Annotated in this window: 216 protein-coding genes, 2 tRNA genes and 6 pseudogenes (1 of these 224 cut by a window edge); 128 read left to right on the top strand and 96 right to left on the bottom strand. The window is 62.7% G+C overall.

The features are described 5' to 3' along the window. The 5 genes from cysK to hrcA all read right to left on the bottom strand — a co-directional run. Nucleotides 1–786, bottom strand: the 5' portion of a protein-coding gene (gene cysK / locus NKJ73_RS16285) for a cysteine synthase A (protein ID WP_023678986.1). 195 nt of this gene lie to the left of the window's left edge; the window shows 786 of its 981 coding nt (coding positions 1–786); it begins with the start codon at nt 784–786; the stop codon falls past the left edge of the window. A 166-nt stretch (nt 787–952) separates the two neighbouring features. Beyond that, a complete protein-coding gene (locus NKJ73_RS16280; protein WP_352570203.1) occupies nt 953–1570 on the bottom strand; it encodes a LysE family translocator in 618 nt (205 codons plus the stop codon). A gap of 87 nt (nt 1571–1657) precedes the next feature. Beyond that, entirely contained in the window at nt 1658–3013 is a 1356-nt protein-coding gene (locus tag NKJ73_RS16275; RefSeq protein WP_023678984.1) for a PQQ-dependent sugar dehydrogenase, read from the bottom strand. Nucleotides 3014–3112: 99 nt separating this feature from the next. Next, complete coding sequence (locus tag NKJ73_RS16270) at nt 3113–3310, bottom strand: hypothetical protein (protein WP_023678983.1); 198 nt, start codon at nt 3308–3310, stop codon at nt 3113–3115. Between the two features lie 36 nt (nt 3311–3346). Further along, nucleotides 3347–4459 (bottom strand): heat-inducible transcriptional repressor HrcA, encoded by a 1113-nt coding sequence (hrcA, locus tag NKJ73_RS16265; RefSeq protein ID WP_036239090.1) that lies wholly within the window; start codon nt 4457–4459, stop codon nt 3347–3349. 146 nt (nt 4460–4605) lie between these two features. Here hrcA and rph point away from each other — a divergent pair, with 146 nt between their 5' ends. The 5 genes from rph to NKJ73_RS16240 are packed head-to-tail and all read left to right on the top strand — an operon-like array spanning nt 4606 to nt 7915. Next, nucleotides 4606–5322: a ribonuclease PH gene (rph, locus tag NKJ73_RS16260; RefSeq protein WP_023678981.1), complete on the top strand. Its 717-nt coding sequence runs from the start codon at nt 4606–4608 to the stop codon at nt 5320–5322. A 32-nt stretch (nt 5323–5354) separates the two neighbouring features. Next, a complete protein-coding gene (locus tag NKJ73_RS16255) occupies nt 5355–5765 on the top strand; it encodes a VOC family protein (protein WP_352570201.1) in 411 nt (136 codons plus the stop codon). Continuing rightward, nucleotides 5765–6427 (top strand): RdgB/HAM1 family non-canonical purine NTP pyrophosphatase, encoded by a 663-nt coding sequence (gene rdgB / locus NKJ73_RS16250; RefSeq protein ID WP_352570199.1) that lies wholly within the window; start codon nt 5765–5767, stop codon nt 6425–6427. The genes NKJ73_RS16255 and rdgB overlap by 1 nt, the downstream gene beginning before the upstream one ends. Beyond that, nucleotides 6424–7587 carry a radical SAM family heme chaperone HemW gene (hemW, locus tag NKJ73_RS16245; RefSeq protein ID WP_352570197.1) on the top strand — a complete coding sequence of 388 codons (1164 nt, stop codon included), beginning with the start codon at nt 6424–6426 and terminating at the stop codon, nt 7585–7587. Before rdgB ends, hemW begins: the two co-directional genes overlap by 4 nt. A 4-nt stretch (nt 7588–7591) precedes the next feature. Continuing rightward, the gene (locus NKJ73_RS16240; protein WP_352570195.1) at nt 7592–7915 is read left to right on the top strand and encodes a low molecular weight protein tyrosine phosphatase family protein; all 324 of its coding nucleotides are present in this window, start codon (nt 7592–7594) and stop codon (nt 7913–7915) included. Nucleotides 7916–8178: 263 nt separating this feature from the next. On the opposite strand, the gene NKJ73_RS16235 is transcribed toward NKJ73_RS16240, so the two are convergent. After that, the gene (locus NKJ73_RS16235) at nt 8179–8364 is read right to left on the bottom strand and encodes a hypothetical protein (RefSeq protein ID WP_023678975.1); all 186 of its coding nucleotides are present in this window, start codon (nt 8362–8364) and stop codon (nt 8179–8181) included. 176 nt (nt 8365–8540) lie between these two features. Here NKJ73_RS16235 and rsmI point away from each other — a divergent pair, with 176 nt between their 5' ends. The 5 genes and pseudogenes from rsmI to NKJ73_RS34255 all read left to right on the top strand — a co-directional run. Beyond that, nucleotides 8541–9452 (top strand): 16S rRNA (cytidine(1402)-2'-O)-methyltransferase, encoded by a 912-nt coding sequence (rsmI, locus tag NKJ73_RS16230; protein ID WP_352570193.1) that lies wholly within the window; start codon nt 8541–8543, stop codon nt 9450–9452. Then, complete coding sequence (locus NKJ73_RS16225) at nt 9445–9822, top strand: YraN family protein (protein ID WP_352570191.1); 378 nt, start codon at nt 9445–9447, stop codon at nt 9820–9822. The genes rsmI and NKJ73_RS16225 overlap by 8 nt, the downstream gene beginning before the upstream one ends. Before the next feature lie 204 nt (nt 9823–10026). Then, a complete protein-coding gene (locus NKJ73_RS16220; RefSeq protein WP_352570189.1) occupies nt 10027–10983 on the top strand; it encodes a complex I NDUFA9 subunit family protein in 957 nt (318 codons plus the stop codon). An 83-nt stretch (nt 10984–11066) separates the two neighbouring features. Continuing rightward, nucleotides 11067–11303: a metallothionein gene (locus NKJ73_RS16215; protein WP_254817997.1), complete on the top strand. Its 237-nt coding sequence runs from the start codon at nt 11067–11069 to the stop codon at nt 11301–11303. A 101-nt stretch (nt 11304–11404) separates the two neighbouring features. Further along, nucleotides 11405–11532, top strand: a pseudogene (locus tag NKJ73_RS34255) (YraN family protein); the annotation flags it as partial. Between the two features lie 80 nt (nt 11533–11612). On the opposite strand, the gene NKJ73_RS16210 reads toward NKJ73_RS34255, so the two are convergent. Next, nucleotides 11613–12863 (bottom strand): flavin-containing monooxygenase, encoded by a 1251-nt coding sequence (locus tag NKJ73_RS16210; RefSeq protein ID WP_352570187.1) that lies wholly within the window; start codon nt 12861–12863, stop codon nt 11613–11615. 94 nt (nt 12864–12957) lie between these two features. Next, entirely contained in the window at nt 12958–13764 is an 807-nt protein-coding gene (locus NKJ73_RS16205) for an undecaprenyl-diphosphate phosphatase (protein WP_023678969.1), read from the bottom strand. Nucleotides 13765–13926: 162 nt separating this feature from the next. Between NKJ73_RS16205 and NKJ73_RS16200 the strand changes: the two genes are divergently transcribed. The 9 genes from NKJ73_RS16200 (at nt 13927) to NKJ73_RS16160 (ending at nt 22589) form a co-directional block, all read left to right on the top strand. Further along, nucleotides 13927–14619: a glutathione S-transferase family protein gene (locus NKJ73_RS16200; protein ID WP_023678968.1), complete on the top strand. Its 693-nt coding sequence runs from the start codon at nt 13927–13929 to the stop codon at nt 14617–14619. Further along, nucleotides 14600–15760 carry a tRNA epoxyqueuosine(34) reductase QueG gene (gene queG / locus NKJ73_RS16195; RefSeq protein WP_023678967.1) on the top strand — a complete coding sequence of 387 codons (1161 nt, stop codon included), beginning with the start codon at nt 14600–14602 and terminating at the stop codon, nt 15758–15760. Before NKJ73_RS16200 ends, queG begins: the two co-directional genes overlap by 20 nt. Next, entirely contained in the window at nt 15757–16665 is a 909-nt protein-coding gene (locus NKJ73_RS16190; RefSeq protein ID WP_352570185.1) for an SDR family oxidoreductase, read from the top strand. The genes queG and NKJ73_RS16190 overlap by 4 nt, the downstream gene beginning before the upstream one ends. 56 nt (nt 16666–16721) lie before the next feature. Further along, nucleotides 16722–17813, top strand: coding sequence for a penicillin-insensitive murein endopeptidase (gene mepA, locus NKJ73_RS16185; RefSeq protein ID WP_502905379.1), 1092 nt, complete (start codon nt 16722–16724; stop codon nt 17811–17813). A 121-nt stretch (nt 17814–17934) separates the two neighbouring features. After that, nucleotides 17935–18960: a glucokinase gene (locus tag NKJ73_RS16180; protein ID WP_352570181.1), complete on the top strand. Its 1026-nt coding sequence runs from the start codon at nt 17935–17937 to the stop codon at nt 18958–18960. 119 nt (nt 18961–19079) lie between these two features. After that, entirely contained in the window at nt 19080–20939 is a 1860-nt protein-coding gene (locus NKJ73_RS16175) for an ABC transporter ATP-binding protein (RefSeq protein WP_352570179.1), read from the top strand. Next, complete coding sequence (gene dapB / locus NKJ73_RS16170) at nt 20936–21769, top strand: 4-hydroxy-tetrahydrodipicolinate reductase (protein WP_352570177.1); 834 nt, start codon at nt 20936–20938, stop codon at nt 21767–21769. The genes NKJ73_RS16175 and dapB overlap by 4 nt, the downstream gene beginning before the upstream one ends. A gap of 41 nt (nt 21770–21810) precedes the next feature. After that, a complete protein-coding gene (locus NKJ73_RS16165; protein WP_352570175.1) occupies nt 21811–22431 on the top strand; it encodes a 2,3-bisphosphoglycerate-dependent phosphoglycerate mutase in 621 nt (206 codons plus the stop codon). 73 nt (nt 22432–22504) lie between these two features. Next, nucleotides 22505–22589, top strand: a tRNA-Leu gene (locus NKJ73_RS16160). 130 nt (nt 22590–22719) lie between these two features. Here NKJ73_RS16160 and NKJ73_RS16155 read toward each other — a convergent pair. The 8 genes from NKJ73_RS16155 to NKJ73_RS16120 form a co-directional block, all read right to left on the bottom strand. After that, nucleotides 22720–23091, bottom strand: coding sequence for a DUF4087 domain-containing protein (locus NKJ73_RS16155; protein ID WP_352570173.1), 372 nt, complete (start codon nt 23089–23091; stop codon nt 22720–22722). A gap of 88 nt (nt 23092–23179) precedes the next feature. Beyond that, a complete protein-coding gene (locus NKJ73_RS16150; protein WP_352570171.1) occupies nt 23180–23680 on the bottom strand; it encodes a hypothetical protein in 501 nt (166 codons plus the stop codon). Between the two features lie 117 nt (nt 23681–23797). After that, entirely contained in the window at nt 23798–24205 is a 408-nt protein-coding gene (locus NKJ73_RS16145; RefSeq protein ID WP_352570169.1) for a lysozyme inhibitor LprI family protein, read from the bottom strand. Nucleotides 24206–24310: 105 nt separating this feature from the next. Beyond that, nucleotides 24311–26623, bottom strand: a complete 2313-nt coding sequence (locus tag NKJ73_RS16140; protein ID WP_352570167.1) for a lysozyme inhibitor LprI family protein — start codon at nt 26621–26623, stop codon at nt 24311–24313. 39 nt (nt 26624–26662) lie between these two features. Further along, entirely contained in the window at nt 26663–27658 is a 996-nt protein-coding gene (locus NKJ73_RS16135; protein ID WP_352570165.1) for a PDZ domain-containing protein, read from the bottom strand. 113 nt (nt 27659–27771) lie between these two features. Further along, on the bottom strand, nt 27772–28212 hold the full coding sequence (locus NKJ73_RS16130; protein WP_031212356.1) for a hypothetical protein: 441 nt from the start codon (nt 28210–28212) through the stop codon (nt 27772–27774). Between the two features lie 37 nt (nt 28213–28249). Further along, on the bottom strand, nt 28250–28600 hold the full coding sequence (locus NKJ73_RS16125) for a hypothetical protein (RefSeq protein WP_023678953.1): 351 nt from the start codon (nt 28598–28600) through the stop codon (nt 28250–28252). A gap of 275 nt (nt 28601–28875) precedes the next feature. Further along, nucleotides 28876–29196: a hypothetical protein gene (locus tag NKJ73_RS16120; protein WP_352570162.1), complete on the bottom strand. Its 321-nt coding sequence runs from the start codon at nt 29194–29196 to the stop codon at nt 28876–28878. Between the two features lie 28 nt (nt 29197–29224). Between NKJ73_RS16120 and NKJ73_RS16115 the strand changes: the two genes are divergently transcribed. The 3 genes from NKJ73_RS16115 (at nt 29225) to NKJ73_RS16105 (ending at nt 31558) form a co-directional block, all read left to right on the top strand. Continuing rightward, a complete protein-coding gene (locus NKJ73_RS16115) occupies nt 29225–30514 on the top strand; it encodes an ABC transporter substrate-binding protein (protein ID WP_352570160.1) in 1290 nt (429 codons plus the stop codon). Then, the gene (locus tag NKJ73_RS16110; RefSeq protein ID WP_352570158.1) at nt 30511–31203 is read left to right on the top strand and encodes a L,D-transpeptidase; all 693 of its coding nucleotides are present in this window, start codon (nt 30511–30513) and stop codon (nt 31201–31203) included. Before NKJ73_RS16115 ends, NKJ73_RS16110 begins: the two co-directional genes overlap by 4 nt. Before the next feature lie 136 nt (nt 31204–31339). Beyond that, a complete protein-coding gene (locus NKJ73_RS16105) occupies nt 31340–31558 on the top strand; it encodes a hypothetical protein (RefSeq protein WP_352570156.1) in 219 nt (72 codons plus the stop codon). Nucleotides 31559–31680: 122 nt separating this feature from the next. Here the strand turns inward: NKJ73_RS16105 and NKJ73_RS34250 are convergent, their stop codons facing one another. Both NKJ73_RS34250 and NKJ73_RS34245 read right to left on the bottom strand, forming a co-directional pair. Continuing rightward, nucleotides 31681–32274 carry a tetratricopeptide repeat protein gene (locus NKJ73_RS34250; RefSeq protein ID WP_502905382.1) on the bottom strand — a complete coding sequence of 198 codons (594 nt, stop codon included), beginning with the start codon at nt 32272–32274 and terminating at the stop codon, nt 31681–31683. A 316-nt stretch (nt 32275–32590) separates the two neighbouring features. After that, nucleotides 32591–32842, bottom strand: a pseudogene (locus NKJ73_RS34245) (transcriptional regulator); the annotation flags it as partial. Between the two features lie 198 nt (nt 32843–33040). Here NKJ73_RS34245 and NKJ73_RS34240 point away from each other — a divergent pair. From NKJ73_RS34240 to NKJ73_RS16090, 4 genes are all read left to right on the top strand, one after another. Next, nucleotides 33041–33331, top strand: coding sequence for a hypothetical protein (locus tag NKJ73_RS34240; RefSeq protein WP_502905381.1), 291 nt, complete (start codon nt 33041–33043; stop codon nt 33329–33331). 108 nt (nt 33332–33439) lie between these two features. Beyond that, on the top strand, nt 33440–33877 hold the full coding sequence (locus NKJ73_RS34235) for a hypothetical protein (RefSeq protein WP_502905380.1): 438 nt from the start codon (nt 33440–33442) through the stop codon (nt 33875–33877). Between the two features lie 45 nt (nt 33878–33922). Continuing rightward, nucleotides 33923–35008, top strand: coding sequence for a PLP-dependent cysteine synthase family protein (locus NKJ73_RS16095; RefSeq protein ID WP_023678947.1), 1086 nt, complete (start codon nt 33923–33925; stop codon nt 35006–35008). Between the two features lie 25 nt (nt 35009–35033). After that, nucleotides 35034–36563: a pyridoxal phosphate-dependent decarboxylase family protein gene (locus tag NKJ73_RS16090; protein ID WP_352570154.1), complete on the top strand. Its 1530-nt coding sequence runs from the start codon at nt 35034–35036 to the stop codon at nt 36561–36563. 139 nt (nt 36564–36702) lie between these two features. Here NKJ73_RS16090 and NKJ73_RS16085 read toward each other — a convergent pair whose 3' ends face one another. From NKJ73_RS16085 to NKJ73_RS16050, 8 genes are all read right to left on the bottom strand, one after another. Further along, nucleotides 36703–38343 carry an ABC transporter substrate-binding protein gene (locus NKJ73_RS16085; RefSeq protein ID WP_352570152.1) on the bottom strand — a complete coding sequence of 547 codons (1641 nt, stop codon included), beginning with the start codon at nt 38341–38343 and terminating at the stop codon, nt 36703–36705. Between the two features lie 321 nt (nt 38344–38664). After that, nucleotides 38665–39657 carry an alpha/beta hydrolase gene (locus tag NKJ73_RS16080; RefSeq protein ID WP_352570150.1) on the bottom strand — a complete coding sequence of 331 codons (993 nt, stop codon included), beginning with the start codon at nt 39655–39657 and terminating at the stop codon, nt 38665–38667. A 16-nt stretch (nt 39658–39673) separates the two neighbouring features. Beyond that, entirely contained in the window at nt 39674–40351 is a 678-nt protein-coding gene (locus NKJ73_RS16075; protein WP_352570148.1) for an isochorismatase family protein, read from the bottom strand. 20 nt (nt 40352–40371) lie between these two features. Beyond that, nucleotides 40372–41676 carry a M24 family metallopeptidase gene (locus NKJ73_RS16070; protein WP_352570146.1) on the bottom strand — a complete coding sequence of 435 codons (1305 nt, stop codon included), beginning with the start codon at nt 41674–41676 and terminating at the stop codon, nt 40372–40374. Nucleotides 41677–41969: 293 nt separating this feature from the next. Next, entirely contained in the window at nt 41970–42938 is a 969-nt protein-coding gene (locus NKJ73_RS16065; protein ID WP_352570144.1) for a GlxA family transcriptional regulator, read from the bottom strand. Nucleotides 42939–43244: 306 nt separating this feature from the next. Beyond that, on the bottom strand, nt 43245–44426 hold the full coding sequence (locus NKJ73_RS16060; RefSeq protein WP_352570142.1) for a cystathionine gamma-synthase: 1182 nt from the start codon (nt 44424–44426) through the stop codon (nt 43245–43247). Beyond that, on the bottom strand, nt 44423–45847 hold the full coding sequence (locus NKJ73_RS16055) for a pyridoxal-phosphate dependent enzyme (protein WP_352570140.1): 1425 nt from the start codon (nt 45845–45847) through the stop codon (nt 44423–44425). The genes NKJ73_RS16060 and NKJ73_RS16055 overlap by 4 nt, the downstream gene beginning before the upstream one ends. A 186-nt stretch (nt 45848–46033) precedes the next feature. Further along, complete coding sequence (locus NKJ73_RS16050) at nt 46034–46423, bottom strand: RidA family protein (protein ID WP_352570138.1); 390 nt, start codon at nt 46421–46423, stop codon at nt 46034–46036. Nucleotides 46424–46588: 165 nt separating this feature from the next. On the opposite strand from NKJ73_RS16050, the gene NKJ73_RS16045 reads away from it, so the two are divergent. Both NKJ73_RS16045 and NKJ73_RS16040 read left to right on the top strand, forming a co-directional pair. Next, entirely contained in the window at nt 46589–46918 is a 330-nt protein-coding gene (locus NKJ73_RS16045) for a hypothetical protein (RefSeq protein WP_352570136.1), read from the top strand. Continuing rightward, nucleotides 46915–47562, top strand: a complete 648-nt coding sequence (locus NKJ73_RS16040) for a cysteine hydrolase family protein (protein ID WP_352570134.1) — start codon at nt 46915–46917, stop codon at nt 47560–47562. Before NKJ73_RS16045 ends, NKJ73_RS16040 begins: the two co-directional genes overlap by 4 nt. Before the next feature lie 114 nt (nt 47563–47676). Here NKJ73_RS16040 and NKJ73_RS16035 read toward each other — a convergent pair whose 3' ends face one another. The 4 genes from NKJ73_RS16035 to NKJ73_RS16020 form a co-directional block, all read right to left on the bottom strand. Further along, nucleotides 47677–48030, bottom strand: coding sequence for a winged helix-turn-helix transcriptional regulator (locus tag NKJ73_RS16035; protein ID WP_352570132.1), 354 nt, complete (start codon nt 48028–48030; stop codon nt 47677–47679). Between the two features lie 330 nt (nt 48031–48360). Then, entirely contained in the window at nt 48361–49707 is a 1347-nt protein-coding gene (locus NKJ73_RS16030; RefSeq protein ID WP_352570130.1) for an FAD/NAD(P)-binding protein, read from the bottom strand. Between the two features lie 49 nt (nt 49708–49756). Then, entirely contained in the window at nt 49757–50209 is a 453-nt protein-coding gene (locus NKJ73_RS16025; protein ID WP_023675902.1) for an RrF2 family transcriptional regulator, read from the bottom strand. Between the two features lie 147 nt (nt 50210–50356). Continuing rightward, nucleotides 50357–50548 carry a hypothetical protein gene (locus NKJ73_RS16020; protein ID WP_352570128.1) on the bottom strand — a complete coding sequence of 64 codons (192 nt, stop codon included), beginning with the start codon at nt 50546–50548 and terminating at the stop codon, nt 50357–50359. 351 nt (nt 50549–50899) lie between these two features. Between NKJ73_RS16020 and tauA the strand changes: the two genes are divergently transcribed. The 3 genes from tauA (at nt 50900) to NKJ73_RS16005 (ending at nt 53658) form a co-directional block, all read left to right on the top strand. Continuing rightward, nucleotides 50900–51913, top strand: a complete 1014-nt coding sequence (gene tauA / locus NKJ73_RS16015) for a taurine ABC transporter substrate-binding protein (protein ID WP_352570126.1) — start codon at nt 50900–50902, stop codon at nt 51911–51913. A 108-nt stretch (nt 51914–52021) separates the two neighbouring features. Then, nucleotides 52022–52795 (top strand): taurine ABC transporter ATP-binding protein, encoded by a 774-nt coding sequence (locus tag NKJ73_RS16010; RefSeq protein WP_352570124.1) that lies wholly within the window; start codon nt 52022–52024, stop codon nt 52793–52795. Then, nucleotides 52792–53658 carry an ABC transporter permease subunit gene (locus NKJ73_RS16005; protein ID WP_352570122.1) on the top strand — a complete coding sequence of 289 codons (867 nt, stop codon included), beginning with the start codon at nt 52792–52794 and terminating at the stop codon, nt 53656–53658. The genes NKJ73_RS16010 and NKJ73_RS16005 overlap by 4 nt, the downstream gene beginning before the upstream one ends. Before the next feature lie 154 nt (nt 53659–53812). Here NKJ73_RS16005 and NKJ73_RS16000 read toward each other — a convergent pair whose 3' ends face one another. Beyond that, a complete protein-coding gene (locus NKJ73_RS16000; RefSeq protein ID WP_352570120.1) occupies nt 53813–54106 on the bottom strand; it encodes a hypothetical protein in 294 nt (97 codons plus the stop codon). Nucleotides 54107–54411: 305 nt separating this feature from the next. On the opposite strand from NKJ73_RS16000, the gene NKJ73_RS15995 reads away from it, so the two are divergent. The 3 genes from NKJ73_RS15995 (at nt 54412) to NKJ73_RS15985 (ending at nt 57137) form a co-directional block, all read left to right on the top strand. After that, the gene (locus tag NKJ73_RS15995) at nt 54412–54771 is read left to right on the top strand and encodes a septal ring lytic transglycosylase RlpA family protein (protein ID WP_352570118.1); all 360 of its coding nucleotides are present in this window, start codon (nt 54412–54414) and stop codon (nt 54769–54771) included. 255 nt (nt 54772–55026) lie between these two features. After that, nucleotides 55027–56304: a polyhydroxyalkanoate depolymerase gene (locus NKJ73_RS15990; protein ID WP_352570116.1), complete on the top strand. Its 1278-nt coding sequence runs from the start codon at nt 55027–55029 to the stop codon at nt 56302–56304. Between the two features lie 215 nt (nt 56305–56519). Beyond that, a complete protein-coding gene (locus NKJ73_RS15985) occupies nt 56520–57137 on the top strand; it encodes a transglutaminase-like cysteine peptidase (protein ID WP_352570114.1) in 618 nt (205 codons plus the stop codon). A gap of 9 nt (nt 57138–57146) precedes the next feature. On the opposite strand, the gene NKJ73_RS15980 is transcribed toward NKJ73_RS15985, so the two are convergent. Genes NKJ73_RS15980 through NKJ73_RS15965 form a run of 4 tightly spaced genes read right to left on the bottom strand, consistent with a single transcriptional unit; the run spans nt 57147 to nt 59939 of the window. Further along, entirely contained in the window at nt 57147–57515 is a 369-nt protein-coding gene (locus tag NKJ73_RS15980; RefSeq protein ID WP_352570112.1) for a helix-turn-helix domain-containing protein, read from the bottom strand. 53 nt (nt 57516–57568) lie between these two features. After that, nucleotides 57569–58105, bottom strand: a complete 537-nt coding sequence (locus NKJ73_RS15975; protein WP_352570111.1) for a Smr/MutS family protein — start codon at nt 58103–58105, stop codon at nt 57569–57571. Then, nucleotides 58102–59208, bottom strand: coding sequence for a murein transglycosylase A (gene mltA, locus NKJ73_RS15970; RefSeq protein ID WP_352570110.1), 1107 nt, complete (start codon nt 59206–59208; stop codon nt 58102–58104). The genes NKJ73_RS15975 and mltA overlap by 4 nt, the downstream gene beginning before the upstream one ends. Nucleotides 59209–59231: 23 nt before the next feature. Then, the gene (locus NKJ73_RS15965) at nt 59232–59939 is read right to left on the bottom strand and encodes a Tim44/TimA family putative adaptor protein (protein ID WP_352453662.1); all 708 of its coding nucleotides are present in this window, start codon (nt 59937–59939) and stop codon (nt 59232–59234) included. Nucleotides 59940–60137: 198 nt separating this feature from the next. Here NKJ73_RS15965 and NKJ73_RS15960 point away from each other — a divergent pair, with 198 nt between their 5' ends. The 3 genes from NKJ73_RS15960 (at nt 60138) to NKJ73_RS15950 (ending at nt 61825) form a co-directional block, all read left to right on the top strand. Beyond that, a complete protein-coding gene (locus NKJ73_RS15960) occupies nt 60138–60629 on the top strand; it encodes an FxsA family protein (protein ID WP_352570108.1) in 492 nt (163 codons plus the stop codon). Between the two features lie 113 nt (nt 60630–60742). After that, the gene (secB, locus tag NKJ73_RS15955) at nt 60743–61243 is read left to right on the top strand and encodes a protein-export chaperone SecB (protein WP_023675917.1); all 501 of its coding nucleotides are present in this window, start codon (nt 60743–60745) and stop codon (nt 61241–61243) included. A gap of 294 nt (nt 61244–61537) precedes the next feature. Beyond that, a complete protein-coding gene (locus NKJ73_RS15950) occupies nt 61538–61825 on the top strand; it encodes a GIY-YIG nuclease family protein (protein ID WP_352570211.1) in 288 nt (95 codons plus the stop codon). A 196-nt stretch (nt 61826–62021) separates the two neighbouring features. Here NKJ73_RS15950 and dnaQ read toward each other — a convergent pair whose 3' ends face one another. The 5 genes from dnaQ to NKJ73_RS15925 all read right to left on the bottom strand — a co-directional run bounded on the left by dnaQ (nt 62022) and on the right by NKJ73_RS15925 (nt 65876). Continuing rightward, the gene (gene dnaQ, locus NKJ73_RS15945) at nt 62022–62741 is read right to left on the bottom strand and encodes a DNA polymerase III subunit epsilon (protein ID WP_352570107.1); all 720 of its coding nucleotides are present in this window, start codon (nt 62739–62741) and stop codon (nt 62022–62024) included. Nucleotides 62742–62827: 86 nt separating this feature from the next. Then, nucleotides 62828–63430, bottom strand: a complete 603-nt coding sequence (gene coaE / locus NKJ73_RS15940; RefSeq protein ID WP_352570105.1) for a dephospho-CoA kinase — start codon at nt 63428–63430, stop codon at nt 62828–62830. Then, nucleotides 63427–64269 (bottom strand): shikimate dehydrogenase, encoded by an 843-nt coding sequence (locus tag NKJ73_RS15935; RefSeq protein ID WP_352570104.1) that lies wholly within the window; start codon nt 64267–64269, stop codon nt 63427–63429. The genes coaE and NKJ73_RS15935 overlap by 4 nt, the downstream gene beginning before the upstream one ends. Then, on the bottom strand, nt 64262–64861 hold the full coding sequence (locus NKJ73_RS15930) for a Maf-like protein (RefSeq protein ID WP_352458815.1): 600 nt from the start codon (nt 64859–64861) through the stop codon (nt 64262–64264). Before NKJ73_RS15930 ends, NKJ73_RS15935 begins: the two co-directional genes overlap by 8 nt. 196 nt (nt 64862–65057) lie before the next feature. Then, nucleotides 65058–65876, bottom strand: coding sequence for a pyruvate, water dikinase regulatory protein (locus NKJ73_RS15925; protein WP_352570103.1), 819 nt, complete (start codon nt 65874–65876; stop codon nt 65058–65060). A 401-nt stretch (nt 65877–66277) separates the two neighbouring features. On the opposite strand from NKJ73_RS15925, the gene hemE reads away from it, so the two are divergent. The 3 genes from hemE to rho all read left to right on the top strand — a co-directional run bounded on the left by hemE (nt 66278) and on the right by rho (nt 69286). Further along, complete coding sequence (gene hemE, locus NKJ73_RS15920) at nt 66278–67306, top strand: uroporphyrinogen decarboxylase (protein WP_352570102.1); 1029 nt, start codon at nt 66278–66280, stop codon at nt 67304–67306. Nucleotides 67307–67308: 2 nt separating this feature from the next. Then, a complete protein-coding gene (gene hemJ / locus NKJ73_RS15915) occupies nt 67309–67854 on the top strand; it encodes a protoporphyrinogen oxidase HemJ (RefSeq protein WP_031211566.1) in 546 nt (181 codons plus the stop codon). Between the two features lie 166 nt (nt 67855–68020). Continuing rightward, nucleotides 68021–69286: a transcription termination factor Rho gene (rho, locus tag NKJ73_RS15910; RefSeq protein ID WP_023675925.1), complete on the top strand. Its 1266-nt coding sequence runs from the start codon at nt 68021–68023 to the stop codon at nt 69284–69286. Between the two features lie 184 nt (nt 69287–69470). Here rho and NKJ73_RS15905 read toward each other — a convergent pair whose 3' ends face one another. After that, the gene (locus NKJ73_RS15905) at nt 69471–71489 is read right to left on the bottom strand and encodes a thioredoxin domain-containing protein (RefSeq protein ID WP_352570101.1); all 2019 of its coding nucleotides are present in this window, start codon (nt 71487–71489) and stop codon (nt 69471–69473) included. A 58-nt stretch (nt 71490–71547) separates the two neighbouring features. Between NKJ73_RS15905 and mnmE the strand changes: the two genes are divergently transcribed. The 5 genes from mnmE (at nt 71548) to NKJ73_RS15880 (ending at nt 77432) form a co-directional block, all read left to right on the top strand. Beyond that, the gene (gene mnmE, locus NKJ73_RS15900; RefSeq protein ID WP_352570100.1) at nt 71548–72876 is read left to right on the top strand and encodes a tRNA uridine-5-carboxymethylaminomethyl(34) synthesis GTPase MnmE; all 1329 of its coding nucleotides are present in this window, start codon (nt 71548–71550) and stop codon (nt 72874–72876) included. 262 nt (nt 72877–73138) lie between these two features. Beyond that, the gene (gene mnmG / locus NKJ73_RS15895) at nt 73139–75028 is read left to right on the top strand and encodes a tRNA uridine-5-carboxymethylaminomethyl(34) synthesis enzyme MnmG (protein WP_352570099.1); all 1890 of its coding nucleotides are present in this window, start codon (nt 73139–73141) and stop codon (nt 75026–75028) included. Beyond that, nucleotides 75025–75666, top strand: a complete 642-nt coding sequence (gene rsmG, locus NKJ73_RS15890; RefSeq protein ID WP_352570098.1) for a 16S rRNA (guanine(527)-N(7))-methyltransferase RsmG — start codon at nt 75025–75027, stop codon at nt 75664–75666. Before mnmG ends, rsmG begins: the two co-directional genes overlap by 4 nt. Before the next feature lie 33 nt (nt 75667–75699). After that, nucleotides 75700–76500 carry a ParA family protein gene (locus tag NKJ73_RS15885; protein ID WP_084642633.1) on the top strand — a complete coding sequence of 267 codons (801 nt, stop codon included), beginning with the start codon at nt 75700–75702 and terminating at the stop codon, nt 76498–76500. A 50-nt stretch (nt 76501–76550) separates the two neighbouring features. Further along, the gene (locus tag NKJ73_RS15880; RefSeq protein WP_352570097.1) at nt 76551–77432 is read left to right on the top strand and encodes a ParB/RepB/Spo0J family partition protein; all 882 of its coding nucleotides are present in this window, start codon (nt 76551–76553) and stop codon (nt 77430–77432) included. 228 nt (nt 77433–77660) lie between these two features. On the opposite strand, the gene holA is transcribed toward NKJ73_RS15880, so the two are convergent. Beyond that, a complete protein-coding gene (gene holA, locus NKJ73_RS15875; protein ID WP_023675932.1) occupies nt 77661–78707 on the bottom strand; it encodes a DNA polymerase III subunit delta in 1047 nt (348 codons plus the stop codon). Nucleotides 78708–79137: 430 nt separating this feature from the next. On the opposite strand from holA, the gene NKJ73_RS15870 reads away from it, so the two are divergent. The 4 genes from NKJ73_RS15870 (at nt 79138) to lpdA (NKJ73_RS15855) (ending at nt 84450) form a co-directional block, all read left to right on the top strand. Beyond that, the gene (locus NKJ73_RS15870) at nt 79138–80370 is read left to right on the top strand and encodes a 3-methyl-2-oxobutanoate dehydrogenase (2-methylpropanoyl-transferring) subunit alpha (protein ID WP_023675934.1); all 1233 of its coding nucleotides are present in this window, start codon (nt 79138–79140) and stop codon (nt 80368–80370) included. Between the two features lie 2 nt (nt 80371–80372). Beyond that, on the top strand, nt 80373–81386 hold the full coding sequence (locus NKJ73_RS15865; protein ID WP_023675935.1) for an alpha-ketoacid dehydrogenase subunit beta: 1014 nt from the start codon (nt 80373–80375) through the stop codon (nt 81384–81386). Nucleotides 81387–81396: 10 nt separating this feature from the next. Beyond that, nucleotides 81397–82809, top strand: coding sequence for a dihydrolipoamide acetyltransferase family protein (locus tag NKJ73_RS15860; RefSeq protein ID WP_023675936.1), 1413 nt, complete (start codon nt 81397–81399; stop codon nt 82807–82809). A gap of 246 nt (nt 82810–83055) precedes the next feature. After that, nucleotides 83056–84450, top strand: a complete 1395-nt coding sequence (gene lpdA / locus NKJ73_RS15855; protein WP_023675937.1) for a dihydrolipoyl dehydrogenase — start codon at nt 83056–83058, stop codon at nt 84448–84450. A 168-nt stretch (nt 84451–84618) separates the two neighbouring features. Here lpdA (NKJ73_RS15855) and NKJ73_RS15850 read toward each other — a convergent pair whose 3' ends face one another. Beyond that, a complete protein-coding gene (locus tag NKJ73_RS15850) occupies nt 84619–85722 on the bottom strand; it encodes a saccharopine dehydrogenase family protein (protein WP_023675938.1) in 1104 nt (367 codons plus the stop codon). Nucleotides 85723–85845: 123 nt separating this feature from the next. Between NKJ73_RS15850 and NKJ73_RS15845 the strand changes: the two genes are divergently transcribed. From NKJ73_RS15845 to NKJ73_RS15835, 3 genes are all read left to right on the top strand, one after another. Continuing rightward, a complete protein-coding gene (locus tag NKJ73_RS15845) occupies nt 85846–86274 on the top strand; it encodes an Lrp/AsnC family transcriptional regulator (protein WP_023675939.1) in 429 nt (142 codons plus the stop codon). A 358-nt stretch (nt 86275–86632) separates the two neighbouring features. Continuing rightward, nucleotides 86633–86998, top strand: a complete 366-nt coding sequence (locus NKJ73_RS15840) for a RidA family protein (RefSeq protein ID WP_023675940.1) — start codon at nt 86633–86635, stop codon at nt 86996–86998. Between the two features lie 22 nt (nt 86999–87020). Further along, complete coding sequence (locus NKJ73_RS15835; RefSeq protein WP_023675941.1) at nt 87021–88250, top strand: amidohydrolase/deacetylase family metallohydrolase; 1230 nt, start codon at nt 87021–87023, stop codon at nt 88248–88250. Nucleotides 88251–88404: 154 nt separating this feature from the next. On the opposite strand, the gene NKJ73_RS15830 is transcribed toward NKJ73_RS15835, so the two are convergent. The 6 genes from NKJ73_RS15830 to NKJ73_RS15805 form a co-directional block, all read right to left on the bottom strand. Further along, nucleotides 88405–90186: an NAD(P)/FAD-dependent oxidoreductase gene (locus NKJ73_RS15830; protein ID WP_023675942.1), complete on the bottom strand. Its 1782-nt coding sequence runs from the start codon at nt 90184–90186 to the stop codon at nt 88405–88407. A 139-nt stretch (nt 90187–90325) separates the two neighbouring features. Continuing rightward, complete coding sequence (locus NKJ73_RS15825) at nt 90326–92359, bottom strand: aldo/keto reductase (protein ID WP_352570096.1); 2034 nt, start codon at nt 92357–92359, stop codon at nt 90326–90328. A 56-nt stretch (nt 92360–92415) separates the two neighbouring features. Beyond that, entirely contained in the window at nt 92416–93513 is a 1098-nt protein-coding gene (locus tag NKJ73_RS15820) for an ABC transporter ATP-binding protein (protein ID WP_023675944.1), read from the bottom strand. 8 nt (nt 93514–93521) lie between these two features. After that, the gene (locus NKJ73_RS15815; protein ID WP_023675945.1) at nt 93522–94373 is read right to left on the bottom strand and encodes a carbohydrate ABC transporter permease; all 852 of its coding nucleotides are present in this window, start codon (nt 94371–94373) and stop codon (nt 93522–93524) included. Next, a complete protein-coding gene (locus tag NKJ73_RS15810) occupies nt 94370–95230 on the bottom strand; it encodes a carbohydrate ABC transporter permease (protein ID WP_352570095.1) in 861 nt (286 codons plus the stop codon). The genes NKJ73_RS15815 and NKJ73_RS15810 overlap by 4 nt, the downstream gene beginning before the upstream one ends. Nucleotides 95231–95435: 205 nt before the next feature. Then, nucleotides 95436–96707 carry an extracellular solute-binding protein gene (locus NKJ73_RS15805; protein ID WP_023675947.1) on the bottom strand — a complete coding sequence of 424 codons (1272 nt, stop codon included), beginning with the start codon at nt 96705–96707 and terminating at the stop codon, nt 95436–95438. Between the two features lie 106 nt (nt 96708–96813). Between NKJ73_RS15805 and NKJ73_RS15800 the strand changes: the two genes are divergently transcribed. Continuing rightward, nucleotides 96814–97686, top strand: a complete 873-nt coding sequence (locus NKJ73_RS15800) for a helix-turn-helix domain-containing protein (RefSeq protein WP_352570094.1) — start codon at nt 96814–96816, stop codon at nt 97684–97686. Nucleotides 97687–97695: 9 nt separating this feature from the next. Here NKJ73_RS15800 and NKJ73_RS15795 read toward each other — a convergent pair whose 3' ends face one another. Beyond that, on the bottom strand, nt 97696–98934 hold the full coding sequence (locus NKJ73_RS15795; RefSeq protein WP_352570092.1) for a M24 family metallopeptidase: 1239 nt from the start codon (nt 98932–98934) through the stop codon (nt 97696–97698). A gap of 188 nt (nt 98935–99122) precedes the next feature. After that, the gene (locus NKJ73_RS15790; RefSeq protein WP_023675950.1) at nt 99123–99461 is read right to left on the bottom strand and encodes a hypothetical protein; all 339 of its coding nucleotides are present in this window, start codon (nt 99459–99461) and stop codon (nt 99123–99125) included. A gap of 401 nt (nt 99462–99862) precedes the next feature. Between NKJ73_RS15790 and NKJ73_RS15785 the strand changes: the two are divergent. The 4 genes and pseudogenes from NKJ73_RS15785 to NKJ73_RS15770 all read left to right on the top strand — a co-directional run. After that, nucleotides 99863–100170 (top strand): annotated as a pseudogene (locus NKJ73_RS15785) (ferritin-like domain-containing protein); the annotation flags it as partial. Nucleotides 100171–100659: 489 nt separating this feature from the next. Further along, complete coding sequence (locus NKJ73_RS15780; RefSeq protein ID WP_352450264.1) at nt 100660–101874, top strand: glycosyltransferase family protein; 1215 nt, start codon at nt 100660–100662, stop codon at nt 101872–101874. A gap of 1 nt (nt 101875) precedes the next feature. Continuing rightward, on the top strand, nt 101876–103120 hold the full coding sequence (locus NKJ73_RS15775; protein WP_352570091.1) for a glycosyltransferase: 1245 nt from the start codon (nt 101876–101878) through the stop codon (nt 103118–103120). Then, complete coding sequence (locus NKJ73_RS15770) at nt 103117–104295, top strand: glycosyltransferase family protein (protein WP_352570090.1); 1179 nt, start codon at nt 103117–103119, stop codon at nt 104293–104295. Before NKJ73_RS15775 ends, NKJ73_RS15770 begins: the two co-directional genes overlap by 4 nt. Before the next feature lie 213 nt (nt 104296–104508). On the opposite strand, the gene NKJ73_RS15765 is transcribed toward NKJ73_RS15770, so the two are convergent. Continuing rightward, entirely contained in the window at nt 104509–105177 is a 669-nt protein-coding gene (locus NKJ73_RS15765; protein ID WP_352470917.1) for a class I SAM-dependent methyltransferase, read from the bottom strand. A gap of 130 nt (nt 105178–105307) precedes the next feature. Between NKJ73_RS15765 and NKJ73_RS15760 the strand changes: the two genes are divergently transcribed. The 4 genes from NKJ73_RS15760 (at nt 105308) to NKJ73_RS15745 (ending at nt 109944) form a co-directional block, all read left to right on the top strand. Continuing rightward, the gene (locus NKJ73_RS15760) at nt 105308–105628 is read left to right on the top strand and encodes a hypothetical protein (RefSeq protein WP_352570089.1); all 321 of its coding nucleotides are present in this window, start codon (nt 105308–105310) and stop codon (nt 105626–105628) included. A gap of 17 nt (nt 105629–105645) precedes the next feature. Further along, entirely contained in the window at nt 105646–108360 is a 2715-nt protein-coding gene (locus tag NKJ73_RS15755) for an ABC transporter transmembrane domain-containing protein (protein ID WP_352570088.1), read from the top strand. Between the two features lie 157 nt (nt 108361–108517). Next, a complete protein-coding gene (locus tag NKJ73_RS15750; protein ID WP_023675957.1) occupies nt 108518–108967 on the top strand; it encodes a cyclic nucleotide-binding domain-containing protein in 450 nt (149 codons plus the stop codon). A 122-nt stretch (nt 108968–109089) separates the two neighbouring features. Continuing rightward, nucleotides 109090–109944 (top strand): MBL fold metallo-hydrolase, encoded by an 855-nt coding sequence (locus tag NKJ73_RS15745; RefSeq protein ID WP_352570087.1) that lies wholly within the window; start codon nt 109090–109092, stop codon nt 109942–109944. 1 nt (nt 109945) lies between these two features. Here NKJ73_RS15745 and NKJ73_RS15740 read toward each other — a convergent pair whose 3' ends face one another. Both NKJ73_RS15740 and NKJ73_RS15735 read right to left on the bottom strand, forming a co-directional pair. Then, on the bottom strand, nt 109946–110770 hold the full coding sequence (locus NKJ73_RS15740; RefSeq protein ID WP_352570086.1) for a polysaccharide deacetylase family protein: 825 nt from the start codon (nt 110768–110770) through the stop codon (nt 109946–109948). After that, nucleotides 110767–111855 carry a glycosyltransferase family 4 protein gene (locus NKJ73_RS15735; RefSeq protein WP_352570085.1) on the bottom strand — a complete coding sequence of 363 codons (1089 nt, stop codon included), beginning with the start codon at nt 111853–111855 and terminating at the stop codon, nt 110767–110769. Before NKJ73_RS15735 ends, NKJ73_RS15740 begins: the two co-directional genes overlap by 4 nt. Before the next feature lie 74 nt (nt 111856–111929). Here NKJ73_RS15735 and NKJ73_RS15730 point away from each other — a divergent pair, with 74 nt between their 5' ends. From NKJ73_RS15730 to NKJ73_RS15695, 8 genes are all read left to right on the top strand, one after another. Next, complete coding sequence (locus tag NKJ73_RS15730) at nt 111930–113108, top strand: DUF3095 domain-containing protein (RefSeq protein WP_352457190.1); 1179 nt, start codon at nt 111930–111932, stop codon at nt 113106–113108. Nucleotides 113109–113213: 105 nt separating this feature from the next. Next, the gene (locus NKJ73_RS15725; protein WP_352570084.1) at nt 113214–114557 is read left to right on the top strand and encodes a nucleotide sugar dehydrogenase; all 1344 of its coding nucleotides are present in this window, start codon (nt 113214–113216) and stop codon (nt 114555–114557) included. Between the two features lie 45 nt (nt 114558–114602). Continuing rightward, on the top strand, nt 114603–115943 hold the full coding sequence (locus NKJ73_RS15720) for an adenylate/guanylate cyclase domain-containing protein (RefSeq protein ID WP_352570083.1): 1341 nt from the start codon (nt 114603–114605) through the stop codon (nt 115941–115943). A gap of 148 nt (nt 115944–116091) precedes the next feature. Continuing rightward, complete coding sequence (locus NKJ73_RS15715) at nt 116092–117987, top strand: ABC transporter ATP-binding protein (RefSeq protein ID WP_352570082.1); 1896 nt, start codon at nt 116092–116094, stop codon at nt 117985–117987. Then, nucleotides 117984–119882, top strand: a complete 1899-nt coding sequence (locus NKJ73_RS15710) for an ABC transporter substrate-binding protein (protein WP_352570081.1) — start codon at nt 117984–117986, stop codon at nt 119880–119882. Before NKJ73_RS15715 ends, NKJ73_RS15710 begins: the two co-directional genes overlap by 4 nt. Nucleotides 119883–119884: 2 nt before the next feature. Further along, entirely contained in the window at nt 119885–120883 is a 999-nt protein-coding gene (locus tag NKJ73_RS15705; RefSeq protein ID WP_352570080.1) for an ABC transporter permease, read from the top strand. After that, nucleotides 120880–122061, top strand: a complete 1182-nt coding sequence (locus NKJ73_RS15700; RefSeq protein WP_031211575.1) for an ABC transporter permease — start codon at nt 120880–120882, stop codon at nt 122059–122061. The genes NKJ73_RS15705 and NKJ73_RS15700 overlap by 4 nt, the downstream gene beginning before the upstream one ends. Before the next feature lie 207 nt (nt 122062–122268). Next, entirely contained in the window at nt 122269–122748 is a 480-nt protein-coding gene (locus tag NKJ73_RS15695) for a class I SAM-dependent methyltransferase (RefSeq protein WP_352457162.1), read from the top strand. 37 nt (nt 122749–122785) lie between these two features. On the opposite strand, the gene NKJ73_RS15690 is transcribed toward NKJ73_RS15695, so the two are convergent. Further along, nucleotides 122786–124201 (bottom strand): adenylate/guanylate cyclase domain-containing protein, encoded by a 1416-nt coding sequence (locus NKJ73_RS15690; protein WP_352570079.1) that lies wholly within the window; start codon nt 124199–124201, stop codon nt 122786–122788. Nucleotides 124202–124405: 204 nt separating this feature from the next. Between NKJ73_RS15690 and NKJ73_RS15685 the strand changes: the two genes are divergently transcribed. The 3 genes from NKJ73_RS15685 to NKJ73_RS15675 all read left to right on the top strand — a co-directional run bounded on the left by NKJ73_RS15685 (nt 124406) and on the right by NKJ73_RS15675 (nt 127422). After that, nucleotides 124406–125230 carry a hypothetical protein gene (locus NKJ73_RS15685; protein WP_352570078.1) on the top strand — a complete coding sequence of 275 codons (825 nt, stop codon included), beginning with the start codon at nt 124406–124408 and terminating at the stop codon, nt 125228–125230. Between the two features lie 72 nt (nt 125231–125302). Next, nucleotides 125303–125827 (top strand): GNAT family N-acetyltransferase, encoded by a 525-nt coding sequence (locus tag NKJ73_RS15680; protein ID WP_352450247.1) that lies wholly within the window; start codon nt 125303–125305, stop codon nt 125825–125827. Between the two features lie 203 nt (nt 125828–126030). After that, on the top strand, nt 126031–127422 hold the full coding sequence (locus NKJ73_RS15675; RefSeq protein ID WP_352570077.1) for a hypothetical protein: 1392 nt from the start codon (nt 126031–126033) through the stop codon (nt 127420–127422). 97 nt (nt 127423–127519) lie between these two features. Here the strand turns inward: NKJ73_RS15675 and NKJ73_RS15670 are convergent. Further along, a pseudogene (locus NKJ73_RS15670) lies at nt 127520–127745 on the bottom strand (adenylate/guanylate cyclase domain-containing protein); the annotation flags it as partial. 216 nt (nt 127746–127961) lie between these two features. Between NKJ73_RS15670 and NKJ73_RS15665 the strand changes: the two are divergent. Both NKJ73_RS15665 and NKJ73_RS15660 read left to right on the top strand, forming a co-directional pair. Further along, complete coding sequence (locus NKJ73_RS15665; RefSeq protein ID WP_352570076.1) at nt 127962–131261, top strand: adenylate/guanylate cyclase domain-containing protein; 3300 nt, start codon at nt 127962–127964, stop codon at nt 131259–131261. A gap of 19 nt (nt 131262–131280) precedes the next feature. Then, nucleotides 131281–131961: a redoxin domain-containing protein gene (locus tag NKJ73_RS15660; RefSeq protein ID WP_352570074.1), complete on the top strand. Its 681-nt coding sequence runs from the start codon at nt 131281–131283 to the stop codon at nt 131959–131961. Nucleotides 131962–132046: 85 nt separating this feature from the next. Here NKJ73_RS15660 and NKJ73_RS15655 read toward each other — a convergent pair whose 3' ends face one another. Continuing rightward, nucleotides 132047–135019: a trifunctional glycosyltransferase/class I SAM-dependent methyltransferase/polysaccharide deacetylase gene (locus tag NKJ73_RS15655; protein WP_352570072.1), complete on the bottom strand. Its 2973-nt coding sequence runs from the start codon at nt 135017–135019 to the stop codon at nt 132047–132049. Between the two features lie 161 nt (nt 135020–135180). On the opposite strand from NKJ73_RS15655, the pseudogene NKJ73_RS15650 reads away from it, so the two are divergent. The 6 genes and pseudogenes from NKJ73_RS15650 to NKJ73_RS15625 all read left to right on the top strand — a co-directional run. Then, nucleotides 135181–135326: pseudogene (locus tag NKJ73_RS15650) on the top strand (IS110 family transposase); the annotation flags it as partial. Nucleotides 135327–135938: 612 nt separating this feature from the next. Then, entirely contained in the window at nt 135939–136604 is a 666-nt protein-coding gene (locus tag NKJ73_RS15645; protein ID WP_031211579.1) for a DUF3450 domain-containing protein, read from the top strand. A 94-nt stretch (nt 136605–136698) separates the two neighbouring features. Beyond that, a complete protein-coding gene (locus NKJ73_RS15640; protein WP_352570071.1) occupies nt 136699–139269 on the top strand; it encodes an OmpA family protein in 2571 nt (856 codons plus the stop codon). 15 nt (nt 139270–139284) lie between these two features. Beyond that, nucleotides 139285–139776: a Rab family GTPase gene (locus NKJ73_RS15635; RefSeq protein ID WP_245274668.1), complete on the top strand. Its 492-nt coding sequence runs from the start codon at nt 139285–139287 to the stop codon at nt 139774–139776. A gap of 3 nt (nt 139777–139779) precedes the next feature. Then, a complete protein-coding gene (locus tag NKJ73_RS15630) occupies nt 139780–140850 on the top strand; it encodes an adenylate/guanylate cyclase domain-containing protein (protein ID WP_023675981.1) in 1071 nt (356 codons plus the stop codon). A gap of 439 nt (nt 140851–141289) precedes the next feature. Then, nucleotides 141290–143515, top strand: coding sequence for a mechanosensitive ion channel family protein (locus NKJ73_RS15625; RefSeq protein WP_023675982.1), 2226 nt, complete (start codon nt 141290–141292; stop codon nt 143513–143515). Nucleotides 143516–143651: 136 nt separating this feature from the next. Here NKJ73_RS15625 and NKJ73_RS15620 read toward each other — a convergent pair. Next, nucleotides 143652–143726 (bottom strand) — tRNA-Gly (locus tag NKJ73_RS15620). Nucleotides 143727–143955: 229 nt separating this feature from the next. On the opposite strand from NKJ73_RS15620, the gene NKJ73_RS15615 reads away from it, so the two are divergent. From NKJ73_RS15615 to NKJ73_RS15600, 4 genes are all read left to right on the top strand, one after another. After that, nucleotides 143956–144453 (top strand): prolyl-tRNA synthetase associated domain-containing protein, encoded by a 498-nt coding sequence (locus tag NKJ73_RS15615; protein WP_352570069.1) that lies wholly within the window; start codon nt 143956–143958, stop codon nt 144451–144453. A gap of 85 nt (nt 144454–144538) precedes the next feature. Continuing rightward, nucleotides 144539–145531, top strand: a complete 993-nt coding sequence (trxA, locus tag NKJ73_RS15610; RefSeq protein ID WP_352458335.1) for a thioredoxin — start codon at nt 144539–144541, stop codon at nt 145529–145531. 163 nt (nt 145532–145694) lie between these two features. Further along, complete coding sequence (locus tag NKJ73_RS15605) at nt 145695–146366, top strand: LON peptidase substrate-binding domain-containing protein (RefSeq protein WP_352450238.1); 672 nt, start codon at nt 145695–145697, stop codon at nt 146364–146366. A gap of 204 nt (nt 146367–146570) precedes the next feature. Next, nucleotides 146571–146810 carry a Trm112 family protein gene (locus tag NKJ73_RS15600; protein ID WP_023675986.1) on the top strand — a complete coding sequence of 80 codons (240 nt, stop codon included), beginning with the start codon at nt 146571–146573 and terminating at the stop codon, nt 146808–146810. 42 nt (nt 146811–146852) lie between these two features. Here the strand turns inward: NKJ73_RS15600 and NKJ73_RS15595 are convergent, their stop codons facing one another. The 4 genes from NKJ73_RS15595 to NKJ73_RS15580 all read right to left on the bottom strand — a co-directional run bounded on the left by NKJ73_RS15595 (nt 146853) and on the right by NKJ73_RS15580 (nt 153575). Continuing rightward, nucleotides 146853–150161: an error-prone DNA polymerase gene (locus tag NKJ73_RS15595; RefSeq protein WP_352570067.1), complete on the bottom strand. Its 3309-nt coding sequence runs from the start codon at nt 150159–150161 to the stop codon at nt 146853–146855. Further along, a complete protein-coding gene (locus NKJ73_RS15590; protein ID WP_352570065.1) occupies nt 150158–151636 on the bottom strand; it encodes a DUF6504 family protein in 1479 nt (492 codons plus the stop codon). The genes NKJ73_RS15595 and NKJ73_RS15590 overlap by 4 nt, the downstream gene beginning before the upstream one ends. Continuing rightward, a complete protein-coding gene (locus NKJ73_RS15585) occupies nt 151569–152651 on the bottom strand; it encodes an ImuA family protein (RefSeq protein ID WP_352570063.1) in 1083 nt (360 codons plus the stop codon). The genes NKJ73_RS15590 and NKJ73_RS15585 overlap by 68 nt, the downstream gene beginning before the upstream one ends. 171 nt (nt 152652–152822) lie before the next feature. Then, complete coding sequence (locus NKJ73_RS15580) at nt 152823–153575, bottom strand: DUF3800 domain-containing protein (RefSeq protein ID WP_352570062.1); 753 nt, start codon at nt 153573–153575, stop codon at nt 152823–152825. 233 nt (nt 153576–153808) lie between these two features. Here NKJ73_RS15580 and NKJ73_RS15575 point away from each other — a divergent pair, with 233 nt between their 5' ends. Continuing rightward, nucleotides 153809–154231, top strand: coding sequence for a metallopeptidase family protein (locus NKJ73_RS15575; RefSeq protein ID WP_023680515.1), 423 nt, complete (start codon nt 153809–153811; stop codon nt 154229–154231). 243 nt (nt 154232–154474) lie between these two features. On the opposite strand, the gene NKJ73_RS15570 is transcribed toward NKJ73_RS15575, so the two are convergent. Together NKJ73_RS15570 and NKJ73_RS15565 are read right to left on the bottom strand one after the other, a co-directional pair. After that, nucleotides 154475–154681 (bottom strand): DUF1737 domain-containing protein, encoded by a 207-nt coding sequence (locus tag NKJ73_RS15570; protein ID WP_352458330.1) that lies wholly within the window; start codon nt 154679–154681, stop codon nt 154475–154477. Between the two features lie 28 nt (nt 154682–154709). Then, on the bottom strand, nt 154710–155591 hold the full coding sequence (locus NKJ73_RS15565) for an HpcH/HpaI aldolase/citrate lyase family protein (RefSeq protein ID WP_352570060.1): 882 nt from the start codon (nt 155589–155591) through the stop codon (nt 154710–154712). Nucleotides 155592–155869: 278 nt separating this feature from the next. On the opposite strand from NKJ73_RS15565, the gene NKJ73_RS15560 reads away from it, so the two are divergent. The 4 genes from NKJ73_RS15560 to NKJ73_RS15545 are packed head-to-tail and all read left to right on the top strand — an operon-like array spanning nt 155870 to nt 160888. Next, nucleotides 155870–157420: a DUF4153 domain-containing protein gene (locus NKJ73_RS15560; protein WP_352570058.1), complete on the top strand. Its 1551-nt coding sequence runs from the start codon at nt 155870–155872 to the stop codon at nt 157418–157420. Nucleotides 157421–157424: 4 nt separating this feature from the next. Further along, entirely contained in the window at nt 157425–158117 is a 693-nt protein-coding gene (locus tag NKJ73_RS15555) for a response regulator transcription factor (RefSeq protein WP_352450230.1), read from the top strand. Beyond that, on the top strand, nt 158105–159691 hold the full coding sequence (locus tag NKJ73_RS15550; protein ID WP_352570057.1) for an ATP-binding protein: 1587 nt from the start codon (nt 158105–158107) through the stop codon (nt 159689–159691). Before NKJ73_RS15555 ends, NKJ73_RS15550 begins: the two co-directional genes overlap by 13 nt. A 30-nt stretch (nt 159692–159721) precedes the next feature. Next, on the top strand, nt 159722–160888 hold the full coding sequence (locus tag NKJ73_RS15545; RefSeq protein WP_352450228.1) for an NAD(P)/FAD-dependent oxidoreductase: 1167 nt from the start codon (nt 159722–159724) through the stop codon (nt 160886–160888). Nucleotides 160889–160905: 17 nt separating this feature from the next. On the opposite strand, the gene NKJ73_RS15540 is transcribed toward NKJ73_RS15545, so the two are convergent. Beyond that, nucleotides 160906–161331, bottom strand: a complete 426-nt coding sequence (locus NKJ73_RS15540; RefSeq protein WP_352570056.1) for a GNAT family N-acetyltransferase — start codon at nt 161329–161331, stop codon at nt 160906–160908. A 167-nt stretch (nt 161332–161498) separates the two neighbouring features. Here NKJ73_RS15540 and leuD point away from each other — a divergent pair, with 167 nt between their 5' ends. The 6 genes from leuD (at nt 161499) to NKJ73_RS15510 (ending at nt 165738) form a co-directional block, all read left to right on the top strand. Further along, nucleotides 161499–162104, top strand: coding sequence for a 3-isopropylmalate dehydratase small subunit (gene leuD, locus NKJ73_RS15535; protein WP_023680526.1), 606 nt, complete (start codon nt 161499–161501; stop codon nt 162102–162104). A 56-nt stretch (nt 162105–162160) separates the two neighbouring features. After that, complete coding sequence (locus NKJ73_RS15530; protein ID WP_352570054.1) at nt 162161–163072, top strand: Ivy family c-type lysozyme inhibitor; 912 nt, start codon at nt 162161–162163, stop codon at nt 163070–163072. 125 nt (nt 163073–163197) lie between these two features. Next, nucleotides 163198–163581, top strand: a complete 384-nt coding sequence (locus NKJ73_RS15525) for a RidA family protein (RefSeq protein WP_352570052.1) — start codon at nt 163198–163200, stop codon at nt 163579–163581. 51 nt (nt 163582–163632) lie between these two features. Beyond that, nucleotides 163633–163983 carry a VOC family protein gene (locus NKJ73_RS15520; protein WP_352570210.1) on the top strand — a complete coding sequence of 117 codons (351 nt, stop codon included), beginning with the start codon at nt 163633–163635 and terminating at the stop codon, nt 163981–163983. 137 nt (nt 163984–164120) lie between these two features. Next, complete coding sequence (gene leuB / locus NKJ73_RS15515; protein ID WP_352570051.1) at nt 164121–165224, top strand: 3-isopropylmalate dehydrogenase; 1104 nt, start codon at nt 164121–164123, stop codon at nt 165222–165224. A 4-nt stretch (nt 165225–165228) separates the two neighbouring features. Beyond that, nucleotides 165229–165738: a GNAT family N-acetyltransferase gene (locus tag NKJ73_RS15510; protein ID WP_352570049.1), complete on the top strand. Its 510-nt coding sequence runs from the start codon at nt 165229–165231 to the stop codon at nt 165736–165738. A gap of 278 nt (nt 165739–166016) precedes the next feature. Here NKJ73_RS15510 and NKJ73_RS15505 read toward each other — a convergent pair whose 3' ends face one another. Both NKJ73_RS15505 and NKJ73_RS15500 read right to left on the bottom strand, forming a co-directional pair. Then, nucleotides 166017–166724: a DUF805 domain-containing protein gene (locus NKJ73_RS15505; protein ID WP_352570048.1), complete on the bottom strand. Its 708-nt coding sequence runs from the start codon at nt 166722–166724 to the stop codon at nt 166017–166019. An 88-nt stretch (nt 166725–166812) separates the two neighbouring features. Next, nucleotides 166813–168645: a DEAD/DEAH box helicase gene (locus NKJ73_RS15500; protein WP_352570047.1), complete on the bottom strand. Its 1833-nt coding sequence runs from the start codon at nt 168643–168645 to the stop codon at nt 166813–166815. Nucleotides 168646–168846: 201 nt separating this feature from the next. Here NKJ73_RS15500 and NKJ73_RS15495 point away from each other — a divergent pair, with 201 nt between their 5' ends. Further along, nucleotides 168847–168996 (top strand): hypothetical protein, encoded by a 150-nt coding sequence (locus tag NKJ73_RS15495; RefSeq protein ID WP_352450216.1) that lies wholly within the window; start codon nt 168847–168849, stop codon nt 168994–168996. Between the two features lie 106 nt (nt 168997–169102). Continuing rightward, entirely contained in the window at nt 169103–170137 is a 1035-nt protein-coding gene (locus NKJ73_RS15490) for an aspartate-semialdehyde dehydrogenase (protein ID WP_023680535.1), read from the top strand. Between the two features lie 187 nt (nt 170138–170324). Here NKJ73_RS15490 and NKJ73_RS15485 read toward each other — a convergent pair whose 3' ends face one another. Then, complete coding sequence (locus NKJ73_RS15485) at nt 170325–170732, bottom strand: ACT domain-containing protein (RefSeq protein ID WP_352570209.1); 408 nt, start codon at nt 170730–170732, stop codon at nt 170325–170327. Nucleotides 170733–170993: 261 nt separating this feature from the next. Here NKJ73_RS15485 and NKJ73_RS15480 point away from each other — a divergent pair, with 261 nt between their 5' ends. Further along, nucleotides 170994–171404, top strand: a complete 411-nt coding sequence (locus tag NKJ73_RS15480) for a DoxX family protein (protein WP_023680735.1) — start codon at nt 170994–170996, stop codon at nt 171402–171404. Between the two features lie 191 nt (nt 171405–171595). Continuing rightward, complete coding sequence (locus NKJ73_RS15475) at nt 171596–171859, top strand: YMGG-like glycine zipper-containing protein (RefSeq protein ID WP_023680734.1); 264 nt, start codon at nt 171596–171598, stop codon at nt 171857–171859. A gap of 72 nt (nt 171860–171931) precedes the next feature. Here NKJ73_RS15475 and rpsP read toward each other — a convergent pair whose 3' ends face one another. The 7 genes from rpsP to NKJ73_RS15440 form a co-directional block, all read right to left on the bottom strand. After that, nucleotides 171932–172333 carry a 30S ribosomal protein S16 gene (gene rpsP / locus NKJ73_RS15470; RefSeq protein WP_352570046.1) on the bottom strand — a complete coding sequence of 134 codons (402 nt, stop codon included), beginning with the start codon at nt 172331–172333 and terminating at the stop codon, nt 171932–171934. Nucleotides 172334–172383: 50 nt separating this feature from the next. Beyond that, nucleotides 172384–172710, bottom strand: a complete 327-nt coding sequence (locus NKJ73_RS15465; RefSeq protein WP_352450211.1) for a chorismate mutase — start codon at nt 172708–172710, stop codon at nt 172384–172386. 7 nt (nt 172711–172717) lie between these two features. Next, nucleotides 172718–174319, bottom strand: coding sequence for a signal recognition particle protein (gene ffh, locus NKJ73_RS15460; protein ID WP_352570044.1), 1602 nt, complete (start codon nt 174317–174319; stop codon nt 172718–172720). Nucleotides 174320–174628: 309 nt separating this feature from the next. Continuing rightward, complete coding sequence (locus NKJ73_RS15455) at nt 174629–175597, bottom strand: CPBP family glutamic-type intramembrane protease (protein WP_352570042.1); 969 nt, start codon at nt 175595–175597, stop codon at nt 174629–174631. A 151-nt stretch (nt 175598–175748) separates the two neighbouring features. Continuing rightward, a complete protein-coding gene (locus NKJ73_RS15450) occupies nt 175749–176351 on the bottom strand; it encodes a DUF1236 domain-containing protein (protein ID WP_352570040.1) in 603 nt (200 codons plus the stop codon). Nucleotides 176352–176414: 63 nt separating this feature from the next. Next, on the bottom strand, nt 176415–177509 hold the full coding sequence (locus NKJ73_RS15445) for a zinc-binding metallopeptidase family protein (RefSeq protein WP_352570039.1): 1095 nt from the start codon (nt 177507–177509) through the stop codon (nt 176415–176417). A 90-nt stretch (nt 177510–177599) separates the two neighbouring features. Continuing rightward, nucleotides 177600–178847: a flavin monoamine oxidase family protein gene (locus NKJ73_RS15440; protein WP_352570037.1), complete on the bottom strand. Its 1248-nt coding sequence runs from the start codon at nt 178845–178847 to the stop codon at nt 177600–177602. A 185-nt stretch (nt 178848–179032) separates the two neighbouring features. Between NKJ73_RS15440 and NKJ73_RS15435 the strand changes: the two genes are divergently transcribed. The 3 genes and pseudogenes from NKJ73_RS15435 to NKJ73_RS15425 form a co-directional block, all read left to right on the top strand. Beyond that, nucleotides 179033–179833: a lytic murein transglycosylase gene (locus NKJ73_RS15435; protein ID WP_352570208.1), complete on the top strand. Its 801-nt coding sequence runs from the start codon at nt 179033–179035 to the stop codon at nt 179831–179833. Nucleotides 179834–179946: 113 nt separating this feature from the next. Beyond that, on the top strand, nt 179947–180369 hold the full coding sequence (locus NKJ73_RS15430; protein ID WP_352570036.1) for a DUF4279 domain-containing protein: 423 nt from the start codon (nt 179947–179949) through the stop codon (nt 180367–180369). Between the two features lie 77 nt (nt 180370–180446). Then, nucleotides 180447–180719, top strand: a pseudogene (locus tag NKJ73_RS15425) (transposase); the annotation flags it as partial. Nucleotides 180720–180795: 76 nt separating this feature from the next. Here the strand turns inward: NKJ73_RS15425 and NKJ73_RS15420 are convergent. Beyond that, on the bottom strand, nt 180796–182019 hold the full coding sequence (locus tag NKJ73_RS15420) for an argininosuccinate synthase (protein ID WP_352570035.1): 1224 nt from the start codon (nt 182017–182019) through the stop codon (nt 180796–180798). Nucleotides 182020–182187: 168 nt separating this feature from the next. On the opposite strand from NKJ73_RS15420, the gene NKJ73_RS15415 reads away from it, so the two are divergent. After that, nucleotides 182188–182829, top strand: coding sequence for a LysE family translocator (locus NKJ73_RS15415; protein ID WP_352570033.1), 642 nt, complete (start codon nt 182188–182190; stop codon nt 182827–182829). Here NKJ73_RS15415 and NKJ73_RS15410 read toward each other — a convergent pair. The 3 genes from NKJ73_RS15410 to NKJ73_RS15400 form a co-directional block, all read right to left on the bottom strand. Then, nucleotides 182801–183280, bottom strand: a complete 480-nt coding sequence (locus NKJ73_RS15410; protein WP_023679832.1) for a hypothetical protein — start codon at nt 183278–183280, stop codon at nt 182801–182803. The genes NKJ73_RS15415 and NKJ73_RS15410 overlap by 29 nt on opposite strands. After that, a complete protein-coding gene (gene rlmN / locus NKJ73_RS15405; protein ID WP_023679831.1) occupies nt 183277–184509 on the bottom strand; it encodes a dual-specificity RNA methyltransferase RlmN in 1233 nt (410 codons plus the stop codon). Before rlmN ends, NKJ73_RS15410 begins: the two co-directional genes overlap by 4 nt. A gap of 266 nt (nt 184510–184775) precedes the next feature. Continuing rightward, a complete protein-coding gene (locus tag NKJ73_RS15400; RefSeq protein WP_023721899.1) occupies nt 184776–185282 on the bottom strand; it encodes an invasion associated locus B family protein in 507 nt (168 codons plus the stop codon). 360 nt (nt 185283–185642) lie between these two features. On the opposite strand from NKJ73_RS15400, the gene NKJ73_RS15395 reads away from it, so the two are divergent. Next, nucleotides 185643–186251 (top strand): methyltransferase family protein, encoded by a 609-nt coding sequence (locus NKJ73_RS15395; protein WP_352570032.1) that lies wholly within the window; start codon nt 185643–185645, stop codon nt 186249–186251. A gap of 45 nt (nt 186252–186296) precedes the next feature. Here the strand turns inward: NKJ73_RS15395 and NKJ73_RS15390 are convergent, their stop codons facing one another. The 4 genes from NKJ73_RS15390 to NKJ73_RS15375 all read right to left on the bottom strand — a co-directional run bounded on the left by NKJ73_RS15390 (nt 186297) and on the right by NKJ73_RS15375 (nt 188433). Continuing rightward, nucleotides 186297–186659, bottom strand: a complete 363-nt coding sequence (locus NKJ73_RS15390) for a YkvA family protein (protein WP_031212728.1) — start codon at nt 186657–186659, stop codon at nt 186297–186299. A 92-nt stretch (nt 186660–186751) separates the two neighbouring features. After that, complete coding sequence (locus NKJ73_RS15385) at nt 186752–187048, bottom strand: 4a-hydroxytetrahydrobiopterin dehydratase (protein ID WP_023679826.1); 297 nt, start codon at nt 187046–187048, stop codon at nt 186752–186754. Between the two features lie 6 nt (nt 187049–187054). Continuing rightward, nucleotides 187055–187651: an RNA 2',3'-cyclic phosphodiesterase gene (gene thpR / locus NKJ73_RS15380; protein ID WP_023679825.1), complete on the bottom strand. Its 597-nt coding sequence runs from the start codon at nt 187649–187651 to the stop codon at nt 187055–187057. A 137-nt stretch (nt 187652–187788) separates the two neighbouring features. Then, a complete protein-coding gene (locus NKJ73_RS15375; RefSeq protein ID WP_023679824.1) occupies nt 187789–188433 on the bottom strand; it encodes an arylesterase in 645 nt (214 codons plus the stop codon). Between the two features lie 107 nt (nt 188434–188540). Here NKJ73_RS15375 and NKJ73_RS15370 point away from each other — a divergent pair, with 107 nt between their 5' ends. The 4 genes from NKJ73_RS15370 to NKJ73_RS15355 all read left to right on the top strand — a co-directional run bounded on the left by NKJ73_RS15370 (nt 188541) and on the right by NKJ73_RS15355 (nt 193472). Beyond that, a complete protein-coding gene (locus NKJ73_RS15370; RefSeq protein WP_031212726.1) occupies nt 188541–189251 on the top strand; it encodes an ABC transporter ATP-binding protein in 711 nt (236 codons plus the stop codon). Next, complete coding sequence (locus NKJ73_RS15365) at nt 189251–191800, top strand: ABC transporter permease (RefSeq protein ID WP_352570030.1); 2550 nt, start codon at nt 189251–189253, stop codon at nt 191798–191800. The genes NKJ73_RS15370 and NKJ73_RS15365 overlap by 1 nt, the downstream gene beginning before the upstream one ends. Before the next feature lie 218 nt (nt 191801–192018). Continuing rightward, nucleotides 192019–192798: a Bax inhibitor-1/YccA family protein gene (locus NKJ73_RS15360; RefSeq protein WP_254817871.1), complete on the top strand. Its 780-nt coding sequence runs from the start codon at nt 192019–192021 to the stop codon at nt 192796–192798. A 110-nt stretch (nt 192799–192908) separates the two neighbouring features. Next, the gene (locus tag NKJ73_RS15355; RefSeq protein WP_352570029.1) at nt 192909–193472 is read left to right on the top strand and encodes a GNAT family N-acetyltransferase; all 564 of its coding nucleotides are present in this window, start codon (nt 192909–192911) and stop codon (nt 193470–193472) included. 10 nt (nt 193473–193482) lie between these two features. On the opposite strand, the gene NKJ73_RS15350 is transcribed toward NKJ73_RS15355, so the two are convergent. Both NKJ73_RS15350 and NKJ73_RS15345 read right to left on the bottom strand, forming a co-directional pair. Beyond that, nucleotides 193483–193869: a DUF2794 domain-containing protein gene (locus NKJ73_RS15350; RefSeq protein ID WP_031212724.1), complete on the bottom strand. Its 387-nt coding sequence runs from the start codon at nt 193867–193869 to the stop codon at nt 193483–193485. A 656-nt stretch (nt 193870–194525) separates the two neighbouring features. Next, the gene (locus NKJ73_RS15345) at nt 194526–195275 is read right to left on the bottom strand and encodes a DUF1223 domain-containing protein (protein ID WP_352570028.1); all 750 of its coding nucleotides are present in this window, start codon (nt 195273–195275) and stop codon (nt 194526–194528) included. Between the two features lie 175 nt (nt 195276–195450). Here NKJ73_RS15345 and NKJ73_RS15340 point away from each other — a divergent pair, with 175 nt between their 5' ends. Beyond that, nucleotides 195451–196131 (top strand): ceramidase domain-containing protein, encoded by a 681-nt coding sequence (locus tag NKJ73_RS15340; protein WP_352570026.1) that lies wholly within the window; start codon nt 195451–195453, stop codon nt 196129–196131. A gap of 85 nt (nt 196132–196216) precedes the next feature. Here the strand turns inward: NKJ73_RS15340 and acnA are convergent, their stop codons facing one another. After that, a complete protein-coding gene (acnA, locus tag NKJ73_RS15335) occupies nt 196217–198907 on the bottom strand; it encodes an aconitate hydratase AcnA (RefSeq protein WP_352570025.1) in 2691 nt (896 codons plus the stop codon). Nucleotides 198908–199189: 282 nt separating this feature from the next. Between acnA and ccmA the strand changes: the two genes are divergently transcribed. From ccmA to NKJ73_RS15315, 4 genes are all read left to right on the top strand, one after another. After that, the gene (gene ccmA / locus NKJ73_RS15330; protein WP_352570024.1) at nt 199190–199789 is read left to right on the top strand and encodes a heme ABC exporter ATP-binding protein CcmA; all 600 of its coding nucleotides are present in this window, start codon (nt 199190–199192) and stop codon (nt 199787–199789) included. Between the two features lie 37 nt (nt 199790–199826). Next, nucleotides 199827–200492: a heme exporter protein CcmB gene (gene ccmB / locus NKJ73_RS15325; RefSeq protein WP_023679814.1), complete on the top strand. Its 666-nt coding sequence runs from the start codon at nt 199827–199829 to the stop codon at nt 200490–200492. A 126-nt stretch (nt 200493–200618) separates the two neighbouring features. Next, on the top strand, nt 200619–200786 hold the full coding sequence (gene ccmD, locus NKJ73_RS15320) for a heme exporter protein CcmD (protein ID WP_352456348.1): 168 nt from the start codon (nt 200619–200621) through the stop codon (nt 200784–200786). Beyond that, on the top strand, nt 200783–201358 hold the full coding sequence (locus NKJ73_RS15315; protein WP_352450188.1) for a DsbE family thiol:disulfide interchange protein: 576 nt from the start codon (nt 200783–200785) through the stop codon (nt 201356–201358). Before ccmD ends, NKJ73_RS15315 begins: the two co-directional genes overlap by 4 nt. An 88-nt stretch (nt 201359–201446) precedes the next feature. Here the strand turns inward: NKJ73_RS15315 and NKJ73_RS15310 are convergent, their stop codons facing one another. After that, the gene (locus NKJ73_RS15310; RefSeq protein ID WP_023721879.1) at nt 201447–201614 is read right to left on the bottom strand and encodes a hypothetical protein; all 168 of its coding nucleotides are present in this window, start codon (nt 201612–201614) and stop codon (nt 201447–201449) included. Nucleotides 201615–201878: 264 nt separating this feature from the next. On the opposite strand from NKJ73_RS15310, the gene NKJ73_RS15305 reads away from it, so the two are divergent. Further along, nucleotides 201879–202796, top strand: coding sequence for an SMP-30/gluconolactonase/LRE family protein (locus NKJ73_RS15305; RefSeq protein ID WP_352570023.1), 918 nt, complete (start codon nt 201879–201881; stop codon nt 202794–202796). 32 nt (nt 202797–202828) lie between these two features. Continuing rightward, complete coding sequence (locus tag NKJ73_RS15300; RefSeq protein ID WP_023679809.1) at nt 202829–203038, top strand: tautomerase family protein; 210 nt, start codon at nt 202829–202831, stop codon at nt 203036–203038. A 106-nt stretch (nt 203039–203144) separates the two neighbouring features. On the opposite strand, the gene NKJ73_RS15295 is transcribed toward NKJ73_RS15300, so the two are convergent. The 7 genes from NKJ73_RS15295 to NKJ73_RS15265 form a co-directional block, all read right to left on the bottom strand. Beyond that, complete coding sequence (locus tag NKJ73_RS15295; protein WP_352570207.1) at nt 203145–203678, bottom strand: NADPH-dependent FMN reductase; 534 nt, start codon at nt 203676–203678, stop codon at nt 203145–203147. A 40-nt stretch (nt 203679–203718) separates the two neighbouring features. Beyond that, nucleotides 203719–204339: a pyridoxamine 5'-phosphate oxidase family protein gene (locus tag NKJ73_RS15290; RefSeq protein WP_352570022.1), complete on the bottom strand. Its 621-nt coding sequence runs from the start codon at nt 204337–204339 to the stop codon at nt 203719–203721. A 90-nt stretch (nt 204340–204429) separates the two neighbouring features. Next, on the bottom strand, nt 204430–205095 hold the full coding sequence (locus tag NKJ73_RS15285) for a septation protein A (protein WP_352570021.1): 666 nt from the start codon (nt 205093–205095) through the stop codon (nt 204430–204432). 60 nt (nt 205096–205155) lie between these two features. Next, the gene (gene ftsY, locus NKJ73_RS15280; RefSeq protein ID WP_352570019.1) at nt 205156–206745 is read right to left on the bottom strand and encodes a signal recognition particle-docking protein FtsY; all 1590 of its coding nucleotides are present in this window, start codon (nt 206743–206745) and stop codon (nt 205156–205158) included. Nucleotides 206746–206756: 11 nt separating this feature from the next. Continuing rightward, nucleotides 206757–208058, bottom strand: a complete 1302-nt coding sequence (gene mtaB / locus NKJ73_RS15275; protein WP_031212717.1) for a tRNA (N(6)-L-threonylcarbamoyladenosine(37)-C(2))-methylthiotransferase MtaB — start codon at nt 208056–208058, stop codon at nt 206757–206759. Further along, entirely contained in the window at nt 208058–208942 is an 885-nt protein-coding gene (gene dapF, locus NKJ73_RS15270) for a diaminopimelate epimerase (protein WP_352570018.1), read from the bottom strand. Before dapF ends, mtaB begins: the two co-directional genes overlap by 1 nt. 74 nt (nt 208943–209016) lie before the next feature. Next, nucleotides 209017–209178 carry a DUF1328 family protein gene (locus tag NKJ73_RS15265; protein ID WP_031195454.1) on the bottom strand — a complete coding sequence of 54 codons (162 nt, stop codon included), beginning with the start codon at nt 209176–209178 and terminating at the stop codon, nt 209017–209019. A 238-nt stretch (nt 209179–209416) separates the two neighbouring features. On the opposite strand from NKJ73_RS15265, the gene NKJ73_RS15260 reads away from it, so the two are divergent. After that, complete coding sequence (locus tag NKJ73_RS15260) at nt 209417–210676, top strand: flavin-containing monooxygenase (RefSeq protein WP_352570017.1); 1260 nt, start codon at nt 209417–209419, stop codon at nt 210674–210676. Here the strand turns inward: NKJ73_RS15260 and NKJ73_RS15255 are convergent. After that, on the bottom strand, nt 210673–211683 hold the full coding sequence (locus NKJ73_RS15255; RefSeq protein WP_352570016.1) for an MBL fold metallo-hydrolase: 1011 nt from the start codon (nt 211681–211683) through the stop codon (nt 210673–210675). The genes NKJ73_RS15260 and NKJ73_RS15255 overlap by 4 nt on opposite strands. A 304-nt stretch (nt 211684–211987) precedes the next feature. Between NKJ73_RS15255 and NKJ73_RS15250 the strand changes: the two genes are divergently transcribed. Both NKJ73_RS15250 and zapE read left to right on the top strand, forming a co-directional pair. Beyond that, nucleotides 211988–212527, top strand: coding sequence for a protease inhibitor Inh/omp19 family protein (locus tag NKJ73_RS15250; RefSeq protein WP_023679800.1), 540 nt, complete (start codon nt 211988–211990; stop codon nt 212525–212527). A gap of 142 nt (nt 212528–212669) precedes the next feature. Next, nucleotides 212670–213872: a cell division protein ZapE gene (gene zapE, locus NKJ73_RS15245; protein ID WP_352570015.1), complete on the top strand. Its 1203-nt coding sequence runs from the start codon at nt 212670–212672 to the stop codon at nt 213870–213872. 34 nt (nt 213873–213906) lie between these two features. Here the strand turns inward: zapE and NKJ73_RS15240 are convergent, their stop codons facing one another. Continuing rightward, on the bottom strand, nt 213907–214335 hold the full coding sequence (locus tag NKJ73_RS15240; protein WP_352570014.1) for a GNAT family N-acetyltransferase: 429 nt from the start codon (nt 214333–214335) through the stop codon (nt 213907–213909). A 232-nt stretch (nt 214336–214567) separates the two neighbouring features. Here NKJ73_RS15240 and mdh point away from each other — a divergent pair, with 232 nt between their 5' ends. From mdh to lpdA (NKJ73_RS15190), 10 genes are all read left to right on the top strand, one after another. Beyond that, the gene (mdh, locus tag NKJ73_RS15235; RefSeq protein ID WP_023679796.1) at nt 214568–215536 is read left to right on the top strand and encodes a malate dehydrogenase; all 969 of its coding nucleotides are present in this window, start codon (nt 214568–214570) and stop codon (nt 215534–215536) included. A 41-nt stretch (nt 215537–215577) separates the two neighbouring features. Beyond that, nucleotides 215578–216774 carry an ADP-forming succinate--CoA ligase subunit beta gene (gene sucC, locus NKJ73_RS15230; RefSeq protein WP_352570013.1) on the top strand — a complete coding sequence of 399 codons (1197 nt, stop codon included), beginning with the start codon at nt 215578–215580 and terminating at the stop codon, nt 216772–216774. Beyond that, nucleotides 216774–217265: a hypothetical protein gene (locus tag NKJ73_RS15225; RefSeq protein ID WP_352570012.1), complete on the top strand. Its 492-nt coding sequence runs from the start codon at nt 216774–216776 to the stop codon at nt 217263–217265. Before sucC ends, NKJ73_RS15225 begins: the two co-directional genes overlap by 1 nt. Nucleotides 217266–217297: 32 nt before the next feature. Further along, nucleotides 217298–217669, top strand: coding sequence for a cupin domain-containing protein (locus tag NKJ73_RS15220; RefSeq protein WP_023679793.1), 372 nt, complete (start codon nt 217298–217300; stop codon nt 217667–217669). 49 nt (nt 217670–217718) lie between these two features. Next, the gene (gene sucD / locus NKJ73_RS15215) at nt 217719–218621 is read left to right on the top strand and encodes a succinate--CoA ligase subunit alpha (RefSeq protein WP_352450172.1); all 903 of its coding nucleotides are present in this window, start codon (nt 217719–217721) and stop codon (nt 218619–218621) included. A gap of 144 nt (nt 218622–218765) precedes the next feature. Further along, nucleotides 218766–221753: a 2-oxoglutarate dehydrogenase E1 component gene (locus NKJ73_RS15210; RefSeq protein ID WP_352570011.1), complete on the top strand. Its 2988-nt coding sequence runs from the start codon at nt 218766–218768 to the stop codon at nt 221751–221753. A 29-nt stretch (nt 221754–221782) separates the two neighbouring features. Continuing rightward, complete coding sequence (odhB, locus tag NKJ73_RS15205; RefSeq protein WP_352570010.1) at nt 221783–223081, top strand: 2-oxoglutarate dehydrogenase complex dihydrolipoyllysine-residue succinyltransferase; 1299 nt, start codon at nt 221783–221785, stop codon at nt 223079–223081. A 41-nt stretch (nt 223082–223122) separates the two neighbouring features. Further along, the gene (locus NKJ73_RS15200; protein ID WP_352570009.1) at nt 223123–223632 is read left to right on the top strand and encodes a hypothetical protein; all 510 of its coding nucleotides are present in this window, start codon (nt 223123–223125) and stop codon (nt 223630–223632) included. Then, entirely contained in the window at nt 223629–224384 is a 756-nt protein-coding gene (locus tag NKJ73_RS15195; protein ID WP_352570008.1) for an SDR family oxidoreductase, read from the top strand. The genes NKJ73_RS15200 and NKJ73_RS15195 overlap by 4 nt, the downstream gene beginning before the upstream one ends. A gap of 18 nt (nt 224385–224402) precedes the next feature. Next, nucleotides 224403–225809, top strand: coding sequence for a dihydrolipoyl dehydrogenase (gene lpdA, locus NKJ73_RS15190; RefSeq protein WP_352570007.1), 1407 nt, complete (start codon nt 224403–224405; stop codon nt 225807–225809). Nucleotides 225810–226087: the final 278 nt, after the last annotated feature.

Below are 226087 nucleotides of genomic sequence, written 5' to 3'. Positions count from 1 at the left end.
CTCGTTCGAGACCTTGACGATTTCGTCATAGATCGTCGTGTCGAGGATTTTTGGCGCGAAGCCGGCGCCAATGCCCTGGATCTTGTGCGGGCCTGGCTGGCCGCCCGACAGCACCGGCGAGGCTTCCGGTTCGACGGCGACGACATGCACCGAGGGCTTACGCTTCTTCAGCACCTGGCCGACGCCGGTGATGGTGCCGCCGGTCCCGATGCCGGCAACGAAGATATCGACTTCGCCATGGGTGTCGTTCCAGATTTCCTCGGCCGTGGTGCGGCGATGGATTTCCGGATTGGCCGGGTTTTCGAATTGCTGCGGAATGACAGCGTCGGGCAGCGTTGCCGCCAGCTCGTCCGCCTTGGCGATGGCGCCCTTCATGCCTTTCGGCCCTTCGGTCAGCACCAGTTCGGCACCGAGCAGAGCCAGCATCTTGCGGCGTTCGACCGACATGGTTTCCGGCATGGTCAGGATCAGCTTGTAGCCCTTGGCAGCGGCGGCAAAGGCGAGCGCGATGCCGGTATTGCCCGAGGTCGGCTCGATCAGGGTGGTCTTGCCGGGCGTAATCCTGCCCGAAGCCTCCAATGCCTCGATCATCGACACGCCGATGCGGTCCTTGACCGAGGCGATCGGGTTGAAGAATTCGAGCTTGGCCAGCAGATTGGCGACGACGCCCTTCTCCCTGGCGAATTTATCAAGCCGCACCAGCGGCGTGTCGCCGATCGTCTCGGTGATCGAATTGTAGATGCGGCCGCGGCCGGGCACGTGTGCGGGGGTGGCGGGCTTGTTCATTGATTTCCTCCCAGAGGTCAAGCGGCAAGAGTCGGGCGGGGCCTAGGATAGAGCCATCCGCCGCGCAAGATAGGCTGTCGATCGAAAAATATCCGAGTGAAGTTCGTGCTGAGTACCCCCGCCCTTGCAAGGCGTGGCAATCCTTGGGCGGATTGGCGAAAGAGATTTATTGGCGGGCAGCAATTGCCGCCGCCGCACCGACCATGAAGCCGGCGGCGGTGCGGTTGAGTGCCCTCAGCGCCCGCGGCGACTTCAGGAACCAGCGCGCCTTGGCCGCCAGCGCCAGATAGGGCACCAGCACGACGAGCAGGACGACGATGGTGAGCGCGACAAGAATGCCGTAATCGGCCAGCGTGATCGTCTTCAGATCGACGATGGTCGGGGTGATGGCAAGATAGAAGATCATCGTCTTCGGATTGCCGAGCGTGACGGCGAGGCCGGCTATAAAGCTGGATGTCAAGCCGCCCTTGCCTTTCTTGGCCTCCACCGTCTCGGGCGTGATGCCGCTCGTCCAGAAACGCCAGCCAAGAAAGGCGAGGTAGGCGACGCCCAGCCATTTGATGGCCAGGAAGACCATGCCGAAAGTCTGTGCGACGAAAGCCAGGCCGAGCACCACGGCAGTCAAATAGGTCAGGTCGCCGAGCATCAGCCCGAACGACATGGCCAGCGACGAGCGGAAGCCGGAACCCAGCGCACGCGCGACAAGCGCGGTGACGCCTGGGCCGGGGATGGCTGCGGCGATGCCGAGGGCGGCGCTATAGGCGAGGAACCCGGTGAGTGTCATGATTGGCGCTTGTCGCACAATGTTGAAGTTGGGTGAATTCCCTCGGGCCGAATTCGATTGCGCCAGCGCAGCAGGCGACACCGCCGTTCAGGAGCGGCCGTCTTCGTAGGTAATGCGCCAGATGGTGCCGTTGCCGTCCTCGGTGACGATCAGCGAGCCGTCCTTGGCCATCGCGACACCGACCGGTCGGCCCCAGACGGCGTCGTTCGAGATGACGAAGCCGGTCATGAAGTCCTCATATTCGCCTGTCGGCTTGCCATCCCTGAATTTGAGCCTCACCACCTTGTAGCCGGTCCTGGCGCCACGGTTCCACGAACCATGCATGGCGACGAAGGCGTCACCCTGATAATCCGCCGGGAAGTTCTTGCCGTCGTAGAAGGCTATATTCATCGGCGCCGAATGCGCCTGCATCAATACATCGGGGACAGTGGCCTTGCCGGCGAGGTCTGGCCGCTCGCCCTGATGGCGCGGATCCTCGTTATTGCCGATGTAGTACCAAGGCCAACCATAGAATCCGCCGTCCTTGACCGCTGTTGCAAATTCGAACGGCACATTGTCGCCGAGTTCGTCGCGCTCATTGACGACGCACCACAATGCGCCGGTGGCGGGCTGCACGGTCATGCCCGTACAGTTGCGCAGGCCGGTGGCGACAGTTCGGGGATTTTTCCCATCCGGGTCAAAGGCGAGCACATCGGCACGGCCGTCCTCGGAGCCCCAGGCCGCCCCGAGCGGCTTTGATTTGGCCCAGGCGTCGAGGCCGCTATCCGGCTCCTTACCTATATCCTCGGCGACGTTCGAGGCGGAGCCAACCGACAAATAAAGCGTTTTGCCGTCCTGCGAGAAGGCGATGTCGCGGGTCGTGTGACCACCCGACGGGATTTGGGCGACAATGGTTTCTGGTTTGCCGGATGTCTTCAGGTCGCCATCGCGATAGGGGAAGCGGACGATGCTGTCGCTGTTCGCGACATAAACCCATTGCGGTTTGTCTCCTGGCGGATAGAAGGCGATGCCGTAGGGATAATTGAGCCCCTTGGCGAAGATCGCTTTCTCGATGGGCTTGGCGCTGCCCTCGGCGAGACGATAGACGCGTATTTGGTCGGCATGGCTGTTGGCAACAAACAGGTCGCCATTCGGAGCGACGCGCACGACACGTGGATTGACGATGCCGGATGCGATCATTTCAGCCGAAAAGCCCGACGGCAATTCTGGCTTGGCGCGTTCGGGCCGTTCCGCCACGCCGGCGCCGTTCGAAGCGGATTGGGCGGGGTCGGCTGCCGGCATGTCTCGCGGCCCAATCAGGCGTCGGACGCCAGGCCTGTCGGCGTGCCAATCGCCAAACGCGGCTTCGCCTTTGAGCACATTCTGGTCCGCCTGCTGGGCGGCTGCCGGTGTCGCAACAAGGAGGGCAGCGGCAACGGCCGCAAAGCCGCCAGATCGGATCATCAACGTCCTCCGGGATTCGCCTCGAACAGGGCAAACGGCATCAGGTATTGATCGTTCCAAGCGGCCGTCCAGCACACGAGGATTTGAAGCCGAACCCGTTCAGTTGCCAGAGGCGTAAAAGTCGTCGTCGAGGCGCTTTTCCAGCGCGACCAGATCGGCCGGCAGCGGCAAACCCATCGCCCGCATCTCTTGCAGCTTCTCGCGCAACTGCTCTTGCACCTCGTGCTGATCCTCTGGCTGGTTGATCATTTCTTCGAGCAGCAGACTGATCTGGGCCTTGAACGATTCCAGCGCCATCCTTTTCTCCTCCTTGCGGCAGGCCCGCGGCGGCTCCTAGCTCAGCATGCGCGAAATCAGCTGCGCGGTATAGTCGACCATCGGTACTATGCGCGCATAATTCAGCCGCGTCGGCCCGATGACGCCGAGCGCACCGACGACGCGCGCGTCCTTGTCGCGATAGGGTGCCACCACCAGCGAGGAGCCAGACAGCGAAAACAGCTTGTTTTCCGAACCGATGAATATGCGCACGCCTGGGCCTGCCTCGGCGAGGTCGAGAAGCTGGATCAGCCCATCCTGCGTCTCCAGATCCTCAAACAGATGCCGCAGCAATTCTATGTCGGCCTGGGCAGTGACGTTTTCCAGGAGATTGGCGCGGCCGCGCACGATAAGCCGCCCAGGCACGCCGCTTTCAGCGCCTGCCCAGACCGCCAGGCCCTTCTCGACCAGATCCTGCGACAGCGTGTCGAGGGCTGCCCTGGTCTCTTCCTTGATGCGGGCGATCTCGACCCGCGCCTCGGCCAGGGTGCGACCGCGGATATGGGCGTTGAGGAAGTTGGAGGCTTCGTGCAATTGCGAGATGGTGATGCCGGCGGGCAGATCGATGACGCGATTTTCGACGTCGCCGTTCTGCGAGACCAGCACGGCCAGCGCCTTGGTCGGCTCGAGCTGGATGAATTCGATGTGCTTAAGCGCCACCTCATTCTTGGCGGCGAGCACGAGGCCGGCGCCGCGCGACATGCCGGACAGCATCTGGCTGGCCTCGGTCAGCATATGCTCCAGCGTCGCGCCCGAGCCGGAGGCGCGCACCTGGGCCTCGATGGTGCGGCGCTCCTCGTCGGAGAGGTCACCAAGTTCCATGAAAGCATCGACGAAGAAGCGCAGGCCTGCCTGGGTCGGCAGCCGGCCAGCCGAAATGTGCGGCGCATAGATCAGGCCGAGATGCTCAAGGTCGCTCATCACGTTGCGGATGGTGGCCGGCGACAGCGACGACGGCAGGATGCGCGACAGGCTGCGCGAACCGACCGGCTCGCCATCCCTCAAATAGGAATCGACGATGCGCCGGAAGATGTCGCGCGAACGCATGTCGAGCGATTGAAGCGCAGGCGATTGCAGCGCGTGCGACGGGAGCACGTGCGACTGCAAACCGGGATCGACTGCCTTTGTCATTTCGAGCCAAAAACCTCCGCCCCGAAGATATAGACTTCCGCGGTGTCGGCGCAACCGGTCCATTTTCCTTTGCGCCTCACGCCCCGTGCGGCTACAAGCCGGCCAAGATTCCCCGGCCACGATTCCGAAGAAAGAAAGAAGCCCGAATGCGCCCTTCCAAACGCCAATTCGACGAAATGCGCCCCATCTCCTTCGAGCGCGGCGTCTCCAAGCATGCGGAAGGCTCGTGCCTGGTGAAGTTCGGCGACACGCATGTGCTGTGTACGGCCAGCCTGGAGGAAAAGGTGCCGGGCTGGATGCGCAACTCCGGCAAGGGCTGGGTGACGGCGGAATACGGCATGCTGCCGCGTTCGACCGGCGAGCGCATGCGCCGCGAGGCTTCGGCCGGCAAACAAGGCGGCCGCACGCTGGAAATCCAGCGGCTGATCGGCCGCTCCCTGCGCGCCGTGGTCGATCTGCAGGCGCTCGGCGAGCAGCAGATCACCGTCGACTGCGACGTGATCCAGGCCGACGGCGGCACGCGCACCGCTTCGATCACCGGCGGCTGGGTGGCGCTCTACGATTGCCTGCGCTGGATGGAAACCCGCCAGATGGCGAGCCTGGGCAAGGTGCTGAAGGATCACGTTGCGGCGATCTCCTGCGGCATCCATGATGGCCAGCCGGTCATCGACCTCGACTATATCGAGGATTCCTCGGCCGGCACCGACGCCAATTTCGTCATGACCGGCAAGGGCGGCATCGTCGAGATCCAAGGCACGGCCGAGGGCGAGCCGTTCTCGGAAGAGCAGTTCGCGGCGCTGATGGGGCTCGCCAAGAAAGGTATTCAGCGCCTGGTCAGCTTGCAGCAAATGGCGGTGGCTTAGCTGCGGTCAATATTGATGAGATTGGCGATCCTGTGACTCCTTCCGCAATCCTGGAATCAGCACTCTACGTGACGGACCTTGCTGCCGCGGAACGGTTCTATTCGGGCGTGCTCGGGCTCGATCTGCTCGGCAAGGTCGATGGCAGGCATCTCTTCTTCCGCTGCGGCGACAGCGTGCTGCTTATGTTCAATGCCGAGGCGACCAAAGTGCCGCCGCCGGCCGACGCCAAGCTCAAAGTACCGCCGCATGGCGCGGTCGGCCAGGGCCATCTTTGCTTCGCCGCAAGCTCGGATGAAATCCCACGCTGGAAAGCGCATCTTGAGGCGAAGAAAATCGCCATCGAAAGCGAGTTCGAATGGCCGCAGGGCGGCCATTCGATCTATATTCGCGACCCGTCGGGCAATTCGATCGAATTCGCCGAGCCAAGAATCTGGGGCATCTGATGCATTCGCCAACTGTTCATTCGCTTGACGGGCATAAGATCGTCGTCGCCAGCCATAACGCCGGTAAATTGCGGGAATTCGCCGATCTGATGGCGCCATTCGGCATTGAAGCGAAGTCCGCAAAGGAATACGGCCTGCCGGAACCGGACGAGACCGGCACCACTTTCGAGGAGAACGCCCTCATAAAAGCCTTGGCTGCCGCCAAGGCCACTGGATTGCCGGCGCTGTCGGACGATTCCGGCCTGTGTGTCGATGCGCTCGACGGCGCACCCGGCGTCTACACCGCCAACTGGGCCGAGACGCCGGACGGCTCCCGCGACTTCGGCATGGCCATGCAGCGCACGGAAGTGGCCTTGCAAGAAGTTGGCGCGATCACGCCTGCCCAGCGCAAGGGCCGCTTTGTCGCGGTCATCTGCCTGGCCTTCCCCGATGGCCAGGCGGAATATTTTCGCGGTGAGGTCGAGGGCACGCTGGTATGGCCGCCGCGCGGCGAGCTAGGCTTCGGCTACGATCCGGTGTTCTTGCCCTACGGGTTCGAAAAGACCTTCGGCGAGATGAGCGCGGAGGAAAAGCATGGCTGGAAGCCCGGCCAGCCAACCGCATTGTCGCACCGTGCCCGCGCCTTCCAGAAATTCGCGCAAGCCCGATTGGCCGGCGCATGACCATGCTGCTCGACCGCAGCCCCGGTTTCGGCGTCTATGTCCACTGGCCATTCTGCGCGGCCAAATGCCCCTATTGCGACTTCAACAGCCATGTCCGCCACCAGCCGGTCGACCAGGAGCGTTTTGCCCGCGCCTTCGAGACCGAGCTGGCGACGATGCGCGGCCGCACCGGGCCGCGCGAGGTGACCAGTATCTTTCTTGGCGGCGGCACGCCATCGCTGATGAAACCGCAGACCGTGGCGGCGGTGCTGGATGCAGTGGCGAAGAACTGGACGGTGCCTGATGGCATCGAGGTGACGCTGGAGGCCAATCCCTCCTCGGTCGAGGCCGAGCGCTTTCGCGGCTATCGCGCGGCCGGCGTCAACCGGGTGTCGCTTGGCGTGCAGGCACTGAACGACAAGGATCTGCGCTTCCTCGGCCGTTTGCACAATGTCGATGAGGCCCTGCATGCGATCGGCCTGGCGCGCGAGATATTCCCACGGCTGTCGTTCGACCTGATCTACGCGCGGCCCGGTCAGACGCCGGAAGCGTGGCAGGCGGAGCTCGAGCAGGCGATCGGCCACGCCGCAGACCATCTGTCGCTCTATCAGCTGACCATCGAGGAAGGCACGCCGTTCCATGCACTGCATGCGGCAAGGAAATTCATCATTCCAGACAATGAGCTTGCCGCCGATCTCTACGCGTTAACGCAGGAGATCACCGCCGCGCGCGGACTGCCGGCCTACGAGATTTCCAACCACGCCAGGCCCGGCGCCGAAAGCCGGCACAATCTCACCTATTGGCGTTATGGCGAATATGTCGGCGTCGGTCCCGGCGCGCATGGCCGGTTCGTCGAAAATGGCCGCCGCGTGGTGACGATCGCCGAGAAAATGCCGGAGACCTGGGCCAATCTGGTCGAGGCCAAGGGTCATGGCGTTTCCGGCGGCGAGGTCCTGACGCGGTCGGAAGAGGCCGACGAGTTCCTGCTGATGGGGCTGAGGCTGGCGGAAGGCATCGACCTTTCCCGCTACGAGGCATTTTCAGGGCGCGGCCTGTCGACGGCACGGCTGTCGGTGCTGCAGGACGAAGGCCTGGTGGCGCCGATCGGCAATGCCCGCCTGCGCGCCACGCCGGCCGGCATGATCGTGCTCGATGCGGTCGTGGCGGATTTGGCCAGATAGCACGTTGAAGAACGTTCTCTCCATCTGCAGCCAGCATCGCTTGCGCAGCCCGACGGCGGAGCAGGTGTTTTCCAAGCGGCGGGACATCGAGGTCGCTTCGGCCGGCACTAATCACGATGCCGACATACCGTTGACGCATGAACTCGTCGCCTGGGCCGACATCATCTTCGTGATGGAAAAAACGCACCGCGCCAAACTGCAGCAGAAATTCAAGACAAGCCTGAAAAAGGCTCGAGTAATCTGCCTCGATATTCCCGACGACTATGCATTCATGGACCCGGCTCTGGTGGGCCTGCTGGAGGCGCGTGTCTCGAAGTATCTGGGTTGAATGATACATCGCGGAGCATTCGCAACCGCGCTTCGAGAACTGTCTCGACCGATCGCTAAGGTTTGCGGGGTCAAGCCTCGTGCTTGTGGCGGTGTTTGGCGCGATCTTTTTCGCTGGTCTCTCCGGAACGGGCCGGCTTGATCTCGCTTTTGTCGCGTGAGGCATGGTGCTGGTCGTCTGTGGAATGTGACGCTGCGCCATCGCGGGCGCTTTTTGTTTCGAGGCGGGTGATGAAAATGTCGAAGCGATTGGGCATCGTCCGGTCAGTGCTCCATCGTGCGGTCGGTTTCGTTTGCGGGCTTGCTCTCTGCCGATCGCTGGCGTGCAAGCGGCTTCTTGGCTCTGCCATCTGCGGCTTCGGCAGGCAGGCTCTTGTCGCATGGCGCGGCGAAGCGTTTGCGGCCGGCATAGTAGGGTTCGAAAACGTCCTGTATCGTCAGGCTGTTCATCCTGCTCCTCCCGAGATCAGGGGTAAAATTCGCCGGCAACGGTTTCGTTCCCTACTGTGGCGAAGGCATGGCGGCCGGTTCACGTCGGCATCCCTTTTGGAACCAGGGCCTTTGCAACCCAGGCTTTTGCAACCAAGCGTGAGCCGTGCCAAACAGGGTCGAACGGAGTTGTGCAGGTGACCGGCGAATCGGCCAAACGCAGTTATGTGGTCGGGCAGACCGAAATCGCCGCCCGGCCGCTCGAGCCGGCGCTCTACCTGGTGGCGACGCCTATCGGCAATCTCGCCGACATCACGCTGCGCGCGCTGGAAACGCTCGCCGCCGCCGATATCGTCGCTTGCGAGGACACACGTGTCAGCCGCGTGCTGCTCGACCGCTACGGCATCCGCCGCCGCACCACCGCCTACCACGAGCACAATGCCGGCGAGGCCGGACCGAAGCTGATCGCGGCGCTGCTGGCCGGCCAAAGCGGAGCGCTGATCTCGGAGGCCGGCACGCCGCTCATCTCCGACCCCGGCTACCGGCTGGTCGGTGAGGCGCTGGAACGCGGCATTCGTGTCGTGCCGATCCCCGGCCCATCAGCAGCACTTGCCGCTTTGACGGCATCCGGCCTGCCCTCGGACGCGTTTCTGTTTGCCGGCTTCCTGCCGGTGAAGACCGGGCAGCGGCTGACGCGGCTGGAAGCGCTGAAGGCGGTGCCGGCAACGTTGATCTTCTTCGAATCGCCGCGCCGGCTGGCCGAGACGCTCAGTGCCATGGTCGAGGTGCTGGGCGGTGCCCGCAAGGCGGCCATCGGCCGCGAGCTGACCAAGACCTTCGAGGAGATGCGGACCGGCACCCTGCAGTCGCTCGCCAGCCATTACGCCGCAGCTGATACGCCGAAAGGCGAAATCGTCATCTGCGTCGGCCTGGCGGATGTTGTCGCTGATGAGCCTGAAGACATCGACCGGCTGCTGCTTTCGCTCGCCGCCGAGATGCCGGCCTCCAAGGCAGCGGCGGAAGCCGCCAAGATGACGGGTGGCCAGAAGCAGGCGCTCTATCGTCGGCTGCTCGACCTCAAGAATGCCGGAAGAGACGGCGATGGCTGAACGGCCGAGCGCCAGCCGGCAAAAGGCCTACCGGCGCGGCCATCACGGCGAATGGCTGGCGGCGGCGGCGCTGATGCTGAAAGGCTACCGAATTCTTGCCCGCCGCCACCGCACCAGGTTCGGCGAGATCGACCTGATCGCGCGGCGTGGCGATCTGGTGCTGATCGTCGAGGTCAAGGCGCGCCGCACGCTGATGGAGGCAATGGAAGCCGTCGGTCGCGAATCGGAGCACCGCATCGAAGGCGCCGCCGATTTCTGGCTGTCGCGCCAATCCGACTACGGAAAATTATCGGTGCGCTTCGACATGATGGCGGTGCTGCCGTGGCGCTGGCCGGTGCATGTCGAGAACGTTTTCTACGGGCGGAACTAGGCTATTCCCGAAGTGGGGCCGTTTTGCTGCGCCTGCGGTTCAGATCATGGTTTGCCGATCTGTCAAGCATCCGCCCAGCGCTGACTGGAACAAAACCGTTCCTGCGTTGTTCCCCAATCGTCCTGATGTTCGACGGGCTGGTTCAAATGCCGGCCAGGGCAGTCCTCGTGGTAGCTATGCGAGGACAAAGGGATGGCGAGGTAAATGGATCCCGACGATCTCAACCCGGAACGGATCGTCACCGTGTTCGGCGGAACTGGCTTTCTCGGGCGCAGGATCGTGAAGCGGCTCCTGGAAAGAGGTTTCACGGTGCGCGCCGCATCTCGCCATCCGGCTCGCGTGGCCCTGGTCTTTTCCTCGATTACAAGGATGCCCGAAGCAGTCGAGGCGGATATATTGGATGCGTCCTCGATCGGGTCGGCCATTACCGGATCACAGGCGGTCGTGAATGCCGTCAGTCTTTACGTCGAGCAGGGCGTCCAGACCTTTGAACGCGTGCATGTGAAAGCCGCGGCCGATCTCGCTGCCGCGTCGCGCGACCGCGCGATCGACCAGTTCGTCCAGATTTCAGGGATCGGCTCCGATCCTCAATCGGATTCGAATTACATAAGGGCGCGTGGGCGCGGAGAAGGTGCCGTGGAAAGCGCATTTCCCGGCGCTTTCATTGTGCGTCCCGCCGTCATGACAGGACCTGACGACGCTTTCCTCACGACCATTGTGAGGATGATACGCCTCCTGCCGGTCTATCCGCTGTTCGGCGATGGTGGCACACGGCTTCAGCCGGTCTATGTGGCAGACGTCGCAGAAGCAGTGAGCCGGCTGATCGACGGGCGAACCCAGGGTTCATCCATATTCGAATTCGGTGGCCCGCGTATCTATGCCTATAAGGAACTGCTTCGGGAGATCGCCCGACAGCTCGATACGCACGTCAAGCTGATGCCGGTGCCGTTTGCGGTATGGAACGCCTTGGCTGGCGTCGCGGAACTCCTCCCGGCTGCCCCCATAACGCGCAACCAGATCGATCTTATGCGTCAGGACAATGTGGCAGCAATCGACGCGCCTGGCCTGAAGGAACTCGACATCGAGCCGCGGGATATCGACGAGGTGATCCGTGCGATCGAACAGCGCCGTCGCGTAGGCTCGCTCTCGTCTCCGGCTTAGGACGGCCCCCTGATCCTGGCGGGAACCTATCGCCGCGCGACAGGTTGGTCGAGCTTGAAGCCAGTGAAAGAAGGAGAAGAACTATGGCCAGATGCGATCAATGCGGGAATGACTACGACAAGGCCTTCAACGTGACGATGGCCGACGAGACCTACACATTCGACAGCTTCGAATGCGCGGTCCAGAAACTTGCTCCGACGTGTCCGCATTGCGGATGCCGGATCATCGGACATGGCGTCGAACAGGATGACATCATCTACTGCTGCGCACATTGCGCCGCGGAGGAAGGCGCGAGCGCGCTGACCGATCGTGCGCCTTGACGCACCTCCTTTGGCGTCTCCAGGTCGACCATTCCGAACGACTGCGCCGGCTCATCCCATATATGGCCAGTGCTGTCGGCACGACGACGACCAGCCGAGGTCAAGGCCGCCGCACGCTGATGGAGGCAATGGATGCAGTCGGCCGCGAATCGGAGCGCCGTATCGAAGGTGCCCGCGATTTCTGGCTGTCGCACCAATGGACTACGGAAAATTGTCGGTGCGCTTCGACAAAAGGCAGCGTGCGTCGTCTTGATCGCGCCAGAGCTGTCATGTTCTTGCACGTTCAAGAACCCACGTTCGACGGCTCGTTTAGACGCCGTTCCGTGGCAAGTCGGCTCCCGCTTGGACAAGTCGCTCCACGACGGCGGCCGCCTCCTCTGGAATGGCCGGTATGGTGCCCGACTTCCGCGTCGATCCGAAATCGAGGCCGGCGAAAAAGAGACCTGGAACAGCGCCGACGCCATCCTCGTGGACGGGCTGGCCGGCTGCATCGAGCGCGCCGGGAAGCCGAACCCATGCGAAATCGCCGGTGAAGCCCGTGCACCAGATCACTGATCTGATGCCGCTCGCCGTCCAGTCGAGGGAGCGGATCGGAGGATCGGGCAAGCGCGGTTCAATCGTCTCGGCCGGATCATCCTCGGCCAGTGGCGCATCGAGGCCGGCGCGCTCGATGTACTCGTCAACCAGGCGCTTGGCATTCGCGGAGACTTCGTCGGCAAATCGCATATGGTCGTCGAGCTCGTCGCCGAAGACGAGGTTGCCGTTCTCCACACCCCTGAAGCGGCCGAGCAGCACCACGCCCTGCGCGCTCAGCGATTGCAGGCTGATCGTATGGGTCGCGCCGACCAGCGCGCGGGCCTGCAGCTTGCCGGAGGGGAGGACGAGTTCCTTGCGCGGAACGTCGAGAAAACCGGACAGCGTCAGCCATTTAAGTATGTTGCCCCTGCGGTAGCGCCGCACCCAACGGCCGTTGCGGCTGGTCGCCAAAAAGACCACACGTCCTGCCAACGCCAGGTCCTCGGCGATCTGGCCGCCCGACTGGCCGCTGCCGACCACCAGCACCGCGCCACTCTCGAACTCGGCCGGGTTGCGATAAGCCGAGGAATCGACTTGGCGAATTGCGGTTGGCAAATCCGCCGACCCTGCTGGCCGGACCTGCCGATTCTGGTCGCCGGTGGCGATCACCACGTTGCGCGCCAGAAATGCCCCGTCCGTCGTGGTGATGCGAAAGATCCCGTCGTCTCTCGTCAGCTCTTGCACCGGAGTTTGGGTGCTTACCGGCAGGCGGTGCCGCTCGGCATAGCCTTCGAGATACGCGACAAATTCGTGGTGGGTTATCGCGCCCCACGGCTCGGGCCCCTCGTAGGAATCACCGGGTAAGATGGAGCGAATGGTCGGCGAATTCAGTCGAAACGAGTTCCAGCGCTGCGTTCGCCACGTCTCGCCGATCCGGCCTCGATCGAGCACACGGTGGTCGCGGTCCTGCCGTTTCAAGAAGTAGCTGACGCCGAGTCCCGCCGGACCGGCGCCAATAACGAGGGCGTCAAGAACTTCGCTCATGCATTCCCCCTGCCAACCATACGTTGACAAGATCGTATGGCTCGGCTTCGGGCAAGAATAGAGTTCCGGCTGGGATTGCGCTATCCGCGCCGGCTCACCCCCAGATGGCCAGCCCCGCCAGCCCGACGATGCCGACGACCAGCCGCCACCAGCCGAACAGCGCATAGCCGTGGCGCGAGACGTAGTCGAGCAGGAAGCGCACGACGATCAATGCCGTGACGAAGGCGGCGACGAAACCGACGGCGATGATGGGCAGGTCGGCGCTGCTCAGTACATTGCGGTTCTTGAACAGGTCGAAGGCGAAGGCGCCGACCATCGTCGGGATGGCAAGGAAGAAAGAGAATTCCGCCGCCGCCCGTTTGTCGACGCCGAGCAGCAGCGCGCCGACGATGGTCGAGCCCGAGCGCGACGTGCCGGGGATTAGCGACAAGCACTGAAACAGCCCGATCTGCAGATAAAGCCTGGTCGGAAACCGCTCGACATCGTGGTAATACGGCTTCGGCTTCATGCGATCGACCAGCAGCAGGATGACACCGCCGATGATCAGCATGATGCAGATCAGCCGCGGCGATTCGAACAGCACCGTCTTGATGAAGTCATGCGCCAGTGCGCCGATAATGGCCGCCGGCAGGAATGCGATGAGAATGCCAAGGACGAAATGCCGCGTCAGCCGATCGTAGGGCAGCTCGAGCAGCATCTTCCAGAGACGGCGGAAATAGACGCTGAGAATCGCCAATATGGCGCCGAGCTGGATCAGGATCTCGAAGGCCTTTCCGGTCGAATGAAAACCGAGGAAATGGCCGGCGAGCAGGATATGACCGGTCGAAGACACCGGAATAAACTCGGTCAGGCCCTCGAGCAGGCCGAGCAGCAGCGCTTCGACGACGGTCTGGCTTTCCATGGCAACCTCGGCGTTGGAGTGAGGGCTTGAGAAAAGGGCTTGCTTGTCATGGCGCGGAACTCCCCCTATAGGTCGCAGCACCCTGACAGCCCGCTGAATCGGGCGGCCAAGACTTACCGGCGCAGCCGGCGATTTGCCAGTGCGCTTTATTATCGCGGGACCATGCTGACGCTTTTCCACCATCCGATGTTCGCCAGCTGCCGCTTCGTCCGCCTCGCCTTTGGCGAGTATGGCGAGGAACTGGCGCTGATCGAAGAGAAGCCGTGGACGCGGCGCAAGGAGTTCCTGGCGCTGAACCCGGCCGGCACGCTGCCGATCCTGCTCGCCGAAGGCGACGTGCCGATCGTCGGCGCAGTGGTCATTGCCGAATATCTCGACGAGACGCGCGGCGTACTCAAGCGCGACAAGCGGCTATTCGCCGAGGATCCGATGGAGCGCGCCGAAATCCGCCGGCTGACCGACTGGTACCTCAACAAGGCGGAAAGCGAGGTTACCCGGCATCTGGTTCGCGAGCGCGTTCTGAAGCCGGTCATGCCGGAAACGGCAGGCGGCGGCTCGCCCGATTCGGCGGCGATCCGCGCCGCCCGCGCCAATATCCGCCAGCACATGAAATACACCAACTGGCTGGCCGGCACCCGTCACTGGCTGGCCGGCAACAAGGTCACCTATGCCGATCTCGCGGCGGCGGCAGCACTGTCGGTGCTCGATTATCTCGGCGAGATCGACTGGCGCGAACACAGCGCCGCGCGCGAATGGTATACAAGGGTGAAATCACGGCCTTCGTTCCGGCCGCTTCTGTCCGACCGGGTGCGCGGCCTGTCGCCGGTGTCACATTATGCGGACCTCGATTTCTGATACGGCAAAGCTGCGCGCGCTGATCGACCGCGAGGCGCGGAACGCCGGCTTCGACGCCGTTGCCGTCACCACGCCCGATGCGATTCCGCAGGCGCCGGAACGGCTGGCCGAATTCGTTGCCGACGGTTTTCACGGCTCGATGGGCTGGATTGCCGAAACGCTCGAGCGGCGAGGCAAACCGACGACGCTTTGGCCAGAGGTCCGCTCGATCATCGTGCTGGCGATGAATTACGGCCCCGACCACGACCCACGCGACATCCTGGCAAAGCGCGACCGCGGCGCGATCTCGGCCTATGCGCAGAACCGCGACTATCATGACGTGATGAAAGGCCGGCTGAAGGAGATCGCCGGCAAGATCGTGGCACGCGCCGGCGGGGACGTGAAAGTGTTTGTCGACACCGCGCCGGTGATGGAAAAGCCGCTGGCCGAGGCGGCCGGCCTCGGCTGGCAAGGCAAGCACACCAACCTGGTCAGCCGAACGCATGGCTCCTGGCTGTTCCTCGGCACCATCTTCACGACGGCCGAACTGGTGCCGGACGCGCCTGAGGACGACCATTGCGGCTCCTGCCGGGCCTGCCTCGACGTTTGCCCGACGGATGCCTTTCCGGCGCCTTACCGGCTCGATGCGCGGCGCTGCATTTCATACCTCACCATCGAGAACAAAGGACCGATCCCGCATGAGTTCCGGGAAAAGATCGGCAATCGTATCTATGGCTGCGACGACTGCCTGGCCGCCTGCCCGTGGAACAAGTTCGCCCAAGCCGCTTCGGAGGCAAAGCTTGCCGCCCGCGCGGACTTGCGCGAACCGCCGATCGCCGAGCTGCTGCGCCTCGACGACGCTGCCTTCCGCGTGCTTTTTTCGGGCTCGCCGGTCAAGCGTATCGGCCGCGCCCGTTTTATCCGCAACGTGCTGATAGCGGCCGGCAATTCCCAGGACTTGTCGCTGGCCGGCGCCGTTCGCGCGCTGCTCGACGACGCCTCGCCCCTGGTTCGCGGACCTGCGGTATGGGCGCTGTCGCGGCTGGTGCCGGGTCGGGAATTTGCCGAACGTGCCGCAGCCGCTTTGCAAGCAGAAGATGACGAGGCGGTGAGAGGCGAATGGCTTCTGGCCCTGCCAAAGCCGATCGAGGCGCATACATGACAAAAAAGCAGATTTTCATCTTCGGCGCCGGTTATTCGGGCAAGGCCTTCGCCCGCGCCAACAGGGATGCCGACACAGCGATCTTCGGTACAACACGGTTGCTGGAAAAATTCGCGGCGCTGCGGCAAGCCGGTATCGTGCCGCTGCGTTTCGATGGCACGCTGACCTCCGAAATCGGCGATGCGCTTGGGAAGACAACCCATCTCGTCGTCTCGGTCGCGCCGGACGAGGCCGGCGACCCGGTGCTGGGCGCGGCACGCGAGGAGATCGCGGCCAACATGCCGGAGCTCGAATGGATCGCCTATCTCTCCACCGTCGGCGTCTATGGCGACCATGGCGGCAATTGGGTGGACGAGGCCGCCGAATGCCGGCCAGTATCGAAGCGATCAGCGATGAGGGTTGCCGCCGAGCAGGATTGGCTGAAACTGGGCCACGACGTCGGCCGGCCGGCGGCGATCCTGCGGCTTTCCGGCATTTATGGGCCAGGCCGCAACGCCTTGGTCAATCTGGAAAACGGCACCGCCCGGCGGTTGGTCAAGCCTGGCCAGGTGTTCAACCGCATCCATTGCGACGACATTGCCGGCGCGCTCTGGCATCTGGCCGAAGGCAATCGCGGCGGCATCTTCAACGTCACCGACGACCTGCCGGCGCCGCCGCAGGACGTCGTCGCCTATGCCGCCCAATTGATGGGCATCGAGCCGCCGCCCGAAATTCCGTTCGAGACCGCCCAACTTTCGCCCATGGCGCGGTCCTTCTACGGCGAGAACAAGCGTGTCGCCAACGCGGCGATCAAGGCGGCCGGCTATGGGTTTCGCTTCCCCGACTATCGCTCGGCGCTCGATGCCATGTGGGCGAGCGGCGACTGGCGCGACGGCGAGGCGCGCAGCCCGATGAAACGGTCATGATCGATACGCTGCGCGGGGCGTGGTATGATGCGGTTCAAATCGCGGAGGGGTCCAGCTTGGGAAAGACGTTAAAGCGAGCCTTGCCGGGCAAAACACTGCTGCTGACGGCAGCTCTGGCCGTCGCCGGCCTGACGCTTGCAGCGCAGACGGCGAGCGCCGAGCAACGGGCAAAAGACCTGTTTGGCGCCAAAGAGCTGCCGGCAATCGCAACAGCGCAATCGATCGGCTTTTATTCCAAAGGCTGTTTTTCCGGCGGCGTCGCCCTGCCCATGGACGGCCGGCACTGGGAGGTGATGCGACCGTCGCGCAATCGCCGCTGGGGCCATCCGGCAATGATCGCGCTGATCGAGAAACTGTCGCGCGACGCCGCTGCCGACGGCTGGCCGGGCCTGTTGATCGGCGACATTTCGCAGCCGCGCGGCGGGCCGATGCTGACCGGCCATGCCTCGCACCAGATCGGCCTCGACGCCGACATCTGGCTGACGCCGATGCCCGACCGCAAGCTCTCGGCCGAAGAGCGCGAAAACATCAGCGCTACCTTGATGGTCGATGAAAAAACCCATCTGGTGAAGGACGGCCTGTGGACGCCGATGCACACGCGGCTGTTGAAGCGCGCCGCGAGCTATCCCGAAGTCGAGCGCATCCTGGTCAATCCAGGGATCAAGAAGAAGCTCTGCGACACGGTCAAAGGCGACCGCAGCTGGTTGCGCAAGGTCAGGCCGTTCTGGGGCCACGACTACCACTTCCACATTCGCATCGGCTGCCAGGCTGGATCACCCGACTGCAAGGCGCAGGAAGCGACGGCGCCGGGCGATGGCTGCGACCAGGCGCTGGCCTGGTGGTTCACCGAGGGGCCGTGGCGCCCCAACAAGAACCCGGACAAGCCGAAGGCACGCGACGTGATGACGATGGCGAACCTGCCCAGGCAATGCCAGTTCGTGCTCGACGCGCCGGCTCCGGCCACGGCCGAAGCAGTCACCTACTATGGCGACGGCCTACCGATCGCGGCAGAACCCGCTCTCGCGGCAGAACCTTCGCCGCCGCCGACGGTCGCAGCCGGCGCGGCAGCGCTTCCGGCCTCGGCGAACGCCTTTGTGGCGACCCCCGAGATCGGCATTCCGCTGCCGCGGCCACGACCGGGGCACTGATGCGGGCAGCGTGTTTGCTGTCTGCATCCGTGCATCTCCACTTCGAAAACCGATTTCCCTTTTTGCGGTCATGCGCTAGTCAACGAGAGAACGGCGATACGCGTCGGGAACGGACGAGAGCATGCCAGGCGTAAGCGACGACGACACTCTGTTGCGATTTCCGATCCTGATCGGTGACATAGGCGGCACCAATGCGCGCTTCTCGATTGTGCTCGACGCGAATTCCGAGGCCGGCGAGCCGACGATCGTCCAGACCGCCAACTTCAATACGATAGACGAGGCGATCCAGGCGGCCGTGCTCGACCGCTCGTCGGTCCGGCCGAATTCAGCTGTGCTGGCGGTAGCAGGCCCTGTCGAGAGCGACGAGATCCCGCTTACCAATTGCCCATGGATCGTCAAGCCGAGACAGATGTTCGCCAGTCTCGGTCTCAGCGACGTCGTGGTGCTCAACGACTTCGAGGCACAGGCGCTGGCTGTCGTCGCGCTCGGCGAAGAGCATATGGAAAAGATCGGCGGCGACGAGCCGGAACCGAATTCCGGGCGGGTGGTGCTCGGCCCGGGAACCGGGCTCGGCGTCGCCGGACTGGTCTATGCGCTGCATCACTGGATACCGGTGCCCGGCGAGGGCGGCCATATGGATATCGGGCCGCGCTCGCCGCGCGATTTCCAGGTGTTTCCGCATATCGAGAAGCTCGAGGGCCGCATCTCCGGCGAACAGATCCTGTCCGGGCGCGGCCTGGTCAATGCCTACCGGGCGGTAGCCAAGGCGGACGGCAAGCCGTCGCCCTTCACCACGCCGGCCGAGGTCACCGCCGCGGCGCTGGCAAAGAACGATCCGGTGGCCGAAGAGGCGCTGTCGATCTTCGTCACCTGCCTGGGACGCACCGCCGGCGACCTCGCTCTGGTGTTCATGAGCCGCGGCGGTGTTTTCCTCACCGGCGGCATCGCGCAAAAAATCCTGCCGGCGCTGCGCATCGGCAATTTCCGCGCCGCCTTCGAGGACAAGGCGCCGCACAGCGCCCTGATGCGCAGCATGCCGGTCTATGTCATCACCCATCCGCTGGCGGCGCTTTTAGGGCTGGCCGCCTATGCCAGAAATCCGTCGGTGTTCGGCGTGCAGACGGCGGGGCGGCGCTGGCGGGTCTAGAATACAAGCTGCGCCGCGACGAAGTTTCGCCGTCCTCGGCCATAGGCAAGCCGCCATTGGAGCGTTAAGAGGTTGCCGAATTGCAGCCCGGCCGGACCGAAACCACAAAGCGCTCCAACTTGACACTTCCAGCACCAACTAAAGGGAAAGTCCGTCCCAGCGAGATCGTGGCGGTGATTCGCCGCATCGTCGCCGAGAACAGCCGCGATTATCGCTGGTACTATGCTCTTGCCGTGCTTTGCCTGGTGACGATCGCGGCGACAACCGCCTTCACAGCCTGGATCATGAAGGATGTCATCGATCAGATCTTCTACCAACAGCGCGGCGATCTTATCGCGCTGATCAGCGTGTCGATCCTGGCCGCCTTCATGCTGCGCGGGCTGGCCAGCTACGGCCAGGCAGTGACGCTGGCCAAAATCGGCAACAATCTGGTGGCGCGCTATCAACGCCGCATCTTCGACCACCTGATGAAGCTCGGCGTCAGCTTCTTCAACGACACCCGCTCGGGCCGGCTCGCCGCGCAGATCAACGAGAACGTCAACGGCATCCGCGATCTCCTGTCGATGACGCTGACATCGCTGGCGCGCGATGCCGTATCGCTTGTCGCGCTGGTTGGCGTCATGATCTGGCAGGACCCGATGCTCTCGGCGATGTCGCTGCTGGTCGGGCCGCCCTTGATCTACAGTGTCACCTATCTGATGCGCCGGGTGCGTCGCATCACCCGTGAATCGGTGCAGATCAACTCGCGGCTGATCGGCGCGATGCAGGAAGCGACGCAAGGCATCGCTATCGTCAAGGCCTTCACCCTGGAAGACGAGCTGTCGCGCCGCATCGGCGGCCTCGTCGCGGGCGCCGAGCAGCGGGCAAACAAGATCGCCCGCGTCTCGGAACGGCTGACGCCGATCTCCGAAATGCTGGCCGGCTTCGCCGTCGCCGGTGTCATCGCCTATTCCGGCTACCGGGCGACCGTCGGCGGCCAGCCGCCGGGCGCGGTGTTTGCCTTCATCACCGCCCTGCTGCTTGCCTATGACCCCGCTAGGCGGCTGGCGCGTATGCAGGTCGGCATGGAAAAGTCGCTGGTCAATGCGCGCATGATCTACGAGCTTCTCGACCTCGAGCCGCAGCAGGGTGACGTGCCGGGAGCCGCCGAGGCGAAATTCACCTCTGGCGAAGTGCGCTTCAACAACGTGTCCTTCCGCTATGTCGAAGAGGCGCCGGTCCTGCAGGATTTGAGCTTTGTCGCCGCCGCCGGCAAGGTGACCGCCATCGTCGGCGCCGCGGGCGCCGGCAAGACGACGCTGGTTGCGCTGCTGCAGCGCTTCCACGACGTCGAGTCGGGCAGCATCGAAATCGACGGCCAGGACATTTCAAAGGTCACCAAGCATTCGCTGCGCGGCTCGATCGCCTATGTTTCACAGCAGCCTTATCTGTTCGAAGGCACCATCCGCGACAACATCCGCTACGGCAGGCTGAGCGCCACGGACGCCGAGATTGAACGCGCCGCGCAACAGGCCGCGGCCGACGATTTCATCCGCCAGCAGCCGCAAGGCTACGACACGCCGGTCGGCGAGAACGGCGTGACGCTGTCGGGCGGCCAGCGCCAGCGTGTATCGATTGCACGCGCTATCGTTCGGCAGGCGCCGATCCTGCTGCTCGATGAAGCCACCTCGGCGCTCGACAACGAGGCCGAGGCCCGCGTCCAGGAAGCGCTGACCCATGTCATGGAAGGGCGCACCACCATTGTCATCGCGCACCGGCTGTCGACGGTGGTCAATGCCGACCATATCATCGTGCTGGAGCAGGGCCGGCTGGTCGAACAAGGCACGCATGCCTCGTTGATGGCTGACCCGCACAGCGTCTATGCCCGGTTCCACCGGGTGCAAGGCAGGAAGGGGCTGGGGCTTGTCGATGACGGCGAGCCAATCCAGAGTGCGGCGGAAAATGGTCGCGCGAAAATGGCGGCCGGGAGACATTCATGAGTGACACGCCGACCGTTAGTGAAATGGGCCTGGTGGTGGTGGGCGCGGCCGGCCGCATGGGCCAGGCGCTGATCCGCGCCATCCACACGATACCGGGCGCCCGCGTCGCCGGCGCGATCGAGCGGGCCGGTTCGCCCCATATCGGCAAGGACGCCGGCGAGCTGGCCGGCGTCGGCAGGCTCGAGGTGGCGATCGGCGACGATCCGCTGCCGGCCTTCGCCAAGGCCGACGGCGTGCTCGATTTCACTACGCCGGCGGCGACCGTCGAATTCGCCGGCTACGCGGCGCAGGCGCGCATCGCCCATATCATCGGCACCACCGGCTGCTCGGCCGAAGACAATGCCGGGATCGCGGCGGCGGCACGGCACGCGACGATCGTCAAGTCAGGCAATATGAGCCTCGGCGTCAATCTGCTGGCGGTGCTGGTTGAGCAGGCGGCGCGCGCGCTCGATGCCGACGATTTCGACATCGAGATCCTGGAAATGCACCACCGGCACAAGGTCGATGCGCCATCGGGCACGGCGCTGCTGCTCGGCGAAGCCGCCGCTGCCGGGCGTGGCGTAGCACTTGCCGGCAACGATGTTCGCGTGCGCGACGGCCATATCGGCGTGCGCAAGGCAGGCTCGATCGGTTTCGCCAGCTTGCGCGGCGGCTCGGTGGTCGGCGACCACAGTGTGGTGCTGGCCGGTACCGGCGAGCGCATCACGCTCGCCCATCATGCCGAAGACCGGGCGATCTTCGCCCGTGGCGCGGTCAAGGCCGCCCTGTGGGCGCGCGGCAGGAAGCCGGGACTGTATTCGATGCGGGACGTGCTCGGCCTGACAAGCTGATCCACAAGATTGGCTGATCCACAAGATTTGAAGGAGCAAATATGTCGAGAACTCTCGTGCTCGTGCGCCACGGCCAGAGCGAATGGAACCTGAAGAACCTATTTACCGGCTGGCGCGACGTCGACCTGACCGAACTGGGCCATGCCGAAGCCAAGGCGGCCGGCGCCAAGCTCAGGGCGCGCGGCATGAAGTTCGACATCGCCTTCACGTCGTCGCTGATCCGGGCGCAGAAGACCTGCCAGCATATTCTCGACGCCGTTGGCCAGAGCGAGCTCGAGACCATTCGCGACCAGGCGCTGAACGAGCGCGACTATGGCGATCTCTCCGGCCTCAACAAGGATGATGCGCGCAAGAAATGGGGTGAGGAGCAGGTGCATGTCTGGCGCCGCTCCTATGACGTGCCGCCGCCCGGCGGTGAAAGCCTGAAGGACACCGGCGCGCGCGTCTGGCCCTATTACCTGCACGATCTGCAACCGCATGTGCTGCGCGGCGGCACCGTGCTGGTGGCGGCGCACGGCAATTCGCTGCGCGCGCTGATCATGGCGCTGGACGGCAAATCGGGCGAGGAGATCGTCAAGCTCGAGCTCGGCACCGGTGTGCCGATCATCTACACGCTCAACGCCGATTCCACGGTGGCGTCGAAGGAAGTGCTGGAGCATTGAGCCGGAGAAGGAACGCGGCTTTCAAAAAAGCGCGTTGACACTCATCCCTCGCCCGCTTAATGAGCGCGCACCAGCCCAGATGGCGGAATTGGTAGACGCGCACGGTTCAGGTCCGTGTTCCGCAAGGAGTGGAGGTTCGAGTCCTCTTCTGGGCACCAAATTCCCGCTTCGAACCGATTGATGCGGTTTCAGAGACCCAAGAAAAAGCCCGGTTTGCCGGGCTTTTTCTTGATCCAATGCTCTAGGCTGCCCTACCGTCAGCCATGGCATCCACAAGATATCTAACAATTATCCGTCCGGGTTAGGCAGCGATCTGTCGTTGCGACAGCGCAGCAGCGGAAGGACTTGGCCCGAGATCACTCTGGTGATCTTCTGTTGCTTGGCGTTGGTTACGACGTTCATGCACGCACATCCGTAGCCGTGGCCCGAACCAGGCACATTGGTCTCGACGAATTGCCGCTCGTCAAAGGCCGGCACATTGTCGATGCCTTTGGGATCCGGGCGTCCCTGCATCTGGATCCACCAATCCCCGTCACTGTCGGTCAGGACGAGGTTGCCGGGTGTCGGGCTGGAGTACCAGCCACAACGGCGCTCGGCATAGGCGGCGGCAGACAAGGACATGATGGTCAGGCAGAAACAGATTGCGAACAATGGGCGCATGAAATCTTCACCTCCCTGAAATAAAGCAGGTCATGCCGTCAACGATCTGCGTTGACGCCGGTAACGAGGCGACATGACTTTGCAGCCCTTATGGCCTTAATTTCGTGTCCACATTTTCTTCAATCAACCCGCAATGAAGCGTCACAGGCTTCCTTTGGACATCACTTAGTGGACCGTCGATGAAATCGCAGCTGAGCAGATTGTCCGGACTGCTCTTGCGCGCCGACGCGACGTTGACGTTGACCTCGGGAGGGCCCGCGAGCCAGTCGAGACGCTTCGTGTCGACCTTTGTGCCGCTGATGCGGGCGTGGCCCGCTGTGCCCGCTATCTCGACCTCTTCGTCCTGCGGCGTGAGATCGATCTGGCCGACTTCGTTGGCATGCTTCTCGGCGCTCCGCTTCGGGTCACCGTAATAGGAGGCGAAGACAACGATCCTCTCTTTGTCAGCCGCGAGCTTGGCGGCTGCTTTCTTGGAAAGCGTGACGTTAACGTCGAAGCTCATGTCAGTCTGGGCTGTTGCCGGCACGGCACATGCCAACAGTACAGATGCCGCAATTGTCATTGCGAGCGACGATCCATAGCGTTTCACAATCCACCTCCCTCAAGTCCCTCACGCAATGATGATGCCCCTCGCATCCTTTCATGTCTGGCGGCGACGTCACGCTCGCCGCCGGCTTCATCGTGATCCGATCAGCTGTGGCATGTGTCAGTTCGCGGCCGGAACAGGGCAGCTCATGTCACCTTCCTGGCATTTCAGATAGCCTTCGAAACCTTTGACACGGGATTGTGTCAGGCCGTCCTTGCACTGCGCGATGAGCATTGGCATCATGCTTCCTCCGGCCGCGCCTGCGGTCTGGAAACTGCACTCCGCGTCGCGAAACTTGCCCCAATCCCGCTGTGCCTGAACAAGAAGCTTCTTGGTATCCGCATCGTCCTTCAGGCGGGCTTCGATCTGCTTGTAAAGCTCATTGAGCTTCTTGTCGGATTTTTGGAACTCGGCACCGAAGCACTGGTTCATGGTGGCCTGATCCTTGGCCTCGGCGCACTTGTCCTTGGCAAGGGCGAATGTCGGCGCAGCCAGAACCGCGGCAGCAGTCAGTATCGCTATTTTCATCGATTTCCCTTTCCGGTTGCAGTCAAGCTCTTAAGTTGCTCAGCCCCGCCTTATGTTCTCTTCAGCTATCCGTCATTGCCACGGTCGGCCGTGCCCATGGCCTGATTATCTGGTTTTCATTGGATCAGCTTTGCCACCTTCGGCGACCGTGACGGTGCCGACCTTTCCTGAGCCGGTCAGTCTGCCGCCCTCCTTGACCGTGACTTTGCCGGAGACCTCCCCGTCAACGACAAGCAGTCCCGAGACGGAAACGTCACCAGTCAACAATCCGGTCACGCGCAACTCCGCCCCAGACGCCACTTCGGTTATGCCCGAATATTTGTTCTTTCCGCTCAGCGTCAGCTTGCCGCCGGCGACCACGAGGCCGCCGCTGTCGCCGGCGTCATCATAGTTCGCGATGGTTCCATCAAATTGCCCGTCGGCTTCTGTCAGGATCAGTCTGCCCGCACCCAGATAGACCTCGCCTTTACCGCTAAGGTTGCGAATGGCCGTATCGTTCAGGGAGTGCGCCACCCCCCAGGGCTTCAGATAGTTTCCTTTCTGATCGATGTTGAGCACACCGTCGACCATGACGCGCGAGGAATGCTCGATGCTGCCCGGCCCGGCCAGAGTAAGATACCCATCGGCCGCGATATGGGTTGTGCCGGTGTAGGTATTGGCCCCGGTCATACGCACGTCCGCATCCTTCTCGATCGTGAAGTCGCCGGCGCCGGAGACGATGCCGGCCAGTCCGAGCCATCCGTTGCTTCCAGCATCGCTGGTCGCGCGATTCAACTGCACTTGATCCTTGGCAGCCGCGTCTGTCGTAAAGTTAGCACCGCTGACAAAATAGGGTGAATATGCGGTCGTCCTGTTTTCCAGATCATTCATTATTGAATTGGACTCGAAGAATGGCAGACCGAGAATGAGACCGCCGACTTTCATCTCATCGCTTTGGCGGAGAATGTTGACATCATCATATTCACGGTTATTTATACCATCATCGAATCCAAAAAACTTGAAGTCGACTATCTCATCACCAAATTCAGCAATATGAAATCCTCTCGACTGAAGCTTATTCAAAATAGATTCTGTTGTAATATAAATAAAGCTTGTCGTTCCTGTATCCAATAAAACAGGTCCACTGAAATCAACCGATTGCTTCTTTCCCTTATGGTCAAAGGAAATTTTATAACGGTAAGACCCTTCGTACTGACTGGATGCATTCGCGCCTGATCGCGGGAAGCGTCTCTGGAGGAATTCGTAATCCAGTTCGCCCCACGGTATCAGGGCCGTAAACTGGGATCTCAGACTGGGGGACAAATTCAGCGTCAGGCAGGGAGCGCAGCCCGGTGTCGTCCTCTTTCCAAGATTTGCATTGGCGGAGACCACATAGCCGCTTTGCGTCTGACTGCCAGGAGCGGCGGTCTGGTCCCCCTTGTCGATAAAATCGCCGGCTCCAAAGACGCCGTAAAACGGCGCCTCGTTACCGGGTTCGCCATTCTTCATGCTCTTGCGCGCATCAAGATCCGCATAAACCGGCGTATCGCCATGGTGGCCCACGGGCTTTTGCGTCACATTCGCATCCTCGAAGTCGCCGAAATCCTTGGTGAAGACGTAATCCACCACCCGACCTACGCTAAAGCCGCCGTCAAAGGTTACGGCAGGCTCCGAGGGATCATCTGGATCGTAATAGGACAGGCTGTCGACCCGGGCCTGTTGTACCCAACCTCCGTAGGTGCCGTTTCCATAGGGGTACATTTCGGGCTTGCTGCCGCGCACCGGCTCTACGCCAGGGACACTCGAATCGATCTCAGCGTTGAACTCATCCGACCCGGTGTCGAATTCGAACAGACGAGGCTTGGCACCATTGATGCCCATCACGATCCCGAGTTTGTGGTAGATGACTTCATCACTGCCGGTTCCGAGGTGCCCAACAACATGTTGCAATGGAATGGGTATCGGGTCGGCAGCCTGGGCAAGGCCGGTCTGGCCGTTCTCCTCGGCCACGGCAGGTACGGCATGTGATGTGTTCGCTGCCGGAACGGGGCAGCTCGCATCGCCTTTCTGGCAATTCAGGTATCCCTCGAAATCTTTGACACGGGATTGCGTCAGGCTGTCCATGCACTCCGCGATGAGCGTTGGAATTGCGCTTTCTCCGGCCGCTCCTGCGGTCTGGAAACTGCACTCTGCGTCGCGAAATTTGACCCAATCCCGCTGTGCTTGAACGAGAAGCGTCCTGATATCCGCGTCGTCGTTCAGCCGGGTTTCGATCTGCTTGTAAAGCTCGTTGAGCTTCTTGTCGGATTTCTTGGACGCGGCATCGGCGCACTCGTTCGGGTCGGCCTGGTCCTTGGCGGCGTCGTAGCATTTGTCCTGGGCAAATGCGAAAGCCGGCATGGCCAGAACGATGGCAGCGGTCAGCATCGCGGTTTTCATCGATTGTCCTCGGTCTAGAACTGCCGGCACGGTCGGCCGTTAGTTGGCATCGTCATCGTCCGATCCGTCAGCGTCGTTACTGTCATCCGACGCATCGTCATTACTGTCGGTGCTGTTTTCGTCATCACCATCTGCCGACGGGTCGTCATCGTCATTCTGATCGCTGGAATCGTCCTGATCATCGGAATCATTGTTGTCAGTGCTGTCATCCGACGCATCGTCATCCGTGCTATCGTCGTCGGTGTCGGTGCTGTTCTTGTCATCATCACCGTCTGTTGAGTTTTCATCGTCGTTCTGATCGCTCGAATCGTCCTGATCGGAACTGTTGTCGTCGGTACTGTCGGCCGGGTTATTGTCGTCAGTGTCGGTGCTGGTATCGTCGTCGTCAGCATCGGGAGAAGACACATTTGCGTCCGGATTGGCGTCGCCAGGCTGCGAGTCGTCCGCGCGATAGCTCGTGTCATTGAGGCCCGTCTCCATCTCGTCGTCATACTCATCGACGATCTGTGTCCACACCTCTCGATTGTCGACGCTCGTCCATTGCGAAATATTGTCGACCGAGATGTTGGTGTTGAAGTTGTTGACGGTGATGTTGGTGTTGACCTCGACGACATCTGCGACTTCTGTCCCGCGGTTCACGCCAAACAGGAAACTGGTGGCACTCACGGCAAGGGCGGCCCAAACGAGTCTGTCGACATCAACCGGCGTCGAAATCGGTTGATGCCGCACTGTGGCAAGCACGTCACCCGGTCGGATACCTTGCCGCGCGGCAATGCCATGGGGTGCAACAGCCAGGACATACACCCCGCGAAGTTTTGGCGGGATCTGGTAGCGGTGCCGAGAGGCGTGATTGATCGGTATCAGAACCGCATCAAGAGCCCGGGAGACGTAGGGTTTCGGCAGATCATACTTGCTGGCATGCGCAATATTGATCGTTTGCGGGACGGTTACGCTTACGACGGCCGTCATTTTCACTGACGTTGCCAATGCACGGGCGAACTGCACGATCAGTCTGGATTTTCGAAGACTTTGCATTTTGCACATCCTGCAGCTGATGATTGGAGTCGATCTCAGAGCCCCGGCGCCCCGGAGCGCTCACCAATCATTCTCCCCCTGCACCAACGGTCAGCGGCAATTTCCAGCGATCATCACCGTCGTTCCGTAACTTCCTCGGCAAAACACTTTGCCAGGTCTTGCGGCGCTCCGAGCTTCTTCGCCCAGGATACCAGTTCAGGTTTTTCCGACGGCTCGGCATAGCCGCCCCACACGTCGCGAAACTGCTTCTTTCCGTCGACTGTCTGGAAGAACATCACGCCGTCGTCGCTCACCGGCGTGGAGACGTAGGCGGCGCTCCAGCTGCCGCTCTCCATGATCGAGAAGAACTTTGCCTGAGCGGGCTTGAACTTATTGGTCATCGCCGAGACGACGAGAGGGGCATATTCCTGCTTGCGCGCCTTCGTCACTTCGACCTTTATACCGTCACAGGCGTTATTCGCAGCGAAAGCGGACGTCAGCGCCATTCCCAACCCCGCAAGGCCGACCATGACGATTTTGACACGTCGACGGATGAGACCGTTCAATTCAGACATGAGTGGCTATCCTCTTCGTTGTTCGCTGCAGGGGCCATTAATCGGAATCGTCGTCGTCTGATGAATTGTCATCGTCCGGTGTATCGACCTCGCAGCCGATGCCGCGGCAGCCTTGGTAGTTGCCTTGCGTATCGAAGTTCGGATTGCCTTCTTTGTCGTACTGCGGTCTGTCGTCGATGCTTTGATCCCCGTCATCAGGATCGTCGACTTTACATCCGAGCCCATGGCAGCCGATGTAACGGCCCCTGGTATCGAAGTTGGGATTGCCGTTCCTCTCGAACTGCGGCCGGTCGTCTATCTTCCGGCTCCCTTTATGGGACCGATCAACCAGGCAGCCCTTTCCGCGACAACCATCGTAGTCGTCGGTGGTACAACCGACGATCGCCATCAAAGCAGTGGCCAAGGCCGCACAGATTACGAGTTTCCATGATTCATTCCTCCGACTGGCTGGCGGCGGACATCGTCCATATCGGAAGGCCATTGCAGGCGGCGATCCTCGCTTTTGCCGCGAAGGCTGGCGCCAATCGGAGGAGGGCAAAGCTTCGCCGGCCATCAAACGAGAGCCAGGCTGTGGGCGATGCATTCGACGACTTAGCCGACGGTTGCCGTAATCTCTTACGTGGGAGGGAACGCTCCCAGCGGGGGCCGCCGCATTAGCGAGTGTCAATATTCCTCTCCATGCTTAGTGCCCCGTCCGCCCAAGCATGTTTCAACGATCCGCTGACGCGGCTGTGCTTCCAAGAAATGCATCCGAGGCAGCCTATGACAAGGACAAATCCAAATATCGCAGGATTGAATTTTGCAAATGCTTAATAATTCGGAATCAGCACGGGCTATCTTAGCAGATACTGAAATGTGATCAGTAGCAAGATTCAGGAATGCTTCCTTAGTTTTGTTCTCATTAAGCCGAGCTAGTACAAGTAATATTCTATGTTGTTGTGAATTTTGCGCCAGCTCTACAAAAAAGGCGCGACGATACCACATCTTATACAATCTCCCTAATCGCGATCTATTGTGGTATTTTTTCGAACCCAGCCAACCGTTGCGAGGGCCGAAAGAAACGCGCCCCTTTGCCCGACTTTTCAACGCTGCGGCGTGCCAAATAGGGGCGCAGTGGGGGCGCCGCGGCCGCGTTGTGGGCATCTTCCCAGTCGGATTGTCATCGGGTAGCGTGCAGGGGCGGCACGTGAAGGCGCTCTCTTTGGCGAATGCACTGCTGCACCTTCAGCAGTTGCCCGTCAGAAGATGGGGCTGGTGTCACAACCAGGTGCTTGCCGCGACAGATTGTTCCCGTCGCGGTTCATTTCAGCACCGAAGCGAGGGGGAAGAGATGCAGAACCGATTTCGGCAGTGCTTGCGGAAAGTGTCGCTGGCGGCATTGACGATGCTGGCGCTAAACATCCCGGTCCACGCGGCTGATCTCGTCATTGCAATGCCGAACTGGCCGTCGGGCCAGGCGACGGCAAATATCCTCAAGGTCAGCCTGAAGGAAAATTTCGGGCTCGATGCCGATGTGCGCGAGATGGGGACGCTGATTGCCTTTGCCGGTCTCAATTCGGGTGAGGTGGATATTCATCCCGAAATCTGGCTGCCCAATCTGGACAATCTGGTGAAGAAGTATGTGGACGGGGCCGGCACGGTGGCCATCAGCCCCATTGGAGTGCCGGCCTGGCAAGGCATTTGCGCGACGCGTGAGGCAGCCGACAAATTTGGAATTCACGACGTTTCCGACCTCAGCGATACGAAGAAAACCGCCGCGTTGGATACTGATGGCGACGGACGTGGCGAACTCTGGATCGGCGCTGAGGGTTGGTCCTCGACCGCTATCGAGCGCGTCCGCGCCAACAGCTATGGTTATGCCAAGACGATGACCTTGCTGGAGACGCCCGAGGATGCCGGAATGGCGGCTGTCGATGCCGCGGTCGCCACGGATCATCCAATGGTGTTTGCCTGCTACGCGCCGCACTACGTCTTTGAGCTGCACGACATTGTCCGGCTTACCGAGCCGCCCTTTGATCCGGCAAAGTGGAAGATCGTACTGCCGTCAGAAGATCCGCTCTGGGTCTCGAAGTCCAGCGCGCCGGTGGCATGGGATACCGCACATTTTCATATCGCCTACGCCACCTCGCTGCGCAAAAAATATCCGAAGGTTGTGGCGTTCCTGGAACGGGTCGACCTGAGGCCCGAGGAAATCACCAAGATGAGTTATGCGCTCCAGGTAGAGCGTCAGGATCCTTACGAATACGCCAAACAATGGGTTGCCGCACAAGGCGCACGGGTGCACGGGTGGGCAAATCCATGAGCGGAAATCCTATGTTCGCGGAACGCGGCACCGTCCGGCGGCGCTCCCTCACGGCAGTCGTCGCCGCGGCGTTCGGTCTTGTCGCGGTGGCGGCGCTGGCTGCGGGAACACAGGTTTTCGACCCGAAAAGCCACAAATGGGTGGACTACGATCGCACCAAGGCACGCAAATACTACGCCGCGCATAATGAGGTGCCCGAGGCATTTCGTCCGCAGATGGTCAAATTCCGCACCGCGGAAGTGCCAGGCACGATCATCATCGATGGCAATCAGCACTTTCTCTATCTTGTGCAGCCGGGTCAGCGGGCCATGCGCTACGGCATCGGCGTGGGCCGGGAAGGGTTTGGATGGGCCGGCATCGTGCGCGTCGGCCGCATGGCGGAGTGGCCGACCTGGACACCTCCGGCCGAAATGGTCGCTCGCGATCCGAAGGCGGTGAAATACGCTGGAGGCATGGAGGGAGGGCCCGACAACCCGCTCGGCGCAAGGGCGCTCTATCTCTATGAGCGCGACCAGGACACGATCTACCGGATCCACGGTACCCCGGAGCCTTGGACGATCGGGCTCGACGTGTCATCGGGGTGCATCCGTATGAGGAACGACGACATCGTCGATCTCGCATCCCGCGTCAAGGTTGGGGCCAAGGTCATCGTTCTCATGCAGGGGGCCGCCCTCTACAAAGGTGTATGAAGCGGCATTCGGAGAGGGACAAGCAATGTCGGGAAAAAATGCAGTGAGAACTTCGATCCGGGGGACAGCAATCGGATTCCTGGCTGGAGCCGTTAGCGCTTGTGTCAGCACGCCACCGCCGCCGCCTCAGGACCAGATGTCCAGGACCAAGGTCGAGACGGCCCCGGCGGACCTTCAACTGCTTTGCGCCAATGCGGTCGCCAAGGCGAGCGGTGTCGACAGCACGAAGATACTTCCGGTTTCATCGAGCAAGCTCGATTCCAAGACCTATCAGGTCGAACTCGATGCCCGTGGCAAGAAGACAAGCTGCCTCGTGGATACCGACGGCAACGTCAAATCGGTTGAGCCCGTCTGATCCGCTCTGGTTGACGAATTCGCAACCAACCTGACGATGCGCCCTGGCTGCAGACATGACGATGTTTGGGGCGGCCAGCCGCGATGAGCGGTTTGGAGAGCCTGGCAAACCGCGCGCCTGCCTCACCCCAGCCCGATCCGCTTGGCGCCTTGCCGGAACAGCGCCTCGGCGTCCGGCTCGAAGCGGAACGTGCCGATGAAATCGTCGGCGCAGTAGTTCGGCAGCATCTTGCGCAGCGCAGCGGCGAAACTTCGTGCCTCGTCCAGCCGCCCCGCCAGCGCAAGGCAATGCGCGGCAATCGCGAGGATGATGGCGTGGGCGTTGGGACGCGCGGCTGCTTTCAGCGCCCATTCGGCGGCTTCGTCGAACTGGCCGAGCCGGACATGCGACATCGCCCTGGCGCCCAGCATACCGAACAGCAGCGGATCGAAGGGGCTCAGATGCCTGGAATGGTCGGATGAGCCGATCGCAGCCTGCGGGTCGCCGGACTGCGAATGGACGAAAGATAGCGCATAGTGGCCGAGCGCGAAATTCGGGCTGAGGTCTACGGCGCGTTCCAGCTCGATGAGGGAGCCGTCCTGCTCGCCGCGCAGCCACAGCGCCCGCCCCATGGCCCAGTGAGCGGCCGGATTGTGATCGTCGACGAGCAGGCTCTGGCCGGCTGCCTCGAAGGCCAGGGCGCTTTCGTGGTCGGTCGCCCCAGCGCTGGAAGGCATTTTGCCAATGGGTGAAGGAGAGGCCGGCATAGGCGCGGGCGAACGTCGGATCGAGCTTCAAGGCTATGTCGAAGAAATGCCGGGCCTGCTCGTTTTCCGCGCGGGTGAAGCGATACATGTGCCAGAGACCGCGGTGGTAGGCTTCCCAGGCGTTGAGCGAATTGGGCGCCTTCAACATGGCGCGGTTGCGCTCGACCGTCTCGATCTCGGCCGAGATCGACGAGACGATGCTGTTGCCGATGTCGTCGAGCACGGCAAAGATGTCGTTCGGCTTGCGCTCGAACGTCTCGGCCCAGACGATCCTGGCCGTGCGCACTTCGACCAGCTCGACCGCGACGGTGACGCGGCCGGCCTGGCTGCGTACCGTGCCGGTGGCGACATAATCGACATTGAGCCGACGGCCGGCATCCTCCGGCCCAATGTTTTTTTCGGCGAGCGCAAACACCGAACCGCGCGCGATGACGAAGAAATCCCTGAGCTTGGCCAGGCGGGTGATGATATCGTGGGTCAGGCCATCGGCGATGCCTCCGCGTGGGCCGCCGTCAGCCGTCTCTTCGGCAAACGGCATCACCGCAAGCGAAGCCTTCTGCGATGCAGCAGTGTCGGAATTGGGAAGCACAATTGACGCGTGAGGGGCCGCGGGTACGAGTGACGGTCGCGCCCAGAGCGTAGCGGCAGGTCGTTCGTTGCGGATCGTGCGCCATGCCTCACGAACGGGTCCGAAATCCAGATCCTCCGAAGCAAACAGCTGCGCTGCGGAAGCGAGATGTTCCTCGCAGGCGTCAAACTGGCCGCGCTGCGCCAGCCCTTTCAGAAGAGCCACATGCGCGCGCCCGTCGAACGGAGCGAGTTCCAGCCATTTGTCCAGATGCGAAGACAATCTGTCGGCATCCACCGGAAGCTTGTTGACGAGATGTTCCAGGATTGCGGCGTGCCAAGAGCCGAAGCGGCGGCGCTGGGCGATCAGCCAGCTGTTGAAATGCGGGCTGCGGTCGATCTCCAGCCCATCGAGAAAGTCGCCGGCGAACATTCCGGAAAGAGCCTGCAGCCGCTCTAGACCGAGCGTCTCAACGCCCTTGGCGGCGGCCGAGGCTATGTCGACAGCGTCGACGGAAGCACCTCTCAGATCAAGCGCGATCGTGTCGCCTGGTGTCTCGACCCTGCGATGATGCGGTTCATCGAGGATGCCTCTAAGCTTGCTCAGGCACCAGCGAAGCTCGCCGCGCGGGTCGTTCGGCACATCCCACAAAAGCTCGCAGAGGCGGCTGCGGCCGACCGGATGCGGCGCCAGCGCCAGATAGGCGAGCAGCGCACACAGCTTGCGCGATTTTGGGAGCTGGATGATGATGCCGTTGCGTGCGATCGTCAGCGGTCCGAGCAGACGCACGGAAAAGCCGGCCACCTCGCCGTGGAGGCTCGATCGGGCGGATTCCACGAGCGTTTCCACGCCTGCTCCCACGCTGGCCAGTCGGCCTTTGTTTTATCACCAAACGCGACACGGTGCATCCGGCAACGAATTCCCGCTCCGGATGCTGGCATTGCCGGAGGCAAATGTAGCGCGGCAAGGTCTCGAAACCTCGCCGCCCAAGCCACCGGTCTGTAACCGGCCCGTGACGACAAGAGACAACGACAAGGCGAGGAGATCGACATGTTGCATCAACAGAAAATCAGAACCACCGCCGGGCGCGGCCGTCTGTTCGACAGCATTCTCGACACGGTCGGCGATACGCCGGTGATCCGCATCAATAATCTCGGACCGGACCATGCCACGATCTATGTGAAGGCCGAGTTCTTCAATCCCGCCGCCTCGGTGAAGGACCGGCTGGCGCTCAACATCATCGAGGAAGGCGAGCTCAGCGGCGCTCTAAAGCCTGGCCAGACCGTGGTCGAGGCGACCAGCGGCAACACCGGCATCGGCCTTGCCATGGTCTGCGCCCAGAAGGGCTATCCGCTGGTGGTGACGATGGCCGACAGTTTTTCCATCGAACGCCGCAAGCTGATGCGCATGCTGGGCGCCAAGGTGGTGCTGACGCCGCGCGCCCAGAAGGGTTTCGGCATGTACAAGAAGGCGGTGGAGCTCGCCGAAGCCAATGGCTGGTTCCTGGCCCGCCAGTTCGAAACCAAGGCCAACGCCGCCATTCACGAAGCGACGACGGCGCGCGAGATCATCAACGATTTCGCCGGCTCGCGGCTCGACTGCTTCGTCACCGGCTACGGCACGGGCGGCACCGTCGCCGGCGTCGGACGCGTGCTGCGCCGCGAGCGGCCGGAGACCCGGATCGTGCTCGCCGAACCGGCCAATGCGCAGCTTATCGGCAGCGGCAAGCCGCAGCAGCGCGGCACCGGCGGCGCGCCTGCCGCCAGCCATCCGGCGTTCGAGCCGCATCCGATCCAGGGCTGGACGCCCGACTTCATTCCGGACGTGCTGCAGGAGGCGATAGACGCAAGCCTCTATGACGAGGTGGTGCCGATTGCCGGGCCCGAGGGCATGAAATGGGCCAAGGCGCTGGCGCAGAAGGAAGGGATTTTCACCGGCATCTCCGGCGGAGCGACCTTCGCGGTGGCGCGGCAGATCGCGGAAAAGGCGGCGCCCGGCTCGGTGATCCTGTGCATGCTGCCCGATACTGGCGAACGCTACATGACGACACCGCTGTTCGACGGCATCGAGGCGGAGATGGACGCCGAGGAGACTGCGCTTTCGCAGTCGACGCCCGGCTGCCAGTTTCCGGCGTGACGGCGGCATATCGGGAGCGACCTGCATGGACACGCCGTCTGGATTGCCCGCCACGACCGCCGAGGAAACGCTTGACCCCTCGGACTGGGGAGATGTGCAGGTCCTGTCGCATCGGGTCGTCGACGATGCCGTCGCCTACCTGCGCGATGTCAGAGAGCGGCCGGTGTGGCAGGAGATGCCTGGAGATGTGAGGGAGTTCTTCACCGCGTCCCTGCCGCAATCGCCAACGCCGCTGGCCGATGTCTATGGCGACGTTGTCAAGAAGCTGATGGCCTATCCAATGGGCAATATCCATCCGCGCTTCTGGGCCTGGTACATGGGGTCGAGCAATTTCACCGGGGCGCTCGGTGATTTCCTGGCGGCGATCCAGGGCTCCAACCTCGGCGGCGGCAACCACGCCGCCGCCTTGATGGACGGCCAGGTCGTCGATTGGCTGAAGCAGATGCTGGGCTTTCCGCAATCGGCCAGCGGCACGCTGGTCAGCGGCGGCTCGATGGCCAACATCATCGGGCTGACCGTGGCGCGCAACGCCAAGGCCGGCATCGACATACGCGAGCACGGCGTTGCCGGCATCGACAAGCCGCTGCGTTTCTACGGCTCCGACCAGCTTCACTCCTGTCACCGCAAGGCGATGGAAGTGCTCGGCCTCGGCAACCGGGCGCTGCGTCGCATCCCGAGCGATGCCGGGCTGCGGATCGACATCGCTGCGTTGCGGGCGGCGATCGCCGAGGACCGCGACGCCGGCTTCAAGCCGGCCTGCGTAATCGGTACGGCCGGCACGGTGAACACCGGCGCAATCGACGATCTGCAAGCGCTGGCTGACCTGGCGGCAAAAGAGGATCTGTGGTTTCACGTCGATGGCTGCATCGGCGCCTTGCTTGCGATTGCGCCAGACAATTCGCATCGCGTTGCCGGCATCGAGCACGCCCACTCGATCGCGCTCGATCCGCATAAATGGCTGCACGCGCCATTCGAGGTCGGCTGCGCGCTGATCCGGGATGCCTCCGTGCATCGCGGCACGTTCGCGGTGACGCCGGAATATCTGGAATCGACGCCGCGCGGCCTGGCCTCCGGCCAATGGCTGCACAATTACGGCCTGCAGACGACGCGCGGCTTTCGCGCTCTGAAGGTGTGGATGGCGTTGCGAGAGCACGGCATCGAAAAGTTCGGCCGGCTGATCGACCAGAACATCGCGCAAGGGCATTATCTCGGCGCGCTGATCGCGGCCGAACCGGCACTCGAACTGGTAGCGCCGGTGAGCATCAACATCGTCTGCTTTCGCTACCGCGCGGACGGACTGGGCGGGGAGCGCCTGAAAGCGCTCAATACCGAGATCATGCTGAGGCTGCAGGAAGAAGGCATCGCCGCCATTTCCGACACGACGGTGCATGGCCAGCATAGCCTCAGGGTGGCGATCAACAACCACCGCACCCGGCGCGACGATCTGGACCTGCTGGTGCGGGAGACCGTGCGGCTTGGACTGGAGATTTCAAGGCCTGGCGTGGCTCTTCCTTCTCGCCTTGTGGGAGAAGGTGGACGCGAAGCGGCCGGATGAGGGGTGTTCCAGCTTGATACTGACGGCACTCCGTCCGCACCCCTCAACCGTCTTGGCGCTGCGCGCCAATCCACCTTCTCCCACAAGGGGAGAAGGTGGAAGGAGCGGCGCTGGCCCCGACAATTGGTCGTCTGCAAGGCTACGCCTCGAGCCAAACCTTCTCGAAATGCTGCTCGAGCGACTGGTGCTGCTCGCAGCCATGCACGCCCTTGCGGTAGGTGCGGTAGACCGAGCGCCAGTAGGGCTGGATGATGACGCCGGAATCGCGCAGATTCTGTTCGATCTTGGCCATGAGCTCCTTGCGGGCGCCGGGATCGGGCATCGCCAGCGCCTTGTCGAGCAGACTGTCGAATTCCGGATCGGCGTAGGCGCTCTCGTTCCACGCGGCGCCAGACTTATAAGCGAGCGCCAGCACCTGGACGCCGAGCGGCCGGCCGAGCCATTCCGTGCAGGAGAAAGGATATTTGCTCCAGTCGTTCCAGAAGGTCGCGGCCGGCAGCACGGTGCGCTTGATCTTCAGCCCGGCCTCGCGCATCTGCGCGGCGATGGCGTCGCCGGTGCTCTTCTGCCAGTCGACGTCGACCGAGATGAGTTCGTATTCGTGGTCGGCCTTGCTGGCCTCGGCGAGCAGGGCCTTGGCTTGATCAATGTTGCGGACGGCCGGGCCGATATCGGCATATTCGGGATGCATCGGCCCGACATGATGGTTCTCGGCAGGCTTGCCGCGGTTGTCCATGCCGACCTTCAGCACGGCGGCATTGTCGACGGCAAGTTGGGCGGCGCGCCGCACCTTGATGTCGTCATAGGGCGGGTTGCCGACGTTGAAACGCGCCACGATGGTCGAACCGGTGGCGATCTCGGAATTGCTCAGGCCCATGGACTCGGTCTGCGCAACCGTATCGGAGGCGGTTTCGTGGTCGGTGTCGATCTCGCCCGATTCGAAGGCCGACAGCATGGCGTTGGGGTCGGAGCCGTAGTCGACCCATTTGATGCCGTCGAGGTAGAACTCGCCCTTCCACCATGGCTTGTCCTTGCGGCGGACTTCGGCGCCGACCTCGGCGTCCCATGCCACGAGTTCGCAAGGCCCGGTGGTGATCGCCAATGCCTTCAGCGGATCGCCGTCGCCTTCATAGCTGCGGTGCATGATCAGCGCCGGATAGTCGGCCATGCCGGCGATCAGCGAAATGTCGGGCTTGGGCAAATTGAGCCGGACGGTGAAATCGTCGACGCGCTCGATGCCGCCGTCGACGGCCTTCTTGGTATCGGCGTTGACCAGTGCGCCCATGCGCGCGGCCACCGAATTGCCGGCGACGGACGCATCGCACCAGCGCGTCAGATTGTGGATCACGTCGTCGGCGTTGAAGGTGTCGCCGTTCGACCAGGTGATGCCCTTGCGGACATGCAGCGTCAGCACGCGGGCGTCGTCGCTGGTTTCCCAGCTCTCGAGCAGCCATGGCTCGAAGGTGAAGTCGCGCTTCCAGCGCACCAAATATTCGTTGCACTGGCGGGCGACGTTGGACATCTCGACGCCGTCGAAGGTGCGCGGATCCTTCCAGCCCTTGACGTTCATGGCGACGCGCAAGATGCCGCCGCGCTTCGGCTCCTCGGCCCTGGCCGGTGACGGCGCAAGCCCGCCGAGCGCCAGCGCGCCGGTAGCGCTGACGCCGAGCGCAGCCATGGTGGCGAGATATTCGCGCCGGTTCATCTGGCCTTTCTTGAAGCCATCGGCGACGGGCTCGGCCTGCGGATGCAGTTTTCGATCGGTCAGCATGAACTTCATTGTCGTCATTCCCCTGTTGTTGGGCACCTCTGCCGATCGCCAAACGCGGGGGACGGATGCGATCGCCGGAGCGCCATTGCCTCGGGGATGATAGGGCGAGCTCCCGTGGGGGAGTGTTCGGACTTCCGCAGTTCTTGTGCGCTGTTCCGCAAACGGAAGGTCCCCCTCACCCGGATTGCCAACCGAATTACGAAGAGCAATACGGGGCAATCCGACCTCTCCCCCGGGGGGAGAGGAGGTCGCCAGCGTTGATGCCAGCCTCTTCTCCCCAGCGGGGAGAAGGTGGACGCGAAGCGGCCGGATGAGGGGGCCTTCGCAACCTCAGTAAGGCCAGTCGCCTTTGCCGAGCGCGGCGATGGCCGCAATGATGCGCCCGAAGGCTTCGCCGGCTCGCGGCACGGTCTCGCGGGCGCGTAGAAAGCCATGCACGAGGCGCGGCTCCTCATGCCACCAGGCGCGACCGCCGGCGGCCAGGATGCGGTCGCGATAGGCCTCGCCTTCCGAGGACAGCGGGTCGCATTGCGCGGTGACGATGACCGTCGGCGGCAGCCCGGAGAAGTCGGTGTCGCTGAGCGGCGAAAAGGTCGGGTCGTCCTGCGACTGTCCCTTCGCCGACCGGATCTGGCGATAGAACTCGATGTCGCGCAACGTCAGCAGCGGCGCTTCGGCGTGCTCGACACAGGAGCCGGCGCTCTCTTTGCCAACTGGTTCCGGGCCGCCGAGCTCGGGATAGATCAGCACCTGGCCGATCGCATGGCGAGGATGGCGGCGTGTCGCCTGTGCCACCGCAGCGGCCAGATTGCCGCCGGCGCTTTCGCCGCAGAGCACTATCGGCAGGCCGGCCGTCGCCGTCGCCCATTCGAATACGGCCAGCGCATCGTCGAAGGCGGCCGGATGCAGATGCTCGGGCGCCAGCCGGTAATCGGCGGACAGCACGGCAAAGCCGGTGCCGGCGCATATCTCGGCGCAGGTGTCGTCATGGCTGTCGAGCCCGCCAAGGACGAAGCCGCCGCCGTGATAATAGACAACCATCGCTTGCGGCGCCGTGCCCGCCATCTGGTAACGCCGGACCGGGATCGCACGGTCGCCGGCAGGAACCGCGCTGTCGCTGGCCTTGACGCCGGGTGGATAGGGCTCGCGAAACGCCCGGCACATGGCATCATAGACCGCCCGCTGCCTGTCGATCGGCATGTAGACGATTTCGGGCGGATACCACTCGTTGACCCGATCGATATAGGCCCACAGCTCCGGATCGAGCAGCGTTTGGTATTTTCCGCGCCCTCTCGTTCCGGGTCGCTCGGCCTCGGTGATCATCGCTGCGCGATCCCGCTCAGAGCTCGGCGTAGAGCCGGGCAGCATTTTCATAGCTGAAGCGCAGCGGCACCGAGCCCTCGACCTGCCAGGCTTCGACCGTCTCGCCTGCCAGCAGCCGGCAGGCGCCGTCGGTGGTGGTGACGGCACCGCCATAGAGCCGGTTGGCAAGGTTGAGGATGGCCGTCTGGTGCATCGCCGTGCTGCCGCTGCCGCAGGCATCCTTGACCAGCAGCACTCGAAACCCGAGCGCCACCGCATCCTTGACGGTGGCATCGATGCAGGCCTCGGTCCAGACGCCGGCAACGACCAGCCACTCGATGCCGTCGGCCTTCAGCCGCTCGGCGGCAGGCCCCGTGCGGAAGGCGCTGGCATCGGTCTTGACCAGCATCATCTCGCCTGTCGCCGGGCCCACTTCCGCGCAGATCGCAGTCAGCGGATCGTCCTTGTCGGAAAACGCCGACTTGCCGCTGGCCTCGACCGGGTGGAGCGGCCGCGCCGTGGCGAGATCGACGATATAGGCCCAGTGGTAAAGGGGCACATTGTTGGCCCGCGCCGCCTCCTGCAGCCGCTGGACGTTGGCGAGGATGTCGCCATAGCCTTCGACCAGATAGCGCTTGTCCCGCCGATGCTCCTCCTGGAGATCGATGAACACCGCCGCCACCTTGCCGCGCTTGATCGAGATCGGGCTTTTCATGCAAAACTGCCTGTCAACACTCAAACATGCCTGTCAAGGAAAACATCCTCATAGGGGAAGCGCGACAGGAGCTCGGTGCCGGTCTCGGTGATCAGGATCTCGTCTTCCAGCTTGACGCCCTCGCGGCCGCCCTTCTCGCCGATATAGCTTTCGACGCTGACCACCATGCCGGGCACGATGACCCCGTCGCGGCCATAGGTCTCGTAGTCCATGGCGTGCGCTATGAACGGCGTTTCGCCATGCATGCCGACGCCGTGCATGACCGAGGTATAACGCTGGTCGACGAAGCGGTCCGGTATCTTCCAGGCCCTTTCGGCAATCTCGCGAAACGCCATGCCCGGCTTGACGACCCCGATATTGTGCTGAACCTGGTCGTGCGCCATGCGGTAGAGCGACTTCTGATAGTCCGTCGGCTTGCCCGGTCCGCAACGGAAGGTGCGCGAAAAGTCCGAATAATAGCCGTAGCAGCCGATCGTATCGGTATCGAGCGCCAAGAGTTCGCCCGGCCTGATCTTGCGGCCGCTCGCCTCGTTGAACCACGGATTGGTGCGCTGGCCCGAGGTCAGCAGCCGGGTCTCGATGAACTCGCCGCCTTGCCGGATCACCTCACCATACATGATGGCGAACAGCTCGTTTTCGGAAACGCCAGGCTTGATCGCCTCGCGCACCGCATAGACCGCAGCCTCGGCACCAGCCATCGACACCTGCAGGCATTTTACTTCCTCGGGCGTCTTGACCGCGCGCACCGCCAAAATCTCGCCCTGGCAATCCCGCACCTCGCAGCCGCGCTTTTCCAGCGCCAGTGCCTGCAGATGGCTGCAGCGGTCAAGGCCGAGCTTCATCGAGCCGCCGCCATGCGCCTTGAGCAATTCGGCGATCTCATCGGCGAACGGGCCGGCGGTCTCGTCGTCGCGGCCTGACACCGATGACCAGACCAGCTTGGACGGACGCGCCTCGTCGATCGTGTCGAGCACCATCGAGACATGGTAGCTCTGCGGATATTCGAACAACACGATCGGCCCTTCGGTGGGGATGAAGAAGTAGCGCGTCGAGTTGCGCAGGAAATAGCCGAACATGTTGCGCGAGCCGGTGGCGTAGCGCTGGTTGTAGGGGTCGAACAAAACGACGCCGCCATAGCCGGCCTCGCGCATCCAGGCGCGCAGCCTGGCCAGCCGGCCCTTGCGCAGCGCGTCGGCGTCGATGAAGGACGGCTCGGTGTCCGACAGCCACATGCCGCCGGCCGGATCCGCCGCCGCCGGATGGCGCATGCGGTCCTTGAAGTCGACATCCTCGGTGCTGTCGGGGTCAAAAACGACGATGCTCATGGGTGCCTCCTGGAAGCGGCGAGGATGGGCTATGCGCCGCGTAGAGGCTGTGCGAGATGCCGCATATGTTGTGCCGGATGCCGCAGCCCCGACGCGCCGGCGATCCTTCGCGCCCCTCTCTGTCCTGCCGGACATCTCCCCCACGAGGGGGGAGATCGGCAGCTTCGCCGATGGCGCTACTCTCGCGATGTTGGCAATTGGCGAAAGCGGAGGCGACGGCCAATCTCCCCCCTTTGTGGGGGAGATGCCCGGCAGGGCAGAGAGGGGCGCTGTCCCGCCAACATCCGAAATACCTAATGCCTCCGCATCACCTTCGGCGCATGGCCATGCTCCTCCCGGAACGCCCGCGCAAAGCTCGACATCGAGGCGAAACCGCAGGCCAGCGCGACGTCGCGCACCATCAGCGTCGAATGCGCCAAGAGGTCGGCGGCACGCTTCAGCCGCAGGCGGCGGTAATAGCCGTTGGGCGAGATACTGAGTTCGGAGCGGAAATTGCGTTCGAGCTTATCGGAGGAGACACCAAGTCGCCCCGCCAGTTCCGCCATGCCGAGCCGCTCCTCCACCGCATCCTCCATGATGGCGATGGCCGACAGCACCAGTTCGTTCTGCACGCCGGTCCGCAGCCTGAGCGGCATCAGCTTGCGGTCGACGCTGGAGCGTAGCGGGCTGTGCACAAACCATTCGGCGACGCCGGCGGCCAGTTCGGCGCCATAATCGCTGGTGATGATCTCCAGCATCATGTCGAGGCTGCCGACGCCACCGGCCGAAGTGAAGCGCTTGCGGTCGATGACATAGAGATCGCGCCTCAGCTCGATATCCGGAAACGCTTCGGTGAAGGCAGCCTGGCTGGTCCAGTGCAAGGTGCAGGCATGACCGTCGAGCAGGCCGGCCCGAGCCAGGAAGAAGGCGGCATCCGCCACCGCACCGATATGGGCGCCGTCGCGCAGGCTCCTGCGGATCCAGCTCACCGCATCGTGCGCGACGAGATGATCGGCATCGCCGCCCGAGCAGACGACGACGCGATCGACCTTCGGCGCGTCATGGGCGGCAAAGCCGGGCTGGATGACGACGCCGTTCGAGGCCTCCACCGGGCCTTCGGCGGCGCCGACGATGATCCAGCGGTACCAGTCCCGCTTGGCCAGCACGTTCGCCGCGCGCAGCGGCTCGATCACCGAGCTGAACGCCATCATCGGAAAGCCGGGGAAAACCAGCACGGCGAAGGTGAGGGGCTCGGTAGGTTTGGGTGCGTCGCGCGTGGCCATGGGGGTCCGGAGCCGGGAGGGTTGCGGCGCTACAATTCGGGCAGATGGGGCTTGGGGTCAACGGGGTTGGCGTGATCACGAAGCGCCGGCGCTGCCCCTCACCTGCCTGCCGGCATCCTCTCCCCGTATAGTGACGGGGAGAGGAGCGCTCTCATCGACGGGTTCGCCAATCGCCAACATTGCAAAGAGAGCGGCGGCGTTGCGGCCATTTCCCTTCTCCCCGTCCCTATACGGGGAGAAGTGCCCGGCAGGGCGATGAGGGGCAGCGCCAACATTGGCGGTCGATCGCCTTTGGTCGGGCGCTTTCTAACTCGCCAGCGCCTGATCCAGATCCGCGATCAGATCGTCGCCGTCCTCGATCCCGGCCGACAACCGCACCAGCGAATCCGAAATCCCGATCTCGGCGCGTTTTTTCGCCGGGATCGAGCCGTGCGTCATCAGCGCCGGGTGCTCGATCAGGCTTTCGACGCCGCCGAGGCTTTCGGCCAGCGTGAACAGTTGCGTATGTTCGAGGAAGCGTTTGGTGCCGGCGAGGTCGCGGTCGAGCTCGACCGTGATCATGCCGCCGAAGGCGTGCATCTGCCGCCTGGCGATGGCGTGCTGCGGGTGGCTGGGCAGGCCGGGATAGATGACACGGCGGATGTCGGGACGGGTCTCCAGCCAGTGCGCGATCTTCTGGCCGTTCGACGAATGACGCTCCATCCTCAGCGCAAGCGTCTTCAGTCCGCGCAGCGCCAGGAAACTGTCGAACGGCCCTGAAATGGCGCCGATGGCGTTCTGCAGGAATTTCAGCCGGTCGGCGAGATCCTTGTTGTCGCCGACCACGGCGACGCCGCCGACCATGTCGGAATGGCCGTTGAGGTATTTCGTCGTCGAATGGACCACGATGTCGATGCCGAGCTCCAGCGGCCGCTGCAGATAGGGGCTGCAGAAAGTGTTGTCGGCGACTGAGAGCACGCCTTTGCGCCTGGCAAGTGCTGCGACGCCTTCGAGGTCGACGACACGCAGCAGCGGGTTGGTCGGCGTCTCGACCCAGAGCATTTTGGTTTCCGGGCGGATCGCCGCCTCGACCGCGGCAAGGTCGGTGAAGTCGACGAAGTCGACCTGCAAATTGGCCGAGCGCTTGCGCACCCGTTCCAGCAACCGGAACGTGCCGCCATAGATGTCGTCGGTCGCGACGATATGCGCGCCTGAATCGAGCAATTCGAAAATGGTTGCGATCGCCGCCAGCCCCGAAGCGAAGGCGAAGGCGGCTGTGCCGCTTTCGAGGTCGGCCACCGCGCGCTCGAAGGCGAAGCGGGTCGGGTTCTGGCTGCGGGCATATTCAAAGCCCTTGTGCACGCCCGGGCTCTGCTGACCGTAGGTCGAAGTGGCATAGATCGGTACCATCACCGCGCCCGTCGTCGGGTCGTGGCTCTGGCCGCCATGGATGGTGCGCGTCGAAAAGGCGAGGCGGTTTTTGCCCGATACGGTGGCTTTGACGGTCATCGGGCGCGCCTCAGATGGTTGATCAGGTCGATGCGTGTTATCAGGCCGATGAATTCGTCGCCATCGAAGACGATGGCGACCTCGTTGCGATCGAAGACCGGCAGCAACGCGTCCAGCGTCTGGCTGGCTTGCAGCGTGTGCAGGGTAGAGGTCATAGCCGTACTGACCGGGGCCTTGAAGCGGTCCCAGCGGCTGTCATAGGGGCCTTCGACCTTGGCGAGGATATCGCTTTCGTCGATGATGCCGACGAGCTTGCCCTCGTCCAGCACCGGCAGCTGCGAGACATCCGATCGGCGCATGCGGCCATAGGCGTTGAGCAGGCTTTCGTCCGGGCCGACGGACACGACATCGCCGGTGCGGAGCGTGCGCATGACCAGGTCGCGCAGGTCGCCATGCTGCTCCTGCTCGGCCAGGCCCTGCTCGACCAGCCAGAAATCGTCGAAGACTTTCGACAGGTACTTGTTGCCGCTGTCGCAGACGAAGGTAACGACGCGCTTCGGCACGGTCTGCTCGCGGCAATAGCGAAGCGCTGCCGAAAGCAGCGTACCGGACGACGAGCCGGCGAGAATGCCTTCCTTCGAAAGCAGGTCGCGCACCGCAAGCATGCTCTGCTTGTCGGGGATGGAATAGGCCTTCCTGACCAGCGACAGATCGGCATTGGGCGGCACGAAATCCTCGCCGATGCCTTCGACGGTCCAGCTTCCGGCCTCTACCATCTTGCCGGTCTTGATCAACGGGGCCAGCACCGAGCCGACCGGATCGGCCAAAATCATCTCGGTCTTCGGCGAGACTTTCGCAAAATAGCGGCCAAGCCCGGTCAGCGTGCCGCCGGAGCCGACGCCGACGACCACCGCATCGACATCGCCTCCGAGCTGTTGAAAGATTTCCGGCCCGGTCGTGGTTTCGTGGGCCAGCGGATTGGCCGGGTTGGCAAACTGGTTGGCGTAGAAGGCGCCGGGCAACTCGGCGGCGATCTTTTCGGCCATGTCCTGATAATATTCGGCATGGCCCTTGCCGACATCGGAACGCGTCATGCGCACTTCCGCGCCGAGCGCCCGCAGATGCTGGATTTTTTCGCGCGACATCTTGTCGGGCACGACGAGGATGATGCGGTAGCCCTTGGGGATGCCGACCTGGGCGAGACCAAGACCGGTATTGCCGGCGGTCGCCTCCACGATCGTCCCGCCGCGTTTCAGTTTGCCCTGTTTTTCGGCGGCGGCAATCATCGACAGCGCGATGCGGTCCTTGATCGAGCCGCCGGGATTCTGGCTTTCGAGCTTGATGAACAGCCGGCACTTGCCGATGTCGAATTTGGTCAGCTCGACGACCGGCGTCTGCCCGATCAGGTCGAGAACCGAGGCATAGGGCGGGCGCAGGCGGGACGATGCATCGTCCGGTGCCACGATCTTGTGCTTGCTCATGTCAGATGCTCCGTTGCCAGAATGAGCAACCGCCCTGGAAGACGGCAACCTACCGTCTTTTCCAGCCGTTTGCAGTTGGAAAGAAGATAGATCGTGCCAATCCGGCCGCCAGCAGGGGAATGGAATTTCGCGAAAGCTTCGTCGGCCTGCAGGCAGGGCAAAAGATTTGCAGAACCCGCTTAGGGTTCAGGCGATCGCCGCCTGGGCTTCGATCTCGATCAGAAAATCCGGATTGCCGAGGCCGGCGACGCGCAGCACCTTGATGATCGGCGGCGCGCCACGGTTTGCCCAGAAGGCCATCCAGGCGCCGAAGGCCGGCCCTATGTCCAGGTCGCCGGCGATATAGACCGAGAGGCTGACGAGGTCTTCAGGCTTTGCCCCACCGGCTTCGAGCACCTTTGCCAGGTTGGAAAGCGCCTGAGCGGTCTGTGCAGGGAGATCGTCCCTGGCGACGATCCGGCCTTGCGCGTCGACGCCATTCTGGCCGCCGACCAGCACGATGCGCGCGGATGCCGGCAGCGACACGCCTTGCGAATAGGCCGGATTGCTGTGCATGCCCTCGGGGTTCAGCCTCACCGCGCTTTTCCTCCTCTTCAGCAAAAATTATCCCGTGGCCGCCCGGCCGCCCATAGGGATCAACGGCAATCGTGCGGCCGTTTCAACGCACCATCTCGTTCGTTGCGGCCGCCGATTCCGCCATGCTACCCGGCGCTGGGCGAACAGCAATGCAAGGAATGGCCGATGAAGATTCTTGCCTATGACAATTTCAAGCCCGGCGTCACGCTCGACGATTTGCGGCCTTATCTGCGCGACGAAGTGTCGAATGTCTGGCGGCTCTGGAAGGCGGGGATCGTGCGCGAGAATTATGCGCGCGGCGATATTGGCGGCGTCATCATCGTCTTCGAGCTCGACAGCGTCGCGGAAGCGAGGCGCTACACCGAGGACTTCCCGCTGTCCAAGGCCGGGATGCTGGAATGGCACTTCATCGCCTTCGACGCGCCATTGCCGCTGGAATTCCTGTTCGACCCGACGGTCGATATCGCCAAGCCATGGGACCGGACGGCGGCATGATCCGGTCGAGCGACGGGATCGAAATTTCGGCCAGCCTGGCTGAGTGGTGCGATCCGCGCCGCACGGCGCTGGTGGTCTACGATATGCAGGTCGGTATCTGCCGCCAGGTGGCCGGCGCCGCGACCATCGTCGAGTGTACCGGCACGGTGCTGGAAGCGGCGCGCGGGGCCGGAATGCGGGTGGCGTTCACGCGCCATCTGTCGCTGCCGCGCAAATGGATGGGCGCGACGCAGCTGCGCACCGCCATGGCCTGGCAGCGGCGCGACAGCCCCGACATGGTCGAGCCGTGGTTCCCGCGCGACGCCGAAGCGACGCGGATCGTGCCCGAGCTGGAACCCCGCGATGACGAGGCGGTGTTCGACAAGCTCACGATGTCGGCCTTCGATTCCACCGCGCTCGGCTTTGCCTTGCGCGATTGCGGCGTGCGCACGATAGCGCTCGCTGGCATCGCCATGGAGATCGGCATCGAGCCGACCGTTCGCCAGGCGACCGACAATGGCTTCGTCGCCATGGTAATCGAGGACGCCTGTGGCTTCGGAAACCGCGAAGCGCGCGACCGCTCGATGGCGACGCTACGCTTCCTCGGCGAAGCCGTCGTCACCGACGTCGCAAGCTTCTGCAGCGCGCTTGCCGGCGCGGGTTGAGGGCAATCGGCTTGCCGCGCGACCCACCGTTTCACGGCAACGCCGAACCGCTCCATCGCTTTGTCTTCACACATTGCGGACGGAAAACCGCTCCGCGCTTTTCCCGGAATTGATCTAGGTGGTGGCTGCGCTGTCGGTGCGAAAGCGCACACCCTCGGCGCGGCCATGCACGCTGCCCCAGTCATAGAGCGCCTGCAGCGCGGCGGCGAGATCACCGCCGCGCCCGGTCAAGGCGTAGCGCCCCTTGCCGTCCGGCGACGTCTCGAGCGTGACGAAGCCGATCTCGACAAGCTCGGCCAGGCGCTGCGTCAGCATCTTGTCCGAGAGTGAGGGGATCAGCCGGCGCAGGTCGGAATAGCGCATCGGCTGTTCCTTGATCCGCGCCAGGATCACCGTCTTCCATTTGCCGCCGAGCGCGTCGAGCGCGAACTCGACCGGACAGCCGTACAGTCTTCCGCGTTGGGTCATGCGCCAATGCTAGGCAAGGCACGGTGACAACGGAAGCAGAATTTGCCCGGTCATCTGGCCAGGGTCGCGGCTCACGGCCTGGCCGGCTACAAAATCCATGGAGGAGAACGAAGATGGGCGTCCGCGACACCAATACGGTCAATGCGAGACAGCCGAAACGTGTGGCGTCATCGCCTGGCTGTCTCGACCACCACGGGCTGGCCGGTCGGCTCTGGTGGAGCGAGCTCCCGCACCCCTGGTTCGTCTTCAGCGAACGCGTTTATGCCGTCGAGGTCTTTTCACCCAACGGCGGCGGTCTTGCGTCCGAATTGCGCCAAGACGAAGGGAGCCTCATCCGAGCAAGCGCTTGCTCAGCCGCGCGCACTGCACGCGAATATCGGGAATGGCGTCGATTTCGAAGAAGGTGCCGCGCGTCAGTGGCCCGACGGCGAGGATCTTGGCGGATACCGTGCCGTCGCCGGCGATGACCTCGCAGTTCGCGGTCACGTCGAGGCCGAGGCGCAGCGGATCCGGCCGTGCCAGCCCACGCTCGACCAGCGACCGCACCACGCTGTTCGAGGTGGTCGAGATGTCCCTGGCGATGCCTGTGCAATCATAGATGCGGGTGACGTCGAACCTTTCGAGCTGCTGCGTGTGGCGCGACTGGACCTGTACGCTGAAGCTGTCGCCGGCGGCGATCTCGACGACGCGCCCGGCGACAAGGCGGATGCGGCCCGCTTGCACCGCCTCGGCAACGCGGGTGTAGACTTCCGGCGCCATGCGATGGCGGTGGATGTCCCACCAGGCCTTGGTGTGCTCGACGAAGCGGCGCTTGGCCGAGGACGGCCAGTTCTGCCAGATCTTCTGGTTGAAGGGTCTCAGACCGTCGACGACGTCGCGCCAGTCGATGCCGGCCTTCTGGTTTTCCCGGATCAGGTCGCGGAACCAGCCGACGAAATAGGAAAGCTGGGTGCCGAGCGGAATGTCGGCAACGTCGAGCTTGATCGGATTGCCCTTGCGATGCGGCGAAGGCAGCAGGCCGCGCCGCGACACCGCGACGATCGCGCCGCGGTGGCCGCGCTGCTCGAGCGACAGGAAGGCATCGACCATGCTCAAGCCGGTGCCCAGGACCAGGACTCGGGCTTCGGGGTCGAGCGCAGTATCCGCCTCGGATCCCATCCTGATCGCATGCCCCTGCCCCGCCCCCGGCTCTTCGTCGTGGCCGGTGGCGAGCACGGCAAGATGCGCAACCACGCTGGTGCCGTTGGCCAGCGCCACTTCGACGCCTGACGCGGTCGGCGAGATCGACAGGCTCTCCTCGCGGATTAGGCGCAGCCGGCCCGTCTGCTGCTCACGCGCCTCGAGCTCGTCGAGAAGCTCCTTGAGATAGCGGGCGTAGACGCTGCGCGGCGCATAGACCGGCGCCTGTTCCGGCGTTGCCAGGCCGCGTTCAAGCAGCCAGCGCGAGAAATTGCCGGGATCGTCGGCATAGGCGCTCATGCCCGACGCGCTGACATTCAGCACATGCGCCGACAGCAGCGTTGAATAGGCCATGCCTTGCCCAAAATGAGGGCGTTTTTCGATCAAGCTGACACGTAGATCGGGATTGGGCGACTTCAGCAGATGCGCGGCAAGCACGACGCCGCTGGCACCGCCACCGACAATGATGATCGAACTTGGCGTAGCGCGCACGGTCATGCGCACACCAGCTGTCCTGGCGATCGTCGCCGGCTCAGGAGAGATTGGTTCAGGCCTGGATTTTCAACGCCGCCGAAAAATCCTCGTCGCCGGCGATGTCGCGCATTTCGGCGAGGCTGCGCTGGTCCAGCACCTCGGCGATGGCCTGCCGGACCTCCAGCATCAGGTGTCGGACTTGGCATGTCGCCTCGTTGCAGTCTTCGCAGCGCTGATACTGGGTGCGGCTGGCGCAAGGAATGGGGGCAAGCGGTCCGTCGAGCACGCGCACGACGTGGCCGACCTTGATCTCGTCCGCCGGGCGTGCCAGCCGGTAGCCGCCCTCCTTGCCCTTGCGGCTCTGAACGAAACCGGCATTGCGCAATTCGCCAAGGATGGCATCGAGGAACTTCTTCGGAATATTGTTTCCTGTGGCGATGTCGTTGACGAAGGCGAGCTGTCCAACCGGCAGGCGTGCCAGATGGACGAGCGCCTTGAGGCCGTATTTACCTTTTTTTGTGAGCATAACCCGAACGTTTCTCTGTCATGCGATGGCGCAAGGCCACCGGTTGCGAAACGCCTGGCGTGCCTCCCCGCCGCGTCCAAGCTGTCACTACAGATAAATTCTAGTGACATGATATACAAGCCGAGAAACGTTGATTTTGCTTCGTTTTCACGCCGCAATGGCCATTTTGGCCGGGGCTTGTGCTTTTGGAAGCACAGAAGCCGCCGCCAATGGCGTACCGCCAAACTGGCCGGCGGCAGGAATGTCCCCATCGGCGAGAATACCGACAGCAGTTTCTGCCCCTGAATTTGAAGGCCAAAGCATGCCGCGCGCGGCAACAAGGAGGGTGGCGTCGCTCATCGTCCTCTCCAATCCTTCAATGTCGATAAGGATACTAGACTTAACCGCGAACACAGGGAACTTGTTTCCAATTTCTTGGCTACTCGCAGCATGGTTTGCCGATGCAGGGGCGAAAACGGGAAAATCCTTGGTGCGCGCATGGACGACGTGGAAGAGGTTCCCCGGGCAAGGACGATGGTTCTCACCCGGGCCGTCCCGTCACCCAGAAGCGTGCGAATGTGCAACTGCCATAGCCAGATGACTTTTTCTAACAGACCGAACCGATTGGAAGGATTTAACTCTACAAGAACGATAGAGTTAGGTGACTATGAAACGCAATCCGGGTTTTTCTCGTTTTCCAAGGAGCCTTTCATGTCCACCATTTCGCGACGTATCGTTCTCTTGTCCTCGGCGGCCTTGGCTGGTGCGGCCTTTCTCGGCCCAGCCGATGCGCAGGACCTCAAGATCACTATCGGCTACCAGACGGTCGTCGAACCCTCGAAGGTGCCGCAGGCCGACGGCGCCTATGAGAGCGCGACCAAGTCGACAATCGACTGGCGGAAATTCGATTCCGGCGCCGACGTGATCGCGGCGATCGCTTCCGGTTCGGTCGACATCGGTTATGTCGGCTCGAGCCCGCTGGCGGCGGCGGCGAGCCACGAGCTTCCCATCCAGACAATCTTCATTGTCGGGCTGATCGGCGAATCCGAAGCCCTTGTCGCCCGCAACGGCGCCGGCATCGAGAAGGCCGCCGACCTTGCCGGCAAGAAGGTGGCGGTGCCCTTCGTTTCGACGACGCATTACAGCCTGCTTGCCGCGCTGAAGCATGAGGGTGTCGACCCGAAGTCGGTCGATATTCTCAATCTACGGCCACCGGAGATCGCGGCGGCATGGGCGCGCGGCGACATCGACGCCGCCTATGTCTGGGATCCGGCACTCGGCCAGATCAAGACGACGGGCAAGGTCGTGCTGGATTCCTCCCAGGTCGCCGCCTGGGGCGCGCCGACCTTCGACGCCTGGATCGTGCGCACCGACTTCGCCGAAAGGAACCCGGAAGCGGTGCGCGACTTCGTCAAAGTGACGGGCGCTGCCTATGCCGACTTCCTGGCCAAGCCGGATCAATGGTCGGTGTCCTCGCCGCAAGCGGCCAAGATTGCCAGGATCACCGGGGCCAAGCTCGAAGACGTGCCGCAACTGCTGAGGGGCTATGTCTTCCCGACGCTCGAGGAGCAGGCCTCGGACAAGTTCCTCGGTGGCGGCACGGTCAAGGCGGTCGAGGCGACATCGGCCTTCCTCAAGGAGCAGGGCAAGATTGACGCCGTGCTGCCGGATTATTCGAAATACGTGTCGTCGAAATATGTCAGCGAAGCGCTTGCCTCGAACTGACGCCAACGCGCGCGGTTCTCCTTCCCTGACGCCGCGTGCTCCCTGCCCCGAACCGCTTGCGAGGAGCGGCTTCGGGGCAGACAGATTCGGAATATCGGCGAGGTTCCCATGACGCATCTCGTGCTCGACAAGGTCTCGGTCCACTATGACGGTCAGCCGGCGCCGGCGGTCGAAAATGTGTCGATTGAAATCGCCAAGGATGACTTCGTTGTCCTGGTCGGCCGCTCCGGCTGCGGCAAGACCTCGTTGCTCAACGTCGCTGCGGGCTTGGTCGAGCCTGTGCGCGGACGCGCCACGATTGGCGGCAGGCCGGTCACGGCGCCAGGCTCTGACCGCGCCGTCGTGTTCCAGAACGACGCGCTGTTTCCGTGGCTGACCGCGCGGGAAAATGTCGCCTTTGCGCTCAGGCTGCGCGGTGTCAGGGCGGCTGAACGGGCGCGGCGCGCCGACAAGCTTCTGGCGCTGGTGAAGCTCGACGGCGCCGGCGATAAGCGCATCTGGGAGCTTTCCGGCGGCATGCGCCAGCGGGTCGGCCTGGCCCGGGCGCTGGCGGCCGAGCCGCAATTCCTGCTGCTCGACGAGCCGCTGGGCGCGCTCGATGCGCTGACACGCGAACGCATGCAGACAACGCTGCTCGATCTGTGGACGGCAAGCCAGGTCGGCGTGCTGATGGTCACGCACGGCATCGACGAAGCGCTGGTTCTTGCCACCCGCATCATTGTGCTCGCTCCCGGCCCTGGCCGGGTGGTGCAGAGCTTCGAGACCGGCTTCAGCCGGCGCTATGCAGCCGGCGAGGCCATTCGCAGCATCAAGGCCGATCCCGCCTTCGCCGCGGCGCGCGGCGAGCTGACCGACGCGATCTTCGAAGGGGAGGCAGCATGACCGTTACCTCCTATACCGAGCGGCCGCAGCGCTCCAAGGTCGACGACGGAGCCGACGGGTTGTCGGTGCCATGGTCGCGGCCGCGGCCGAGACGCAGCCGCGTTTCGGCCCGCGTGGTTAGCGCGATCACCATTCTGATGATGCTGGCGGCGTGGACGGCATCGGCCCGCCTGCAATTGGTGTCGCCGGTTTTCCTGCCGTCGCCTGTCGCAGTCTGGAACAAATTTGTCGTCGTCGCCCGTGACGGCTTTGTCGACGCGACGCTGCTCCAGCATATCGCCGCCAGCCTGTGGCGGGTGTTTGCAGCGCTGATCGCGGCCGTTTTCGTCGGCGTTCCCATCGGGCTGGCTATCGGCATCAGCACGATCGGGCGCGGCATCTTCGATCCGCTGCTCGAATTCCTGCGGCCGATCCCGCCGCTCGCCTATCTGCCGCTGATCATTATCTGGTTCGGCATTGGCGAGCCGTCCAAGATCCTGGTGATTGCCATTGCCATGCTGGCGCCAGTTGCGCTGTCGACGGCATCGGGTGTTCGCGGCGTATCGAAGGACCGCATCAATGCAGCGCGCTCACTTGGCGCCACGCGGCGCCAAGTGATCAGGCACGTCATCCTGCCCAGCGCGCTGCCCTCGATCCTGACCGGCCTGCGCATCGCGCTTGGCGCCGGCTGGTCGACGCTGGTTGCCGCCGAGCTGGTGGCCGCGACGCGCGGGCTCGGATTCATGATCCAGTCCGCTGCCCAGTTCCTCGTCACCGACGTGGTGGTGATGGGCATACTGGTGATCGCGGCCATTGCCTTCGTGCTCGAATTCATCGTCCGCAGGATCGAGCGGGTGCTGGTCCCGTGGGCGGGGCGGGAGTAACCGGACCGGAGACGTGACGATGCCCCATTCCACCGCTGTATTGTTTGCGCATTTCGGCCATTGGCTCCGCCTGATCAAGGCCGGAGACAAACAGCCGCCTGACGACGAACGCAAAACGCCGACGCCGGTGCATCTGGACGCGGAGCGCAACCGCTTACCGCCGCGCGACGAAAGTTTCTACTGGGGCTGGCAGTACTGGTCGCGGTGACCGGGCTGCCACGGTCCGCTGTGTGCCGCTCCGGCCAATGCCTGAGGATCGACGCCTGCTCAACCACGCGAGCGGTTCGCCCAGGCCAGCCCGGCCAACCAGCGCGGTGACGATGCCGACATAGAGCCATTGCGACTGGCCGGTCATGAAGCTGCCACCGATAAGGCCGATGCCTTGCAATGACCACAGCACGCCGGTGGCGAGCACAATCAAGGCCAGCAGATTTTTGATCAATCTCATTGCTGAAACTCCTTTCCAAGTCGATCGTCAGCCGCGTTCCGGCCGGAATGGAACAGCTAAAAGAAGCGGTTCGGTCACGCCAACTTCTACTTGGATGCTAACCTCTGATCCTGCGCAAGACATGCGGAGATCGGTGCAACGATCATCAAAGAAGCTGTGTCGTGCTGCGGAAACTCTCTGACAAATTGTTTCGCACCGACTCCAAACGTGTAACATTGTCATGGAACCGACAGATCATTGCCGCATTTGCTGCCTCATTCGCCCCTAACCGCTGCGGGTCTGTCAACGGAGCCAGTCCCCAACACATGAACAAAAGCAACCGGACCGCGCTTGTCGCGGCCATGACCGCGGCTGGCCTGATGGTCGGCGCATCCAGTGCCAGCGCCGCCGCGCAGTGCGGCCGTGCCTCCTGGTACTCACTGCATTCCAGAACCGCTTCCGGCGAACGCATGAACCCGTCGGCGCTGACCGCAGCGCATCGCAGCCTGCCGTTCGGCACCAAGCTGAAGGTGACCAACCGCAACAATGGCCGCAGCGTCGTCGTGCGTATCAACGACCGCGGCCCGTTTATCAGGGGCCGGATGCTCGATCTGTCGAAGGGCGCCGCCAGCCAGCTTGGCTTCATCAGCTCGGGTCACACCGCTGTCTGCATGGCACGGGTCTAACGGCCGCCACGGCCGGACACCGCCTCCGACGCTCATCCCCAATAGCCGTGCTGCTTGCCAGGCCTTCGCAGGTGCACATTGAGCCGGCTGTTGCCGTTCCAGGCGGATTCTCAACGCCTTGGACGAAAGAACGAGCATAAATCACGCAAGTTGACGTATTGCATCGCAGCAGATTGTTGCTAACTTCCCCGCAAGGCATTCAAGGCTCGGCGCTGCTCGTCGGCCCTTCGATCGCAGTCGGCAGCGGGGTTCTCGATGTTCTACCAGCTCTACGAACTGAACCACGCCGCCTTGCAGCCGGCCCGCCTCTATGCCGATGCGATGCGCCTGTTCTACTCCAATCCGCTCAATCCGGTTTCACACACGTCCTGGGGCCGCTCGGTTGCGGCAACGGCCGAACTGTTCGAGCGCACGACGCGCCGCTACGGCAAGCCGCAATTCGGCCTGACCAAGACCGTGGTCGACTGGAAAAACGTCGAGGTCAGCGAACGCACCGTCTGGTCGCGGCCGTTCTGCAACCTGGTTCGTTTCGAGCGCGCGGTTCCGGCCGGGCGCCGGCCGGATCCGAAGCTGTTGATCGTCGCGCCGATGTCGGGCCACTACGCGACGCTGCTGCGCGGCACGGTGGAGGCGATGCTGCCCTATGCCGACGTGCATATCACCGACTGGGTCGACGCCCGCATGGTGCCGCTGGCCGACGGCAGCTTCGATCTTGACGACTATATCGACTACATCGTCGACATGCTGCATGCGCTGGGCCCCGACACCCATGTGATGGCGGTGTGCCAGCCTTCAGTGCCGGTGCTGGCGGCGGCGGCACTGATGGAAGCCAAGGGTGATCCGTTCGTGCCCTCGACGATGACGCTGATGGGCGGGCCGATCGACACGCGCCGCAATCCGACGGCGGTCAATCTGCTGGCGCAGGAAAAGGGCATCGACTGGTTCCGCGACAACGTCATCATGCGCGCGCCCTGGCCGGTGCCGGGCTTCGGCCGCGAGGTCTATCCTGGCTTCCTGCAGCTTTCGGGGTTCATGAGCATGAACCTCGACCGCCACATCATCGCCCACAAGGACTTCTTCATGCATCTGGTGAAGCATGACGGCGACAATGCCGAGAAGCACCGCGAGTTCTACGACGAATATCTGGCGGTGATGGATCTGACGGCGGAATTCTACCTGCAGACCGTCGACACCGTGTTTGTCCGCCAGGCCTTGCCCAAGGGCAAAATGACGCATCGCGGCGTGGCGGTCGACCCTTCGGCGATCCGCAATGTCGCCCTGTTCACGGTCGAGGGCGAGAACGACGACATCTCCGGCCTTGGCCAGACCAAGGCTGCGCACGACCTGTGCATCAACATCCCGGCTGACAGGCACGCCCATTACATGCAGCCGGCGGTCGGCCATTATGGTGTGTTCAACGGCTCGCGCTTCCGCTCCGAAATCGTGCCGCGCATCGTTGATTTCATTACCAGCTATGGCCGTCAGAACCGCGTTGCGGTGAAGCCGAAACTGGTCCGGACCGGCAAGAAATAGGCGACCAGCGATGATGCCGCGCCCGCGACCTCGCGTCAGGTCGGCCAACGCTAAAATTACCGGTTGGAATCGGTGTAGTCCATCCGAGCTGTTGCACAATAGTCGCGTTGGCGCCACGCGGGTAACCATGCCGCAAAATCAATCCATCCTCATAATTGACACGGACTGTAAATACCCCTTAACGTTTCGTTAACAACAAGGGACAAGCGGGGACAATGATTTCCTCACCAATGGCGAGAACGCTGCGCCTGTGCGCGCTGGCCGGACTTACTGTGGCGGCAGGTTGGGCCGGTTCGGCCTCGGCAGCCAGCCCGATGATAACAGGTGGCCCGACCTCGCAGCCGATCGGCCATTATGATTTCTGCAAGAGCTACGCGTCCGAATGCTCGATCCGCCCGAAGGATCTGTCGCCCGCCAGCCTGACAGGCTCGCTGTGGCGCAAGCTGCTCAGCGTCACGGCAAGGGTTAACGCCGCCGTCAAGCCGGAGAGCGACTTCGACATCTACGGCAAGGACGAGGTCTGGGCCTATCCCGACAAGGGCGTCGGCGATTGCGAGGACTATGTCCTGGAAAAGCGCCGTGAGCTGAACCGGCTGGGCGTCTCGTTTTCCGATCTGCTTATGACCGTCGTGCGCAAGCCGGATGGCGAAGGCCACGCCGTGCTGACGGTGCGCACCGACAAGGGCGACTACATCCTCGACAATCTGACCGACCAGGTCCGCTCCTGGGACCAGACCGGCTATCGTTTCCTCAAGCGGCAGGCGATTGACAATACCGGCCGCTGGGTCTCGATCCGCGGCGGCCAGCAGGTGCTGGTCGGCTCGGTCCAGTAACAAGGCAACTCATTTCGGCTGTGCCAGCGCGGCGCGGATCGACGCAATGATGCGGCGAAGCTCGGCTTCGTCGAGCTTTTCGATGTTGTCGGCCAGGAGATTGGCAAGCTCGGTCGCCGCCGGGCTAAGACCCGACGTGTCGAGCTTGACGCGCGGATGCGAGGTTTCGGCCAACCGCGCCAGTTCCTCGGCCTCGTCCCAGATGATGTTGAAATAGCCGATGATCTTCTGGATCAGCGTCCAGCTCGGCGCACCGCGGCGGCCGTGTTCGAGCGCCGAGAGATAGGCCGCGCTGACGCCGATCGCCTTGGCCATGTCCTTCTGGCTGACGCCGCGCTCGTTTCTCAGCACGCGAAGCTTTTCGCCGAATGGGGTCACAAGCGCACCTTCATGGGTGCATCCTCATAGATGCGTCCCTCATGGGCGTGTCCTCATGAGCGCGCCCGCCGCAAGCGGATATAGAGCGCACCCGAGCCGCCATGTTTGCGGGCGGCATGGTCGTGGCTGGAGACGAGGGGCCGGAAGGCGGGTGTCGACAGCCATGACGGCACGGCGCGCCGCAAGACGCCATCGCCGCCCGACGAGGAACCCTTGCCGGTGATCACAAGGACGTAGCGGATGCCGCCGGCATGCGCCCGGCACAGGAAGGAAAACAGCAGGGAATAGGCTTCAGCCTGGGTCAGGCCATGCAGGTCGACGCGGCCCTCGATCGGCAGCCGGCCCTTCGACAGCTTGTCCAGCGTCGGTTCGTCGAGTGCGTGGGAGACATGCTGCGCCTTCGGCTTTGCGGCCGTGGCAGCATTGCCCGCGACCTGTGCCGGCGGCGGCGCCTGCCTGGTCTCGTCGATCTCCGGCCCGACGTCTGGAATTTCGACGGCGGTTTTGCCCTTCAGCGGCTTTGCCGTGCGCGCCACCAGGTTCCACAGCACCCGGTCGTCCTCGCTCAGCCTGTCGATGCGCCGGGTCATCGGCCTGCTCCTGAAACAAGCGACCGGGGGATCAGCGCATAAAAATCGGCGGCGTTGCGGATAACGCCGGCGATCTCGCCGGCCGCATCGCCCGACCCGGCAAACAGATCGCCGCGGGCCGGCCCGGTGATCGCCGAGCCGGTGTCCTGCGCGATCATCAGCCGCCGGAACGGTTTTCCGTCGAAAGCGGTCAGCGACGGCGCATCGATATGGAAGGGCGTGCCGAACGTGTGCAGCAGCCGGTCGACGGCGATCGAGCGGCCGGGTGTCAGCGCCACCTTGGCGGCAGCGATCGGGCCGAGCTCTGGGTCGTCGACGCCCATCTCGCGGAAGAAGATGTAGGAGCGGTTGCGCCAAAGGATCTCGTCGACGCGTTCCGGATGCGCCTTGAACCAGGCACGGATCGACTGCATCGTCACTTTCTCCAGCGGGATCTCGCCTTCCTCGCTCAGGATCTGGCCCGGTCCGGTAAAGCGCTGGCCGGATTTGGCGGCATAGGTGATGCGGCGAAGCCTGCCGTCGGTCATCTTGAGCCGCGCCGCGCCCTGCACGTGAATGAAGAAGGCGTCGACCTTGTCGGCGAGCCAGGCAATTTCCAGCCTTTTTCCGGCAAGCACGCCGCACTCGATCTCGCCGCGGTCGAAATATTCGACCGGGCCGTTCGGCGCCGCACGTGCGAAGGCGAGATAAGGATCCATGCCGGAAGGACGATTGCCGTCGTCGACGTCGACAAGATCGGCCGGGCGCGACAGCAACGGCACCGAAAACCGTTGCGTGCGTACCGGCGAGGCTTCGACCTCCGGCTCGTAAAAGCCGGTGACCAGGCCGGGACCACCACCTTCGGCATCGATACGGGCCGGCACGAAGTGGCGCTCGAAAAAGCTTCGGGCCTGCAACCGATTCGCCGGCGAAACGGTGCGCGCTTCGGCATAGGCGTCGGCAAAGCCATTGTAATCGACGCCGAGCGCGCCGGAGCGGTAGGGTTTCGTCAGGATATGAAAGGCCGAGCGGCGAAAGGCGTCAAAGGCAGGGAGATGGTCGTCCTCGCCCCAGCCCGGCAATTCGCCAAAGGATTTTTCGCTGAAGGCTCGAGAAAGCGACACGACAGCCTCCGCCGCCGTCCAGTTCAGTCTTCTTCTTCGGTGGCGACGAGCTTCCAGTTCGGATCGCGCGAGCGCGCGTCACGAGCGAAGGTCCAGACATCCTTGACCTCGGCGACGGTTTCGGGATCGCCGTCGATGACGGCGCCGGCCTTGTCGCGGGTCGCCGAAATCAGCTCGCTGACAATGCGCAGCGTGATGTGCGCCTCGCTGCCCTTCATCTCGGCCGAAACGATGTCGGCCTTGTCGATGCCGACGAAGGAGGACTGGATCTTTTCGGCTTTCGCCTCACGGTCGCCGATGGCCGCGACGAAGCCGTCATAGACCTCGCGCGACAAAAGGTTCTTCAGCGTTTTGCGGTCGCCATCGGCGTAGGCCATGACGATCATCTCGTAGGCCATCTTGGCGCCGTCGACGAAGGTCTTCGGATCGAAGGTCGGATCATTGTCCTTGATCGCCCGCAGGCCCCGGTTGAGATCGGTGTCCGGCTTGGCAAAGGCATCGATCGCCACATAGGCATCGGCCGCCGGCTCTCCCGCCAGGCGCTTGCGCGGCAGCGAGACCACGTTCTCGGGTTTCTGGGCGGCATCCTTGTCGTTTTTGCGCGCTGCCGTATATGGATCGAAGGGTGGGCGCTCGTTGCCCGTGCGTCGGCCAAGCACGTTGCGCAGCTGGAAGAAGATCACCACCGCCGCAATCAGAAAGAAAATCGTGCCGAAGTCGAAGAAGCCCATATCTTGCGCCAATCAATCCCTGCTTTGGCCGGACCAGCGGCCAAGCAAGGGCCGCGATCACATAGCGTTCGGTATCCAAAGCATATAGAACGCATGGCGCAATCATTCAAATCAAAGGCAGCCATACCTATCTAACAGCTCTGGTGCCAGCGGCGATTGCTCGCCGGCCGGCAAAACATCGAAACGATCGGTCAAGATTTGCGTATCTCGCTGTTTCCCCTGTTCATTCTAACGCTTCCGCTGCTGGAGATAGCCGGTTTCGTCATTGTCGGCCGCCAGATCGGCGCGCTGGCGACGGTCGGGCTGGTGCTGGCCTCGAGCATTGCCGGCGCCTTGCTGCTGCGGCACCAGGGTTTTGGCGTGATGGCCAGGGTCCGTGCCGAAATGGATGCCGGGCGTGATCCGAGCGGCCAGCTTGCGCATGGCGCCATGATCGTGCTGGCCGCGATCCTTTTGATCATCCCCGGCTTCATCTCGGATATTTTCGGCCTTCTGCTGTTCCTGCCGCCGGTGCGCGATCTTGCCTGGCGGATGCTGAAAGGCCGCATCGTGCTGGCCACCGATTTCAGCAGTGATTTGCGGGCAAGGCAACGCGGCAAGACCATCGATCTCGACGACGGCGACTATTCGCGGGCCGACGACCATACGCGCGGACCGGGTTCTCCCTGGCGCCGCCTCAAGGACGAGTAGCTGCAAGGCAACCGGCGTCTTTTGCAAACTTGTCTTGTCGGGCCGGCCATGATAGCGAACGCCCGAATTTCAATCCGGTCAGCAACGCTGCCCAGGCAAAAGGACCACAGCTTATGGCCAGCAACGACGACGCGCCGACCGGCGCAGCCAACGGTAATGGAAATGCGGCGCAGCCTTCGCTCAACGTGCTTGCGCAATATGTGAAGGACCTGTCCTTCGAAAGCCCGGGCGCACCGAACTCGCTGCGCGGCCGCGACAAGGCTCCGGGCATCGCCATCAATGTCAACGTCAACGCCAATCCGCTTTCCGACAAGCAGTTCGACGTCAATTTGACGCTGAACGCCAAAGCGTCGTTCGACCAGGAAGTGCTGTTCAATGTCGAACTGGTCTATGGCGGCGTCTTCTCCATCAGCGGCTTCCCGCAGGAGCACATGCTGCCGATCCTGTTCATCGAATGCCCGCGGCTGCTGTTCCCGTTCGCCCGGCAGATCATCGCCGAGGCAACACGCAATGGCGGCTTCCCGCCGCTGATGCTAGACCCGATCGATTTCGCGCAGATGTTCCAGCAGAAGTTGGCCGAGGACCAGGCTGCCGCCAAGGTCAAGGTGAGCTGAAGCGGTTGTCTCGCTAGCGTTTGGAAAAACCCGGCCTTGCGCCGGGTTTTTTATAATGATGTCCCGCCCGAAAGGCTGAAGGCCAATCGGACGCAAGCGTCGATGGTTCTCTTCAGCGGCAAGTCGAATATCTTCGAGATTAGCCGAATATCACCACGTCTTCGTCATCCCAGGGCGGAGCAGGAGCGAAGCGACGTCGCGGAGACCCTGGGATCCATGCCGTTACATCAGCCGAAGAATACAGCGGCTCAGAACGGCGCTTGTATCCGCAACTGTGCCAGCTACCCTTCAGCCATGACCGGCTATACCTACATGACCGCTAGCCAGAAGCGCGGCACGATCTACATCGGCGTCACCAACGATCTCGGCCGCCGCATGCCGGAGCACAAATCCGGCCAAGGTTCGCGCTTCACCGGCCGCTACGGCGTGCAGCGCCTGGTCTGGTACGAGGAACATTTCGACATTCGTGACGCCATTCAGCGCGAGAAGTCGCTGAAGCGCTGGCCGCGGCAGTGGAAGATCGAGCTGATCGAGAAGACCAATCCAGAGTGGTTCGAGCTTTTTCGCGGAACGGGGTGGTAGTTCGGTTCTGGTCCGCAGGCGCACTGCCGCGTGGTAACGGCATGGATCCCAGGGTCTGCGCCGCGTCGCTTTGCTCCTTGCTCCGCCCTGGGATGACGAATTGGAGGGATATTTCAGCCAATCTCCAAGGTTTGCGATTTGCCACTGAACGGAACTATCGACGTTCGCTGCCGATGACCGCAACCTGTCAAAATCACTATGCGGCGGAACTCGCTTCCGGGGGGACGCGCAGCCAGAGCGCCTTTTCGCCCAATGTGCCAACCATGCCCGCGTGCGCGGTGCGCTCGGCGTCGGTCAGGCGCGATGGCAAGGCGATCGGCCGCACACCGATCGAAATATCGATGTCGTCGACATTCTGCCTTCCGCCCGCCGGAGTCAGGATGCTGTCGAGGATGAGGCTTGCCTGCTTGCCGCCGATAAGCTCGATATAGACCTCGGCCAGCAATTCCGAATCGAGCAGCGCGCCGTGCTTGGTGCGGCGGCCGTTGTCGATGCCGTAGCGGCGGCAGAGCGCATCGAGCGAATTGGGGCCCATCGGATGCTTGCGGCGCGCCAGCGCCAGCGTGTCGACAATCCGTCCCGGATCGATGGCCGGATGGCCAAGCCGGCCGAATTCGAGATTGAGGAAGCCGATGTCGAAACCGGCATTGTGCGCGACCAGCTTGGCCCCGTCGATGAAGGCGAGGAACTCCTCGGCGATCTCCATGAAAGTCGGCTCGCCCTGAAGATCGGCGGCGCTGATGCCGTGCACGGCCTGCGCTTCGTGATGGATCGGGCGGCCTTGCGGGTTGATGTATTTGTGGAAGGTGCGGCCGGTCGGAAAGCGGTTGACCAGCTCGATGCCGCCAAGCTCGATGACGCGGTCCTCGCGCGTGTCGAGGCCGGTGGTTTCCGTATCGAAGATGATCTCACGCATCGAATCAGTCCACTGGTTCCGGCATCATTCTAGCCGAATCACACCAGGAACAAAATGGCAACAAGTAATGTGGGTCTGCAAGCCTCTTAACCAGGCCTGGCTGCCTTATCCACGACTAGTTCGGCGATGATCGCCTTGACGGCCGCGCGAGCGGCGTCAAAGCCCTGACCGATGTCGATGACGAAGTCGGCGCGCCGGCGCTTTTCGGCGTCGGCAACCTGCCTGGCCAGGATCGACGCCAGTTTCTCCTCGTTCATGCCCGGCCGCGCCAGCACGCGGGCGCGCTGGACTTCAGGCGGCGCGGTGACGACCACGACCTTGTCGACGCGATCACGGCCGCCGGTCTCGAACAGCAGCGGTATATCGAGCACGGCAAGCGGCGCGCCGGCGGCACGATTTTCAGCCAGGAAGGCATCGGCGTCGGCACGGACCAACGGATGGATGATCGCTTCCAGACGTTTCAGGGCGGCGGCGTCGCCGAGCACCCGTTCGGCCAGCTTTGTGCGATCGACCGCACCGGATCGGGTGGTCCCGGGAAAGGCCGCCTCGACCATGGGGGCGGCCTGGTCGGCATAGAGGCGATGCACCGCCTCGTCGGAATCATGGACCGGCACGCCGGCCTCGGCAAACATCTTTGCGGTGGTCGACTTGCCCATGCCGATCGATCCGGTGAGGCCGAGCACGATCATTTTATCGCGCCGATATCGGCGATGATCATTTGCCGCAGTTCGGCGGTGACCTGCGGCCTGGTGCCGAACCAGCGTTCGAAGCCGGGCACCGCCTGGTGCAGCAGCATGCCGAGCCCATCGACGGTTCTCAGGCCGCGCGCTTTGGCCGCGGCAAGGAGCGGCGTCTCCAGTGGCACGTAGACGATGTCGGTGACGATGGCACGGCTAGGCAGTCTGCCCGGGTCGGCGGACAGGCCTTCATTGCCGTGCATGCCGAGCGCAGACGTGTTGACCAGCAGGCCGGCATCCTCGAGCAATTCGCCGGTCGCCGCGAGGTTGTGGGCGGAAACGCCTGCACCGAAGCGGTCGCGCAGGTCCTGCGCCCTCGCAAGCGTCCGGTTGACGATGCGGATATCGTTGATGCCGCGTTGCTTCAGCGCATGGATGACCGCGCGAGCGGCGCCGCCGGCACCGAGCACCACGGCGGGGCCGTTGGCCGCCCAGCCCGGTGCATATTCGTCCAGATTGGCGGCAAAGCCATGGGCATCGGTGTTGCCGCCGCACAATTCGCCATCCTCGAACCACAGCGTGTTGACCGCACCGATCTGTTCGGCGTCGGCGTCACGCCGCTTGGCCAAAGCGAAGGCGGCTTCCTTGTGCGGGATGGTGACGTTGCCGCCGCGATAGCCTTGTGCCTGCAGCGTCTGCAGGAATTCGGCAAACGCCTCCGGTGCAACGTCGATGGCCTCGTAGACGCCGCCGATGCCGTATTTCGCCAGCCAGTAGCCGTGGATCTTCGGAGACCTGGAATGCGCGATCGGGTGGCCCGCGACAAACGCCTTTTTCGTGGCCTCAGCCATCGATCGCCCCGAACTCACGCAGCTTGGCCAGCACCGGCAAAAGTGGCAGGCCGACAATAGTAAAATAGTCGCCTTCGATTTTTTCGAACAGCTGGATGCCTTCGCCTTCGATCTGGTAAGCGCCGACGCTGGACAACGCCTTGGCGCCGACGCGCGCAAGATGGCGGCCGATGAAGGCCGGATCGAGCTTGCGCATGGTCAGGCTGGCGATGCCGACATGCCGCCACAGAACCTGGCCGTCACGGCCGAGCACGACGGCGCTGTTGAGATGATGCGTCTTGCCCGACAGCGCCAGCAGATGACGGCGCGCTCCTTCCATGTCGGCCGGCTTATGGAACAGCTCGTCGCCGAGCGACAGCGTTTGGTCGCAGCCGAGCACTAGGGCGCCGGGCTTGCGCTCGCTGACGTCGGTGGCCTTGGCTTCGGCGAGCACCAGGGCGACGTCCTCCGGCGATACGCCACTATTCTGCAGCGGCGCCTCGAGCGCGCGCTCATCGACAGAAGCCGGAACCGCTTCGACAGTGACGCCGGCATTGACGAGCAGCGCCTTGCGGAACGGGCTGCCCGAGGCAAGGATGATTTTTTCAGCCATTTTTTTCGCCTGATCTTTCCTTCTCCCCTTGTGGGAGAAGGTGGATTGGCGCGCAGCGCCAAGACGGTTGAGGGGTGCTGGACGGAGTGCAGGTGATGCCAAGCTGGAACACCCCTCATCCGACCGAGCTTCGCTCGGCCACCTTCTCCCACAAGGGGAGAAGGTAAGGACCACCCACAGCACAAGCGCCCAAACCCTACCGCGTCTTGCCGCGCAGGGCAACGATTGCCGCCGCCGTCTCCTCGATCGAACGGCGGCTGACGTCGATCATCGGCCAGCCGTGCCGCGTGCATATCTGGCGGGCATAGGTGAGCTCTTCCGCGATCGCGGCACGGTCGACATAGTCGGTCGGCTCATAGGCGCTGGTGCCGAGAATGCGGTTCTGCCGAACCTGCGAGATCCGTTCGGCGGTGGCGACCAGGCCGACGATCAGCGGCCTCCTGGCATTGACCAGGGTTTCGGGCACCGGCACGCCGAGCACGATCGGGATGTTGGCGGTCTTGATCCCGCGATTGGCGAGATAGATGCTGGTCGGCGTCTTCGAGGTGCGGGAGATGCCGACGAGCACGATGTCGGCATCGTCCATATTGGCCGGCAGCTGACCATCGTCATGCTCCATGGTGAAGTTGAGCGCGTCGATGCGGCGGAAATATTCGGCGTTCAGCACATGCTGGGCGCCGACGCGTCGGCCGGCAGGCGTGCCGAGATAGGACTGGAACACCGTCAGCACCGGCTCCAGCACCGAGACGCAAGGCAGGCCCATGGCCGCGCAGCGTTCGTCGATACCGCGGGCAAGCTTCTGGTCGACCACCGTGTAGAGGATGATGCCCGGCTCCTCCTCGATGTCCTCGAACACCTTCGTCACCTGCTTTTCGGTGCGGATGAGCGGGTAGATATGTTCGATGGCGCGCGCATCCTTGTATTGCGCGGAAGCCGCGCGGCCGGCGGCCAGCAGCGTTTCGCCGGTGGCGTCGGAAATCAGATGAAGGTGAAAGAAGCTCTGCGGTTTGTTCACAGGATACATTCCAGGCTGTGGGCCGATGTGGATAAGCCGGGCGGAAAACTCGGCCACCGCAAAGCGACTGTATCAGATGCCGGTTTGTCCACAATTCGATGTGCTGTCGGCTTCTCCGGGCGGTTGGGGACAAGTCCGGGGACGGAGCTTTTTGCCTTCGCTTCATCCACAGGGGCAATTTCCCTGGCGTGGCGGCAACGCATTGACTCCAGTCGTAAATTCCCGATTTTCCACAAAGTCCTGCAATCCCGCTGGAGAAGCGCGCGACAATATGCTGGCTGGTCTTTTCGAGGGCAAAGCGGGACAGGAGACAACCACCACAACCAACAGACTCTTAGAATCATAAGATTCCTAAAAATAGAATATTTAATTATAGGGAAGCCTGGAAAGGCGAGCGCTCAATGCCTCAAGACCGGATCGTGCTGGACGTGTTGAGAGGCAAAGCGGCGTTTCCGCCGCCGCTCTGGATGATGCGCCAGGCCGGCCGCTATCTGCCGGAATACCGGGAGACGAGGAGACGGGCCGGATCCTTCCTCGATCTTTGCTACGACCCGGATCTCGCCGTCGAAGTGACGCTGCAGCCGATCGAACGCTTCGGCTTCGATGCATCGATCCTGTTTTCCGATATTCTTGTCGTGCCGCATGCGCTCGGCCGCGACGTGCGCTTCGAGGAAGGACGCGGCCCGCTGCTGACGCCGATCACGGCTGCGGAAATTGCGGCTCTCGACGGCGAAACGTTTCACGTGAATCTCGAGCCGGTCTACGAGACGGTGCGGCGGTTGCGCGCCAGACTGCCTGATGAAACGACGCTGATCGGCTTCTGCGGTGCGCCCTGGACGGTGGCGACCTACATGATTGCCGGCCACGGTACGCCCGACCAGGCGCCGGCCAGGCTGTTCGCCTATCGCGAGCCGGCGGCCTTTCTTAGGCTGCTGAAGGTGCTGGCCGATCATTCGGGTGCTTATCTGATCCGCCAGATCGAGGCCGGCGCCGACGTGGTGCAGATCTTCGATTCGTGGTCAGGCGTACTCGACGAAGCGTCTTTCGAGTTGTTCTGCGTCGACCCGGTGGCCTCGATCGTCCGGCAAGTGAAGGCTGCCCATCCCAATGTTCCGATCATCGGCTTTCCCAAGGGCGCGGGAGATCACTATCGAAGCTATCGCCAGAAGACCGGCGTGACCGGGCTGGGCCTCGACTGGACCGTGCCATTGTCGACGGCGAAGGAATTGCAGCGTGACGGCGCCGTGCAGGGCAATCTCGATCCGCTGAGGCTTGTAGCCGGCGGCAAGGCGCTTGACGACGGCGTGGGGGCGATCTTGAAGGCGCTGGGCGACGGGCCGCTGATCTTCAATCTCGGCCACGGCATCACGCCGGAGACGCCGCTCGCTCATGTCGAGCGGATGGTCAAGCTGGTGCGGAGCGCATCGTGACGATGATGGGCGCGGACAATGCGAACGGCACCAACACCGGTAAGGGCGCGATGCGCCGCGCGGCAATCGCGATCGCCATTTTCCTGGTGCTGGCCGGGCTGCTGTTGCTGTTCGGGCCCGATGATTTCTATCCTTGGGCGAAGGCGATCCATGTGATTGCCGTCATCTCCTGGATGGCGGGCATGCTCTATCTGCCGCGCTTGCTGGTCTATCATGCCGATGCCGAAAAAGGCTCCGTCCAGTCGGAGACCTTCAAGGTGATGGAGCGCCGGCTGCTGCGCGGCATCATCAATCCGGCAATGGTGATCACCTGGGCATTCGGCCTGTGGCTTGCCTGGAAAGGCTTTGGTTTTCAAGGCGGCTGGCTGCATGCCAAGATCGCTGCGGTGGTTGGCCTGTCGGCCGTGCATGGCTATCTCGCCGGCGCCGTCCGGAAATTTGCCGAAGACCGCAATGAAAAATCGGCAAGGCACTGGCGGATCGTCAATGAGATCCCTACATTGCTGATGATCGTCATCGTCGTCCTGGTTATCGTGAAACCGTTCTGACGTCTTCGGTTGCCCGCAAAAGGCGGCTTGCTCTTTCAACCGACCGACGATAAAAGACGGGTCTTCCTTCCCGTCATGCGCCGCCCATTTATCGCTTCGGCCGCGCCCGGCATTTGTCGCATCCCGCCGATATTTTTCCCAAAGCTTACTCAGAGTCCGTCTAATGATGCAAGAAATGAAACTCACAGAGTTCAAGAACAAGAAGCCGCCAGAGCTGATCGCTTATGCGGAATCGCTCGAAGTCGAGAATGCCAGCGTCATGCGCAAGCAGGAGCTGATGTTCGCGATCCTGAAGAGGCTGGCGACCCAGGATATCGAGATCATCGGCGACGGCGTCGTCGAAGTGCTGCAGGACGGCTTTGGCTTCCTGCGCTCCGCCAATGCCAACTATTTGCCAGGTCCCGACGACATCTATATTTCACCGTCGCAGATCCGGCGGTTCTCGCTGAAGACCGGCGATACGGTCGAAGGGCCGATCCGCAGCCCGAAAGAGGGCGAGCGCTATTTCGCGCTGCTCAAGGTCAACACGATCAATTTCGACGACCCGGAAAAAATCCGCCACAAGATCCATTTCGACAATCTGACGCCGCTTTATCCGACCTCGCGGCTGAAGATGGAGATGGAGGTTCCGACCTCCAAGGATATTTCGGCGCGCGTCATCGACCTGGTGGCGCCGCTCGGCAAGGGCCAGCGCGCGTTGATCGTGGCGCAGCCGCGCACCGGCAAGACGGTGCTGCTGCAGAACATCGCCCATTCGATCACCACCAACCATCCGGAATGCTATTTGATCGTGCTTCTGATCGACGAGCGGCCGGAGGAAGTCACCGACATGCAGCGCTCGGTGAAGGGCGAGGTGGTGTCCTCGACCTTCGACGAGCCGGCGGTGCGCCACGTCCAGGTCGCCGAAATGGTCATCGAAAAGGCCAAGCGCCTGGTCGAGCACGGCCGTGACGTGGTCATCCTGCTGGACTCGATCACCCGCCTCGGCCGCGCCTACAACACCGTCGTGCCGTCGTCCGGCAAGGTGCTGACCGGCGGTGTCGACGCCAATGCGCTGCAACGGCCGAAGCGCTTCTTCGGTGCTGCCCGCAATATCGAGGAAGGCGGCTCGCTGACCATCATCGCGACAGCGCTGATCGATACCGGCAGCCGCATGGACGAGGTCATCTTCGAAGAGTTCAAGGGCACCGGCAATTCGGAAATCGTGCTCGACCGCAAGGTGGCGGACAAGCGCATCTATCCGGCCATGGACATCCTCAAATCCGGCACCCGCAAGGAAGACCTGCTGGTTCCGCGCCAGGACCTGCAGAAGATCTTCGTGCTGCGCCGCATCCTGGCGCCGATGGGAACGACCGACGCCATCGAGTTCCTTATCGACAAGCTCAAGCAGACCAAGACCAACGCGGATTTCTTCGATTCGATGAATACGTAGGGGGTTGGCCGGCGCCGTCCTTCCCTTCTCCCCTTGTGGAAGAAGGTGGATTGGCGCGCAGCGCAAGCCGGTTGAGGGGTGCCGGACGGAACTCCGTCGGCGCCAAGCTGGAACACCCCTCATCCGACCGAGCTTCGCTCGGCCACCTTCTCCCACAAGGGGAGAAGGGGGAGCCGCGTTGGACTCATTGCCGGTGCAACAGCCGCTCAAGCTCCTCGGCACTAGTCACCACCGGCAGGCAGACCTGCCCCGTGCAGAGCCAGGCGCCGGGCTCGGCCGTTGGCGGCATGACGCCGCCTGGCAAGGCCGGCAGATTTGTCGCCGAGCCAACAGGCACGACGATGTCCACCCGGCGCGGGTCTGGATTTCGATTCGCAACCGGAACAAGCCTTGGATTCTCCGGTCTATCCACGATCACCAGCTTCAGCGGTTCAAGCGCCAAGGCACAGGCATTGACTATACCCGCCTGGCCATAGCCCTGGTGCTCCGCCCGCCCGCCCGCGTGCTCTGCGACTGTCCAGGCTGTTTCCCAGAGATCGAGATCGCCCGAAAGCGACGACAATCGGACCAGGGCTTCGATGATCTGGCCGGTAGCGGAAGGATTGGCTTCGTCGACATCGCCGCGGATGCGGATCGGCACATCCGCGCTGTCGGACGCGGTCAGATAATAGCCGGTCTTGTCGCTGTCCCGGTGCCAAAGATCGAGTTGCTCAATGAAGTTCTCGGCGCGATCGATATAGTCGGGATTGCCGGTCGCCTCGAACAGTGAGATGGCGGCGTTGGCCATGGCGGCATAGTCGCTCGACAGAGCCGGAAACAGCTTCTTTGCGCCGAGCATCGAATGCGGCAGGCGGCCGTCACGTCCGGCAGCCGCAATTGCGGCAAAGGCCGCTGCCGCCGCTTCGATCCAGTCGGATCGGCCAAGCGACCGTCCGGCCTCGGCAAGGGCTGCGATCATGAAGCCGTTCCAGTCGGTCAGCGCCTTGCCGTCACGCCCGGGCCGCACGCGCTGTTCCCTCGCTGCCAGCAGCCTTTGCTTGAGCGGAACCAGAAGGTCACGATCGACGACGCTCTGCGCCAGTTGAGCATCAGTCTGGCAAATGATCGGCTTGCCTTCCCAACCATGCGGACCGGCAAGCGTGAAGTATTTGAAAAACAATGCTGAATCGTCGCCAAGGGCTGCTTCGAGCTCATCCCTGCTCCAGGTGTAGAACAACCCCTCCTCGCCCTCGCTATCGGCATCAAGGCTGGCGGCAAAGGCATCGCCCTCGACTCGCATTTCGCGCAACAGCCAGGCAATCGTCTCTTCGATTCGCAGCCGGAACAATTCCTTGCCGGTTGACGCATAGGCCCAATTGCACAAGCGGATGAGCTGGGCATTGTCGTAGAGCATTTTTTCGAAATGCGGGACCAGCCATTCGGCGTCGGTCGAGTAGCGGCTGAGTCCGCCGCCAATATGGTCATAGATGCCGCCGGCCAGCATCTTTTCGAGGCTGAGGAGAACAGCGTCGCGGTGGGATGCGGTGCCGTCGCGCAGCCAGGACAGCCAGAGGCTCTGCATGAATGGCGCGTTGGGGAATTTCGGCGCGCCGCGCAGGCCGCCCAAATCGCGGTCGATCATGCCGTCAATGCCATTGGCGAGGTTCGCCAGCATGCCGCGGTCGAGCACGGCCTTGCCATGGCTGCCCGCCAGCCGCGTCTCGACATGCGTGGTCAGGCCGTCGGCACTCTGGTTAACGCTTTCTTTCTTCTCCCGCCAAGCCTTGTCAACCGCCTCCAGCACCTGGACGAAACCCGGCCGGCCGTAGCGCGCCTCGCGCGGAAAATAGGTGCCGCCCCAGAACGGCTTGCCGTCGGGGGTCAGGAACATGGTCAGCGGCCAGCCGCCTTGCTCGCCCATCGAGGACAGTGCCGCCATATAGATCTGGTCGATGTCGGGGCGCTCCTCGCGGTCGACCTTGATATTGACGAAGAGACGGTTCATGACGGCGGCGACGTCGTCGTTCTCGAAGCTCTCATGCGCCATGACATGGCACCAATGGCATGCGGCGTAGCCGACAGAGAGCAGGATCGGACGCTGCAGCACCTTTGCTTCGGCCAGAGCGGCGGGCGACCATGGCCGCCAGTGCACGGGATTGCCGCTGTGCTGCTGCAGATAGGGGCTGGCCTCTTCGGCAAGCAGGTTTTGTGCAGGCAATGTCACGGCACTACTCGATGCGGATTGAACAGGCATAGCTAGGGCGCTTCGGCAGAGCGGGCAAATGATTTCAAAAGACTCCATCGTGGCGCTGTCGAGCGGGCGCCTGCCGGCCGGCATTGCGGTGATCCGGATTTCCGGGCCGCATAGTCGATTCGCTGTCGAAACGATTGCGGGATCGAAGGTGCCAAACCGCGTTGCCACCTATCGCAAGTTCCGGGCGCCCGACGGATCGGTGCTGGACAGCGGCCTTGCCGTCTTCTTTGCCGGTCCCGACAGTTTTACCGGCGAGGACGTTGCAGAGTTCCATGTGCATGGCGGGCGCGCCGTTGTGGCGAGGATGCTGGAAACGATCGCCTCCTTCGACGGTGTCAGGCATGCCGAGCCTGGCGAATTCACCCGCCGCGCCTTTCTCAACGGCAAGCTCGATCTGGTCGAAACCGAGGCGCTGGCCGATCTCATCAACGCCGAAACCGAGGCGCAGCGGCGCTTTGCCGTTCACAACGCCCAAGGCGTGCAGAGCGAACTCTATCTGGGCTGGCGCCGACGGCTGATCCACGCCCGCGCGATGATCGAGGCCGAGATCGACTTTGCCGACGAGGATGACGTGCCGGGCTCGGTCGCCGATACAGTCTGGTCCGATGTCCGGGCGATGATCGGGGAAATAGAGCGCCACGTCGCCGGCTTCCGCGCTGCCGAAATCATTCGCGATGGGTTCGAAGTGGTAATCCTCGGCGCGCCGAATGCCGGCAAGTCCAGCCTGTTCAACGCCTTGGCGCGGCGCGAAGCGGCCATCGTCACCGACGAGCCGGGCACGACCCGCGACCTGCTCGAGGTGGCACTGGACCTGGAAGGGGTGCGGGTCAGGGTAACCGACACCGCCGGTCTGCGCGAGGCGCCCGGCAAGATAGAGGCGATCGGCATCGAGAAGGCCAGGACCAAGGCGCACAGCGCTGATCTGCTGTTGCTGCTGGAGGATCTGGCGGAGCCAATCGCGATCGGTGTGCTGACGAGCGACATTCAGGCGCTGAGGGTCGGAACAAAAATTGACCTGTTGGGGGGCAAATCGCCCTCGCCCGCGGTGCGCTATGATTTCGCTATCTCGACGCGGGACGGCACGGGTCTGGCCGAACTGCTGGACGAGATCGGGCGTCGTGCCGCAGTCCAGATCGGCAAGGCCGGCGATATCCTGCCGTCGCGGCTGCGGCACGTCGAGCTGCTCAACGAGACGAAACGCTTCCTGCTCGCAGCAGTGGCCAGTGGTGATCGCGGCCAGGAACTGCAGGCCGAGGAGCTGCGCCTGGCGGCGGATCGGCTCGGACGAATCGTTGGGTCGGTCGATGTCGAAGACATGCTCGATGTGATTTTTTCGCAGTTTTGTATTGGGAAATGACTCACGTGAAACATAGGGGAAGGAGCACCGGCGGTGATTCACGTGAAACACGGGCCCAGGAATAGGGGGGACTGTTTCACGTGAAACGATCCTGCTCGCAGCGTCTCCCCTTCTCCCACAAGGGGAGAAGGGAAGACAAAACGGCGCCAGGCGATCTCTGTCTGCATTGTCGGGGGCAGTCATGCGTCTGAAGCGCCCTGCGTTCTTGACAGCGCGGGCCTCCAGGGACATGTGTCGGTCCACTTGAATTCGGGATTCTGAAATGACCAATCACTATGATGTGGTTGTGGTGGGCGGCGGTCATGCTGGTTGCGAGGCAGCCAGTGCCGCTGCGCGGGCTGGCGCCAGGACGGCGCTGGTGACGCTGCGCTTCGACACGATCGGCGTGATGTCTTGCAATCCGGCGATCGGCGGCCTCGGCAAGGGCCATCTGGTTCGCGAGATCGACGCCATGGACGGGCTGATGGGGCGCGTCGCCGATGCCGCCGGCATCCAGTTCCGCCTGCTCAACCGCCGCAAGGGGCCAGCGGTGCGTGGTCCGCGAACGCAGGCCGACCGAAAACTCTATCGCGTCGCCATGCAGGCGGCAATCCGCCAGCAGGCTGGCCTCGATGTCATCGAAGGCGAGGTGCTGGATTTCGAAATCAACAACGGGGAAATCGACGACGGACGCATCGCGGCGGTGCTATTGGCGGATGGAAGCCGGCTCGCCTGCGGCGCCGTGGTGCTGACGACCGGGACTTTTTTGCGCGGGCTGATCCATATCGGCGAAAAAAAGATCGTCGCCGGCCGCATGAACGAGCAGGCGAGCATCAGCCTGTCGGCGACGATGAGCCGGGCCGGCTTCAGGCTCGGGCGGCTGAAGACCGGCACGCCGCCGCGGCTGGACGGCAGGACGATCGATTGGGCGTCACTGGAGAGCCAGGCCGCGGACGAGGACCCCGTGCCGTTCTCGCTGCTGACCGATCGCATCGAAAATCCGCAGATCCAATGCGGCATTACCCGAACGACCAATGCAACGCACGAGCTGATTCGCGCCAATCTCGGCCGCTCGGCCATGTATTCGGGGTCGATCGAAGGCGTCGGGCCGCGTTATTGCCCGTCGATCGAAGACAAGATCGTCAAGTTCGGTGACCGCGAAGGCCACCAGATATTTCTGGAGCCGGAAGGGCTGGACGACGACACGGTGTACCCGAACGGCATTTCGACCTCGCTGCCCGAGGACGTGCAACTCGACATCCTGAAGACCATTCCGGGGCTGGAGCGGGCAACCATGCTGCAGCCGGGCTATGCCATCGAGTATGACCATGTCGATCCACGCGAGCTCAAGCCAACGCTGGAAACCAGGCGGATCGCTGGCCTTTTCCTCGCCGGCCAGATCAACGGCACCACCGGCTACGAGGAAGCCGGCGCGCAAGGGCTGCTTGCCGGCTTGAATGCAGCGCGCAAGGCGTCGGCGAACGAGGAAATCGTGCTGAGCCGCACCGAAGCCTATATCGGCGTGATGGTCGACGATTTGACCAGCCGCGGCATCGCCGAGCCGTACCGCATGTTCACCTCGCGGGCCGAGTTCCGGCTATCGCTGCGAGCCGACAACGCCGATGAGCGGCTGACGCCACTGGCGATAAGGCTGGAGATTGCCTCGCCGGAGCGGATGCAGCGGTTCAACAATGGTATGCAAGACCTTGAGAAGGCGCGACAGCTCGCCCTCGGCACCACCATGACCCCCAATGAGGCAGCGCGCCATGGGCTCGAAATCAACCGGGACGGCGTCCGTCGCTCGGCCTATGAGTTGCTGGCCTATCCCGGCGTCGACATCGCTTGGCTGGCGCGGATCGAGCCGGCTTTCGCCGCGATCGACAGCAAAACGGCCGAACGTCTTGAAACGGAAGCCAAATATTCTGTCTATCTCGACCGCCAGCAGGCCGATGTTTCGCAGATCAGGCATGAGGAGAGCAGGCTTATTCCCGAGTCGCTCGACTTTGCTTCTGTTCCCGGCCTGTCGAACGAGTTGAAGCAGAAGATGCTGGCACGCCAGCCGCGCTCGATTGCCGATGCGCAACGCATGGAAGGCATGACGCCGGCGGCGCTGGCGATTATTGTCGCCCATGTCCGCAATGCCGAGGCGGCCGCGCGAAAGCAGGTCGCGTGAGCGCTGCGTCCTGGGCAAACCTGCAGGCGGCAGCGGGCCCGGTTTCACGTGAAACATTCGATCGCCTGGTTGAGTTCGAGGCCGTCTTCCAGAAATGGAACCGCCGGATCAATCTGGCCGCGCAATCGACGCAGGACGATGTCTGGCGCCGCCACATCCTCGACAGCGCGCAGCTGGCGCGAATCAAACCAGAGGCGAAGCGCTGGGTCGATCTCGGCTCCGGCGGTGGGTTTCCCGGCCTTGTGCTGGCCTTTTTGCTTGCCGAGCGGGACGGCGCCGGTATCGACCTGGTTGAAAGCAACCGGAAAAAAGCATCGTTCCTGCAAGCGGTCATCGGACAGTTCAGCCTGCCCGCCAAGGTTATCGCGCGCCGCATCGACGACAGCTATCCTCTTGTTCCTGCACCGCAAATCGTCACAGCCAGGGCACTCGCCTCGCTGCCCGACTTGCTCGACCTGGCGGCACCGTGGCTGACCAAGGGGTCGCGCGGCCTGTTTCACAAAGGCCGGGATTACCGCGCCGAAGTGGCAGAAAGCGCTCAACGATGGTCTTTCGATCTGGTAGAACATGCCAGTGCAACCGACGCGCAGGGCGTCATTCTCGAAGTATCCGACTTGCGACAGCACCCTGGCTTGTGACCGGCGACCCAAATGAATTTCTGGCATAGACCCATGATGAAGAACGGCCCCCGAATCATCACCGTCGCCAACCAGAAAGGCGGCGTCGGCAAGACGACGACCGCCATCAATCTGGCCACGGCGCTCGCCGCCATAGGCGAACAGGTGCTGATCGTCGATCTCGACCCGCAGGGCAATGCCAGCACCGGGCTTGGCATCGACCGGCGCGACCGCACCGTCTCGTCCTATGATGTGCTGACCGGCGAGCTAGATCTCGAAGCGGCGGCGATCCCGACGGCGGTGCCTGGCCTGTCGATCGTACCGTCGACGCTCGACCTGCTCGGCATCGAGATGGAAATCGCCTCGGCGCCGGATCGGGTGCTGCGGCTGCGCAACGCTCTACGGGCTTCGGCCGAGCGCTCGGCCAATTTCGGCTATGTGCTGATCGACTGCCCGCCGTCGCTCAACCTGCTGACACTGAATTCGATGGCTGCGGCCGATTCGGTGCTGGTGCCGCTGCAGTGCGAGTTTTTCGCGCTGGAGGGCCTGAGCCAGCTTTTGGAGACGGTCGAGCAGGTGCGCCGCTCGATCAACCCCGACCTGACGATCCAGGGCATCGTGCTGACCATGTTCGACGGGCGCAACAATCTCGCCAACCAGGTGGTGCAGGATGTGCGGGCGCATATGGGCGACAAGGTCTATGAAACCGTCATCCCGCGCAATGTCCGCGTTTCCGAGGCGCCGTCCTACGGCAAACCGGCGATTCTCTACGACCTCAAATGTTCGGGCAGCCAGGCCTATCTGCAGCTTGCTTCGGAAGTCATCCGCCGCGAGCGCAAATTGCGTGCCGCTTAACCGTTGTAAACAATAAACCCGATTCGATACCGAAACGATCTGGACGGACGATGAACGAAGACCCTTCGAGAAAAAGACTGGGCCGGGGACTGGCGGCGCTGATCGGCGAAATCGATCGCCCGGCGGCACCGGAAAAGCCGGGCCTGGCGGCCGACGGCAAGGTGCCGATCGAGTTCCTCAGCCCTAACCCGAAAAACCCGCGCCGGCATTTTGGCGACGCCGACCTGACCGACCTCGCCCAGTCGATCCGCGAACATGGCGTGGTGCAGCCGGTGGTGGCGCGGCCGTCGAAAACCCAAACGGGCCGCTACGAGATCATCGCAGGCGAGCGTCGTTGGCGTGCGGCGCAACGCGCCGGGCTGACCGATATCCCGATCATCGTGCGCGACGTCAACGATCGCACGGCGCTCGAGCTGGCGATCATCGAAAACGTCCAGCGCACCGACCTCAACCCGGTTGAGGAGGCGCTGGGCTACCAGCAACTGATCGACGACCACGGCTATACCCAAGCCGATCTCGGCCAGGTGATCGGCAAGAGCCGCAGCCATGTCGCCAATACGCTGAGGCTGCTGAAGCTGCCCGACGTCATTCGCGACATGCTGGTCGACGGCGCGCTCTCGGCCGGCCACGCCCGTACCCTGGTGACGGCCGACGACCCGGCCGGACTTGCCAAGCGGATCATCGATGAGGGGCTTTCGGTGCGCCAGGCCGAGGCCTTGGCGCAGCTGCCGGTCGGCGCGCCGGCGGCAAAACGCCAGCCCGCCGCACCGCCGCAAAAGGATGCCGACACGCTGGCGCTGGAGCGGCTGATGACCAGCACGATCGGCATGATCGTCACGATCGAGCACAACCAGCGCGGCGGCGTGATCAGCGTCGCCTACCGGACACTGGAGCAGCTCGACGAGCTTTGCCGAAGGCTGAAGCGGGAGTAGGTAGGTTGCTAAAATTAGCCGGCAAATAACGTTTTGCTGCCGCGCGGTGATTGGCGAAATCGTCGAAGTAGTTAATCTCCCCCCTTGAGGGGGAGATGGCCGGCAGGCCAGAAGGGGTCGTCAAATTTCAAGCGCCCACGTCCTCTGTCTTCGCGGAAGGGGCTGGTGTTCTACGCGCTGTGACCCCCTCTGTCGCCTTTGGCGACATCTCCCCCTCAAGGGGGGAGATTAGGTGCGCTGCGCCAGCCTGGCACTCTCCACGGTAATGCCGAGCAGGGCCTGGCGTGCCAGCGCGACCGACAGATCCGGCCGCCGGCGTGTCTGCAGGATCGCCGTCTGCAGGCGGTTGAGGGCGCGGCCGAGCGCTTCGCTGCTCCACCGTTCGAGGGCTTTCTCGACCAGCTTGCGCCGCGAAAAAAAAACCGGCGGGCGCGCCGCGGCTACGACCGAAGCGGCATTGCGGCCGCCGGCGTCCATCTGGCCGCGCATCGCCTGGATCGCCTGCAACTGCCGCATCGCCGATGAAAGTACCAGAAAGGGCTGGCCGCCGGACTGGCAATGGCGGGTGAAGGCGGTATCGAAGTCGGCGATCCTGCCTTCGAGCAGGGCGTCGACCGCCGCATCGAAGGAGAGGCCCGAGACATCGCCAGACGTCGCCTTGACGTCGTCGAGGCCGATTTCGGCCTGGCCATGCGCGTAAAGCACCAGCTTTTCGATCTCGCCGCGCGAGGCCAGCCGGTCGCCGCCGAGATTGCGGCGCAGCGCCTGCCGCGCCTCCAGTGTCATCGACATGCCGGCCTTGCGCAGTTCGTCGTCGATGACCGTATCGATATCCCTGGCCTCATCGGCATAGCAAGGCAATGCCATGGCATTGTCCGCCGCCTCCACCACGGCGCGCAGGCCGACACCCTTCTTCAAGTCGCCGGCCTCGATGAGAATGATCGCGTCCCGCGCGGGCTCCGACGTCAGCGCCTTGACGTCATCGGCAAGCGCCTTCTGAGCGCCGGCATTGCGCACCCATAGCAGGCGCCGCTCCGAAAACATCGGCACGGTGCGGGCCTCGTCGAGCAGGCGGCCCTCGTCGCGATCGACTTCCGATCCGTCCAGCCTGACGACCGAGAACGGATCGTCAAGCGGCAGGCCGGTCTTGCCGGCAAAGGCCTTTGCCCGCTCGGCAACCAGCCCGCGATCGGGACCGTAAAGCAGCACGATCGAGACGCGCGGATCCGGCTTCGCGAGCCATGCATCGACCTCGTATGCTTTCTTTTGTGCCATAGGCGCTGATTAGCATGACGCGGGCGCGGGGTGAACGGCGCCGCCCTCCTTTCCTTCTCCCCCTTGTGGGAGAAGGTGAATTGGCGCGTAGCTCCAAGACGGTTGAGGGGTGCCGGCCGGAGTGCTGTCGATGCCAAGCTGGAACACCCCTCATCCGACCGAGCTTCGCTCGGCCACCTTCTCCCACAAGGGGAGAAGGAGGTGCTCGCGCCGACCAACCCGACGCATTGCCTTATCTGGCGGGAAACCCGGCGCAATCATCTCCCAAATTGCGCGCCGATCCGGAAGATCGACAAGAAATTTCGCCGACATATCTCCATCCTGTCTGCCGCGGGCAGCAGCCAGCGGCAGCGAAGCCTCGCCCGACGAATTGGCACTGGTCTGGCGGTGTGCAAATATCCTAGCCGGGCAACAGTGGAGGACCGAGATCATGGCCGATGCCGGAATGCTGCGCTTCCATGTTCCGGAACCGGAAGTGCGGCCGGGCGGGACGCCGGATTTCTCCAATGTGAGCATTCCAAAAGCTGGCTCGGTGCCGCGCCCGAAGATCGACGTCGACCCGCGCGACATCCGCGATCTGGCGTTCTCGATCATTCGCGTGCTCAACCGCGCCGGCGAGGCTGTCGGGCCGTGGGCCGGCCTGCTTTCCGACGAGGAACTGCTGGAGGGGCTGCGCCATATGATGACGCTGCGCAGCTTCGATGCGCGCATGCAGATGGCGCAGCGCCAGGGCAAGACCTCTTTCTACATGCAGCATCTCGGCGAAGAGGCGGTGAGCTGCGCCTTCCGCAAGGCGCTGTCGCGGGGCGACATGAATTTTCCGACCTATCGGCAGGCAGGCCTGCTCATCGCCGACGGCTACCCGATGGTCACGATGATGAACCAGATCTATTCGAACGAGGCCGATCCGCTGAAAGGGCGGCAATTGCCGATCATGTATTCGTCGAAGGAGCACGGCTTCTTCTCGATCTCCGGCAATCTGGCGACGCAGTACATCCAGGCGGTCGGCTGGGCGATGGCCTCGGCGATCAGCAATGACCAGAAGATCGCCGCCGCCTGGATCGGCGACGGCTCGACTGCCGAGTCCGACTTCCATTCGGCGCTGGTGTTCGCCTCGACCTACAAGGCGCCGGTCGTGCTCAACGTCGTCAACAACCAGTGGGCGATCTCGACCTTCCAGGGCATCGCCCGCGGCGGTTCCGGCACGTTTGCCGCCCGTGGGCTCGGCTTCGGTATTCCGTCGCTGCGCGTCGACGGCAACGACTATCTCGCCGTCCATGCGGTGGCCAAATGGGCGGCGGAACGGGCGCGCAGCAATCTCGGGCCGACGCTGGTCGAATACGTCACTTACCGCGTCGGCGCCCATTCGAGCTCCGACGACCCGTCGGCCTACCGGCCGAAGGCCGAGTCCGATGCCTGGCCGCTCGGCGACCCGATCGTCAGGCTGAAGAACCATCTCATCCAGCGCGGCGTCTGGTCGGACGAACGCCACGCCCAGGCCGAGGCCGAAATCCTCGACACGGTGATTTCGGCGCAGCGGGAGGCCGAGCGCCATGGCACGCTGCATGCCGGCGGCAAGCCCTCGGCGCGCGACATGTTCGAGGGCGTCTATGCCGAGATGCCGCCGCATCTCAGGCGCCAGCGCCAACACGCAGGGGTCTGACCATGCCGCGGCGGACCATGATCGAGGCGATCCGCGACGCCATGGACGTGTCGATGGCGCGCGACGAGCGCGTCATCGTGTTCGGCGAGGATGTCGGCTTCTTCGGCGGCGTCTTCCGCTGCACCCAGGGCCTGCAGGCGAAATACGGCAAGAGCCGCTGCTTCGATGCGCCGATCAGCGAATCCGGCATTGTCGGCGCGGCTATCGGCATGGCCGCCTACGGGCTGAAGCCTTGCGTCGAGGTGCAGTTTGCCGACTATGTTTATCCGGCCTACGATCAGATCGTCTCGGAAGCGGCGCGGCTGCGCTACCGGTCGAACGGTGATTTCACCTGCCCGATCGTGGTCAGGATGCCGACCGGCGGCGGCATTTTTGGTGGCCAGACCCACAGCCAGAGCCCGGAGGCGCTGTTCACCCACGTCTCCGGCCTGAAAGTCGTGGTGCCCTCGAACCCGCATGACGCCAAGGGCCTTTTGATCGCGTCGATAGAGGATCCGGACCCGGTGATCTTCCTGGAACCGAAGCGGCTTTATAATGGCCCTTTCGACGGTCATCACGAGCGGCCGGTAACGCCATGGTCGAAACATGAGCTCGGCGAAGTCGCCGACGGCCATTACACGGTGCCGCTCGGCAAGGCGGTGATCCGACGGCCGGGTGCGGCAGTCACCGTGCTTGCCTATGGCACGATGGTCTATGTCGCCCAGGCGGCAGCCGAGGAGACCGGCATCGATGCCGAGATCATAGATCTGAGGACACTGCTGCCGCTCGATCTCGAGACGATCGTCGCCTCGGTCAACAAGACGGGGCGCTGCGTCATCGTGCACGAGGCGACGCTGACATCGGGGTTCGGCGCCGAACTTTCGGCGCTGGTTCAGGAGAGCTGCTTCTACCATCTGGAAGCGCCGGTGGCGCGGGTCACCGGCTGGGACACGCCCTATCCGCATGCGCAGGAGTGGGACTATTTTCCTGGTCCTGCCCGGCTAGGCCGCGCGCTCGTCGAAACGGTGGAAGCCTGAAGGGGGAACGATGGGCGAATATGTCATCAAGCTGCCCGATGTCGGCGAAGGCGTAGCCGAGGCCGAGCTCGTCGAATGGCAGGTCAAGGTCGGCGATCTCGTGCGCGAGGATGCCGTGCTGGCCGCTGTCATGACCGACAAGGCGACGGTCGAAATTCCTTCGCCCGTCGATGGCGAAATCGTCTGGTTGGGCGCCGAGATCGGCGACACGGTGGCGATCGGCTCGCCGATTGTCAGGTTGAAGGTGGCGGGCGAGGGCAATGTCAGGGATGCTGCGTCGCAGGCCACTGAGGCGGGCGCCAAGAATACCCCCACCGAGCGCAGTACCCCCACCCCTAACCCCTCCCCACAAGGGGGAGGGGGACGTGCCGCAACCTCCAAGGCCGAACCCGAGACCGCTCCACGATCATCTGAAAAAACACCAACGCATAAGGGACTAAGTGCGGCGGGTGGCGAATCCCCCTCTCCCTTGTGGGGAGGGGTTAGGGGTGGGGGTACTGCCGCCGGTGGGGGTACTGCGCGGACCTCCGGCGCGCCGCGTCCGGAGGGCGAAAAGCCACTGGCCTCACCGGCCGTCCGCTTGAGGGCGAAAGAGGCCGGCATCGACCTTCGGCAGGTCCCGGGAACCGGCCCGGCCGGCCGCATCCAGCATGAGGACATCGAGGCTTTCCTGGCGCGCGGACCTCTGCTCGCCAAGGTTTCCGGCCTTGCCCGCAACGAGGCGGTCGAGGACATCAAGATAGTCGGGCTCAGGCGAAAGATCGCCGAGAAGATGACGCTGGCCAAGTCGCGCATCCCGCATATCACCTATGTCGAGGAGATCGACGTCACCGCGCTCGAGGATTTGCGCGCCGCGCTCAACAAGGAGAAGCGGCCGGGCGGGAACAGGCCGAAGCTGACGCTGCTGCCGTTCTTGATGCGGGCGATGGTCAAGGCAATCGCCGACCAGCCCAATGTCAACGCACTGTTCGACGACGAAGCCGGCATCGTCCACCAGCATGGCGGCGTCCATATCGGCATCGCCGCGCAGACGGCTTCCGGGCTGATGGTGCCCGTGGTCAAGCACGCCGAGGCGCGCGACATCTGGGACTGTGCAGCCGAGGTTGTCAGGCTGGCCGAGGCAGCAAAATCCGGCACGGCGACGCGCGACGAACTCTCGGGATCGACCATCACCATCACTTCGCTGGGCGCCATGGGCGGCGTGGCGACGACGCCGGTGATCAATCATCCGGAAGTGGCGATCGTCGGCGTCAACAAGATGATGGTGCGGCCGGTATGGGACGGTACCCAGTTCATCCCGCGCAAGATGATGAACCTGTCCTCCAGCTTCGACCACCGCGTCATCGACGGCTGGGACGCGGCGGTGTTCATCCAGCGGATAAAGACGCTGCTGGAAACGCCGGCGCTGATTTTTGTGGATTGATGAGATGAACAGAGGATCGCAGGGGCGCGAGATGAGAGCAGTAGCGATCCTTCGCGCCCCCCTCTGCCCTACCGGGCATCTCCCCCTCAAGGGGGGAGATCGGCCGTCATCCCGCCTTTCGCCAATCTCCAGCTTTGCAGGACTAAGCCGAACGCGAAAGCTGCCAATCTCCCCCCTTGAGGGGGAGATGTCCGGCAGGACAGAGGGGGGTGCTGCCCCGCCGGCTCGTCGAACTAAGGTGCAATGATGAAGGAAATCTCCTGCAAGCTGCTGGTCATCGGCGCCGGTCCGGGCGGCTATGTCTGTGCCATCCGCGCCGGGCAGCTTGGCATCGACACAGTGATCGTCGAGGCAGGCAAACCGGGCGGCACTTGCCTCAATGTCGGCTGCATCCCGTCAAAGGCGCTGATCCATGCAGCCGAAGAGTTCGAAAAGCTCTCGCACATGGCCGGCGGCAAAAGTCCACTCGGCATAACGGTCGCGGCACCGTCGCTTGATCTCGCGGCGACCATTGCCTGGAAAGACGGCATCGTTAGCCGGCTGAACAACGGCGTCGCCGGCCTGCTGAAGAAAGCTGGCGTGAAGACGGTGCATGGCTGGGCGACATTTCGCGACGGCAAGACCGTTGCCGTCGAGACCGAGATCGGCATGCAGGTGATCCGAGCCGAAACTGTGGTGATAGCGACCGGCTCGGCGCCGGTAGATCTGCCATCGCTGCCGTTCGGCGGGCCGGTCATTTCGTCGACCGAGGCGCTGGCGCTGAGCGAAGTTCCGGAGAGGCTGGCGGTGGTCGGCGGCGGCTATATCGGGCTGGAACTCGGCATCGCCTTTGCCAAGCTGGGCGCCAAGGTGACCGTAGTCGAGGCGTTGCCGCGCGTGCTGGCGCAATATGATGCGGAACTGACCCGGCCGGTGGTGAAGCGGCTGGCCGAACTCGGCATCGAGGTGCTCGTGAACGCCAAGGCCAAGGGGCTGTCCACTAAGCGCGACGCGCTGCTGGTCGAGACGAATGGCGGCAAGAACGGCAAGATTGCCGGCGACATGGTGCTGGTCACGGTCGGTCGCAAGCCGGTGACCGAAGGCTGGGGGTTGGAGCAGATCGACCTCGACATGGCCGGATCCTTCATCCGCATCGACGACCAGTGCCGCAGCTCGATGCGTGGTATCTTTGCCATTGGCGACGTCACCGGCGAGCCGATGCTGGCGCACCGGGCCATGGCGCAAGGCGAAATGGTCGCCGAGATCGTCGCCGGCCACAAGCGCAGCTGGGACAGACGAGCGATCCCGGCTGTCTGTTTCACCGATCCGGAGCTGGTCACCGCAGGCCTGTCGCCGGAGGAGGCCAAGACCCGTGGCGAGATCAAGGTCGGACTGTTTCCCTTCATCGCCAATGGCCGGGCGATGACGAAGTTGGGCGAGGACGGATTCGTCCGGGTAGTGGCGCGGGCGGACAACCATCTGGTGCTTGGCATTCAAGCCGTCGGCCAGGGCGTGTCGGAGCTGTCCACTGCGTTTGGGCTGGCGCTGGAGATGGGTGCGACGCTGGAGGATATCGCCGGGACGATCCATGCCCATCCGACACAGGGCGAGGGTTTTCCGGAAGCGGCGCTGAAGGCGCTGGGGCGGGCGGTGCATGTCTGAGGGCTCGCGCTCTCCCCCCTTGAGGGGGAGATGGCCGGCAGGCCAGAGGGGGTCGGTTCGACTGGATGCGACCTCCCTTGCGACAGATGGAGGTTGGCGCTCTACGCGAGGCGACCCCCTCTGTCGCCTTCGGCGACATCTCCCCCTCGAGGGGGGAGATTACGCAGCTCACCCTGCAAGCCGGCTAACCATTTCGTGCTGCGCATAGGCGCGGCCGAAGCGGTTGGCTAGGAAGGCGTCGAGGGCGATGTCCTCCTGCTTGATGAAGCCCCTGGCCGGCAAGCTGCCGTCGGCCAGCATGTCGAGCACCGCGCAGATGGCGGAGGCGGTGGTGATCTGGATGGCGCTGCGCACCGTTTCGCCGACGCGCTTGGCGTAGATCTTGTTGGCGTAGGTCTCTTGCAGCAGGCGGCCGTTCTTGCGGCCGCTGACGGTGACGAAGACGATGACCACGTCCTGCAGCGTCGCCGGCAGGGCGCTTTCGAAAATGTCCTTCAGCACGTCGCGGCGGTGGCGCAGGCCGAGGTCGTTGAGCAGCGCCTTCATGATCGCGGCATGGCCGGGATAGCGGATGGTGCGGTAGTTCAGCGTCCGCACTCTGCCTTTCAGCGTTTCGGCCAGCGTGCCCAGCCCGCCCGAGGTGTTGAACGCCTCGTAGGTGACGCCGTCGAGCGAGAATTCTTCACGCTCCTCCAGCGGCGGCACTTCGACAAGCTCGCCTTCGACGATCGCCTCGCACGGCTCGCAATATTCGTTGATGACGCCGTCGGTGCTCCAGGTCAGATTGTAGTTCAGCGCATTCGACGGGTATTGCGGCAGCGCGCCGACCCGCATGCGCACGCTTTCCAGCGTGTCGAAGCGGCTGGCGAGATCGTTGGCAACGATCGAGATGAAGCCCGGCGCCAGCCCGCATTGCGGAATGAAGGCGCTGTTGCCGGAACGCGCCAGTTCCTTGACGCGCCTGGTGCTGACGACGTCCTCGGTCAGATCGAGATAATGCACGCCGGCACTGGCCGCCGCCTCGGCGATGCGCGTGGTCAGATGGAAGGGCGCGGCGCTGAGCACCGCGAACTTGCCGGCCAAGGCGGCTTCGAGCGTGCCGGCGGCTTCGATATCGAGTTCCAGCGTCTCGACCGTTTCAGACAGTTCGGCCGCGCCGAGCTGCGCCGCCGAGCGGTCGATGAGCGTGACATGGTAGTCGCCCGTGGAAGCCAGCATCTCGGCAATGGTCGAGCCGATCTTGCCGGCGCCGACGACGATGATTTCCTTCATGACCGGTCCCTCGCACCAATGCTAAATTCACGGTTAGAATCGCAGCTTGCCTGTCGAAAGGAAGCGTGAGATTGTACGAAACGCAGCCTCTCTTTGGGCAATGTGCCGGTAAGGTTCGTCGAAATGCTCAGCGATGCCGACCAGGCTCTGCTTTCCCTGCTGCGCACCAATGCGCGCGCCTCGACCGCCGAACTGGCGCGGCGGCTCGGCGTCTCACGAACAACGGTGCAAAGCCGGATCGAGCGGCTGGAACAGCGCGGCATCATCGCCGGCTACGGGGTCAGGCTGTTGCCGGATTACGAGCAGGGGCTGGTCAGGGCGCATGTCCTGCTCACCGTCACCCCCAAGCTTGCCGACAAGGTGGTGCGCAGCCTGCAGGCGCTGGCACCGGTTCGCACGCTGCACTCGGTCAGCGGCAATTTCGATATGATCGTCATCGTCGAGGCGCCGTCGATCAGGGATCTCGACACGCTTCTCGACCAGATCGGCGCCATGGACGGAGTCGAGCGCACGTCGTCGTCGATCATCCTGTCGACGCGGATCGACCGCTGAGCCGGCTGGTGTCGCGGGTCCAGACGCTGTCGGGACAGCGCCCCCCTCTCTGCCCTGCCGGGCATCTCCCCCTCCAGGGGGAGATTGGATGTCACCGCGGCTTTCGCCAATCTCCAAGGTGGCTGAATGGATGCTATCGGCGAAGCTGCCGATCTCCCCACTAGAGGGGGAGATGCCAAGTGATCGCAAAGAGGGCAGGACAGAGGGGGTCGCGAAGGATCACCAAGGGCGGTGATCGTTGTGGCGTTACCGCAGCAAAGCGATATAGGCTTTCAAAATGTGGATCGATGGCGTGCAGCCGCCCCCTATCTCTCGCAGCACCGCGCGTTCACCCAAAGAACCTAGACAGGAGGCCTCCTTGCCCAAGCAGTGTTTTGGAAAATCCCATGTGCCGTTGTCGCCGGCGGTCAGGGCCGGCGATTTCGTCTATGTCTCAGGCCAGGTGCCGGTCGGCACAGACGGGCTGGTGGTCAAGGGCGGCATCGCCGAACAGACCGAGCAGGTGCTGTCGAACGTCAAGGCGGCACTGGCGCTGGCCGGCTGTACCCTCGACGACGTAGTCAAGACGACGGTCTGGCTCGAAGACGCCCGCGATTTCGGCATTTTCAACACCGTCTATGCCAGGCATTTCCCGAAAGACCCGCCGGCGCGCACGACAGTGGAGTCGCGGCTGATGATCGACATCAAGATCGAGGTCGAGGCCGTTGCCTACAGGCCGGCCTGACGGGAAAGTGGAGACAGGCGCGATGCAATTCGATCTCCTGATAAAAGGCGGCCGCCTCATCGATCCGGCGTCCGGCCTCGACGCGCAGAGCGATCTGGCGATTGCCGACGGCCGTATCGCCGCGATCGACACCGAAATCCCCTTCGAACGTGCCGCCCGCGTCATCGATGCCACGGGCTCCATCGTCGCGCCGGGCCTGATCGACCTGCACAGCCATGTCTATTGGGGCGGCACGTCGCTCGGCGTCGATGCCGACCGGCTCGCCGCAAAGAGCGGCACCACCACCTTCATCGATGCCGGAAGTGCCGGCGCCGGCAATTTCCTCGGCTTTCGCCGCCACGTCATCGAGCGCTCGAAAGTCCGCATCCTGGCCTATGTCAACATTTCCTTTGCCGGCATATTCGGCTTCTCGCAGACCGTGGCGGTCGGCGAGTGTAGCGATCTCCGGCTCTGCGAACCGCGCGAGACGGTAGCGGCGGCTCGCGAGCACGCGGACGTGGTTGTCGGCGTCAAGGTCCGCTCGGGTCGCCATGCCGGCGGCACCAGCGGCATCGCGCCGGTCGATCTCGCGCTCGAAGCCGCCGACAAAGCCGGCCTGCCGCTGATGGCGCACATAGACGAGCCGCCGCCGGGCCGCTCGGAAGTGCTGCCGCGGCTGCGCAAGGGCGACATCCTCACCCACTGCTTCCGGCCGTTTCCCAACGCGCCGGTCTTCGCCTCGGGGGCGGTGCGGCCAGATATGCGGCTGGCGCGCGAGCGCGGCGTCATCTTCGACATCGGCCACGGCATGGGCTCGTTCGATTTCGAAGTGGCGAAAGCGATGCTCAGCGAGGGGCTGGCGCCGGACGTGATCAGCAGCGACGTGCATCTCTACTGCGTCGACGGGCCGGCCTTCGACATCCTGGTCTGCATGTCGAAGCTGCTGGCGCTCGGCATGCCGCTGGTCGAGGTGCTGCGCGCCGCCACGCAGCGCCCTGCCGAAGCGATCGCCAGGCCCGATCTCGGCAGGCTTGCGGTGGGTGCGGTCGGCGACATCGCGGTGTTGCGGCTGCGTCCGGGCCGCTTCACCTTTGTCGATTCGGTCGGCGCCTCGCTGGTCGCCGAGCAAAGGCTGGTCTCGGACGGAATCGTGGTCGGCGGCAGCTGGTGGCCGAACGAGGCGGTGGACGATCTCGGCGAGACCGAACGCTTCGAAGCGCATGCGCACGACACTCATGTCGATGTGGCGAGCCGGCATTTCGGGCGTGGGTGATCTCCCCCCTTGAGGGGGAGATGTCGCCGAAGGCGACAGAGGGGGTCGGTTCGACCGGGCTCGTCTTCCTGCAACGGATGGAGGTTGGCGCTCGACGCGCGGCGCCCCCCTCTGGCCTGCCGGCCATCTCCCCCTCAAGGGGGGAGATCGGCCGTCACCGCCCCGGCGCTCCATAGACCGGCGTCGCAATGCCTTCCATGCGCGCCTTGATCTGCAGCGCGACGTACTTCGAATAGAAGCGCGACAGCGCCAGATTGCCGCCGTGGAACCACAGCGCTTCCTGTGCCGTCGGCTTCCACATGTTGCGCAATTCGCCTTGCCACGGACCCGGGTCGCCTTTCACGCCCGAGCCAATCCCCCAGCACGGGCCGACCTTGTCGGCGACTTCGCGCGAGACGATCGCCGCCACGGTTTCGTTCATCGAGAGATAGCCGGTGCAGGCGATGATTGCGTCGGCCGCCAGTTCGGTGCCGTCGTCGAAGAGGATGCCTGTCTGCGTCAGCGACTTGATCCCGACGCCACTGCGGATGCCGATCTCGCCGTCGATGATCAGGTCGCAAGCGCCGACATCGATGTAGAAGCCCGAGCCGGTGCGGTAGGCCTTCATCAGGAGCCCGGTCTCGTCGTCGCCGAAATCGATGGCGAAGCCGGCGCCGCGCAAGCGATCGTAGAAGGCCGCGTCGCGCGCCTTGATGATGTCGTAAAGCGCCCGCTGGCCTTGCGGCAGCAGCGCGAACGGCGTCGAGGCGACGATCATGTCCGCTTTCTCGGTGGTGATGCCGCGGGCCAGCGCCTTTTCCGAAAAGATCTCGAAACCGATCTCCATCAGCGTGTCCGACTTGACCACCGTCGTCGGCGAGCGCTGGACCATGGTCACCTCGGCGCCGCTCTCCCAGAGGTCGACGCTGACGTCATGGCCGGAACTTGCCGCGCCGATGACGGCGACCTTCTTGCCGCGGAATTTTTCGCCGCTGGAATACTGGCTGGAATGCAGGATTTCGCCGTCGAAGACCTCGGCGCCCGGCAGGTCGATGCGCCTGGGCGGGCCATAAGCACCGGTTGCAAAGACGATGTGCTTCGGCTTTAGCGTGATGCGCTCGCCGGCGCGGTCGAGCTCGACCGTCCAGACCTTTTCGGTCTCGTCATAGGACGCGCTGACGCATGTCGTGGAGGTCCAGTAGTTGAGCTCCATGACGCGCGTATACATCTCCAGCCAGTCGCCCATCTTGTCCTTGGGCGTGAACACCGGCCAGTTCTCGGGAAACGGGATGTAGGGCAGATGGTCGTACCAGACCGGGTCGTGCAGCACGAGCGAGCGGTAGCGATTGCGCCAGGAATCGCCGGCCTGGGTGTTCTTCTCGATGACGATGGCCGGCACGCCCAATTGCCTGAGCCGCGCCCCCAGCATGATGCCGCCCTGGCCGCCGCCGATAACCAGGCAGTAGGGCTGTTGGCTAACGCCGAGGTCACGCGCCTCGCGGCGCCTCGCCTCCAGCCAGGTTTCGCGTTCCGGGTCTGCCTTGTGGCGGACACCCAGCGGCCGCGCCGGGCCCTTGCGCTCCTCCAACCCCTTGAGATCGCTCATCGCCGTAAACAGCGTCCGGCATTTGCCGTCCCTGAGGCGCATGACGCCTTGACCCCACGCCGATGACGTCTCGAAGCTGAACCAGGCTTCGATCATGCCCTCGTCCGAAGTCGCTTCGCCGCTGAGCTGCCATCGGGCAGGCTTTGTCGTTGCCAGCGTCGCCGCCAGCATGTCGCGGATCGCGGCGCGGCCTTCCATCGTCTTGATGTTCCAGGTGAAGGTCAAGAGATCGCGCCAGTAGCAGTCCTCGACGAACAGGTTGATTGCGGCCTCGACGTCGCCGGCCTCGAGTGCTCGCGCAAAAGAACCAAGCCAGGTGGCCGCCTGTTTCGTCGGTGCGATGTCGAGCATCTGTCTTCCCTAACTTCCAGTGACGTTTGCGCTGCCCTCATTCTTACCCTTTCCCGGTTCTTTGCGGGAGAGGGTAAGGGCCGTGCAAACAGTCCGGAAGCTAAGGGCGCAGCGTAGGCCGAAGCGACTGCCGCTGCCGTCAGGCCCGCGCGCGGGCCTGATCCGAACCGCTATCCAGCCATGCAAGATCGTCCGGCGAAAGTGAAATGTCGAGCGCCTGGAGGCTGTCTTCCAATTCGTCGAGCGTGCGCGGCCCGATCAGCGGGACGGACGGAAAGGGCTGCGCCAGGACATAGGCGAGCGCGACGTGGATCGGGCTCTTGCCCAGCCGTCTGGCGAGCTCGATGGCGCGGTCGCGACGGCCGAAATTCTTCTCCGAGTACCAGACCCGGACCAGCTCCTCATTGTCGCGCCGGTCGCGGCCGGCGCGGTCGGTGAAGAAGCCGCGGCCCTGGCTCGACCAGGCGAAGTTCGGCATCTGCCGGGCGGTGAGCCAGGTCTTCCATTCGTCGCTGGAGGAGGTGACGCAGCCTGCCCAGATCGGCTCCAGCATTTCGGCCAGCGAGAAATTGTTGGAAAGCGCGCCGGGCTTCTGCTTCCCGGTGCGCTCGGCATAGGCAATCGCCTTGTCCATGCGTTCCATCGTCCAGTTCGAGCCGCCGAACGGACCGCGAATGCGGCCGGCCTTGACCTCGCGGTCCATCGCATCGACGAACTCGTCGACCGGCACATCCGGATTGTCGCGGTGCATGAAATAGACGTCGATATGGTCGGTCTGCAGCCGTTCGAGCGACTGGGTGAGCTGTTTGCCGATGACGTCGGGATAGCAGAGCGGCGAGTGCGCGCCCTTGCCGATGACCACCGACTGCTCGCGCACGCCGCGGTTCTTCAGCCACTGGCCGAGCAGCGTCTCGGTATAGCCGGAACCGTAGACGAAGGCGGTGTCGAACAGATTGCCGCCGGCCTCGAAATAAGCATCGAGCAGGATGGCGCCCGACGAAAAGGTGCGGAAATCCTCGAAGCCGAGCGCCAGGCACGAGGCCGGCCGCGGCAGGCCCGGAATGCTGCGCTTGGGGATGGCGGTTCCGCCGGAGCGCAGCTTCCGTCCGGAGATCGTGTTGACGCGCTTTGCCGGTTTCTCGATGTCGTATTCGAGCCCGATTGCGGCCCGCCATTTGTCGAGCACGCGCAGATTGCCGAGACTGTCGGCCCAGCCCATGCCGGGCCAGGCGAACTCCTGCTTTCCGCCGAGAATGGCCTCGCCGGCGGCGTCGACCTCAAATGCGTACAGCCAGCCGTCCTCCGTGACCTCGACCACCTCAGTGTCACCCGGACGGATGATGCGGATTTCGCCGGTGCCGCCTTGCTGGCCGCCGGCATACCAGAAATCCGCCACCTCGATGCGGCCTTTGCTGCCGAGAATACGCAAGACATTGTCCTGAGCGAGCGAGATGCTGCAGGACACTTCCGCGACGATGCCGCCCGGAAAATGCAACAGCGCCGACGCCCATTCGTCGACGCCGGATTGGCCGAGATGCGCAGCGCCGACGACTTTGTCCGGCTCGGCGAAGGGCTTTCCCACTGCTGCGCCGGCAATCAGCCGCGCCATCGAGACGGGATAACCGCCGACATCGAGAATGCCGCCGCCGGCGAGATCCTTGGCGTAGAGACGGTGCTCCGGCATGAAGCCCGGCATGGCGAAGCCGAAGCTGGATTTGATCATCTTGATGTCGCCGATCGCGTCGGCCCTGATCAGCTCGACCAGCTTGGCCGTCTGCGGATGCAGCCGGTACATGAAGGCTTCGCCGAGAAAGGTGCCGGCCTTGCGCGCGGCATGGATCATGGCGTCGGCTTCGAATGCGGTCAGGCCAAGCGGCTTTTCGCAAAGCACGTGCTTTCCGGCCTCGGCCGCCTTGATCGCCCATTCGGCATGGCTCGGATGCGGCGTCGAAATATAGATCGCGTCGACATCCGGATCGCCAACCAAAGCCTCGTAGCCGTCCAGGATGCGAGCGCCGGGGAAAGCCTCGGTGAGCCCCGCCTTGCCGGGATTGCGCGCCCCTAAGGCGACCAATGTGCCGGTGCGCGAATGGGCGACGCCCCCGGCAAAAGCCTTGGCGATGTTGCCGGGCCCGAGAATGCCCCAGCGAACTTTTTCTGGTTTGGACGTCATGTCAAATCTCCGTGGGGTGGCCGCGAGCAATCGCGATCGGACAAAAGAAAGATGGGTTAGCGAATGCGTGCGCCGGTGGCGTCGAAGAGAAGCGAGCGGTCGGCTTTGATCGACACCACCAGGTCGTCGCCGTTCGCGCGATGCCGCGAGGCCTCGCGCTCGATGATCAGTTCCTCGCGTCCGCCCCCGGTACCGGAATTGGCATAGACATAGCTCACCGATCCCAAGTGCTCGGCGACGTCGGCCTTGAGGGTAAGGTCGCAATCGCCCTGGCCGGCATCGAAGAAATGCTCCGGCCGCACGCCAAGCACAACATCGCCGCCTGTTGCAGGCAAGGCATCCGAAAGCGGCTTGCGCAGTCGCGCGCCGCGATGATTGACCAGTTCGACGACCGCCGCACCGTTGTCGGCCCCGACCATTTTTGCCGCCAGGAAGTTCATTTTCGGCGAGCCGACGAAGCCGGCAACGAAGCGGTTGGCGGGGTCGTCGTAGAGATCGAGCGGCGCGCCGATCTGCTCGATATTGCCGGCGTTGAGCACGACGATCCTGTCGGCCAGTGTCATCGCCTCGGTCTGGTCGTGCGTGACATAGACCATGGTAACGCCGAGTTCCTTATGAAGGCGCGATATCTCGACGCGCATCTGCACCCGGAGCTCGGCATCGAGATTGCTGAGCGGTTCGTCGAACAGGAACACTTGCGGCTCACGCACGATGGCGCGGCCGATGGCGACGCGCTGGCGCTGGCCGCCCGACAATTGCCGCGGCCGCCGCTTCATCAGCTCGGCGATGCGCAGGATTTCGGAAGCCCGCTTCACCCGCCGCTCGGTATCTGCCTTGGGGTTGCCGGTCATTCTCAGGCCGAAGCTCAGATTCTGCTCGACCGTCATGTGCGGATAGAGCGCGTAGGACTGGAACACCATGGCGATGCCGCGATCGGCCGCCTCGACGTCGTTCACCACCTTGCCGCCAATGGCGATCTCGCCGTCGCTGATGTCCTCGAGCCCGGCGATCATCCGAAGCAGCGTGGACTTGCCGCAGCCGGAAGGGCCGACGAAGACGACGAATTCGCCGTCATCGATGTCGATATTGGCGCCGTGGACGATCTCGAAGACGCCGAAGCGCTTGATGACGTTTTTGAGTGTGACTGCCGCCATGCTGATCCTTACTTGATGGCGCCGGCGGCGATGCCGGCAACGAAATGGCGCTGCAGAAGCACGAACACGACGAGCATTGGCGCCGTCAGCATCACCGCGCCCGCCATGATGCCGCCCCAGGACACCTTGGTGAGACCGATCAGCGTGCCGAGCGCCACGGGCGCGGTCATTGCGCCCGGCTTGGAATTGATCAGCAGCGGCCAGAGATAGTTGTTCCAGGAGGCAAGGAAGAGGATGATGGCGAGCGCCGCCAGCATCGGCCGCGCCAGAGGCAGTGCGACGAACAGGAATATCCGCCATTCCTTGACGCCCTCGACCTTGGCGGCGTCGAACAGCTCGTGCGGCATCATCGAAAAACTCTGCCGCATGAAGAGCACGCCCAGCGAATTGAACAGCGGCGGCACGATCAGCGCCACCCAAGTGTTGGCGAGCTTGAAGTCGCGCGCCACCATGATGAATTGCGGGATCAGCACGACCGCATAGGGCAGCGTGATGGTGCCGAAGATGATGGCGACGACCATGCCCTTGCCGAAGAAGTTGTAACGCGCCAGCGCCCAGCCGGCCATCGAGGTCAGCATCACCGACAGGAAGGTATAGGTCACCGCCACCGAGACGGAGATGCCGATGGCGCCGATGAAATTGGTGCCGCGCTGCAGATTGCTGACATTGTCGAGGAAATTGCCATGCGGCAAAAGCTCGATGTCGGGGCTGAAGATGCCGTTGTCGGGCATCGTCGAAAAAACCACCATCATCCACAGCGGAAACAGCCAGACCAGCGCCAGCGGCGTCAGGAACAGATGCAGCGCGATGCTGCGTCCCAATCTGGCCTGGGAACGGCTGACTCTTGAGTGCGAGGTCATTTCGGTTCCCTCGTCAGCCATATCTGCACCAGCGAAATGGCAATCGCCAGCCCGGCCATGGTGTAGGCGACGGCCGAAGCGTAGCCGAAATTGAGCGACCGGAAGCCCTGGCGGTAAAGCAGCAGCCCGAGCGTTTCGGTGCCGCCGCCCGGCCCGCCGCGCTCGGTGATCAGGAAGGGCTCGGTGAACAGCTGCATGGTGCCGATGATCGACAGCACGGCGCAGAACACGATGATCGGCTTGAGCAGCGGCAGCGTGATGTAGAAGAACTGTTTGACCTTGCTGACCCGGTCCAGGGTCGCCGCCTCGTAGACATCCTCGGGAATCGACTGCAGGCCGGCGAGCAGGATGATGGCGTTGTAGCCGGCCCAGCGCCACGTCACCGCCATCATGATCACCGCCATCGCCGGGGTGACGTTGGTAAACCAGTCGACACTGGGCAGGCCGATGCTGTTCAGCAATTTGTTGATGATGCCGTAGTCGAGATTGAACATCAGCCGGAAAACCGCCGAATAGGCGACCTCGCCGACCACGACCGGCGCGAAGAAGGCAAAGCGGAACAGGGCACGGGCCTTGAGCAGTGGCGAATTCAAAAGCACCGCCATCACAATCGCCAGCGAAATCATCACCGGCACCTGGATGACAAGGATCAGCAATGTGTTCTTCAAGGCATTGAAGAAGGCCGGATCGCCGATCAGCCGGCCCCAGTTGAAGGTCGGCGCGAAGCGCCACGGCACGGTGCGCGTCGCCTGGAACGAGATCAGGAAGGAATCGATGATCGGCCACAGCCAGAAGATCGAAAAAATCAGCAGATACGGCGCGAGGAAGCGATATGCCGTGGCGTTCTGGTAGCGCATCGTTTTCCTCCTTTCTGCTTTCAAGTTCTTGCCTTCTCCCCTTGTGGGAGAAGGTGGATCGGCGCGTAGCGCCGAGACGGTTGAGGGGTGATGGCCGGAGTGCCGCCGGCGCCAAGCTGGAGCACCCCTCATCCGTCGCCTTCGGCGATACCTTCTCCCACAAGGAGAGAAGGGGAGCCGCGCGCTCGGAGCCGCCTCGTCTAGATCACGACTTGACCGGCAGGCCGGTCGCCGCGGCGATCTGGCTTGCGGCATCGTCGAGCGCTGCCTTGGCGTCGGGATAGCCGCCGGCCAGATATTTGGTCTGCACCGCGCGGATGATGATTTCGGCGTCGCTCTGGAACGGCGTGCCGCGGCTGGGGACGACCTTGGGCAAGGTGCCGAGGATGTCCTTCCACACGGCTTGGCCACCCCAATAGGGCAGGCCTTCGGAGACATAAGGGTCGTTGAGCGCCGAGATCAGCGACGGCACCAGGCCGAAGCCTTTCAGCATGGTGATCTGGCCCTCATTCGTCGCAAGCGTGTATTTCAGATAGGCGTAGGCGGCTTCCTTGTTCTTCGACACCGAGGTGATGGCGAGCGAGGAGCCGCCGAGATTGGCGGCGCGCGGACCGTCGGCGGTCAGGCTCGGCATCAGATAGACGCCCCATTTGCCTGCCCCATCGGGCGATTCGGTGCGCACGGTGCCTTCATACCAGCCGCCATACATCTGCGTGGCGACCTTGCCGGCGGTGTTGTTGGTGATCTTGGTGCTCCAGTCGGCAGAGGAAATGATGCCGGCGTCCTTCATCTCCTTGATCTTGGTCATGGCATCGACGCATTTGGGCTGGTTGACCGTGATCGATTGCCCGTCGGCGGAGAAGTAGGCGCAACCCTGCTCGTTGGAGATCATGCGGAAGAATTCGGAATCGCCGTTGAAATCGGCGTTGGTCATCGTGACGCCGGGATTGGCGGCCTGGATTTTCTTGGCGGCGGCGATGAAATCGTCCCAGGTCTTGATCGAGGACGGATCGACGCCAGCCTTCTCGTAGAAGTCGCGGCGGTAGAACATCGCCACTGGACCGGAATCCCAGGGCATCGCATAGGCCTTGTCGTCAACCTCGAGCTCGGTACGCTTGAAGTCGGGGAATTTTGCCTGGTCTTCCGCGGTGTAGCCGAGCGTATGCAGGTCGACGAAGCAATCCGGGAACTGGCTCCAGTAGTTTTCGGCTTCGCCGTTCTCGATCGTAACGATGTCAGGCAGCCCCTCGCCGCCGGCGGCACAGCCGGCGATCGATTTGTCGTAGGTCGGCTGGTTGCCAAGGTCCTCGACCGTCACCTTGATGTCGGGATACTGCTTGTTGAAGCCCGCTATGGTGGCCTTCAGCGACGAAGCGGCGATATTCCAGCTCCAGATCGTGATTTCACCGGACTGCGCAAAGGCCGGGCTGGAGCCCAAGGCAAGCGCGAGCGCGGCGCAGGTCAATTTTATGCGCATTGAAATCCTCCCATTTCAGTTGCTCTCTGTTTGCGAGCGTGGCTAGACTAGGCCTCGGGAAAGCCTTGTCCGCGACAAAGGGAATAAGAAATGAGCGGAAAGTAAGATGCCGGAAAGGCCGTTTTACCAGCCTGGCGCCAGCAGCGTGGAGGGCCTGCCGCTGCTGCTGCAGATGTTCCACACCCAGCCCCTGGTGATGCTCAAGCCGCATTGGCACGCCCAGGTCGAGGTGAATTTCATCGTGCGCGGCGCCGTGCATTACCGTATGGACGGGCACGAGCTTTCGCTCTCTGCTGGCGACATGTGTCTGTTCTGGGGCGGCCTGCCGCACCAGATGGACGAAGCCTCCGACGATGCCATCTATGCCGGCGCGCATTTGCCGCTGGTGCATTTCTTCCGGCTCCATTTGCCCGTCGAGGTCCGCAACAGACTGATGACCGGGGCGACGCTGGTGACCGACGCCACCGACCGGTCGGACGACCACAATTTCGAGCGCTGGAACCGCTATGCCCGCTCCGGCGACCCGGTCAAGGCCGAGCATGCCGTCAACGAGCTTTTGCTGCGGCTGGAGCGGGTGCGCTTCGAGCCTTACCGGCTGGTGCCCGAAACCCCGGTCGAACAGGAGATAGGCAGTCCCTTCGATCAGCAATCGCTGCGCAATGTCGGGCGCATGTGCGACTTCATCGCCGAGAATTTCCTCTACGAGATCGATTGCGTCGATATCGCCGCGGCGGCCGATATCCATCCCAAATACGCCATGAGCATCTTCAAGAAATCGACCGGCATGACGCTCAATGAATATGTGAATTTGCTGCGCCTCAGCTACGCGCAGGCGCTGCTGATGCATCAGGATGCCAATGTGCTGCGCGTCGCCATGGAATCGGGCTTCGGCTCGCTCAGTGCCTTCAACAAGTCGTTCCGCAAGCTTTCCGGCATGTCGCCGTCGGATTTCCGCAGGGGCGTGGCCGGCGCCAGATAACGGCTGGATTCAAGCGATAATATCCAGGCGCCTCGGCAGGCGGTTCATCGGCGACGGCCCGTTGGCGGTGATCAGGAACTGGTCCTCGAGATTGAAGCTGGCGAGACCGTCGATGTAGAGCGGGATCTCGAATGCCAGCACCATGCCGGCCTCGATCACGACAGTGCTGTCGGCCGAGATGAACGGCCATTGCTCGGAAAACACGGAATTGCCGACGCCGTGGCCGAAATGGCCGCGGCGATAGGAACGCAGGCCCTGGCGCGCCAGGCTTTCGCTGGCGGCGCGATGCACGGCGGCTAACGGCTTTCCGGGCATAAGCGTGACAAGCCCGTCGGCGAAGGCGCGTTCGGCTATCGCATGCAATTCGGCCTGTTCGGGCGACGGCGGCCCGAAGGTGAAATTCCGCGACATATCCGAGGCATAGCCGTTCACGCTGCACACCATGTCGGCCTTCAGCGGATCGCCGGCGGCGGCGACGGCGTCGGCGCCTTTTGGGCGAGCGCCCAGCGTGACGTATTCCGCCGTCGAGATTTGCTGCGACGACCCGGCGGCTGCATCCGCGACGCCTTGCCGGTAAAGCGCGACCAGCTCAGACTGACGCATGCCGGTCGTCGCATGCTGCTGCAGCCGCGACAGGCCGGCTTCCGACAGGGCGATGCCCTGCTGCAGAAGGTCGATCTCGCTCTGCGATTTGATTGCCCGCAGCCTGTCGAGAACCGGTGAGCCGTTGACCAGGGCAGTGCCCGGCAACATCGCCTGCAGCGCGGAAAAATCGCTGGCCGAGACGAAATCCAGCTCGATGCCGAGCGTCGCACGCTCCAGCCCGAATTCTGTAAAGATCGTTTTCAGCTCGCGGACGGAGCGGGCAAGCTCAAAGGTCGCCGGACGTGAAAAACCGGGAGCGCGGCCAACCAGGCCGGCCTCGATGCGCTGCGCAACAGGCCGGTCAGCCGTCGCCGGCTCGAGCGACGCCGATTCGATCCAGATCGCATGCGTGCGCAGCACGGCGCCGGCCATCGCCGCCCGGAGCCGGGCAGCCTGGAAATCCGCCACCACGACGCCGATCGGCAGGTCGCCTCGCTTGGGAATAACGACGAAACCGGCGCCGGCCCGCCGGAACAGGCCGGCCGGGCCGATCCAGGCACCGGTGGAATATTGGAACGCCTCGGGCTCGCAAAGCACCAGCGCCTCGATGCCGGCGCGCTGCATCAGGTCAGTTGCGCGCTCGCGGTCGACAAAGCCGGTCATGGGATCTCCTCGAATGCACTCGAATCCGACGCCGATGCGGCGGCGTTTGGCCTTAGCGTAGCTTCAGTGCCGCCGTGGAGCAGCTTTTTTCTGGAAGCGCTGTTCACCTTGAGAGTTCGTCGTCGGGAAACGAAAAAAGCCGCGGCGAACCACGGCTTTCAACGCGACGAGTGGTCTGTTTCGAATGCTTACTCGGTTTCGTCGGAAGTGTCGTCGGCAGTGTCTGCCGCGTCTTTCGCGGCCTTCCTATCCAGCGCTGCCTGCAAGGCCAGCGTAGCCTGCGGTGAGGCCGGTGTCGTGGCAACGACCGCCATTGCATGAGCAACGCCGGTCGTCGACTTGTCCTTGGCCGCGGCGGAAGTGGCGGCTCCGTGTCCCTGCGAGCCGGCCCCAGCCGAGTTTCCGCCGTTACCGTTGCTGCCGCCATTGCCGTTGCCATTGCCATTGCCCCCGGGAGCAGCGAGTACCGGAGATGCGACAAGGGTGAGAGCGGCTACAGTCGCGAATAGACAGGTGCGCGTTTTCATAGTTCCTCCTTCGAGTCGCCCTCCCGCCAGGATGGGTTTCAGATGAAAAACGTCAGGACTTTCGAATCCGAAAGTCGGCTGTTACCTAGCTTTGTTCAAATACAGTATTCTACAAGACGGACCTTGGTCCGAAATCGATACGCAAAAGTCCTGAATTTTATCGACAGCGTACTTCGGACGACCGCAGCGGCGGGATTTTTGCTGCCGGCAGATCCGGCGCCGCTACAGCGCAGTGTGCGTCGGCTGACATCAGGCTAGGGTCGAGGAAACCTAGCTGCTCGGCCATCGGTGAGATCATTCAAGGTGATTGAGGAACATTCCACATTTCGTGAAGTTGGGAGCGCAGGCGCGCTTTTGAGGTGCCAAAATGTTTGATGCCGGCGGGCTTTTGGGAGGAAGCCATGATCCGCGTCACGCCTGCATTTCGTGTTTCGCGCCGCCGCGCGTTGCAGTTTGGCCTGGGAGCAACGCTCGCTTCGGCCACCGGCCTTGCCCCGGTTTCCCGGGCCTATGCGCAGGATGAGGTCAAAGACGAAGACATTTTTTTCCGGTTCGCCCTCAATCTCGAATATATATGGAAGCCGAATATTACCTGCGCGGTACAACCGGAAAAGGGATCGAAGACTCGGATGCTGGCCCGAAGGCCGGCGCTGTCGTCGGCGGCAAACAGGTCAGCTTTGACACGCCTGCAATCGGCGAGTTCATGCGCCCATGGCGTCCAAAAAGCTAGTGAGTTCAATTGGCTCGCCCGAAAAGGGTCGAACTCCTGACCCCTAGATTCTGGTCTGAGAAGTCAAGATATAGGCGGTTCGAACGTGTCCCCTACTCCGTCAACGCTCCGGCTTCCCACCGCCAAGGCACATCATGGTTTAGGGGCTTGGCTTAGACGCTCGAAGTGAAGTACCCAGCCCATACCTATTCTATTCTGGAGTCTCCACGTTGATCGTAGCGGTCAAGGCCGCCGAGAATCCGAGATGGTCAATACCAGTGAAATGATGCAGGTTCTTCTGGACCACGTGGCAAGCAGGCCGCTGAGCAGACGTAGCTTCCTGGTTTCAGCATATGGACCCTCTTTGTAATACGAATTGAAAATTGCGCCCTCATGTTTCAGAACAGGTCGGTAGACCCGCGAGGATGATTTCGAATCCTGCGGGTCGCTCACGGTCCTCAAGGCGAGAATTCTAAGAGACGTTCAACAATGACCCAGCACGCAGAAAACGCTCGAATTCTCATGTACAGCCACGACACGTTCGGGCTCGGCCATTTGCAGCGCTGCCGGACTATCGCGCATTCGCTGGTCGAGGATTTCCGCGGACTTCAGGTGCTTATCATTTCGGGTGCGACTATCGCTGGCGCCTTCGACTACCGCGCCCGTGTCGACTTCGTGAAGATCCCCAGCGTCATCAAGCTGCGCAACGGCGAATACACCTCGCTGGAAAAGGACATCGATCTGCATGAGACGCTAAGGATGCGCCAGTCGATCATCCGCCATACAGCTGAGACCTTCCGGCCGGATATCTTCATCGTCGACAAGGAACCGCTCGGCCTGCGCGGTGAGATTGAGGACACGCTGTCCTACCTCAAGACGCGGGGCACCACGCTGGTGCTTGGCCTGCGCGAGGTGATGGATGCGCCGCATCTGCTCGAAGCAGAGTGGGCACGCAGAGACGTGATGCGCAAGATAGGCGTCTTTTACGACAAGGTCTGGGCCTATGGTCCGCCGGATTTCTACGATCCGCTGACGGGCTTGGATGTGCCCCCGGCTGTCAGGGCAAAGATGAGGTTCGTCGGTTTCCTGCAACGGAGCCTGCAGCGGAACGAGTTGCCCGGCCACCGACCCGAGGGCGACTATATCCTCGTTACTACCGGTGGCGGCGGTGACGGCGCCGATCTGATCCACGACGTCATCGATGCCTATCAGCAGGATCCGCAATTGCAGCATAGAGCCCTGATCGTGCTTGGGCCTTACATGCCGGCGCGCAAGCGCAACAAGCTGCTCAAGAAGGGGTCCAAGATCCCCTACATCAAGATCATCGAGTTCGACAACCGTATGGAAGACCTGATTGCCGGCGCCAAGGCGGTAGTGGCGATGGGCGGCTACAACACCTATTGCGAGATACTGTCTTTCGACAAGCCGGCGCTGATCGTGCCGCGCGTCGAGCCCCGCCGGGAACAACTGATCCGCGCACGGCGCGCAGCCGAACTCGGCCTCATCGAGATGCTTTTGCCTGAAGAAGCCGAGGATTCCCGGCGGTTTGCTGATGCACTGAAGGTGCTGCCGGACCGGCCCCGCCCATCGCAGAGCAATCCGCATCTGACGCTGGAAGGGCTGCCTCATATTTCCGAAATCGTCGCGGAACTGCTCGACCGGCGGGCCGGCCATCACCTTTCGGTCATTGAAGGAATGACCTGAGTTGCAACATCGCAAGATCGTCGTGGTTCTGAAGGGTTACCCGCGGCTGTCCGAAACCTTCATCGCGCAGGAACTGCTCGGTCTTGAGCGTGCGGGGTTCGACCTGATACTCGTCGCGCTCAGGCGGCCGACCGACGAAAAACGCCACCCCGTGCATGACGAGATCAAAGCGCCCGTCCATTATCTGCCGGAATATCTGCATGAAGAGCCGCTGCGCGTGCTTCGCTCGCTGTTTGCCTCTCTGCTGCGTCCGGGCTTCTGGCGCGCGCTCGGATCGCTGGCTGCCGATATGCCCCGCGACTTTACGCGCAATCGCGCGCGCCGCTTCGGGCAAGCGCTCGTGCTGTCGGCCGAATGGCCGGAAAACGCGGGCTGGCTGCATGCACATTTCGCGCACACGCCTGCATCGGTGACGCGCTATGCCAGCCAGCTTCGTGGCCTGCCCTGGACCTGCTCGGCCCATGCCAAGGACATCTGGACTTCGGCCGACTGGGATCTGGCCGGCAAGCTTTCCTCGGCGCGCTGGACGGTCACTTGCACGAAAACCGGCTTCGACCGTCTGAAAAAACTCGCTAACGGCAACTCGTCTGTGCATCTGAGCTATCATGGGCTCGACCTTGATCGCTTCGGCAGTTTCGGCGAGGCGCGAAAGCAGCATGACGGCTCGGCTCCGGACGAACCGGTTGTCGTTCTGAGTGTCGGGCGCGCCGTTGAAAAGAAAGGTTACGATACGTTGCTGGAGGCCCTTGCCCTGTTGCCCGGCGATTTGGCGTGGCGTTTCGAGCATATCGGCGGCGGCGAAGAACTGGAACGGTTCAAGTCGCTGGCGCAAAAGCTCGGCCTGGATGGTCGCGTCTCTTGGAAAGGCGCGCTTGCGCAGGAGGAGGTGCTTGAGCACTACCGCCGCGCCGACATCTTCGCCCTGGCCTGCAGGATCACCGCAAATGGCGACCGCGACGGTCTGCCGAACGTTCTGGTGGAGGCGGCTAGCCAGCGGCTTGCCTGCGTGTCGACCGATATTTCCGGCGTGCCGGAGCTTTTATCGCCGGATGAAACCGGGTTGCTGGTTCCGACGGAAAACCCGATTGCCCTGGCACAGGCGCTGGAGCGCCTGATCCGTGATCCCGTGCTCCGCGACCGCCTCGGCGACGCCGCAGAGCGGCGCGTGCGCGGCAATTTCGATCATATGGCAAGCATTGGACAGCTCAAGGAACTGTTCGAGCGGGAGTGGCGGGCCGCCGAATGAAGCGGCTGCGCGCTTTCTTCTATGTCCAGCACCTGCTCGGCATCGGCCATCTCGCGCGCGCCAGCCGCATTGCGGCGGCTCTGGTCGATGACGGGTTTGACGTTACCGTCGTGACCGGCGGAGCGCCGATCGCCGGGTTTCCGGGACTGGGTGTACAATCTGTAACCCTGCCACCTGTCACCTCCGGTGATGAAGGATTTTCGGGACTTGTCGACCTGCAAGGCAACCCGATCGACGATGATTTCAAGAAATGGCGTTCAGAGATGCTGCTGCAGGCATTCCGGGATTGCAGGCCTGATATCGTCATTGTCGAGGCGTTTCCATTTGGACGCCGGCAGATGCGTTTCGAACTCTTGCCGCTGATCGAGGCCATCGACGCGACGTCGCCCAGACCGCTGCTGGCGACGTCCGTCCGTGATATCCTCCAGGAGCGCGTCAAGCTGGGCCGAAACGAGGAAACGGTCGATCTCATCAACAGGCATTTCGATCTTGTTATGGTTCACGGCGATCCGGCTTTCGCTACCATCGACAAGACATTTCCACTGGCTGGGGCGATCAGGGCCGAGGTCACCTACACGGGGCTCGTTGCCGCGCCGCCATCGCCCGCGGCCTCCGAGCGCTTCGACGTTCTGGTGTCGGTTGGCGGCGGGGCTGCCGGAAAGAGCCTTGTCAGATCCACCATCGCAGCGGCGCGGAATGCCAACAACGCTTGGAAATGGTGTTTGATCACCGGCCCAAACCTGCCGAAAGACGAGTTTGACGCGATCGCACGCGATGCCACGCCGGGCCTGTCCATCTTCCGGTTCCGCGAGGATTTCGCCAGCCTGCTGACCGGCGCCCGCCTGTCAGTCTCGCAGGCGGGTTACAACACGGTCTGCGATGTCCTGCGCGCGGGCTGTCGCTCCCTGCTCGTCCCATTTGCAGCCGGCGGGGAAACCGAACAGACGGTTCGCGCCCTGATGCTCGAAGAACTCGGTCTTGCAACGGTGCTGATGGAAAAGGACCTGACGCCTGAAGGTTTGGCGCAAGCGGTCGAACAAGCGCTTGTGGAACCGACGCCATCCGCGCATCGTCTCGATCTGGAAGGCGCGCGTCGCTCCGCGCAAATCCTGCGCGAGCGGCATCGAACATGGTCCCTAAACGTGGGGCCCGGTTTCGGAAAAGTTCATGATTAAACAGACGATAGATCCTAGAGCGGTTCATCGTTCCACGCAGAACCGCTCTGTCTCTTTGTTTTGACGCAATTCCGGACGGAAAGCCGTTTCCACACTTTCCTGCAAATGCTCTAACGCGCGTCGCGTCTGGTGAGATTCGTGCGACGCGCTTCAAGTCCTGTTTTTATGCGTGTCGTTGTCCCAAAACCGCTACGCGCTTTTGGGCGAAATGCATTAAACAGTTCCAATCAGCATGAAGCGCGTATAATTTTTTGTCGGCAGTTCGCCGGAGAACCGCACCTCCCGTAGCGCCGCCATTTCCTCGAAGGCTGCAAGCGAAGCCACGCAGTTGATGTGCGTCGGCTCGCTGAAATAATCGTTCGATTGCAGCAGTACATTCGTGCCCGGCGGAAGCAGAGCAAGCCAGGCGCGCAGATCGGCTATGTGTTCGCAGCTCGTATTGATCATCAGATCGGGCCGCCCGGCCGCATAGTCGAGTGCGTACATATCTGCCGTCAGCGCCCGGAACCGGTCGCCGGCTTCCCGGTTGAGGGTCCGGGCGACCGGCGCGACTTCGGGATCGATGTCGATGCTATCGACCGCCGCGATGTCGAAGCGAGCGTCGTTGAAAAGCATTGCCGGCAATACGCCGTACCATCCACCCAGAACCCATATGCGCCCGAAGCGGCCGCCGCCGCTTTCGAACAGCCTGTCGAGCGCCCACATCTTGCAGGCGACCTGCTTGTGGTTGAAGGCGTTGGCGATATCGGCCTTCGGATGCTTGGCGACGACGCGCGCCAGCCCTGCCACGAGAGGGCAGTTGACATAAGCAGCAATTCCCCGCGTGAGGTCCAAGGCTTGCTCGTGCCAGTCCATGGCATTGCGTGGTTGCGTGACATCCATCATAATTCGTCTTGTATGTTGGGATTTTGGGCGACACAACGCAATCTTGCCTTCCGCAAGACTGTTTGATTCCGCGGACGTGATCATGCTGCAAGCCGCTTGGCTATTGCCCGGTGCCGGAGAGAGCCTGTTGCATCTGTCCGGATCATCGGCGTCCATCCGCCAGCACCAGCCGCGCAGCTGCGGCCTCGTGCTGCTCGGCTGTTCGCCAAAGCCCTACGAAAGCCGCGGACCGTTTGGCCAGCTGCTTTCTTCGCCGATCAACAATGCCCATGTCGTTGCCATCGACCATGCGCCGGAACTGGATCGCGCCGCCTCGCAGGTTCCTTGCATCGTTGAGCGCAGGACAAGGTCCGTGCACAGCAGCTTCGAACTTGTCGTTGGCGATGAAGAAATTGCCGATACGCCATTCGCCAGCAGGTGCTTTTACATCCTGCATCCTTCCAACTGAAGGGTCCACAGTCGCATATGGAAGCCAGCCTAGCCCGCTATATCTGGACGCACACCAAGAAGCAGCAGCTCTGGATATTGATGATCGTCGTGCTTTCGATGATCCCGTATTTCATGTCCTTCGACCTGCCGAAGCTGATCGTCAACGGACCGATCCAAGGTCGCGGCTTCGAGCAACCGGGCGCGACCCAGCCATTCATGAGGCTACATTATAACCTGCCGTTCATTGGAGAGGTCCAGTTCTTCTCCGGTTTTCAGCTCGACCGCGAGGAGACCCTGTTTGCCCTGAGCCTTGTGTTCCTCTTGCTAGTCGTCATCAACGGCCTGTTCAAATTCTACATCAACACCTACAAGGGCCGCCTCGGCGAACGCATGCTGCGGCGTATCCGCTTCGATCTGGTCGACCGTGTGCTGCGTTTTCCGCCGGTTTACTTCAAGCGGGTGAAATCCGCCGAAGTGGCGACCATGGTGAAGGACGAGGTGGAGCCGCTGGGCGGCTTCATCGGCGACGCCTTCCTGCAGCCGGTACTGCTCGGCGGCCAAGCGCTGACGGCCATGCTGTTCATCATGATCCAGAACGTCTGGCTCGGAATGATAGCGGTCGTGATCGTGGCGATCCAGATCGTGCTCATCCCGCGAATGCGGCGGCGGCTGATCGTGCTCGGGCGCCAACGGCAGTTGACGGCGCGCGCGCTTTCGGGCCGGGTTGGCGAAATCGTCGACGGCATCGGCGCGGTTCACGTCCACGATACATCAAACTACGAGCGCGCCGACATAGCTGCCCGGCTCGGGCTCATCTTCAAGATCCGCTTCGATCTTTACCAATGGAAATTCATGGTGAAGTTCCTCAACAATTTTCTCGCGCAGCTCACGCCCTTTCTGTTCTACATGATCGGCGGGTATCTGGTCCTCCAGGGGCGGCTGGACGTCGGCCAGCTCGTGGCCGTGATCGGCGCCTACAAGGACCTGCCCGGACCGATGAAGGAACTGATCGACTGGGATCAGGATCGGCAGGATGTCCAGGTCAAATATCAACAGGTCGTTGAACAGTTCACCGTCGAAGGTCTCATCGCGCCGAAAATCGGGGTATTGACGATCGACGATCCCGATCCGATGACCAAGCCGCTGTCGGCGATCAATCTGTCCGTAGCGGACGATGGCGGTGCAATGCTCCTCAACCGTATCTCCCTCCAGGTCAAGCCGGGTGAGACGGTGGCACTGGTCAGTACCGCAACAGGTGGAGCGGAGGCGCTTGCAGAAGCCTTCGCGCGGCTGAACTGGCCGGACAGCGGAAGGGTCGCTTCGGGCACCGACGACCTGCTTGAACTCCCCGAAGCAGTAACCGGCCGGCGCATGTCGTATGCCTCGTCGGATGTTTTCCTGTTCCAGGCAAGCCTCCGCGACAACCTGCTCTACGGGTTGAAGCATGCGCCGCTGACATCGGTGCCTTATGACGGTGCTGCGGCAGATCAGCACCGCTGGAACATTCACGAGGCGCGCCGGTCGGGCAATCCGGATCTTGATATCCACAGCGACTGGATCAACTATGCTTCCGCTGGCGCTACCGGCCCGCACGACCTCTTTGAAGCCGTGCGCCGGGTGCTCGACGCGGTTGTTCTGTCGCGTGACATTCTGGATCTCGGCTTGCGCTCTTCGGCCGACCTCACGCGTCACACGGAGCTTGCCAGGCGGATCGTCGAACTGCGTGCGGCGCTGCGGACCCGGCTGGAACAAGAGGGGCTGAGCGGACTGGTGGTTCCTTTCGAACCGGGCGCCTACAACAAGGAAGCAACGATCGGCCAAAACCTGCTCTTCGGCGCTGCCGCCGGCCCCGAACTGGCCGATAGGGCCCTGGCGGCCAATCCCTATTTTGCTTCCGTGCTGAGGCAAGCCGGCCTCGACCGCACGCTCTACGAAATGGGCTTGGAGATCGCCAAACAGGCGATCGAGCTGTTTGCCGACCTGCCGCCCGATCACCAGTTCTTCCAGCAGCTCGCCTTCATGAGCGCGGAGGAGATACCCGCCTACGAAACCTTGCTGCAACGGCTCAAGAACCGTCCCTACGAGGCGGTTTCGGAGAACGATCGCGCCATGATCGTCACCTTGAGCTTTGCCTACATCGAGCCCCGGCACCGCTTCGGCCTGCTGAGCGACGAGCTGATGAGCAAGATCGTCGCTGCACGCAACCGGTTCTATGAAGACCTGCCGCCCGAGCTGCACAATGCGGTCGAACGGTATGATCCTGCCAAATACATTGCCGCGGCCACCGTCATGGATAATGTCCTGTTCGGGCGTGTGGGCAACAATCATCCCGACGCGCCCGACCGCATACGCTCCATCGTCTATGACATTCTTGACGAACTGGGGCTTTATGGCGAACTTCTGGATGTCGGCCTGGACTTCAACGTCGGCTCCGGCGGCAGGCGGCTGACCGGTGGACAGCGACAGAAGCTCGATGTTGCCCGGGCCTTGCTCAAGCGTCCCGATTTTCTCATTCTCAACCGGCCGCTGTCGGCGCTAGACCAGCGCATGCAGGATAAGGTGCTGCGAAATGTGCTCGAGGAAGCCAGGCGCGACGGCCATTCGCCGGCAATTGTGTGGGTCGTGACGAATCCGGCAATGGCGATGATGTTCGATCGCGTTATCGTCTTCGACTCGGGTCAATTGGCGGAAGACGGAACACACGAGACACTTTTGGCAGGGAACGGTATCTTCAAGGAACTGTTGTCATAGAGCAACGGACATTCAAATGGGATCATTCTGCCGGTGCACGATATCGGGCTCGCCACCTTTCGCGTGGTTTGTCTCGCCATCCCGGAAAGAGAATTGATTCCATCTGGGCGTCCGTTGCTCTAGTCTGGCAAACGCGAATTTTGGAAGGTTTGCGACAATGCTGCTCAAGGATGAAGTTGGAATGCTGCAACGCGTTCCCTTGTTCTCTGCCATCGAGCCGACAAAGCTCAAGCTGCTTGCGTTCACATCCGATCGTGTGAGCTACAGCGCCGGCCAGATCCTTTTCCGGCAGGGCGACGAGGGAGACGCCGCCTATGTCATCCTTTCAGGCAGGGCGGATATTCTTGTCGATTCCGACAGCGGACCGATAAAAGTTGCCGAACTGGAGCCAAATTCGATCGTTGGCGAGATCGCCATATTGTGCAACAGCTCCCGCACTGCCACCGTCAGAGCGGCAAGTCCGCTGGAAGCCCTGAGAATCCGCAAGGATCATTTCCTGAGGCTTATGAGGGAGTTCCCGGAAATGACCATCGAGATATTGCGGGTTCTTGCCGATCGCCTAAGCCATACGACCGCGGATCTGATCGACGCACGAAGCGCCAAATAACGAAGGACGTGCGCTCGATCCTCGCCGTCGTGACGGCACTGTCCTCTCGCTGAGAAGATCACCCGGAGAAAGCCTGTCTCGCCTAGCAGCAGTTGTTTGGATATGATGGGCGAAGGGGTAGCATGGACGACAACGTTTTCCTGGTCAGGTTTTGGGGTGTCCGCGGCAGCATTTCGGTATCAGGGCCAGAATTCTCTCGCTATGGCGGCAACTCAATCTGCGTCGAGATGCGATGCGGTAAGCATACGCTTCTGTTCGACGCAGGCTCTGGCCTACGGCCTGCCGGCGCGGCGCTTCAGGCGTTGGGCGTGACCGATTTCGACCTGCTTTTCACCCATTGCCATTACGATCACATCATCGGGCTGCCGTCTTTTGCGCCGATCTATGACCGGGGCGCCAAGGTTACGCTTTGGTCCGGGCATCTTGCAGGACACATGACGACCCGGCAGATGGTCGATGAGTTCATGCGGCCGCCGTGGTTTCCGGTGAAACTGGAGGCCTGCAAGGCAAGCCTCGACTATCGCGATTTCGTATCCGGAGACGTGCTTCGCCCGCGCGAAGGGGTGGTGGTCCGAACCGGCAGTCTTATGCATCCGGGCGGCTGCATAGGCTACCGGGTCGAATGGGGCGGCGGCGTCGTGGCGGTGATCACAGACACTGAGCACGAGCCGGACAAACTCGATCAGGCGGTGCTCGGCCTGATCGAAGATGCCGACCTCGTCATTTACGATTGCACCTACACCGAGGAGGAAATGGAACGCCGCCGCGGTTACGGGCACTCGACTTGGCAACAGGGCGTCAAGCTCTGTGAGGCGGCCGGTGCGCGGAGGCTTGCGCTGTTTCACCACGATCCGACACGCACCGACAAGGAACTGGACAAGATCCAGAAACTGGCCAAGGACAGGTTTACCGGCGCTTTTGCCGCGCGGGATGGCCAGACGCTCAAACTTCCAGTCTCATTGCGCAAAAGGCGCTGAGCTATTTTCCTCTATCTCTTTGTTTTGACGCAATTCCGGACGGAAACCGTTCATACTTTCCTGGAATTGTTCTACCGGCGCTGCGCCCGATCAATGTCCTGATCGGAAGCCATGCGCAGGCTTCAGTCTGTGCGGTGACTGTGAACAGCCGTTCGAGGAAGAGCCAGGCCGATTCATCATGTACGAGATGGTGGGTGAGCAGGCCCACCGGTTCGCCCCCATCGAATGCATGCTGCAATTGCGCGATGATAGCCTGAACCAATAGGCCATGATCGCGGCAGCCGCGCGTGCCATGCCAATCCATGATGTCGACATTGCTGTTGATGACCGCAAGTGAAGCCGGCCTTGGCGGCCCATAGACCGACAATGCCGAAAATCCTATCGATCCAAGGTCGGATACCAAGCCGGCGTCGATCCTGTTCCAGGGTGGCACCAGCATCGGAACGGCACGTGCGCCGTGCAGGCCGGTTACGTGCGCCAGCCCGCGAGCCAGATCATCGAGCACCGCCTCGCGTGGCCGATGCGCGCCGAGCTCCTGCTTCTTCTGGCCCTCGGGCGCATGATTTCGGTGCGCCCAGCCATGGATGGCGACCGTGGCATGCGGCGCCTCGTCAAGCCGAACGACAAGCTTCTCGTCAGTCAGGGCGGGAATGACGGCCAGAGTCACCGGAACCGCGAATTCACCGGTGAGGTCGAGCAACCGATCAAGCGCAGGCGTCGGATCCACGGCGTCATCGTCGCGCAGCCAGAACTCTGCCTTACGGTCCGCCCGCTGCCGGCTCGCCAGTTCCTCCACCAAGGGTTGCCAGATTTGATCGGATGTCATGAGACCGGGATCTTCGCAAGAAGTTCGGCCAGACGCGCCGCTGCAGCACCGAGAGAACGTTCTTCGAGGATGAAACGTCTGGCTTCTGCGGCCATGATGGATCTTTCGTCGTTACGGGCCAGAAGCCTTTCAATGGCAGAAGCGAACGCCGCCACATCGTCCGGCGGGGTGAGAAACCCGGCCTGGCCATTCCGGACGACCTCCGGCACGCCGGCGACGTCCTGAGCCACAACCGGAAGGCCGGCGGCCTGTGCTTCAAGATAGGCAACGCCATAGGCCTCGCCGAAACCCGGCCAGACGTAAATTCCCCCACTGTAGAGGACATCCGGCACGGCGGCTGGCTCAATCGCGCCAAGCCATTCGATACGCTCGGCGGGCAAGCCGGCGAATTGCGCTTTGATCTCCTCGCGGGCAGGTCCGTCCCCGACGACCGACATGGTCCAGGGCAGGTGACCGATCGAACCGAGCGCCTGCGCCAGCATGCGATAGCTTTCGACTTTGTCGCCCGGGCGCATCATGGCGACGGTAACGAGGCGCGTCGGACAACCCCGTGCCGGCGTTTCCCGGAATAGCGAGGTGTCGATGAAGGGCGAAAGCATGCCGAAAGCGGCGTCGGGTACCGCATCTGCCAGTCCCTGACGATCCCTTTGCGTGAAGCAGATGTTCAGCACCGCCTGTTCGACGGCTCGCGCCACCAACGCTTGCGTATCGGCCCACAAACCGGTGTTGCGCCGCCTCGAATGGGAGGCTTCCGCTGTCACATAGGGGACACCAAAGGCCAACGCCAGTTCGGGCCCGATCAGGTCGGGCGCCTTGTAATAGGGATGATAGGTGAACCACAGATCGGGCTTGCCGTCACGATCCCAAAGCCTTGCCAGCCGCGCGGCTTCCTCCCGGGCCTCGATCTTGAGCGCATCGAAACTTTTCCAATCCGGTTCGCGTAGATAGAAGCGCAATTCGGATGCCAGTTCGACGCTATGTCCTCCATGCTCCAGCGCCTTGACCAGCATCCGTGCCATCTGGCGGTCGCCGGAGGCAACGGGATGATTGGGCGACTTCAGCGGCGCATAGAAGGCAATTCGCATCGCCGGACCCTATCATCGGAAAGCCTGCGCAAGTCAATTTCGAAGCATGATCGACTTCACCCTCAAGCACTGGAATGTGCTATCTGATGCTCATGGAAACAGCTGCCGCGTCCGATCCGTTTGTTGCTTCTCTGCCGGTCTTCGCAAAGTTTGAAAGCGTTGCCGATATTGATAACTATCGGCCTCTCCCCGATGGCTGGGCGCTGGCCACCGCAGACATCGTCGGCTCGACCAAGGCGATCGAGGCGGGGCGCTATAAAACCGTCAATATGGCCGGTGCCAGCGTCATTTCGGCGCTGCTCAATGCGCTGGGTAGGCAAGATCTTCCCTTTGTCTTCGGCGGCGACGGCGCGCTCGTGGCGTTTCCCGGCTCGGCGCTGGAGATCACCCGCAACGCGCTGGCGGCTGTCCAGAGATGGGTGGCGGACGAACTGGATCTGACCTTGCGTGCCGCAATCGTGCCGATAAAGGATATAAGAGCGCAAGGCCTCGACGTTCGCGTGGCGAGGTTCCAGGCCTCCGATGCGGTCTTCTATGCCATGTTCGCCGGAGGTGGCGGCAGTTGGGCGGAAGCCGAGATGAAAGCGGGGCGCTACCGCATCGATCCTGCGCCGGCCGGCGCGCGGCCGGACCTGACCGGCCTCTCGTGCCGCTGGAACCCGATCGAAGCCCGGCATGGCGAAATCGTCTCGATCATAGCCATACCGGGGGCGTCGCGCGACTTGCGCGGTTTTCAGTTTCTGGTTTCCGACATCATCGCCCTTGCCGGCAGGCAGGAACGCGATGGCCACCCGGTGCCGGTGAACGGGCCGGACTACAGTTTGCTGCCCGCCGGCCTCGATATCGAGGCGCGGGCCACGGCGCCGGCAGGACGGCGATGGCTGTCGAAGCTGTGGATAGTGTTCCTGATGACGCTTACGGCTGTTACGGATAGATATGGCTGGACGATCGGCAGATTCGATCCGAAGATCTACAAACGCGAAGTGGCCAGCAATTCGGATTTCCGGAAGTTCGACGATGGCTTAAAGATGACCATCGACGTTGACGCGGATGTGTTGCAACGGATCGAGAACCGGCTGAAACAGGCGGAAGAGGCGGGCATCTGCAACTATGGCCTGCACCGCCAGAAATCGGCCTTGATGACATGCCTCGTCGCATCGCCGCTGCAGCGCGATCACGTTCATTTCATCGATGGCGCCGCCGGCGGCTATGCGATGGCTGCCGCAAGCCTTAAGGCGAAGGTGCCGGTCTGACGGCTTGCGGACATCGATTTTCCGCAATATGCCTCGGGGCTCTTGTGAGCGGTGAGCCTCACCATGGAAGCGGACGGCCTGTCCGAATTGACGGGAAGCAGATTTTTGGACGCCTCACGATCGACATATGACCGTCTTCTGAACCGGATTTCGACGCGTGCCGCGCAAGTCGGCGTGATCGGACTGGGCTATGTCGGGTTGCCGCTGGCGGTTGCGATCGCACGCGCCGGCTTCCCTGTTTGCGGCTTCGACATCGAAGCCCAAAAGGTCGAGAGCCTGAACAACGGACAATCCTACATCGAGGCGGTGACGTCGACAGCCCTTGCCGGCCAGGTGGCGAGCGGACGGTTCCGCGCCACTGCGGATTTTGCCGAACTGGCCGTCTGCGATGTCATCATCATCTGCGTTCCGACACCACTGACGAAACACCGCGAGCCGGATCTCTCCTTTGTCAGGAACACCGCCGGCACCATCGCGAAGCATCTGCGTCTCGGCCAGCTGATCGTGCTGGAATCGACCACCTATCCCGGCACCACCGACGACGTGATCAAGCCCATCCTGGAAAAAATCGGCTTGCAGTCGAGGATAGACTTCTTCCTCGGCTTCTCGCCCGAACGCGAGGATCCCGGCAACCGCAGCTTTGAAGTCGCGACGATCCCCAAGGTCGTGGCAGGTGACGGCATTGAAGCGGCGACGCTCGTGCAGGCTTTCTACCATGGCGTGGTCAAGACCGTCGTTCCGGTTTCCACCACGGCGACCGCCGAGGCGGTCAAGCTGACGGAAAACATCTTCCGCTCGGTCAACATAGCCCTCGTCAACGAGTTGAAGATCGTGCTCGGTGCGATGGGAATCGACATCTGGGAGGTGATCGAGGCGGCAAAGACCAAGCCCTTCGGCTACATGCCGTTCTATCCTGGCCCTGGACTTGGCGGGCACTGCGTTCCGATCGATCCCTTCTACCTGACGTGGAAGGCTCGCGAATACGAACTGCCGACCCGCTTCATCGAGCTGGCGGCAGAGATCAACACGGCCATGCCGCGTCATGTGGTCGATGAACTGGCGAAGGCGCTGGACCGGCGCTGCGGCAAGGCGCTCAGCCGCTCGCGCATTCTCATCATCGGGCTCGCCTATAAGAAGAATGTGCCCGACATCCGCGAAAGCCCCTCATTGCGGCTCATTGAACTCATCGAGGAATGGGGCGGCAAGGCGGAATTCCACGATCCGCATGTTACCGAAATCCCGGCCACACGGGAGCATATGGCGATCAAGGGGCGTCGCTCGGTCGAATTGACCGATGTGGCCTTGAAGGATTTCGACGCTGTCGTCGTTGCAACCGACCACGACGCGATCGACTATCAGGCGATCGCGGATCACGCTCTACTGATCGTCGACACACGCAATATTTTTGGCCGCCTCGGGCTAGCCCGAGAGACGGTGGTGAAGGCCTGACGGCGTCCGAGCCGGCGAATTTGTGCAAGGAGATTTCGAGATAGCATGAGCACAGCGCAAGCAGAAATTTCTGCCATTCTCATGGATAAGGTTGCCGATTGGCTGACCCAATCGGCGTTGGCGGGCGACGACCTGGAAACATTGGTAAGGGGCTTTTGTGAACGGCTGGCTGCTGCCGGCCTGCCGTTGAAGCGGGTGCATTTGAGCTTTTCGATGCTTCATCCGCTTTATGACGCGCTCGGCTTCACCTGGCTCCGCGGCCAGGGCCTGGAAGTGGAAGGCTTCCGCAAGGAGAACGGCGTTCATTCCGACAGATTCCTGACCAGCCCATACTACCATCTGCTCAGCCACAAGCTCGACCATCTGCGGCGCCGGCTCGACCCGTCGGTGCCGTCGGAATTTCCTGTTTTCGATGACCTCAAGCTGATGGGCGTCACCGATTACATGGCTTTCGTCCATCCCTTCAGCGGCAACACCAGTCAGGGCATGATCGGGTCTTGGTCCACCGACAGTGCTGCAGGCTTCAGCGACAGCATGATTTCGGCGCTGCTGCGCATCCAGAACCATCTCGCTATCGCAACCAAGATGGCGGTGCTCACCAAGCTTGCCGACAACATGATGACCACTTATCTCGGCGGCGACGCCGGCAGGCGCGTGCTCGACGGCCAGATCAAGCGCGGCGAGGGTGATACAATCCGGGCGGCACTGGTCATGGGCGACATGCGCGGGTCGTCAAGACTTGCCGAAACCTCCGGCCGCGAAGTCTATATCGATACGCTGAACCAGTTTTTCGACGCCGCTGCTGCACCTTTCAATCGCAAGGGCGGGCAGATCATGAGTTTCATAGGTGATGGCTTCATTGCCGTCTACCCTTGCGCAAGGCACCGTTCACAGTCCGAGATCGCCTGCCAGGCTGCTCTTGCAGCAGCGCACAAGGCCACCGCGCGCATGATGGATCTCAATCTGCGCAGAAAGCAGCAGGGATTGAGCGACATAAACTATGGTATCGGCCTGCATGTCGGCAATGTGATGTTCGGCAATGTCGGGCTTACCGACCGGCTCACATTCTCTGTCTTCGGCTCGGCTGTAAACGAGGTCCAGCGCCTCCAGACCCTGACCAAGAAATATCCGCACAGCGTTCTCGCCAGCAAAGATTTCGCCAGCTATTGCGGCGCCAACAACTGGCTGGCGCTCGGCATGGAGGAACTGGCGGGCATCAGGCAGAAGCTAACGGTGCTTTCACCCGATTTGTCGGGTACTCTCTCGCTCGACGAAGACGGTGCGCTGGAGCCGATTTACGACCGAATATCGGACGCCGAGCAGGTCATGCTGCTTCATCGCAATGCCGCGCGGCCGTCCGCGGGCGACCCGAGGAAGCTCCAGTAACCGCCACGATCTGATCCGAACGCGTTTGGTAACAGTCCGGTCGCCGGTTCCGCCAGGGAACTGGCGACTGTTCGAATCCAAGTTGCTCTAGGCTGGCAATGCGATAGTCTCGCCTTCTGGACCTGCCAGAGTGGGGGCTGGTGTGAGAATGAATTTGGGCGTTGATCTGCTGCGGATCGAGGATGTTGGCATCTCTTTTGCCATTATAGGGGGACCGTTGCATGCCGTCAGGCGTGCAAATCTTCGCGTCCTGCCCGGCAAGGTTACCGCGCTTGTGGGCGAGTCCGGTTCCGGAAAATCGGTTCTCAGCCAGGCAGTGATGGGCATTTTGCCGAACACAGCCCATGTTCGCGGCCGTATCCTGTTTTCCGATCCTGAAAAGCCCGGCACGACGCAGGATATCCTGCAGATGCCGCGTGACGGACTCGAAATCCGGGCGTTGAGAGGCAGCCGCATCGGCAAAATATTTCAGGAGCCGATGACATCACTGTCGCCGCTGCATACGATCGGCAATCAGGTGAGCGAATCCCTGCAGATTCATACGCCCATGGCTTGGGTGGAGCGCAAGGCGCGGACCGAGGAAATGCTCGGACTTGTCGGCTTTCCCAACCCCAAGCGCGCCTATGACATGTATCCCTTTGAACTTTCGGGAGGATTGCGTCAACGCGCCATGATCGCCATGGCGCTTATCTGCCGGCCCGCGCTGTTGATCGCCGACGAGCCGACGACGGCGTTGGACGTCACCATCCAGGCGCAAATCCTGCAATTGCTGCGCGAGCTTCAGACGAAGCTGAACATGGCGATGCTGCTGATCACGCACGACCTTGGCGTAGTCGCCAACGTCGCCGACGAGGTGGTGGTCATGTACCATGGCGAGATCATGGAAGCGGGACCTGTGGAGGCGATATTCCGCCGGCCGGGCCACCCTTACCTGAAGGGCCTGATGGCAGCCGTTCCGCATTTCGACCTGAAGCCCGGCGAAAGGCTAAAGGCGCTCCGCGAGGTGCCGGTGAATGTCGGGAACCTGCTCGGCAAGCAGACGGCGCCGGCATCGAAGGGGCCGGACGACATCCTGCTGTCGGTCAGGGATCTGACAAAGACCTTCACGATCCGCAAGTCCGGATGGTTCGGCGGAGATCATCAAACCTCTGTTCGCGCCGTGGACGGCGTGAGCTTTGATATCAGGCGGGGTGAGTGCCTGGGTCTTGTCGGCGAAAGCGGCTCCGGCAAAACCACCGTCAGCAAGATCCTCATGCGGGCTGTCACCCCTAGCGGCGGCTCTGTGATCTTCAATGGCCGCGATGGTCCGATCGACGTCTTGGAAGCCGAGGGAGACGCCCTGCGCATGCTGCGCGCGAAAATCCAGATGGTCTTCCAGGATCCGGTTTCGTCGCTTTCACCCCGCATGACGGTGGAGAACATTTTGAGCGAGCCGCTGGAAATCCATCGACGTGGCAATGCCGCGTCCCGACTCGCCACGGTCAAGAGCCTGATGCAGGCAATCGGGCTCGACCCGCGCTTCATAAAGCGTTATCCGCATAGTTTCTCCGGCGGGCAGCGTCAGCGTATCGGCATCGCGCGCGCGTTGGCGTTGGGGCCTGAACTCCTGATCTGCGACGAGCCGGTTTCGGCACTCGATGTCTCTGTCCAGGCGCAGATCCTGAACCTTCTGAAGGACCTGCAGAAGGAACTGGGCCTGACCTACCTGTTCATATCCCACAACCTGGCGGTGGTGGACTACATGGCAGACCGCATCGCGGTGATGTGCGGCGGGCGTATCGTCGAGCTCGCGCCGCGCGAAATTCTGCTTAGGAAACCGGTCCACCCCTACACGCGCTCACTGGTCGCCGCAGTACCTTTCCCCGATCTCGACAGGCCGATGGATTTCAAGACGCTGAAACTCAGCGGCGCTTCCGACACCAGCGCATGGGGACCGCAATTCCGCGACGAGGGCGACGAGGACATGCTGTCGCCGCTCGATCTTGGCGGCGGCCACCTCGTGCTGGCCCGAAGTTCGGCCGATGTCAGCGAGCTACGCCATTGATCAGCCGGCGCACCGTCCTTGGACTCATGGCTTCGGCATTTCTGCCGGGCACGTTGCGCGCCGGCGATCTGGAGCCGGAATTTCTTGAGCCGCAGCTGAAGGCCAGAGCGCTGCCGGCACTCGCCGAACGCCTGCCCAAGCGCCCGCGCGCGTTGAATCTCGCTGCGATGGGCCGGCAGCCCGGCCAATATGGCGGCACGCTGCGCACGATCATCGGCAGCCAGAAAGATATCCGGATGATGACGATCTACGGGTACGCTCGCCTGGTCGGCTATGACGAAAAGCTTAACCTGCAAGCCGACATTCTCGAAAGTTTCGATGTAGCGGATGATCGTGTCTTCACTTTCAAGATACGAGAAGGACATAAATGGTCTGACGGTAGCCTGCTGACGTCGGAGGATTTTCGCTATTGCTGGGAAGATGTCTGGCTGAACGATGAGCTTTCGCAAGGCGGGCTTGCCCCGGCCCTGCTGGCGGACGGCAAGCCGCCACGCTTCGAGATCGTCGATCCGTTGACGGTCCGCTATAGTTGGGATGCGCCCAATCCCGACTTCCTGCCCAAGCTCGCCGCTGCTTCGCCCCTATCGCTTGTTCTGCCGGCCGCCTATCTCAAGCAGTTCCACAAGAAATACCAGGATCCATTCCGGCTCGCCGGCCTAATGAAGGAGAACCGGGCCCAGAAATGGACGCTCTTGCATATCCGCATGTCGCGGCAGTATCGCCCGGAGAACCCGGAACTGCCGACGCTCGATCCCTGGCAGAACCGGACCAAGCCGCCGGCTGAGCAGTTCGTCTTCGAGCGGAACCCGTTCTTTCATCGAATAGACGAGAATGGCCGGCAACTGCCCTATGTCGACCGGATTGTCATGAATGTCAGCTCGTCGGCGATCATTTCCGCCAAGACCGGTGCGGGCGAGAGCGACCTGCAAGGCATGGGAATTGACTTCACCGATTACTCCTTCCTGAAGGATGCGGAGAAGCGCTACCCGGTGAAGATGCATCTCTGGAAACGCACACAAGGTTCGCGGCTGGCGCTGCTGCCCAATCTGAATTGTGCCGACCAGGTGTGGCGTGGCCTTTTTCGTGACGTGCGCGTGCGCCGCGCACTTTCGCTCGCTGTGGACAGGCGCGAGATCAATTTGGCTGTGTTCTACGGATTGGCGCAGGAAAGTGCCGATACGGTCCTGCCGGAGAGCCCGCTCTACCGGCCGGAATTCGCGAAAGCCTGGGTCGCCCATGATCCCGACCAGGCCAATGCCCTGCTCGACGAGGTCGGGCTTCAGGCGCGTGACGATGACGGCCTGCGGATACTTCCCGACGGACGCTCGGCGCAGCTCGTAGTGGAAACGGCCGGCGAAAGCACGCTGGAAACCGACGCGCTCGAGCTCATCACCGATCACTGGCGCAAGATCGGCATCGCCCTGTTCATCCGGACTTCGCAGCGCGACATCTTCCGCAGCCGCGCGCTTGGTGGCCAGATCATGATGTCGATGTGGTCGGGCATCGACAATGGCGTGCCGACCGCCGACATGAACCCCTACCAACTGGCCCCAACCGTCGATGACCAGCTGCAATGGCCGCTCTGGGGTGCTCACTACTTGTCCCGTGGCAAGGTCGGCGAAGCGCCCGATCTTCCGCCCGTGGTCGAGTTGATGGCTTTACTCAGGCGCTGGAACGCATCGACCGAAGCCACGGAGCGCGCCGAGATCTGGAATTCAATGCTGTCGATCTATACCGATCAGGTGTTTTCGATCGGCACGGTAAACGGAACGCATCAGCCGGTTCTGGCATCCTCGCGGCTGCGCAATCTGCCTGACAAGGCGCTCTACGGCTACGACCCGACCGCCTATTTCGGTGTCTATATGCCGGATACATTCTGGCTTGGAGAGTCCTGAGCGTGCTTCGATATTTTGTCTGGCGCATCGCCGTGATGGTTCCAACGCTGCTGGTCATATCGGCACTGGTGTTCACGATCATCGAACTTCCCCCAGGCGACTATTTCGACAGCTATGTTGCCGAGCTTCGGGCTCAGGGCGAAGCGGTGGATTCCGATCGCATCGAGATGATGCGCAAGGAATATGGTTTCGACAAGCCACCGGTCATTCGCTACTTCTACTGGGTCGGCGGGATGCTGCACGGCGATTTCGGCTATTCCTTCGAATATGAGCTGCCGGTTCGCGACGTCGTCGGGGACCGAATGTGGCTGACGGTGCTGGTTTCCTTCGTCACGATCATCTTTACCTGGCTCATCGCCTTTCCGATCGGCATGTACTCCGCCACGCATCAATACAGCTGGGGCGACTACGGCCTGACTTTCTTCGGCCTTCTCGGCCTTGCGATTCCGAACTTCATGCTGGCGCTGATCCTGATGTATTTCGCCAACATCTGGTTCGGCACGTCTATCGGCCATCTCATGGACCAGCAATATCTCGGCGAGCCGATGAGCTGGGCCAAGGCGAAGTCGATCCTCGCCCATCTCTGGATTCCGGTCTTGATCATCGGCACCGGGGGCACGGCAAGCATGATCCGGCGGCTGCGCGCCAATCTGCTCGATGAGCTACATAAGCAATATGTCGTGACCGCGCGGGCCAAAGGCCTTCATCCCTTCAGGGCGCTGGTCAAATATCCGCTGCGCATGGCGCTCAATTTCTTCATTTCAGATATCGGCTCTATCCTGCCGGCCATCATCTCCGGCGCCGAAATCACGGCAATCGTGCTGTCTTTGGAGACGACCGGGCCGATGCTGATCAAGGCGCTGCAAAGCCAGGACATGTATCTGGCAGGGTCGTTCCTGATGTTCCTCGCCTTCCTGACGGTCATCGGCGTCCTGATTTCCGACTTGGCGCTGGCGCTACTTGATCCGCGAATTCGTTTGCAAGGCGGCAGCACCAAATGAACACGCAATCGCCGCTGCCCGCTCCGGGCGCCCCGCTGCAACACTACGTTTCCATTGCGCCCTTTGACCTGGAGTCGGTCGAGGCGATGACGCCGGAGCAGTCGAAGGTCTTTCAGGCGTCGCAGCTGCGGCTGATGTGGTGGAAATTCCGTCGGCACCGGCTTGCCCTTGTATCCGGCATATTCCTGGCAGCGCTCTATTTCGGGATACTGATCTGCGAGTTCCTGGCGCCCTACGATCTGCACACGCGCAACATGGACTACATCTATTCGCCGCCGCAGCGAGTGCACCTGTTCCACAACGGCCAGTTCGTCGGGCCGTTCGTCTATGGCCGCCAGATGACGCTGGATATGGACACGCTCAAGCGGAACTACGTCGAGAAACAGGATGATGTTCAGCGGATCCGTTTCTTCTGCAAGGGCGACAGTTACCGGTTCTGGGGCCTTATCGAAGGTGACAGGCATTTTGTCTGCCCCGCCGAAAACGGCCAGCTCTTTCTGGCCGGCACTGACAGGCTGGGGCGCGATGTGCTCTCGCGCATCATCTATGGCGCACGCATTTCACTGACAATCGGCCTCGTCGGCATCAGTTTCAGCTTCCTGCTCGGCATTGTCATCGGCGGACTGGCCGGCTATCACGGCGGTATCTTCGACCTGATCGTCCAACGGATAATCGAAGTTCTGCAATCGATCCCCAGCATTCCGCTATGGCTGGCTCTGGCGGCGATTATGCCGATAACCTGGAGTCCGATCCTGATCTATTTCGGCATCACCGTCATCCTCGGGCTGCTCGACTGGACCGGACTGGCGCGGGCCGTGCGTTCAAAGCTTCTGGCCTTGCGCGAGGAGGATTACGTTCTGGCCGCGCAATTGATGGGCGCCAGAAGCAGCCGCATCATCGGGCGGCATCTCATTCCCGGCTTCATGTCGCATCTGATCGCGACGGCGACGATCTCCATACCTGGCATGATCCTGGGCGAGACGGCGCTGAGCTTCCTCGGGCTCGGGCTGAGGGCACCGATAACCAGCTGGGGCATCCTGCTCACCGAGGCGCGCAGCGTCAGCGTGATCGCGTTCTATCCATGGCTGCTTTTGCCGATGCTCCCCGTCGTTCTCGTCATCTTGGCGTTCAACTTCCTCGGCGACGGGTTGCGGGACGCCGCGGACCCCTACAAGTGACAGCGCTATTCCGCCGCGCGCAGTGCCGCCGACTCCACCCGTATGATCCTTGTCGGCAACTGTTCGCTTGTTGCAGTGTTCATCGTCCGCCTCTACACGCGGCAAGACTCGATCGGGGTTTAACACGTCGGCCTCGGGTTTCAGCCGCGAAACGCTCTGGTCGGGGGCAGTTGATTTCGTGAACTGGTTCTGGACATACAATCGCACATGAGTCGCCTTGACAGTTTCATCCGGAGGATGACCGCACAGCGCGACATACTTGATCATGTCTGCGCCGAGGTGGCAAAGATGGAGGGGCCCGTGCTCGAGCTCGGCCTCGGCAATGGCCGGACGTTCCACCATCTGCGCGAGCGCCTGCCCGGACGCCGGATCGTAGCGTTCGACCGCGCACTTGCCGCACACGCCAGCTCAATTCCCGAAGCTGAAAACCTCGTGCTCGGCGAAATACGCGAGACGGCGAGCAGGTTCATTGGCATCGACGCCGCTCTTGTTCATGCCGACATCGGCACCGGCTATGAAGATCGCGATGCAGTGACCTCTACCTGGCTTCCCGATCTGACCGCGCGCCTGCTTCGCGTCGGCGGCATCGCGGTCAGCGGCACGCCGCTCGATCACCCGCAGTTGCAACGCCTCCCGCCGCCACCTTCGGTTCCCGCCGATCGTTATTTTATCTGTAGGCGCGTGTGAGGGGCCGGGACGAGCCAAATCTTCAGGGGCCAAGCCTTCAGGGGATCGTATATACTGCTATCTCCCGGTCAATGCCGCGCAGCGAGACCTCGTGGGGCGCGGGCGTCAGCGCGTTCCTGTGCAAGAGATCGGCGGTGAGATTGTCGTCGACCACCGCCCGAGTGGCGAAGATCGCCTGTGCGTTGGCAAGGTTCTGGACCCGCGAAGCAATGTTGACCGTCTGGCCGAAATAGTCCTGTCGCTCATTCATAGACACGGCGATGCAGGGGCCGGCATGGACTCCGATCTTGAGCAGCAGATCCTCGCGCCCGCTCTTGTCGTTGAGCGTACGCATGGCATCGCGCATCCTGAGGGCTGCAGCAATCGCACGATCAGGCGTCGCGAAGGTCGCCATCACCGCATCACCGATCGTCTTCACCACCGCGCCTGCCTCCGCCGTGACGATCTCGTGCAGAACCTGGAAATGCTCGCGCACGAGATCGAAGGCTGAAAGGTCGCCCACCCGCTCGTAAAGCTCGGTCGATCCGCGCAGGTCGGTGAACAGGAACGTCAGGCTGGTGATCTTCAGGCGCTGGTTGATGTCGAGTGTATCCGTGCGATAGAGATCGCGGAACGTCTGGTTGGTGAGCAGGCGCTTGGCGGTCAGGAAGGGCCGGCGTTTTCCCAGGAAATCATGCAATGCCTGGCCGGCGATGAAGACCGTCGGCAGCACGCGGGTGTCGGTCCGGTTTTCCAGCGAAATGCGCAACGGGCCGGGTTGCATCTCCAGCGTCTGGTTCTGGACATGGTCGCGGTCGAAGGCCAAAGAGAGGCTCCGGCGCTCCTTTGTTGGTTCGCCCTTCCCGTCGATGAACTGCGCTGAATGGGTGACCGGCTCGAAGACGATGATGAATTCAGACGGAAGCTGTATGGTCAGAACCGCCTTTTCACCGGGCGCAAGCTCGATATCCTCCAGGGAGAACGCTTCTAGCTTTTTCGCGAAATCCTCTTCCGGCAGATCGACGCCGGACGCCCAGTAGATCTGGCGGAAATATTCCGCCACCGGCAGTTCGTGTGGATTGTGGGCGGCAATCCTGCGCACGCGGGGACTGACGGTGAATGTCACCTCGACCATCTCGTCGAGGGTCGGTGAATAGCCCTCTGAGCACAGCGCGCAGGTGTATTCGTCCTTTTGCAGGGTTTTCAGCGTGGCGTTGGTGTCGAGCACGCCGCCACAGCCGGGGCACAGAACATTCCAGGAAATGTCGAAGATGCCCACCCGCGCCGCATGGAGAAAGGCGCTTATTGCGCGCTCCTCGTCGAGGCCATGCTTGCTGGCGAAGGCTGGCGCATTGATGCGGCAAAGTTCGTGGTCCTCGCCCTCCGCGATGGTTCGCTTGATCGCGTCGATCGCCTGCGGATCGACATCGGCCGATTGTCGCAGAAGTGAGAATAGATCCTGAGCTTCGTTCATCGTGCAGGCTCCGGAAAATGCACCTCGAGGCATTTTGACCGGACCGATCTTTGGTCCGAGTATTCCATCTTACTTCGAAACGGACCGTACGGCCATTCGAATGGATAAGCCTGGTGACCGTTCAATTTCCATTCGGCGGATTTTAACCGGCCGCAAGCAGCACTATGATGGTCCATGGAGCATTCATCTTTGGGATTTTCTCCCATGCCGACATCAGACAATCCGCCATTTCCCGCGGCCCTGCGCCTTTTTTCTGCGGGGGTCATCGTCGTCCTGATCGTAGGCGCCGGCCTGCTTTTCATGCCTGCGATGGTGAAACCGGGCTGGCCTTGGGCCGTCACGCCGTTCAATGCGCGCTTCCTCGGTGGCTTCTACACCGCCGAAATGGTCGTGATGGCGGCACTGCTGGTCTGGAATCGCTGGTCGCCCGGCAGGCTCGTGCTCGTCATGGCCTTCATCTTCACCGTCATCGTGTCGGTGGCTTCGTTCATCAATCTCGGCTATTTCAACTTCGAGCGCAAAGCGCCCTGGCTGTGGTTTTTGGTCTATCTTGCATCGGTCGCGGTATCCGGGCTGTCCCTGTGGCGGGCCAGGGCCCGTCCTTCTGCAAAAGGCGTGACCTTAAATCCCGCATGGCGCGGCTACATGCCGGCGGAATCCGCGATCCTTGGGCTCTATGGCGTCGGCCTGTTGCTGTTTCCCCTGACATTCAGTGGCATCTGGCCATGGCCGATCGATGCCTTCCACGCTCAGGTCTACAGCGCCATCTTCCTCGCCGGTGCGGGCGGTATATATCTCGTCTGGAGAAGCGCGCCGCGCGAGGAACTGCTGGTGCTCGGGTTGGCGCAGTTTCTGGTTGGCCTGCTTACCATCCTCGGCGTCGTCATCACCGACGCTGCGGTGCACCGGATCGACTGGACGGCGACCGGGACATTGTGCTGGCTCGCCCTTTTCGGCTGGATAGGCATCAGCGGCGTCTTCAAACTCTACGCCGCCTCCCGGTATTTTAGCTCGCAATCGGCATCATAGGTCAGAGACGGCTGGATTTTCAGGTGGCGTCCGGTGCATCGTACCGGGCCGATTGCCTTCGCCGGGAACGCCATGACCAGCACGACCTCGCCACCCTCCGAGAAAATCGAGCCGCTGCTGCGGTCCGTCCGGCCAAGCGATGCGGAGGCGCTTTGCGCTATCTTCAACATGCCGGGCTTCCGCTGGGGCACGCTCAGGATGCCTTTCGAGATGGTGGAGCAGGTGGCGCGGCGCATTGCCAAGTCCGGCCAGGAAACCACCTGGATCGTTGCCGAGCTGGACGGCAAGGTCGTCGGCCATGGCAGCCTGGTCGTGCAGGGTTCACCGCGCCGTTCGCATATCGGCGAGATCAATATTGGCCTTGACGATGCCTTTGTCGGCAAAGGTATCGGCTCTGCCATACTTGGCGCGCTGCTTGACGTGGCCGACAACTGGCGCGCCCTGAAGCGGGTCGAATTGACCGTCTATGCCGACAACGAAGCGGCTCTCCGTCTCTACAAAAGCCACGGCTTTGAGGTCGAAGGCCGGCATGTGAAGGCCGGCTTTACCGACGGGCAGTACCACGACCTCCTGAGCATGGCCCGGCTGCGGTTCTAAGATCCGCTGTTTGGCGTTAGCTGTTTAGCCAGTCTGACAATTCGTGCCGAGCGAACAGGTGATTGCTCATGGAGAGCTGCGTAGGATACGGCCATTTCGTCTCACGCCATCTTAATCGAGTTGACGATCTATGTGTGGGCCGGCCGCATCCAGCAAGTCTGGTCTCGCTTGGCGTTTGCACCGCAAGCGGCTAGACGGGACCAATGACCGCCGTCTTTGATCCTACCTCTACCCCTACGCCTCCGGTGGAAATTCTGGCTGTGCTGTCGCTGCTCTGCCCGGAGGTCGTGCGCGACATCGAGCAGAACTGGAATGCACCGGTTTCCGACTACGCCCGCCATCTTTGGCGGCCGGTGGCAAGGCCTGCATCGGGCCCGGCGATCGCTGCCCGCTCGATCCTGCGCGAAGTCCTGCATCAGCGCCTCGGTATGACCATGCAGCCTGACGAGATCGGCAAAGCCCTCGACGAGTTCGAGCACAGACCGGTGATTCAGTCCGGCCTGCACTGCCTGCTTCTGATGGACCGGATCACCTTCGATGCCCTCCTGCTTGCCTGGCTCGGCGCGGTCGAAAACGGGCTGTCGGCCTTCGTCGGCTTCATGGGAACGACGATGACCATGGAGACAGTTGGCCGGGAGGGGCCGGGATGGCTCGACGTCGGCGACGACAAGATCAACCTCTTTGGCATGGGGCGCCACAAACTGTGCCGCAAAAGCGCCTGCGTGGCCGGTCCCGTCTCCCTCAACAAGCGCGCGCTCGAAGCGGTGGGCGACGAAACGGATGGCAGCCGCTGGCTGGGCACACTGCTTGCCAGCCAGGACAAGGTGTTTGAAACCGCCGCCGATGCGCTGACTGCCCTGAACCAGGATCTGGTCGCCAATTGGGATCGTGCCGGCATGGCCCTACCGGTTTTCATCGATGATCGGGCCGCCGCGGCTGCCATGGCGCGGCATCTGGAATATGACGGCAGCCTTCTTTCCAGGCTGCTCATTGAACCCGCAAGACGCCAGCGTCTCGAACATGCCTGGCAAGAGGCCGCATCGAGCCCATTTGGCAGATTCCTGCCCAATGCCACGGACTATTTCTGGGGCATCCGCGAGGAGCGCGTGCGCAAGCTCGTTCTCGAGAACGGGCACCTGATCGAGCCTGACAGGCCGCAAGGTCTTTCCATCCCGTTCGAGCGGCCACATCTCAGGCGGGCGCTGCTGGAAGGCGTGCTGCTGCCGAACTTGTTCCTGACGTTCCTTGTCCTTGCCATATTGCCGCGCGTGCGGGTCGTGGGCGGCCTGAGACAGATTGGCTACGTAGCGCTTTTCCACTCGATCCTTCTGGCCGTGCTGGACGAAAACGCGCCGGAAGAGCGCGATCTGGCCGCGGAGCTGCAGGTTCGGGAAAATGCCTGGGGCATGCGGGTCATCGATGAAAAGATCTCAGTCCGCGAGCAGCTTGCCGGCCTGCCGGAAGTGGCGCTCTTCCCAAACCTGCTCCGGCAATACCGATTGCGGACATTTGCCGAGACGACCGACGACCTGAAACTGGTTGGCGAAAACGCCAGATGGCGCAAGATCGGCCAGGCAGAGATCAAGCCGACCTGAGACTAGTGCGCAACCGCAAGCGACGGCGATCTATCGGGGAGCCTCTAGCGTCTGATCCGGCCGCATAGGCCTCACCTGTCATTGCACCGCACCGCCCCTTGCGGAGCCCATCCACCACGTGTTCGAAATCGACCGGTTCTTGTAGGGCAAGACTTTGCGACGGTATTCCAACGAATAGTCGGGATTGACGCGAAGCACCTCCTGCCATGCTGCGCGGGCTTCGGCGAAACGGCCCAGATGGCCGTAGCTGCGGGCCGGAAGCGCGCGAGACGTCGGTGACAGCGTTGCGAGTCAGCCCGTTGCATCAAGAGGTCAACGGCCTCTCATCTTCATGATAGCAGGAAGACGGAGGGTAAGAGGGAACTTTCGCAGACGACGGCCACGCAGCCGCCCGAATGGGCAGCGCTCTGCCACCGGACCCACACGGATCGCTCGCTGCCGCTTGCCCGTCGACGACTATCGGTGCATCCTTGTGAATAGCCTGGCCGTGAAGTGTGGGCGAGATCACGCCGTCACGGCCACTAGTGAGGTCTTGTTCGATGGACTGCTCGGGCTGCGGTTTCGAGATTGAGGGCGGTTACGCCTTCTGTCCGAGGTGTGGCAGGCGCCAGCCCGTGCCATGCGCCAGTTGCGGCTACACCTGCGCACCTGATTTCGAGTTCTGTCCGAAATGTGGGGCAAGCGTTGGTGCGCCCGCAAAAGCCGTCGAACGGCCTGCTCCGGCACCAAGCCGGACCATTGTGCCGTCTTCTCGAACTCCGTCGCTGCTTCCGAACATCGAAAACGAAGAAGGGCTGCATCCCGTCTCTGACGCCGATCGCCGGACGGTAACGGTCCTGTTCGCCGACCTTTGCGGCTTTACGACACTCAGCGAGCAGCTCGACCCCGAGGTCATGCAAGCGCTGCAGAACAAACTGTTCAAGGAATTGACGGCGGCCGTGCGAAACTTTGGTGGTTTCGTCGACAAATTCATCGGCGATGCACTGCTCGCTTTGTTCGGTGCGCCGGTCGCGCATGAGGACGATCCGGAACGTGCGCTTCGCGCCGCTCTCGACATGATCGCCCGGACGGCGCGGCTCGGCGAAAGCACCCCCCACTCCGGCTCGCCTCTGTTACTCCACATCGGCATAAACACTGGTCCGGTCGTTACTGGCGGATTGGGCATCGGCACCGCCAGATCCTATTCCGTGACCGGCGACACAGTGAATACGGCGCAACGCCTGCAATCGCTGGCCGCACCGGGTGAGGTGCTGGTAGGCGAGCTCACTCACAGGCTGACCCGGCATGCCTTCTCTTACGAGTCGCTGGGTGATGTCGTGTTTCGCGGCAAGGCCGGCAGCGTGCTCGTTCATCGACTGGACGCACCGCTAGCGGTGCCGCGTGCAGCGCGCGGGCTCGAGGCGCTCGGCCTCAGTGCGCCGCTAATAGGTCGTGGTGCGGAGCTCAATAGAATGATGGCGAGCCTTGACCAGGCGTGCGGCGGCTCGGCCCAACTTGTCCGCCTCGTCGGAGAAGCCGGCATCGGGAAATCGCGGCTGGTGAAGGAGTTCGTCGCCCGCGTCGGCGACGAGGAGCGTTTTCGCAACGTCGCCGTGCGGCAGGCCACGTGCTCACCGCTGGGTGAACAATCTTTTGGCGCCTTGGGCGCAGTGGTGCGCAGCGCTGCCGGGATGATGCAAAACGACAATGGGGACGAAATGCGGGGGAAGCTCGCAGGCTTGCTTGCCGATCTCGGCCTGCAGGGCGAGGAGGCGAAGCGGCTGATGCCTTTGCTCTACCATGTGCTTGGCCTTGGCGACCCCGATGCCACCTTGCAGCATGTCGAGCCCGAGCAGCTGCGGCGGCAAATTCTCTACGCAGTCCGCACAATCATCGAACGGCGGCTTGCGTTGTCGCCGCTATTGATTGTCGTCGAAGACCTGCACTGGGCGGACGCCGTGTCGCTCGAGGCACTACGTTTCGTGATGGACAGGTTGGAACGCACGCGGTTGATGTTGCTGGTCACGCATCGTCCGGCGCCGGACAACGACCAGCTCGACTCAAGTCGGGTCAGTCACACAGCGCTCAGGCTTCCGCCACTCAACAATGATGACGGACGCAGCCTGCTGGCAGCGCTTTTCGGCGAGAGCTGGGTAAGCTCCGCGGGAGGGCTTCTCGACCAGATCCTCGAGCGCGCGGGCGGCAACCCCCTTTTTGTAGAGGAAATCGTTCGCGGCCTTATCGATCGCGGTGTACTGGTGCGAGAGGGCCAGCGATGGCGGACTGTGGCAGGCGAAGTCGCAAACGGCATCCCCGCCACTATCCAGGCAATGTTGCTTGCCCGAGTCGACCGGCTGCCCCAAGAGGTGCGCCGGTTGGCCCAGGAGGCCGCGGTAATCGGCCCGCGCTTCGATGCCACACTTCTGAAAACCGTGACAGCCGACCCCAGCCGGCTCGAAGCCGGCTGCGAACTGCTTTGCGATGCGGAAATCATCGAGGAAGTTGCCGGATCAGGCTCGGTCTCGTCTCAAAGCTACCGCTTTACGCAAACATTGCTGCAGGACGTGATCTACCAGAATCTGCTCCTGCAACGCCGGACCGAAATCCACGGGCGGATCGGTGCTGCCTTGGAGCAACTGTGCGGCGACGAGCCGGAACGGCTCGAGGATTTGACGGTGCTCGGTCATCATTTTGCACAGAGCGCCGAGCGGGAGAAGGGCGCGCATTACCTGCAGGCGGCAGGCGATCGCGCTCGCATGATATATGCCAACGACGACGCCCTTCGTTTCTACGAGCGAGCACTGACTGCGTTGGGCGCGATCGGGCAAACACCGCTCAAACTGGCAATTGCAGAGCGCATTGCCGATTTGAGCGGCCCGGCAGGCCGCCGCGAGATCGCGCACCACCACTACGAGACGGTGTTGCAGGCATACCGCGAGTCGGCCAATCGCGTCGCCTCGGCGCGAGTTTTGCGTAAGATCGGTCGGCTGCTCTGGGATGTCGGCAAGCGGGACAAGGCAGAACCCCGCTATGCTGAGGCGGCAGCGCTCCTCGATGGAGCGGATGCCCCGATCGAGCAGGCGCATCTGTGGCAAGAACGTGGCCGACAGGCGTTCCGTAGCGGAGATCACGCTCTCGCGGCAAAATGGGCAGACGCGGCGCTGGATTGCGTAGGCACACTGACAACGGAGCATGTCTCCGAGGTAAGGTGTGATGCCACTCTTGTGACCGCCGAGGCACTCAACACCAAGGCTGTCGCGCTGGCTCGCCTTGGGCGAAACCGTGAGGCCGTGCGTCAGGTTGAGCGTAGCATTGAATTGGCCGAAGCCGCCGGTCTGCTGGGCGCGGCCTGCCGCGGCTACACCAATCTCGGCGTGCTTTACACGACCATCGATCCCGCAAAAGCGATGGAGGTCTGTCGGCGCGGTCTTGAAGTGGCGCGCCGTATTGGTGATTTGGGTTTCCAGGCGCGCCTCCTCGCCAATCTGGCGGTCGCTTGTTGTACTTTCACGGATCGCTGTCCAACGGAGGGCGTGCCTGCTGCCGAGAAGGCCATCGAGCTCGACCGGGCGCTCGACCAGCGCGAGCACCTGCCGGTGCCGTTGATCGTGCTTGGGCAGATCCACCAGTGCAACGGCCGTCCGGACCTGGCGGTTGGGTTGTTCCACGAAGCACTGGACGTAGCTCGCGAAACGGGCGAACCCCAACTGCTGTTTCCGTGTTATGATGGTCTCGCAACGCTTAATCTCGACCTCGACAATCTGGCCGAGGCCGAACGCTACTTTTCCCTGGCGCAGGGTATATGCGCCCAGCACGGGCTCGACCCGGAAGCGCTTGTGGTGCTGCCTTTTCTCGACTAGCCGGGGTTGGAGGTTGGAAATGTCCGCGCGTAGTGACTTGGTGCCGCTTCAACCGGGCGACCGTGCGCCAAACGTGATACTCGACGCCATTACCCAGGAAGGCAAGATCGCGCTTGACGATTTTCGCGGCCAAAAACCGGTGCTGGTCGGCCTGTTTCGAGGTCTGCATTGCGCGTTTTGCCGGCGCCATATCGCCGCCCAGGCGCGGCTTGATCCGGAGCTGCGCGAAAAGGGCGTGGAGAGCCTGACGGTGGTCAACACGCCGATCGAACGGGCGCGTCTCTATTTCCGCTACCATCCGATGCCGAATCTGCTTGCGGCCTCCGATCCTGAACGCGCTTCACATCGTGCTTTTGGACTGCCCAATCTCGAATTCACCCAAAACGAGACGAACTGGCCGTACAAGGTCTCGATGGCAGCGGCAAAGGATATGCGGGTCGACATACCAGGCGAGTTGCCCGGTCCTATGGATCCTCTTGCGGCCAGCGAAATCCTCAACAAGAGGGACCATTACGAGCTGACCGAAGCCGACGAGCAGATGCTAGCAACGGGACACGGACAATTGGTCGGTCAGTTCCTGCTGGACCGGCAGGGGATCGTCCGCTGGAGCTTCACGGAGGTTCCAGAGGGTGGGCGATACATGTTTGGGGCGCCAAGCCCGCAGGAGCTGATGTCAGCCGTATCCCAAGTCGCCCAATAGACTTGCGAACGAGGTAAGCGGGCGGGACACCGAATAAAAAGCGGAACCAATTTGTTACAAATCTAGATACTGACAAGTTCACCGTTCATGCGAGCACGGCCTCGACTTTGCCAACAAAGTCATCGAGCGAGTGATCTCCGCGAATCTCGATGCGCGGAAGGTCGATGGGATCGCAATCGAGGTCCGCCGGCCCGTGTCTGCCGCCGAAGCCGATTCGATAGCCGCACTCCTTGGCCAGCCTGCCAAGCCGTCGGTCGGTGACAGAGAAGGGTGCCGCGAACGCCGTGGTTGGCCGACCGGTCCATCGTTCGATGAACATACGAGAGCGCAGGAGCTCGGCGGCCAAGTCAGAGCTCGACAGACCATCGATCGCGCGATGCGTCGCCAGATGGCTTCCGAAGAACGCACCTTCGCCGGCGAGGCGTCGCACCGTCCCGGCGTCCATAAGCTGCGTCGGCGGGCCGCTGTAGGCGTCCCATTGTGCACTTTCACCCACCAGGTCCGTCACCAGGAACACTTCCGCGGTCAGATCGTTCGTGCGCAAGGCCGGCCAGGCATGGTCGGCAAAGTTCTGGAAGCCGTCATCGAACGTGATGAGCACTGGGCGGCCAACGAAAGGCTGACGGTTGACGATGAACCATTCCAGCTGCTCGGACCTAATCGCGTGAAAGCCATTGGCGCGCAGCCATGCCATTTGGCTGGCGAATGCGGCGGGCGCGAGCCGAAAACGGGCGAGCGCGGCCGGACCATCATCGGCGACGCTGTGATACATGAGGACAGGGATACGCTGCCGCCGCTCGCTACGTGCCACGTCGCGGCGCAAGGCCCGCGCCCCGCCCCAGACGATATTTCGCGCGACCCCGATTTCAACGGGTGCGCGGATTGGCACATGATCTACCATCGGTTCCGTCGCAACGTCGCCTGGTGACAGGCGGCGGAAGCGGTCTATGCGGTAGAGCTCGGTCTGGATCGATTGCTCGAGGACGAGGCCGTCGGTCGCTGCCAGCGTCTCTGAGATCGCTTGTGCACCGAATGTGTTCCAGTCGAAGCCCGTCCTTCCAACATTGTCTCGTAGCACGAATGCGTGTGCGCTGATGAAACTGCCGCCAGGCGCCAACGCCTCAATGAGTTTTTTGGCGATGCGCCGCACATCGGCGAGATCATCCAGGTAGTAGAGCACTTCCGAACACACGATCAGATCCATTTCGCCCGGCAGCGTGTCCGCAGAGAAATCCAGTACGCCGAACTCAACATTCGGCTGATCGCTGCATCGCGCGCGCGCCCGCCCGACGGCTACGGCGGAGATGTCAGTTGCGGTCAAATGGCCCACGCGCGGCGCCAGCTGCCGCGTGAAGTGGCCCTCCGCGCAGGCCAGCTCAAGCGCCCGCCCGATGGGACCGGCAGGCAGAATTTCGAGCTGCCGCTCATATTTTTCCTGCTCATAGGGCGAACCGTAGTTCCAGGGATCCTCGGTCGCGAAATGGCGATTCCAGAAAGATGTGCGATCATTGTCGCGCCCATCCGCGGCCCGTGCACGGCGCGGCGCTGTAAAAGGCTCTTTAGTTTCGGCGCTCGACCGAACCAGCGCCTGCGCTTCCGCGGCCAATCGCGCGAGTTTGCCGAAATGGCTGTCCCGATCAGACCGGCGTCCCGCCATGGACAACAATGCCTCGGCTGCAAACATGTTTGACTTGTCGGCACCGGCGCCCTTTTGCGGTGCATCTACAGGCGATCGCCTCGCAAGTCGCGCGGCACTGTGCATAGGCCGCTCAGGGGGCACGAAATTCAGGATCAATTCAATCCAATGACGCCTTGTCACTCTCCCGAGTACGCCGAACTGCACGAGAGCCTCGATCTGGCCATCCATCATCAGATGGGCATAGATTTGATCGATTCCTTCCGGCACTTCGATTGAGGCCGGATTTCGCGCGTCGACACGAATTCCAAGTGTCCGCGCCAGCCTGCGCGGCGCGGCAAGATCGTCGACATCGAGCAGCATTTGCTCAAAGTGATACTGCACGCGGCGAGCCGCGTCGGGATTATTCCAGACCTTGCCGAGTTCGATGATCAACTCGGTGAGGGAGCCGCCGAACCTGTCCCACCTGGCAGCCAATTGCGCTGGCACCGACAGGCTTCCTACCATAAGGCCATCGACGGCCACCTTGGCGATCTCACGCGCCCACTTACGTCCTGCCGGGAGCGTGCGCAGGGACTGCGGGTTGATCGAGCGCGAGCCGCAGCCGCAATCCGATGCGGCGTTCCACAACGCGAACCACGCGAGTGCTTCTGAAGCGGTGCGGCCGTTCGCCTCGATCGCTCCATTGGCGTGAGCCGATGCCGGGTTTTTGACCCTGGGATCGGCGGAAAAGCCGCGGGCGATCACGATTTCCGCATCTGCCAGCATCTGCGTCGAATTGCGGCTGAGCGAGTTGGGGCTGACCCGATAAAAAGCGAGCGGCTCGTCGACCATCACCCAATTTTTGCCTAGACGTGCGAGGCGCTGCCACAGATCCCAGTCCTCGCAGGTGCGCAGCGACACATCGAAGCCGCCCAACTCGGCAATTGTCTTCCGGTCGACGAGCAGCGCGTGAGTGCGGATCGCGCACCGGCGCGCGAATGTTTCGAAGGGCTGGATCGCAACCTCCGTCGCGATGCTCGACTGGGTGAGTTCGCCATCGGGCATCACGCGCCGGGAACCGCAATAGGCGGCGACCGCATCGGGCGCGGCTTCAAGTGCGGCCAGCATTTTCGCAAGGAAGCTGGCATCCACCCAATCGTCCGCATCCAGAAACATGAGCCAGTGGCCGCGCGCTGTCGACATCCCGATATTGCGCGCGCCGGCGGCGCTATACGCGCAAGAGCTCAACGTCCGAAACCGGGCATCGTGCTCCACATAACCGGCGATGATCGCGGGGGTGCGGTCCGTGGAGGCGTCGTCGACGATGATCGCCTCCCAATCCACTATTTCCTGATCGAGAAGGCAATCGAGTCCGCGCGCCAGCGTTACCTCCGCGTTGTGCGCAGGAACCACGATTGAAACCAAGGGATTATGCGCCACGCCGTGTAACCCGCGCGTTGGTTCGAAGGTAGAACAAGAGTCCCGAAACATAGCCGGCGATTTCCTGCCAAAGGAAACGGTCCTCAGGGACGCTGCGTCCAAACAGTCTCCTGCGAACTCTTCCGAGCCGCCGCGACGCCGCCATTTGGCTGCAGAGCGAGCTTGCTCCTGTCGTGCTACCGAAGTTGGAAGCCTGGCACAGCATTCGCATCCGTGCCGCCGAGCTTGGGCGCCAGCTGTCGCAGATGCACGTCAAAGCCAAGCATGCCGCATACTCATGTCGATCCCCGGAGTCGGCGCCATGACCACAGGCGGCGGTCCCGGGCACCGTATGAGTGCAATAGCTATGGCAACCTGACGTCTTTTGCAATTGGGGGCGCAACAAATGCCGCCCACTGAAGCTTTGGTGTGAATGACTGCAGTTATTGGGACTGTCGCTCCCCTCCTATCGACCGAAACGCCTCGATTCCGAGGTGCATTCTCGAACAGCCATTCTCCGTGCGAAAGAAGACCTTCCTTCTACCGTTGGGCCCGCATCGGAAGCTGATCGTCGCAGTATACAGTCGGGTGCGAGACGGTACGTGCACCGCCAGACCAGCTACTTTAGACACTTCTAATGAATCTGCGCTACTTAATTGCGCTCCAGTAGCTATAGCCTGACATTGTATTACTCATTTCGATAGTAGATTGCGTCCAATGATCGATTAGATTAGCCGGTTATGGCTGCTATCACAAAGAGATGCGAGAGCGACATCAATCCGAACTCGTGCATTTGCTGCTAGTCCAAGAGATGTAAAAGGGAGGCACGAATTGGCTTAAGCCAAGAAGATTCCGGCTTGCGAGCCGGGTATTTTGCTGGCATGCTTGCTGGTTTCTGAGTGGTGCACTGTGGCAATTGTTCAAAGAAGGGGGCATAAAGATGGCCAAGGAATCTTCGAATACCGCTTCTTCAGCAAATAAAGCGGACGCAAATCTGATAAGTAATGCAGACGGAAGCGGGCTGACCTTCATGGCGGGCCAGGCTCGCGAGAGCGGGGCCCCCGGCGACGCTGTAGGTGTCGACAAGATACGTGATCTGCTGTTCGGCAACCAGATGCAGGACTATGACCGCCGCTTTTCCAAGCTTGAAGAACGGGTCTTGCAGCGCTTCAAGGATGTCGAATCCGAGGCCAAGCGCAATCTTGAAATGTACGAGTCAAATGCAAAGAAGCAGGTGGACTCGCTTGCGGCGCAATTGCGGAACGAAAAAGACGCGCGAGCCGACGCCGACAAGGAGATTGATCGGAATCTTCGCGAGCAAAATCAGGCGCTCGAAAAGCAGGTGCGCGCGTTGTCGGATCAGTTGAGCGAGCTTGAGCGGGAAGTTGCGGACCGGATAAATCGAAACGATCATTTGCTGCGTGAGGAAATCAAGCAAAAGAATGAAAGCATTCAGATGCTGATGGAGAAAATGTTTTCCGATCTTGGCAATGTCAAGACCGACAGAAATCTTTTGGCTGGCCTGTTTGTCGAGGTTGCAAAATGTCTAAATCAGGATCCCGTCGGCAGCAAGAACAACTCGGAGCGTACCTGGAAAGTGAGTTGATCGGAACTTGACGTCGACTGTCGACCCAATCAGCCTCCCTCAAAGAGCAGCTTCGAACGATACAGAGATTGATCGCGAGGCTCTGGCTCGCCTTTTGATCGAAATTGCCCGGAACGTTGATCCGGACTATCGTGCGCGTCTCGAAGGCGTTCCAGCCGCCGATCCTCGCATGGAAACGCTGCGCCAGTTGCTGGTCGGCGGCGAAATTTCGGAGCTTTCACGAGTTACGCACCTGCTCGACGAACCCGAGCAGCTTGCGGCTGCAGTGGGGAGCGTTCTCCCCAGTGCAGCCGCACGTGCGCCTCATGCGCAACTCGGAGAGGCCCTTGCGCCAGCTGTCGAGAGGGCCGTGCAACGGTCCATCCAGAAGAGCCCGCGTACGCTGACGGATATATTGTACCCGGTGTTTCTGCCGGCTATTCGCAAGTCGATCGGCGAAAAGATCGACCAGACCTTTCAATCGCTGAATGAAACTTTAAGACATATATTTACCTGGCATGGGCTCAAGTGGAGACTTGAAGCCTGGAGAACAGGAGCAAGCTTCTCAGAAGTTGTTCTTAAGCATTCTCTTGTCTATCGTGTAGAACACGTCTTTCTAATCAATCGCAATTCCGGGCTTTTGATAGCGCATGTAACTGCCGATAATGCAACTAGCGAAGATCCTCAACTCATTTCTTCTATGCTTAGTGCAATTCAAGATTTTGTAAAAGACTCATTTAACGAGAAAGAACAGAGCGGCCTGGACACCATTCGTTTCGGGGAGCTTCGTCTCTGGTCGGAAGTTGGACCGTTTGCGACCTTGGTTGCGGTGATCCGGGGAAATCCGCCGGAGGAATTACATGAAATAATTCGCGATGTATTGCTTCGCATCCATGATGAATGCTCACAGGCTCTAGAGCAGTTTGACGGCGACAGTTCGCAGTTGGCCGGCGTAGAGACGCAGTTGCAGACCTGTGTTGAACTGAAGCAGGAGGAATCAAACCAGGGATTTCCGTGGCTGGTCGTGGCTGCAGTCCTGCTGGTTTTGATTCCGGCAGGCGGTTGGTTCTTTCTTTCCTGGCAATCCGGGCAGCGCTGGCAGGCCTATGTGTCGCGACTGGGGACCCAGCCGGGCATCATCGTTGCCGAACAAAAGGTGCGCGATGGCCAATTCTATATTGCCGGCCTGAGAGACCCGCTTGCCGCCGACCCGCAGGCTCTGTTGGCCGGAACGCAGGTCGATCCCGCTCGCGTTCATTCGCAGTGGCAATTCTATCAGAGTCTTGATCCGGAGTTCGTGTTGAAGCGGCTAACGGTGTCGCTGGTTCCGCCGGATTCAGTACGACTTTCGATCGTCAATGATCGCATCGTTGCCGAGGGTGAGGCTCCCGACACCTGGATAGATCGGGCGCGCGCAGCGGCCCAACAACTTTCGGCAGGCGGACCGGAATTCGATATCTCCAAGGTTCGTGACGTGAGCCCCGAAGCACGCGCGGCGGAGCGCTGGCAGGCCTATGTGTCGCGACTGGAGGCCCAAGCGGGAATCATCGTCGCCCAACAAACGGTGAGGGGCGGACATTTCTATATTTCCGGCCTGAGAGACCCGCTTGCCGCCGACCCGCAGGCTCTGCTGTCCGGAACGCAGGTCGATCCCGCCCGCGTTCATTCGCAGTGGCAATTCTATCAGAGCCTTGATCCGAAGTTCGTCCTGAAGCGGCTGATGGTGTCGCTGGTTCCGCCGGATTCAGTACGACTTTCGATCGTCAATGATCGCATCGTTGCCGAGGGTGAGGCTCCCGACACCTGGATAGATCGCGCACGCGCAGCGGCCCGACAGCTTTCGGCAGGCGGACCGGAATTCGACATCTCCAAGGTTCGTGATGTGAGCCCCGAAGCACGCGCGGCGGAGCACTGGCAGACTTATGTGTCGCGACTGGAGGCCCAAGCGGGAATCATCGTCGCCCAACAAACGGCGAGGGGCGGACATTTCTATATTTCCGGCCTGAGAGACCCGCAGGCCGCCGACCCGAAGGCTCTGCTGTCCGGAACAGGGGTCGATCCTGCTCGCGTTCATTCACAGTGGCAATTCTATCAAAGCCTTGATCCGAAGTTCGTGGTGAAGCGGCTGATGGCGTCGCTGACTCCGCCGGATTCAGTACGGCTTTCGATCATCAAGGATCGCATCGTTGCCCAGGGTGAAGCTCCTGCCGCCTGGATAGATCGGGCGCGGGTCGCCGCCCAACAGCTGTCCGCGGACGGACTCTCTCTAGAAATCTCCGAGCTGCGTGAGTTGACCCCTCCGCAACTCACTCATTTGAGGGAGGCTATTCAAGCGGTCGACATTTTGTTCGATTCTGGCAAGGCTGTACCGGGACCAGAGCAACTGCCGGTTCTCGACAAATTGGCGAATCAGTTGAAGGAATTGGCCAAGGCCGCCCGCAAGGCAGGCGTAACAGCACAGTTCATGTTGACCGGCCATTCGGACGAGACGGGCCGTGAAACGGCCAAGTTGTCGATCAGCGCCGCGCGCGCGGAAACAGTTCGTGCGCTTCTCAAGAAGCGCGGCGTCGATCCGGAGTTGCTCTTGGTTCGCGGCGCGGGCACCTTTGAGCCAGCGGAGATTGAAAATAGCCGAACCGGGAACTCCGCCAACCGCAGAGTTTCGGTTACGGTAAACTTCCACTAGGCGGAGCCCAGGATATTGCAAAAGAAGATCTGCATGTTGGGCGGGTTCGCTGTCGGAAAGACCAGTCTGGTTCGCAGGTTTGTGCAAAGCATCTTTTCAGAAACCTACTTGACCACGGTGGGAGTGAAAATCGACAAGAAGAGCGTCGCATTCCCGGACAAAACCGTGGATCTGATTTTGTGGGATTTGGCCGGCGAAGACGATATCGGCTCATTCCGCGTCAGCTATGTGCGAGGTGCGAGTGGGCTCGTGCTTGTCGTCGATGGAACACGCGCTGCTACTCTTGCCGTGGCGCTCACGTTGCGCGAGCGGGCCGAGGCTGAATTCGGCGCTATGCCGTTTGTATTGCTGTTCAACAAATCCGATCTGGCCGATCGGTGGGCAATATCGGATAGTGAAATTGACGAACTGAGGCAACTTGGATGGCAAGTCTATCTAACAAGTGCGCTTTCGGGTGAGCATGTTGATGATGCGTTTCGTCAACTTGCTTCGATGGTCAGCAAATAAACCATGCACGTCTTGCCAAGAGAAGTTAAAAGCTGGATTTACGATTTCTTCTACAACGAGCGCTCGGTCGCATATCTGAAAATCGACGCCCAGCTTTGCATAGCTGCGAAGGGCGGTAACGTTAAACATTACGGACTCTCGTCAGTTCGCATAGGTAAGCCTGTTGCCGAGCAGCTTGAATTCATGGAAGGTTTGTTGCCCTGCCCGGAGCTTCCATATGATATGGCCATGGTCGAACTTCCCAGCGGGCGTGTCGCGGACCTCCATCTTTTTGCTGACAATGCCTGCGTGTGGCTGCTCTTTCTTGACGCCAATGCCGAACGCGACAATAGGCAGCGGCTTCAACAGAAGGCTTATGAAATGACGCTCCTGCAAGAGAGGGAGCGTCAACTCAACGAGAAATTACAATCGATGAACGAGGCGTTGAGGGCGAGCCAAGAGGGATTGTCGCGTGAATACCAGCGCGCCGAAGCCCTGCTCCTCAACATTCTTCCGGCGTCTATCGCGGAGCGGCTAAAAGCGCACGAAGAAATTGCAGACAACTACGCAGAGGTGAGTGTGCTTTTTGCCGACATCGTCGGTTTTACGGAAAGAGCGCGGAACGTCGGAGCCGTGACGACGCTCGCTATTTTAAATTACTTCTTCAAAGCGGCGGATCTGCTCTCGGAGCGATACGGCTGCGAAAAGATCAAGACAATCGGCGATTGTGTGATGGTGGTCGCTGGCCTGCCCGCCGCGCGATCCGATCATGCGGAAGCCCTTGCGCACTATGCGCTTGAACTGCGGAAGGCGGTTAAGCTCGAACGCTTCGCAGGAGAACCGATAAGACTCAGAATTGGAATTCACTCAGGACCAATCGTGGCGGGCGTCATAGGCAAAAGGCGGTTTGCCTATGACCTATGGGGCGACACCGTTAATCTCGCCGCACGTATCCAAACGTCCGCGGAGCCCGATGAAATCCGTATTTCGGATGCAACTCATCAACTGCTTGGACCAAATTTTGCTTGCGACCCGCTCGAGGAAACGGAATTGCGTGGTACAGGTCGTGTGCGAATGTGGCGGCTCCCGGCCTGATTTGCCGCATGGCAGTGCCGACCCGGAAGCGCATTGCATCTCAAGCAACATCATGGTTTCGAATGTCCGCAGCGGTGCGCGAAGCAGTTGACCACCGAGCGACCGCCAAAGGTCTGTCCTGGTCAACTCAGGAAATCAGTTCCTGAGATTTAACGTCGATGCCCAGTTCATAGAACGGCCGGAGGCCTGGGCCGAGGTCGGAATGCCCTGCCCCCGCGGCTAAATAAACACCGCCAAGTACCCGGCGCAACGGTCTGGCTCGGAACGATGACGTCTTGCACCGCAACATCGGTTTCTTCAAGGTAGGGCAACAACGGACATAGATGTCGTTGCTCGCCGATCTGACCGGAAGGTTAACAGCACGATGCCACTCATGACTCGACGATTGGGAGCCAGGAACCTGGCGCGCCCGGCACGGCGTCTCGGAGACCTGACTGCGATGTTTGCCCTGATTGCCAGGCCGCTCGTCTTTGGGATCGCCCTTTTGTTGGCTGGTCAGGCGCAGGCGCAGGCGCCGGCGACCGTCCCGCCTGAAAGGGTCAAACAGTTGTTCGAGCTTCTCGACGATCCGTCAGTGAAGGCCTGGGTGGCCGAACAGCGAAATCAGGACGCCGGGTCAACGGGAGCGCCCGCCGAGAGAGGGGCTTCGCCGACCGACGCATCGTCCGGCGCCGTGGCCGCACCAGGCCAGATGAATACGATGGCATCCTCGACGCTCGATGGGATCAGGCATCATATCGAAAGAATCGTGCGAACTTTGCCCTTGCTGCCAGGCCAGTTCGCGCGCGTTCGGGCAGAGACGATGGAGGATATGTCCAGCAAGGGGCCTGCCGGCGTATTTGTGCTGATTGCAATGTTCATCGCTGCCGGCCTGGCACTCACTTGGGCAACGTTCAAGCTCACCCGTCCATTTCGTCTTTGGATTATCGCGCAACCGAAGGATACGCCCGTTGGGCGAGCCAAGAAGATTGGTGGCCGCCTGCTTTATTCCAGCATGCTGATAGTCTCTTTCGCACTGGGCAGCGCCGGCGCGTTCATGTTGTTCGACTGGCCGATGCTTATCCGCGAGATTGTACTGACATTTCTGATGGCGGCAGTCGTTACATGGGGTGTGCGCATGTACGTCATGGCGATGCTCGTCCCTTCCTTCATGAACGTCGAGAACGCCGTCGAGGTTCGTGCTTTGCCGATCACCAACGAAGCGGCTGACCATTGGTCCTATTGGCTACCCCGGATCGTCGGCGTCTTCGCCTTCTTCGGCGCCGCGTTTATCCTCTTGCCAGGTCTCGGCATCGATCAGGACGGAATGATGGTCCTGTCACTGGGCGCCGATTTCGTGCTGCTGTTGCTCCTGCTGCTCGCCATTTGGCGTCGGCCAAGAACGCAGCGAGACGGTGCGCGCCACATCGGTCACACGGAAGCGACATGGCTATTGACTGCTTATTTCGTCGTCCTGTTCCTGCAGCGTATCGCCGGCCTTTATACATACTTCTGGTTCACCTTCGCCGCATTCTTCCTGCCTTTGGCAATCGTGGTGACGCAGCGCGGGGTTAATTTCGTTCTGCGGCCAGGTTCGGAAGATGTCGGCCGGCCCACGATCCCGGCGGTGACGATCGCTGTCATCGATCGCGGAATCCGAATGATTTTCATCCTGGCGGCGGCTTACCTTCTCGCACGTGTCTGGGGTCTGGACATGCAATCCATGCGGGACAGCGATACGACGACGACGTTCATATTGCGCGGCTTGATCAATGTCGTGGTCATTGCCCTCGCCGCCGACTTCGGCTGGTCGATCATCAAAGCTTTGATCGAACGAAAGCTGGGCATCGAAACACCGCACCCTGTGATCAGCGACGAGGACGTCCCGATCCTCGATCCGCAGCAGGCACGGCTGCACACGCTCTTGCCGATCCTCCAGAATATTCTGCTCGCATCGATCATCGTGATGGCGGTGCTTATGATGCTCGCCTCGCTGGGTATCCAGATCGGCCCATTGATCGCCGGCGCAGGCGTCGTCGGCGTCGCCGTGGGCTTTGGGGCACAAACCATTGTCAAGGACGTCATTTCAGGCGTGTTTTTTCTGCTCGATGATGCGTTCCGTGTTGGCGAATACATTTCATCGGGCAATTACAAGGGTACTGTGGAAAGCTTTTCGCTGCGCTCGGTGAAGCTGCGCCACCATCGTGGTCCGCTGTTCACGATACCTTTCGGTGAACTCGGGGCAGTCCAGAACCAGAGCCGTGACTGGGTTATCGACAAATTCAACATTACCGTTGGTTATGACACCGATATCGACTTCGCTCGCAAGCTGATCAAGCGGATCGGCCTCGAACTGGCGGAAGATCCCGAGTTCAAACACTGGGTGCTCGACCCGATCAAGATGCAGGGCGTACAGGAGTTCGGCGAATACGGCATCGTATTGAGGGTCAAGGCCACAACCAAGCCGGGAGGCGCCTTCGGTATGAAACGCAAATTCTATGTACGCCTCCGCCAGGTCTTCAAGGAGCAGGGCATCGAACTCCCATTTCCGACCGTCCAGGTCCAGGGGCTACAGAACCAACATGGGGCAGAGAATGCACCGTTGGAGATCACGCCCGAGTTGAAAATGGCCGTCGCGCAGTCGCACACTATTCGGCGCAGAAAAAAAGCTAGCACAACGGAATAGAAAAGCTGCGACACCTGCTGGTCACAGCGCGGCTTTCCGCGCATCGCTCATGGCAGGCAGGGACACTCTTTTCGCCACGTAAGCAAAAGGCGCCCCGAAAGGCGCCTCTTAATCGCTTGATTCCCCTCAAGGAAACTGGAGCGGGTGAAGCGATTCGAACGCTCGACCCCAACCTTGGCAAGGTTGTGCTCTACCCCTGAGCTACACCCGCTCGCGCGGCTTTGGGCCGCAAGCCGCGCCTATATGGCTGAAGAGCGCGGCGATTGCAACAGGGAATTCGCAGGCTTTTTGCTTCGTCGGCAATGCGAACAAGCCTCCTGCGAGACGTCGCAAGGCAATCGCCCCCGCGTTGCGCGACGGGCTTGTCTTGGCCGCATCATTGGCCGTAAACGGCGTTAGCCGAACAAGCCGTTGAAAGCGGGCCATCAGAAGAAAGACCGATGCCGAAGACCGAAGCCGAACTTTTCGCCTTTCTTGCCGGACTCGGGATCGAGGTATCGACGCGGCGGCATCCGCCGCTGTTCACGGTCGCCGATTCGCAGGCGCTGCGCGGCGAGATTGCCGGCGGCCATACCAAGAACCTGTTCCTCAAGGACAAGAAGGACAATTTCTTCCTGGTCAGCGTCGGCGAGGAGGCGGTGGTCGATCTCAAGCATATCCACCATCTGATCGGCGCTGCCGGGCGCGTGTCTTTCGGCCGGCCGGAGATGCTGATGGAGCTTCTCGGCGTCGTCCCGGGCGCGGTCACGGTGTTCGGGCTGATCAACGACACCGAGCGAAGGATCAAGGTCGTGTTGGACGAGGAGCTGATGAGCCATGCGGTGGTCAATGCCCACCCGCTGACCAACGAAGCGACGACTTCCATCGCTGCCGCGGACCTGGTCAAATTCGTCGAGGCAACCGGACATGATGCTGTTATCTTGAAAGTCTCGGCATGATCGCCACATGGGTGACTGAAACCGGGTTCTAAAGAAGGATGTTGCGCCCGTCCCTTGGCCGGCGGCGCGACCGAAAGGCGACGAGATGAGTGATAGCAACCCCTTTGGCGGCCCATTTGGCAGCAATGGCGGCCGGTATGCCACCACCGTGCAATATGGCGGCACCGATGCCGCGCGTGAGAAGGTCGCGCTTGCTGAGGCGCCGGCCGACGTCATCAAGGACACAACGACCGCTGGATTTGCCGCCGACGTGATCCAGGAATCGCGTCACCAGCCGGTGCTGGTCGATTTCTGGGCGCCGTGGTGCGGCCCTTGCAAGCAATTGACGCCGCTGCTGGAGAAGGCGGTGAAAGCCGCCGGTGGCAAGGTCAAGCTGGTCAAGATGAATATCGACGACCATCCATCGATCGCCGGCCAGCTTGGCATCCAGTCGATCCCGGCGGTCATTGCCTTCAAGGACGGCCAGCCGGTCGACGGCTTCATGGGCGCCATTCCCGAGAGCCAGATCACGCAATTCATCCAGAAGGTCGGCGGCAAGAACGGTGGCGCGCCGCAAGTGGCCGAGGCGCTGGCCGCGGCCGCCGAAGCGCGCGACGCCGGGGACGTGCAGACGGCGGCCGACATTTACGATGCCATCCTGGAACAGGCGCCGGAGACGATCGAGGCGATCGCTGGCTTGGGCGATCTGCTGTTCGAGGCCGGCGATGCCGAAGGTGCCGAGGCGGTGCTGGCGCGGGCGCCGGAAGCAAAGAAGGATGCGCCCCAGCTCGCCGCGCTGCGGGCCAAGATGGCGCTCGCCGCGCAAGCAGCAGTGCTCGGCAATCCGGCGGAACTGGAACGGCGGCTGGCCGAAAATCCCGGGGATCACCAGGCACGGTTCGAGCTTGCCATGATCCAGAACGCCAAGGGTGATCGCATGGCGGCGGCCGACAATCTGCTGGCGATCATCAAGGCCGACCGCTCGTGGAACGACGACGGCGCCAGAACCCAGTTGCTGCAGCTCTTCGAGGCATGGGGCATGACCGACGAAGCAACGCTGTCGGCACGGCGCAAACTGTCGTCGCTGCTGTTTTCCTGAGCCGGCGCAGACTGTTTTGTCGCGCGGGCTTGCGGTGGGCCGCGGCTGCGCCAGATTAGGTTTTCGGACGGCGTTCGATTTCAGGTTTCCGGTGTTGCGCCTTGTGCCGGCCGGGAGGAGACGGATTTGGTGCGCTTCCTGACAAAGCGATCGGAGGATTGAGGTGCAGGCGGGAAACGCGCATTACCGGCTCGCTGCGGACTTACCGTCGACCATGCCGATCTTTCCGCTTGAGGGCGCATTGCTGCTGCCGGGAGGCCGCATGCCGCTCAACATCTTCGAGCCGCGCTATCTGCAGATGGTCGACGAGGCGATCGCCGGGCCGCGGCTGATCGGCATGATCCAGCCCAGCCTTGACGGTGCGCTGCGTCCCAACGGCGAGCCGGAGCTCTGCAATGTCGGCTGCGCCGGGCGCATCATTGCGCTGTCCGAGAGCGGCGACGGCCGTTACCTGATTTCGCTGCAGGGCGTGTGCCGGTTCCGTATTGTCCAGGAGCTCACGGTCAAAACACCGTTCCGGCAGTGCCGGTTGGCACCCTTTCTCGCCGATCTCGACGAGGAGCAGGCAGACGCCGAGATCGACCGGCCGGCGCTGCTCAAAGCGTTTCGCGCCTATCTGCAGGCTAACGATCTGGAGGCCGACTGGGAAAGCGTCAGCCGCGCCGAAAACGCCATGCTGGTCAACGCACTGTCGATGATGGCGCCCTACGGGCCGGCCGAGAAACAGGCGCTGCTCGAAGCGGCCGATCTGAAGACACGCGCCGAGACCCTGATCGCCATCACCGAAATGGCGCTGGCGCGCGACAATGAGGATTTCGGTTCGAGTTTGCAGTAGGTTCTTGCCTTCTCCCCTTGTGGGAGAAGGTGGATTGGCGCGCAACGCCAAGACGGTTGAGGGGTGCTGGACGGAGTGTCGTCGGTGCCAAGCTGGAACACCCCTCATCCGACCGAGCTTCGCTCGGCCACCTTCTCCCACAAGGGGAGAAGGAAGTTCGCGCTCGAAACCTTAACCCGATTGCCCTGTGGAAGGACAAACCAAATGGCGGATGGACGTGACGGGAACAGGACTGTCGACCCCAAGCTGCTGGAACTCTTGGCCTGCCCGCTGACCAAGGGGCCGCTTGCCTGGGATCCGGAGCGCGGCGAGCTTATCTCGCGGGTGGCAAAGCTTGCCTATCCGGTGCGGGACGGCATTCCGATCATGCTGCCATCGGAAGCGCGTGTCATCACCATAGATGATGCCATGCCACCGCCGCCGCGCCTGGGTGGAACGCCCTGAGTGCTGCGGTTCAGAGCCGCTCCGTCGCGATCTTTCGCGCCTCTATTGAAAATTGCGCCCTTTGGGCATGACCTTCTCTGCCTTTCCCATTAGTTCCGTTTGCGCGATGCTGCCAGGCTGAGCCTCGTCTGCACTGCTCGACGGTCTGTCCGCAGGCCTTGCCTGCTCAAGCAGCACCGACAGCCACGGCGTCAGATCCTCGACCTTCTCGGCGACGATATGGATGACGTCCGATTCCGATTGCAGCTTGCCGGTGACGCGGATGAGACGCGCGCCCATGACGATGGGGCGGAAGCGGTCAAAAGTCCTTTCCCAGAAAATGATGTTGGCGACCGCATTCTCGTCTTCCAGCGTCAGGAAAATCGCCTTGCCATTGCCCGGCCGCTGCCGCACCAGCACGAGGCCGGCGACCGAAACGCGCCGGCCGTCCCGCACCTGGCCGAGCCGCACATTGGGCGTGACGCCGGAACGATCCAGCCTTTGACGCAGGAAGGCGACCGGGTGCGCCTTCAGCGACAGGCCAAGCGAGCGGTAGTCGTGGACGACGTGCTCGCCGAGCGGCATTGTCGGGAGCCTGGTTTGGGGCTCGAGGTCGCGAAAGCGGATCGCCGGCTGGTCGAACAGCGGCAGCTTTTCGGCGGCACTCTTGCCGTCGAGCGCGCGGACCGCCCATAGAGCGTCGCGACGGTTCAATCCAAGCGACCGGAAAGCGTCGGCCTGCGCCAGTTTTTCGATCTCGTCGACGTTGAGGCCCGAGCGCAGCCAGACGTCGCGTACGGATGCATAGCCGGCGCCGCGCCTCGACACAAACGCTTCCATGCGCTCCTTCGACAGGCCCTTGACCTGGCGAAAGCCGAGCCGGACGGCATGGCTGGTCCGGATGACGCCGCGCATCTGGGCATGGCGGTCAAGGATACGATCCGGATCGAAAGGCGATTTCTCCAAGGCGCAATCCCAGCCGGAAAAATTGACGTCGACCTCGCGGATCTCGACGCCGTGGTCATGCGCGTCGCGGACAAGCTGGGCCGGCTGGTAAAACCCCATCGGCTGGGAATTCAGGATCGCGGCGCAGAACAGGTCGGGATAGAAGGTCTTGAACCAGCAGGAGGCATAGACCAGCAGGGCGAAGGAGGCGGCGTGGCTCTCGGGAAAGCCGTATTCGCCAAAACCCTCGATCTGCTTGAAGCAGCGCTCGGCGAAGTCTTTTTCGTAGCCCTTGGCGACCATGCCGTCGACCATTCTCTTGCGGTAATTGCCGATCGTGCCGGTGCGCTTGAATGTCGCCATGGCGCGGCGCAGTTCATCGGCCTCGCCCGGCCTGAAGCCGCCAGCAACGATGGCGATCTTCATCGCCTGCTCCTGGAACAGCGGCACGCCCAGCGTCCTGCCGAGTATTTTTTCCAGTTCCGGCTTGGGATATTCGGGTTTTTCCTTGCCTTGCCGGCGGCGCAGATAAGGGTGGACCATGTCGCCTTGGATCGGGCCGGGCCGCACGATCGCCACCTCGATGACGAGGTCGTAAAAGCTTTTCGGCCGCAGCCGCGGCAGCATCGACATCTGCGCGCGCGATTCGATCTGGAAGACGCCGATCGTGTCGGCACGGCAGATCATGTCGTAGACGTGCCTGTCCTCGGCAGGCAGCGTGGCCAGCACATAGGGCCGGCCATACGCGTCTCGCGCCTGCGGGTAATGATCCTGGAGCAGCGTGAAGGCGCGCTGCAGGCAGGTCAGCATGCCGAGCGCCAGCACGTCCACTTTAAGGATTTTCACCGCGTCGAGATCGTCCTTGTCCCACTCGACCATCTTGCGCTCGTCCATCGCCGTCTTGACGATGGGCACGATCTCGTCGAGCCGGTCGCGGGTGATGACGAAACCGCCGACATGCTGCGACAAATGACGGGGAAAGCCCATGATCTCGTTGGCGCATTCGATCACATGCCTTGTCGATGGATCGGTCTGATCGAGGCCGCCGGCCTTTGTCTCCTTTTCGCCGAGCTCCGAGGTCGACCAGCCCCAGATCGAACTGGACAGCGCGCCCCGGACGTCGTCCGACAGGCCCATCGCCTTGGCCACTTCGCGCATCGCCGAGCGGCCCCGGTAGCTGACGACGGCGGCGGCCAGCGCGGTGCGCTTGGTGCTGTATTTGGAATAGATGTACTGGATGACCTCCTCGCGCTTTTCATGCTCGAAATCGACGTCGATGTCGGGCGGCTCGTTTCTTTCCTCGGAAATGAAGCGTTCGAAAAGCGTTTCGATCTTGTCCGGGCCGACTTCGGTGATGCCAATGCAGAAGCAGACGATCGAGTTGGCGGCAGAGCCGCGCCCCTGGCAGAGAATGTTCTGGCTGCGGGCGAATTTGACGATGTCGTGGACAGTCAGGAAATAGCGCGCGTAGTTCAGACGCTCGATCAGAGCGAGCTCCTCCTCGATGCGCTGCGTCACAAAAGCGGGCACGCCCGAGGGGTAGCGGATGGCGGCTCCCTCCTTGGCCAGCCTTTCCAGTTCGGCCTGCGGCCCAAGACCCGATTCCGTCGGCTCGTCGGGATAGTTGTATTGCAGGTCACTGAGCGAGAAGGTCAGCTCGCCGGCAAAACGCAGCGTTTCCGCCAGCGCTTGCGGATGCCTGCGGAAAAGCCGTGCCATCTCCAGCGGCGGCTTTAAGTGACGCTCGGCATTGGCCGCCAACTCCAGCCCCACCTCGGCGACGGGCACATTGAGGCGGATCGCCGTCAGCACGTCCTGCAGCGGGCGCCGTTCCGACGTATGGTAGAGAACATCGTTGGTCGCCATCAACGGGATGCCGGCCAGCTCCGCCATCGCCGCCGCCTGCTCGATACGGAAGCGGTCGTTGCCGCGGTAATCCGGCGAAACCGCAAGCCGCAGGTTTTCACCGAAACGATCCTTGAGCCGGCTAAGGAGTGCGAGGCTGGTTTCCGCGTCCGCCGACACATCCGGCAGTATGGCGAGCGACAGGAGATCGCCCCATTCGAGAAGATCGTTCTGTTTGAGGAGCGTCGCCCCTTTTTCGTTCTCGTCTCGCAGATTGGCCCGCGTCAGCATGCGGCAGAGATGACCCCAACCCTTGCGATCCTGCGGGTAGGCGAGGATGTCCGGCGTGCCGTCGCAAAAAACCAGGCGGCAGCCGGGATGATAGGAAACACCCTCCACCTTGGCCTGCTGCCAGGCGCGCACCACGCCCGCCACCGTGTTGCGGTCGGCGAGACCGATCGCCGAAAACCCCAGGAATTTTGCCGCGACCACCAGCTCCTCCGGTTTCGAGGCACCGCGCAGAAACGAGAAGTTCGACTGGATGCCGAATTCGGCATAGGGGTTGGCCGTCAGCGCATTCATGCGAAGATCCCATGCATGAACCAGCGCGGCGAGGGCTGCGAGGCGCCGTAAAGGCCCTGGCGATAGAGCCAGTAACGGCGGCCGTCGGCATCCTCGATGCGGAAATAATCCCGGGTCGGGGCATCTTCTCGTCCCGCCGCCCCTCGCCACCATTCCGGCGCGATGCGCTCCGGCCCTTCGGCGCGCGCGACCCGATAGAGCGCGCGCCGCCAGCGGAAGTTCAAAGGCGGGCCTTCCGGCATTTCGGTGGCCGGCACCTCGATCGGCTCGGGCGAACGGAAAAGCCGGATCGGCCGTTCCGGCTGGAAGACGGTCGTGGGAGCGTCCTTCGCCTTGTCCGGCTGCTTCGGCGGCGAGCTTCTCTGCGGCGCCTCCGTGAAGGGAAGGGTGGCGACGGCGCGCTCCGGCAAATGGCTCTCGACGGCGACCGTCTTCAAGACCGCGCCTTCGCCGAGCCGGGCGCGAATGCGGTCGGCAAAAAGCGCGATATCGGCACCGTCGTCGCTCGTCTCGCCGGCAAGGTCGGCCTGCTGCATGTCGAAGGCGGCGGCGGTCAGCACCGAAAGGCGCACAAGATCGAAGCCATAGCCGGCGTCGATATCCTGTTCGAGCGCGGCAAGCCTTTCGTGGAACAATTTCTGGATCAGCCGCGGCTCGCGCAGAGGCCGCGAGGTGCCGACGGCGATGCGGCTGACGCCGCCATCGACGCGGAAAAGCAGCAGCGCCAGCCGCCTTGCGCCCTCGCCGCGACGCTCGAGGTCGCTCTTCAAGGTGGTCGCCAGCATGCCGGTCAGCCGCTCGATGTCCTCGGTCAGCATGATCGGCTCGGCAAGGTGACGCTCGACCGAAAGCGGTGCCACCGGCAGGCGCGGCGACACGGCCTCCTCGAGGCGGCCAAGCGCCTGGTCGAGGCGCAAGAGCAGCGATGCGCCGAAGCGGCGGGCCAGCGGCGCGCGCGGTGCCGCCATGACGGCGCCCGCCGTGCGCAGGCCGACGCTTTCGAGGCTGGCGCGTACCTCCGGGTCGATGCGCAGCGCCGCCAGCGGCAAGGGCGCGAGAAGCGCTTCCTCCTCACCATCGGGCACGATGCGGTCGCCAGCAAACCGCGCCGCCGCCCAGGCAGCACCAGGCGTGGCGGCAAGCCCGGCGCGGACATCGAAGCCCTGATGGAAAAAACGCGACAGGATATCGTCCAGCATCGAGCGTTCGCCGCCGAAAAGATGGGTGCAGCCGGTGACGTCGAGATAGAGGCCGTCGGTCCCGTCAAGCGCCACCAGCGGGGTATAGCGGTCGCACCAGTCGGCGAGGCCTTCGAGCAGGCGCCGGTCGGCCTCCGGATCGGCCTCCACGATGTCGATCGAGGGATGCATGGCGCGTGCGTCGGCTATGCCCATGCCGCGCTTCAGATTAAGCGCCTCGGCCCGCTCGTCGAGGGCGGCGATGCGCTGGGCGTTCCGGTCGCGGTGACTGATCACCAGCGGCAGGTGATCCGACGGCCGGGAACGCCAGGACCGCCCCAGACGCTGCCGCAGGATCCTCTCGGCGGCGAGATGCGGAAACCACAGGGATAGGATTCTTTGGCCGTTCTGGGGCCCATTCCTGAGACCTTCCTTGCTCGCCCCGTCTTTCTTCGAATATGCGTTCATCGGGGTTCCACTCCAGTGTGAATTTTCCGGGCAAGGCCGTGCGGCTCTTGCCGATGGCGACGGTGAAGGCGGGTCGGCCGATCGAGCCGGCGAGCGGCCCGGCAAGCGTCTTACGCGTTGCCGCCGGTGCCGCCGACAGGATGAGGCGGACGGGCGCTGCCGTCGGTTCGGGCTCGCCGGCCTGGCGCAGCAGGAACAGCGGCCGGCCCGCACTCTGCGCGCGGGCGTGCAGCCGCCGCGTCGCGGTGAGGTCAAGCCGCTGCGGGCTGCCGCGGATTTCGAGGATGACGGCGGCCAGCGCCGTCATCCGGGCAGCCTCCTCGGCGATCCACAGCGCATCGAGCAGCCTTGGCGCCTCGGAAAACAGCAATTGCTCCGGCTCGATGCCGAAGAAGGCGTGAAGCCCCCTGGCATAGGGAAAGCCGGCCTCGCGGAAAACCTCGGATGTGCCGATCCACAGCACCGGCAATCGCGGCCCCTGGCTGAGGATCAGGCTGACGAGCGACAAGGCAAAACCGGCAACGGCCCCGGCATCGCGGGTCGCGGCGCCATGAAACTCGCTCACCGCCGCCTTCGGCAGGCCGCCGCTCAGCGCAGCATCGAGGCGCTCGGCGCCGGTGCGCAAAAACGCATCGGGCGGCGCCACGGCGAGGCCGCGCCGGACAATGGTCAGATTCCGAGCGGGTGTCGGATGCCGAGAGGGTGTCAGACTCTGACGAGGGACATCCGCGTCAAACGACGAACTGGCCGGCGCCTCCAGGCGCTCGGGCAAGGTCCCTTCGATCTTCGCGATCTGGCGGCGCAGGGCAAAAACAGTCTCCCGCGCCACGGCGCTTGTCGCCATGACGGTCAGCTTCCACTCACAATTGTTCCTGTTATGTTCCCTATAAATTCCAGAGGCCGCTCGAAGAGTCAAGCGGAGTCATGGGGAATTTATTCCCAGAAAGAGCAACCCGAGCTTTTCAAGGAAACCGCTCGGGAGGCTGGGTTCATAAAAAAGGGGCGGCTTTTGACTCTAGCCTGAAGCCAATTCTGAAGCGACACGTCTCAAATATTGGGCGGTAAAGTCGGCGATTTGATCGACTTCTTCATCGTCATATTTGCGAAAGCTAAAGCGGCTGAAGCTAGGGTCGATAGCTTGGAGGGGTTTTCGTAGGGGACCGCGAAAATTCCTCATTTGATGGTTCCCCTCATATGCCAATACGTCTGCGCATTGAAGCGGTGGGTGCCTGGTTTTTGAGCCGAAATTGAAAGTCGCCGATTTTCCCGGAAAATGCCGCTGGACTTGCTGGAACGCCTCAGTCGCCGCCGCGCTGTACTGGTTGGCTTCATGGACGAATGCGATGTTATCGTGGCCTTCCGATGCGAGTTTCTCCCACGTGCTGCGAAGGGCCCATTGCAGGCAGATGTAGTACCAGCCGCGTACCATGTCTTCCGGCTTGATGGCTAAGCTATGTTTGTGAGCCAAGACCTCGCTCAGTTTCCGCCTGTCGACGGCGGCGATAATGCCCCGAATGTAGTGGTTTTTGACTACCGGCAGGATGCACTTGACGTGTCTATCTCGCTTTTCGCGGGTCCACCCTTCGTACTCCCCATGCCTGTTATGGCAATCGACCGAGTGGTGAATTTTTATCGGCGCCTTCGCCACGATCCAATCGAGGGTCCAGATCTGCCAGTCTTCTTTTGAAGCCCAAACGGCGGATACGGAAAGAATTTGCGAGTCATGGTCAGTGCCAGATTCGTCTAGGTAGACCTCAATCACCACCACCAAACCTTCCCGAGGGGCAAGAAAGGTGTCGCGGAACTCTAGGACGCGCCTTCCACCATTTCCGCCGACTCATCGGCTCGAAATTTGTTCAGCACGGTACCACCTCCTTAGCGCGTACGCGAATTACGACACGCTGAATTTATTCCTGCTTATGATCCTGGGGCAAAGGCGGCAGCCCCGCTATTTGCCGAGTCCGGCCTGAAAGCCTATATGCCGGGATCAAAGGACAAAGCATGGCTCGCATCTACCAAACACGCATCTGGCACGACCAGCTTTCGCCAACGATGGAGGAAATTGAGCTCTTGGCGCTGGAGGCCTATGCCCATCTGCCGGAGGACTTTCGCAAGTTGACCGGCGAGATCGTCATTCAGATCGCCGAATTCCCGACCGACGAGATCATGGACGACCTTTCGCTGGAAACGCCCTTCGACCTGCTCGGCCTGTTCGAGGGGCGCGGCATCGCCGAGCGCTGGAACCCGCAGACCGGCGAGGGGCCGAACCGCATCACGCTCTATCGCCGCGCCATCCTCGACTATTGGGCCGAGAACGAGGAAACGCTGGGCGACATCGTCACCCATGTGCTGATCCACGAGATCGGCCACCATTTCGGCCTGTCGGACGACGACATGGAGAAGATCGAAGAAGCGGCGGAGTAGGGGGTGCCGATCGGCTGAGGTTACGCAACAGTCCGACGTCTCATTCCTTCGCGCCCCCCTCTGTCCTGCCGGACATCTCCCCCACTTGGGGGGAGATTGGCAGCTTCGCCGACCGCGCCCTCTTTCTAACATTGAGATTTGGCGAAGCCCGGGATGATGGCCGATCTCCCCCCGCGTGGGGGAGATGTCCGGCAGGACAGAGGGGGGCGCTGTCCCGCGGACATCTCGCCGCGATTTCAGCGTCTACCAATCGCTGAGCTTGGTGTCGGGGCCGTATTCCTGGCCCTCGATATCCTTCACCACCGCCTGGCCGCAGCGCATGGTCTTGGCCTCCTTGTCATAGGCATAGGTCGGCGAGCCGAACAGGTGCCAGCCCTTGTTCAGCGCCGCCGTCACCTTGTGGCAGAAGCTGGCATCGTCCGGGCCGGACAGAAAGCGGTAGAGTTTCATTCTTCAATCCTGTCGTCAGTTACGTTAGTCATGCGCGAACAGCGGCGGCCTTCGCCAGCAGTTTTTCGGCCTGCGCCAGATGCAGCCGCTCGACCATCTTGCCGTTCAGCGCAACTACCGCCCTACCGGCATTTTCGGCGAACGCGAAGGCATCCTTGACCGCGCGCGCCTCGGCTATTGCTTCGGGCGACGGTGCAAAGGCGCGGTTCGCGGCTTCGATCTGAGCTGGGTGGATCAGCGACTTGCCGTCAAAACCCATGGCGGCCGCTTCCGTGCACTCGCGCGCAAACCCGTCCATATCGCGAAAATCATTGAAGACGCCATCGAGCAGGTCGAGGCCGCCGGCACGCGCCGCGAGCACCATTTGCATCAGCCATGGCACGAGATAGCGCCGATCGGGCGTGGCGAGAATGCCGGTGTCCTTGATCAGGTCGTTCGTTCCGGCAACGAAACAAACCAGGCGAGAGGCTGGGTCGCGGCCGAGCTCGGCGATCGGCCCGATATTGAGCAGCGCCTTGGGCGTCTCGATCATCGCCCACAGCTTGACCTCGTCCGCGATAAAATTGTCGTCGAGCACGTCGCCGGCCTCGAGGATGTCGCGCGGCGTGTCGACCTTGGGCAGCAGGATGGCGTCGGGCGTGCATTTTGCCGCGGCCGGCAGATCGTCGGCGCCCCATTCGCTCGACAGCGCATTGATGCGCACCACCATCTCGCAGCGCCGGTTGGAATGGCCGGCGAAAATCGCCGCCAGCTTTTCGCGCGCGGAAGGCTTGTCGGCCGGGGCGACGGCGTCCTCGAGATCGATGACGACGGTATCGCAGGCCAGCGATTGGATCTTGGCCAGCGCCTTGTCGTTCGAAGCCGGGACGTAAAGCACCGAGCGGCGCGGGCGGTAGCTTTCGGTGGTCATCTCCGATCTATGCCGTCTGCAGCCGGCCGAGGCAAGCCGTGCATAAAAACTGCACGCAATTTCGGAAAATCTCCTCGTCTCCGCCCCGCTTGCCACCCGACCGGATGCGACAAGGGCGGCATGCAAGAGCGAACGAACTCCCGTTGGTCCCTGCCATACCGGCTTCGCCGCGAAAGCTGGTGGCTCGTCGATCCGCCCCGGACTTCGGTAAACCTCCTCCCTTTCGTCCGGAAATCCCCGCCCACCGGCCGCATCAAAGCCGCCGAGAAAGCCCGATCATGACAGTATTCCTCTCGGCGGCGCCGAGCTATTGCAACCGCTTCGGCGTTGCCGTCCTGCTCGTCGCGCTGGCCGATTTTTTCTTCTATGGCCAACCGGCGGGCATCACGCTTTTCCTGTTCGGCGTTGCGATTGCAGCGGCGAGCATGGCTCTCCATCCTCTCGGCGCCTTCAACGATGGCAGGTTCTGGTTCAAGCCGGTTGCGCTGTTTATGGCGCTGCTGCCGCTTGTGGAAAATGTCAGCGCACTGTCCGTCTCGATCGCGCTGGCGGCGACGGCCATCTTCGCGCTTTCACTGGCCGGACGGTTGCGGCGCGGCCTTGCCCGTATTGCCGGCCAACTCTCGCTGTTCCTGCTTGCAACGCCATTTCGGCTCGTCCTGGATTTCTTCCGCTGGCGCATGGCGGCGCGGCGGCTTGGCCGGCGGCGCGTGCGCCTTGCGGCGATCGCCGTCTGGGTCATGCCGCTGGGCCTCGGCGCAGTGTTTCTCGCGCTGTTCGGCGCCGCCAATCCGGTCATCGAATACTGGTTTTCACTGATTGATCTCTTCGCCCTGCTCAACCTCACGCAGTTGCCGCGTCTTGCCTTCTGGCTGTCCGTGCTCGTCGGCCTATGGGCCTTTCTGCGGCCGCGCCTGCCGCGGTTTCTCCGGCATATTCCCCGGTTGGGAACGCCTGCCAGCACACCTACGAGGCCAGCCATAAGTCCCACCATCGAGGACATCGTCTTCGGCAAGGCCGCTATCCTCCGCGCGCTCGTCGTCTTCAACATCCTGTTCGCGGTGCAGAGCGCACTCGACGCCACCTATCTGTGGGGCGGCATCGCGCTTCCCGACGGGCTGACCTATGCCACCTACGCGCATCGCGGCGCTTATCCGCTGATCGTCACGGCGCTGCTGGCCGCCGGCTTCGTGCTGGCGGCGCTGCGGCCGGGAAGTGCGACCTCCGGTGATCCGCTCATCCGCCGGCTGGTTTATGCCTGGGTGGCGCAGAACATCCTCCTGGTGATCTCGTCGATCCTGCGGCTCGATCTCTATATCGGTATCTATGCGCTGACCTATTGGCGTGTCGCCGCCTTCGTCTGGATGGGGCTGGTGGCGGCGGGCCTTGTCCTGATCATAGCCCGCATCGCGCGCGAAAAGTCCAACGAATGGCTGCTTTCCGCCAATCTTCTGACGCTATCGGCGACGCTCTATGCCTGCTCGTTCATCAACTTTGCCGCGCTGATCGCCAACTACAATGTCGACCATTGCTTCGAAATGACCGGCCAAGGCACCCATCTCGACGTCTGGTACCTGCGCTCGCTCGGGCCCGGCGCCTTGCCGGCGCTCGATCGCTTCGTCCGGCACCAGAGCAGGACGGTTTCCGCGGAGGATGCCTCCATCCGCGAACTCGCCGGCTGGTATGCACAGGACGAAGCACGCTTCCGCGCCGGTCAGGAAAACTGGCGGGGCTGGAGCTTTCGTGACTGGCGGCTCAACCGCGCCCTCGACAGGCGTGGCCCGTTCGTGGTTCCTCCGATGTCCGAACCCTTCATGCCGGGCCGCTGATTTGATGCCGCACCACATACTGGTCGCCGACGACGACCCGCACATTCGCGAAATCATCTGCTTCGCGCTGGAAAAGGCCGGCATGAAAACGCTGGCGGTGCCGGACGGCGCGGCTGCCTTGCAGGCGATAGAGCGCCATGCGCCCGATCTCGTCGTGCTCGACATCGGCATGCCGGAAATGGACGGGCTGGAAGTGTGCCGGCGGCTGCGCCACACATCCGACCTGCCGGTGCTGTTCCTGTCCGCGCGGGATGAAGAGATCGACCGCGTCCTCGGGCTGGAGATGGGCGGCGATGATTATGTCACCAAGCCGTTCAGCCCGCGCGAGCTGGTCGCCCGCGTCAACGTCATCCTGCGCCGCGCGCGGCCCACGCCGGAACCAGCCGACGACCGGCAATTCTCGCATGGCAGACTGTTGCTGGTTCCGGCAAGCCATACAGCCAGCTTCGACGGCAAGCCGCTGGCGCTGACGTCGATCGAATTCGCGATCCTGAAAGGCTTTTTGGCGCGGCCGGCGTATGTGCTTGGCCGCGACATGGTGATGGCCAACGCCTATGCGGCCAATATCCATGTCGCAGACCGCACCGTCGACAGCCATATCCGCAATATCCGCGCCAAGCTGGCGGCCGTCGGCTGCGTCGATGCGATCGAGACCGTGCACGGCGTCGGTTTTCGGCTGGGCGGATGCGGCGCGTGAGCGCCCAAGAACTGATTGGCAGCAAATGGCGGCCTCGCCTCGCCACGGTCGTCATCGCCATCCTGATCATGGTGATGGCGCTGCCGCTGGCCGGCCTGTTTTTCTTCCGGCTCTACGAGAACCAGCTGATCAGGCAGACCGAGGCCGAGCTGATCGCCCAAGGCGCCGCCCTTGGCGCGATCTATGCGCAAGAGGTTCGCGAGGCCGGCCTTGCCCCGGAAAAGCTCGGCGCACCCGTGCCTTCACCCAACACCAGCGATCGGGCCTCTCCCTACCAGCCAATCGAACCGCGCCTCGATCTTGCGTCCGACAGGATCCTGCCGACCCGGCCCGCGGCCACCGCGGCCAGCGCCGACCCCGCCTGCGGGGCAATCGGCGCACGCCTGTCGGGCATTCTTGCCGAGACGCAGAAGACCACGCTCGCCGGCTTCCGGCTGCTCGATCCCAGAGGCGTGGTCATCGCCGGCCGTGAGGAGGCCGGCCTGTCGCTCGCCGCTGTCGACGAGGTTGGCGCAGCGCTTGCCGGCCGCTACGCCAGCGCGCTCAGGCTGCGGGTTCCCGACCAGCCGTCGCCGCCGCTCTATTCGGTCAGCCGCGGCACCAAGGTTCGCGTCTTTGTCGCCATGCCGGTTGCGGTCTCCGGCAAGGTCGCCGGCGTCGTCTATCTGTCGCGGACGCCGAACAACATCGTCAAGCATCTCTATGGCGAGCGCGGCAAGGTGGCGCTGGCGGCAATCACCATCCTCGGCGGCGCGCTGCTGATCGGGCTGGTCTTCCTGCGCGCCGTCAGCCGTCCGATCTATGCGCTGATGGAACGCACGAAACGCATCGCCGCCGGCGACCGCGCGGCGATCAGGCCGCTCGATCACCACGGCACGCGCGAAATGGGTGAACTCTCTGCTGCTTTCCTCGACATGGCCGAAAAGCTGCACGCACGCTCCGACGGCATCCAGACCTTTGCCACCCACGTCTCGCACGAGCTCAAATCGCCGCTGACGGCGATCCAGGGGGCCGCCGAACTGCTGCGCGATTCGGGCAGCGCGATGGACGAGGCCGAGCGGCGGCGCTTTTCGGACAATATCGTCACCGATGCCGGCCGGCTCAATCTGCTGGTGCGCCGCCTGCTCGACCTGGCGCGCGCCGAAAATCTCGAGCCGAGCGGCGAAAGCACGTCGCTCACTGCTGCACTGGCGCTGCTGCCGGCCGACGACAGGCTGGCGGTGCGCGTCGAGGCGGGCACCGAGATCGGGCTGCGCATATCGGCCGAAAACGCTGCGATCGTGCTGGCCAATCTCATCGACAATTCGGCGCGGCACGGCGCGACGCTGGTATCGGTCACAGCCGCAAAAGCGGACGGCAAGGCCACCATCGTGGTCGCTGACGACGGCGCCGGCGTTTCGCCCAGCAACCGAGGCCGCATCTTCGAGCCGTTCTTCACCACGCGCCGCGATTCCGGCGGCACCGGCATGGGCCTCGGCATCGTGCTGGCCCTCCTGAAAGCGCATGATGGCACGATCCGGCTGGTTGACTCGGCGAGCGGCACGCGCTTCGAAATCATCCTGCCGGCGGCGTGACTCGGCGGTTCAGATCGGAAGGGCCAAAAGGTGCATTACGACATCGTCATCATCGGCGGAGCCATCGTCGGCTCCTCGGTCGCCTATTATCTGCGCGAGGAAGGGTTTTCGGGCTCGATCGCGCTTGTCGAGCGCGACCCGCAATTTTCCCGCGCCGCGACCACGCTGTCCTGCGCCTCCATCCGCCAGCAGTTCTCGATCCCGGAAAACATCCGGCTGTCGCAATTCACGCTGAAACTGTTCCGGCGGCTCAGGGAAGAGTTTGGCGCGGACGCCGATATCGGCTTTCGCGAAGGCGGCTACCTCATCCTTGCCGGCGAGAACGGGCTGCCGATCCTGCGGGCCAACCACGAGGCGCAGATGGCCGAGGGCGCCGACATCGTGCTCGAGGATGCCGAGGCGCTCGTCCGCCGCTTTCCGTGGCTGTCGGTCGAGGGCATTTCCGCCGGCGCCTATGGCCGCAGCGGCGAAGGCTGGTTCGACGCGCATGCGATGCTGATGCTGTTCCGCAAGGCACTGCGAAGCAAGAACATCGATTTCATCACAGCGTCGGTGACCGGTATCGAGCGGCAGGGGAAGCGCGTCGCCGGTGTGACCCTCGACAATGGCGAGCGGCTCGAGGCCGGCACCGTCGTTAACGCCGCCGGGCCGAATGCCGGCAAGGTGGCAGCAATGGCCGGGCTGGCGTTGCCGGTGGAGCCGCGCAAGCGCAATGTCTTCGTCTTCGAGGCGCGCGAAAAATATGACGACATGCCGCTGCTGGTCGACCCGAGCGGCATCTATGTCCGGCCGGAGGGCTCGGTCTACATCACCGGCGGCGCCGAGCCGGAAGAGGGCGAAGGACCGGCCGACCCCGCCGACTTCGACCCCGACTGGCCGCTGTTCGAAGAGGTGATCTGGCCGGTGCTGGCGACCCGCATTCCGGCCTTCGAGGCGATCAAGCCGACGCGCGCCTGGGTCGGCCATTACGACTACAACACGCTCGACCAGAACGCGGTGATCGGCCCGCACCCGGAGGTCGGCAATTTCCTCTTCGCCAACGGTTTTTCCGGCCACGGCTTGCAGCAGGCTCCGGCGGTCGGCAAGGCGCTGGCCGAACTGATCGTGCATGGCGGCTATCGCACGGTGGATTGCTCGGCGTTCGGGTACAGCCGGATCGCCGACGGGCGGCCGTTTCGGGAATTGAATGTAATCTGAGAACTCCGCGGCAGGCGTCAGCGCTTGCGGCCGAACCAGAATGCGTTGGGCATGCGCTCCATGCCGATACGCTCATAGAAGCCGACGGCGTCGGGCATGGAGATCAGGCTGATGGCAACGGAAGGTCCGAGTTGCCGGCGTGCCTCATCCATCAGGCCCTTGCCGATACCCAGCCCTTGCGCCGATGCAGAAACAGCGAGCTCGGAGATATAGCAGACCCAGGAAAAGTCGGTGACGCCGCGAGCGACACCAACCAGCGGCTTGCCCGGTGCATCGATGCGCGCGGTGAGCACCAGGGCGGCACTCGTGAGCATCGCCTTCAAACGGGCATGATCATCGACGGGCCGTGTCTCGCCGAGGCCGGATTCCACCAGAACGCGGCGGAACTCGGCGATGCCGAGGCCCGGTTCGCTGGCGTAAAGGATCGTGGATCGCGTTGTCATGTCGACAAAAGTGCACCATGGGCTGGTGGTTTTGAAGCTGTTTTGTACCGATTTTGTGTTTCGATCGACGACGGAAGTCCAAAAACAGCCGTCTTTTATTTGCCCGCGGCATTGTGTAAACCGAGCGCCAGCAATTCCCCGCAACGAGAAGAAGACGGGCAAGAACCATGGAAAAATTCACCAAGCTCACCGGTGTCGCCGCGCCGATGCCGATCGTCAATGTCGATACCGACATGATCATCCCCAAGGATTATCTCAAGACGATCAAGCGCACGGGGCTCGGCACCGGCCTGTTCGCCGAAATGCGTTACAAGGACGACGGCTCGGAAAACCCGGACTTCGTGCTCAACAAGCCGGCCTACCGCAAGGCGCAGATCCTGGTCGCCGGCGACAATTTCGGCTGCGGCTCGAGCCGGGAACATGCGCCGTGGGCGCTGCTCGATTTCGGCATCCGCTGCGTCATCTCGACCTCGTTCGCTGACATTTTCTACAATAACTGCTTCAAGAACGGCATCTTGCCGATCACCGTCAGCCCGGAAAACCTGGAGAAGCTGATGGACGATGCCTCGCGCGGTTCCAACGCGACGCTGTCGGTCGATCTCGAAGCCAAGGAAATCCGCGGGCCGGACGGCGGCGTGGTCAAGTTCGACCTCGACGAATTCAAGCGCCACTGCCTCTTGAACGGCCTCGACGATATCGGCCTGACCATGGAGAAGGCCGGCGCCATCGCTTCGTTCGAGAAGAAGAACGCCGAGCTGCGGCCCTGGGCATAGGCTCTAAAGCCGCGCCGACGGTCAGCCTCTACGCCAAGTGTCCGGGGAGGGATGTGATGACACGCTTGCTTGTTGCCGCTGCCTGCGGACTGCCGCTGATGCTGCTGCCCCCGGCGAGCGTCTATGCCCAGACGCAGACGCCCGCCACGGAAGCGCCAGCGGCAGATCAAGGCGCCAGCGACACAGCCGCCGCCGACGATGACAAGCAGGCGCCGATCCCGTTCGAGGGCGGCCAGCTGACCATCACCCAGGAGGAAGAATACGGGGAACGGGTACTCGCCTTCGACGGCAAGGAACTGGCGCGCAATTACGACGTCTTCTTCGACAAGATCGTCGAGGTCGGCGGCGTCAAGGTGGCGCTGGTCGATGTCGGCGACGGCGGCAACCAGTGCGGCCCGGCCAAGGTGATCGTGTGGAAGCCGGAGGGCGGTGCGATCCAGACGACCACGGTCGAGCAGGATGAATGCGGCGCGCCGCCGGCCGCGATCTCCGACAGCGCCGTCTATTTCGTACCCTATCTGCTGCCGGGCGATTCCAAGCCGGCGCTGCAATGGTCGCCGACGGACGGACTGACGACGTCCGGTAATCTGACCTACATGCCGGAGCCGGGCACCGACTGGAAAGACATCGATCCGTCGAAATACGACAACATCATTGATGCCTTTCACAACGAGGCCGTCTACAGGCTAGCCGAGACGCTGCTCGGCAAGGACATGCCCGACATGGCGACCAGCCTGCTGGTCGGCGGCGGCACGGAAAAAACCGCGTCGGGTGCCTTCTTTGCCAGCGGCTGCGTGCCGCATGATTGCGGTGGCAATGACGGCTTCATGGCGGTCGACCCGGTCAAGCACAAGCTGTATTTCGCCCGCCGCGGCGACAAGCCCGAGCCGGACGCGTGGCCGGCGGTGAGTACATGGCCGGCCGACGTCAAGGAAGCGCTGGACAAGGCGCTGGGGTCGCCGAATTAGAAATCGTTCTGCCGCGATCCTTCGCGCGCCCCTCTGTCCTGCCGGACATCTCCCCCACTTGGGGGGAGATCGGCCGTCACCGCCGCTTTCGCCAAACCGCCTACGCTGCAAAAAAGGAGGACACCATGCGAAAACTGATCTCCACCGGTTCGCCCTTCGAGAAGACCGCCGGCTATTCGCGCGCCGTGGTGCAGGGCGACTGGTGTTTCGTGTCCGGAACGACCGGCTACGATTATGCGACCATGTCGATGCCGGAGACCGTGGAGGCACAAACGCGCAATTGCCTGACGACGATCGCCAAGGCGCTCGGGGACGGCGGCTTCGAGACGGCCGATGTGGTGCGGGCGCATTACTATATCACCGATGCGGCTTTCGTGGATGTGGTGTTCCCGATCCTCGGCGAGGCCTTTGGCGAGATCAGGCCGGCGGCAACGATGATCGTGTGCCAGCTCAACAAGCCGGAGATGAAGATCGAGATCGAGGTGACGGCGCTGCGGCGCACAGCCTGATGCCTGTCACGGTTGCGACAACGACACGGTTAGCACGAGGATCGGCCCATGGTGAAGGTCAGGCGCATCGTTGCAAACATAGACACGCAGGATATCGCGGCGGCAAAACCCTTCTATCAGGATGTGCTCGGCCTCGATCTCAAGATGGATATGGGCTGGATCGCTACCTACGGCTCGCAAGAGACGATGTCCGTGCAGGTCAGTTTCATGGCCGAAGGGGGATCAGGAACGCCGGTGCCGGACATCTCTATCGAAGTCGACGACGTCGATGCCGCGCTTGAAAGCATGAGGACGGCCGGCTTTGCCATCGAATACGGTCCGGCGGACGAACCCTGGGGCGTGCGGCGCTTCTTCGTACGCGACCCGTTCGGCAGGCTGGTCAATATCCTTTCGCATCTCTAGGCATTTTGTCTTGAGCATCGGATTTTCCCAAAACCGGTTTCCACTTTTGGGTCCGATGCTCTGAACCGCAGGCTTGCGCGCCGGCCGCTTGGCGTTTAGCAAGGCCGCGGCTCACGACACAATCAGGACGGTTCCCCATGGCTTCGAAAAATCTTCTCCTGCTTGCCGGCGACGGCATCGGCCCCGAGGCGATGGCCGAGGTGAAGAAGCTGATTTCCGCCATGAACGACAGGCTCGGCAGCGATTTCGTCACCGATGAGGGCCTTGTCGGCGGCTGCGCCTACGACGCGCATGGCGCGGCGATTTCCGATGCCGACATGGCCAAGGCAATGGCGTCGGACGCGGTGCTGTTCGGCGCCGTCGGCGGACCGAAATGGGATGCGGTGCCTTACGAGGTGCGCCCGGAGGCGGGTCTGCTGCGGCTGCGCAAGGACATGGAGCTGTTTGCCAATCTCAGGCCGGCAATCTGCTATCCGGCGCTGGCGGCGTCCTCCTCGCTGAAGCAGGAGGTGGTCGAGGGGCTCGATATCCTGATCGTGCGCGAGCTCACCGGCGGCGTCTATTTCGGCGAGCCTAAGCAGATCATCGACCTCGGCAACGGCCAGAAGCGCGGCATCGACACCCAAATATACGATACGTTCGAGATCGAGCGCATTTCGGGCGTTGCCTTCGAATTGGCGCGCACGCGCAAGAATCACGTCACCTCGATGGAAAAGCGCAATGTGATGAAGTCGGGCGTGCTGTGGAACGAGGTCGTCACCCAGACGCACAAGGCCAAGTATGCCGACGTCAAGCTCGATCACATGTTGGCCGATGCTGGCGGCATGCAGCTGGTGCGCTGGCCGAAGCAGTTCGACGTCATCGTCACCGACAATCTGTTCGGCGACATGCTGTCCGACATCGCCGCCATGCTGACCGGCTCGATCGGCATGCTGCCGTCGGCCTCGCTCGGCGCGCCGGATGCGAAGACAAAAAAGCGCAAGGCGCTCTACGAGCCGGTGCACGGCTCGGCGCCCGACATCGCCGGCAAGGGCATCGCCAATCCGATCGCCATGATCGCCTCCTTCGCCATGTGCATGCGCTATTCCTTCGGCATGGTTGAAGAGGCCGACCGGCTGGAAGGCGCGATCGCCGCCGTGCTCGATCAGGGGTTGCGCACCAGGGATATTCATTCGCCGGGGATGACCGAGGTCGGCACCGCTGAGATGGGCGGCGCGATCATCGCCAAGTTCCTGGGCTGATCCTATGGCGGTCGACGTCCGCTGGGCGACGACTGGGGATGCGGCGGCACTCACCACCGTGCTTTGCGAAATGGCGGTGCATTACCGGCAACCGCCACTCGACGCCAGCCAGGTTTTGTCGGCGGCGCAGAAATGGCTTGGCGACGAAAGCCCATCCTATCCGCATTTTGCGCTCGCCTTCGTCGATGGCGAAGTTTGCGGGCTGGCCTCGGTTGCGATCGCGCATCCCGGCATCGATCTCGAGCGGCTGCTGTTCCTCAAGGACCTGTTCGTGCGCGATACCGCCCGCGATGGCGGTGTCGGTCGAGCGCTGATGGCATTCCTCGCCGGCAATTGCATGCGCGAAGGCATCGGCCGTATCGATCTGACCACGGAGGACTGCAACGAAGGCGCGCTGCGCTTCTATGCCCAATTTGGTGCCGAGCGTCACGAGCAGAAGGTCTTTCTCAGGTTATCCGGCGAGGCGCTGCTGGCGATCGCGGCTGGTTCCTCGACGCGATCTTGGAAGCCCTAAATTGGAGATTGGCCGAAACATCTCCCCCTTCGTCATCCTGGGGCGAAGCAAGGAGCGAAGCGACGCGGCGCAGACCCCAGGATCCATGCCGTTACCCGGCGGCAGTGCTCGGCCGACCAGAACCGAGTGCTTCTTCGTGGTGGATATGAGCGCCATTCTGAACCGCTGCGTTCCTCGGCTTATGTCGCGGCATGGATCCCAGGGTCTGCGCTCCGCTTCGCGTCGCTCCGCCCTAGGATGACGAAGGCGTGGCGGCCGGCGACCCAATCGTGGAGGTACTAAACCCTGACACCTACTGGCACCGGACCCCACTGGTTTTCGCGCGGCTGGGTCGGGATCAGCGCAAAGATCAGGATGATCACGGTGCCGAAGGTCGGGATCAGGAAAAGCAGGAAGAGCCAGCCGGTCAGGCCGATATCGTGCAGGCGACGCACGTTCAGCCCGAACCACGGCAGGGCTGTCGCCAGCAGAAAGAGGCCGAAAAGGCCGACCGCTACTGCCGGCAGTTCAGCGGTATTGCCCATGGCGCCGTCGATAAAGACACCGATGCCTATGACCACGAGCAGCGCGATCGTCCAGAACAGGCAATAGCCCCAATATTCCTTGCGGCAGGCACGGCCGGCGAAGTTGAAGTAATTCTCGGTCAGACCCAGCCAGAAATAGTTCCACAGGCCGGCCGATTCGGCCGGACTTTGTTCAGCGGAACGGCCGAAATGTTGCGGCTGACGTGCCGCTGGCGCGTTGCCGGCCTGAGATGGCGCGGCGGTTGCAGTGGAGGCGTCGGCAGGCGCACTGCCAGGTTGGGCGCGGATCGAAAAAACATCGCGTGCCCGTCCGCCAGCCGGCTGGAATTCGACGGTCGTACCTCCGGCAACCGATGCTTCGCGGCGCAAATCTTCGCGCGCCAAAGTGTAGCGGTTGCCGTCGGCTCCGATGATGAAGCCGAAACCCTGGTCTTCGTCGTAATGAAGAACTTCGCCGCGCATGTCCTGCCCACCCCCATTTCCCCGCCCCAGACTGTGCAAAGTTCCGGCAGACCGCAAGGGGCGTGCGGAAATGGAGAGTGCTGGCTATTTACCCCGGCCGTTTCTTCGATTTCTTGTGTTTCGCAGGTCCGCCTTCGAACTTCGCCTTGGCCGGTTTTCCGGCCCAGGGCTTCGCCTCGAATGCCGGGCGCTGGTCGGCCGGTGCGCGCTTCTCGAATTTGGGCGTGTTCTGATCGAAGGTGCGCTTGCCGCGGTGCGGCTTCTTTTCGGGCCGCGGTTCCTGGTAGCCGGCCCGCGACAAATCCGGCGTGCCGTCCAGCCGCTTGACCGCAATGTTGCCCTGCAGCTTGCGGTCGGGGCCGATCGCAGCGAGGAAACGCTCGGCCCAGTCCGCCGCGATCTGCACGAAGGTTTCCTCCGGCTGCATCTTGATGGCGCCGATCTCGCGCTTGGAAATGCCGCCTGTCCGGCACAGCATCGGGATCAGCCAGCGCGGCTCGGCATTCTGCCGGCGTCCGACCGACAGCGAGAACCAGACGCTGTCGCCGAAATCGTCGCGGCGGCTCGGTGCCTCGTCCCGGCGCGCAAATTTTTCGCCCGACGGCGTGAACGGTGCCACGTCGAGAAGATCCTCCGGCGCCGAGTGGCTGGAGCGGCACATCCGCACGAATGCGGCGGCAACCTGTTCGGGCCCGTGCTGATCGAGAAGCGCCTCGACGAAGCCGCGCTCCTCATCCTTCATAGGCTCGCTGAAGACCGGATCAGCGAGAATGCGCTCGTCGTCGCGCCGTATCACGTCGTCGGCCGACGGCGGGCTCGCCCAGGTTGCCGCAAGGCCGGCACTTTGCAGCAGCCGCTCGGTGCGCCTGCGGGCACTATTGGGCACGATCAGCGCGCTGACGCCCTTGCGTCCCGCACGACCCGTGCGTCCGCTTCGGTGCAGGAGCGTTTCCGGGTTGGTCGGCAGGTCGGCATGGATCACCAGCTCGAGATTGGGCAGGTCGATGCCGCGTGCCGCGACGTCGGTGGCGATGCAGACCTTGGCGCGGCCGTCGCGCATCGCCTGTAGCGCGTGGCTGCGCTCGTTCTGGCTAAGCTCGCCGGACAGCGCCACGACGGAAAAGTTGCGATTGTTGAAGCGCGCCGTCAAATGGTTCACGGCGGCGCGCGTGTTGCAGAACACCAGCGCGTTCTTGGCCTCGTAAAAGCGCAGCACGTTGATGATGGCGTTTTCGCGGTCCGCCTGGGCGACGCTCAGCGCCCGGTATTCGATGTCGAGATGCTGCTTTTCCTCGCCGGAGGCCGAGATGCGCACAGCATCGCGCTGGTAGCCCTTGGCCAGCGTGGCGATGGAGCGCGGCACGGTCGCGGAAAACATCAGCGTGCGGCGATCGGCGGGTGCGGCATCGAGGATGAATTCCAGATCCTCGCGAAAGCCGAGATCGAGCATCTCGTCGGCCTCGTCGAGCACCACTGCCTTGAGCGCCGACATGTCGAGCGAATTGCGGGTGATGTGGTCGCGCAGGCGGCCGGGCGTGCCCACGACGATATGGGCGCCGCGCTCCAGCGCGCGCCGTTCGGTGCGCATGTCCATGCCGCCGACGCAGGACGCCACCGTGGCGCCGGTCAGTTCGTAGAGCCATTCCAGCTCGCGCGTTACCTGCAGGGCCAGCTCCCGCGTCGGCGCCACGGCCAGCGCCAGGGGTGCCGCCGCGTGGGAAAAGCGCTCCGCGCCATCGAGAAGGGTCGGCGCCAAAGCCAGACCGAAGGCGACGGTCTTGCCGGAGCCGGTCTGGGCCGAAACCAGCGCATCGGCCTGGCCAAGCTCGAGAACGGCCTTCTGCACCGGCGTCAGCTCGACATAGCCGCGTTTTTCCAGCGCCTTTGCCAGCGCGGGAACAATAGCTTCGAAATTGGACATCTTGCTCTTTCGAAATTCGGATTCTGAATACCCGGCGACGGGTCAAATGTCGGCAAGCGCCACAGACGGGCGCCACGAGCCAGACGATGCTCGTTCGTACTTGGTGCCGCCGTCATTGTACAGGGCGGGCGGGTCGGCCTTGTTGCGATTGACTCTAGACGTAAACCGCGTAAAAGCCGACACCGAACGGGATAGTTTTCGATGCGCGGCCTTTTGATGGCGCTTTCTGCCTTCGACATCCCCGGCCCCAATGCGAACCATTGGGCCGGGCGCGTCGCTGCGTCTCCTCGTTCCAGCAAAATCACGTTCTTGCTCAAAAAAACCGGCAAAACGACCACCAAAACGGTCTGATTCCCTTGGCCTAACCACCCTCTCCCGGGTCCGGCCCGGGGGTTGAAACCCGCATCGGCCGGCGGGTTTTCTCCAGAAAACGAGCGGAGAGGGACAGGAGATTTCGATGAGTTTCAAGGTTGCGATCGTCGGCGCCACGGGCAATGTGGGCCGGGAAATGCTCAACATACTCGAAGAGCGCGGCTTTCCGGTGAGCGAGGTGGTGGCGCTGGCCTCGCGGCGCAGCCAGGGCACGGAAGTGTCGTTCGGCGACCGCACGCTGAAGGTCAGAGCGCTCGACCAATATGATTTTTCAGATACCGACATCTGCATCATGTCGGCCGGCGGCAACGTCTCCAAGGAATGGTCGCCGAAGATCGGCAAGCAGGGCTGCGTCGTCATCGATAATTCGTCGGCCTTCCGCTACGACCAGGACGTGCCGCTGATCGTTCCGGAAGTGAACCCGGATGCGATCTCGCTGTTCACGCGCAAGAACATCATTGCCAACCCGAACTGCTCGACGGCGCAGCTGGTCGTGGCGCTGAAGCCGCTGCATGACGCGGCCACCATCAAGCGCGTCGTCGTCGCCACCTACCAGTCGGTCTCCGGCGCCGGCAAGGAAGGCATGGACGAATTGTTCACGCAGACGCGCGCGGTGTTTGTCGCCGACCAGGTCGACGTCAAGAAGTTCACCAAGCGTATCGCCTTCAACGTCATCCCGCATATCGACGTCTTCCTCGACGACGGGTTCACCAAGGAAGAGTGGAAGATGGTGGCCGAGACCAAGAAGATGCTCGACCCGAAGATCAAGCTGACGGCGACCTGCGTGCGCGTGCCGGTGTTCATCGGCCATTCGGAAGCGGTCAACATCGAGTTCGAGAAGCCGATCACGGCGGACGAGGCGCGCGAGATCCTGCGCGAGGCGCCGGGCTGCCAGGTCATCGACAAGCGCGAGGACGGCGGCTACATCACGCCGCTGGAATCGGCCGGCGAGGACGCCACCTTCATCTCGCGCATCCGCGAGGACTCAACCATCGACAACGGCCTGTCGATGTGGATCGTCTCCGACAATCTGCGCAAGGGCGCGGCACTCAATGCGGTGCAGATCGCCGAGCTGCTGGTCGAGCGCGGGCTGATCCAGCCGAAGAAGAAGGCGGCATAACTTTTTCGCTCACGGCCGCATCGCCGCTGTCGCGGCTGGCCCTCCGCGGGGGCGCCGGACGACCGGCGGCCCGCAGTCGCGGGCTCGGCCTTCGGCCGTTAGCGCCCTTCTCCCCGTTCACGGGGAGAAGGTGCCGGCAGGCGGATGAGGGGCACAGGCGTCTCAAATAGGCAGCAAGGCGACGGCGTCACAGCCGGTTCTCCTCCGCTAGGTCCAACAGCAACTCCAGCGCCTCCTTCGCCCGGTCGGCGGGCACGAACAGATGATCGTGGTAGAAGGCCGAGACCGGATTGACGCCGATGCCGGCGGTGGCCAGCCGCGCGGTGATGGCGGCGAGGAAGCCGACCGCTTCCAGCGACGAATGGATGTTCAGCGTCAGCATCCGGCAGCGGAACACGGTTTTCAGTCCAGCGGCCTTGGCATGGTCTTCAACCACGATCAGCGTCGTGCCCTCGCGCTCGCGAAACAGCATCACCGGGTGGAGCCTGTCGGGAACGGGCGCATCGGGTGGCAACGTGGTGAAGACATGAACGCCGGCAAGCAATTCCGGCGTCATTGCCGCCAGCAACTGTTTCAGGTCGGTCTCTCCGGCCATCGGTTGCTTTCGTTGTGCGATCAGGCGGTGGTTGCCGTCGAGCGCTCGGAAGACACCTCTACGGATTTTCAATAACGCCCTCCACCTCACCCCGCAAGGTGGACTTGGCCAGGTTCGTTGCCGACTGAACTTGTACATCCGAGGTCGCCGTCCCCCGGAGCTGAAAAAGAGCTGGAGGCGTGTCGGATCGCCGTCATGGGCCGCGTCCTTGGTTCGAGCTGGCGAAGGAGCCAGTGCTCACAACGACCGGAGGGAACATCAATGACCATGTCTCAGGCAGCACCCGTCTCACCGCGTGCCCTGTGGGCCGGCCGCGTGCTCAGCGCCGTCATCGTGCTGTTCATGATCTTCGACGGCGTCATCAAGCTACCGCCGCTCGAAATCGTCACCCAGACCATGGTGCAGCTCGGCTGGCCGGCCGATGCCAATGTCTCGCGCATGCTCGGTACCATTGGATTGGTCTCGACAGCGCTTTACGCGCTGCCACGCACCTCGGTGCTCGGCGCCATCCTGCTCACCGCCTATCTCGGCGGCGCAGTCGCCACGCATGTGCGTATCGGCAGCCCTTTGTTCTCGCACATACTGTTCGGCGTCTATCTCGGCGCCGTCCTCTGGGGTGGCCTGTATCTGCGCGATCCAAGGGTGCGCGCGTTGTTCCCGTTCAGCCAATAGCGGCGATTTCGAAAGCCGTTCGATGGTGGCCACGCCGCCAGAGCGGGCGCGGTCTGCCGCCGCCTTTCTACTCTTTGGATCAAATTGAGCGCCGCCGGGCGGCAGCCGATCTTCTTCTTTGGATCAAATCGCCTGGTTGCGAGTTAGGGGGTGCAGCGGCGAGGACGGCACCCTGTTGGAGAGGAACGACAATGAAAAAGGTGATGATCTTGATGGCCTTGCTGGTCCCGCTCGGTGCCTGCTCCCGTACTGAGCAAGGCGCGGCAGTTGGTGGCCTGGGCGGTGCGGCGGTCGGCGCTGCGGTGGCCGGCAACCCGACCAAGGGCGCGGTGATCGGCGGTGCGGCCGGCGCTTTGGCCGGTGCACTGATCGGCCGTGCCAGCGAAAGCGGCCAATGCCGTTATCGCGATCGCAACGGTCGTGTCTACGTTGCGAGTTGCCCGGAAGGCTATTGATCGGGCCGCATCATATGGATGCAATAGCAAAACGGCGGGCAGGGCCCGCCGTTTCGTGGTTGTGGAGATGATTTATTCGGCGCTGGCGGCTTCCGCCTCGGCCGGCGCGGCTGCGGCGGCGGCAACGGCCGCGGCGGCATCTTCCTGCGCCTTCTTCAGCAAGGCTGCGCGCTCCTGCGCCTTCTTGCCGGGCTCGGCCTTGTTCGGGTTGAAGCGGGCTTCGCGCTTGGCGATGCCGGCTTCATCGAGGAAGCGCAGCACGCGGTCGGTCGGCTGGGCGCCATGCGACAGCCAATGCTTGACGCGCTCGGCGTCGACCTTGACGCGTTCGCCGTCCTTGGGCAGCAGCGGATTCCACGAGCCGAGCGACTCGATGAAACGGCCGTCGCGCGGCGAACGCGCGTCGGCGACGACGACATGGTAATAGGGACGCTTCTTCGAGCCCGCACGGGCCAATCGGATTTTCAGTGGCATTTCTTTTCTCCTAAAAGCTCTGATTCGGTTGATCGGTTGGTGGCTGGTCCTCAGCCGGTTTTCGCTACGCCGTTGGATGCGGCGATCTGCTCGTGATGGCGGATCACTTCGCGGACGACGAAGTTCAGGAATTTCTCCGCGAAATCCGGGTCGAGATGGGCGTCCTTCGCCAGTTGGCGAAGACGGGCGATCTGCTCCTGCTCGCGCGCCGGATCGGCAGGCGGCAGGCCATGTTCCGCCTTCAGCACGCCGACTGCCTTGGTGCAGCGGAAGCGCTCGGCCAGCATGTGGATCAGCGCCGCGTCGATATTGTCGATCGAGGCGCGATAATTGGCCAGCGCCGCACGCGCGTCCGCCATGTCCTTCTCTTCGTTCATGGCGCCCTCACTTCTTCTTGCCGAGGCCAGGCAGCCCGCCACCGCCCGGCAGGCCGGGAAGTTTCATGCCACCGGGCAGCCCAGGCAGGCCACCGCCACCGGGAAAACCACCGGGCAGGCCCTTCATGCCGCCGAGCCCGGCCGCCTGGGCCTGCTTCTGCAAGGCTTCGAGCTGCTTGGGGTCCACCTTGGAGAGGTCCGGCATGCCGCCGCCCATCATGCCGCCTGCGCCGCCAGGCATCATGCCGCCGAGCCCCATCTTGGAAGCGAGGCCGCCCATCATGCCGCGCATCAGGCCGCCGCCTTTGCCCTTGCCGCCCATCGCCTTCATCATGTCGGCCATGCCGCGATGCATCTTCAACAGTTTGTTGATTTCGGCCGCGTCGGTACCCGAGCCGGCGGCGATGCGCTTCTTGCGCGAGTGCTTCAGAATATCGGGGTTGGCGCGCTCGGCCTTGGTCATCGACGAGATGATGGCGAGCTGGCGACCGAACATCTTGTCGTCGAGCCCGGCGGCGGCCATCTGGTCCTTCATCTTGCCCATGCCGGGCATCATGCCCATGATGCCACCCATGCCACCCATTTTCGACATTTGCTGAAGCTGGCCGGCGAGGTCGTTCAGGTCGAACTTGCCCGACTGCATCTTCCTGGCCATCGCCGCGGCCTGTTCGGCGTCGATGTTCTCGGCCGCCTTTTCGACGAGGCTGACGATGTCGCCCATGCCGAGGATGCGGTCGGCGATGCGCTTGGGGTGGAATTCCTCCAGCGCGTCCATTTTTTCGCCGGTGCCGATCAGCTTGATCGGCTTACCGGTAACGGCGCGCATCGAGAGCGCCGCACCACCGCGGCCGTCGCCGTCCATGCGGGTCAGCACGAGGCCGGTGATGCCGACGCGCTCGTCGAAGCTTTTTGCCAGATTGACGGCGTCCTGGCCGGTCAGCGAATCGGCGACCAGCAGGATCTCGTGCGGCGACGACATCTTCTTGATGTCGGCCATCTCGACCATCAACGGCTCGTCGATATGGGTGCGGCCGGCGGTGTCGAGGATGACGACGTCATGGCCGCCGAGCTTGGCCGCCTGCACGGCGCGGCGGGCGATATCGACCGGCGTCTGGCCAGCGACGATCGGCAATGTGGCGATCTTGACCTGCTCGCCGAGCTGGCGGAGCTGCTCTTGCGCGGCGGGACGCCGCGTGTCGAGCGAGGCCATCAAGACTTTCTTGTTTTGACGGTCGGCGAGGCGCCTGGCGATCTTGGCCGAGGTCGTCGTCTTGCCGGAACCCTGCAAGCCGACCATCATGATGACGACCGGAGCCGGTGCATTGAGGTCGATGGCGACGCCCTCGGCGCCGAGCATCTCGACCAGCTCGTCATGGACGATCTTGACGACCATCTGGCCGGGCTTGATCGACTTGACCACGGCGGCGCCGACGGCCTTCTCGCGCACCTTGTCGGTGAAGGAACGCACCACTTCCAGCGCCACGTCGGCCTCGAGCAACGCACGGCGCACCTCGCGCAGCGCCGCCGAGACATCAGCCTCCGACAAGGCGCCGCGGCCGGTGAGGCCGTTCAGGATCGAACCAAGACGTTCCTGTAGCGATTCAAACATTCTTTTTCCTTTTCCCTGGCACCCGGATGATGCCCGAGAGGTAATGCGTTCGCGCCAACTGTCCAAGCAAAAGCCGGTCCGGGCAAAGCCCAAAGCCAAAAAGCACCCGGGGGCGCACAGCGCTGCCGGGTGTTGGCCTCCGGGATCGATTTACAGCACTTCACCTCAAAGAGGTTTCGGCGTCCCGGTCGGTTTGCTCGGAGGAATACTCGTCGCGGAATTCGCGGCGTGTAGACAGGAAATCGGCCGCAGAGTCAAGCTTTGGTCAAGCTTTGCGTCAAATAGCTCAGGACGACCAGGCAATGCACATCAGCGCACGCTGCCGGCGCGCGCCATATCCGGCTCGACCTTCAGCGGTGAGCGCGGATGCAAAAGCAGCAGAACGGTCAACAGGCTGCTGACGATGCCGATCGAAGCGATGAGGACGGCGTCTGAAGTCGTCCAGCCGGCGGCTTCGAGCGGCTTGGCGTTGAACAGGGCGAAGGAATTATAGCTTTGCTGGTGCGAAATCAGCAGGAAGCCGGTCAGATTGTTGCCGAGATGGGCGCCAAAGCCGGCACCGAGATTGCCGGTTGCATAGACCAGAAGCGTCAGCAGCAGCGCAAAGGCGGCGATCGAGGCCAGCACGCAGGCATTGATGGCAGCGCTCGAACCTGGGCTCCAGTGCAGGGAGGTGAACAGCAATCCCGGCAGCAGCGCCCAGATGAAAGGGTTCTGGAACCGGCTCGCCAGGCCCCAGAGCAGATAACCGCGAAACAGCATCTCCTCCGACGAGGTCTGCAGAAAGGTCAGGGCGGCGATCGGGATCAGGAACGAAAGCCACGCGGACAGGCCGATCGTGCCGCGCGCGATGTCGGGCTGCAAACCATAAAGCAGGATCTCGGAAAGCAGCGAGGTGATCAGCACTGCGGCCAGCCCTTTCAGGAACCCCGCCCAAGAAATGCGCCGGCTGACGCCAATCAGGGCGGTCAGCTTCTCGCGATGGATCCAGCGCATGGCAGCCCAAAGGCCGAGCCAGATTCCGGCAAATGAAGCCAGCGCCGCGAGGATGCCCGCAGGAGAGGCCATGAAATCCTGCACCGCTCCTCCACCTGGCGGGGCGGTGCCAGACGATGCCTGCCAAACGGCAAACGCATAGGTGCCGCCGAACAGCACGGCGGCAGTGGTTCCGAGCCAGAACAGGATGACGACCACCGTCCCGAGCAGGAGGCGCGGCAAGGTGGCCTTGTCGTTGGCGGCGTGCCGGTACTGTTGGAAGGCGGTCGGGTCGATGATCACGCGGGCTCGCTGGCTGGTGCTTCGGCTCGCAAGGTCTAGAACATCGGCCCCAATGTGGAAACCGGTATTGCATCGGCAATGCCGGCCTGTGGCAATATCGGGGTTTGTGAGCGGCCGCCGCTACTGCAGGGCGACCGCCCTGTTGGTAACGTCAGCGCACGACGTACATGATGCGCCTTGTGTCCGGATCGATCAGCGCCGGCTGACCGTTCACGTAGACGTAGCGGTAGTCATAGTCCGGAATCTCGCGTAGCTCGACGGTGTCGGGCAACGTCGCGCCCGTGACCACCTCGCCCTCGAGATAGACCGGATCGAGCCGATGCGTACGGACATAGGTACGGATTTCGGCCGGCGGTCTCCGGATAGGTTCGATCGCCTCGCCGGCGACGATTGCTCCGGTATAGCTGTCGGAATACTCGACGCTATCGGCGGGCGGCGTCACGATGGCAATGTCGGCGCTGGCCGGACGCTGTGTCAGGACCACACGGCTGCCGCCGAAATCGGCCGTCACATAGTCGGAATAGACCCAGCCCTGGCCGTTAGCCTCTGCGATAGTGCACCATTTGCTGTTGGCGATGCAGCCGTCGAGCGTCGCCGACTGGCCGGCCGCGAGCACGCCGATCACCGGATATTGCGGGCCGGGGCCGGCGCGTACATTGAGATCAGTGATGGCCGAGACGGCGGTGTCGGCCAATGCAGAGCCCGACATCGCTATGAGCGCTCCGGCCACCGCCGGAAACAATATGCGTTTCATGGTCTTCTCTCCGTTTCACAGTCCCTTGGCACGGAAAACGAAGCAAAGCCGCATGCGTTCCGGCTAAAAGGCTTCGGCCGGCTCACGATTTGTTCCAGTCGTTTTCGGCAGGTCGGTCAAAAGCTCGTGAACAAAAGCAAGTTTTTGCGCCGCCACGTCCGAGATGACGAAGGGATAGAGATCGGGCAGGCCCATGCAGCGGTTGATCGAGTTGGACGCCTCCGACAGCACCAGCCAGCGGTCGAGAATCCTTTCGAAAGGCTCTGGCCTGGAGGCGGGTTCCGATGGTGCCGGCTGCAGCTTGCCGCCGGTATCGGCGCGCGGCAGCTCGTTGGCTTCAACGGTTTCCAGCCGGCCGAGCGGGAAATTCAGGGCATGCACCATCTCCAGCGTGTCGGTGATGTGCATGTGATGCGCCCATGTCTCGGCCCAGTCCTCCCATGGGTGCGACGTCGCATAGGCCGAGATATGGCGCTGCTGCCAGTCGGGCGGCGCGCCATCGGCATAATAGGTCTTCAGCGCCTGTTCGTAGCCGGCGCGCTCGTCGCCGAACAAAGCGCGAAAACCGGCAAGCTTTTGCGAATTGTCGCGGATCAGGCGGTCCCAGTAATAATGGCCGAGCTCATGGCGGAAATGGCCGAGCAGCGTGCGGTAGTTCTCGCCCATCTCGACGCGCCGCCGTTCGCGCTCTGCCGAATCCGCCTCGGCGACGTTGAGCGTGATCCGGCCGTTGTCATGACCGGTCAGGATACGTTCGCCGCCCGGACCGCCGCCGATCGGATCGGCAAGAAAATCGAAAGCGAGACCGATCTCGTCGCCAACGTCCTGCTTGGGTGCGACCGGCAGGCCGAAGGCGAGCAGCGAATAGACGGCACGCTTCTTTGCCGCCTCGACACGGATCCAGCGGCGGCGGTTGCCGTCGACCGACAGATCCGGGATCAGCTGGTTCAGCGCACAGGCGCGGCAGAAGGCGTGGCCGGGCTCCGCCATCCAGTTGCAGGCGCATTCGTCGGCATTGGTGCAATGGAAGACGTCGGCGCCGGACAGCGCGAAGCGCGCATGCTCGGGATCGTAAAGCACGAGGCTGGCGCAGTTCAGGCATTGCGCGTTCTCGAAATAGAGACGGTGGCCGCAATGCGGGCAGTCGAAAAGCTTCATTGGCGTCTCAAATCATTCGAAATGCGGAGGACGATACGAGCAGGAGAACGCCAAACGCCTGTCAGCTGCCCACGTTCCTGCCGGCCGATGCTATTTTGCCGCAAGCTGGGCGACGACCTCCTTGGCCACTGCCTCGCCCGACAATCTGGCGCCGCCGCAGGTCTGCATCAGCGGACCGGCCAAATGCTCGCCGGCGAAGAAGATCTTTTCCGCCACGGGCTGCATCAGCGTGGCGCGCGCTTGCGAGCGGCCGGGCCGCGCCGCCGCATAGGCGCCGCGCACGAACCGCTCAGCGCCCCAATTGGTCATCATTGCGCGTCCGACATGCTTTCGTATGTCGCCGCCAAAAATGCCGCAGAGCCGGTCGACGACGAAGTCGATGCCAGCCGCCTCGCCCGCCGCCGACATCTCCCAAGCGAAATCGCCGCCGACGAAACCGACCATCAAATCAAGGTTGAAGGGAAAGCAGAGGAAGTAGATGTCGTGCCGTGCCAACCGCTCGATCAGCAAATCGTCGAACGGCTCCAGACCGAGCCTTGTACCGGATATTTCGACCGGCAGCTTGGTCAGCATGCCCATCGGCAGGTCGAAGAGGGCGGCGAAATGCGCATCGGGGAGTGCAGGCGAGAACGCAATCTCCTCGAAGGCGAGCACTGCCGGCGAGGCGGTGACGATGACCGCCTTGGCGCAGATGGTACCGCGATCGGTGACGCAGGCTACGCCCGGCCCATCCCAGAGGATCTTGCGCACCGGCGTCGACAGCTCCACCGGCACGTCGGCGCCGAAGCGGGCAACCAGCGTACCGAAGCCTTCCCCGGTGAAATAATTCGGATCGAGATCGGCGGCGGCCTGAAAGTCGCGGATCGATATCTCGTCCTCGTCGGCGCCGAAATCCATCGGCCCCGCGAAGGTTGCGGCGGCGCGCGGCGCGTGTCCCTTGGCGAGCAATGCCGAAAGGCGGTCATCGTCGCCTTCCCTCACCTGATGTGCCGCCACCAGTTCGAACAGCCTTGCGTCGGCCACCTTCATCGCCGCCTCCTCGGCTTCGCTTGCCTTTCGCTCACGGTAATAGAGATGATCGACATTCATGTCGTGGTGATGAAGCGTCCAGGCAGCGGCCTTCGCCTCGGGAAAGTAGGGATTGCGGTCCGCGGCATGCAGCCAGGCGCAGCCGATGTCGAACGGCACGCCGAAATGCTGGTCGCTGGTCCAGGCGCGGCCGCCAATGCGGTTCATCGCTTCCAACAATTTGAAGGAAAAACCGGCAGCGCGCAGGGTCTTGGAAGCCGAAAGCCCGGCTGAACCGGCGCCGATGATCACGACATCAACGTCTTCCATGCTTATTCTGTCCCCGCCACAATAATTACTTGATCGTAGGCAAATTCCCGGGCATCCGCCAGTGTGGTGGATTTGAAGTTCCTGCTGTATTGAGTGCATCGGCGCAGCGCCGGGACAGTGACAAGCAGGTGTTTCGCAGGCAAGTTCGCAATTGGGAACGTGATTCAGGCAACCAGGAGAGCAGCATGGCATTTCTTGCCAAGGGGAAGATGTTTGTAGTGGCCACGGTGGTGGCGGTGCTTGCGCTGGCGACGGGCGCGCAGGCGGCGGCCAGCTGTGGCAAGAGCGGCGCCGGCTTCGAGGCATGGAAACCGGAGTTCGCCGCGGAGGCAAAGGCCGACGGTGTCGGCTCGAAGGGTCTGGCCGCTCTGTCTCGCGCAACCTACGCGACAAAGACGATCTCCGTCGACCGCGCCATCCATAAGGCTTTCAGCGGCTCGGTGGAAGCTTTCATGAAGCGCCGTGGCGCGTCCGCGATCATTGCCAGGGGCCGTGCGCTGAAGAAGGCCAATGCTGCGCTGTTCGACAAGATCGAACGGAATTACGGCGTGTCGCCGGGCGTGTTGCTCGCCATCTGGGGTATGGAGACCGGCTTCGGTTCCGCCATGGGCAACCAGAATACGGTCTCCGCCATTTTAACGCTGGCCTATGACTGTCGCCGTCCGGAGTTCTTCTACCCGCATGCCATTGCGGCCCTGAAGCTGGTTGATCGCGGAGCGTTGAGCGCCGCGTCGGTCGGTGCCGCGCATGGCGAGATTGGCCACACGCAGTTCCTGCCCGGAAATGTTTTGGCATATGGCGTAGGCAACAAAAACCTGCGCGACAAGGCCACTGCGTTGGCTTCTACCGCCAACTTCCTCAAGGGTCATGGTTGGCGACCGGGCGCCAGCGCGCAGGCGAATATCGGCGCAATTGCTGGCTGGAATTCGGCGAGCGTCTATCAACAGGCCATCGCCCGCATGGCCACGGCGATCGATGCCGACTGACAGGATATAAACGCAAAAATGACTGGGCTCGGTTGGAAGCGCGAGGCGAGCATGAAGAGTCTCGCAACAGCGCAGGGCTTGCCTTGCCCTTTGGAACCTAGCTAGGACAGGCGATGATCTCGCTCTCGATCGTTGATTTCGATGCGGACCCCGAGGGGGTGACTGCGATCCTAAGCCTCGAACCGACACGCATAGTCCGCAAGGGCGACCCGATGCGTAACGGGTCCCCGCGCAAGAAGAATGGATGGAGCCTCGATGGTCCGCGGCAAAGGCTCCGGAGTGGGGCCGAGCACGAGAATGCGGTCAACTACCTGATCGAGCAGATGCGAGGTCGGGAGGAGGCCTTCGCACGGCTGCGGCAGGAAGTGCGGCCAAAGCAGATAACTATCTACGGCGGGTTCTATCAGCCCTACGACGTACAGTGCGGCATTTGGCTTGAGCCGTCTGCGATGAGGGTGCTCGCGGATTGCGGTGTTGGCTGGAGCCTCGACCTTTTTGTTGAGGACGAAGCTCACCAACATGGAAGTGAGGTGTGAGCAGGCGTCCTGTCCCGCATTGGGTCGTTTGCCGACTGGCTGGTTCCAAATTTGAGCGGAGTCTGATTCATAGGGGCATGAGCCGATACGATCTGACCGACTTCGAATGGCGCGTCATCGAGCCGCTTTTGCCCAACAAGCCGCGAGGCGTGCCGCGTGTCGATGACCGTCGCGTGCTGAACGGCATCTTCTGGGTGCTGCGATCGAGTGCGCCATGGCGCGATCTGCCCGAGCGCTACGGCCCTCGCACCACTTGCTACAACCGCTTCGTTCGATGTCGGAAAGCAGGTGTCTGGGATCGGCTGATGGACGTCATTACCGAGGCCCATGACGGCACGGTGCAAGTAATGTGTCTACGTCCTAGTTTTCTCGGATCGTTTTCAGCTTTCACGAGATCGGTAGAGCGCCCAGCCCGCTGTTCGGATGTCAGCGCTGGCGGTTACGCGCCGCCAGTGTCCTCAGCCTGAGCGCGTTGAGGCGGATGAAGCCTTCGGCATCCTTCTGGTCGTAGGCGCCGCGGTCGTCCTCGAAGGTGACCAGCGCGTCGGAATAGAGCGTCTTCCTCGACTTGCGGCCGGTGACCATGACGTTGCCCTTGTAGAGCTTCAGCCGCACGGTGCCTTCGACGTCTTCCTGGCTCTTGTCGATCATTGCCTGCAGCATCAGGCGCTCGGGCGCGAACCAGAAGCCGTTGTAGATCAGCTCGGCATAGCGCGGCATGAACTCGTCCTTGAGGTGGGCCGCACCGCGGTCGAGCGTGATCGATTCGATCGCCCGATGGGCGGCGATCAGGATGGTGCCGCCGGGGGTCTCGTAGACGCCGCGCGATTTCATGCCGACGAAACGGTTCTCGACCAGGTCGAGCCTGCCGATGCCGTTGTCGCGGCCGAGATCGTTCAGCGCCGCCAGCATCGTTGCCGGCGACAGCTTCTTGCCATTGAGCGCAACCGGGTCGCCCTTGAGGAATTCGATCTCGATCTCGGTGACCTCATCCGGCGCATCCATCGGCGAGATGGTGCGCTGGTGGACGAATTCCGGCGGCTCGCTCCACGGGTCTTCCAGCACCTTGCCCTCGGACGACGAATGCAGCAGGTTAGCGTCGACCGAGAAAGGCGCATCGCCCTTCTTGTCCTTCGGCACTGGGATCTGGTGCTGCTCGGCGAAGTTGATGAGATCGGTCCGCGACTTGAACGACCAATCGCGCCACGGCGCGATGACCTTGATGTCGGGGTTGAGCGCATAGGCCGACAGCTCGAAACGCACCTGGTCGTTGCCTTTGCCGGTGGCGCCATGGGCGATCGCATCGGCGCCGGTCTCCCTGGCGATCTCGACAAGATGTTTCGAGATCAGTGGCCGGGCGATCGAGGTGCCGAGCAGATATGTGCCTTCATAGACAGCGTTGGCGCGGAACATCGGGAAGACGAAATCGGATACGAACTCCTCGCGGACATCGACGACGCGGATATCCTTGATGCCCATCATCTCGGCCTTGCGCCTGGCCGGCTCCAGTTCGCCACCCTGGCCTAGATCGGCGGTGAAGGTCACGACCTCGGCGCCGAGCTCGGTCTGCAGCCATTTCAGGATGATCGAGGTGTCAAGGCCGCCGGAATAGGCGAGCACGACTTTCTTGGCGGCTTTTGCTTTCGACATGGTGGGCAGTTCCGCGACAGGGGTTCTTCGCGGGCGAGGTATCACGGCGTTTTAGGCCAGCGCAAGGGACGAACGATGCCTGGACCAAATGCCTCATCTCCAAGAGGCTGGCGAGGACACGGCTCTTGCGGTATGGCTGCGCCGTCTTTTGCCGCCACGAGACGAGCCATGTCCTTCATCCCCGACAGTACGACGCTTATCCAGTTCTCCATCGCCACCTTGATCCTGGCGATCACGCCCGGGCCTGACATGACGCTGTTCGTGTCGCGCACGCTGAGCCAGGGCCGTGCCACCGGCTTTGCCTCGATGGCCGGCGCCTTGTGCGGCACGCTGATCCACACCACGCTGGTGGTGGTCGGCGTCTCGGCGCTGATCGTCGCCTCGCCGATGGCGTTCTTCGTGCTGAAGATTTTTGGCGCCGGCTATCTGGTCTTCCTGGCATGGCAGGCGATCACAAAAGGGTCGGCGTTTTCACCGGAGAAGAAGAGCGGGCCGCAGATCTCGCTGTTCCGCAGCTGGGCGGCGGGGCTCGGGGTCAATCTGCTCAACCCGAAGATCATCCTGTTCTTCATGACCTTCCTGCCGCAATTCGTCTCCGCGCATGATCCCGACGCGCCGGGAAAGCTGTTCTTCCTCGGCGCGATGTTCGTCGTGCTGGCGATCCCGGTGACGGCGCCGATGGTGCTGGCGGCGGAAAAATTCTCGGCCGCGATGAAATCCAGCCCGCGTGTGACCCGCGTCGTCGACTATCTGTTTGCCGGAGTTTTTTCGGCCTTCGCGCTCAAGATCCTGACGGCCCAGGCGAAATAGGGCGTCCGATCTGACGCCAGCTTCCGGCCGAGCGCCCGGCGCTCAGCCAGTAGAAAATACCGCCGACCATGCCGCAGCCGATCACCGCCAGCATGACGCTGGTATTGGTAACCTCGAAATTGGCATCGGCCGTCTGGTGGACGAAGCCAAGGAAGACCGCCGAGACCACAGCACCCGCCAGCGCATAGAACAGCCAGTCACGCCGGCCAAGGATCTCGGAGACGAGGATGGCGATGGCGGCCGGCATGAAGGCGAAATAGGCGACGAACAGCGCGACGAAGGGGATTGAAAACCACAGCGACGCCTGCGCCGCCGGTTGCGTCTCGTCCGTTATCAGCCCAAGAGACGCCAGGAACATGATGTTAAGGAAGGCGCTGGCCGCCAGCGAAGCAACGCCGTAGCCGACAAGGATGACGGCGAAGCGGATCAGATAGGCGCCGACGCGATTCACGCCTCGCCATGCCCCGCGATCATCATCGCTTCCAGCGCCAGCCGGTCGACCTTGCGCATGCGCTCGGAGTCCGACTTGAGCTGGCCGCAGGCGGCGAGGATATCGCGGCCGCGCGGCGTGCGGATCGGCGAGGCATAGCCGGCATTGTTGATGTAATCGGCGAATTTCTCGATCGTTTCCCAGTCCGAGCACTGGTAGTTGGTGCCCGGCCACGGATTGAACGGGATCAGATTGATCTTGGCCGGAATGCCCTTGAGCAGCTTGATCAGCGCCTTGGCGTCGTCGATGGAATCGTTGACGTCCTTCAGCATCACATATTCGAAGGTGATCCGCTTGGCGTTCGACAGGCCTGGATAGGCGCGGCAGGCAGCGATCAGATCCTTCAGCGGATACTTCTTGTTGATGGGCACCAAGAGATCGCGCAAATCGTCATTGGTGGCGTGCAGCGAAATCGCCAGCATCACGCCGATCTCCTCGCCGGTGCGGAAGATTTCGGGCACGACGCCGGAGGTCGAGAGCGTGATGCGCCTCTTCGACAGGGAAAGCCCGTCGCCGTCGGATGCGATAAGCAGCGCCTTCTTCACCGCCTCGAAATTGTAGAGCGGCTCGCCCATGCCCATCATGACGATGTTGGATACTTTGCGGCCTTCGGCCGGCACGATGGCGCCGTCCGGCGTATCGCGGTCGGGGAAATCGCCGAGCCGGTCGCGGGCGGTCAAAAGTTGGGCGAGGATTTCCTCGGCGGTCAGGTTGCGCACCAGTTTCTGCGTGCCGGTGTGGCAGAAGGAGCAGGTCAGGGTGCAGCCGACCTGCGAAGAGATGCACAGCGTGCCGCGGCCTTCTTCGGGAATGTAGACGGTCTCGATCTCGACCGGCCGGCCGGCGCCGCGCGGCGGAAAGCGAAACAGCCATTTGCGCGTGCCGTCGGTGGAGATCTGCTCCTCGACGATTTCGGGCCTGGCGACGGTGAAATGCCTGTCGAGCGCCGCGCGCAGATCCTTGGAGATGTTGAACATGCCGGCAAAGTCGGAAACGCCACGCACATAGATCCAATGCCAGAGCTGTTGGGCGCGCATTTTCGCCTGGCGCTCCGGCACGATGCCGGCGGCGACAAGGGCGGCCCCAAGTTCGGCGCGCGTCAAGCCGATCAGCGACGGTTTTTCAGGCGTCGTGCGGGTGCGCAACGCGTCACGCGCGCCTTCGGCGGTAAGATCGAATGAAAGGGTCATTGTTGCGCCAATATAAGCGATTTGCGGCCGAATACAGCATCGTGCCCGAAATGAAGCGCGGCGCATAGCACAGCTTGATGGCGGAGTCATGCCGGGTTCTTCCTTCTCCCTTTGTGGGAGAAGGTGGCCGAGCGAAGCTCGGTCGGATGAGGGGTGTTCCAGCTTGGCGCCGACGGCGTTCCGTCCAACACCCCTCTTCCGTCTCGGCGCTGCGCGCCGATCCACCTTCTCCCACAAGGGGAGAAGGGAAGACTGCGCCTAACCGCCTACTTGCACTTGGCGATCGAGGCCAGCGCCGCCGAGATGCCCTTCAGCGAGAAGACGTAGGTGGTGGTGTTGCCGCGGCCGGACTTGGCCGACACCTTCATGTCGGTGCCGGTCTTCATCGCGGCGATCAGCACCGGCTCCTCGGCGGCGTTCTCGACCCAGGCCGACTTGCCGCGCGTGAACATCGAAAAAGACTTCTTGTCGATGGTGACGGTGGCCTTGGAACCCTCCTGGAAGGTATAGCCGGCGATGAATTGCGGCTCGTAGGACACTTGCTGCCCCGGCCGCTGGCTGACGAAGAAGAACATGTCGCCGTGATCGAGCGTCGGCGGCTGCTTGTCGGTTGGCACCGTCAGGACATAGCAGACCTTGCCGCCGCCCGACGCCTGATAACTGTAGGTGCCCCAGGCATTATGCTGGCCGATCTTGGTTGCCGACTGCGCCAGCGCGGGCGCCGTCAAGGCCACCAGGGCCAGGCTGGAAACTATAGCAATCAATCCGCGCATCGCTTTTCCCGTATTCCACTGGTGCGGCGGCAGGCCGGCTCGGCGTCCTGCCCGTCGCTTCATTTTGATTTAATCTGGGTTACCAAACGGTGAATTTCCCTGAGAAAAGGATGTTCACGCCAGGAAACCGCCGCCGTCTTCGCGCTGCCGCTCGAAAAAGCGGCTGGCGCACTGTCCCTGCCGCGACTTGGAGGCCACGAAAACGGCAAGAGTTTGACTTTTCAAGCAGCTAGGTCCTTGCAGCCATCCTGGCTTTTCTGATGTACGTGACGAATTTCCCTCCAGATGGTACCATGTCTACGTTCGCCTCCACGACGTTCGGCCAGGGCGCCCTTCTTGGCGGCTACGGGAGATTTGGCCATGGCCGTTTCCGAGACAGTCCTGATCCTGGCGGGCGGCACAGCCGTCCTGGCGATTGTGTTCGGCATTCGTGTCGCCATGCGGCGGGCGGCCGGTGGCGCGGTGCGCCGGTCGGATGCCGGGGAGACGGCGGGCGGATCGGGCGCGCCCGACGTGGCCGGGGTCATTGCGCTGCCACCTTTGATCTTCCTCGGCTTCCTGGTGGCGGCAACCGTGCTCGAGGTGCTCGTGCCGCTCCCGGTCATGGCCGGGCAGGCGCTCGCCCGCTATCTGACCGGCGCCGTGCTCGCGGTGTGCGGCTTCGTGTTCATCTTTATGGCAGCGGGCCGCTTTCAGGCCGCTGGAACCAACATACCACCGACCTTGCCGACGACGGCGCTGGTCGTCGACGGTATCTATCGGCGCACCAGGAATCCGTTCTATCTGGGAACGACCCTCATCTATTTGGGCCTCGGCGTCGCGGCCGGAAGTCTTTGGGCTATTGCGCTCGTCGTCCCGCTGCTGTGGGTGATCAATACCGGCGTAATCGCGCCGGAAGAGCGCTATCTCGAGCGGAAGTTCGGAGATGCCTATCGCGCCTACAAGGCGCGGGTGCGGCGGTGGGTTTGACGGCCGGAAAGTCGGTTCTCACGCGATTTTTTGCGCCGTACCGGCTCAGCTCTTGTCGGCGATGGCCTGCCTGGCGGCGAGCCGGTGCGCCGGCGTGATGTGGGCGCTGACGGCGGTAATCGCGGCGGTCAGCACGGCGATGTCGTCGGTGAAGCCTAGCCCAAGGATGAAATCGGGGATGACGTCTGTCGGCAGCACGAAATAGCCGAGCGCAGCCAGCAAGGTGCCCTTGGCGCGCAGCGGCGTCTTCTTGTCCATGGCACAGTAATAGGCGGCGACCACCTCTTCCATGAACGGGATCTGCCGGGCGGCCTTCTTCGCCGTACGCCAGAACTTTTCGCGCACTTCGCTCTCGTTGCCCGGCTTGCTGCCGAGGCCAAAGAAATCAAAACCGGATTTTTGCGCCATCAACCTCTCCTTGCGGCCGTCGCGTGACTTCACGCGTGACCGCGAGGCAAAATGTGGTGAAAGCCGAACCTCGCTGCAAGGTGCAGATAGGCTCAGCCGCCGAAATAGCGGTTCATTTTCCTGGCCAGATCGAAATCCAGCGCGGTCAGGCCGCCGGCGTCGTGCGTGTTGAGGGTCACGTTTACCGTCTTATAGACGTTCGACCAGTCGGGATGGTGGTCCATCTTCTCCGCGGCCAGGGCAACGCGGGTCATGAAGGCAAAGGCTTCGGAGAAATTCTTGAAGGTGAAGCTGCGGGTGATCGAGCCACCATCCTTGGCCAGCGACCAGCCGTCGAGGCCGGCAAGTTCGGCGCGGATCGCCTCTTTTGCTAGTTTCTCCCTGGCCATGTCCGTCTACCGCATGATCCGCGAAGCGTCGGCGGCGCCGACCAAACGGCTGGCGACGCGGTTGTCAGCACCTGAAAGCGGCCAGGCTTCCTCGACGACATAAGGCCCGCCGCCGACCGAATCGCGTGACGACATCAGCACGAAGCGGCCGATCCGGAACGGCAGCGTCGAAAAATTGCCGCGCGCCGACAGATACTGGGCGACGTCGAGCGGGCTCGAATTGCGCAGGCGGGCCAGCGTCACATGCGGCGTGAACTTGCGCGGGTCGGCCGGGATGCCGAGCCGCTGGCAGATGCGATCGATCTCGGCCTGCAATGCGGAAAGATCGGGCGAAGCGGCGACCCCGGCCCACACCGCATGCGGCTTCTTCTGGCCGAAGGCGCCGACGCCGGACAGCGTCAGCGGGAAGGACGGGCGGTGAACACGGTCGAGCGCATTGGCGATGTCGTCGGCGACATGGCCCTCGACATCGCCGATGAAGCGCAGCGTCAGATGATAGTTTTCGACGTCGATCCAGCGGGCTCCGGGCAGGCCGCCCCTGAGCAGGGACAGCGAAAGAGCGGCATCACGCGGTATCTCGAGGGCGGTAAAAAGACGCGGCATGGCAAGCCTCCTGTCCTCGAATCGAACTCTTGCCCCTAGCGAATCATCGATATTCAAACGGGGCAAGGGGTTTGTTGGTCGCAGGCCTGCCTAAAAGCTTCCCCTGCGGAAGGTGTTGCGACGGCGAACCCTCGCCTTCAGGAATTGCCCCGGACCGCTTCAATGGTCTTCTCCACACTGGGCAGGATACCCTCGACGATGCGGTCGACGCCTCGGGCGTTTGGATGAAGGCCGTCCTCGAGTTGCAGGACGGATTGACCGGCGATGCCCTCGAGAAAGAAAGGATAGAGCGGCACGCCATATTTTTCAGCCAGTCTCGGAAAGGTCGCGTCGAAGGCGTTCTGGTAGTCGGCGCCGAGATTGGGCGCCGCGCGCATTCCGGCAAGCAAAACGGCGATCTTGCGCTGCTTCAGTTTTGCCAGCATGGCGTCCAGGTTCCTTTCCGCTATGGCGGGCGAAACGCCGCGCAGCATGTCATTGGCGCCGAGCTCCAGGATGACCAGCTGCGTGCCGTCCGGCACCGACCAGTCGAGCCGCGACAGGCCGCCGCTCGTCGTATCGCCGGAGACGCCGGCGTTGGCGACCGTGACATCGTAGCCCTTGGCGCGCAGCGCCGCCTGCAGCTTCTCGGTGAAGCCCTGACCTGGCCCGAGGCCATAACCCGCCATCAAGCTGTCGCCGAAACCGACAATGGTGAACGGTTCGGCGCGCGCCGACGAAATGGCGCCGCAAATGGCGAGGAAAAGGGCGAAGGCTGCGGCAAAGGTGTGTTTGAAAGCCATGCGGCAGGCCCCATATGACCAGGAACATCTGTTGGCGAAGGCAGGTTTTCGTCTTTGTCGAGCATCGGATGCACTAGCCTTCATCCCCCATATAGGACGATTTGATTTTGGAAGAAGCCGTCATTTCGCTGAAAGACGTATCGCTGACGCTCGGCGAAGGTGCATCCTCGGTCCATGTGCTGAAGGGCGTCAGCCTCGATGTGGCGGGCGGCGAAGCGACCGGCATCGTTGGACCTTCAGGTTCGGGAAAGTCGACATTGCTGATGGTTTTGGCCGGGCTTGAAAGGGTCGATTCGGGCACGGTCCGAATTGCCGGCGAGCTGCTCAACGGCAAAAGCGAAGATCAGATCGCATCGTTTCGGGGACGAAACATCGGCATCGTGTTCCAGTCTTTCCATCTCATCCCCAATATGACGGCGCTGGAAAACGTTGCCGTCCCGCTGGAGCTTGCCGGCCATGTCGATCCGTTCGGCGTAGCGGCACGCGAGCTGGCGGCGGTCGGTCTCAGCGATCGCGTCACCCATTACCCCGGCGAATTGTCTGGCGGCGAGCAACAGCGCGTGGCGATCGCCCGGGCACTGGCGCCGTCGCCGCGCATCCTGATCGCCGACGAGCCGACCGGCAATCTCGACCAGGCAACGGGGCGGCACGTCGCCGACCTGCTGTTTGCCAAGGCGGCCGAACGCGGCATGACGCTGGTGCTGGTCACGCATGACCCGCTACTCGCGGCGCGCTGCTCGCGCCAGGTGTCGATGCGGTCGGGGCTGATCGAAGACGCGCCTAAGCCGGCCACCAGGGCTGGCAAGGTGACCGCCTGATGCCGCTGGCGCAAACGCTGAGGCTCGCCTTTCGGTTTTCGCTGCGAGAAATGCGTGGCGGGCTGTCCGGCTTCCTGATCTTCCTTGCCTGCATCGCGCTCGGCGTCGCTGCGATCGGCGGCGTCAATTCGGTGGCGCAGGCTATTTCCGCCGGTGTTGCCGACCAGGGCCAGACGCTGCTCGGCGGTGATCTCCGCTTCCAGCTCAACCAACGCGATCCGACCAGAGCCGAACGCAGCTTCCTCGACCGGCTTGGCACGGTTTCGCACAGCGCCAATATGCGCTCGATGGCGAGGCTCGAGGACGGCTCCGACCAGGCGCTGGTCGAGGCCAAGGCGGTCGACGGCGCCTATCCGCTCTATGGTGCGCTGGAGACCGAGCCGGTGCTGTCGCGAGAGGATCTGTTCGGCGAAAAATCCGGCGTCTTCGGCGCCGCCGCCCCGGACCTCTTGTTCGAGCGGCTGAACCTTGGCATCGGTGACCGGCTAAAGCTCGGCAGCGCGACGTTCGAGCTGCGCGCCAGGCTGGTCAACGAGCCGGATGCAGTGTCGGATGGCTTCGGTTTTGCGCCGCGGCTGATGGTGTCGACCGACGGGCTTGCCGCTTCCGGCCTGATCCAGCCGGGCAGCCTGGTCGAGAACGCCTATAAGGTCCGCCTGCCCGGCGGCACCACTGAGGCACAGATCAAGGCGATCCAGGAGCAGGCGGCAAACCAGTTCCCGCAGGCCGGCTGGTCGATCCGCACCCGCAGCAACGCAGCGCCGGCGCTGTCCTCGAATATCGAGCGGTTTTCGCAATTCCTGACGCTGGTTGGGTTGACGGCGCTGGTGGTCGGCGGCGTCGGCGTGGCCAATGCCGTGCGTGCCTATCTCGACGGCAAGCGCGGCGTCATCGCCACCTTCAAGAGCCTGGGGGCTTCGGGCGGGTTCGTCTTTGCCGTCTATCTGGTGCAGATCCTGATGATCGCCGCCCTCGGCATCACGCTAGGCCTTGTACTTGGCGCGCTGATGCCGTTCGCGGCCAGCGCGGCACTCCAATCGGTCATTCCAGTGCCGGCGGAAGGTGGGTTCTATCCCGGCGCCCTCGGCATGGCAGCGCTGTTCGGGCTGCTGGTGACGCTGGCTTTCGCCTTGCTGCCGCTCGGCCGCGCCCGCGACGTGCCGGCAACGGCGCTGTTTCGCGAAATGGGTTTCGAGGGCCGCGGTTTTCCCCGCCCGCTCTATATCGCCGCGGCATTGGGCATCGCGCTGCTGCTCGCGGTACTGGCGATCCTGTTTTCCGGCGACCGCCGTATTGCCTCGATCTTCGTTGGCGCCACGATCTTTTCGTTCCTGGTGCTGCGTGTGGTCGGCTCGCTGGTGCAGTGGGCGGCGAAGAAAGGCCCGCGCGTGCGCTCGACCGCGCTCAGGCTCGCCATCGGCAACATCCATCGGCCTGGCGCCTTGACGCCGTCCGTGGTGCTGTCGTTGGGACTCGGGCTGACGCTGCTGGTGACGCTGGCGCTGATCGACGGCAATCTGAGGCGGCAGATCTCGGGCAGCCTGCCGGAAAGGGCACCGAACTTCTTCTACGTCGATATCCAGAGCGGTGACGTCGATGCCTTCTCCGCGCTGGTCGGCAAAGAGGCACCGCAAGGCAAGCTGATCAAGGTGCCGATGCTGCGCGGCCGGGTGATGGCGCTCAACGGCGTCGATGTCGACAAGGTCAAGGTTCCGGCCGAAGGCGCCTGGGTACTGCGCGGCGATCGCGGCCTGACCTATGACGCAAAGCTGCCGGAGAATGCGACGCTGACCGAGGGCAGCTGGTGGCCGGAGAACTATGCCGGCGAGCCGCTGGTCTCGTTTTCCGCCGAGGAAGGCAAAGAGATCGGGCTGAAGCTCGGCGACACCATCACCGTCAACGTGCTCGGCCGCAACATCACGGCCAAGATCGCCAATTTCCGCCAGGTCGAATGGGAAACCATGGGCATCAATTTCGTCATGGTGTTCTCGCCCAACACATTCGCTGGTGCGCCGCATGGCTGGTTGGCGACGCTGACCGAGACGAATGCGTCGGCAGCCGACGATGCGCATCTTCTCAACGCCGTCACGCGTGCCTTTCCCGCGGTGACGACGGTCAGGGTCAAGGACGCGCTCGAAATCGTCAACCGGCTGGTGGCGCAGCTCGGCACAGCAATCAGGGCAGCAGCGGGCGTGGCGTTGATCGCCTCGGTGCTGGTGCTGGCCGGGGCGCTCGCCGCCGGCAACCGGGCTCGCATTCACGACGCGGTGGTGCTGAAGACCCTGGGTGCGACCAGGAAAACGCTGATCGCCGCGTTTTCGCTGGAATACATGCTGATCGGCCTTGCCACTGCGATCTTCGCGCTGGCGGCGGGCGGTGTGGCGGCGTGGTTCGTCGTCGCGCGCATCATGACGCTGCCATCGCACTTCATGCCCGAAGTGGCGGTGGCGACCATCGGCTTTTCGCTGGTGGTCACGGTCGGCATCGGCCTTGCCGGCACGTGGCGGGTGTTGGGCCACAAGGCGGCGCCGGTGCTGCGGAATCTTTGAGCCAGAGCCGTTTTTGATTAAATCTCGGTAATGTTCCGGGCGGGAAGGCCAATAAAACCGTATCTCTGGCACTTCACGGAGCATTACGCTTGGTTACGGTCTTGTCCTTTACGCCAAGAACCATCATATTTCGGCGCAGGCATGCTGGAGCCCCGCCAGCGGCGCCTGGGTTCAAAGGACCTGACACCGGACGGGGCAGAAGCAATATGAGGATTTCCATGGCTGATCCCGTTCGCAATTATCAGACGCGCGCCGTGCCCGGCGCCGGCGTCGATGCTGCCATCGACCAGGGCCTGCGGGCCTACATGATCAAGGTCTACAATCTGATGGGGCTTGGCCTCCTCATCACCGGCCTTGCCGCGGTCGGCACAATCATGCTGGCCACCACCAGCGATCCCGCCTCGGCCGTCGCGACGTTGCCAAGCGGCGAGATGCTGACCTCGTTCGGCTACGCGATCTTTGGTTCGCCGCTGAAATGGCTGGTGATCTTTGCCCCGCTGGCAGCGGTGATGTTCCTGTCGTTCCGAGTCCAGTCGATGAGCGTTTCGGCCGCGCAGACGACGTTCTGGGTCTACGCCGGCCTCGTCGGCCTGTCGCTGTCGTCGATCTTCCTGGTCTACACCACCGCCAGTATCTCGCAGACCTTCTTCGCCACCGCCGCCGCCTTTGGCGGGCTGTCGCTCTACGGCTACACGACCAAGCGCGATCTCTCGGCGTTCGGGTCGTTCCTGGTCATGGGCCTGGTCGGCCTGATCATCGCGATGGTGATCAACATCTTCCTGCAGTCGTCGGCGCTTTCCTTCGCCGTTTCGGCGATCGGCGTGCTGATCTTCGCGGGCCTCACCGCCTACGACACGCAGAACATCAAGGAGATGTACTTCGAGGGCGACGAGACTGATGTCGCCGGCCGCAAGGCGATTATGGGCGCATTGAGGCTCTATCTCGACTTCATCAACCTGTTTATGTTCCTGTTGCAGTTCATGGGCGACCGTCGCTAAATACGGTTTTCCTGGACCAGCGAGTTTGGAAAGGGCGGCCCAATGGCCGCCCTTTTCTTTTGTGCCGGCTTTTGCTGTGATATAGGGCAGATGAACGACGTGCCTAAATTATGAGCAGCATCACCTTGCGGGCCGCGACGTCGGCCGATCTCGACCGGATCACGGAAATCTATGCCGACGCGGTAACGAATGGCACGGCGAGCTATGAACTCGAACCGCCAAGCCGCACCGAGATGGGCGCGCGCTTCGACAGCCTGATGGCGGGCGGCTTTCCCTATCTCGTTGCGGAAAAGACCGGCGCCGTGCTCGGCTATGCCTATGCCGGGGCGTTCCGGCCACGCCCGGCCTACCGCTTCGTCGTTGAGGATTCCGTCTATGTCGCGCCCGAGGCCAAAGGGCAAGGCGTCGGGCTGCTCTTGATGCAAGGGCTGATCGAGGCGGCCAAGGTGGCGGGTTTTCGCCAGATCATCGCGGTGATCGGCGACGGCCGGCCCGACAGCGCCTCGGTACGGCTGCACGAGAAGCTCGGCTTTCGTCATTCCGGCCGCCTGGAAGGCTCCGGCTACAAGCACGGGCGTTGGCTGGACACGGTGTTCATGCAGCTGCCGATCAATGGCGGGGCGTCCATCCCGCCTGATCCGCAATCGCTGCCCGAGCGGAAGTTCCAACAGTAAAAATAAAGGGTTACGCCTCGACCAGCTTCAGTGTTCGGTCGAACACGCCAAGCACCCGGCCGAGTTCCTGGCCGCGCTTGAGGATGCGCCCGCCGGCGGCGATGACGGCGAACGCGCCTTGCCGGCGCGCCAGCTTCGGATCCTTGACGATCTGGAAAAGCGGCACTTCGCTGGTGCGGCGGAAGACGGAAAAAACGGCGCGGTCGGCGAGATGGTCGATGGCATAGTCGCGCCACTCGTTGGCGGCAACCATACGGCCGTAGAGCCTGAGGATCTGGTCCAGTTCGCGCCGGTCGAACCGCACCGGCTGGTCGAGGCGTTCGCGTCTTGCCTCATGCAGCGGGATCAATATTGCGGATGCGTCCCCATCCTCCGTCCCGCTGCTGCGATCAGTCATGCCTGGATCCTCGCAATGAATCGTACGCCGACCAAAGTTGGCGCTTTCGTTGCCGAATTGCAAGGCCCGGCCGGGCAAGGCCAGCACCGCGCGGTTTCTCCAGCGTCCAGTCACGTTTGCGAAACGCCTGTTGGAATTGGTGATGCTTCGCCACAATCCTGCCTTTTTTTATCCGTGCTCATGCCCCAATGTCCGACGAATTTACCGGTGTTGCCTGAGACGGTTCGGTCCGGCACCGGCTCGTAAACCCCAAGCCCCCCGCCCACGGGTCTGCGTCGGATCGAACCAACCTCGGTTTTTCCTTGGAAAGATCGGGTGCGACGATCCCAAAACCTAAATGACCGGCGTCAGAAGCAAGCTGACGCCGGTTTTTTATTGGCCGGCCGGTGGGATCGCCTCCGAAGCGGGGGGCACGTTAAGATGGCCATGCAGGGGCCCTAATTGCGTTATGACCGTCGGTCTGCGCAGCCCCTCATTGCCCTGCCGGGCATTTCTCCCCGTATAGCGACGGGGAGAAAGACGCAGACGGCTGCGGTTTTGCCAATCACCAGCGTTGCACGAAGAACGCCGATACCGCGGCCAGTTTCCCTTCTCCCCGTCACTATACCGGGTAGAAGGTGCCGGCAGGCGGATGAGGGGCAGCGCGACGTTTCGGTTCAAGGCTTGCGGATAAAGGCTGCACCCAGGATCGGACCGGGCATGCCGTCCTTGCCAACTGATTGCAGCAGCACGGCGCAGCCACCCTTCTTGGCGATCTCGCTCATCGGCAGTTCGTAGCGCTGCGCCTTGCCGTGCCACATGCCGGCGGTCTGGATGGTGGAGACGGCGTTCCAGTAGGTCATGCTGCGGCCGCTGTTTTCGCCCTTGCCGATCTTTATCGTCTGTGGCGGGTTGAAATAGACGATGACGACATGCGCGTCGGTGGGGCCGGTCACGGCGTCGCCGGCATCGATCATGACGCGATCGCTGGTCCGGCTGACCTTGATGCCGACGCGCATGCCTTCGCCGACCCTCTCCATGCGGGCCAGCGCGCCGTCGACTTCCTTGCGGCTGGCGCCGTTGACATGGCTGCGGCCGTTTATGACGGCTTGCGGGGTGTAGACGGAACGACTGCCGAAGGCGCGCATATACTCGTATTGCCGCTCGGTATTTTCCTTGCGGCTCAGCGTGTCCTGCCAGCCGAGGTAATCCCAATAATCGACATGATAGGCGAGCGCGACGATGTCCTCCTTGGCGGCAAGCTCGGCGAAGAATTCGTCGGCCGGCGGACAGGAGTTGCATCCCTGGCTGGTGAAGAGCTCGACGACGCCTAATGGCTTGTCGGTTGGCTCGGCAAGGACCCTGCCGGCCAATGCCGAGAGGGCCAGCGCAAGGGCCGCAAGCCGCAATGGTCTTCGAGATGGCATGGCCGTTCCGATCCCGCCGGTGACGCCGGCTTTGTTCTGGTTGTCGAAATATGTGGCAGAAGCGGCAGTCAACGGGAAGTCACGTTGCGGTGAAATTTTGCCGTTGCAACCACTGGCAAGGGCGCAATAGGTGGACTTGCACTACACGATGGAAGCGATTCGGGCGGCAATCAGCATGTGGCAATCTCTCCTGGCGCCGGTCGACCTCTATTGCGAACGGATGGGGCCGGAATTCTGGGCCGAACCGCTCAATGCGCTGAGCAATCTGGCTTTTTTTGCCGCCGGGCTATGGGGTGTCTGGCAGGTGCGCAAGCGCGGCACCGGCACCTTCGCCGAAGTGCTGGCCTGGTGGGTGGTGGCGATCGGCGTCGGCTCGTCGCTGTTCCACACCTTTGCCACAAGGGCAATGATCCTGGCCGACGTGCTGCCCATTGCAGGGTTCACGCTGGCCTACACGCTGTTCAACCTGCGACGTTTTCTCGGCATGAAATGGGGCAGGGCGATCGCCATCTTCGTCGCCTTTTACGCCGTTGCCGGGCTGGTGACCTTTGCCGTGCCCGACTGGCTGCGCCAGGCGTCGAACGGGACGACCGGCTATCTGCCTCCGTTTCTGGCGCTCGCCTTCTTCGGCGCCTGGGTGGCGGCCAGCGGCAATCGCGCCGGCTGGTACAATCTGGCGGGTTCGGCGATCTTCGTCGTGTCGGTCATCTGCAGGATGATCGATCCGCTGGTCTGCGGCGGCTTTCCGCTCGGCACGCATTTCCTGTGGCACATATTCAACGGGCTGATGCTCGGCGTGCTGCTGGCGGCGACAGCGCGGTTTGGAAAGCCGGGAATTGGGGGAATAGGGCAGTAGGGCAGTAGGGCAGTAGGGCAGTAGGGGAATAAGTCGCTTCTCCTTGCTTCACCCTACTGCCCTACTCCCTTATTGCCCTACTCACTTAAGCGGCCAGATCGCGCAGCACGTATTGCAGGATGCCGCCGTTCTTGAAGTAGTCGAGCTCGTCCAGCGTATCGATGCGGCAGATGATCGGAACCTCTTTGACGCTGCCGTCGCCGTAGGTGATCCTGGCGATCATCTTCTGCCGCGGCTTGATGTTGCTCAGTCCGTCGATCTCGACCAGTTCGTCGCCCTTGAGGTTGAGCGAGGCCCATGAGGTGCCTTCCTCGAAGACGAAGGGGATCACGCCCATGCCGACCAAATTGGAGCGGTGGATGCGCTCGAAGGACTGGGCGATGACCGCGCGGACGCCCAGCAAATTGGTGCCCTTGGCCGCCCAGTCACGCGACGAGCCGTTGCCATATTCGACGCCGGCGAAGATGACCAGCGGCACGCCTTCCTTCTTGTAGCGCATCGCGGCGTCGTAGATCGATTCCTCTTCTTTCGAGGGGTAATGGATGGTGTAGCCGCCCTCGCGGCCGTTCTCGCCCAGCATATGGTTGCGGATGCGGATATTGGCGAAGGTGCCGCGCATCATCACCTCGTGGTTGCCCCGGCGCGTGCCGTACTGGTTGAAATCGGCGACGCCGACGCCGTGGTCGGTAAGATACTTGCCGGCCGGCGAGGCCGCCTTGATCGAACCGGCCGGCGAAATGTGGTCGGTGGTGATCTTGTCGCCGAACAGGCCGAGCACACGCGCGCCCTTGATATCGCCGATCTTGCCGAAGCCTGACTTCATGCCGGCGAAATAGGGTGGGTTCTGCACATAGGTCGAATTGTCGTCCCAGGCATAGGTCTGGCCTTCCGGCGCCTTGACATTCTGCCAGTACTCGTCGCCCTTGAAGACGTCGGCATACTTGCGGGCAAACAATTCGCGCGTGACGTTCTTCTCGATGAATTCCTGGATCTCGACCGAACTTGGCCAGATGTCTTTGAGATAGACCGGACTGCCGTTGCGATCGTCGCCGAGCGGCTCGGTGGTCAGATCTTTGGTCACGGTCCCGGCCAGCGCGTGGGCGACGACCAGCGGCGGCGAGGCGAGATAGTTCGCCTGCACGTCGGGCGAGACGCGGCCTTCGAAATTGCGGTTGCCGGACAAGACTGCCGCAGCAATCAAGCCCTTATCGTTGATGGTCTTGGAGATCGGCGCCGGCAACGGGCCGGAATTGCCGATGCAGGTGGTGCAGCCGAAGCCGACCAGGTTGAAGCCGATCTGGTCGAGCTCCTTCTGCAGGCCGGATTTCTCGAGATATTCGGCGACGACCTGGCTGCCCGGCGCCAATGAGGTCTTGACCCACGGCTTCTGCTTGAGGCCGAGCCGGTTGGCGTTGCGCGCCAACAGCCCGGCGCCGATCAGCACGCTCGGGTTCGAGGTGTTGGTGCAGGAGGTGATGGCGGCGATGACCACATCGCCGTGGCCAAGATCGTAGTCCGTGCTCTCGACGGCATAGCGCTTGTCGATTTCGGCGGCCTTCCTGTATTCGGTCTCCATGGCCTTGGCGAAGCCGGCCGGAATGTCTTCAAGTGCGACCCGGCCTTCAGGCCGCTTCGGGCCGGCCATCGACGGGACGACACTGCCGAGATCGAGCTCCAGCAGGTCGGTGAAGACCGGATCGGCAGAGCCGGCATCGCGCCACAAGCCTTGCGCCTTCGAATAAGCCTCGACCAGGGCGATGCGGCTTTCGTCGCGACCGGACATGGTGAGATAGCGGATGGTTTCGCTGTCGACCGGGAAGAAGCCGCAGGTGGCGCCATATTCCGGCGCCATGTTGCCGATGGTGGCGCGGTCGGCCAGCGTCATGTTGGACAGGCCCGGCCCGAAGAATTCGACGAACTTGCCGACGACGCCCTTCTTGCGCAGCATCTGGGTGACGGTGAGCACCAGGTCGGTGGCGGTGACGCCTTCCCTCAGCCTGCCGGTGAGCCGGAAGCCGATGACTTCAGGCAGCAGCATGGAGACCGGCTGGCCAAGCATCGCGGCCTCGGCCTCGATGCCGCCGACGCCCCAGCCGAGAACGCCGAGGCCGTTGATCATCGTGGTATGTGAATCGGTGCCGACGCAGGTGTCGGGATAGGCGGTGGTCTCGCCGTCTTCGCTGTTGGTCCACACGACCTGACCGAGATATTCGAGATTGACCTGATGGCAGATGCCGGTGCCGGGCGGCACGACGCGGAAATTGCGGAACGCCTGCTGGCCCCATTTCAGGAATTTGTAGCGTTCCTCGTTGCGCTCATATTCAAGCTCGACATTGCGGGCGAAAGCCAGTGGCGTGCCGAATTCGTCGACGATGACCGAGTGGTCGATGACCAGATCGACCGGCACCAGCGGATTGATCTTTTGCGGGTCGCCGCCGAGCGAGGCCATGGCGTCGCGCATGGCGGCAAGGTCGACCACGGCTGGAACGCCGGTGAAATCCTGCATCAGCACGCGAGCCGGGCGATAGGCGATCTCGACGCCGGCGGTGCCCCGGTCAGTCAGCCAGCCGGCGACCGCCTGGATGCTCTCCTTGGTAACGGAACGGCCGTCCTCGTTGCGCAGCAGATTCTCCAGCAGCACCTTCATCGAATAGGGCAATTGGGCAATACCGGTGAGGCCGTTCTTTTCGGCCTCGACAAGGTCATAGTAGATGTACTCGGTGCCGCTGGCGGTCAGCGTGCGGCGGCAATTGAAACTGTCGAGTGATTTGGACACGTGCGATCCCTAACTGTCGGTTGCCGGAAGGGAACGGACGCCAGTGGGCATGCAAATCACGCGCAAAGGTGCGGGTACGGCCATTTCCGCTATCCGTTCCCAAGCGTCCGGGCCGTTCAAGGCGGCACGCGCGCTGGTTCGGCGCAAATTCGGTTCCCGTGCCGACCGCTGGCACGGATGATGCGGATATAGAGAATTTTCTGGAATAGTTCTAGACACGGAATCGCCATTTTTGCTGCGGCGCACCGAAGCCGCGCCTGAACGTTCGGCGAAGGGGAACGGATGCGGCTGATCGCGGAAAATCTTGGCGGCGAACGCGGCGGCGAGACGGTATTTTCCGGCATCGAATTCGCGTTGGGGGATGGCCAGGCGCTGGTCGTCACCGGGCCGAACGGCGCCGGCAAATCGACGCTGCTCAGGATCGTCGCCGGACTGTTGCCGGTGGCGGCAGGCCGTGTGCGGTTCGAAGGTGGTGGCGAGGACTTTCCGTCGGCCGCCTCGGCCTGTCACTATCTCGGCCACCTCAACGCGATGAAGAGGGCGCTGAGCGTTACGGAAAACCTGTGCTTCTGGCGCGATTTTTCGGGCGCCGGTTCCGCGGGTGTTGAAGAGGCACTGGAAACCGTCGGGCTGGGCGGCATCGGCCATCTGCCGTTCGGCTACCTCTCGACCGGGCAACGCCGCCGCGCGGCGATTGCAAAACTGCTGGTCAGCCACCGGCCATTGTGGCTGCTCGATGAGCCGACGGCAGGACTGGACAAGGCTTCGGAGGCGAGATTCGGCGAATTGATGGGGAAGCACCTCGAGAGTGGGGGAATCGTGGTTGCGGCGACGCATTTGCCGCTGGGGATCGAGGGAAAGGAATTGAGGATGACCGGCTGATGTTGGCATTCCTTCACAGGCGAAAGCATCTCACATCATGCTAGCCCTCTTCCTGCGCGACATCCGGCTGAGTATCCGCGCCGGCGGCGGGGCGCTTACCGGCGTGATTTTCTTTCTCGCCGTTATCGCGACCATCCCCTTCGGCGTCGGTCCCGAGCTGAAGCTGCTGGCCCGCATCGGCCCGGCGATCCTGTGGATCGCCGCCTTGCTGGCCTGCCTGCTCGGCCTCGACCGGCTGTTCCAGGCCGACCGCGAGGACGGCTCGCTCGATCTTCTGGTGCTTGGCAACGACCGGCACATGCTGGCCTTGACCGTTCTGACGAAATGCCTGGCGCATTGGGCGGGAAGCGTGCTGCCGCTGGTCATCGCCGCTCCCTTGCTCGGCCTGTTCATGAACATGGAGCCGGCCGGCATCGGCGCCACGGCGTTGACGCTTCTGGTAGGCACGCCGGCGATCACCTTCATCGGTGCTGCCGGTGCAGCGGTGGCAGTGGCGTTGCCGCGTGGCGGGCTGCTGATCTCGGTGCTCGTGCTGCCGCTGACCATTCCCGTGCTGATCTTCGGCGTATCGGCAAGCTATGGCGCGGTGGCGGACCCCGATCCATTCCTGCAGCCCTTCCTCATTCTTGCCGCGCTGACCTTGTTTCTTGCCGTGCTCGGCCCTGTGGCGGCGGCGCTGGCGCTACGGCACGGAACGGATTGATGCGTTGGCTTCAGCTCATGCCTGCGGCGCGGCGAACAATTGCGGAGCCGATGGCGCAGCGTTAAGAGAAGACATGTTGGAACGGCGTGAGACGGACCGGTTGGAAAGCGCCGCGGAGCGAAAAGCATGAGCGTACATGCGCTTTATGTCACCGCCGCCTATGCGATCACGGCCGTGGTGCTGGGCGGGCTGATCGGCTGGATTCTGCTCGACCAGCGCGGCCGCAAGCGAGAGCTTGCCGAGCTGGAGGCATCCGGCGTGCGCCGGCGCTCCGATAAGGCAGTAAAATCATGAGCACGGAAACCCAAACACCGGCGCGCCGCCGCCTGATCGTGCTGCTGCCGCTGCTGGTCTTTCTCGGGCTGGCGGGATTGTTCCTGGCGCAGCTTTTGTCCGGGCGCGACGTGTCGGAAGTGCCGTCAGCGCTGATCGGCCTGCCGGCGCCGCAGACCAACCTGCCGGCGCTCGAAGGCACCAATTTGCCGGGCCTCGATTCAAAACAGTTCGCCGGCAAGGTGACGCTGGTCAACGTCTTCGCGTCCTGGTGCGCGCCGTGCCGCGAAGAGCATCCGGTGCTGCTGGCGCTGTCGCAGGACAGACGCTTCGTCATGGCCGCGCTGAACTACAAGGACCAGCCGGAAAACGCCCGTCGGTTCCTTGGCGATCTCGGCAACCCATTCCAGGCGATCGGCGTCGACCAGGCCGGACGCACGGCGATCGACTGGGGTGTCTACGGCGTGCCGGAGACCTTCGTCATCGGCAAGGATGGCAAGATCGCCTATAAGCATGTAGGACCGCTGACGCCGGACTCGGCGCGGACGCTGCTGTTGCCCGAAATCGAGAAGGCGCTGGCCATGCCGGGCTGATGGCCCGCCGTTTCGTCATGCTAGGGTCTTTGCTCCGCTTTGCGTCGCTACGCCCAAGGATGACGAACGTGATAGGTCGACCGAAGACTCAGCCGTAGATCTGCTTGTGGACCTGGTAGAGCATTTCTGAGCGGTCGGCGCGCATGTCGGCGAGGTCACGGCTGCTGAAGCTGTCTATTTCGGCGACGAGGCGGTTGTAATGCCGGCGCTTGGCGATGCTGGCGCGAGCGCGGCTCATGAGGCTGTCGATGATCATAGCGAGTTTCCTTTTTGCGCCGCGTTTCGCGGCCAGTTGTTCCTCCCTTGATCGATACGGAGCATGACATAGTTATGGTGCATTGCAAAAATAAGATGTTGCAATGCACCATTGCGCTGGGCGCATAGCCGGTTAGCGGGATGTGACCTGCCGTCCGGGCCAGCATTCGCTTCCATAATGCCTCTGACGCATCATCGATCTTGCCATATCGATCGTGGGCTGGCTTGATCGCGCCTTGCCAAGCGACTGCTACCGGGAGGAACCATGGCCAGCGAATTCTACGAAGTTCTCGATCCGCGCTTTTCGCGGCTGTTCAACGGCAATGCACAGGTCGACAGGCTGTTTACCGGCTGCCGATGGGCGGAAGGACCGGCCTGGTTCGCGGCCGGGCGCTATGTGGTTTGGTCCGACATCCCGAACAATCGCATGCTGCGTTACGACGAGACCGACGGCAGCGTCAGCGTGTTCCGTCAGCCGTCCGGCAATTCCAACGGCAACACGGTCGACCGGCAAGGCCGGCTGGTTACTTGCGAGCATTCCGGCCGCCGCGTCAGCCGCACCGAGCATGACGGGTCGGTAGTCACCATCGCCGACAAATGGCGCGGCAAGCGGCTGAACTCGCCCAATGACGCGGTGGTCAAGTCCGACGGCTCGATCTGGTTCACCGACCCGAGCTACGGCATCGATACCGATTACGAGGGCGACAAGGCCGAAAGCGAGATCGGCGCCTGCCATGTCTACCGGGTCGATCCCGGCACCAGCGAGACCGAGGCGGTGATCACCGACATGGTCAGGCCCAACGGGCTCGCCTTCTCGCTCGACGAAAGCAAGCTCTATGTCGCCGACACCGGCCGCACCCATGGCGCGCAAAACCCGGCGCACATCCGGGTGTTCAATGTCGACCAGGGCGGCAAGACGGTCTCAGGCGAAAAGGTCTTTGCCGACTGCACCGCCGGCCTGTTCGACGGTTTCAGGCTGGATGCGGACGGCCGCATCTGGACCAGTGCCGCCGACGGGGTCCATTGCTACGATCCGGACGGGACGCTGATCGGCAAGGTCAAGGTACCGGAAGTCGTCGCCAATTGCGTGTTCGGCGGCAACAAGCTGAACTGCCTCTACATCGCCGGCACCACATCCCTCTACATGGTCCGGCTCATGGTCAACGGCGCCAAAACCTACTGAGCGGCCGCCAAGCATATGCAAGGGAGGGAACCATGCCATTCGTGAATATCCGCCTGGTCAAGGAGGTGATTGCCGATGACCCGGCCGGCAAAAAGGCCGCGATCGCCGCCCAAGTGACAGCGGCCATCACCAGCGTCACCGGCCTGACCAACAATGATGTCTGGGTGGTTTTCGAGGAGGTCGCTGCACGCGACTGGTTCGTCGGCGAGACCGACGTCGAGACGCGGAGGGGCAAGGGATAGTTCCCGGCACAGATTGGCCGCAGCTCCTAGCGTCGTCATCCCAGGGCGGAGCAGGAGCGAAGCTCCGTCGCGGAGACCCTGGGATGACGAAAGCACGGTCCGGCGTTCACCGCGAGCGGATGAACTCCGCGAAGGCGGATAGGGCATCGCGCATCGTCAGCCGGTTTTCAGGCTGCGATAAGATATCCTCCACCTCCAGCAGCTTCTTGCCGAGCAGCGCTATTTCGAGCGCTGCTTCCTCATGGAGCGCAAAAGACATTGTCCGCATGATCTCGACCAGTGCGGCGCGGGCAAACAGCGAGCGCGGCGAGGCATGCACCAGCATGGCTGGCTTGCCAACGGCGGCATCGCGCGACACCAGCCAGTCAAGCGCGTTCTTCAGGCCGCCTGGCACACCGTGGGCATATTCCGGGCAGGAGACGATGACGCCGTCGGCGGCGGTGACCGCATCGATCAGCGCCGCTGCTTGCGGCGGCGTTCGCTCGCCTTCGTCGTCGGGGTTGAAGATCGGCAGCCGACCAAGCCCGTCATAGACGGAGACGTGACAGTCCGGCGGCGCGTTTTGCGCGAGTGCCGCGACCAGGGCCGAATTGGTCGAGGCGGCGCGCAGGCTGCCGGAGATGGCGAGGATGTTCAGCAAAGGAATGGAGACCGGCTTGGGCGATTCGTTGCCGATCACGCTACCACATGGTCTTCCTGTATTCATCGTCCAGCCAGCGGTCGGTCGCCTCGGCCGAATCGGCGAGCGCCAGCTGGTCGCGCAGGATCTGGCCGAGCGTCGGCAGCGTCGCGCGGTCGTACCAGCTCTCCGGCTTCCACAGTTCGGAGCGCATGAAGGCCTTGGCGCAATGCATATAGGCGGCCTTGACCGTTACCACGACGACGCTTTGCGGTGCCTTGCCGTCGACCGCCAGCCGCTCACGCAATGCCGCATCGACGGTGATGCGGGCATCGCCATTGACACGCAGCGTTTCGTTCATGCCGGGAATGAGGAAGAGCAGCCCGATCGAGGGATTGAGAAGGATGTTCTCCAGCGTGTCGAGCCGGTTGTTGCCGGGACGGTCGGGGATGGCGATGGTCTTCTCGTCGAGCACTGTTACGAAGCCCGGCCTGTCGCCCTTGGGCGTCACATCGGCATTGCCGGCGCCGTCGGACGAGCCGATCAGCACGAAAGGGCTCTTGCCGATGAAGGAACGGCAGTGGCCGTCCAATGCCTTCAGTTCCTTGCGGATCGAGCCGTCAGTCGGCCGAGGCGTCTTGTAGATCGTCCTCAACTCGTCGCGTGTGGTGATGAATTCCATGCCCCTCTCCTCTTATTCTGACGCAATTCCCTAGGGAAAGCGCTACGCGCTTTTCCCGGGAAAACCGCTACACACTTTCCTGGAATTGCTCTATTTGCCGGCCTTCTCTTCCTTGCCGGTCTTGTCCTCGAGCGAATGGCGCAGGATCAACGGCATTTGGCTTAACGTGAAGACAAGGGTAATGGGAATCGTGCCCCAGACCTTGAAATAAAGCCAGGCTTCCTCAGAAAAGTTGCGCCACACGACCTCGTTCAGCGCAGCCAGAAAAAGGAAGAAGAGCCCCCATCGGAAAGTGAGCTTGCGCCAGCCTTCGGCGTCGAGATTGAAGGCGGAATCAAAGACATAGCCCAACAGCGATCTGTCAAACGCCAACCCGCCAAGCAACGTGATGCCGAACAGGCTGTTGATGATTGTCGGCTTCATGAAAGCGAAGGTCTTGTCCTGCAGCCACAGCGCCAGCGCGCCAAACACAAACACCACGATGGCCGAGACCAACGGCATGATCGGCCAGCTGCGCGTCAAAATCCACGAAACGCTGAGCGATAGCGCCGTCGCCACCATAAAGAACGCTGTGGCAATCAGGATAGGCTCGCCGATATGGCCGAGGATCGGAAACTTCCCGACAAGCCACGCACCGCGGATGGTGGTGAAAAAGAACACCAGGCCAGGCCCGAGTTCGAGCAGGAATTTCAGGCCGGGGTTCAATGCCTTGCGGCGCGGATCGGACAGGTCGCGTTCGAGGATGGGTGGGCTCATAGGGTCCTTCTTACGCATGATTCAATCCAAAAAGCCTGCAACTTTTTGGGATCATGCTCGTCAAGCCACGCCAGCGATCGCCCTGGCGAATTCGCTTGCGGAAAAGGGTTCGAGGTCGTCGACCTGTTCGCCGACGCCGATGAAATAGACCGGCAATTTATGCTTTGCCGCGATCGCCACCAGAATACCGCCGCGCGCCGTGCCGTCCAGCTTGGTCATCACCAGGCCGTTGACGCCGGCGACATTGCGGAAGATCTCGACCTGGTTGAGCGCATTCTGGCCGGTGGTGGCATCGACCGTCTGCAGCACGGTGTGCGGCGCTTCCGGATCGAGCTTGCCCAGCACCCGGACGATCTTTTCCAGTTCCGCCATTAGTTCGGTCTTGTTCTGCAGCCGCCCGGCGGTGTCGATGATCAGCACGTCGGAGCCGGCCTCCTTCGCGCGCTCGAATGCATCGTAGGCGAGGCCGGCGGCATCGGCGCCGAGCTTCGAGGCAATGACCGGCGAGTTGGTACGCTCGCCCCAGATCTTCAGCTGCTCGATCGCGGCTGCGCGAAAGGTGTCGCCGGCGGCGAGCATCACCGAGAGACCGCCATCGGTGAGCTTCGCCGCCAGCTTGCCGATGGTCGTGGTCTTCCCCGTGCCGTTGACGCCGACCACCAGGATAACATGCGGCTTGTGGCTGAGGTCGAGCTCCAACGGCATGGCGACGTGGGTCAGCACCTTCTCAACCTCGGCCGCCATGATGGTCCGGACTTCGGTGTCGGAGACGTCCTTGCCGTAGCGGCTGGCGGAGAGCGCGTCGGTAACGCGCAAAGCCGTCTCCATGCCGAGATCGGCGCGGATCAGCACATCCTCCAGGTCCTGCAGCGTGTCCTCGTCAAGTTTCCGCTTGGTGAAGACGCCGGCGATGTTGCCCGACAACTCCTTGGAAGAGCGGGCAAGCCCGTCTCGCATGCGCTGGAACCAGGAGCGCCTCGGCGCCGGTTCGGGCGCCTTCTGCGGCTCGGCTTTCTGCTCGACCTTCTTGGTCACGGTGACTTTGCCGGGGGCGGGCTTTGGCTCCGGCGATGGTTGCGGAACGGCTTCTGGCTCGGGCGTTACCTCCCCCTCGATGGGAGGGTGGGGCGCCGGCACGACCTCCGGTTCGGGCGCGATCTCGGTCAAGATCGGTTTCGTCTCGGCCGGCGCTGGCTGGCGGATCGGGGGCGGTATTTCGGCGGGCGGGACTTCGCGCGCTGGCGCTGCTGAGGGAGCCTCGGTGGGCACTACCGGCACTTCGACGGGTGCAGGTTCTGGCTGGGAGGGGACGATTTCTGGCTGCTGCGGCTCGGCCCGGATCTCCTCCGGTTCCTCAGCAGGCGTTTCCGGCTCGGGTGGAACGGTCGGCGGCGGCTCAGGCTTCTGCGATTCCGGCGCCGGTTGGGGTGCCGGAGGCAACTCTGGTTCGACTGGCGGTGGAGGTACGGCTTCGACTTCGGGTCGCGACTCTTCGCGTTTCAAAAACTCCGGGACGGCCTGCTCGGCGGCCGGTTTCAGCGCCTCCAGTTCGTCCCATTTGATCGGCGGCAGCGGTGCGGTCTCGTCGGGCCGCTCCTCGACGACTTCCTTCTTGCCGAACGAAAATATCTTCTTGAAAAAACCAGCCATGTCTTGCGCTCTCAGGCGGCGCGGGCGGCAAGCGGCGCGGCGATCAGTCGGATACCGTCATGGCCGGCGATATCAGCCTCGACGATGTCGCCCGGAGCGCCGGCAGAGACCGCGGCCAGCGTAAACCCTTCGGTGCGGCCAAGGCCGTCACGCTCGACCAGGATCGACTGATGCGTTCCAGCGAGCGAGGCAAGATGGCGGCGATAGGCGGCCTCGCCGGCGGCGCGCAGGCGTGCCGCGCGTTGCTTGACGACGTCGCGGCGGAGCTGCGGCATGCGCGCGGCGGGCGTGCCCTGGCGCGGCGAAAACGGGAAGACGTGGAGATGCGTCAGGCCGCATTCCTCGACGATCTCCAGCGAGTTTTCGAACATGGCGTCCGTCTCGGTCGGGAAGCCGGCGATGATGTCGGCGCCGAAAACAATGCCGGGGCGCAGTTTGCGCACATCCTCGCAAAAGCGGATCGACTGGTCGCGGCTGTGCCGGCGCTTCATCCGCTTCAGGATCATGTCGTCACCCGATTGCAGCGATAGATGCAGATGCGGCATCAGCCTCGGCTCGGTGGCGATGGCGTCCAGCAGATCGTCGTCGGCTTCGATCGAGTCGATGGAGGAAAGCCGCAGGCGTTTCACGTCTGGCACCTGCTTCAGGATGGTCTTGACCAATTTGCCGAGCTTCGGTGCGCCCGGCAGATCGGCGCCGAAACTGGTCATGTCGACGCCCGTCAGCACGATCTCGGCATAACCATTGCCGACGAGTCGCTTGATCTGCTCGACCACGGCGCCCATAGGCACCGAGCGCGAATTGCCGCGACCGTAGGGAATGATGCAGAAGGTACAGCGGTGGTCGCAGCCGTTCTGCACCTGGACAAAAGCGCGCGCCCGGCCCTCGATGGCGTCGACCATGTGGGCGGCCGTCTCGCGCACCGAAAAGATATCGTTGACGCGCGCCTTCTCAGTGTCGTTGACGCCGAAATCCGGCAGCGCGCGATAGGAATGCGCCTTCAGCTTTTCCTCATTGCCGAGGACGAGATCGACCTCGTCCATGGCGACGAAATCCTGCGGGCCGGTCTGCGCGGCGCAGCCGGTAACGATGATGCGGGCAGCCGGGTTCTCACGGCGGGCTTTTCTGATCGACTGCTTGGCCTGGCGTACAGCCTCGCCGGTGACGGCGCAGGTGTTGAAGATGATGGCACCGCCTTCGAGCCCGCCGAGGCCCGCACTTTCGGCTTCACGCCGCATCACCTCGGATTCATAGGTGTTCAGCCGGCAGCCGAAGGTGACGACCTCGATACCCTTGTTGCCAAGAGGAGCCATCAGGCGGCGCTTTCGGTGTCGCGCGCCCACGCCCCGGTCGACGGATCGAAGCTGCCGGAAAATTCCCATTCGGCGGCACCGGTCAGGATGACGTGGTCGTCGTCGCGCCACAAAACATGCAGCGAGCCGTCGCCGGGCGTCATCAGCGTGACGCCGCGGCCGGTACGCCGGGTGCGGGACGCGGCGACCACAGCGGCGCAAGCAGCCGTGCCGCAGGCCTTGGTCAGGCCGGCGCCGCGCTCCCAGGTGCGGATGACCATGGTCTCCGGCGAAGTCACCTGCGCGATGGTGATGTTGGCGCGCTCGGGGAAGATCGGATGGTTTTCGAGCAGCGGGCCGAAGCGCTCGAGCTCGTACGACCAGACGTCGCGGTCGACCCAGAAGATGGCGTGCGGATTGCCCATCGAGACGACCGAGGGCGAATGCAGCACCGGGGCATCGATCGGGCCGATCTGCAGCTCGATCATGCGGGTGTCGCGGAATTCCTCGGCCAGCGGGATGTCCTGCCAGCCAAAGCGCGGCCTGCCCATGTCGACCGAGATCATTCCGTCGGCATGTTCCTCGGCATTGAGGATGCCGGCGACTGTTTCAAAGGCAAATGTCTTCTGGCCGGTCTCGGCGGCGAGCGCCTGGACGACACAACGCATGCCGTTGCCGCAGGCCTGCGCCCTGGTTCCGTCGGAATTCAAGATGTCGATGAAAAAGGCGGTGCCCGGCGTCCTGGGGTCGTGGATTGCCATGATCTGGTCGAACCTGGTCGCCGCATCGGCATTAAGCGCGACGGCTGCCGCAGGCGTCACGCGATCGGCACGGCCACGCATATCGGCAACGATGATTTCGTTGCCGATGCCGTTCATCTTGGCGAAAGGGGCCGCGCTTGCCATCGATCGAAAGGTCTCTTGCCGGTTTGGCGCCTATATGGCGGATAGCGGCAGAAATTACCAGCGCGGCGTGATTTTCAGGTCACCGCGAAGACGCCAAGCACGATCAGCAGGAAGATGATCAGCACGATGCCGATGAGGATGCGGGCGCCGGTGGCGGCGGCTCCGGCCAGTGCCGGCATGCCGAGCAGGCTCGCCGCGGCCGCGATAATCAAAAGAATGATGATCCACCTGATCATGAGATTACCTCGCAGCCGACAGGTTTGAACACGTACAAACGCTTCAGCGAGGCCTTGGGTTCCGCCGGCGGTGGCTGGGGCGGGTCGGAGAACCCGGCTGGGATATGCAGCTACGGATGCAATGTGTCATAGTATTGAATGATCCAAACGACGTGTTCGCTGGCACATGAGCTGCGGCCGGCGGATAGGAAAGTCGGGACTTGCATATTTGAGTCTCGACGGCTTGGTAAAATTTCCAATGACCGAGCGTTGGGACACAATCATTATTGGTGGCGGCCAGGCGGGGCTCGCCATGAGCTACTATCTTCAACAACATGAACGTGAGCATGTTGTGTTGGAACGCGCTCGTATTGCCGAACGCTGGCGGACGGAGCGTTGGGATTCGCTCCGATTTCAATTCATCAACCAGGCAATAGAGCTTCCTGGGCTTTCTTATCAGGGCCCCGAACCGGAGGGGTTCGCCCATCACACCGCTGTCACGCGATTCATCGAGCACTATGCGGCCAAAATTGCAGCTCCGGTTCGCCAGGGTGTCGAGGTCACGAGGCTCCGGCACAGGGATACCGGCGATTATGCATTGGAGACAAACACCGGCAGCATGAGAGCCCGCAACGTCGTAGTGGCGACGGGCCCGTTCCAGCGTTCGATGGTACCGGCGGCCGCAAGGGATTTGCCTCGATCCGTTTACCAGGTTCACGCCTCGAACTACCGCAGCCCCGACGAACTTCCCCCCGGAGCGGTGCTGGTGGTGGGCAGCGGCGCATCTGGAAGCCAGATAGCCGATGAGCTCCAGCAATCCGGGCGCAATGTCTATCTTTCGGTCAGCCCCCATCGTCGGGTGCCTCGGCGCTATCGCGGCAAGGATGTTTTGTGGTGGTTCGACAAAATGGGACGTTTCGAGATCACCATCGACAGTTTCCCGGAGCAGCGGTATCCCCCCTCGACGGTCGTAACCGGTGTCAACGGCGGTTACGATATGAACGTCCGCCGTTTTGCCCGCGATGGCGGAACGGTGCTGGGACGTGTGCTCGGATGCGCCGATGGAAAACTGTTGGTGGCCGCTGATGCCTTCCAGATATTAGCTGAAGCCGACAAATCCTATGACGATTTTGTTTCCGCTGCGGAGGCGTTGGCAGAGAAACGTGAAGTCTCGGACCATATCAGCGATGGCAATGAACATTCAGTAACCCCAATCCTGGCGGAAGTCGGCGGTGCCCGGTCAATGGATATCAGCAGCGAGAACGTCAGCTCGGTTATCTGGGGGACGGGATACCTCTTCGACTACAACTGGATAGATTTGCCAATTTTCGATTCGCGCGGTGCACCCGTTCAACAGCGTGGCGTGACGGCTTTTCCTGGCCTGTATTTTCTTGGCCTCCATTGGATGCATACCTTTGGCTCCGGCCTTCTCTCATATGTAGGCCGCGACGCCGCCCACATAGCCAGGTGTATGGAAGCCTTGGGGTCGCCTGCGCCGTCAGGCCGGTCGCCGGGCTAGACCGCCGGCACGTCCCAGACTTCGCCCGGCCGCAAGGCGCGAAAACGTTGCCGCGGCAGGCCGGCAGCATCGAGCGCTTCGCCGAGCTTTCTGGGCGGCTCATCGATCGGCTCGTTGGTGAGCCGGAACGTGCCCCAGTGACAGCCGGCGGCATAGGCGGCGTTGCACAAAAGCATGCCTTGCACCGCCTCCTCCGGATCCTGGTGATGTGGCGCCATGAACCAGCGCGGCTCGTAGGCGCCGATCGGCAGGATGGCGAGGCGGAACCCGCCGTGCTTTTGCGCCATCAGCCGGTAATTGATGCCACCGTGGAAGCCGGTATCGCCGGCGAAATAGATCTTTGCGTCGGGTGTCTCGACGACGAAACCCGCCCACAGCGCCATGCGCCGGTCGCGAGTACCGCGGGCCGACCAGTGGTGCACCGGCTCGACATAGACGGCGACGCGATCGCCGATATCGACCCGGTCGCCCCAGTCATGCGCGGAAAGCCGCATACGGGGCACGGCAGCGCCGATGATCGTGTCGTTGCCGAGCGGCGTCAGCAGCAGCGGGTCGTGTCTTGTCTTCAGGCGCTTCAGCGTGGCGAGGTCGAGATGGTCGTAATGGTTGTGGCTGACCAGCACGAGGTCGATCGGCGGCAAATGCGAAAAGGCGATGCCCGGCGGATTGACGCGTTTCGGACCGGCGAAGGAGAGCGGCGAGACACGCCGCGACCAGACCGGGTCGGTCAGGATGTTCAGGCCGGCTGTCTGGACGAGCAGCGAGGAATGACCGACCATGGTGAGGCGCAGCGCAGAACCATCGATGCGCTCGACCGGTCTTGCCGGTGGAAACGGGCTCGGATCCGCCGCCGGCCATTTCGAGCGCTCGCGGCTCAATTGCCATTTCAACAGATCGGCAAAGCGACCCGGCGGCCGTCCGTTGGGATTGAAGAACAAGGTGCCGTCGAAATGATCGCTGGGCGGCCCGCTGTAATAGCGGTTGGCGGCTCTCTTTCTCGCGGCCAAGAAATCGGCTCCCTGCAGTTTGCTGATCCCAAGAGATAATGCCGGAGCCGGCCCGCACAAGCATTTGAGGTGAACGCCAAGGATTTGGCGCCAGCGCGCCGTATCGAATCAACCGGAGGTGTCGGCCAAACGGCCAAGGCGTAACGCAAGTTCAGGCAATGTGCATTTTGCGACAAATTTGCAACATTACCGGCGCAAACCGTATTTTAACCATATCGGGTTGAAATTTCGCCACCTTCTCCATCTTGGTGAGGGGGACATTGCGCGGACGGCATCCCCAGCCCGATCCGACGGAGGTTGAAGAATGAAATTTTCGAAAACCGGCCTGCTGGCCGTATCGCTGGCCGTGCTCGTTGCGAGCGGCTGTTCAACCTCACGGTTCTCATCGATGGACGAGCAGCAGCCGGCGCCGCTGGAAGCTGCGCCCGCCGGCAAGGTGACTGCAAACCAGCTGCCGCCACCGGCGACACCCGGCCCGGCCGACCCGTCGAAATTTCCGACCGCGCCGCAGAACACGCAGGTCGCCTCGCTGCCGCCCGATGGGACGGCGCCGGCCGGTGCGGCCGATCTGACCGCGTCCAGCGTCGCCGGTGTGTGGAAGGCAAGCGTGTCCGGCCAGAGCTGTCAGGTGGCGACGCCGCAGACCAAATTCGGTTCGGGCTACCGCGCCGGACCGCTGCATTGCCCGGCGCCGCTCGATGGCATCAAATCCTGGAACGTCGCCGGCAAACAGCTGACGCTCTTTGACGAGAATGGCGGCACGCTGGCACGGCTCTATTCCTCGGGCGGCGAGAAATTCGACGGCCAGACTTCCAACGGCCTGCCGATCTCGCTTACAAGGTAAGAGAACGGCCCCCATTGTTACGCAATTCCGGACGGAAAACCGTTACACACTTTTCCTGGAATTGCCTCTTTTGTTTTTACGCAATTCCGGACAGAAAACCGCTACACACTTTTCTTGGAATTGCTCCGGAACGACGTGACCAATGCATCTGCGTGACGGCCTCCAGACCCATGCAACCGTCAAGCAGCGCTACGACCATCTGGTCGAGACGGGCGCCATCGGGCGCGATCCGGCGCAGGAGCGGATCGCCGCTGCGCTCGACCGGCTGATCGAAGAGATATCGGCAAAGCGGCTGGCGCAGAAATCAAGCGCGCTGGGGTGGTTGTTCGCCCGCAAGCGCGAGGTGCACGAGGCGGTCAAGGGCCTTTATATCCATGGCGGCGTCGGCCGCGGCAAGACCATGCTGATGGACATGTTCTTCGAGCTGCTGCCGGTGCGGCGCAAGCGCCGGGTACATTTCAACGACTTCATGGCCGACGTGCAGGACCGCATCCAGAAGCACCGGCAGGCTCGCAAGAACGGCACGGCCAAGGAGGACGACCCGATCCCGCCGGTGGCGCGCGCGCTGGCCGAGGAAGCCTGGGTGCTATGCTTCGACGAGTTCTCCGTCACCGACATCGCCGATGCGATGATCCTGTCAAGGTTGTTTTCGGCGTTGTTTGCCAATGGCGTGGTGCTGGTTGCCACTTCCAATGTCGCGCCGCAGGATCTCTACCGCGACGGCCTGAACCGTCAGTTGTTTTTGCCGTTTGTCGCTATCCTGGAGCGCCACGCGCAGGTGCTGGCGCTTGATGCCGATAAGGATTACCGCCTCGACAAGCTCAGCCGCATGCCGGTCTACGTCACCCCGGCCGATGCCGCCGCCGACCATGCGCTCGACGAAGCGTGGGCGGTGATGACGCATGGCAGGCCGACGGCCGAGACGATGCTGACGGTGAAGGGCCGGCACGTCGTAGTGCCGCGTGCTGCCGGCGAGGCGGCGCGTTTTTCCTTCGCCGATCTCTGCGAGAGGCCGCTCGGCGCCCGCGACTATCTTGGCATTGCCAGCCGTTTCTCGACCATCTTCATCGACCATGTGCCGGTGCTCGGCGAAGGCAAGCGCAACGAAGCCAAGCGCTTCATCCTGCTGGTCGATACGCTCTACGATCATCATGTACGGCTGGTGATGAGCGCCGCGGCACCGCCGGCGCAGCTCTATACGGCCAAGCGCGGCAACGAAGTCTTCGAGTTCGAGCGCACCGCATCGCGGCTGATCGAGATGCAGAGCCACGACTGGCTGGAGGACTGGGCGAAGAGGCAGAGGGCGCAGGGATCATCGACGGAGGCACGGCAGGCACAGGCGTGAGGGATAGTACCGAAGGGGGCGCTGCCGCCGGCGCCTATAATCGATAAACATACATGACGAACCCCTCCGCCGGCCCATGCGGCTCTTTTCGCGACTCGTAAAGTGCGCGAGCAGCAACATTGTCCGGCTCGGTGCCGACCCACGCCTCCTCACAGCCATGCTCGCGACCGAGTGCGAACATGGCGCCGAGCATCCTCGTCGCAATGCCCTGGCGTTGAAAGGCCGGCGCCACGCCGACCTCGTCTACGTAGAGTTCGCTCACCTTGTCCGGGTGGCAGTGGATGACGGCTGCGCATTGGCCAACGACGATGCCGTCGGCGAGGGCCACGACCATGAAATGACCGGGCTCCGCGAGATAGGCAGAGAGCCGATCCGGCCTGACCGGCTCGTCGAAGACTTCGCCGGCAACCCGCATCACAAGGGCGTCATCGCCAGGAAACAGCCTTCTGATTTCCAGTGCCATTGTGTAGAATTCCTCTAGTCGGCTTCATAATTTTGACGTTTACGTAATTCCCATTGTTTCTAACCGATTGAAATTATTCACTCCAAAATAATCGTTTGAATTTTTGTGCGGCCGGGGCTATTGCGTGCGGCGAATTTCGCGGTTCCGCAGCATTCCGGCCTCTTCCTCCGACGCCGTCATCAAATCGTCAAGGATTTGGGCGCCGTCATAGTCAAAGGGAAAATATCCTGACATGGCACGCAACAAGATAGCGCTCATCGGCTCGGGCATGATCGGCGGCACCCTCGCCCACATGGTCGGCCTCAAGGATCTCGGCGACGTCGTGCTGTTCGATATCGCCGAAGGCATCCCGCAAGGCAAGGGACTGGACATCGCGCAGTCGTCGCCGGTCGATGGGTTCGACTCGAGGCTGACCGGCGTCAACGACTATGCCGGCATCGAGGGCGCCGATGTCTGCATCGTCACCGCCGGCGTGCCGCGCAAGCCCGGCATGAGCCGCGACGATCTTCTAGGCATCAATCTGAAGGTGATGGAGCAGGTCGGCGCCGGCCTCAAGAAATACGCGCCGAAAGCCTTCGTCATCTGCATCACCAATCCGCTCGACGCCATGGTCTGGGCGCTGCAGAAGTTTTCCGGCCTGCCCAAGAGCCATGTCGTCGGCATGGCCGGCGTGCTCGACAGTTCGCGCTTCCGTTATTTCCTTGCCGAGGAATTCAAGGTCTCGGTCGAGGACGTCACTGCCTTCGTGCTCGGCGGCCACGGCGATTCCATGGTCCCGATGATCCGCTATTCGACGGTTGCCGGCATCCCGCTGCCCGACCTCATCAAGATGGGCTGGACCTCGAGGGAGCGGCTCGACCAGATCGTGCAGCGCACCCGCGACGGCGGCGCCGAGATCGTCGGCCTGCTCAAGACCGGCTCTGCCTTTTATGCGCCGGCAGCTTCGGCCATTGCCATGGCCGAAGCCTATCTCAAGGACAAGAAGCGGGTGCTGCCCTGTGCTGCCTATCTCTCCGGCCAATATGGCGTCAAGAACACCTATGTCGGCGTTCCCGTGGTGATCGGCGCCGGCGGCGTCGAGCGGATCATCGAGATCGAGCTCGCGAAGAACGAGCAGAAGATGTTCGACAATTCGGTCGCGGCGGTGCAGGGCCTGTGCGACGCCTGCGTCAAGATCGCTCCGCATCTCGCGGCCAAGTAAGCCGGTAACCAAGCCCGCCAAGCAAGCTGGAGACATAGCGCATGAACATCCATGAGTATCAGGGCAAGGCGCTGCTGAAAGGCTTTGGCGCACCCGTGGCCGAGGGCGTGCCGGTGTTCAAGGCGAGCGAGGCGGAAGCTGCCGCCAAGGCGCTGCCCGGCCCACTCTATGTGGTCAAGAGCCAGATCCATGCCGGCGGCCGCGGCAAGGGCAAATTCAGGGAGCTCGGCGCCGATGCCAAGGGCGGTGTCAGGCTGGCAAAGTCGGTGGCCGAGGTCGTCGCCAATGCCAATGAGATGCTCGGCCACACGCTGGTCACCAAGCAGACCGGCCCGGCCGGCAAGCAGGTCAACCGGCTCTATATCGAGGACGGCGCCGACATCGAGCGCGAGCTCTATCTGTCGATCCTGGTCGACCGCTCGGTCGGGCGCGTCGCCTTCGTCGTCTCGACCGAGGGCGGCATGGACATCGAGGCGGTCGCCCACGACACGCCGGAAAAGATCATCACCGTAGCCATCGACCCGGAAAAGGGCGTGACGGCCGACGACGTGAAGAAGCTCAACGCGGCGCTGAAGCTCGACGGCGACGCCGCCAAGGATGGCGCCACGCTGTTCCCCATCCTCTACAAGGCCTTTGTCGAGAAGGACATGAGCCTGCTCGAGGTCAACCCGCTGATCGTCATGAGGAGCGGCCGGCTGCGCGTTCTCGACGCCAAAGTGTCGTTCGACAACAATGCGCTGTTTCGCCACCCCGACGTGCTCGAATTGCGCGACACCACCGAAGAGGACGAGAAGGAGATCGAGGCGTCGAAATACGACCTCGCCTATGTCGCGCTCGACGGCAATATCGGCTGCATGGTCAACGGCGCCGGCCTTGCCATGGCAACGATGGACATCATCAAGCTTTACGGCGCCGAGCCGGCCAACTTCCTCGATGTCGGCGGCGGCGCGTCGAAAGAAAAGGTGACGGCGGCGTTCAAGATCATCACCAAGGATCCGGCGGTCAAAGGCATTCTGATCAACATCTTCGGCGGCATCATGAAATGCGACATCATCGCCGAGGGCGTGATCGCCGCGGTCAAGGAGGTCGGCCTGCAAGTGCCGCTAGTGGTGCGGCTGGAAGGCACCAATGCCGAGCTCGGCAAGAAGATCATCAACGACAGCGGGCTGAACGTGGTGTCGGCAGACGATCTCGACGATGCAGCCAAGAAGATCGTCGCGGCGGTGAAGGGCGTCTGATGCAGCGGATGCTGGCCCTAGCGCTGACCGGCATGGCCCTTTGGGCCAGCGCTGCTGCGGCCGCGGATAGTTCGAAGTCGCCCGCCTGGATCGGCAAGAGGGTCAGTCTCTTCATGAACTTATGTCCGGCAACGGCGCCCAGCTTCGGCCGGTTCAACGCGGTTGCCCGGCAAAGCGGGTTCAAGGCCGGATCCGACGGGCTGCAAGTCTACAAGGCTACGGAAATCGTTGCCTCAATCAAGAGTTCGAGTGGTCGCTGCGACTGCCTGGTCTCCTTCGGCACCAACGATCCGAAGCTGGCCGCCAACATGATCCTGAAAAGGCTTCTGACCAAATATGGCAGCAGTTTCCAAGCCGATGATGACCCCAAGTCCCTTGGTGAATTGAGAACGTCTGGCGGCAATTTATCGGTGCAGATCGTGACGATCCGGCGCGCCGGGGGCCGATGGATCGGTGCTGTCGTTCACGGAAACCAAAAATGCCCAGCTTGAAAACAGAACTTCAGGGTCAAGGTCGATAGGCGATGCCTCCGCACAAGATAAACCTCGTCGAGGCGGCGGATCAGAAGATCAAGAAGGTCTTCGATCCGCATATCGCCGGCGACGTGAACGACAGCCAGGTCAAGATCGCCAAGTTCGGCGACGTCTTCGACTGGCACGCGCATGACAATGAGGACGAGGCGTTCCTGGTGCTGCGCGGGCGCATCGCCATCGATTTCCGCGACGGCACGGTGGAGCTTTCCAGCGGCGAGTTCATTGTCGTGCCGCGCGCCGTCGAGCACCGGCCGCGCTCGCTAAGCGAGGAGCCGGTGGTGCTGATGTTCGAGCCGGCAACGACGCTCAACACCGGCAATGCCAAAAGCGACCTTACCGTCGCCGAGCTGAAGCGGTTGTGACCATGAGCGCGCGGCCTTCCCCGATCAACGGTTTTTAAAAAGGACCATCATGTCCATTCTCGTCGACAAGAACACCAAGGTGCTGGTGCAGGGCCTGACCGGCAAGACCGGCACGTTCCACACCGAACAGGCGCTGGCCTATCACGGCACGAAAATGGTCGGCGGCATCCACCCCAAGAAAGGCGGCGAAACCTGGACCGGCGCCAAGGGCGAGGCACTGCCGATCTTCGCCACCGTAGCCGAAGGCAAGGCCAGGACCGGCGCCAATGCCTCCGTCGTCTACGTGCCGCCGGCAGGGGCCGCGGAAGCGATCCTGGAAGCGATCGAGGCCGAGATCCCGCTGATCGTCTGCATCACCGAGGGCATACCGGTGATGGACATGATCAAGGTCAAGGCGAGGCTCGACCGCTCGACGTCGCGGTTGATCGGGCCGAACTGCCCCGGCGTGCTGACCCCCGACGAATGCAAGATCGGCATCATGCCCGGCAACATCTTCCGCAAGGGCTCGGTCGGCGTTGTTTCCCGCTCGGGAACGCTTACCTATGAGGCGGTGTTCCAGACCACCAATGTCGGCCTCGGCCAGACCACCGCCGTCGGCATCGGCGGCGATCCGGTCAAAGGCACGGAGTTCATCGATGTGCTGGAGATGTTCCTCGCCGACGACGAGACCAAGTCGATCATCATGATCGGTGAGATCGGCGGTTCGGCCGAGGAAGATGCCGCGCAGTTCCTCAAGGACGAGGCAAAGCGCGGCCGCAGCAAGCCAATGGCCGGCTTCATCGCCGGGCGCACCGCGCCGGCGGGCCGCACCATGGGCCATGCGGGCGCGGTCATCTCCGGCGGCAAGGGCGGCGCCGAGGACAAGATCGCGGCGATGGAATCGGCCGGCATCAAGGTTTCGCCGTCGCCGGCCCGGCTCGGCACGACGCTGGTCGAGGCGATCAAGGGTTAGGGAATGGTGAATAGTGAATGGTGAATGGGTGAGGAACGGATGAGTGATGGGGCGAGCGAGGGACCTCCCCTTTTTCCCATTCACCAATCACTATTCACCATTCACTTCTGAAAAGGAGACGGGGCAGGCGCTCCGCGGAAAAAAATGGCAAGACAAGATCAGGCCAACGACCAGTTTTCGCTTACCTCTTTCCTCTATGGCGGCAATGCCGATTATATCGACGCGCTCTATGCCGCCTATGAGGACGATCCCGCTTCGGTCGATCCCGAATGGCAGGACTTCTTCGCGGCGCTGAAGGACGACGCCGGCGACGTGCGCAGGAACGCCAAGGGCGCCTCTTGGGCCAAGCCCTCCTGGCCGATGCAGGCCAATGGCGAGCTGGTCTCGGCGCTGGACGGCAATTGGGGCCTGGTCGAAAAGCACATCGAAAAGAAGGTCAAGGACAGGGCCGCCGGCAACGGCGCAGCGCTTTCCGACGCCGACGTGCATCAGGCGACGCGCGATTCCGTCCGCGCCATCATGATGATCCGCGCCTTCCGCATGCGCGGCCACCTGCACGCCAATCTCGATCCGCTTGGCATTGCCAAGCCGCTCGAGGATTATAACGAGCTGTCGCCGGAGAATTACGGCTTCACCGAAGCCGACTACGACCGGCCGATCTTCCTCGACAATGTGCTCGGGCTGGAATTCGGCACCATCCGGCAGATGCTCGATATCCTGACCCGGACCTATTGCTCGACGCTCGGCGTCGAATTCATGCATATTTCCGATCCCGAGGAGAAGGCCTGGATCCAGGCGCGCATCGAGGGCACCGACAAGGAGATCTCCTTCACCGCCGCCGGCAAGAAGGCGATTCTGCAGAAGCTGGTCGAGGCGGAAGGCTTCGAGCAATTCATCGACGTCAAGTACAAGGGCACCAAGCGCTTCGGCCTTGATGGCGGCGAGTCGCTGATCCCGGCGCTGGAGCAGATCATCAAGCGCGGCGGCCAGCTCGGCATGAAGGAGATCGTGCTCGGCATGGCGCATCGCGGCCGGCTGAACGTGCTGTCGCAGGTGATGGCCAAGCCGCACCGCGCCATTTTCCATGAGTTCAAGGGCGGCTCCGCCGCGCCCGACGAGGTCGAAGGCTCGGGCGACGTGAAGTACCATCTCGGTGCCTCGTCGGATCGCGAGTTCGACGGCAACAAGGTGCATCTGTCGCTGACCGCAAATCCTTCGCATCTGGAAATCGTCGACCCGGTGGTGATGGGCAAGTCGCGTGCCAAGCAGGATTATCTGTTCGGCCGCAGCCGCGAGGAGATCGTGCCGCTGGAAGAGCGCGCCAAGGTGCTGCCGCTGCTGTTGCATGGCGACGCGGCCTTTGCCGGCCAGGGCGTGATTGCCGAAATCCTCGGCCTGTCGGGCCTGCGCGGCCACCGCGTCGCCGGCACGCTGCATTTCATCATCAACAACCAGATCGGCTTCACCACCAACCCGCGCTTCTCGCGCTCGTCGCCCTATCCGTCCGACGTGGCCAAGATGATCGAAGCGCCGATCTTCCACGTCAATGGCGACGATCCGGAAGCGGTGGTCCATGCCACCAAGGTGGCGATCGAATTCCGCATGAAGTTCCACAAGCCTGTCGTGGTGGACATGTTCTGCTATCGCCGGTTCGGCCATAATGAGGGCGACGAGCCGGCCTTCACCCAGCCGATTATGTATCGCAAGATCCGCAACCAGAAGACGACCATGCAGATCTATGCCGACCGGCTGATCGCGGAAGGCCACATCACCCAGGCCGAGCTCGAAAAGGTGAAGGCCGATTGGCGGGCGCATCTCGAGCAGGAATTCGAGGTCGGCCAGCACTATAAGCCGAACAAGGCGGATTGGCTGGACGGCGCCTGGTCCGGCCTGCGCTCGGCCGACAACCAGGACGAACAGCGGCGCGGCAAGACCGCGGTGCCGGTCAAGACGCTGAAGGAGATCGGCAAGAAGCTGACCGAGGTGCCGAAGGATTTCGAGGCGCACAAGACGATCATCCGCTTCCTCGACAACCGCCGCCAGGCGATCGAGTCGGGCGAAGGCATCGACTGGTCGACGGCCGAGGCGCTGGCCTTCGGCGCCATCCTGCTCGACGGCAATCCGATCCGGCTGTCCGGCCAGGATTCGGAGCGCGGCACGTTCTCGCAACGCCATTCCGTGCTCTACGACCAGCGCGACGAGACACGCTACATTCCGCTCAACAATCTGTCGGCGGCGCAGGCCGGTTTCGAGGTCATCAACTCGATGCTGTCGGAAGAGGCCGTGCTCGGCTTCGAATATGGCTACTCGCTGGCCGAGCCGAAGGCGCTGACGCTGTGGGAAGCGCAGTTCGGCGACTTCGCCAACGGCGCCCAGGTGGTGTTCGACCAGTTCATCTCGTCGGGCGAGCGCAAATGGCTCAGAATGTCGGGCCTCGTCTGCCTGCTGCCGCACGGCTATGAAGGCCAGGGGCCGGAGCACTCATCGGCCCGGCTCGAGCGCTTCCTGCAGCTTTGCGCCGAAGACAATATGCAGGTCGCCAACGTCACGACGCCGGCCAATTACTTCCACATCTTGCGCCGGCAATTGAAGCGGGACTTCCGCAAGCCGCTGATCCTGATGACGCCGAAGTCGCTGCTGCGCCACAAGCGGGCGGTATCGACGCTGCCGGAGATGTCGGGCGAAAGCGCCTTTCACCGGCTGTTGTGGGACGATGCCCAGCTGCTGTCGGGCCAGGCCATCAAGCTCACCAAGGATTCGAAGATCCGCCGTGTCGTGCTCTGTTCGGGCAAGGTCTATTACGACCTCTACGAGGAGCGCGAGAAGCGCGGCATCAACGACATCTACTTGCTGCGCGTCGAGCAGCTCTATCCGTTCCCGGCCAAGGCGCTGATCACCGAACTGTCGCGCTTCCGCAATGCCGAGATGGTCTGGTGCCAGGAGGAGCCCAAGAACATGGGCGCCTGGTCATTCATCGATCCGTATCTCGAATGGGTGCTGGCGCATATCGACGCCAAGCATCAGCGGGTGCGCTATACCGGCCGGCCGGCCGCCGCCTCGCCGGCGACCGGATTGATGTCGAAGCATCTCGCCCAGCTTGCCGCCTTGCTCGACGACGCGCTTGGTGAATAGAACAGAACCGAAAGAAACGGACAGGCACAATGGCAACCGAAATCCGCGTCCCGACACTTGGTGAATCCGTCACCGAGGCAACCATCGGCAAATGGTTCAAGAAGGTCGGCGACGCGATCGCCGCCGATGAGCCGTTGGTTGAGCTCGAAACCGACAAGGTGACGGTGGAAGTGCCGGCCGCCGCCGCGGGCACGCTCGCCGAGATCGCCGTCAAGGAAGGCGAGACGGTCGGCGTCGGCGCACTGCTCGGCACGATTTCGGCAGGCGCCGGCGCGGCAGCCAATGCCGCCGCTCCGGCAACGAAGCAGGAGGCGGTGTCGCAGGCCTCGGCTCCGACTGCGGCCTCGAGCGTCAAGCAGGCCGCTGCCGAGACGGCCAAGATCGCCGGCGACGCCGGCGCGATCGAGACGCGCACCATGCCGCCGGCGCCGTCGGCGGCAAAGCTGCTGGCCGAGCACAATCTTGCAGTCGACCAGGTGTCGGGCTCGGGCAAGCGCGGCCAGGTGCTGAAAGGCGACGTGCTCGACCTTATCGCCAGGGGCGCACCGTCGCAGCCGGCCGAAATGCCGAAGGCAGCGCCTGTACCGGCACCCGTTGCCGCGCGCGCGCCGTCCCCGGCCGACGATGCGTCGCGCGAGGAGCGCGTGCGCATGACCAAGCTGCGCCAGACCATCGCGCGCCGCCTCAAGGAAGCGCAATCGACCGCCGCCATGCTGACCACCTTCAACGAGGTCGACATGAGCGCGGTGATGGCGCTGAGGGGCAAATACAAGGACGTGTTCGAGAAGAAGCACGGCGTGAAGCTCGGGTTCATGGGCTTCTTCACCAAGGCCGTCACCCATGCGCTGAAGGAGATCCCGTCGGTCAATGCCGAGATCGACGGCACCGACATCATCTTCAAGAACTACGCGCATATCGGCGTTGCCGTCGGTACAGAGAAAGGCCTTGTCGTGCCGGTTGTGCGCAATGCCGACCAGATGTCCATCGCCGAAATCGAGAAGGACATCGGCAGGCTGGGGCTTGCGGCGCGCGACGGCAAGCTCTCCGTCGCCGATATGCAAGGCGGCACGTTCACGATTTCCAACGGTGGCGTTTACGGGTCGCTGATGTCGACGCCGATCCTCAATGCGCCGCAGTCCGGCATTCTGGGTATGCACAAGATCCAGGAGCGGCCGGTGGTGGTCGGCGGCCAGATCGTCATCCGGCCGATGATGTATCTGGCGCTATCCTACGACCACCGCATCGTCGACGGCAAGGAAGCGGTGACCTTCCTGGTGCGGGTCAAGGAAAGCCTGGAGGATCCTGAGCGGCTGGTGCTCGACCTCTAGGGGCGGCCGACGTGAGCCGGAGCATGGATCTGCGCCGCCGGATGAGTTCGTCTCGTTTCCGGTCCGGTTTGTTTGTCACAATCTGCGCACTCGGCGTGCAGACGGTCTCCGCGGCCCTCGCCGCCTGCCCGCTCGAGCTCGCCGTCTATGGCGATCCTGAAAACGCCGCCGAGATCGATTTCAGGCCGACCGGCGAGTCGGCCGCCGTCACCAACAGCTTCAAGATGGTGCTCGACAAGGGCGTCGTGCTCGACGGCATCGTCATGTGGACCGAGGGCGCGGCGCGGCCGCATGGCTCGCTGATGTACAAATGCCCGGCCGGCGACGTCACCGGCGACGAGCTCGCCGCCTGCACCGTGTGGGAGGGCGTCATCTACACTGCCGACGACCAGGGCAATATCGCGTTGCTGCCGGGCGAAGGAAAGGATGCGCCGAAGAAGCTGATCTTGCCTGACTTGGGAGCGTCGTTGCAGATGTCGGCGGCCTATGGCGCCAACGGCTTTTCCAAGGTGCCCTGGGACGTCTTTGCCCTGAAGGGATGTCAGGAATGAGCGCGAGCGGAAAGATCCTGCTGGTGACCGGCGGCAGCCGCGGCATTGGTGCCGCTACATGCAGGCTTGCCGCCAAGGCCGGCTATCGCATTGCGGTCAATTACGCGTCGAATGCAAAAGCCGCCGAAGCGGTGGTCGCCGACATCGAGGCCGCTGGCGGAGAAGCCTTCACAGTCAAGGCCGATGTCGGCAGCGAGACGGACGTATTGGCCATGTTCGAGGCTGTCGATGGCCGTTTCGGTCGGCTCGACGCGCTCGTCAACAATGCCGGCGTGGTCGACCAGAGCGCGTGCGTCGACGAGCTTAGCGCTGCAAGGCTGGAGCGCATGATGCGCATCAATGTGATCGCGCCGATGCTTTGCGCCCGCGAGGCGGTGAAGCGGATGTCGACCAGGCATGGCGGCAAGGGCGGCGCCATCGTCAATGTTTCTTCGATCGCGGCAAGGCTTGGCGGGCCGGGTCAATATGTCGACTACGCCGCCTCCAAGGGCGCGGTCGATTCCTTCACCATCGGGCTTGCCCGCGAAGTGGCCGGCGAAGGCATTCGTGTCAACGCGGTCAGCCCGGGCATCATCGACACCGAAATTCATGCCTCCGGCGGGCAGCCGGATCGCGTCGAGAGAATGCGCAAGGTGGTGCCCATGCAGCGCGTCGGCACCGCCGAGGAAGTCGCGGCCGCAATTCTCTGGCTGCTGTCGGACGAGGCGTCCTACACAACAGGCGCCAATCTGGAAATCGGCGGCGGCCGCTAAAGCAAAAGGGACAGTATCATGGCCTATGACGTCGTTATCATCGGATCGGGACCAGGCGGCTACGTCTGCGCCATCAAGGCGGCGCAGCTCGGTCTGAAGACGGCGGTAGTCGAAAAGAACCCGACCTTCGGCGGTACCTGCCTCAACATCGGCTGCATCCCGTCAAAGGCGCTGCTGCACGCGTCCGAGATGTTTGCCGAGGCCGGCCATTCCTTCGAGGCGCTCGGCGTCGAGATCGGCGCGCCCAAGCTCAATCTTGGGAAGATGATGGCACACAAGGATGCGACGGTGACGGCCAATGTCAATGGCGTCGCCTTCCTGTTCAAGAAGAACAAGATCGACAGTTTTCGTGGCACCGGCAAGGTAGTTGCGGCCGGCAAGGTGTCGGTGACCTCCGATGACGGCAAGGTCGAGGAGATCGAGACCAAGAACATCGTCATCGCCACCGGCTCCGACGTCGCCGGCATTCCCGGCGTCAAGGTCGATTTCGACGAGAAGGTGATCATATCGTCGACCGGCGCGCTGTCGCTGGACAAGGTGCCGGGCCATCTGGTGGTGGTCGGCGGCGGTGTCATCGGTCTGGAACTCGGCTCGGTATGGGCGCGGCTCGGCGCCAAAGTCACCGTGGTCGAGTTCCTTGACACCATCCTGGGCGGCATGGATGGCGAGGTCTCCAAGCAATTCCAGCGCCTGCTGTCGAAGCAGGGCTTTGAATTCAGGCTGGGCGCCAAGGTGACCGGCGTCGCCAAGGCCAAGAAGGGGGCGACGGTCACCTTCGAGCCGGTCAAAGGCGGTGCGGCCGAGACGATCGAGGCGGACGCGGTGCTGATTTCGACGGGACGACGGGCCTATTCGGACGCTCTCGGGCTGAAGGAGACCGGCGTCGACGTCGATGAGCGCGGCCGGGTCAAGACCGACGGCCATCTCAGGACCAACGTGCCTGGCATCTATGCCATCGGCGATGTCATCGCCGGGCCGATGCTTGCACACAAGGCTGAGGACGAGGGCGTGGCGGTGGCCGAAACCATCGCCGGCCAGGCCGGTCATGTGAACTATGACGTGATTCCGAGCGTCGTCTACACCACGCCGGAAATCGCCTCGATCGGCAAGACCGAAGAAGAATTGAAAAAGGCCGGCGTCGACTACAAGGCCGGAAAATTCCCGTTCAGCGCCAATGGCCGCGCGCGCGCCATGCTGCACACCGACGGCTTTGTGAAAATCCTGGCCGACAAGGCCAGCGACCGTGTGCTCGGCGTCCACATCGTCGGCTTCGGCGCCGGCGAGATGATCCACGAGGCGGCCGTGCTGATGGAATTTGGCGGCTCGTCGGAAGACCTAGCCCGCACCTGTCACGCCCATCCGACAATGTCGGAAGCGGTGAAGGAGGCGGCACTGGCGACGTTCTTCAAGCCGATCCATATCTGAGCGGTTGAATCGCAGGCGACGGTGGCGATTGGCGAAAGCGGGGCTGATAGCCAATCTCCCCCCAAGTGGGGGAGATGTCCGGCAGGACAGAGAGGGGCGCGAAGGAGATAGTGTGCTGGAGGTTCTGCAAAAAGTTTTGGAGAGAGAACGGCGCCTGCTCTGAGGGGCGAGCGGCCATGGCACGGTGGTGACATTGCGATCACCGATTCCCGTGGAAGGGGAAGTGCCATGACCAATCGAGACGTTAGACTGAGCAGAGGCGAGTTGAAAGCGTTGCT

Source organism: Mesorhizobium sp. M0074 (assembly GCF_040322975.1).
Lineage (GTDB): Bacteria > Pseudomonadota > Alphaproteobacteria > Rhizobiales > Rhizobiaceae > Mesorhizobium.
This window is presented reverse-complemented; position numbering and strand designations above follow the sequence as displayed.

Bases quoted from the DNA above. Each gene is read 5' to 3' on its own strand.
- NKJ73_RS15780 (WP_352450264.1), top strand. From the start codon at position 100,660: ATGACCCAGCACGCAGAAAACGCTCGAATTCTCATGTACAGCCACGAC.
- NKJ73_RS15665 (WP_352570076.1), top strand. From the start codon at position 127,962: ATGGACTGCTCGGGCTGCGGTTTCGAGATTGAGGGCGGTTACGCCTTC.
- dapF (WP_352570018.1), bottom strand. From the start codon at position 208,942: ATGGCAAGCGCGGCCCCTTTCGCCAAGATGAACGGCATCGGCAACGAA.
- NKJ73_RS16235 (WP_023678975.1), bottom strand. From the start codon at position 8,364: ATGAACAGCCTGACGATACAGGACGTTTTCGAACCCTACTATGCCGGC.
- coaE (WP_352570105.1), bottom strand. From the start codon at position 63,430: ATGATCGTGCTCGGCCTCACCGGATCGATCGGCATGGGCAAGTCGACC.
- NKJ73_RS15445 (WP_352570039.1), bottom strand. From the start codon at position 177,509: ATGAAGCTTTTCGACTGCCCGCATTGCGGCCACCGTCTCTATTTCGAG.
- NKJ73_RS16010 (WP_352570124.1), top strand. From the start codon at position 52,022: ATGACGCATCTCGTGCTCGACAAGGTCTCGGTCCACTATGACGGTCAG.
- NKJ73_RS15795 (WP_352570092.1), bottom strand. From the start codon at position 98,934: ATGACCGGCTTTGTCGACCGCGAGCGCGCAACTGACCTGATGCAGCGC.
- NKJ73_RS15975 (WP_352570111.1), bottom strand. From the start codon at position 58,105: ATGACCCGGCGCATCGACAGGCTGAGCGAGGACGACCGGGTGCTGTGG.
- NKJ73_RS15715 (WP_352570082.1), top strand. From the start codon at position 116,092: ATGAATTTGGGCGTTGATCTGCTGCGGATCGAGGATGTTGGCATCTCT.
- NKJ73_RS15870 (WP_023675934.1), top strand. From the start codon at position 79,138: ATGGCCGATGCCGGAATGCTGCGCTTCCATGTTCCGGAACCGGAAGTG.
- NKJ73_RS15435 (WP_352570208.1), top strand. From the start codon at position 179,033: ATGGCATTTCTTGCCAAGGGGAAGATGTTTGTAGTGGCCACGGTGGTG.
- NKJ73_RS15355 (WP_352570029.1), top strand. From the start codon at position 192,909: ATGAGCAGCATCACCTTGCGGGCCGCGACGTCGGCCGATCTCGACCGG.
- NKJ73_RS16220 (WP_352570189.1), top strand. From the start codon at position 10,027: ATGGATCCCGACGATCTCAACCCGGAACGGATCGTCACCGTGTTCGGC.
- rlmN (WP_023679831.1), bottom strand. From the start codon at position 184,509: ATGACCCTTTCATTCGATCTTACCGCCGAAGGCGCGCGTGACGCGTTG.
- NKJ73_RS15995 (WP_352570118.1), top strand. From the start codon at position 54,412: ATGAACAAAAGCAACCGGACCGCGCTTGTCGCGGCCATGACCGCGGCT.
- NKJ73_RS15300 (WP_023679809.1), top strand. From the start codon at position 202,829: ATGCCATTCGTGAATATCCGCCTGGTCAAGGAGGTGATTGCCGATGAC.
- NKJ73_RS16135 (WP_352570165.1), bottom strand. From the start codon at position 27,658: ATGCAAAGTCTTCGAAAATCCAGACTGATCGTGCAGTTCGCCCGTGCA.
- NKJ73_RS16180 (WP_352570181.1), top strand. From the start codon at position 17,935: ATGCCAGGCGTAAGCGACGACGACACTCTGTTGCGATTTCCGATCCTG.
- sucC (WP_352570013.1), top strand. From the start codon at position 215,578: ATGAACATCCATGAGTATCAGGGCAAGGCGCTGCTGAAAGGCTTTGGC.
- NKJ73_RS15835 (WP_023675941.1), top strand. From the start codon at position 87,021: ATGCAATTCGATCTCCTGATAAAAGGCGGCCGCCTCATCGATCCGGCG.
- NKJ73_RS15565 (WP_352570060.1), bottom strand. From the start codon at position 155,591: ATGACCACCGAAAGCTACCGCCCGCGCCGCTCGGTGCTTTACGTCCCG.
- NKJ73_RS16200 (WP_023678968.1), top strand. From the start codon at position 13,927: ATGCTGACGCTTTTCCACCATCCGATGTTCGCCAGCTGCCGCTTCGTC.
- NKJ73_RS16020 (WP_352570128.1), bottom strand. From the start codon at position 50,548: ATGAGCGACGCCACCCTCCTTGTTGCCGCGCGCGGCATGCTTTGGCCT.
- NKJ73_RS15305 (WP_352570023.1), top strand. From the start codon at position 201,879: ATGGCCAGCGAATTCTACGAAGTTCTCGATCCGCGCTTTTCGCGGCTG.
- NKJ73_RS15220 (WP_023679793.1), top strand. From the start codon at position 217,298: ATGCCTCCGCACAAGATAAACCTCGTCGAGGCGGCGGATCAGAAGATC.
- NKJ73_RS16060 (WP_352570142.1), bottom strand. From the start codon at position 44,426: ATGACCGTCAAAGCCACCGTATCGGGCAAAAACCGCCTCGCCTTTTCG.
- NKJ73_RS15420 (WP_352570035.1), bottom strand. From the start codon at position 182,019: ATGTCGAAAGCAAAAGCCGCCAAGAAAGTCGTGCTCGCCTATTCCGGC.
- NKJ73_RS15480 (WP_023680735.1), top strand. From the start codon at position 170,994: ATGACCATGTCTCAGGCAGCACCCGTCTCACCGCGTGCCCTGTGGGCC.
- NKJ73_RS16125 (WP_023678953.1), bottom strand. From the start codon at position 28,600: ATGGCGATCGTCGGTTGTACCACCGACGACTACGATGGTTGTCGCGGA.
- NKJ73_RS15375 (WP_023679824.1), bottom strand. From the start codon at position 188,433: ATGGCTTTCAAACACACCTTTGCCGCAGCCTTCGCCCTTTTCCTCGCC.
- NKJ73_RS15595 (WP_352570067.1), bottom strand. From the start codon at position 150,161: ATGAATGCGCTGACGGCCAACCCCTATGCCGAATTCGGCATCCAGTCG.
- NKJ73_RS15845 (WP_023675939.1), top strand. From the start codon at position 85,846: ATGCTCAGCGATGCCGACCAGGCTCTGCTTTCCCTGCTGCGCACCAAT.
- NKJ73_RS16065 (WP_352570144.1), bottom strand. From the start codon at position 42,938: ATGGCCACGCGCGACGCACCCAAACCTACCGAGCCCCTCACCTTCGCC.
- NKJ73_RS15740 (WP_352570086.1), bottom strand. From the start codon at position 110,770: ATGACATCCGATCAAATCTGGCAACCCTTGGTGGAGGAACTGGCGAGC.
- NKJ73_RS16095 (WP_023678947.1), top strand. From the start codon at position 33,923: ATGTTGCATCAACAGAAAATCAGAACCACCGCCGGGCGCGGCCGTCTG.
- NKJ73_RS16205 (WP_023678969.1), bottom strand. From the start codon at position 13,764: ATGGAAAGCCAGACCGTCGTCGAAGCGCTGCTGCTCGGCCTGCTCGAG.
- NKJ73_RS15930 (WP_352458815.1), bottom strand. From the start codon at position 64,861: ATGGCTGAAAAAATCATCCTTGCCTCGGGCAGCCCGTTCCGCAAGGCG.
- queG (WP_023678967.1), top strand. From the start codon at position 14,600: ATGCGGACCTCGATTTCTGATACGGCAAAGCTGCGCGCGCTGATCGAC.
- trxA (WP_352458335.1), top strand. From the start codon at position 144,539: ATGAGTGATAGCAACCCCTTTGGCGGCCCATTTGGCAGCAATGGCGGC.
- NKJ73_RS15475 (WP_023680734.1), top strand. From the start codon at position 171,596: ATGAAAAAGGTGATGATCTTGATGGCCTTGCTGGTCCCGCTCGGTGCC.
- NKJ73_RS15810 (WP_352570095.1), bottom strand. From the start codon at position 95,230: ATGCGCTACCAGAACGCCACGGCATATCGCTTCCTCGCGCCGTATCTG.
- NKJ73_RS16280 (WP_352570203.1), bottom strand. From the start codon at position 1,570: ATGACACTCACCGGGTTCCTCGCCTATAGCGCCGCCCTCGGCATCGCC.
- lpdA (WP_023675937.1), top strand. From the start codon at position 83,056: ATGAAGGAAATCTCCTGCAAGCTGCTGGTCATCGGCGCCGGTCCGGGC.
- NKJ73_RS15415 (WP_352570033.1), top strand. From the start codon at position 182,188: ATGTCCTTCATCCCCGACAGTACGACGCTTATCCAGTTCTCCATCGCC.
- NKJ73_RS16190 (WP_352570185.1), top strand. From the start codon at position 15,757: ATGACAAAAAAGCAGATTTTCATCTTCGGCGCCGGTTATTCGGGCAAG.
- NKJ73_RS15310 (WP_023721879.1), bottom strand. From the start codon at position 201,614: ATGATCATCGACAGCCTCATGAGCCGCGCTCGCGCCAGCATCGCCAAG.
- holA (WP_023675932.1), bottom strand. From the start codon at position 78,707: ATGGCACAAAAGAAAGCATACGAGGTCGATGCATGGCTCGCGAAGCCG.
- NKJ73_RS15560 (WP_352570058.1), top strand. From the start codon at position 155,870: ATGACAGTATTCCTCTCGGCGGCGCCGAGCTATTGCAACCGCTTCGGC.
- NKJ73_RS15805 (WP_023675947.1), bottom strand. From the start codon at position 96,707: ATGCGCATAAAATTGACCTGCGCCGCGCTCGCGCTTGCCTTGGGCTCC.
- NKJ73_RS16000 (WP_352570120.1), bottom strand. From the start codon at position 54,106: ATGAGATTGATCAAAAATCTGCTGGCCTTGATTGTGCTCGCCACCGGC.
- NKJ73_RS15750 (WP_023675957.1), top strand. From the start codon at position 108,518: ATGCTGCTCAAGGATGAAGTTGGAATGCTGCAACGCGTTCCCTTGTTC.
- NKJ73_RS15210 (WP_352570011.1), top strand. From the start codon at position 218,766: ATGGCAAGACAAGATCAGGCCAACGACCAGTTTTCGCTTACCTCTTTC.
- NKJ73_RS16075 (WP_352570148.1), bottom strand. From the start codon at position 40,351: ATGAAAAGCCCGATCTCGATCAAGCGCGGCAAGGTGGCGGCGGTGTTC.
- zapE (WP_352570015.1), top strand. From the start codon at position 212,670: ATGCATCTGCGTGACGGCCTCCAGACCCATGCAACCGTCAAGCAGCGC.
- NKJ73_RS15950 (WP_352570211.1), top strand. From the start codon at position 61,538: ATGACCGGCTATACCTACATGACCGCTAGCCAGAAGCGCGGCACGATC.
- NKJ73_RS15490 (WP_023680535.1), top strand. From the start codon at position 169,103: ATGAGTTTCAAGGTTGCGATCGTCGGCGCCACGGGCAATGTGGGCCGG.
- NKJ73_RS15755 (WP_352570088.1), top strand. From the start codon at position 105,646: ATGGAAGCCAGCCTAGCCCGCTATATCTGGACGCACACCAAGAAGCAG.
- ccmD (WP_352456348.1), top strand. From the start codon at position 200,619: ATGAGCGTACATGCGCTTTATGTCACCGCCGCCTATGCGATCACGGCC.
- tauA (WP_352570126.1), top strand. From the start codon at position 50,900: ATGTCCACCATTTCGCGACGTATCGTTCTCTTGTCCTCGGCGGCCTTG.
- NKJ73_RS16080 (WP_352570150.1), bottom strand. From the start codon at position 39,657: ATGATCACCGAGGCCGAGCGACCCGGAACGAGAGGGCGCGGAAAATAC.
- NKJ73_RS16085 (WP_352570152.1), bottom strand. From the start codon at position 38,343: ATGAAGTTCATGCTGACCGATCGAAAACTGCATCCGCAGGCCGAGCCC.
- NKJ73_RS16140 (WP_352570167.1), bottom strand. From the start codon at position 26,623: ATGAAAACCGCGATGCTGACCGCTGCCATCGTTCTGGCCATGCCGGCT.
- NKJ73_RS15675 (WP_352570077.1), top strand. From the start codon at position 126,031: ATGACCGCCGTCTTTGATCCTACCTCTACCCCTACGCCTCCGGTGGAA.
- NKJ73_RS15430 (WP_352570036.1), top strand. From the start codon at position 179,947: ATGATCTCGCTCTCGATCGTTGATTTCGATGCGGACCCCGAGGGGGTG.
- NKJ73_RS15505 (WP_352570048.1), bottom strand. From the start codon at position 166,724: ATGCGCGGCGAAGTTCTTCATTACGACGAAGACCAGGGTTTCGGCTTC.
- NKJ73_RS15440 (WP_352570037.1), bottom strand. From the start codon at position 178,847: ATGGAAGACGTTGATGTCGTGATCATCGGCGCCGGTTCAGCCGGGCTT.
- NKJ73_RS16045 (WP_352570136.1), top strand. From the start codon at position 46,589: ATGAAGATTCTTGCCTATGACAATTTCAAGCCCGGCGTCACGCTCGAC.
- hemE (WP_352570102.1), top strand. From the start codon at position 66,278: ATGCCTCAAGACCGGATCGTGCTGGACGTGTTGAGAGGCAAAGCGGCG.
- NKJ73_RS15735 (WP_352570085.1), bottom strand. From the start codon at position 111,855: ATGCGAATTGCCTTCTATGCGCCGCTGAAGTCGCCCAATCATCCCGTT.
- NKJ73_RS15365 (WP_352570030.1), top strand. From the start codon at position 189,251: ATGCCGCTGGCGCAAACGCTGAGGCTCGCCTTTCGGTTTTCGCTGCGA.
- NKJ73_RS15350 (WP_031212724.1), bottom strand. From the start codon at position 193,869: ATGACTGATCGCAGCAGCGGGACGGAGGATGGGGACGCATCCGCAATA.
- NKJ73_RS15630 (WP_023675981.1), top strand. From the start codon at position 139,780: ATGCACGTCTTGCCAAGAGAAGTTAAAAGCTGGATTTACGATTTCTTC.
- NKJ73_RS15690 (WP_352570079.1), bottom strand. From the start codon at position 124,201: ATGAACGAAGCTCAGGATCTATTCTCACTTCTGCGACAATCGGCCGAT.
- NKJ73_RS15540 (WP_352570056.1), bottom strand. From the start codon at position 161,331: ATGACAACGCGATCCACGATCCTTTACGCCAGCGAACCGGGCCTCGGC.
- lpdA (WP_352570007.1), top strand. From the start codon at position 224,403: ATGGCCTATGACGTCGTTATCATCGGATCGGGACCAGGCGGCTACGTC.
- NKJ73_RS15240 (WP_352570014.1), bottom strand. From the start codon at position 214,335: ATGGCACTGGAAATCAGAAGGCTGTTTCCTGGCGATGACGCCCTTGTG.
- ccmA (WP_352570024.1), top strand. From the start codon at position 199,190: ATGCGGCTGATCGCGGAAAATCTTGGCGGCGAACGCGGCGGCGAGACG.
- NKJ73_RS15720 (WP_352570083.1), top strand. From the start codon at position 114,603: ATGAGCACAGCGCAAGCAGAAATTTCTGCCATTCTCATGGATAAGGTT.
- NKJ73_RS15260 (WP_352570017.1), top strand. From the start codon at position 209,417: ATGACCGAGCGTTGGGACACAATCATTATTGGTGGCGGCCAGGCGGGG.
- NKJ73_RS15730 (WP_352457190.1), top strand. From the start codon at position 111,930: ATGTGCTATCTGATGCTCATGGAAACAGCTGCCGCGTCCGATCCGTTT.
- NKJ73_RS15525 (WP_352570052.1), top strand. From the start codon at position 163,198: ATGCGAAAACTGATCTCCACCGGTTCGCCCTTCGAGAAGACCGCCGGC.
- NKJ73_RS16145 (WP_352570169.1), bottom strand. From the start codon at position 24,205: ATGAAAATAGCGATACTGACTGCTGCCGCGGTTCTGGCTGCGCCGACA.
- NKJ73_RS16225 (WP_352570191.1), top strand. From the start codon at position 9,445: ATGGCTGAACGGCCGAGCGCCAGCCGGCAAAAGGCCTACCGGCGCGGC.
- NKJ73_RS15555 (WP_352450230.1), top strand. From the start codon at position 157,425: ATGCCGCACCACATACTGGTCGCCGACGACGACCCGCACATTCGCGAA.
- NKJ73_RS15600 (WP_023675986.1), top strand. From the start codon at position 146,571: ATGGCGGATGGACGTGACGGGAACAGGACTGTCGACCCCAAGCTGCTG.
- mtaB (WP_031212717.1), bottom strand. From the start codon at position 208,058: ATGGCTCCTCTTGGCAACAAGGGTATCGAGGTCGTCACCTTCGGCTGC.
- ftsY (WP_352570019.1), bottom strand. From the start codon at position 206,745: ATGGCTGGTTTTTTCAAGAAGATATTTTCGTTCGGCAAGAAGGAAGTC.
- mnmE (WP_352570100.1), top strand. From the start codon at position 71,548: ATGATTTCAAAAGACTCCATCGTGGCGCTGTCGAGCGGGCGCCTGCCG.
- NKJ73_RS16110 (WP_352570158.1), top strand. From the start codon at position 30,511: ATGAGCGGAAATCCTATGTTCGCGGAACGCGGCACCGTCCGGCGGCGC.
- NKJ73_RS15510 (WP_352570049.1), top strand. From the start codon at position 165,229: ATGGCGGTCGACGTCCGCTGGGCGACGACTGGGGATGCGGCGGCACTC.
- NKJ73_RS15400 (WP_023721899.1), bottom strand. From the start codon at position 185,282: ATGCGCGGATTGATTGCTATAGTTTCCAGCCTGGCCCTGGTGGCCTTG.
- NKJ73_RS16090 (WP_352570154.1), top strand. From the start codon at position 35,034: ATGGACACGCCGTCTGGATTGCCCGCCACGACCGCCGAGGAAACGCTT.
- NKJ73_RS15500 (WP_352570047.1), bottom strand. From the start codon at position 168,645: ATGTCCAATTTCGAAGCTATTGTTCCCGCGCTGGCAAAGGCGCTGGAA.
- NKJ73_RS15825 (WP_352570096.1), bottom strand. From the start codon at position 92,359: ATGACGTCCAAACCAGAAAAAGTTCGCTGGGGCATTCTCGGGCCCGGC.
- odhB (WP_352570010.1), top strand. From the start codon at position 221,783: ATGGCAACCGAAATCCGCGTCCCGACACTTGGTGAATCCGTCACCGAG.
- NKJ73_RS15820 (WP_023675944.1), bottom strand. From the start codon at position 93,513: ATGGCGGCAGTCACACTCAAAAACGTCATCAAGCGCTTCGGCGTCTTC.
- NKJ73_RS15815 (WP_023675945.1), bottom strand. From the start codon at position 94,373: ATGACCTCGCACTCAAGAGTCAGCCGTTCCCAGGCCAGATTGGGACGC.
- NKJ73_RS16165 (WP_352570175.1), top strand. From the start codon at position 21,811: ATGTCGAGAACTCTCGTGCTCGTGCGCCACGGCCAGAGCGAATGGAAC.
- NKJ73_RS15860 (WP_023675936.1), top strand. From the start codon at position 81,397: ATGGGCGAATATGTCATCAAGCTGCCCGATGTCGGCGAAGGCGTAGCC.
- NKJ73_RS15625 (WP_023675982.1), top strand. From the start codon at position 141,290: ATGTTTGCCCTGATTGCCAGGCCGCTCGTCTTTGGGATCGCCCTTTTG.
- NKJ73_RS16055 (WP_352570140.1), bottom strand. From the start codon at position 45,847: ATGAGCAAGCACAAGATCGTGGCACCGGACGATGCATCGTCCCGCCTG.
- hemW (WP_352570197.1), top strand. From the start codon at position 6,424: ATGACCATGCTGCTCGACCGCAGCCCCGGTTTCGGCGTCTATGTCCAC.
- NKJ73_RS15770 (WP_352570090.1), top strand. From the start codon at position 103,117: ATGAAGCGGCTGCGCGCTTTCTTCTATGTCCAGCACCTGCTCGGCATC.
- NKJ73_RS15645 (WP_031211579.1), top strand. From the start codon at position 135,939: ATGGCCAAGGAATCTTCGAATACCGCTTCTTCAGCAAATAAAGCGGAC.
- NKJ73_RS34235 (WP_502905380.1), top strand. From the start codon at position 33,440: ATGATGCGGTTCATCGAGGATGCCTCTAAGCTTGCTCAGGCACCAGCG.
- NKJ73_RS16070 (WP_352570146.1), bottom strand. From the start codon at position 41,676: ATGAGCATCGTCGTTTTTGACCCCGACAGCACCGAGGATGTCGACTTC.
- NKJ73_RS15575 (WP_023680515.1), top strand. From the start codon at position 153,809: ATGGCTCGCATCTACCAAACACGCATCTGGCACGACCAGCTTTCGCCA.
- NKJ73_RS15585 (WP_352570063.1), bottom strand. From the start codon at position 152,651: ATGGCGACAAGCGCCGTGGCGCGGGAGACTGTTTTTGCCCTGCGCCGC.
- NKJ73_RS16025 (WP_023675902.1), bottom strand. From the start codon at position 50,209: ATGCTCACAAAAAAAGGTAAATACGGCCTCAAGGCGCTCGTCCATCTG.
- NKJ73_RS15680 (WP_352450247.1), top strand. From the start codon at position 125,303: ATGACCAGCACGACCTCGCCACCCTCCGAGAAAATCGAGCCGCTGCTG.
- leuB (WP_352570051.1), top strand. From the start codon at position 164,121: ATGGCTTCGAAAAATCTTCTCCTGCTTGCCGGCGACGGCATCGGCCCC.
- thpR (WP_023679825.1), bottom strand. From the start codon at position 187,651: ATGCCGCGTCTTTTTACCGCCCTCGAGATACCGCGTGATGCCGCTCTT.
- NKJ73_RS15390 (WP_031212728.1), bottom strand. From the start codon at position 186,659: ATGGCGCAAAAATCCGGTTTTGATTTCTTTGGCCTCGGCAGCAAGCCG.
- dapB (WP_352570177.1), top strand. From the start codon at position 20,936: ATGAGTGACACGCCGACCGTTAGTGAAATGGGCCTGGTGGTGGTGGGC.
- NKJ73_RS15745 (WP_352570087.1), top strand. From the start codon at position 109,090: ATGGACGACAACGTTTTCCTGGTCAGGTTTTGGGGTGTCCGCGGCAGC.
- NKJ73_RS16270 (WP_023678983.1), bottom strand. From the start codon at position 3,310: ATGGCGCTGGAATCGTTCAAGGCCCAGATCAGTCTGCTGCTCGAAGAA.
- NKJ73_RS15800 (WP_352570094.1), top strand. From the start codon at position 96,814: ATGCCGGAAAGGCCGTTTTACCAGCCTGGCGCCAGCAGCGTGGAGGGC.
- NKJ73_RS15660 (WP_352570074.1), top strand. From the start codon at position 131,281: ATGTCCGCGCGTAGTGACTTGGTGCCGCTTCAACCGGGCGACCGTGCG.
- secB (WP_023675917.1), top strand. From the start codon at position 60,743: ATGGCCAGCAACGACGACGCGCCGACCGGCGCAGCCAACGGTAATGGA.
- leuD (WP_023680526.1), top strand. From the start codon at position 161,499: ATGGAAAAATTCACCAAGCTCACCGGTGTCGCCGCGCCGATGCCGATC.
- NKJ73_RS15765 (WP_352470917.1), bottom strand. From the start codon at position 105,177: ATGGATGTCACGCAACCACGCAATGCCATGGACTGGCACGAGCAAGCC.
- NKJ73_RS15450 (WP_352570040.1), bottom strand. From the start codon at position 176,351: ATGAAACGCATATTGTTTCCGGCGGTGGCCGGAGCGCTCATAGCGATG.
- NKJ73_RS15885 (WP_084642633.1), top strand. From the start codon at position 75,700: ATGATGAAGAACGGCCCCCGAATCATCACCGTCGCCAACCAGAAAGGC.
- sucD (WP_352450172.1), top strand. From the start codon at position 217,719: ATGTCCATTCTCGTCGACAAGAACACCAAGGTGCTGGTGCAGGGCCTG.
- mdh (WP_023679796.1), top strand. From the start codon at position 214,568: ATGGCACGCAACAAGATAGCGCTCATCGGCTCGGGCATGATCGGCGGC.
- NKJ73_RS15550 (WP_352570057.1), top strand. From the start codon at position 158,105: ATGCGGCGCGTGAGCGCCCAAGAACTGATTGGCAGCAAATGGCGGCCT.
- rho (WP_023675925.1), top strand. From the start codon at position 68,021: ATGCAAGAAATGAAACTCACAGAGTTCAAGAACAAGAAGCCGCCAGAG.
- NKJ73_RS34250 (WP_502905382.1), bottom strand. From the start codon at position 32,274: ATGCCTTCCAGCGCTGGGGCGACCGACCACGAAAGCGCCCTGGCCTTC.
- NKJ73_RS15850 (WP_023675938.1), bottom strand. From the start codon at position 85,722: ATGAAGGAAATCATCGTCGTCGGCGCCGGCAAGATCGGCTCGACCATT.
- NKJ73_RS15965 (WP_352453662.1), bottom strand. From the start codon at position 59,939: ATGGGCTTCTTCGACTTCGGCACGATTTTCTTTCTGATTGCGGCGGTG.
- NKJ73_RS15880 (WP_352570097.1), top strand. From the start codon at position 76,551: ATGAACGAAGACCCTTCGAGAAAAAGACTGGGCCGGGGACTGGCGGCG.
- NKJ73_RS15700 (WP_031211575.1), top strand. From the start codon at position 120,880: ATGAACACGCAATCGCCGCTGCCCGCTCCGGGCGCCCCGCTGCAACAC.
- NKJ73_RS16210 (WP_352570187.1), bottom strand. From the start codon at position 12,863: ATGAGCGAAGTTCTTGACGCCCTCGTTATTGGCGCCGGTCCGGCGGGA.
- hrcA (WP_036239090.1), bottom strand. From the start codon at position 4,459: ATGACAAAGGCAGTCGATCCCGGTTTGCAGTCGCACGTGCTCCCGTCG.
- NKJ73_RS15530 (WP_352570054.1), top strand. From the start codon at position 162,161: ATGACACGCTTGCTTGTTGCCGCTGCCTGCGGACTGCCGCTGATGCTG.
- NKJ73_RS15570 (WP_352458330.1), bottom strand. From the start codon at position 154,681: ATGAAACTCTACCGCTTTCTGTCCGGCCCGGACGATGCCAGCTTCTGC.
- rpsP (WP_352570046.1), bottom strand. From the start codon at position 172,333: ATGCCACTGAAAATCCGATTGGCCCGTGCGGGCTCGAAGAAGCGTCCC.
- NKJ73_RS15485 (WP_352570209.1), bottom strand. From the start codon at position 170,732: ATGGCCGGAGAGACCGACCTGAAACAGTTGCTGGCGGCAATGACGCCG.
- NKJ73_RS15495 (WP_352450216.1), top strand. From the start codon at position 168,847: ATGCGCGGCCTTTTGATGGCGCTTTCTGCCTTCGACATCCCCGGCCCC.
- NKJ73_RS16215 (WP_254817997.1), top strand. From the start codon at position 11,067: ATGGCCAGATGCGATCAATGCGGGAATGACTACGACAAGGCCTTCAAC.
- NKJ73_RS16035 (WP_352570132.1), bottom strand. From the start codon at position 48,030: ATGACCCAACGCGGAAGACTGTACGGCTGTCCGGTCGAGTTCGCGCTC.
- NKJ73_RS15865 (WP_023675935.1), top strand. From the start codon at position 80,373: ATGCCGCGGCGGACCATGATCGAGGCGATCCGCGACGCCATGGACGTG.
- hemJ (WP_031211566.1), top strand. From the start codon at position 67,309: ATGATGGGCGCGGACAATGCGAACGGCACCAACACCGGTAAGGGCGCG.
- NKJ73_RS16275 (WP_023678984.1), bottom strand. From the start codon at position 3,013: ATGATCCGATCTGGCGGCTTTGCGGCCGTTGCCGCTGCCCTCCTTGTT.
- rph (WP_023678981.1), top strand. From the start codon at position 4,606: ATGCGCCCTTCCAAACGCCAATTCGACGAAATGCGCCCCATCTCCTTC.
- NKJ73_RS34240 (WP_502905381.1), top strand. From the start codon at position 33,041: ATGTTCCTCGCAGGCGTCAAACTGGCCGCGCTGCGCCAGCCCTTTCAG.
- NKJ73_RS15830 (WP_023675942.1), bottom strand. From the start codon at position 90,186: ATGCTCGACATCGCACCGACGAAACAGGCGGCCACCTGGCTTGGTTCT.
- NKJ73_RS15985 (WP_352570114.1), top strand. From the start codon at position 56,520: ATGATTTCCTCACCAATGGCGAGAACGCTGCGCCTGTGCGCGCTGGCC.
- NKJ73_RS16130 (WP_031212356.1), bottom strand. From the start codon at position 28,212: ATGTCTGAATTGAACGGTCTCATCCGTCGACGTGTCAAAATCGTCATG.
- NKJ73_RS15385 (WP_023679826.1), bottom strand. From the start codon at position 187,048: ATGGCCAGGGAGAAACTAGCAAAAGAGGCGATCCGCGCCGAACTTGCC.
- NKJ73_RS15285 (WP_352570021.1), bottom strand. From the start codon at position 205,095: ATGAGCCCACCCATCCTCGAACGCGACCTGTCCGATCCGCGCCGCAAG.
- rdgB (WP_352570199.1), top strand. From the start codon at position 5,765: ATGCATTCGCCAACTGTTCATTCGCTTGACGGGCATAAGATCGTCGTC.
- NKJ73_RS15935 (WP_352570104.1), bottom strand. From the start codon at position 64,269: ATGGCTGAGGCCACGAAAAAGGCGTTTGTCGCGGGCCACCCGATCGCG.
- NKJ73_RS16120 (WP_352570162.1), bottom strand. From the start codon at position 29,196: ATGTGGTATCGTCGCGCCTTTTTTGTAGAGCTGGCGCAAAATTCACAA.
- NKJ73_RS15200 (WP_352570009.1), top strand. From the start codon at position 223,123: ATGAGTTCGTCTCGTTTCCGGTCCGGTTTGTTTGTCACAATCTGCGCA.
- NKJ73_RS16155 (WP_352570173.1), bottom strand. From the start codon at position 23,091: ATGCGCCCATTGTTCGCAATCTGTTTCTGCCTGACCATCATGTCCTTG.
- NKJ73_RS15265 (WP_031195454.1), bottom strand. From the start codon at position 209,178: ATGATCAGGTGGATCATCATTCTTTTGATTATCGCGGCCGCGGCGAGC.
- NKJ73_RS16030 (WP_352570130.1), bottom strand. From the start codon at position 49,707: ATGACCGTGCGCGCTACGCCAAGTTCGATCATCATTGTCGGTGGCGGT.
- NKJ73_RS15615 (WP_352570069.1), top strand. From the start codon at position 143,956: ATGCCGAAGACCGAAGCCGAACTTTTCGCCTTTCTTGCCGGACTCGGG.
- NKJ73_RS15250 (WP_023679800.1), top strand. From the start codon at position 211,988: ATGAAATTTTCGAAAACCGGCCTGCTGGCCGTATCGCTGGCCGTGCTC.
- NKJ73_RS16105 (WP_352570156.1), top strand. From the start codon at position 31,340: ATGTCCAGGACCAAGGTCGAGACGGCCCCGGCGGACCTTCAACTGCTT.
- NKJ73_RS15195 (WP_352570008.1), top strand. From the start codon at position 223,629: ATGAGCGCGAGCGGAAAGATCCTGCTGGTGACCGGCGGCAGCCGCGGC.
- NKJ73_RS16005 (WP_352570122.1), top strand. From the start codon at position 52,792: ATGACCGTTACCTCCTATACCGAGCGGCCGCAGCGCTCCAAGGTCGAC.
- NKJ73_RS15345 (WP_352570028.1), bottom strand. From the start codon at position 195,275: ATGCCATCTCGAAGACCATTGCGGCTTGCGGCCCTTGCGCTGGCCCTC.
- NKJ73_RS15360 (WP_254817871.1), top strand. From the start codon at position 192,019: ATGGCTGATCCCGTTCGCAATTATCAGACGCGCGCCGTGCCCGGCGCC.
- NKJ73_RS15315 (WP_352450188.1), top strand. From the start codon at position 200,783: ATGAGCACGGAAACCCAAACACCGGCGCGCCGCCGCCTGATCGTGCTG.
- ccmB (WP_023679814.1), top strand. From the start codon at position 199,827: ATGCTAGCCCTCTTCCTGCGCGACATCCGGCTGAGTATCCGCGCCGGC.
- NKJ73_RS15290 (WP_352570022.1), bottom strand. From the start codon at position 204,339: ATGGAATTCATCACCACACGCGACGAGTTGAGGACGATCTACAAGACG.
- NKJ73_RS15790 (WP_023675950.1), bottom strand. From the start codon at position 99,461: ATGAAAACGCGCACCTGTCTATTCGCGACTGTAGCCGCTCTCACCCTT.
- mnmG (WP_352570099.1), top strand. From the start codon at position 73,139: ATGACCAATCACTATGATGTGGTTGTGGTGGGCGGCGGTCATGCTGGT.
- NKJ73_RS16040 (WP_352570134.1), top strand. From the start codon at position 46,915: ATGATCCGGTCGAGCGACGGGATCGAAATTTCGGCCAGCCTGGCTGAG.
- NKJ73_RS15465 (WP_352450211.1), bottom strand. From the start codon at position 172,710: ATGAACGAAGAGAAGGACATGGCGGACGCGCGTGCGGCGCTGGCCAAT.
- NKJ73_RS15395 (WP_352570032.1), top strand. From the start codon at position 185,643: ATGGCCGTTTCCGAGACAGTCCTGATCCTGGCGGGCGGCACAGCCGTC.
- dnaQ (WP_352570107.1), bottom strand. From the start codon at position 62,741: ATGCGTGAGATCATCTTCGATACGGAAACCACCGGCCTCGACACGCGC.
- NKJ73_RS15695 (WP_352457162.1), top strand. From the start codon at position 122,269: ATGAGTCGCCTTGACAGTTTCATCCGGAGGATGACCGCACAGCGCGAC.
- NKJ73_RS15225 (WP_352570012.1), top strand. From the start codon at position 216,774: ATGCAGCGGATGCTGGCCCTAGCGCTGACCGGCATGGCCCTTTGGGCC.
- NKJ73_RS15340 (WP_352570026.1), top strand. From the start codon at position 195,451: ATGTGGCAATCTCTCCTGGCGCCGGTCGACCTCTATTGCGAACGGATG.
- NKJ73_RS15990 (WP_352570116.1), top strand. From the start codon at position 55,027: ATGTTCTACCAGCTCTACGAACTGAACCACGCCGCCTTGCAGCCGGCC.
- NKJ73_RS15685 (WP_352570078.1), top strand. From the start codon at position 124,406: ATGCCGACATCAGACAATCCGCCATTTCCCGCGGCCCTGCGCCTTTTT.
- ffh (WP_352570044.1), bottom strand. From the start codon at position 174,319: ATGTTTGAATCGCTACAGGAACGTCTTGGTTCGATCCTGAACGGCCTC.